Source organism: Oleiharenicola lentus (assembly GCF_051660365.1).
Classification (GTDB): Bacteria; Verrucomicrobiota; Verrucomicrobiia; order Opitutales; family Opitutaceae; genus Lacunisphaera; species Lacunisphaera lenta_A.
This window is the reverse complement of record NZ_JBOZXB010000001.1, coordinates 1,499,462-1,730,147: the sequence shown is the minus strand read 5'-3', so window position 1 is coordinate 1,730,147 and position 230,686 is coordinate 1,499,462. Positions and strand designations below refer to the sequence as shown.

Sequence of the window (230,686 nt, the reverse complement as noted above, 5' to 3'; positions counted from 1 at the left end):
GCGGGGTTCTGGCGATTGGATGTGGCGCGTGCGTTGAAAGATCCGGCGCGCAGCGTGTGGGAGGCGTTGCCGGTTTGGATGAATGATGACGTTGCCGGCAATTCGGGTTTGTATGGCGCGATGCTCGTGGCCGTGAAAGAAAACGGGCGCTCGCGACTTTTGCTCGCAGGTGGATTAGCGGGATCGCCACGCAGTCAGGCTGACTATCTTAGAAATGTTTATTGTTTCGATCCCGCCACGCGTCTTTGGGCAAAACGTTCGCCGATGCCACGCGGTGCCGTGCTCGGAGCGGGATTGACGATCAAAGACGGAACACACGTCGTGGTGCTCGGCGGCTCAGACGGACACGACTTTGCCCGACTCAAAGAATTGGGAGAACGCTATCGGATTCCGGCTGATGTGCTGTGGTATGATGTCGCTCGAGACACGTGGAGCCAGCGCCAGTCCATGCCGCTCGGTTTGGTTGGCGCGTCCGTGATCGAGCTTGGAAAATCGTGGCTGGTGGCGGGCGGCGAATATTCACCGGGACTGCGCACGGCCCAGGTTTACGAAATGGAGATTCTCGCACCATGAAACGTTTTGCTTGGTTGCTGGATGAACGCTGGCGGGTGGTGTGGTTTCTCACGCTTGCTGCGGCGTTAAATTTTGGTGACCGGTCGGCGATGTCCGTCGTGTTGCCGGCGTTGCAGCAGGATTTCGGCATTACGAATGTGCTGCTTGGTCTGCTCGGCTCGGTGTTTCTCTGGAGCTATGCAATCGGTTCGCCCCTGGCGGGCAATCTCGCCGACCGGTTCTCACGGTCGAAAATGGTGATCGGGAGCCTGATCGCGTGGAGCACAGTCACTGCGCTCATGGGATTGGCGGCGGGGTATCCGATGTTGCTCGTCTTGCGGATCGCGCTCGGCGTCACGGAGTGTCTTTTCCTGCCGGCGGCGGTGGCGTTGATTGCTTCGTATCACGGCCCGGAAACGCGCGCGCGGGCGATGAGCTTTATCCAGATTGGGGCCAATTCAGGCATGGTAGTCGGCGGAAGTGTGGCCGGTTATTTTGCCGATCATTATGGGTGGCGCGTGGGTTTTTTTGTGCTCGGCGGAGCCGGCATCGCGCTGGCTTTGTTCTCGCGCACTTTGCTCCCGGCATCGGCGCCGCGATCCGCCACCAGTGCGCGGCCGGCGAGTTTTACGGATGCGGTTAACTATATTCTGCGCGTGCCGTCTTTTTATGTGCTGTTGGGCGAGTCGATGCTCTCGGGCGTGGGCATGTGGATTTTCTTCACGTGGCTGCCGCTGTATTTCCGTGAGACCTTCAGTATGCCGATGTCTGCTGCGGGATTCGCAGGGACGATCATGTTGCAGATGTGGTTGGTGGTTGGAGTGCTGGCGGGTGGCTGGCTTTCAGATCGGGTGGCAGCGCATGCCCCGCACCGGCGAATGCTGCTTTACGCGTGCTGCTATTTGTTGGGCGCGCCGTGTCTGCTGCTTTTTCTCGGGCAACCCAGCTTCACGGTGGTCGCGGTCGGCGTTTCGGTTTTCTCGTTCATGCGCGGACTCGCAAACGCCAACGACAATCCGACGCAGTGTGAAATCGTGCCGCCGGAGTATCGTTCGACAGGAGTGGGTCTCATGAATGCCGTGGCGACTGCAGCAGGCGGTTGCGGCGTGTTGATGGCGGGCATCTTGAAACGCGAAGTGGGGCTCGGCGGTATTTTTGCGGGAATCTCCCTCTGTTTCTTCGCGGCTTCGGCGCTGCTTTTTGTGGGCTACCATTTTTTCCTGCGCAAGGATATAGCCCGGGCCCAAGCGCGTGCCGTGGCGATGCGGGACACGGTTTCCGTCGGATAATTTTTTATCCTTCGCCGTCCGCGCTTCATGGTCTCCACGGGAAACCAGTCAAAATTTCTGGGCACCGGGGCGAACCTGCAAAGCATCGCGCCGTCCTTCACCCCTCGTGCTCGTCCGTTTTAACGCGACGAACCAAGCTTCCCCCAAGTCGAACTCCATGATCTCGAACCCCGGCCGTTCCCGCCTCCGTTTATTCCTGCACACTGTCACGGTGGCTGCATTGGTTTTTGGTCTTCCCGCGCTTCACGCACAGACCACCACGCCCACTCCGCAACCACCCGCTAACTCGACGGGCACCAAACCGGTGGCTCCACTTGATCCGACTCTGGAGTTAAGTCCGTTCGTGGTGAAAGCGGATCCGGATGACAGTTATGGAGCGCTGAATTCAAATTCGATTACCAACTTCAACGCCGAGCTGGGAAAGATGCCGATCTCCGCGGATGTCTTCACGAGTGCGTTCATGGAAGATACCAATAGCGCGACGCTTGAACAAATGCTCAGCACTTACGCGGCGGGCGCGGGCATCGGCTCGGCGGGTGGCGATGTGAGCGGCAGTCCCGTGAACAAGCCCATGGATCGTGGTGGTGGTGACAGCGTCTCGGCTGGCATCCAACTGCGCGGCCTCGGTGCGGCGGTGGTGAAGCAGGACGGGTTTATGCTGCCCTCCGCTGCGGGCACGGGACTGAACAGCAATTTCGGTATCGAGCGCGTCGAGGTGATTAACGGCCCGCAATCGCTCCTCTATGGCAATGGTGGTGGCGGTGGCGTCATCAACATGATCGCCAAGCAGGCACGACTGGGGCGGCGTGCCGAGGGATCGTTGAAACTGCAAATCGACGAATACGGGCACTACCTCGGGCAATTCGACTACACTACGGGCACGCGAAAAGTGGCCTTTGCGGTTTCCCTGATGAAGCGCGAACTTGGTGACGACCGTAAATGGATCGGCGGGCCGCTCGAAGGTGCTTACTTGCAAATGGCGTTCAAACCTTTCGCCAACACCTTGGTCCGTGCGACGGTCAAGCAGACGCAGTTCAACCGCTTTCTCCAGGCGAACCTCACCTTGAATGCCGGCAGCACAGCGATCGATGCGCGCCACGGCCTGAATCTTTTTTTGTTGTTGGCCACCGATCAGATCGAGAAAGCCACTTCGGGTCCGAGCGGGGCCGGCGTGATCGCCAACGGCTACCTGAATTGGGAAAATTATAATTCTTACGCGGGAGCGTTTCGCGAAGAAGTCACCCGGGCCCGCTTGGCGTCGGTGACGACGGAAACAACCTGGAAACGCTGGCTCGCGACGCAACTTTCGCTGGGCTACCAAGACAAGGATAGTCGGATGAGTTTCGGCAGTGGCGCGACGTTCTGGTCGCCGAATGCCAGCAGTAATCCGATTCCCGGCGAATGGACGATGGGTGCCGGCGGCACGGGTGGCTCGGCGTGGGCCAACCAGCCATCGGATTCCCGATCACTTCGTTTCTCGGTGGTGCTCACGAACGATTTGTTCGGCGGCCGCGGGCGCAGCCAAACGATCACCGGCGTCGATTACACGAAGGGAAATTACGCCAACGAGAATTACGCGTATTACCAGGCAGACGCGAATTACGACCTGGTGCGTAACGCCGCGGGCAATCGCATCCGGATGGCTCTGCCGAATCCGACGTGGATCGTCACGAATGGCCCGGTCAAATATCCGTTCTTTCCCGTCGCGACGCAGAAAATCACTTACCGCGGCGTCAACTACGCCGGCGACGTGATGAACGTCACCGACCCCGCGTTGGTGTCGCCGCAGAATCCCCAAGGCGTCACCGGCGACGATCTTTTCACTCATAGTCGTTCGATTAGTTCGGGTGTCTTTGCGGTTAATTTCACCCAATGGAATGACGGGCGTCTCACCACGCTCGCGGGCGTTCGTTACGGTCGCAGTGACAGCCGCCAACTGGCGGGCGACGCCGTGCCTGAGATCAATGCCCAGGCTTCTCGCGTGAATTTCTCCGTGGGCGCGAACTACGCGTTGAATTCCTGGCTGCGTCCTTACGTGACGCTTTCTGACACGAATAACATTCCTGCAATTCTCCTCACGGTGCCGACGGATCCTTTGGAAAATCCCGCCGGCATCGCGCACTCGGTGGGCTACGAAGTGGGCCTCAAAATCGGCGACGAACGCGGTCGTGTTTCCGGCTCGCTGGCGGCTTACGTGGTCGATTCCACGAACGAGCCTTACAACATCAGCACCAGCGTCCGCGACAGCATCAATCCCTCCGGCATCAACGGGCGTTTCCGCGCCGCGGCGGGCACGGTTATTTCCGTGGATCGCCGCTCGGAAGGGTTGCAACTGGCAGTCACGGCCCGCCCGGTGTCGAACTGGCGCTCACGTCTTTCAGCGGCGTTTATCAAAGGCACCATCAACAGTAACACGAGCTACGCGCCGCAATACAACGATGCCTTCAACGCGAACGCCGCCGGCCAGGTCACTTACGCCAACGGCACGATTGTCTACGTGCGCCCGACTTATCTGGCGACTCCGGGCACGGTGGCTAACGCCGGCTACATCCCGCTCACGATCGCCGCGTTGAGTGACCCGACGAATGTTTACTACGCGAATCCTGATCCGGAATCCGGCCTGTTGCGCGCCTCGAACGGTCGCACGATTCTGCTCTACATCCACCCGGCTAACGGGGCGATTCGCACGGGCGTCGCTGGGCGGCCCATTTCTGAAATGCAGATTCGAGGGGTGACGCCGCCTGACCAGATCGTCACCTCGCGCGCCGGAGATCGCACCACAGGTTATCCTGAGATCAGTCTGAGTTTCACCAACACTTACTCGTTTCGTGAAGGCAAACTCAAGGGCCTGCGCGTCGGCGGCACGGCGAGTCTCGCGTGGCGCAACGCCGATTACTATTACTACGCCAACGGTTACGCGCCCAACCGCGAACGGGAACTTTACGTCCGTCCCAATAAGGCGTTGTTCGAGCTAATGCTGGGCTACGAGCGCAAGCTCACGCGTAAACTCACGTGGTCGACGCAGATCAACGTCACGAATATTTTCGACGACTACGACATCCTGCTGCGCCCGAATACGCTCACCGGCTACAACGGCACGCCGTCGGCGGTTTATAGCAACCAGCCGCGTGAAGTCACGTGGAGCAACACCCTGAAATTCTGAGTGGGTGAGCTCCACGATTCTGATCACGGGCGCGAATCGAGGCCTCGGCCTCGAGCTGGCGATTCAGTTCGCCGTCCGTGGCTGGACGGTATTCGCAGGCTGTCGTGAACCCGCCGCCGCGGCTGAGCTTCTTTCATTGGCGGTGGCGAATGCTGCCGTGAAAGTGCTCGAACTGGATGTGACACGCGACGATCAAGTCGTCGCGTGTCTCGCGCGAGTCCGTGAACACACCCCGTCGCTCGATGTGCTCGTGAACAATGCCGGCATTAATCCGGAACCGCGCACCCACACCGTTATAGAAATCGATGTCGCCAGCGTGGTGCGCACGCTCGACGTCAACACCGTCGGGCCGTTGCGAGTCCTCCAGGCGGCGTTTCCTCTGCTGAAGCAGGGCCGTAATCCGCGCGTGATTAATATTTCTTCCGGGGCGGGATCCTTGACGCGGAATAGTGCGCGCAGTCCGGCGCCGGCGTATTGCATCTCGAAAGCCGCGTTGAACCAATTTACGCGCCGCGCCGCGCTCGATCTTGCGCCGCATGGTATCACCGTGGTCGCGATTACTCCCGGTTGGGTGCGCACCACGATGGGCGGGCCGGGAGCTGATTTGCCGGTGAGCGAAGCCGTCGCTTCGTTGGCTCGAACGATTGAAAATCTCCAGCCTGCGCACACGGGCGAGTGGGTTGATCGTCACGGACAACCTTCCGCATATGCGTGGTGAATTTGAAGTGGTTTCGCGCAAAACGATTTACCGTCAGGTGGCTCCCTGGAGGAACCAGTGCGCAGGGGTTGTTGCGACGCGAGACCCCGAGTTTTCTAACCAAACTAATTTATGAACCCCATTACCGGTGGACCACGCTCCAACCAATTGCTCGCGCACATGCGGGCAAATCAGATCGAGAATCTCTATGTGCTGGGCAATCACGCCACGCCGCGGCATGTCGATTTTATCTGCCGCTCGGGCTTGTTCGAATCGCTCTGGTTCGACTTGGAGCATTTCGATATTTCCACGCGTGACCTCGCCGTCCTCAACATGGTGGCGCGCGCGTTCCCCATCACGACGCTAGCCCGCTTCAAGGCTACCGATTACCAAGCGGTGATGCGCGTATTGGAAACGGGAGTGGGTGGAATCATGTGCTCGATGGTGAACAGCGCGGCGGAGGCGCGGCAGATTGTTGAGTGGGCAAAATTCAACAACCCATCTCCTGAGCGCGGGGAAGTAACTGGCTTGCGCGGGTGGAATGGCGGCGGCATCGACGGCGCTTACGGCACGATGAACGCACAAGCTTACGTGCGGCATCAGAACAATGAGGTCGCAATCATCTGCCAGATCGAGACCGAGGAAGCGGTTGCTGAACTCGATCAGATTGTGGCCGTGCCCGGCGTTGACGGTATTTTCTTCGGGCCTGGCGACTATGCGCACCGCATCGGGAAGCTCGGGCAGCTCGGCGCGCCCGAGGTGATTGAGGCGATGACCTTGCTTGCAGCCTCTTGCGGGCGACACGGAAAATTTTGGGGCACGCTCGGGCCTTCTCCGGAACTCTATCAAAAAGTCCGCTCGCTCGGTGCGCAGTTGATCTGCCCTGGTGGCGACGTGCGCATCATGCTGAACGGTCTGCGCGAATTGGCCAAAGTCTTCCAGGCGCCAGCGGCCACGGCTCCGCATGCACACCACAGTAGTGACAAGGTTGCTGTTACACTGGGCGAGTAAACCCACGCAGCTCGGTTACATGAATCGAACGGTTAATTTAAAAAATTAACCGAGACTAAAAATGCGTTAAACAATTTCGTTGGGGCGGGCATTTTCACCACTGACGGTGAGCACTTGTCCCGCCTCGCGTAGTTTTTCGCGGAGGAGTGCGTAGGGCAGGTCTTGCACGGGGCAATTTTTGCGAATGACCAGTGATGCGGCAATGGCGGCCGATTGGCCGAGCACCATAAAAACGGGCTCCATGCGAATCGAGCCGTAGGCAATGTGAGTCGCGGACACACAGACAGGCACGATGAGGTTGCTGCATTCGCCCCGACGCGGAATGAGCGAGCGCCACGAAATTTGATACGGAGGAAAACCGGCGGCTTGGACGTCACCTTCGTTCCGCAAAATTCCGTCGATGAGCACGCGACGGCAGTTGTGTGAATCCATGCCGTAGGCCCCGAGACCGACAGGATCGTCCGCCACTGTGGTGCAGCGGCAGTTATGCTCGGTGGTCACATAGTCGCTGACCATGCGACGGGCTTCGCGGATATAGAGTTGGTGCGGCCAGCCGCCAGTTTCGACAAACTCGTCTTTGGGCAAACCCCACTGCGCGTAAGCCGTGCGGATGGCCTCTGGCACTGCTGCATCGTTGGCCAGAAACCATTGTAAGCCCTTTTGGTAGGTGACGTGGGCTTGGAAAATCGTTTCGCGTTCGGCGTAACTTGCTTCCGGCCACGCGTGGTTCTGCCCGATGAAATCCGTGGAGACCGCACCGTGGTTGTTCGTATCGGTCTTGCGATTCGGGATCGGGTCGAACTTTGCAAACACTTCGTTCCAGCCGCCGCGCAGGTAGCGCGCGAGCAGTTCATACTGCGTGCGATCGTAGGCTGCGGGTTTTTCGAACGGCATGCGATTGGCCGGATCGTTGGTGAGGCACATCCGGAAATTGTAAGCCTGGATGCGGCGGTCGCCGTCGCCTTGCGCGTAATGGCTGCCGGCTTCGATGCCGGGCAACAGGCCGCTGGCGGGAATCCCTTCGATTCGATAAGGATCCACGGGAAAATCGAACTGGTGTTTCGCATGCACCTGCATGCCGTTAGTCTGTTCGCCATATTGTGAGTTGGCTTCGCGGCCGACCGTGTAACGCACGCCGGCGCGCGCGAGCAAGTCACCTTCGTAGGTGGCGTCGATGAACAATTTGGCCGACACCACCAAGCCGCTTTCGAGCGTGATGCTTTCGATGCGTCCTTCGGACATTTGCACGCTGGCGAGATACTCGCGGCGAAATATCGGCGTGCCGCTTTCCGCGAGCCACTCATTGAAAATTTTCTCCGCGACGCTGGGCTCGAAACACCACTGGGCATCGACCCCGTAATGCTGGCCGACGCGCCGATAGAATTCGTGGCCGAGTCCACCGATGGTGGCCTTATTGCCGAAGTCCGTCCAACCGAGTCCACCTGCAGTCAAGCCACCGAGGTGATTGCTGTTTTCGATCAAGACGACACGCAGGCCATCGCGTGTGCCTTGTAACGCGGCCGTGACCCCGCTCGAGGTGCCGCCATAGACGCAGAGATCGACCTTCATCGCTTGTCCGGCGCGAAAGGGTTTCGAGGGAGCGTAGTAATGAAGCGCGGCGGGGAAGGAAGTCATGGGAGCAGTTTACCCTGAAGGTCTAGGCCGTGAGTTGTAAGCAACGCGCACTGGTTTTCTTTGGGAACCTCTGGCTTCGTGAGTCGTTGGTTAGTTCGAAGCGGGATACTTGAAAATCGCTCGGTGCGTTGCGGTGTGGGTTCTTCGGGAGACCAGCGCGTGCTCATTGTAGTTCGATAACGGTTTTATTCTAAAATCCAATTGCTCGATCGGATTATCTGTTACTCCCAACCCTCCTTACTGGAAAAACGCCCTACTAAATTGAAAAAGCTCTTACTGAATTCTGTCTTCGTGCTGCTCGCTGTCGGTTCCTTGCATGCAAGTGTGGTCGTGGAAGATTTTTTATACCCCTCAAATGCTTCTGCCACCGCGTTGGCGGGAAATGCGAATGGTGGCAGCGGTTGGGCCGGGGGCTGGGCGGGGAACGCCAACGTGTTGTATAACAGCACGACCAATCTCCAGTATAGCGGATATGCCGTCACGCAAGCCGAGGGATCAGGAAGCTTGTATTCGCAGACTGCAAATTTTCGTTCCATCTACAGAAGCTTGGACGTGGCTGCTGCAGGTGAGGTGTGGTTTTCCTTCGGCTTCCGTTATGGTGGAACGGGCGCCGGGGGACTGATTTTTAATGATACCGGTGCGAGCTCGGCTACGAGTGGATGGAGTGTGCTCGTTAACACCACGGGTGGTCTCAACGTCACCTTGGGCGGAGTTTCCACTAATATCGCGACCCTCTCAACGGCGGTCGATTATCTCGTGTTGGGGCGCATGATCACAGGAGACGAGGGGGCCTTTGACCTCTGGTTGAGTCCGAATCTGGGTGGCATCACGAGTCTGGATGGTTTTCTGACTGACGTTGCTCCGACATTTTCGGTCTCGAGTATCGATAATCCGCTTGCTGTTTCATCGTTAGGAGTGGCCGCCTACCGCGGAACCGGCGGCAGCAGTGTTTTCCGGTTCGATGCGCTGCGATTGAGCGATGGCAATGGCAACGCGGGCGCGGCTTTCCATGAAGTGTCGGCGGTCATTCCGGAGGCCAACACGATCCCGCTCGTGCTGGGAGCGTTTGTATCGGCGGTCTTTTTCCGACGTTACGCCAAATCCCGCGCAAAGGCGGTCATTAGCTGAGAGCTTTTAAACCAGCTGGCTGGCTCAACCTTGGTAAAGGCGTAGCAAAATCTGCGTGCCTTGGTCGTCCCAGCCGCGGCGGGAGACTTCGTCGTAGAGTTTTTTGGCCTGAGTGAGCCCGGGCAACTCCAGTTTCATCTCTGCGGCAGAATCGAGCGCGATGCGCATGTCTTTGAGGAAATGTTTTACGTAAAAGCCGGGCGCGAAATCGCCTTTGAGCGCGCGCGGTGCGAGGTTGTTGAGCGACCAGCTCGCGGCCGCGCCGCCGCCGATGCTGCCGATGACGCGCTCGGGATCGAGGCCGGCTTTTTTGGCGTAAGTCAGCGCTTCGCACCACGACATCATGATCGAGGCGATGGAGATCTGATTGGCCATCTTGCAATGTTGACCCGCGCCCGGCCCGCCGTGCAGCGCGATGTTTTTTCCCATCAGTTCGAACAGCGGTTTGGTTTTTTCGAAGGCGGTCGAATTGCCACCGACCATGATGACGAGTCGTGCTTCTTTTGCGCCGACGTCGCCGCCGGATACCGGCGCGTCGAGCGCGGATAAACTTTTGGCGGTAGCGGCTTCGGCGATGCGCACCGCGAGCTTCGGGCTAGAGGTGGTCATATCGATGAGCACCGCGCCGCGCTTGGCGTGGGTGATGACGCCGTTGTCACCAAAATAAGTTTCTTCCACGTCATGCGGCATGCCCACGATGGTGAAAATGAAATCAGCTGCCTTCGCCGCCGCGCCGGCGGTATCGTGCCAATGCGCGCCCGCGTCGATCAGTGGCTGCGCTTTTGACTGGGTGCGGTTATAGACGTGCAGCGTGTGGCCGGCTTTGAGCAAGTGGCCCGCCATGCTGCGTCCCATGACGCCGGTGCCGATGAACGCGATCGAGTGCGAAGACATGCCGCAAACGCAACACGCCCCGCGGCGCGAAGCGAAGTAAAATCCGATCCGACTTCGCCGCGTGTAGAAACCCGTTTGTCATATAATATATGACAAACGGGTTGGGCCGCTGCGGAGGTTTTTTCACGTGAGGCGACGTTGGGCGTCGTTAGAATAAGCGGGGACCGTGATGACGGCCTGCGCGGTTTTTTCGCCGAGGTAGGCTTCGGCGTTGGTTTCCGTGAGAAATTCGCGGTGTGCGTGCGGCTTGCTGGGCCGGCGATCGCGGTGGAAAGCAGGCTAGACGGAACGCGCGGCGACACGCAGTGTGTCGCGACATGCACATCTTCGACATCCTCGCGCCAGTGTTTCTGCTGATCGCGCTCGGAGCGTGGTTGCAGCGGACGAGTTTCGTTTCGGAAAATTTTCTCAAGGAAGCGAATCGCGTGACTTACTGGCTCGGCCTGCCCGCGTTGTTGTTTTCGCAACTGGCCAACTCGTTCCAGGGCGCGAGCGGGGCGGGGTTGATGTTGACGGTGATGCTGAGTGCGACGTGCGCGGCGATCGTGGTGGCCTATCTGGTCGCGTGGTTGTTGCGGTTGCCGGGCGCGGCATTGGGCACGTTTGTGCAGGGTGGATTTCGCGGCAACCTGGCGTTTGTCGGTCTGCCGATTATTTATTCACTGCCTGATGAACCGCTCGCGTGGGGGGTGTCGGCGCGCACGGCGGCGGTGCTCACGGTCGCACCGATGATGGTTTTCTACAATACAGCAGGAGTGATCGTGCTGTTGTTGAGCCAGCATGCGCTGAGTTGGCGCATGATTTTGCCGCTATTAAAAAAACTTGCGACGACACCGCCGTTGATCGCGACGGCGGCAGGCATGGCGTTTGCGATTTTCGGCTGGAAACTACCCCACGCACTCGACCAAACCTTTACGGCGCTCGGAGAAATGGCGTTGCCGCTTGGGTTGCTCGGCGTGGGCGGATCGCTGGTCACGGCAAAATTTCACGGCGCGTGGCATGCGCCGTTGAGTTCTGCGTTGATCAAGACGGCGGTGTCGCCGCTGCTCGGTTGGATAGTCGGTCGCGCGTTAGGGCTGGGCGCACTCGAGTTGAAAATGGTGATGATCTTGATGGCGTGTCCGACGGCGATCGTCTCTTACGCTATCGCGATGGAAATGAAAGGCGACGAAACCATCGCGTCCGGCGCCATCGTGCTAAGCGTGCTGACTTCAATCCTGTCGCTCGTGGTGATCCTCGCGGTGTTTTAGGCGTTAGGGCGCACGCTTGCGGTGGCTTTGGGTATGATGCGGAAGGCTAAGGTTGGGGCTTTGGTCGGGGCCGTCTGGATGCTTCCGTGGGAAGCCCGGGCCAGTGCGGCAGCGGGTCGAAATCAGTCTCCGCATCGGCGTCACCCTCTATGGACGCTCAACTCACCGAACTCCTCACGGGTTAAGGCCCGATTGCGGGCGTTTGGTTCGACGGTCTTTGGGATCGCCCGCAGGCCGATTGGCGCTTGGAAAAAACCTACGCCCTCATCCATCGGCTGCAACCGGCCGCGCTGATCGGAAACAATCACCATCTAAAACCGAAGCCGGGCGAGGGTTTCCAGATGTTCGAGAAAGATCTCCCCGGTAAGAACGCGCGCGGGTTTTCGAGCGAGTCGGAAATGGGCCAGTTACCGCTGGAAACCTGATGGTGGTGCAGGCGTAAGGGCGCAGACTGGCTGCGTCTTCGAACGCGCTGCTTCGCGCCACCACCTCCCGCCCCAAACGTGATGCCGCCGGGATTACCGGGGCATGGGGATTACGGGATGCGGAGCTCAGAGCCGACGCGAAGGGAAGTTCCCGTCGCAAGTTGGGCGCGGTTGGCTTGGTAGATTTCCGGCCAGCGTTTGCTGTCGCCGTAATATTTCTGAGCGATCTTCGAAAGCGAATCCCCAGCGATGACGAGGTGGGTGCGCGGCGCGGCGGCGTTTGCCACCGGCGTGGTGGGTTCGGGTGAAACTGCGCTGGTTTCAGGCGTCACGACGACGGTGCTGCCGGCGGGCGCGGGGGCGAGGCGGGCTTTGAGTTCGTAATTCTCCTTGGCGAGCATGCCGTGCGCGCCTTGCACCTGTTTTAAAAGCGCGCGGGTCGCGGCGAGGTCGGTGGTTTCTTTTTCGGTGGCACGGCGCAATGAGGCGAGTTCGTCTTTCAAGCGGTTAACTTCGGCTTGCGCAGCGGTCGCGCGGGAATCGGTCTCAGCGAGACGTATTACGACATCGTTGCGCTCGTTGGTCACTGCGGAGGTGGACTTGCTCGCCGCGGCGGCTTTTTCGTCGGTCTGACGCTGGAGAAATGCGTAGCCGCGCAGCGCGGTGGCGAGCTTGTCCTCGGTTTCGGCCAATTTCTTTTTCAACGCTTCCGTCTCGCCGGATTCCGCGCTCGACGTGGTAGCAACCGCAGCGGACGCGGCCGAGGCGGGTTGCGCCGCTTTGGCTTCGGCGAGTTGCGCTTCGAGTTCGCGCACGCGACCGGCTAAATCGGGATACCTGGCCCGGCCGCCGCTCTCAGAAGTGGAGCGGGCTTTTTCGAGTTCGGTGGAAAGTTCGACGATGCGGGCTTGGGCGGCGTTGAGATCTTCTTTGCTTTGGCGACTGATGCCGGTGGCGGTTTGAATCGCCGTTTCAGCGCGTTGAGTGGAGGCGACGAGTTGCTCTTCCAGCCGGCTGATGCGTGCGGACTGATCGGCGCCTCCGTTGACGGGCGCAGCGACTTGGGCGGAACGGAGCGCGGCTTCCAGTTGGGATTTCTGGTCGTTGACTTTGTTGAGCGTGGTTTCGACTTGCTGGGCAAAGTTGCGCGCGGAGACGAGTTCGGCGGCGGACGTTTGCGCGGTTTTTTCGTGCGACGCGACGAGCTTGGTGAGGCGTTCGCGTTCGTCGCGCAGTGAAGAAAGTTCTCCGGCGAGTTCAGTTAGTTTGGTGGACAACGCATCGCGTTCTGCGCGCAGGCGGGTGGAAGCGTCGTCGGTTGAAACCGGGGCGAGGGCCGGCGCGGTGTTCTGGGCGGTGGCGGGCACGGTGAGGCCGAGCGTGTTGCGGCGCTCGGCGAGGCGCTGTTGCGCCGTTTGTAGCGTCGCCGCGTCGAGCGAGGCCAAGACCCCATCAAGGGCGCGCCCACGCGCGCCGTTTTCCTGGGCGAGCGAGAGCCAGACAAAGGCTTCGATCGGATCGGCGGGCAGGTCGTCGCCGCGCGTGTAGGCGAGGCCGAGATTGTATTGCGCGATGCCGTTGCCTTTTTCGGCTTTGGCGCGGAGCGAGGCGAGTTCGCTGCTGGTTTGCGCGTGGGCTCCGGCAGCGAGCGCAGAGACGAGGAGCAAGGCGGAGGAAAGGCGACGAAGATTCATGCGGCGGAGAGTTGACGGGAGTTTGCGAAAGGCCCGCGACGGCGCAAGCCCGCCGAAGTCATCGCGGGCCGGCGGCACTTGACACCTATTAAGTGTCAAGTGGCGGCGCGCGCAGCGCTCATGATTTCACTCGCGCGACCGCGCGGTGCCAGCCGGCGAGGAGATTTTTCATTTGGGGCGCGGGCGCTTCGGCGCGGAAGGTGCGATCCACGGCCCAAAGCCGGGCGATCTCGGCGCGGTCTTTCCAAAAACCCACCGCGAGGCCGGCGAGATAGGCGGCGCCGAGGGCGGTTGTTTCGGTGGTGCGTGGGCGGACGACGGGGACGCGAAGGAGGTCGGACTGGAATTGCATGAGCGCGTTGTTCACGACGGCACCGCCGTCGACGCGGAGTTCACGCAACGCGTGGCCACAGTCGGCTTCCATCGCGCGGAGCAGGTCGGCGCTTTGATAGGCGATGCTTTCGAGCGCAGCGCGGGCGAGCTGGGCAGCGGTGCTGCCACGCGTGAGGCCGACGATGGCGCCGCGGGCGTCGGCGTCCCAATGCGGTGCGCCGAGCCCGGCGAATGCGGGCACGAGATATACGCCGCCGTTGTCGAGCGCGCGCGCGGCGAGCTTTTCGATGTCAGCGGATTTTTTGATGAGCCCGAGTCCGTCGCGAAGCCATTGCACAACCGCGCCGCCGATAAAGACGCCGCCTTCGAGCGCGTATTCGAGTTTTCCGTTCATGCGCCACGCGATGGTAGTGAGCAACTGGTGTTTCGACACGACGGGTTTCGCGCCGGTGTGCATGAGCAGGAAGCAGCCGGTGCCGTAAGTGTTTTTTGCCATGCCGGAACGGAAACACGCCTGCCCGAACAGCGCGGCTTGTTGGTCGCCCGCGATGCCGCTGATCGGCACGCCGCGCAGCGCGGGAATCGCGGTGACTTCGCCAAACACGCCGCTGCTGTCGCGCACCTCGGGCAGCACCTCGCGTGGGATGCGAAGGATTTTTAGCAGGTCGTCGTCCCACGCGCCGGTGTGAATATTTAAAAGCAAGGTCCGCGAGGCGTTCGACGCGTCGGTGGCGTGCACGCGTCCGTCCGTCAGTTGCCAGAGCAGCCAGGTATCGACGGTGCCGAAAGCGAGTTCGCCGCGAGCGGCCCGGCGGCGAGCGCCAGGAATCGTGTCGAGCAGCCACGCGAGTTTTGTGCCGGAGAAATACGGGTCGAAGAGCAGGCCGGTTTTCGCGCGGAAGAGCGGTTCGTGGCCGGCGCGCTTTAATTTCGCGCAGAGCGCGGCGGTGCGTCGATCTTGCCAGACGATGGCGCGGTGCAGCGGTTCACCGGTGCGACGATCCCACAGGAGCGTGGTTTCGCGCTGGTTGGTCAGGCCGATCGCCGCGACGTGGCGGGCGGTGATTTTGGCGCGAGCGAGGGTTTGCGTGGTGGTGCGGCGAATGGTTGCCCAGAGATCGCGCGGGTCATGTTCCACCCAACCGGGTTGCGGGAAATGTTGCGTGAATTCCTGCTGGGCGCTCGCGCGGGCGCGTCCGCGATGGTCGAATAAAATAGCGCGCGACGACGTGGTGCCTTGATCGAGCGCGAGAACGTAACGGGGCATGCGCGGAATTAATCGCGAGGCCGCCGCTGAAACAAGCGCGGAGCGTCCATGCCCGCGATCTCGATCCTGCGATAGCGTGTGGGGACGCTCGAATTCCGAGGGGACAATAGGGATATCTCCGATTAGCGTGGCGTTGCCATCAAGGAAGACTCCCCGCTCGCTGGCATCCCTTAATTCCATGCACACCTCTCCAAACCCGATTAACCGCAAAAAATCGAGCACTGGCATTGATGGTCTCGATGAAATTCTCCAAGGCGGTTTGCCCTCCAACCGCTTTTATCTGCTTCGGGGTCAACCCGGTGTCGGCAAAACCACGCTGGCCCTGCAATTTCTGCTCGCGGGTGAGGCGATTGGCGAAAAAGGGTTTTACATCACGCTCTCGGAAACGCGCGACGAGATCATGGCAGTCGCTGAATCGCATGACTGGGACTTGGGCGAGCTGGCGATCTTCGAGCTTTCCGCCTTGGAGCAACACTTGGCGCAGGAGAGTCAGAACACGATATTTCATCCTTCCGAGTTGGAGCTGAACAAAACCACCGAAGCGCTGCTCGCAGAAATCAACCGGGTGAAGCCGGCGCGGCTCGTGCTCGATTCGCTTTCCGAACTGCGCCTGTTATCCGACACGCCGTTTCGCTACCGCCGGCAAATGCTGGCGCTGAAACAGTATTTCGCCGGCAAGCAAATCACCGTGCTGCTTCTCGACGACCATGCCGGAATCGGCGGCGGCGATCTGCATGTGGAAAGCATTGCGCACGGCGTGGTGACGCTGGAGCAAATCGAGTCTGACTACGGTGCAGAACGGCGGCGCATTAAAATCAACAAGCTGCGTGGCGTGAACTTTGTCGGCGGTTATCACGACAGCATCATCCTGCAGGGCGGCTTGCAGGTTTTCCCGCGGTTGATCGCGGCGGATCATCGCCGGGATTTCGATCCGGAGCCGCTCTTGAGTGGTGTGCCGGGGCTCGACCAGTTGATCGGCGGAGGCTTGGATCGCGGCACAAGCACGTTGCTGCTCGGGCCCGCCGGCAGCGGGAAGTCGAGTATCACGATGCAGTTCGCGGTCGCGGCCGCGAAGCGCGGCGAGAAGGTTTATATCTATCTCTTTGAAGAAAATCTGCGCACGCTCCTGATGCGCACGAAGTCCATCAATCTGCCGGTGCAGGAGTATATCGACTCAGGCAAAATCGTGTTGAAGCAAATCGATCCGGCGGAACGCACGCCGGGCGAATTCGTGCACATGGTGCAGCAAAGCGTCCAAAAAGATAACGCCCGCGTAATCGTGATCGATAGTTTGAATGGCTATCTGCAAGCGATGCCTGACGCGAAATTCCTCACGATCCAGTTGCACGAGTTGCTGTCGTTTCTGAATCATCACGGCGTCATCACGCTTTTGACGGTGGCGCAACACGGGCTGCTCGGAAATATGAGTTCGCCGGTCGACCTGACTTATCTCGCCGACTCGGTGATTTTGCTGCGCTACTTCGAGCAAGGGGGTGCGATTCGCAAAGCGATTTCCGTGATCAAGAAACGCACCGGGCGCCACGAATCCACGATTCGCGAATATCTCCTGGAAGAAAAAGGGCTGCGTGTCGGCGTGCCGTTGGAGGAATTCCATGGCGTGCTCACCGGCGTGCCCACCTTCAAAGGAAAATCGGGCCAAATCCTGACTGATTAATGACGAGTTCACCGCCAGTGTCGGAAGATCGCATCTTGATCGTCGCCCCGCTCGGGGCCGATGCAGGCAATTTGGTGGCGATCCTCGGCGAGGCGAAACTAAACGCGGCGGCTTGTCCGGATCTCTCAGCGTTAGCCGTGGAAATCGAACGCGGCTGCAGCGTGATTCTTTTAACGGAGGAAGCTTTCAATCGCTCGCGCTATGAAACGCTTTCAAGCGCGTTGAACGCGCAACCGCCGTGGTCGGAAATTCCGATCGTGATGATTGTGACGGGTGGCCAGCTCGCGCACGCGAGTGGCGAGGCGATTCGTTTAATGGGCCCGCGCAGCAATCTTACTTTAGTGGAAAGACCGCTGCGTCGCGCGACGTTGCTTTCGACGATCCAAGTGGCGGCGCGTGCTCGCAGCCGCCAATACCAGATTCGCGACTTGTTGCGCGAACGCGATGAACTCCTCGCTTCGTTGGAGCAGCGCGTGGAAGAGCGCACCGCCAAGCTCAACGAACTCAACAGCGAGCTCGAAGCGTTTTCTTACAGTGTCTCGCACGATTTGCGCGCGCCACTGCGGGCGATTGCCATGTATGCGAAAATTCTCGTCCAAGAATTTAGCACTGTGTTGCCCGAAGAGGGCAACGGTTACGTCGCGCGTATCGCGAAGAACGCGCTAAAAATGGACAACTTGATGCAGGACGTTCTGCACCTCTCGCGCATCACCCGGGGCGAGATGACGATGAACTCGATCGATCTCGACGAATTGATGGCCGATGTGCTGGTCCAGTATCCGGACTTGGAGTCCGCCCGCTCTCAAATTGAGATCCGCCAGCCGCTGGGCCGCGTGCTGGGTAACGTGGCTTCACTCACGCAGTGCCTTTCCAATCTTCTGCAAAATGCGCTTAAATTTGTGCCGGCGGAACGTGCGCCTCGCGTGCAGGTTTACAGCGAAACAAATGGCGGGCGCGTGCGTCTTTTCGTGCAAGACAACGGCCCGGGGATCGATCCGGCTCAGCATGCGCGCATCTTCGGCATGTTCGAACGCTTGAGCGGTTCCGAAATTCCCGGCACGGGCGTCGGGCTCGCCATTGTCAAAAAAGCCATTACGCGGATGGGTGGCACGGTGGGCGTGGAATCCGAGTTGGGCCAGGGCGCATGCTTCTGGATCGAGTTGAGCGCTGCGCCTGCGGAAGAGCCGGCCGTTTCTTTAAGTTAAATAAATCACGGACAGCTTCCTTGCTTTCACGTGCTTGCTTACAAGCCGGCGAGAAAATTAGCGCGCGCCACGGACGAGAAAGTGAGGGCGAGCAAAACGACGAGGGCAAAACCAACGGAAAAAATCCGGTTCAATAGGAGTGGGTTGATGAAATTCATGATGCACTCACTATAACTTGCGCGACGCGTTCGCGGTATCAGGCAGCGTTCGCAGAGTTCGTTCCGGCGAATGGCAGCCGGCCACACTCAGATATTTCCCGAAAGGAGCTGCCGGTTTCGTCCGCGGCCAAGAAATTTTCTGCTAAGGATTTTTGGTCGGCGGCGGCGGTGGAGTGTCGTCGTTTTCGAAAATGCTTCCCGAGGAAACGGACGCCGTGCGCCAATTCAGGAGGATCGTCAGGATGCGAAACACAAACGTGACCGTGATCGCAATGGCGGCGGAATTATTGGCGCTCAGTTCAAGCGTCGCGCTGCAGAATACAAACGTGACCGCGCCGCCCAGCGCGACGAGCAGGTAAAATTGGCCCGGTTTGAAGACGAGCGGTTCTTCGCGGCAGAGCAGATCGCGCAGGATGCCGCCACCGACTGCGTTGACGACACCGACGAGCACGGCGGCGGGCGGCGTGAGCCCCACGAGAAGGGATTTTTGCACGCCAAACGCCGCGTAGGCGCCGAGCCCGAGCGCGTCGATCACCGCAATGAGTCGCGCAAAGTGATGAATGCGCAAACCGAACAACACGCCTGCGACAACGGCCCCGAGAATCACAAAAATATAATTCGGATTAGTGAGCAGCGGCGTCGGGCCTTGCGAAAGAAAAAGTCCGTCGCGAATCAAACCGCCGCCGATGCCGGAGACGAGCGCGAGCGCGATCACGCCGACGATATCGTAATTACGTTTGATCGCCGCCAGCGCGCCGGACAGTGCGAAGGCAAACGTCGCGCCAAGGTCGAAGGCGACGGGCAGATCAAAACTTCCGTGAATCATGGGCGTGATGAGGTGGGCGCGGATGCGAACGGGTTTACGATTTTGGCGGAGTGACAGGAGTGGGCTTGGTTTTGGTCGACGGCCCAAAGGTCACGTCCTCGTGCGCGGCGGCCATGTCTTTGAGCGCGGCATCCATCGCGGCTTTGTCTTCAGCACTGTCTTTGACGATGGGCTGACCGGAGGAGAAATCGATGGTCTTCTTCTCGTTGTCACCACCGAGCGCGACCGGAGCAGGCGAGGCGGGCACGGGCGCAAGAGTCGATGTAGCAGGAATCGGCGCGTTCGAAACGGGCGAGGCGACCACAGGCGCGCCCGCTTCGGCGCGGTTCTTCGCTTTGCGGTCGGCGACATACCACAGCACGAACGCCATCGTGCCGACCAGCAACACGACCAGCACAATGATTTCCTTGGAAAGACGCATGACCCGACTGTGTGCGCGCCGGGCGAGCTGCTTCAAACTTTATTCCCAGACTGCGCTGCGCGGCCCAATCCGTTTGTCATATAATATATGACAAACGGATTGGGCCCGCGAGAGCTGAACTGAGGCATGCGCGACGCGGGCCGCCATGCCGCTTGACCCGGCGTGACGCATCGCGAATAAACCGACGTCGGGCCCGCCTTCTCATTTCAACTTATTCCATGCACACACTTCGTTTGGTTTTTGTTCAACTCGCACTGGTCTCGGCGGTTTTTGCGGCCGACCCAAAACCTGAAACGACCGAAGCTCCGCCCAAGACGCGCCAGGAAGCGTTTACGCGCGCGGGCGTGAAACTCACGTCGGGCCCGGCCACGGTCGCGCTCGGCTCAAAAGCGGAAATCAAATTGCCGGAAGGCTACGCGTTTGTCGGGCCGGATTCGCTCGACCGTTTTTATGAGCTCACGCGCAATTCCCGCAGCGGGAATGAAGTCGGCGTATTGCTGGCGCCGAATGACTGGATGCTTTTCTTCGACTACGATGACGTCGGATACGTGAAAGACGACGAGAAGGACAAGCTCGACGCGGAGAAGTTGATGAAGTCCATGACCGAAGGCCAGGAGGCCGCGAACTCCGCGCGCAAGGAACGCGGTTGGGACGAAATGAAATTAAACGGCTGGGCCACGCAGCCGCATTACGACACGAAGACGAATCACTTGAAATGGGCGATCACGCTCTCGTCGTCGCAGGACAACTACAAAGAGCCGTGGATTAACGAAAATATCCGTCTCCTCGGCCGCGGCGGCGTGATGAATGTCACGCTCGTGAGCGACACTTCGGGTTTCAAAACGGCCGAGTTGGAAGCCGATACGTTGCTCGCGCAAAACTTCAGCTATGTGCAGGGTGAGAAATACGCGGAGTTTAAACAGGGCGACAAGGTTGCTGCTTACGGTTTGGCGGCGCTCGTGCTCGGTGGTGGCGCGGCGGCGGCGGCGAAGTTAGGACTGCTCGCGAAATTCGGCATTTTCTTCGGTAAATTCTGGAAGTTTATCGTCGGTGGGCTCGTTGCACTGTGGATGGGCATCAAGAAAATCATGAACAAAGTCACGGGCTCGCGTCCGCAGGATCCTGCGCCTTGATGCGCCGGACGCTGCCGATGCCGCGCGAATCGTCGCCTCGCTGCCGATGAGCGAACTGATCGGAGTGTTGCTGGTTTTCTGGGCGCTGTGGGCGGCGGACGGGGTGCGGTTTGCCGCGAACGGGTTGTTCAACCTCTTCGGGTTGGGCCGGCGCGCGGGTGTGCATGAGATGACGTGGCACTTGCCGCATGGGTGGCCGGCGGGCTGGCGGGCGACTTGCCCGGACATTCCATTTTCGATTTCACCGGCGGGCATCGCCAATCGTGCGGTGGGCGTCGCCGGTCGCGAAGGAAGCAGCGTGCCCGTGGCCCGGGCGTGGCGCTGGGAGGAAATCAAGGAAACCCGCGTGGAGAAAGGCTGGGTGCTCGTGAACGGCGGAAGTTTTTACCGCGACACCGGACACATCACCGCCGGCGGTTTGTTGTCGCTGGCGCAGATGGAACCGGTGGCGCGCACGCGTCGCATCGAAGCGTGGGTCGGGCGCTGTGTGCGGCCCGCGCATTTGCGGCGTCGGCAGCGCGTGTTGCAAGCGCGCACGGGAACGCTCGCGATGTTGAACACGTTATTTTTCCTGCTGGCGGTGGCGCTTACGATTTATCTTGCGAGTGATTTTTCCGCGGAGCTGCCGAAAAGGTGGTCGGACTTTATCGGGCGCACGCTACCGTTGTATGCGGGTTATTTGCTGCTGCTGCATGTCGCCGCGGTCGGGTTCGCGGTGCGCGCGATGAAGCGACTGAAAGCCGCGCGACCGGACAATCGCGGCACGGCGTTGTTCAGCGCGGCCATGCTGCCGCCCCAGGCGATGCGGTTGCGCGCGGTGGTCGGCGAGGCGTGGTTTCCGCTGCAACATCCGCTGGCTTACGCGCTGGCTTTTGCGCGGGAGAAAGAGCGCGAGGCGATCGTATTTCAGACGCTCGCGGACCTGCGCTGGCCGTTGGGCGGAGAAAAAGATTCGCCGCTCGCGCGGGAAGTGACGGCGTGGTTTCATGCGCGTCTGGCGCAGCACGTCGCGGTGGCGTTGCAAATCGCGCACGTGGACGAGCAAAAATTATTCGCACTGCCTAGGGCAGATAGTGAGGAGAGCGTGAGCTATTGCCCGCGATGCCGCAGCCAGTTCGTGGCGGGACGCACCCAATGCTCTTCGGATGGAGTGAAACTGGTGCCGCTCAAGGAAGTGGAGTGAGGGAGGGCCCGATCTCAGAGCGGGTTTCAGGGATTCGCGCATACCACGAGCAATGACACGTATTACGTGTCATCCCAAGGCGAGCGCGATGATGCCGGCGACCATGCCGCTGGCGGCGACGAGGCGACGTTTGGCGTCGGACTCCTTGAGTAACTTGGCGCCGAAGTAAGTGCCGATGAGAATGCTGATTTCTCGCGCGGGGGCGATGTAGCTGACCGGCGTGAATTTCATCGCGGTCAAAATCAGCACATAACTTGTCGGCCCGAGGATCGCCACCGTGGCGGCTTTGCCGCGATTGGTTTTCCAATCGTGGGCGACTTCGGGCAAGCGCCTCAACGCGAGTGGAGTGAGCAGGGTGACCATCACGACTTGCGTGCCGAAGTCGTAGAGCACGGGTGGAATTTCCAAGTGCGACACCGCGCGCTGATCCCACACGGTGTAGCCGGCGATGCAGCACCCGCATGTGAAGCCGTAAATCAAGCCCTGGCGCAAGTGGCTGCGATCGGCGTGTAACAGCGACGTGCCGCCCGTGAGATAAAACACGCTCGCCACAATCGCGAACCCACCCGCCAGCGCGAGGGCCGTGGGCCGTTCACTGAAGATCGCAATGGCCGCGATGGTGGAAAGCAGCGGCCCGGTGCCGCGCGCGAGTGGATAGATCAGTGAGAAATCCCCTGTGCGATAGCCGCGTTGCAACAGGAGCGAGTAAGCGAGTTTAATAATGCCACTGCCAATAATGACGAGCGCGGTGCCGGCGGGCAGCACGGGATGTTTCCAAGTCCAGTAACCGACCACCACCGGAAGGTAGAGGCAGAGCGAAATCAGTCCGCACAGCCACACGAAGGGCAGGCCTCCGCCCGAACGTTTCGCGGCAAAGTTCCATGTCGCGTGGGTGAACGCGGCGATGAGCACGAGGCCAAGGGCGAGGGCGGACATGGCAAATGATTCAATGTCGCCACTGATGTGAGGCGATAGAAATTCAGCCTGTGTCTAAATTCGGCGCGGTATTCACCCGTTCGTTTCACTCGGAATGACACATATTACGTGTCATTCATGAGATCCTATTTCGAAACTTTTCGCGGGGCGACTGTGCTTGTGGGAGCGGGCGGAATCAGGAGCGCGCGGTTGCGTGCGGCACCGAAATCGGGAGGCTGGTTCGACCATGTCATCTCCACGATCTACTTTAAGCGAGCTGCGCGCGACCCTGTCGCTGGCGCTGCCGATTATCGTGGGGCAGGTCAGCCAGATGTTAATCGGCGTGACGGATAACGCGTTTATCGGACGCGTCGGCACGGTGGAGCTTGCGGCGGCGGCGTTCACGCATGGGGCGTTTCACATTCTCTACGTCGTGGGCATCGGCTTGTTGCTCGGCACGGGCGTGTTTGCGGCGCGCGATCATGGCGCGGGCGACGAGGCGAGTTGCGCGGCGTGGTTGCGTCACGGGCGGGCGCTTGCGCTGATCGTGGGTGGGGCGACGTTCGGGCTGATTCTGATTTTGTCGACGCAACTGCATCGTTACGGCCAGCCGCCGGAAGTGATCGCGGTGGTGAAACCGTTTTTGCTGCTCATCGGCGTGTCGTTTATTCCGGCGTTGTTTTTTCAAGTGCAGCGTCAGTTTGCGGAATCGCTCGGGCGGCCGTGGGTGCCGATGGGCATCATGATCGCGGACATCGCGCTCAATGCGTTGCTCAACTGGATTTTTGTGTTCGGTCATCTCGGTGTGCCGCCGATGGGCTTGGTCGGATCGGGCGTCGCGACGCTGATCGCGCGCATCGTTGCAGTCGTGGCACTCGGGTGGTGGCTGAAAACGTCACCGACGTTTGCGGTGGTGCGCGACGCGCCGTGGCGGGGCTGGGAGTGGCGGCGTTTTGTCGAGTTGCTGAAACTCGGCGTGCCGGCGGGCAGCATGTTTTTATTCGAGGGCGGCGCGTTTGCGATGGCCGCGTTGATGATGGGCTGGCTCGGCACGGTGCCGCTGGCGGCGCATCAAGTCGCCCTCGGGTGTGCAGCGCTCACGTTTATGGTGCCGCTCGGAATGTCGATGGCCGTGAGCCTGCGCGTGAGCAAAGCGATCGGCGAGGGCCGGCGCGAAGCGGCGCGGTCGATCGGCTTCGGGGCGTTTTACGCCGGACTCGGCGCGATGATTTTCTTCGCCTGCGTGTTCGCGTTTGCGGGACGTTTTATCACGGGGTTCTTCACGCCGGCGGTGGAAGTGGCTTCGCTGGCGGCGCAGTTGTTATTCGTCGCGGCGATTTTCCAAGTCTTCGATGGAGCGCAAGTGATCAGTGCGGGCGCGTTGCGTGGATTGACGGATGTGCGCGTGCCGACGGTGCTGACATTTATCGCGTATTGGGTCGTGTCGCTGCCGCTGGGCTACGTGCTGGCGTTCAAGACATCGATTGGCGCGCCAGGATTGTGGATCGGACTCGCGACGGGACTCGGCTGCGCGGCGGTGTTGCTCGGCTGGCGTTTTCATCGGCTCACACGGGTTGCGTGAAAGGCGCTTGAGGATGAAATTTCAGGTTGGCGAGACTTGCGCCTTGGAATGGGTTGGCCACGGATAGCGCGGTGAAATTTATTCTGAGTCTCGTGCTTGGTTTGAGTTTAATTTCCACGCTGTCCGCGCAGATGGAACGCACTCCGCCGCCGGCGGGGCGCGGGTTATTTATCGATCTGGTTGCTGGAGTGCGTGACGGGAAGGTGCGGCTGTCGTTTTACCAAAGCACACGTTTCTGGGCGGACCTGACTGGTCCGGCGAAAGACCCGAAACTCGTGCTGCGGATTTATCGCGCGGAAGTGCCGGGTCTGGTGTTCGGCATGGATTACGAGGAGATCATCAACGACCTCACGCCCGCGAAAGCGAAGGTGATCTGGGACGCGCCGTTGCCCGCGATCAACGAGCGTAAATACGAGTTCATTGACGAGGCGGCGGAGATCGGTCGCACGTATGTTTACTGGGTGTCGTCAAACTTAGGCGATGCGCCGACCGGGCCGAAAGTGGCGCGCGTGCGTGATCCGCAGACATTCTGGAATCAGGCGGAGATCGAGCGTCGCATCGATGCGCTGGCGCAAGCGCATCCCAAGCTCGTCACAAAAAAGACGATTGGTGCCACCGTGCGAGGCCGGGCGATCAATGCGTTGTTTATCGGCAATTCTGAAAAACGCATCGCTTTGATCGGTTCGATTCACGCGGGCGAATCCGGGCCGGAACTGATTTTGCCGGCGCTCGAAAAAATCTGCACGGAAAATCCGGACGCGCTCGCGAACGTCGGGATCGTGGCGGTGCCGATCATGAATATCGATGAACGCGAGCGCCTCGCGGAAGGGTATCCGTATTATCTGCGCAAAAATGCCGCGGGCGTGGATTTGAACCGCAACTTCACCGCGTTGTGGGGTGAGGTTTCTTATCTCTACGGGCTCATCAGTTCCGACCCGGAATCGACGACTTATTTTGGTCCGCGGCCCGAATCGGAGCCGGAGGCGCGGGCGATTGCGGCGTTGATGAAGGAAGTGAAGCCGCTGACGGTGTATTCGTATCACTGCGTGGCGATGCTGGCGGGCACGGATCTTGTGCGCTCGGTCGCGAGCGGCGGGGATGCGGATTACACGGCGCGTTGCGAAGCGGTGGCCAAAGTTTATGTCGAAAGTGCGATCGGCACCGGCGCGCAAGCCGGGCCCTATTCGAGACTCGTCTGCACGGGCGGCAGTTTGCCGACACTGATGTGGAAGGATTATGGCGTGCCGGCGTTCGACATGGAAGGGACGGTGTTTGCGCCGTTGGGTGACATGGCCACGCGCGAACAGCTTGCGGAATTTCAAGCCATGCACGCGCGCGGCATCTTTGGGACGCTGCGGTATTTTTCGGATAAAAAATAACGTTTGGCGCCGCTGGCGCGCGCGTCGAGGAACGGGCTGGTTTATTCGCGGTCTGTCTGACAGCTTCTCGCTGTTCCCCATGAAACTTCCGCTGATGTTTGTCGTTGGACTGACCGGCTCGCTGTGCGCGGCGAGTATCGTTTTGCCGAGTTTTGAAAATCAACCGTTGGATGCGCTCCCTTCCCTCAAACTGAAGGAAATGTCCGGCAAGCCGAAGTTGTTTTTTAAACCCGCGCCGCAACCTGAAAACCGCATGCGGTTAGATCCCTCCAAGCTGATCGCGGGGGACACGGCGATGTCCGATAAACTCGTGCATGCGCCGGAGGCTGGCGTGGACTACAAATTGATCATCAAAGCTCCGGACGGCGCGACCGATTACAAATTAATCGTGCGGGAGACCGGCGGAGATAGCGCGGCAAAATAGCGAAGCGAGGATCAGCGCGAGTTCGGATTGCCGAATTTTCGCATCTGCTCGGATTTTTCGGCGCTGCGGGCCGCGTAGTCGGAAGAGCGTTCGGCAATCGCCCGTTCGCTTTCGATTTTCTGACGTTTTTTGCCGGTAGGTTCGTCGAACATCGAAGCGCAACCGGTCAAAAGCAGGACGATGAAGAGCGTCGTGGTTTTTTTCATGGCGAGTGAGTGCGCTTAATCGCGAATGGATTCCTTGCTCTTCAAACGATCTATTTCCGCCTGAAGACGGATGATCTTTTCAGATGCCTGATGGGCAGGCCACGCGCCCGCGGCAACATAGATCAGGAAAAAGCTACAGACCTGCGTGGTGGAAAATTTTAGCGGCGTCGCGTTGATATAAATGAGCGCTCCCAAGATCAGGGAAATTCGGAAGATGACCAGTGCCAGTCGCCAGCGGCTTTCAATTTTTTCCCGGTGCGCACGTTGGCGCTGGGCTTCGAAATCCATGATTAAAAACTCTGCGCTCGCTTTGGGGGTAGTCATGCGGGGTGGCGGGTAGAAAATTGGTTAAGTGAGCGCTTCGCTCAAGGAACGAATGATGTCTTCGGAGGATTCGACGCCGACAGAGAGACGGAGCAAATCTGGCGAGAGGCCGTGGGCGGCGAGTTCGGCACGGCCGGCTTCGGTGGTGACGAGATCGTAGTGCGCGAGATAGATGAACGGCGAGATCAGCGTCGTGCTCATGCCAAAGCTCGGGCCCTTGGGCAGATTCACGCGGTCGTAGAATTTCGCGAGTTCGCCTTTCAGCGTAAACGAAATCATCGCGCCGACCGAGCCGGGCGTGCGCGCGACTTTCAGGTAGTTGTCGCGCGTGGCGGGTTGCAGCGCCCACCAGACTTTGTCGATGGCCGGATGGCTTTGCAGGAACTCGGCGACGCGCAGGGTGTTGGCGTTGATCTTGGAAATGATGCGCGGGGCGCCGCCGATTTGCGCAGCGAGGCGGGCGAGGTCGCGATCATGCACAGGCTCGAGATGCTCCGTGATGAGGCGCGTGAGTTCGGCGGCGTCCGGTTGCGCGGAGTTGACCACGGCGGCGCCGGCGATGACATCGCCTTCGTGCGCGGTGTATTTCGTGAGGCTTTGCGCGACGACGTCGGCGTGCGGCAGAAGATCGACGTTGAAAGGCGAACTGATGGCCGGATCGAGGATGAGCCGCGCACCGTGTTGGCGCGCGAGCGCGGAAAGTGTGAGAATGTCGGGCGTCTGGATGAGGGGATTCGTGGGCGCTTCGACGATGAGGCCGGCGATGCGCGCGCCTTTTTCAGCAAACACTTTTTCGATGGCGGCAAAATCAGTGACGTCACCGAGGCGGATGTAGTCACGCGTCGGATCGGCGGTGAATTTTTTCAGCAGCGCGATGGAGTCGAGGTAGAGCCAGCCGATTTGCAGCCAGATCGTGCGGCCGCGCGGGGCTTGCAGCGCATTGATCGCCCGGAACGACGCGTAGAGCGCGTTCATACCGCTTGGTGCGAGGAGAATGTCGGCCGCGCTCGCAGTCGAATAGGCTTCATGGAGGACGCGCTTGATTTCCGCAGTGGCGTCACCGGCGAATAATTTTTCCTCGGCGATGGCGGGAAGTTCGCCGAGGCGCACGAGTTCTTCCTCGGCGGCGCGCGAAGACAGGAAACCGCCGAGGTGTTGCAGAAATACTTTGCCGCGCGAATTGAGCGCCGGGGTGTCGGTGTGTGCGACGCCGTGGAGTGAGTCGACTTGGAAAGGCGCGGCTTGCGCGGCGGTGTCGGTGTTGAGGTGCGTGGCAAGTTCTGCGGCCATCTTTGCCGAAGTCACGAGCCAGAGCGAGCGGCCCGCGAGTTCCGCTCGGCGACCGAGGAGCGCGCAAAGTTGTTTCGCGTGCGAGTGAACGACGAAGCGCGGATAGCCCGATGTGATGTGCTGCGTGGTTTCGGGGCGGCCTTCCTCGTAACCGATTACGTCGGCCATGGTCGGCAGGCTGCACGCCACGGAATGTGGGCTACCGGGAATTCTTTGACCAAGCGGGATGGGTTGGAAGGCGCACATGCGGAAGTGGGAAGGCCAACTCAGTTTCGGATACTTGGCAAAGCAATCATCGCGCGTGTCATGTGACGGGGTGCGGTTTATGATATGAGGATTGCGACGACGCGGCTTTTGCCCACGTTGCCGGGATGCTTCACGTGCTGCAGCAGCTGAATTATCTGGCGATCTTGGTGACCTCGGTCGCCGGGATTACGCTGGGTTGGATTTGGTATTCGCAGCTGCTGTTTGCGCAGGCGTGGATGGACGAAACGAAGTTCACACCCGAGGCCATCAAAGCGAAGACGGGCAAAGGAATCGGCGGGATGTTTTTTCGCAGCTTTGTGCACATGTTGCTGAGCACGTTTGGGCTTTCGGTTATTTTGCATTGGCAGGGCGTGCAAAACGGCTGGCACGGCGCGGGCTACGGTTTGTTTGTCGGCGTGTTTTTGATCGGTGTGCGCCTCGTGAACGGCGGCATGTGGGAGCAGCGCACGTTCAAGCTGCAATGCATCACGATTGGCCACGAAGTCGCGTTGTTTACCTTGCAGGGCGCGCTGCTGGCGGTTTGGAAATAGCCGCATGAAACTGGTTTCCTGGAACGTGAATGGCGTGCGCGCCGTGTTGAAGAAAGGCTTTCTCGATTACATGGAGAAGGTCGATGCGGACGTGATTTGCCTGCAGGAAACGAAGGCGCATCCCGGCGACGTCCAGCATGTCGCGTGGGTGGCCGGCTACACGCCGCATTGGTATTCGGCGGTGAAAAAAGGTTACTCGGGCACGGTGATCTTTACGCGCGTCGCGCCAAAGAGTGTCACGTGCGGCATCGGTTTGCCCGGCCACGATGACGAAGGCCGCGTGATCACGGCAGAGTTTGCAGATTTTTATTTGGTGAACGTCTATCAGCCGAACTCCCAGCGCGGTTTAACGCGACTCGAGTATCGCACGAAGGAATGGGACCCGGCGTTTCTCGCTTTCTTGAAGAAGCTGGAGAAGAAAGGAAAGCCGGTGGTGTTCTGCGGCGACTTGAACGTGGCGCACACCGAACTCGATTTGACGAATCCGAAAACGAACAAGCGCAACGCGGGTTTCACCGAGGAGGAGCGCACGAATTTTTCCACGCTGCTCGGCAAGGGTTTCGTGGACACGTTTCGCGAATTCGAGAAAGGCCCGGGCCATTACACGTGGTGGAGCCAGATGATGAATTGCCGCGCGCGAAATATCGGGTGGCGGGTCGATTATTTCGTGGCTTCGGAAAAACTGAGACCCGCGCTGAAGAAAGCGTGGATTTCGCCCGAGGTGATGGGCAGCGACCACTGCCCGGTCGGACTGGAATTAAAGTGAGCGCGACCAAGGTGGGGAATTCACGCCGGCCACGTTTGCCGGACAATGTGCGTCTGGCGCGCTCCGGGCTGCACGGCTACGGATTGTTCGCGGCGGATTTTATCGCTCAGGAGACCAAGATCATCGAATACGTCGGCCAGCGCGTGACGAAAGCGCAGGCCTGGAAAATCGAAGAACAGCGGCTGGCGAAGTTGGCGCGCGGCGAGGACGGTGCAGTCTATACGTTCGATATCAGTAAGCGATGGGATTTGGACGGGGATTTTCCGTGGAATCATGCCCGGCGCGTCAATCACTCGTGCGATGGCAATTGTGAGTCGTTGGATTTTAGCGGCCGCATCTGGCTCGTGGCGCGACGCGACATCGCGCCCGGCGAGGAGCTGACGTTTGACTATGGGTTTCCCTTTTCCGAATGGCGCGGTCACCCGTGTCGTTGCGGCACGCAGGAGTGCGCCGGCTTCATCGTCAACAAAGGCCAGCGCTGGCGCGTGCGCCAGATTCTCGCCCGCGAAAAGACCGAGCGCGCCCGGGTGAAATGACACGTATTACGTGTCATTCGGGCTGCGGCACGCGCAACTGGGCTCCCGAAAATTGACACCTGTTAAGTGTCGTTTCGCCTGTTTTCAGGAAGGCAGACTGCTTGTGTTCTTTGACACTTAATAGGTGTCAATTGCGCGCTGGCGTGAACGCGGGCTTTCCTTTGCGGCGGACGGCGGGCAATTGTTTGGCCCATGACATCTGAGTCCGAACTGAAAGTGCTGTTGCTGGCTAAACCGAAATTGACGCTCGCGGCGGCCGAAAGCCTCACCGGCGGGCACGTGCAAGCGCGCATCACCTCCGTGTCGGGTGCTTCGAATTATTTTCTCGGCGGCATCACCGCGTATTCGCTCGAACAAAAAGTGAAATTACTCGGCGTGAACCGCGCCCACGCGCGCAAAGAGAACTGCGTGTCGCAACGCGTCGCTGTGGAAATGGCGCAAGGTGCGGCGATGCTTTTCAATGCCGACATCGCCGTGGCTACGACCGGTTACGCGGAGGCTTCGCCCAAGGACGGGATTGCGTCGCCGATGGCGTGGTGGGCGATTGTGCACGCGCAACGCGGCGGGAAATTTGCTATCATGTCCGGCATGCTCGAAATGCCGCGGGCTACACGCGAGATCGCGCAGGAACGTGTCGCCGGCGAAGTGTTGCGCGAGTTGGTGAAATACCTGCGCGAATGGCGCGGGTGATCTAAGCAGCGCGGGTAGGGCCCGATCTTCCGCCGTCGCCAAAAGCTATGGCGGACAAGCCGAGCAGCCCGATGTCTTGAGGTAAGGGCCGTTATCCCTAACGGCCCTCGGGCTACGGTGAGCGAGATCGATGCCGTGCGCGGGTATCTTGAAGGGCGGTTAAGGATAACCGCCCCTACCTGGAATTGCTGCGGCCTGCCCGGAGGTCAGACCCTGCCGCCAATAAAAAACCCGCCTTAATCGGGCGGGTTTGAAAACTGAAAAGAATTGGGAGCGTCGCGTTTATTGCGTGAGGCGCGTCACGTAATCCATCAGGTAGAACGCCTCGGCCGGCGGTTGCACCCAGTCGCTGTAAAGCAACTCGGGCAGGCGCGAGTTGTTGTTGTAGAAAAGCTGGTTGGCTTCGTTGTTCGGCGACATCGAGCCGGTTTTCACGGCGAGGCCGAGGTAAAGGCCTTCGGTTGTGGAGTAGACGAGCACGTTGGCGTCGGTCGTGACGGAGTTGGTGACGCCTTCGCGTTCGGCGGCGCGGATGCCGGCGACGGCGCGCGCTTCGGCACCGAGGTTGAAGCGATTCTTCAGGAGCAGGCGCGAGGTCGATTCATCCATCAGCACGTAAACGGCGTTGATGGACTTGCCGCCGATTTGGAGGCCGAAGCTGAGTTCGCCAGCTTTCAGGAAACCGGGGACTGACCATTTGCCATTCGGGCGGCGCACCAACGTGACGGCGTAACCGTCTTTCACGCCGATGAAGAAGCCGGCTTGGAATTGGTTGACGATGACGATGCCCTTCGCGCGGCGCAGGATGTCGGGCGGGATGGCGGTCTTAAAATTACCTTGGATTTCCTGCAAAATGGCTTCGCAGCTGTCGAGTTGCGTGATGACGTTCTTGCGCGTGAGCGGCGCAGCGGCGGACATCGACGCGACCAGGGCGGTTACGCAGAAAAGGGCGGTGAGAAACTTCTTCATGATGTAGGTTGGGAGAATGAGCCTGCGCGTGTGGAGCGCAAAGCTCTTTTCTACAGGCGTATAAACAGATTCGAACGGTGAATGAAAGCCCTAGTTCGTGCGCCGGGAAAGCGCCGCGGGCGGGGCCGTCCTTCCCATGACCCGCGAGCGGGCGGGAAGTTGCGTGATTATTCGAGCCCGCGGGCGGCGATTTCGTCCTCATCCCACCCGAAATAATGCCCCAATTCGTGCAAATACGTCAGCCGCACCTCGTCTCGGTAGATCGCGGGGTCGCCCTCGGCGTAATCCCAGATGTTTTCCAAAAACAGCAGGATCTGCGGCGGCAGCGGCGCGCCTTCGGCCAAGTCCCCTAAGTGCGGGTGCCCGACAAACATGCCCAAGATATCCGGCTCCCAACCCTCGGCCAGAATATCGTCATTCGGAAACGGTTCGTAACACACCGGCACCGCCTCCGCCGTGGCGCGCAACTCGACTGGCAGACGTCGTTGCGCGGACGTCACGATCTGGCGGGCAACGGCGGTGAGTTCATCGAAATCCATGGGGCGTCTTTTTCGTTTAACGCGGAATTTCCTGCGAAAGATCGAAACGCTCGAAGCGTCCCCCCAGCCACCACACGATGGCCACAAATTCCGCCGAGATTACGATGCTGGCCACAATCGTCGTCGCCACGACCGCCGCGAACGGCCCGACGAGCCAGTTCATGATCACCGCCGTCACGCCTGCGCACAACCCGGCGGGAATCAGCGTCATGAATAAGACGAGCACGTAGCCGAAGAAAAACATCAGGCGTTGCCCCATCGCCTCGATGCCGCCGCCGGCCATGTTCGCCGTGCTGTCCGACCACGCGGGAAAAAACAACGTCGCCGCAAACGGGATGCTCAACATCAGCCCCGCCAGCGGCGGCAGCACCAGCACGATGCCCAGCGAGCCCGCGCCAATCACGCCCGCGGTCATCGCCGGTGCCTTGGTCACGATGCCGATGCTCGGTGCGCCCGCGAGCAACAGCAGCGTTTCAATCGAAGCCAGCACGATGATCGGCGAGATCAATGATCCCAGCACCACTTGCCAGCCGGGCAGCGGATAACTTTTCAACAAATCGAAATGCGAAATCAGCAGCCGTAGATCGCGCCGCATAAACATCGGCCCCGCCACCAGCAGCCAGCCCGCCGAGCTAAATGCCACGATCGCGACGAGAATATGAAACTCGCGCCCCACGTGGATCAACCACGCGCCCAGATGCAGGGTGACGATCGCCGCGAGCGCGATGATCACGGTGCGCAGCCGATAAAACGATCCGAGCGCGATCAGGTTCTTCCATAAAAACGCGACCGCGACCGCGCCTTGCGCCGCGAGCACGAAAGGCGACGTGCGCGGCTTGAGCGGGAGATTACGCGCCGCCCGCCAGTCGCCTGAACGCACCGCCGCAACTTTCTCCGCGGTTTGTTTTGCCTGCGCAATTGACGCCTCCTCAAACGACACATCCGCGCGCACCACCCACCAATAGTGCGCGATCAACAGTCCCAGCGCCGGCCCGATCGCGAATGCGAACGCCCCCGCGTCGCCCGCGAAAAACGGTTTCAGCACCAGCTTCGGAATGAACAACAGCGTCATTAACGGCGGCGAGGCGAACACGCGCGTCGCGTAACTTTGCAACTCCGGCGAAGCGAACGACTCGATCATCGACAGCGGCGGCAACGTTGCGCGCAACCAGAACCACAACGCGACTCCGACCGCAGCGACCGCGCCGAGCCCGACGACCAACCGCTGCCGCGCTGTCACGCCGCGTTGCAATAAACTCTCCCGCGCGAACGATACGCCGAGCAGGTGCAGGTTGATCGTGGAAAGAATCACCCACCAGCCGAGCGAATGCATCACCGCATTGCCGCCGAGCCAGGCGACGCGATTAGAAATCAGTCCAAAGAATAGCGCCGAAAATAAAATCCCGATCTGCGATTTCAGCAGCTTGAAATGAATCAGCGTGCGTCGCGACACCGGCGCGGGAAAAAGAAATCCGACTTCCGCTTCGCTGAATTGTAACGCCGCGCGTGCCGAGGGAAAAATCCACGCGACGAGCGCCACGCTGAGCAGCAACAGTGCGCCGATCGGTTCGAGAAACGGTTCGATCGTGGGCGCCGAGACGTGCAGCGACTGCTTGCTGCCGTCGCGAAATGCATGCCGGAAAAAAATCGTGTAGAAATAACCGAGCCCAAAGATCGCGCCGAAAAGATACTTCGGCTGCTTCAGGCGACGCAGCCGCTGCACCACGAGATTGCGCAGCGAAGTCAGCTGCAGATAAACGAACGCGCTGATCACGGCAGGGGCGGCGGCGAAATTGCACTGCCGGCGAAAGTGGGTGCCGGCGTGGCTGCGTCTTCCGTCGCTTTGAAAAACACGTCCTCCAAGCTGGAATCTGCATGCGTCGCGAAACGCGCGCGCACTTCACCAATGGAACCATCGGCGACCTTGACGCCGTTTTTCAAAATCAGCACGTGCGAGCACACTTCCTCGAGCAGCGAAAGCAGATGGGAACTCAAAATGATCGCCGCGCCGTCGCGCGCGAGTCGCTTCATGACTTCCTTCATCCGGCGAATGCCGCCCGGGTCGAGTCCCGTGAGCGGCTCGTCGAAGATGATCAGTTTTGGCGCGTGCAACAGGCCGCACGCGATCGTGAGTTTTTGTTTCATGCCGCGCGAAAGTTCACCGGGCAGCAGCCCGCGTTTGTCGGCCATTTCGAGTTCTTCGAGAATCGGCGCGGCGCGTTCCTTCCAATCGGTCAGGCCGTAGATGCGCGCGACGAAATTCAAATGCTGTTCCACCGTCAGGTATTCAAAGAGGCGCGGCTCATCGGGGAAAAACGCCAGCTGGCGTTTCGCCGCGACCGGATCGGCGGCGAGATCGATGCCGTGAATGCGCACGCTGCCGAGCGTCGGCGGAATGATGCCGGTCGCGCAGCGCAGCGTGGTGGTCTTGCCTGCGCCGTTGGGGCCGACGAGGCCCATGACTTCGCCCGCGCGCACGGCAAATGATAATTCATTTACCGCGGTGAAGTCGCCGTAGCGTTTGGTCAGTCCGTTAACTTCGATCATGGAGCGCGCACTCTGAGAGAATGTTTTGCCCGAGTAAAGCGGCGCATGGACGCACGACGGCGCAGATGGTTTCGGAAACGTTCAAAAATATATCCGCGCGATTTTTTGGTAACGTTGAAACCGCCGCGTGGAGCACTGCGTCAAGGTGTGGGTAATCATAAAACATCCCCTATGAAAAACTCTTCGAAGTTTCTTTTCGTCATCGCCAGTTCGTTACTGGTGGTCTCTTCCGGTCTGCAAGCTGCTGAAACAGTCGCCGGCACTTCCGTCCAACAAAACGCTGACACTCCGCCGCCGCCTCCGGGCGAAGGCCGTCGTGGGGGTGGTGGCCCGGGCATGATGATGGAGCGCGCGAAAAAGCAGCTCAATCTCACCGCCGATCAGGAAGCCAAATGGAAAGCTATCGGCGACCAGGAACGTGCCGCAATCGATGCGCTCCGCGCCGATACTTCGCTCTCGAAGGAAGAACAGCGCGCGCAAATCATGGAAGTGAACAAAGGTTTCGCCGACCAACGCCGCGCCGCGCTCAACGCTGAGCAGCAAGTGAAGTTCGACGAACTGCGCGCCAAGCTGGCTGAACGTGGTGGCAAAGGCGGCCCCGGTGGTCCCGGCGGCAAGAAAAAGAAAGATAATTAATTTCTGCTATAGGGTAGCAGAGTGTGCAAAAAGTGCCGCGGCGTGGGGCCGCGGCACTTTTATTTTCTGCCCAATTTTTGCGGAGCAAGAAATTGGGACAGACACCGGGCGCTCAGCAGAGCGCAACGGAGCCAGCCGAGGATATGATCCGCGCTTCGAATTTCAAACGGTAGGGCCCGACCTCCGGGCGGGCCGTCAGAATGCTGATCGAAATGTCCCATGAGGTAGGGGCGGTTATCCCTAACCGCCCTCGGCATCGAACGCGTTATCATTTTCGAAAGGGCGGTTAAGGATAACCGCCCCTACCTCAATTGCCGCAACGCAGAATCTGCAGGCGGGGCTTTACGCCCCGTGCGCCGCGCCCCACGCTTCGCGGCCACACATGAGCAAACGACAAGTTATCGTAGTCGGCGGCGGCGCGGCAGGATATTTCGCCGCGATCGCGTGCGCGGAAACAAATCCCGACTGCGTGGTCACGATCTACGAAGCCACCGCGCATTTGCTCGCAAAGGTGAAAGTGTCCGGCGGCGGACGCTGTAATGTGACGCACGCCTGTTTCGACCCGCGCGAACTCGTGAAACGTTACCCGCGCGGTGGACGCGAATTGCTCGGCGCGTTTCACCGTTGGCAGCCGCGCGACACCGTCGACTGGTTCGCGCAACGCGGCGTGGAACTTAAAACGGAAGAAGACGGCCGCATGTTTCCCGTCACCGACAGCTCGCAGACCATTGTCGACTGCCTGCAAACCGCCGCCGCCAAAGCCGGCGTCACCGTGAAAACCCACTGCGGCGTAAAACTCGTCGAGCGCGTCTATAACAAAAAAATCGATCCCAGCGTCACTGACGAAACCGAAGCAGCGCGCGCGACCTTTCGCGTCACGCTTGTTTCCGGCGAAGTCGTGCATTGCGATAAGCTCATGCTCGCGACCGGTGGCAACAAAACCAACACCGGTTTCGAAATCGCGCGGCAATTCGGCCACGTGATCGAGCCGCCTGTGCCGTCACTGTTCACGTTCAACATCACCGACCCACGCCTCACTGAGCTCGCCGGTGTCTCCGTCGAAGAAGCGACGACCGCCGTGCGTGGCACGAACTTAAAAGAACGCGGCCCGCTGCTCGTCACGCACTGGGGTTTGAGCGGTCCCGCCGTGTTAAAAATTTCTGCGTGGGGCGCACGAGTGCTGCACGACACCGGTTACAAGTTTACACTTGTCGTAAACTGGGCGCCGAAATTCACGCTCGAAACCGCGCGCGCTGAACTCGAGCGCGCCCGCGCCGCGAATCCGAAAAAGCAACTCGGCACGTGGGGCCCGCTCGGCCTGCCGTCGCGGCTGTGGGAAAAATTGCTCCCCGCCGCCGGCATCGCGCTCACCACGCAATGGGCGGGCGTCCCTGGCGCGGCGTTGCGCGCGCTCGCCGCGCAAATCACGGAAGGCGAATTCAGCGTCACCGGGAAAAGCACGTTTAAAGAAGAATTCGTCACCTGCGGCGGTGTGAAGCTCAGCGAAGTGGATTTCAAAACCTTCGAAAGCCGTCTCGTGCCCGGCCTGCATTTCGCCGGCGAAGTCCTCGACATCGACGGCGTCACCGGCGGTTTCAATTTCCAAGCCGCTTGGACGGGCGGATTGCTCGCGGGCCGCGCGATGGGTTCTTAGAGCACAGGCAATGGGCGAGGGGCTAGGGGCGAGAGGATTGCCTGGGTAGGGCCCGATCTCCGAGCGGGCCGGTCTGCAAAGGTAGGGACGGTTATCCCTAACCGTCCTTCAGGATTTTTGATCTAACCACGGATCACACAGATGAACACGGATGAATCACAGGAGCCTGCGGAGTGTAGAGAGAAGTTGATCTCACAGGAGATAACTAAGGAAACGAACAGGGTTCCTAGGTCCATGTCCTTTGCGACCTCCTGTTCAAACAATTACGAGCAAGCCGCGGCTCACTCGGAGATTGGGCACTACCTGTGGCCTACTGCTTAAAGCTTATCGCTTACTGCCAGCCTTCGCTTTGCGCGCCTTATCGATCTTCGCGACGTTGATTTTTTTCATCGTCATCATCGCGGCGAAGGCGCGCTGGGCTTCGCCGCCGCCGGCTTTCATCGCCTCGGTCAGCGTGCGCGGCGTGATCTGCCAGTTGACGCCCCAGCGATCCTTGCACCAGCCGCACTCGCTCGTCTTGCCGCCGTTTTTGACGATCGCGTTCCAATACTTGTCCGTCTCCTGCTGATTCTCGGTCATGATCTGAAACGAGAACGCTTCGCTGTGCGGAAAAATTGGCCCGCCGTTCAGACCGATGCACGGAATGCCGAACACCGTAAAATCTACCACCAACACATCGCCCGCCTTGCCCGACGGATAATCCCCCGGTGCTTTGTGCACCGCCGTCACCTTGGAGTTGGGAAACGTCTTCGCATAAAATCGCGCTGCCGCCTCCGCATCCTGGTTATACCACAAGCAAATCGTGTTTTTTGGGATAGATGTTTTTTTCATGGTTTCTCAAGGACAGGAGGGAATGGGTGAGGTTCACGGTATTCTCCGGAGACCACTAGCCACGTCGAGCACTGACGCCATAGCGCGCAAAACCAGTTGCTCGAAAGCCTCCCTCGATTCTCGTAGAAGCGTGCGAACGAAAATCCTCGCTGAGTTAGCGAAGCTCCGACCCGGCACCACTCTGTGCGCCGGCAAACTCTCGCGCAACGTCGGCAGCACCCTGCGCGAGCTCCGCCCAACCTTAGACACCCTCGCGCGCGCCGGAAAAATCACTTTCACCCAGAAAGGCCACCGCGTAATCCCAGGAAACTTCCGCGGCCCATTTCGCGTGGCGGGCGTCAGCACTTAAGAGGTCTTGGACGATTTTCGATCCGAGGAATGTCCGTCCCGCGAGGGGTTTTCGAGAAAGAGAACGAGAAAGAAGAAAGAGAAAGATTAGCTAATTAGTAAGAGGCGCGGGGCGTCGCTTGGGGATTGGGCGGGGGCGCGGTGGATGCAGGGCGGGACAGGGCTGATCGGATTTTCGGTGCTGATGCGCCAGAGATGGCCGAGGCCAAAGGAGTAGGGCTGCGCGTCGGTCAGCGGGGCGTAGTGGAGATCGAAATGGTTTTCGCGGAGAAAGGCTTTGAATTCGTCGCCGTCTTCGCCGCCGAAAATCGCGAGGAGCTTGGCGCGGGTTTCGGGGGCGTCGGTGCGGCGCAGGGCTTGGTCGTTGGGCAGGCCTTCGCTCGGGGCGCCGTGATAAGTGCAGAGCCAGGTGTCGGCTTCGACGGGGGCGCTGTCGGCGTGGAAGGAATAGACATCGGTCGCGACGACCAGCGGATCTTCATCGCGCGGGTAGGCGCGAATGCAATTCAACTCGGGCGCGAGGCCGCGTTCGCGCAAGACGCACAGGTCGGCGAGCAGGGTGTCGACGGCGAGTTGGCCGGCGGCGCTGAGGGTGAGCGCACGCAGTTTGGGTTCGTCGAGATTGGTGATGCCTTCGCCGGCGTTGAGCGCGGCGACGACTTCCGCGAAATCGCCGTCGAGTGTGCGCGGCCAGCAAATCGCATTCACGTGGCCGGCGAAACGCGCGTTCACCAATTCGTCGAAGCTGGACGCGAGCTGGATGCAGGGGTGAGGGTCGGGGGCGGGCATGGATGAAGTTGAAAGGTGAAAGTTGAGGGAGGGGAAGGGTCTGGAGTTTCGGGTTTGGGGTCTAGGATTTAAGCGGCGGCCCGCTCGGCTTGTCCGCCATAGCCGTTGGTGAGGGCGGGAGATCGGGCTCTACCTTTCAGGAGAACGAGAAAGAGTAGGAGAACGAGATCGATCATTTCGGGAAAGAATTTCGGTGGAGAAAGAGTTAGATTAAGAGGAAAGAGAAAGATTTGAGCGGGAAGAACGGGGATTGAGCCTGACGCCTCTAGTCTAAAGCCTCTCGCTTTTCGCATGATGTCCTACGGGCAACTTTTCCTCACGATTCTGCCGGTGCTTTCGATTGTGGCGCTGGGCGCGTTTGTGCGGCGGATGAAGTGGGTCACCGAGGCGGGGGAGACGAGTTTGTTCAGTCTCGTGGTGAACGTGACGTTTCCGTGCCTGATCTACGATTCGGTGGCAAACAATCCGACGTTGCGCGAGCCGGGGAGCATGTTACTCGCGCCCGTGCTGGGCTTCGGGCTGACGCTGTTGTCGATGGCAGCGGGCTGGTATGTCGCGCGCGGGCTGGGGCTGACGATTGGCCACGGGCTGCGGACGTTTGCGCTGGCAGTGGGGTTGACCAATTACGGTTACCTGCCTCTGCCGATTCTGGATGCGATGTTCGGCGCGGAGAATCGCGCGATGCTGTTTCTGCACAACATCGGTGTCGAAGCGGCGGTGTGGACGGGCGGTGTGTTGGTGGTGTCGGGGTTGTCGCCGCGCGAGGGCTGGCGGAAGCTCATTAACATGCCGATCGTCGCGCTCGCGGTGGCGCTGGTGGCGAATTTTTCCGGGGTGGCGGCGCACGTGCCGGGGTTTATCAATTCCACGATTCATGCGATGGCGGTGTGTTCGGTGCCGCTAGGGTTGTTGATGAGCGGCGTGAGCATCCAGCCGCACCTCGACGACCCGAAGCAGCTCGTGAATGCGCGCATCACGCTCACGGCGTGGCTGCTGCGGCTCGCGGTGTTGCCGTGGATTTTTTTGCTGGCGGCGCGGTATGTGCCGTGTGCGATCGAGTTGAAACGCGTGCTCGTGGTGCAGGCGGCGATGCCGGCGGCGGTGGTGTCCGTGATCGTGGCGCGTGTGTATGGCGGCCAGCCGCTCGTGGCGGTGCAAATCGTGCTCGGCACGACCGCGCTCGCGCTGTTTACGATTCCGTTCTGGATCCGGTTCGGGCTGGCGTTTGCCGGCGTGGGGCCGTGAGCGTAGCAAAGACGAGTGCCCCACGCGTTTGGGGCTCATGACCCGAAGCATGACTTCCAGCACATGACGGCGCGCGGGGAATGTGTTAACTTACTCTCACTATGAGCGACAAATCTGATAACTCGGGCGGCAAATCCTACGGCGACGCGGTGCGCAGTCGGCGGGTGACGGCGGGCGTGTTGCTGGTGGTGGCGGCGGTGGCGCTGTTGAGCCGCTATGTGCCGCTGAACTGGCGCGACAGTTTCCTGCCGCTGATCGGCGTGGGTTTTATCGTGTGGGCGGGGTTGTCGCGCACGCAGGGACTGCTGGTGCCGGGGTGCATCCTGGTCGGCGTGGGCACGGGCATCATGTTGCGCGGCGCGTATGGGAATGAGGCGTTTTTGTTTTCGATGGCGGGCGGCTTTCTCCTGATCTCGGTGGTCACGAAACTGATGTTTCCCGCGATCAAAGGGTGCTGGTGGACGATCTGGCCGGCGGCCGGACTCGCGTTTGCCGGCGTGATGGCGGCATCGGGGCCGAATGCGCGCGAGTGGTGGCGTTCGGTGCGGCCGCTGTGGCCGTGGGTGCTGGTCGCGGTGGCGGTGTTTCTCCTGCTCACGAAACCGCGCGGAAAAGTGTAACCGGCGCTGCATTGACGCCGGCGGGCGGACGCGACTGACTCGCCCGCATTATGGAATTTCTGCTAGATCCTCAGGTGTGGGTTTCCCTCGTTACGCTGACGGCGCTCGAGATCGTGCTCGGCATCGACAATGTGATTTTTATTTCGATCCTCGCGGGCAAGCTGCCGGCCAACCAGCAGGACAAGGCGCGCAAACTCGGCCTGATGCTCGCGTTGGTCACGCGCATTTTGCTGCTGTGCAGTATCTCGTGGGTGATGAGCCTGACGAAAGTGTTGTTCGTGCTGCCGGTGATGCACGTCGACGTGACGGGCAAGAGTTTGATCCTGCTCATCGGCGGTCTATTTTTGATCGGCAAGAGTGTGGTGGAAATCCACGAGAAACTCGAAGGGCCCGACGGGCACGCGACCGATGGCCGCAAAGGCGCGTCGTTCAAAGGCACCATCATTCAAATCCTGCTCCTCGATATCGTGTTCTCGCTCGACTCCGTGATCACGGCGGTCGGCATGGCGAATCAATTGTGGGTGATGATCGTCGCGGTCGTGATCGCGCTGGGCGTGATGCTCGCGTTTGCGGGAGCGATCAGTGATTTCGTGAACCGGCACCCGACGCTCAAGATGCTGGCGTTGTCGTTCCTCATTCTCATCGGTGTGATGTTGGTGGGTGAATCGCTCGGCCAGCACATCCCGAAGGGTTACATCTACTTCTCGATGGCCTTCGCGTTCGGCGTGGAGATGTTGAATCTCCGCCTGCGCTCGAAGTCGAAGCCAGTGGAGCTGCACCAGCCGTATCGGTGAGGTGCGGGTGGGGAGGAGAGGCTTTGGGCCCCGATTTAAACGTTCGATCCAATCGCAGCATCATAAAGCCCCTCGACAAAAACCACTGGAATAAAACGCTTCGCGGCGCATCCTAGCCGCATGAAGCGTTTTATTGGTTTCATTTTAGTGTCGTTGGTTTCGTGTGCGGCGCTGCGTGCGCAAGAGCCGGCGGTTGCGTCCACGGTCTCGCCCGCAGCCGCCATGGAAAAACAAGTCGCTGACGTCGTCGCCGGCCCGCAGGTGACCATCGTGCATTTCTGGGCGCCCTGGTGCCCGAATTGTCGCGCGGAAATGACGCCGGAGGGTTGGGCGAAATTCATCGGCGCGAATCCCGACGTGAAATTTGTTTTTCTTAACGTCTGGCATCGCGGTCAGGATCCGCAGCCGAAGCTCGACGCGGGCAACCTCAGCGCGCAACCGAACCTGACCCTGCTTACGCATCCGAGCGCGGTGTCGAAGGCGGGCGACGATCGCCTGAACACGTTTCTCGGATTGCCCGTGACGTGGCTGCCGACGACGTGGGTGTTTCGCGAAGGCAAACTGCGTTACGGGCTGAATTACGGCGAAGTGCGTTTCGAGATGTTGCAGCAGCTCGTGAACGACTCGACGGATAAGTGGAAGCATTGAGCAATGTTGCCGGAGGTAGGGACGGTTATCCCTAACCGTCCTTGTGTTCGGTTGTGATATCCTGTGCGCAGGGCGTTGGGATAACCGCCCCTACCGCAATTCCTCGGCCCGCCCGGAGGTCGGGCCCTACCGCGTGCCAACTCTTGCGTCGTGTTCGATGACGCGGCAATTTTTCGCGCAAATGAAATTGTTCATCCCTGTCGTCATGATGTCGGTGTGTGCGGTCACGTTTGCCGCTGAAAAATTTACGCCGGCCCAAATCCAGGCCGAGTCCGCCAAGGCCAATGCTTATTTTGACCGCGTGTTTGACGAGGCGGTCGAACGCAGCCCGCAGTTCCTCGCGCAGCTGGGCATCAAGAAGGACATGGATAAATGGGACGACATTTCCGAGGCGCGCCAGCTCGAGGATTTTGTGATCAACGTGCAGCAACTCGGAGAATTGAAGCGCACGATTAATTTCGAGGCGCTCGATGAACAAGCCCAGGTGAGCTATCGCATGTGGGTCGAGGCGGCTGAGCGCACGATCGAAGGCTGGAAGTGGCGCTACCATAATTATCCGCTCAACCAGATGTCGGGCCTGCACTCCGAAGCGCCGGCGTTTCTCATCAATTTTCACCCAATCGACAACGAGGCCGATGCACGCGCTTATCTTGCGCGGTTGAACGGCATGGGCGCGATGTTCGACCAGCTGATCGCCGGCGTGAAAATTCGCGCGGCGAAAAACATCGTGCCGCCGCGTTTCGTCTTCCCAATCGTCATCGAGTCGTGCCGCGAAGTGATCAAAGGCGAACCGTTCGACCAGAGCCTGACCAAAAATCCGTTGCTCGCCGATTTTGAGACCAAGGTGAACGCGCTCAAGGAACTCGACCCGGCGAAAAAATCCCAACTCATCGCCGACGCCCGCCTCGCGCTGACGGGCAGCGTCAAGACCACTTACGAAAAACTCATCAGCCTGCTCCAAGAGCAGGAAAAAACCGCGACCGACGATGACGGCGTGTGGAAAGTATCTGAGGGCGCGGATTTCTACGCGTTCGCATTGCGAGGTTCGACGACGACGCGCCTCACTGCTGAGGAAATCCACCAGCTCGGCTTGCGCGAAGTTGCCCGCATCCACGCCGGCATGGAAGCGATCATGAAACAGGTCGGCTTCAAAGGAGACTTGCAGGCGTTCTTCAAATTCGTGCGCGACGATCCGCAGTTTTATTATCCGAGCACCGCGGCGGGCCGCGCCGCTTATATCAAGCGTGCCAATGAGCTCATCGACGCGATGCGTAATCGCCTCGACGAATTTTTCATCACGAAACCCAAGGCCGCGCTGGTCGTGAAACCGGTGGAACCGTTTCGCGAGCAGGGCTCGGCCGCGGCGTTTTACGAGCAGCCTTCCGCCGACGGGTCGCGGCCCGGCGCGTATTACGTGAACACGATCGACATGAAGAGTATTCCGATTTTCGAAATGGAAACGCTCGTGCATCACGAAGCGATCCCCGGCCACCACATGCAGATCGCGATCGCGCAGGAGCTGACCGGCATGCCGAAATTCCGCATGTATGGCGGCAACACGGCCTACGCGGAAGGCTGGGCACTCTACGCGGAATATTTTCCGAAGGAATATGGTTTTTATTCCGACCCGATGCAGGATTTCGGGCGCCTCTACGACGAACTCCTGCGCGCGGTGCGCCTCGTGGTGGACTCAGGCATTCACGCGAAGAAATGGACGCGTCAGCAGACGATCGACTATTTCAAGGCCAACACGCCGATCAACGAACGCGACATCATCACCGAGACCAATCGTTACATCGTGTGGCCGAGTCAGGCGACGGCTTACAAAGTCGGCATGCTCAAGATCCTCGAGCTGCGCGAACACGCGAAGCAGCAACTCGGCGCGAAATTCGACATCCGCGAATACCACGACCTCGTGCTCAAAGACGGCAACGTCCCCATGAGCATCCTTGAGGAGAATGTGAACGCGTGGATCGCGCGGAAGAAGTAAGGTTTGATTAGGTAGGGCCCGACCTCCGGGCGGGCCGAAGCATCGCGCATGTAATCGCGGCCTGCCCGGAGGTCAGGCCCTACCTTAAGGCGCCCAATTTCAGCTCTGTCGCCAGCCACGCGATGCGGTCGGCGCGCGCGTCTTCTCCGGTGAGTTCGTGGCCGCCTTCGTAGGTTGCCATGTGTTTGCGCGGAGCGGTGGCGTCGTAGAACTCCTGCGCGCGGCGCGCCGGCACATGCTCATCCTTCGAGGCGAATTGATAAAAGATCGGTGCGGGCGCGAGGCGCGGCACCGCGGTGATCGGGTCTAGCGGCGCGAGTTGCTTTTTGTAAGCATCCACATCGGCCGGCTTCGCATTGTAGAGATACCAGTCGGCCAAACGCGGCGTCGGCGCGAGGAACACGTAAGCTTTCGGGCGTTGATCGACGGCGCCCATCACGGCCGAAAACATCGCTCCGAAATCGTGCGCGACTACGGCCACGCGTTGTTGGTCGATGTCGGGCTGGCGGAGCAGCACATCGAGCGCGCGGCGGAGCGCGATGACTTGCTTCTCCCCACCGGCGAAATCGGTTTCGGGCGTGCGCGCCCGCCACCAGCCGCGCTTCGACCACATCGTATCGACGAGCAGCGACGTCACGCCGCGCGAGGCCATCGTCACGGCTTCGTCGAGGAACTGCGTGCGATTGGTCGTCTTGGGATCGCCAAACCAGTGCACGTAAAGAATCGCGGCATGCGGGCCGGGCGTGTTCGGCGTCACGAGGTAAGCGGTGACGGGTTCGCCCGCGCCGACGAAGGTGATGTCGCGCACGGTGGCGTCGCCGCGCTGTTCCACGCCGACCTCGTGGATTTCGAGCGGGGCGTTGACCGCGTAGTTGAAGAGCTTGGTGTCGTCTGCCGCGAAGAGCCGCGCGCCGGCGAGAAGACTTGCGAAGAGACAGAAGGGGAATCGCATACCTGTCTCTTGCAGAAGCGCACGGACGACGCAATCGACCTGCGTCGGGCGGCTAAATTCTAGCGACCACCTTAATTCAACCGCACGCGGCGCAGGTTGTCGCACACGATGGCGGCCGCGATGGCGGCGTTGAGCGATTCGGCGCCGCCGTATTTCGGAATCGTAACGCGCTGGGTGATCAGTGCCGCGACCGCCGGCGACAGTCCGCGGCCTTCACTGCCGATCACGATGACAGCGTCGCGCAGCGGTTTGAGCGTGTGCACGTCTTCGCCGACGAGATCGCAACCGAGCACGGGCACAGTGATCCCGTCGAGTGTTTCGGCGAGCGGCGCGGTGAAGACCTTCACGCGCGCAAATGAGCCCATGCTGGCGTTGATGACTTTTTGGGAAAACAAATCCGCGCAGTCGGGTGAGAGCACCACGCGGTCGAGCGCGAACCAATCGGCGAGTCGCAGCAGCGTGCCGACATTACCCGGATCCTGAATGCCATCGAGCGCGAGCGTGAGGCCGGTGTTGAGTGTGCCGGGTTGCAAAGTTGCGCGCGTGATTTTGCCGACCGCGAGCACACTCGAGGGAGTGGGGAAGTGACTCGCGCGGGACATCTCATCGTCGGTGGTCTCCCGCAGGCGGGAATCGTCTCGCTGTCCTTTCCACGCGGGCGTCGCATAGATTTCCGTAAGCGGGAAATTCGCCGCGAGCAGTTCACCGATGACTTTCTCGCCTTCGATCACGAACAGGCCCGCCGCCTCGCGGTGTTTCTTTTCGCGCAGGTCACGGAGACGGGAAAGTTCGGCTTTGGTCAGCGGCATCGCGGCAGACAAACGCGCGGCGACGCGCATGGCAAAACCTTAGCGCGGGTGTGTTTTGTTACGGCCATGTTTCGCGGGCGTAACGTTTCGGCGACGGACGCGGGCGGGCGTTGACGGGGGTAGCGCGCGACGGTTTTTGGTGCGGACACCCAAGTTTAACCGACCATGTTTAACTCGATTCGTTCACTCACTGCCGTTGCCGGTTTTTTCCGCGCGGCGTTTTTTATTTCCGCTCTCGGCCTCTCAGGCGCGACGCTGTCGGCGCAGGAAGCCGGCACGCTGTCCGGTCGGGTCACCGACCAAAACACGCGATTGGCGCTCTCCGGAGCGCGCGTCGTCGTGAAAGGGACGGGGCACGAAACTTATACCGATCAGGCGGGCGACTACGTGCTCGCAGGCGTGCCCTCTGGCGCGCAGAGCGTGGAGTTCGGTTATGTGGGCTACAGTGAACAAATCCTGTCCGTGGAGATCGCCGCGCGCGCCACGACGCGGTTAAACGCGACTTTCGGCAGCGAGACGGTGCAGCTCGATAAATTTGTGATCGAAGGTTCGCTCGTCGGCACGGCGCGCGCGATCAACCAGCAACGCGCGTCGGCGACGTTTCGCAGCATCGTGGCTTCGGACGAAATCGGAAATTTCCCCGACCAGAACGCGGCGGAGTCGATCCAACGCATTCCCGGTGTCTCGCTGTATCGCGATCAAGGTGAAGGCCGTTACATCGTGCTGCGCGGGCTGAATTACACCTTCACTTCGGTGAAGGTGAACGGCGGCTCCTTCGCTGGCGCGGATCTGGGCGAACGCGCCACGGCGCTCGACGTGATTCCGTCGGATGCGCTCGCGAGCATCGAAGTCACGAAAGTGCCGACGCCGGACATGGACGGCGAAGGCCTCGGCGGCCAGGTGAACATCAAAACGAAAAGCCCGTTCGATTCCGAAGGGCTCGCGGCGAGCTTCACGGCCCAAGGCCAATACGCCGACCAAAGCGGCGAGTTCAGCGAAAAATTTAACGGCTACGTCTCGCAGCGTTTCGGCGACCACAAACAATATGGTATTCTCATTTCGCCGACGTGGCAGGTGCGCAAATTCGGTTCATATAACTATGAGACGGGCGGCGCGTGGTCGTCGCCGGCGGACAACGGCACGCCGTTTTACGTCGCGCAGGCATTGGAGTTTCGCGATTACGTCATCGAGCGCGAACGCTACGGTTTAAACGCGGCGCTCGAAGCGCGCCCGGATTCGGAAACGTCGCTCTATTTCCGCGGTGGCTATAATCGCTTTACGGATAGCGAGAGTCGTCATCTCACGATTTTCGATTTTGCGGAAGGCACGTTGGTTCCGTCATCGGTCACGGCGAACTCGGCGACTTATAATGCGCTGCGCCGCTACGGTCGTCGTCTGCGTATCCGCGAGAAAGACCAAGAAGTTTACACCTTCAACGCGGGTGGCGAAAAGCGTTTCGGCGGCTGGGTCGTCGATGCGCAAGCGGGTTACACCGAAGGCAACGAAAAGCGCCCGGACGAAATCACGGCGCGTTTCCGCCGCAACACGCGCGACGCGGTCATCCGCTACGATACGGTCGGGGCTTACGGCCTAAGCGTCACGCAGCTCGCGGGCGCAAGTTTCCTCGATCCGGCGTCCTATAATTTCCAACGCGTCGATCTCGGCAACGAAGTCGGCAGTGAAAAAACTTCCGACATCGGCTTCAACGCGCGCTATGATTTCAACGGCATCACGAATCCGACTTACCTGAAGATCGGCTCGAATTATCGCGCGAAAGAAAAAGATGCTGAGGGGGAAGTCTATGAACTCGCGACGGCGCCGACGTCGTTCACGTTCGCGAATCTCGCCGAGCCGGCGAGCGATTATCCTTACCTGCGCGTGCCGCGTCTGAACACCGCGGCCGTGCGCGAAGTGTTTTACGCCAACCGCAGCGCGTTCACCGGAGCCCGGGTGTTCGAGGACAGCGAATTCGAGGATTTCTCGCTCAGTGAAGACGTGCTCGCGGCCTACGCAATGGGCGGCACGCAATTCGGCAAACTCAACGTCATCGCCGGCCTGCGCGTGGAGCGCACGGAATTCGAGACGACGGGCAACGAAGTCGACCTCGTCGACGAAACTTCGGTGAAGCGCACGGCTTCGAACAACTACACGAACTGGCTGCCGGGTGTTTATTTCCGCTACGACGCGACGAAACAACTCGTGTTGCGCGCTTCGTGGTCGAACTCCATCGCGCGTCCGTCGTTTGGCGACACGGCGTTTCGCAGCGCAATCAACAGCGACGATCTCGAAATCACGCGCGGCAATCCGAATTTGAAATCGCTCGAAGCGACCAATTGGGATGCGTCGGCGGAATATTATCTGCCTTCGCTCGGCGTGGTGTCCGCGGCGGTGTTTCACAAGCAGATCGAAAACTTCTCCTACGAATTCGACGCGGATACTCCGGTCGTGATCAACGGCGAGTCGTATGACCTCACGACTTACGCGAACGGTTCCGACGGCACGATCAACGGCCTCGAACTCGCGTATCAACAGCAGCTGCGTTTCCTGCCCGCGCCGTTCGATGGCCTCGGTTTCATGGCGAACATCACGTTCCTCGACAGCGAGGCGACTTATCCGACGCGTCCGGGCGAGGACGTGCCGTTCATCGGCCAGTCCGACCGCACGGGCAACGTTGGCCTCACTTATGAGAAAGCCGGCTTCTTCGCCCGCCTGGCGATGAACTTCCGTTCGGAACGCCTCCGGGAAGACGAGCCGCTCGGCGGCGCGGCGGAGAACGATCTTTATGTCGACGACTTCAAGCAGCTCGACCTGACGTTGCGCTACAAGATCTCGCGCAACTGGGAAGTGTTTGCCGAAGCGCTTAATCTCACCGACGAACCGTTCCGCGTATTCCTGAAGAGCCCGAACGGCCAGGGCGCGCGCCTCGGCCAAGTGGAGGAATATGGTTGGAGCGCGAATTTCGGCGTGCGTTGGAAACTGTGAGCGCAAATCTGACTCGCGACTGACCATGAAAGTTCTCTCTCAATTCGTTTTGCTGAGTGTCTGCGCATTCGTGGCGACGGCCAAGGAACCGAAAGTGGTCTTGCCTGATCCCGATGCGACCAACACGGCGGTCAAACCGCGCGTCGTCACCGAGCCGGTGAAGCACGACACGGATGATCCCGCGATCTGGGTGAACCGCGCCAACCCGGCCGAGAGTCTCGTGCTGGGCACGGACAAGGACGTCGACGGCGCGCTCTATGTGTTCGGTCTCGATGGAAAAATCAAAGCCGACAAAGTGGTGCGCGGTCTCGCGCGGCCGAACAACGTCGACATCGCTTACGATGTGATGGTCGGCGGTAAGAAGACGGACATCGCGGTCGTGACGGAGCGTTATGCGCACCGGTTGCGCGTGTATCGCTTGCCGGACATGGCGCCGATCGACGGTGGCGGTATTCCGGTGTTTGCAGGCGAACAAGCGCGCGACTGCATGGGCATCGCGCTCTACACGCGTCCAAGCGATGGCGCGGTATTCGCCATCGTGAGCCGTTCCGATGCGGGTGCGCCGCGCGAAGGGTATTTACACCAATATCGTCTCGTCGATGACGGCACCGGTGTGTTGCGCGGGGTGTTTGCGCGACGCTTCGGTTCGTGGAAGGGCGGTAAGGAAATCGAGTCCATCGCGGTCGATCAGGAACTCGGGTATGTTTATTTTTCCGACGAAGATTTCGCGGTGCGCAAATACCTCGCGGATCCCGCGGCAAAAGATGCTGAAGATGAACTCGCCGATTTTGGCACGACGGGCTTCGCCGTGGATCGCGAAGGCATTTCCATTTTTCCCACCGGTGCTGGCGTCGGCTACGTGCTGGTGTCCAACCAAGGTGCGGACACTTTCCGGATTTTCCGTCGCGAGGGCAATTCCGCCGAGCCGCATGAGCATTCGCTCGTGGCGAGCGTGCGGGTGTCCACGCGCGAGAGCGACGGCAGCGACATCACGCGGGCAGCCTTGCCGGGGTTCCCGGGTGGGTTGTTTGTGGCGATGTCCACGGACAAGACGTTTCATTTTTACGCCTGGGATGACCTCGCCGCAGCGGCGAAATTGAACTGAGCGCGCCGCACTAGATTTTCTTGGCCATCGGTAGCATGCCCGCGAGCGGAAGACGCTCGCGGGCATTTTTTTGCGGGAGGGGGGCGAGTGTCCTTAATCGCCCTTTGGGCGAACATCGTGCCGCGGGTGAAGGGCGGTTAAGGATAACCACCTCTCGCTTTGAAATTTCACCCTGAGATCAACGGGCTATGTGGCATAATTCACGAGCGGAGTTTTTACGACTAACTGTGTCTTAACGGGTGTTAAGAACGTGTGACGCACGCTTCGCTGTTTGACGGCAACAAATTTGTCCGCAGAAATCGCTCCGTCAGTCGTTCTTTAGTTCAGTGTGTTGTGTTGCAGCCCGGTGTCCGCAAGGAGCCGGGCTGCGGCTTTTTGTGGGCTTCACTTCGGGCGGCGGCTTCGTCAACGTGCCGCGCATGAAACGCTCTGTGCTGCTGGCGATCGCGTTGGTGTGTTCGGTCTTGATCGCAGTTCCGCTGGGACTCGCGGCGGAAGTGAAGAAAGCCAGCGCCACGGCGCCTTCGGGCAAGACGCCCGGCACCGAGCTCGCGATTCTTGCGTCGCAGGTCACGGGGATCGCCATTTCGCCACTGCTCGGGGTGGGTGCGGTGGGCGCCTATCAATATTTCAAAGCGAGCGGCCCGGAAGAAAAAGCGCGGCTGCCGTGGTATGCGGCGGTGTCGTTTTGGTTGCCGTCGCTGCTGCTGGTGGGCGTGTGCGCATTTAAAGACAGCATCGCGGCCATGGCTCCACCGGGATGGAAAAAACCGCTCGATGTGGCGGAGACGTTTGAAAACAAAATCAGCGGCCTCGTCGCGGCGAGCGCGGTGATTCCTTCGCTCATCGCGGTGGGCTCGAAGTTCATCGTGGATTCGGCGGCGCTCGATCAACCGGTGGCGGTCGCGACGGGATTCGGGATGATTCAATTTGCAGCGTTCGATCTGTCGTGGCTGTTGACGATTCTCATGGTGCCGTTGTCGGTCGCGGTGTTCGCGGTGGTGTGGATTGTCGGCCACGCGATCAACGTGCTGATTTTGCTCAGTCCGTGGGGCGGCATCGACACAGCGCTCAAAGCGATTCGCACCAGCGTGCTCGGGTTGGTGGCCGCCACGGCTTACATCGATCCGGTGGTCGGCGCGACGCTGTCGGTCGCGATTGTGATTCTCGCGTATTTCATGGCGGGTTGGGCGTTTCGCCTAATGGTGTTTGGCGCGGAATTCTCGTGGGATTTTTTCACGCTGCGGCACCGCAGGTTTAAGCTGCTCGCGGACGGAAATAAACTTTTCACCGCGCGTGAAATCGCCGGCGCGCCGATGCGGACTTATGGACGGCTCTACCAAGAAGCCGACGGGAAATTGATTTTCCGTTTCAAGCCATGGCTCGTGCTGCCGGAGCGCAGCATCGAAGTGCCGCGCGACGGGCTCGTGGTCGGGCGCGGGTTGTTTTACTCCGAAGTGCTCGGCCACGAAAAGGTCACGGACAAGGATACCACGCTCCTGTTGCTGCCGCCGCGTTACCGCGGGCATGAGGAGTTGTTCGCGCGGACGTATCACATTTCCGGCACGTGCGAGGTTGGCCTGCGCCGCGCGTGGAGTTGGCTCAAGGAAGCATTCGGCTTCGGAAAAAAGAAAACCGCCCCCGCTGACGCGCCGCAAATCGCATGAAGACCAAGGTGATCTTCCGCGGGTTGCTCGCGGCGTTTTTCGTGGTCGCCGGGCTGAATCATTTTCGCGATCCAGCGGTTTATCTTGGCATGATGCCGCCGTGGTTGCCGAAGCCGGAATTACTCGTGCAGATTAGCGGCGTCGCGGAAGTGTTGGGCGGCATCGGGCTGCTCGTGCCCGCGACGCGGCGTTTCGCCGGGTGGGGATTGGTGCTATTATTGGTCGCGATTTTCCCCGCGAATTTGCATGCCGCGTTGCAAGGTCGGATGCCGGGGCTCGACGTGCCGCCGTGGGGCTTGTGGGCGCGGCTGCCGTTTCAATTCCTGTTTATCGCGTGGGTGTGGTGGGTCGCGTTGAAGGACAAGCGCGATGAGACGCTGGATTGAAGTGCGGGTAGGGCGGTTATCCTTAACCGCCCCTGCTTTTACTTTTTAAACGTGCGTGGCTTCGACGCGATCGGGTTGGGGAATTCCTGGCCGAAGAGCGTCGCGCTCGGGTGTGATTTTGGATCCGCGCCGGGCATGAGGTATTTGTAGAAATCGGAAAAGCGGATGCTGCATTGCAACCGACGCTGGCCGTTCGAATCGATTTTCGGATTCACCTGGATGATCGCCTGCGTGAAGGGCGGCGCATTTTTCATCCGCAATGCGTTAGCGCGGACCTCGGTGATATGCGGGCCGTTGTCCTTGATCACCCGTTCGAGCCGCTGGAGATCCTCGTATTTCACGGGCCCCCACAACGTGCGCCAGAGTTCCGGCGTGATGACGGGTGCGGCGATGTTGACGATACGTTTGTCGTCGCCGTGTTGCTCCCAGAAGCCGACGACGAGCATGAATGATTCGTCGATCTCGTATTGGCGGAGCGCGTCGCCGAGATCGATGGCGCTGCCTTGTTTGATGGCCTTCGGATTAACCGGGATGGCGCCGTGATTTTTGTTGGCGGCCGCAGGAATGTCCCAGCGCTGCGTGTAGCTCGTCGGTTTGTAGCCGTCGAAAAAGGTGTCGCGAATCCATTCCTCGAACACGAGGCCGTGCAGCTGCACTTCCTGCGCGAACAGACTGGAGAGAAAAGCCGCGAGCAGCGCGACCAGAAGCAGCGGGCGCCTCATTTCTTCTCCAAAAACACGCGCAGCGCTTCGAGTTTTTCTTCCCAGAATTCCTTCATCCTGGCGGCCGCTTCCGCCGTGGAGAACGGGCCGTGATGGGGCACGACCTGGCATTTGAGCGAACCCTTCGGCCAGAAATTTACGCTGAGTGCGGTGCCATCGCGCCAGAGGATGCGAATCGATTTATGCGGCGTGGCTTTGCGCACGATGAGGGGAGTGCGCGGCAACCATTTCTCGCGCGCATGGGTTTCCTTCCACGCGGCAAAAACGCGATCCACGGGTGCGGTGATGGTTTTGGTGAGGCTGACTTCGTGCACCTCGACCGCCGCTTTGGCGGAAACTTTCTTAGCGCCGGCGGGGGCTGCAGGTTTGGATTTTTTCGCCGCGCGCTTCATCTGAATGGTGCGAGGTGTATGCGAGCATACGCCGTGCCTCAAGGCTGATGGTGAGTTATGGAAATAATTTTGTTTTCGCCCGCCTCGTGAAGCTGTTTAACCAACACCCATGAGCGACGAACAAGTGCCCCGGCTGCGATTGAAACCCAAGCTGGCCGCCGACCCGCATGCCGCGGCACCGGAAACTGCCGCTCCTGAAAAGTCGCATGACGAAACGGTGACGACGCCCGCGCCGGAAGCTCCGTTGGATAGCTTGGTGCCGCCGTCGAGCGACGAAGCTCCGAAATTTGTCCGCTTGAAACCGCGTTTGTCGGTCGCGCCGCCGGCTGAGCAGGTGACTGGCACCCTGCCGGCGGAAGTCCCGCCGAGCCCGGAATTGGTGACGCCCGCCGCGCCGATCGCATCCCCGGCTGTTTCGCTTAAACCTGCGTCCGGCGAACCTGCCGCCGATGCGCCGAAGGATAAGCCCATGGGTAAATTTTCGCTGCGGCCCAAGGCGATCGCTCCCGTCACGCCGCCGAAGTCGAGCACCACGCCGCCGATCACTGCAGAAGCGGCCAAAGTGGCGCCGTTGTCCATGCCGGTGCCACCGTCGCCGGGAACGGCGGCCGTCGATACGGGCGAAGAAGGCGAGCCGGCGGAGATCACTGCGATCCGCCAGGCATCGAGTTCACCGTTCCCTCCACCGACCGCGCAATTTCCAACTCCCGGCGCGAAAGACGGCGCCAGTGGCGCTGCGGTGAAAGGCAAATCCGGCGGCTCGAGAAAAATGGTGCTCGCGCTGTTGCTCGTGGTCGTCGCGGGCGGCGGATATTTCGCTTACACGCATTTCCTCGCCGAACCCGCACCGGAGCCTTTGCCGCCGCGTAAACTCGCCGCGAATCCGACGACCGCGCAAGGGCAGGCCGTCGCGAAAGTGCAAGACCTCACCAAGCAAGCCGAGGCCCAGGTGAATGCCACCGTGAATGAAATCATGCCCGACGAAGCCGCCAAGGCTGCGGCGTCGAATCCCGCGACGACTCCGAACGCCGTCAGCACGGCGCCGAGTCCAAACGTGATCGGGGCGACTCCTCCGCCCGCGCCGGCGCCCGTGGCGTCGATCGCGTTTAAGGGGTGGGTGGAAAACTTGCGCATCGGCGCGGTCGTCGGTGGCACGACGCCGAAAGTGTTTATCGGCAGCACGGCGTATGTCGTCGGCGATTTGGTGAACCCGCAACTCGGCATCCTCTTCGAGAGCTACCACCTCGAAACGCGCACGTTGACCTTCCGCGACAGAACCGGCGCACGCGTCACGAAGCGGAATTGAGCGAAGTTGCGCGCCACGGTGGAATCGGATCGAGGTGAAGCGGCCTGACTTCAAGCCGCTTTACTGCGTGGCCGTTAAAAGCGCGCTGAGGTCAGTGCGCTGTTCCACCTAGCTACCCGCGATCGCCGTGCGGAACGTGCGGATCATCACCGGGTCGGTCGCGAGCGCGAGGAGGCCGTTGACTACGAATTGCACGCCCATCGCCATGAGCAGAAAACCCATGATCTTGGTCATGGCGCTGACGCCCACGGGGCCGAATAGTTTTACCATCCGACTCGAAAGGCGCAGCACGAGATAAGTGATGATCGCGACGGTCACGATGCCGGCGATGATCGCGAAGTAGTCGACCCATTCCTGGGCGAGAGAGGTCAGCCCAATGGTCACCGCGATGGAGCCGGGGCCGCTGAGCATCGGCATCGCGAGCGGAGAAAACGAAATATCGACCTTCTTCTTCGCGGCTTTGTGGACTTCGTCGTCTTCGGCTTTGGCGGCGTCGCTCGGCGCCGAAAGCATTTTCATCGCAATGCCGGTGAGCAAAATCCCGCCGGCGATGCGCAGTCCGGGAATCGAAATCCCAAAGAAATTCATGATGTAAGTGCCGCCGATGAGGAAGCTCACCAGGATCGCGATCATGTAGAAACACCCGCGCACCGCCTGCTTTTGCCGCCACTCGGCGCTGTCACCTTCCGTCATCGCCAAAAACGTCGGCCCCGCCGACAGCGGATTGATGATCGGCAGCAAGCCGATCAGCGTGCCGAGGTAAATGGCCCAGAGGTGCGTGACATTGCTCATGACGCCGTAGTCCAACCTCGTGTCATAATCCGCGCCACCTTTTTCGTCCCGACCGGCGGGACGGTTAAACTTTTACGCCGTTTGGAGCAGTGAAGTCGCGTCCACGACATTGCCGGTATTGAGCACGGCTGCAGGTTTGAAAATCAGCCCTTCCGCTTCGTTGTGCGCTGCAGGGCGGTGCTCCACAGCGGCGGAAGATTTGGGATTACTCGCGGCACGCGCGTTTGAACACGGCGACCACTTCGTAGGTCGCGCCGCTGTGGCGATTCAGATCGAAAGTATTCACCAACTCCCAGCCCGCTTCGCCGTATTCATTGAGCTTTGCCGTGAATTTTTCGTGATTGAGCTTCGAGCCGAGCAGCAGCGTGGTCGTGTCGAACGCGATGGTGGCGTATTCAAATTTCATTGGGGTAATTTTCGGATTGAGCGTGGTCATCGCCAAAGAAGCGTGATCAGCACGACGAATACGATCACCACGCCGAACCACACGATTGGATTTTTCAGCGGCCACGTCCACGCCACCACCTTCACGCAGCGGTCGCACCACGCGCCGGTGTAGGGCACCGGCCCCGGGAAATGCTGCGTGTGCCCCGGCTTCCCGCAACGTTCGCAAATCCCGCAGTAACCTTCCGGGATATGGGGTTCGCGAGGAAACTCCGCATTATACGCCCGGCAGTAACATTGCCGCTGCTTCGGAGCGGGTGCGCAGGTGGGTTGGGTGGGAGGAGATTTCATCTGGGGCAACGTTTCAGCTTAATCAATTCGAGCCACCGGTGCTGGCCGTGAGGATGGGTTCACATTTTTCTTTGTAGCCCGCAAGGGGATTGAAGAATCCTCTCAGATCGTCGGCGCCGGCTGGAATCAAATGCGTTTTGCCTTGGCGTGTCCGAATAAAAACTCGAGGCGTAAATCCCGCCTGCGGGACGATGATTGGAAATCTGACTTCGGTGACCGCGTGCCACGGGATGTGGTGGAGTCGCCAAGTGCGATAGGAAATACCCGCTTCCGATATATAAACTCGAGCGACCATTCCCCAAAGACCACCGACGCCCACAGCAAACATGAATAGGGCAATTGCGCTGAGAAATAGCGCAACGGCCGACCAGGCGTTTTCTTTTCCTGCCAACGCCGCCACTTCATAAGTGCACAGAAATGACACCGGAACTCCGAGCACGCACAAAATTGTATCAAACGGGCCGAGCATACGTCCGCTTAGTTTTGGTGGAGACGGAAGTTCCATTGCTTTCCCATTATGAGAAATGTGCCGCCCGCGGGCGAGCAGAGAGTAATTAATAGCTGAGTTTGGCGGGTTGATTTTTTGCGGGTTTGAGTTTCTTCCACGCAAAGCGCAACTCGTTCGAGTTGCGTTGCGGAGGTGTGAGTGATCGGAGTCCGGCTTTGCTGGGAGTGCAGAAAAAAAGAAGCCGACTCGGAGAGTCGGCTTCGGATGCTCCGATTGGGAGAACGAGACGATTTGGTAATTACGGGCGCGTGACTTTTAATCGCATGAAGCGATTCGGGACGTCCATCGCGACGGACGCGACAGTGACGCCTTCGCCGTCTGGCGTGCCTTGGTCGACGCCGGTCGCCGTCCATGTCGTGAGGTCGGTGCTCGTTTCGACACTGTAGGTGACGTCGGTGCGGGCGCGTTCGTAGATGAAGGTGAGGCGGTTCGCGACCACGGTGGCTTGCGGCATCGCTTGTGGGTCGGCGAGCGCGGGGTTCAAGCCGATTGCGTATTCAAGCAGGTTGGAAACGCCGTCGCCATCCGGGTCATCGTTGGGTCCGCGTTGGCCTTCGGGCACGCCGGCGGTGGTGAGGTAGTTGGCAAACGGATCGGCGGGCGGGCCGCTGTTGGTTTGCGCTTCACCGCCGTTGATCACGACGAGGCGAGCAAGTGTCGTATCGCCGTTATAGGAAATGAAGCTACCAGCGACCCACAAGCGACCTTGCGAATCGACGACCATCGTCTCGACGGTGCCGTTAAAGCCCGCGCCGCCCGCGAACGAGGTGTCGCGTGAACCGTCGACGTTGATCCGCAAGAGGTTTCCCGTCGTGGCGCTGCCGAAGGTGCTCACCGATGGGCCGTGAATGTAGAACTGGGTGCCGCCTTGCGCGTATTTGGTGAGTTGATTGTTCGGGAACGCGGGGAACGTGGTGATCGCGCCGGTGAGGCCGACTTTTTGGAGGTAAGGATAACTGCCGCTGAAGTTCATCACGGCGTTGTCTGCGAGCACACCGAGGCCGGCAGGCATCATGCCGCCCGAGTAGGTGAACGCGGGATCCTTCGTGCCGGTGCCGTCGGTGAGCACGACGTAGAATTGTCCGCTCCAATTGCCGCCGTGGCCGATCCAGACACGTCCGTCGTTGGTGAAATTCACATCATAAACGAAGCTCGTCGACGGCGAGACGAACGCGGTGTCGCGCGAGCCGTCTTCGTTGAGGCGCATGACGTAGTTTGCGGCGACGCCGTTGTATTGGGAGAATTCGCCGAAGATATACACGCGACCGGTTGGGTCGATCTTGATGCCTTTCACGTTGCTGTTCGGTCCAGTGCCGGCGACGCCGCCGGGAGCGTTGAAGGTGGTGTCGAGGGTGCCGTTGGCGTTGAGGCGCACGAGGCGGTTGCGCGCGACGGCGCTGCTGCCGCTTGGCGTGACGGTGGTAAACGCGCCGCCGAGGTAGATGCGTCCGGTGCTGTCTTTCGCCATCGCGTAAACCGCGCTGTTGAAAATCGGCCAGGTGGTGTCGGGCGAACCGTTGGCGTTGATCTTTGCGAAGTTATTGCGACCGGAAGCGCCGCCGGTCCAAGTGACCGTCGTGAACTGACCGCCGGCGAAGAAGGTGCCGTCGGTGTTCGGCAGGATCGCGAAGATCGAACTGTTAAATGTGGGCAGCGTGACCGTGCGATTCACCCCAGCCGGATTCAAGTTCACGGTGAGCACGGCGGGCGTCGTGGTGGTCGAACCCGCGGAGCCGGTGACGCGCACGCTGTAGCCGCCTGCGTCGGTGAGTGCGAGCGACGAGATCGAAAGCGTCGCCGAGGTCGCGCCACTGATCGTGCCACCATTGGTGAGGGCGGTGCCGCTGCGGAACCATTGATACGCGAGCGTGCCGGCGCCGCGCGCATCGACGGTGAGCGAAACCAGCTGACCGACTTCACGGGTCAATGCCGGCGGGGTAATGAGAATTTCCGGAGCGGCGAGCACGGCGAGTTCGGCGTCAGCGCTTTGGAGGGTGCCGGAGGCGTTGGTGATTTTCACCGTGTAGAAATCGCGATCCGAGAGCTGCGTGGTCGCGATCGTCAGCGTCGCGGTGGAGGCGCCGCTGATGCGGCCTCCGTCGTTCATCGCCACCCCGTTTTTAAACCAACGATACGTGATCGCGGAAGTGCCGGTGGCGGCAGTAGTAAACGTGGCGGTTTCGCCGGCGGCGACCGAGACGGGCGCAGGTGCGGAAACAAAACCGAGCGGCACGGCGTCGCCATTAAGCACGGCGATACTACGCACGATCACATCGTTGAAGGCTGTGAAGATTCCGCCGACCCAGAGGCGGCCGTAAATATCGGCCCGCACGACGCTGACCGAGGCGTTGTTGTTCGCGATTTCTAGCACCGGATCGACGGTGCCGTTGGGCAGCAGGCGCACGAGTCCGCCACGGACAAAGCCGTTGTAGCTCGTGAAACTGCCACCGACCAAAATCTTACCATCGCTTTGGAGGCTGAGGTTGTTGCTGGCAGAGCCGGAGCCGACGGTTGCGAACGCGGGATCGAGTGCGCCCGTGTCCAAGAGGCGGCGCACGCCGACGCCGGTGTTGACGATGATTTTGCCGTCGGGTTGCACGACGATGTCGTTAGCGAACGTGCTGGCAACCGTCTGGGCGAAGGCAGTGTCGCGGGTGCCATCTTCATTGAGGCGGGCGACAAACGACATGCCTTGATAATTAGTAAAATAACCCGCGATATAAACGCGGCCGGCGGCATCGAGTTCGATATCGAGGACGAAATTGTTGAGCACCGCCGAGAACGTGGGATCAATCGCGCCGTTGCGCGTGAGACGCGCGACGTAGGCGACGCCCGGATGGCCGGCCCAGCTGGTGAAGTCGCCACCGACGTAGATGCGTCCGTCGGCGTCGGTTTTGAGTCCGCGAATCGTCGTGCCGACCATCGCGCTGCCCAGGTCAAACGAGGGATCGAAGGTGAAGTCGGCGTTGAGACGGAGCAGGCGGTTGCGCGTGACAGCGCTTTGGCCGGTCGGAGTGATCGTCGTGAATCCACCGCTGACGAGAATCTTGCCGTCAGGCTGGCGATGCATCGTGTAAACGTCGTTGTTGAGTGTGAATGGCAGCGTGGCCATTTCGCCGTTGGGTAGCACGCGGGCGAGACTTGCGCTGCTGGCCGTGCTGTTGGCGCCGTTGATGGAACCGAAGCGTCCGCCGAGTAGCGCGCCGCCGTCAGGCAACGGCAGCACCATGTGCACCGTCGTCGGGTTGTTGCCGTTGAGGCTGGTGAACGGCGTGGCGCGATCCACCGGGTGCGGCGCGACGGCGAGCGTGATGGGGGCCGAGGTGGTCGAGCCCGAAGAATTGGTGACGACGAGCGTGTAAACACCGGCGTCGGTCAGCGCGACGTTGGCAAAGACAAGGCGCGTGGTCGCCGTGCCGGTGATGCCGTTGGCGCCTTCGACCAGATCGACGCCGTTGCGTTGCCATTTGAACGTGAGCGGCGCGACACCGCGCACGGTGACCTCGAGCGCATACGCGCGGTTGCCAAACGTGGAGACGTTGGCGGCGGGTTGTGTGAGGACTTCCGGGGCACCGAGCACGGCGAGTTCGGCGGCGGTGCTGATTTCTTCGCCCGAAGCGTTGGTGACGCGGAGCGTGTAAACGCCTTCGTCGGATTCAGCGGCGTTGGTCAGCGTGAGCTCGGCGGTGGTCGCGCCGGAAATGTTACCGCCATCGATGAGCGGGGTGCCGCCTTTGCGCCATTGATACGTGATTGTCGACGTGCCGGTCGCGCGTGACTTGATGACGGCGCTGGCGCCGGGATTTACGTTGAGCGATTTCGGCTGGAGCGTAATCGCGAGCGGGATGGCGTCGCCGTTGAGGCGGATAATTTTGTTAACCGAAACGTTGTTATACGCGTTGAAGTCGCCGCCGACCCAGATCTTGCCGTCGTCAGCGATCGCCACGGTGCGGGCGTCGCCGCTGAAGCCCGTGCCGGTGGCCCACGTGCCTTCATAATTACCCGTGGTGTCAAAGCGCGCGATATTGCTCACGCTACCGCTGCCGCTGGGTTGGCGCACGAAGTTAAACGTGCCGACGCCGATGGTGCGGCCGTTACGCTGCATCGCGGCATCGTAGAAGACGCCGCCGGTCGTGCCGAAGTAATCCGTGGAGGACCACGCGCCGGTGGTGGACAAGCGAACGATGGTGCGGCCGCCGGGAAGGGCGTTGCCCGTGGCCAGCACGCGGCCGTCGGCGAGCACTTTGATACGCGACACGGAAGTGCTGACGGTGTTTACCTCGGGCACGAAGGTCGCGTCGCGGGTGCCATCGGGGTTGAAGCGGATAAGACGCGCGCCGCCCTGGTGCGTGATGGTGCCGCCCGCGACCACTTTGTTGTCTGGGCCGACGTCCACCGCAGTGACGGTGAGCGCGCTCGTGCCGGTCGCCTGACTGGTGTTCCAATTTGTATCGAGCGTGCCGTCAGGGTTGATGCGCGCCAGGTAGCGATGATTTGGGTTGTTATTGAACGTAGTGAAATCACCACCGAGCACGATGTCGCCATCCGGAGCGACTGCGAGGGCGCGGACGCTCGTGAAGTTGGTCGCGCCCGTGCCGAGATTGTTCATGAACGAAGTGATGCGCGCGCCGGTCGTCGCGTCGATGGCTGCGAAACCGGTGACGGCCGCGCCGCCGCCGATTTGGGCGAACGAATTCGAGACCTCGGCGAGCACGTAGAGGACGTTGTCGACAAGACGCAGGTCGCGCACGCCGCCGTTGGGTGCGGGCGAGAAGTTCGGGTCGATCACGCCGCTGGCGTTGATTTTCACGAGGTAGTTGCGCGTGTTCTGGCCGTTGAAATTGGTGAACACACCGCCGACGTAAGCGCCGCCGTCGGGCAGCGGCAGGATGATATAAACGCTGCCGGTGAGCGTGACGGAAGTGGACCACGTGTGGTCGATGAACGCGGGATTCAAATTCACCGTGAGCTGCGCGGGATTCGAGGTGACCGAGCCGTTCGTGTTGGTGAGGCGCACGCGATACGCACCGACGTGGGTCGGACCCGTGCTGGCGATGGTGAGAGTGGTGGTGGTCGCGCCGCTGATGCCATTGCCGTCGTTGAGATCGGAGCCGTTGAACGTCCAGCGATACGTCGCCGCTGGCGTGGAGGTCGCAACGACCGTGAACGTGGTCACGGCGGCTTGATTCACGGTTTGTGACGCGGGCGGCGTGACGATGACCGGAGGATTGTCGTCATCCGTGATCGTGATGGTCGCGGATGCGAGCGAGAGGCCGGCCTCGCCGGTGATCGACGCGGGATTGAGTGAGAATTGAAAGGTCTTCGATGCTTCGCCGATGCCGTCGTTGAGAATCGGAATCGTGACGGTGCGATCGGTAACATCGCTCGCCGCCCAAGCCAGCGTGCCGCTGGTCGCGGTGTAGTCGGTGCCGGCAAGCGCCGTGCCGTTCGCGGTCGAGTAACTGATGGAAAGCGCGCCCGGAGCGGGTGCGAAACGTTTTACGGTGACGACAAGATTACCGGCGTTTTCGACGACACCGTAGCTACTGGTGGCGACGCCGAGCACGCTCGGGCCGGCTTCCAGCAGCGCGAGTTTGTTACGCGCTACTCCGCGGAAGTTGGTGAAGTTACCGCCGATAAACAGGCGCTGATCATTCAACACCGTGACCGTGGCGACCTGGCTGAGATTGGTTACGCCCGCGCCGACTTTGAACGTCGTGTCGAGGGTGCCGTCGAGATTGATGCGAGCGAGGCCGGCGATGGCGGTGCCTTTGTAGGTGTTAAACTGGCCCCACACGAGCAGGCGACCGTTGAGGTAACGCACGCCGGCGGGATTGTAGACAAACGCCGTGGAAAAATCCAACGAGGTATCGAGCGAACCGTTGGCGTTGAGCACGGCGATGCCGCGGCAGACTGTGCCGTTGATGGAGCCGAAGCTGCCGATGACGACGATGCGACCGTCGGGCAGAATATCCCAGTCCGTCACTGCGCCGCCCAAAATCGCCGGCGGCGTGAACGAAGCGTCGGCCGCGCCCGCGTTCGTGAGCAAGCGGAAGTTGTAATTCGTGCTGCTGCTGGCGCCCGCAGTGTAGGCGACAAACACTTTTCCGTCCGTGCGCTCTTTGACCTTGTGCACGTAAGAATTTGCGCCGGTCAGCGTTAGCGTTGTGAAAGAAGCGTCGAGCGTGCCGTTGGCGCCGCTGAGCGTGTAGCGTTTGAGACCCTGCGTGCCGCCGTGGCCGATGTAGAGTTTGTTGCTCGCGCCGAGGGCGATGGTGTTGACGACCTGCGTGAGGGAGAGATTCGCGGCCGCGTCGAGGGTGCCGTCGGCGTTGATGTGCGCGAAATAATTGCGCGTAGTGCTGTTGACCGTCGTAAACGCACCGGCGGCAAACATCGATCCATCGGGCAGCGGGATGAGGCTGTAAACGCCGCTGTTAAACGCCGGTGTGAATGTGGTGTCCACGACACCTGTCGTCGAAATGCGCACTATGCCATTCGCGCCGCCCGCAAGAATGTTGCCGGCGGGATCAAGGCCAGAAGTGTAATAATAAGTGAGCGCGCTCGTGGGGTTGAAAGCATTCACCAGCGAGCCGGCGGGAATCAGCACCGTGAGGTTCGCGGCGTTGGAGTTGACGGTGCCGTTGGCATTCGTGACGACGGCGCGATAGGCGCCGTGGTGCAGCGCGCGATCGGCGGCGTTGACGGAGTAAACATTCCCCGTGGCTCCGGGGATGTCGACGAAGCCGCTGCCAGAGTCGAACTGCCACTGCACGGTGGCGGCGAGCACGCTGTCGTAAGCGACGATAAACGGGTAGGTTTCACCTTGGTCGATGATCGCGCCGAGCGGATGAATCAGGATGGTGGGAAGGCTGTCGTCATCGCGAATGCCGAGCGCACCCAGTGAAGTGCCGAGCGCGGCGCCGCCCGTGGCATTGGCAAGTGTGATGACGACGGCTTCAGTCGATTCGACGAGAGCATCGTTGGTAATCGGCACGGCAAAAGTTTTAATACCGCCTTCGTTGCTGGCCCACGTGAGCGTGCCGGACACCGGCGTGAAATCGTCCGTGGTCGCCGTGCCCGCAGAGACGGCGTAGTCGATGGAGACCGAACCGTTGACGCCGCCGAAACGCGCGAGGGAGATGAGGCCCGGGCCGGCATTTTCATTCACGATAAAGCCCGGCGAAGTCAGCCCGAGTGTGCCTGGACCGGCGGTGTAGTCGCCTTGGAAGCGCGTGAGATTGTAGGTTTCGAGCGTGGGATTGGTGACGCGGTCAAACCAACCACCGGCGACGAGGCGGCCGTCGTTTTGCACCGCGATGGAATAAATGTGAGTGATGTAAGTGCCGTTACGTTCGGCGTAAGGTTCGGGCGCGAACGTGAGGTCGTGCGTGCCATCGAGATTAATGCGCGCCACCGACGCGCGACGCTTGCCGCCGAACTCGGTGAAAATACCGCCCGCGATGAGCCGCCCTTCTGGCGCGAGGGTAAGGGTGAGTGCGCCGCCGTTGTAAGCGCCGCTGAAGTTGCTCATGAAAGCCGTATCGAGAGTGCCGTTGGCGTTGAATACGGCCATTGGCGCCGTGGAACCTGGCAGCGGGATGTCGCCGCCAATCGCGACGCGTCCATCCGGCAAGACCACGATGGCATTGATTGCGCCGTAGGTGGCGCCCCACACCGGGCTGAAAGAAAAGTCGCGCGAACCATCGCTGTTGAGACGGATTAAGATCGGATCGTTTTGTCCTTTCGCGGCGTTGTAGTTGAGGCCGCCGATGTAGATTTTGCCATCGGACGCGAGCGCTACGGCGCGCAGGCCGCCGTTGGCTACGTAGTTGGCGGGGGCGAATGTGGTGTCGAGTGTGCCGTCGGCGTTGAGACGTGCCACGCTCGGACGGGAGACGCTGTTCATCGAGCTAAACGCGCCGGCCGCGATCACTTTGCCGTCGGCTTGGAGCGCGATGGCCGCGACGTAACGGGCGGTGCCGCCCACGCCGGAAACGGTAAATGAATCGTCGCGCGAACCATCGGCATTCAGGCGGGTGAAACCGCTGCGCGCGACCCCGTTGTAAGTCGTGAACGTGCCGCCCACGTAGATTTTGTCATCAGGCGCGACCAGCAACGCGTTGACCTCGGGCTGGCCGGAGGCAACGCCGAGGCCCGCGCCGCTGAGGTTGAACGTCGTGTCGAGCGTGCCGTCAGCGTTGAGGCGTTTGAGCGCGGAGAGCGCGCCGGTGTTGTTGAATTTAGAAACGTTGCCGCCGGCGATGATCTTGCCGGTGGCTTGGAGGGCGACGGCATTGGTCGCGCCGGTGCCGCCGGTGAATGCCGGATAACTGTTCGGCGTGAGGCCCGCGCCGATGCCGGTGAGAAAAGTGGAATCGAGGTCACCAGGGGCGGCGCTGAGCAGCGTGGCGGTGAGCGAAGCGAGCAGAACGGAGGCGCGGAGCAGTTTCATACAGGGTGCAATTTACCGTTTTCGGCTCCGCACCAGAATACGCGGAACTGCGTAGAGCCGACGATTGACGTGACCCACGCCGCAAAAATGCCCGCCGCCTACGCAGGACTACGTAGGCGGCGACAGTTGTTTACAATACCGCCGCGTTACGGGACTGTGCACGACGCCTTCGGGGAAACAAACATTCCGCAGGTGAGGTAACCACCACTAAGGAAAATCCCACATGGGCGACAGATCACCGAAATCCACACAGAAAAACGCTTCGCAAAAACAGGCCAAGGCCAACGTTTCCGATAAAGCGAAACAACAAGTCATCCAAGCGCAGCAATTGACCAAGGCCAAAGCGGCCGCGGGCAAAAAGAAGTAAACTGCGAGCGCGTAGTGCTTTTAATTTAGTGTTTCGAACCGGAGTCGTTCACGCGATTCCGGTTTTTTTATTTAGCCACGGATTTCACCGATGCCACGGATGGAGGGCGCAAGGAATATTACGTGCGAGGGCGGTTAAGGATAACCGCCCCTACCTTCAAGACCGTCACCGCGCGCGGCTGGCGATGCGTTCGAGCAACGCAATGCGTTCTTCGAGTTTTGTTTCCTGGCGCACGGGCGCGATCACGCAGTGCAACTGTTCGCCTTCGCGGATGAGCAGGCCCCAGCCAGCGGGCACTTCGTGGCCGTGCACGAGCGTCGCGTGGTCGACAACGAGATAGAGGAACGTCGCCGCGCGCCAGCGCGTGAGCTTGGAAAACTTGGTGCCCTCGTAGAGCGCGTTTTGCGCGGCAGCGAGAGCCTTGGTGACGGCGCGATGCGTATCGTGACGCGAACCGCGCAGATCGATGCAGTCGAACTCAGGAAATAATTCTTCACCAAGCCGCAGGTCGGGGCGATGCGTGCCGATGAGTTGGTTGAGCGCGTGCAGACGCTCAGAGAGTGACTGCACGGTTGCGACCGTTGCGCGTTCGTCCGCCGAGTCGCGCAGGAAATCGCTGCGGCTCGCTTTGCATTCGAACACCGCCGTCACCGCGTTGCCCGAAAGCTGGCGTGGCGTCGCCGCGGCGACATCCGCGCGATAATTCGAGCGCGGCAACCGCACTTCGCTCCCGCACAACATCAATCGCCGCGCCCGCGCCCACTCCACCGCGAGCCGCTTGAGCTCACGATGCGCGAGGCTTTCGCCGGAGGCGCCGGGCTTCTCTGCCGTCTGCAGGACTTCAGAATTCACCTTCATGTGAACAGCCACTTACCGACTACATATAGGCCGTGCAAAAGTCCTACTACGATCAAACCCAAGATCGTGAAGCCAAGAATAATGGCGGCACCTTCTTTCCATTTGCTGCTTTTGGCGAAAGGCGTCTTCTCCTGGCGACCCGCGAGGTGTTCTGGAAACCCGAGTTCTCTCAATTGGGAGTAAACTGACTGAGGATATTTCTCTGATGAAAGATTTCTTGCAGAAGAGGGAAACTGGGAGCGAATCCACGTATAAGGTTTTTCGCGAACACTGCTCACGTAGAGTTCAATCGCGGCTTTGTCCTCGTCGTTCTCCAAGCCTGAGAGAAGAAGGTATTTTCCGGCTTCTTTAGAGTCGTTCATCTGTGCCAAAACTTTACCATAGGCTGCGAATAGTTCAGGAGTGTATCCGGTCGAACCAATGTGACCCGCGAGAATTTCTTTGGCACGCCACAGCTTGCCTGAAGTAACTGCGGCAGAAGCGCGGTCTAAGCTAGAAAGCTTGGCGATTTTCATGGCAGCTATTTCACCATGTGTCCACCGGGCCTTTCGGCACGGGGATGGCGTCGCGGGTGTGGACGGGGTCGTCGGGGTCGCGCATGAAGGAGGCGACCATCGCGGCGGGGCGGTATTGCTCCTTCAATTCGCCAGTCTCGTCGAGGAATTGGGCGCGCCAGGTTTCGTAGCGGGCGAGTAACTCGTCGAATTCGGCGCGCGTGCTGAATTGCGTCACGCCTTTCTTGAACTCGCGCGCGGGGCCGAAGCGTTTCGCATACCACGACGCGGGTTTGCGAAAGAGGCGGCAGCCGTGGTCTTCGCCGAAGACTTCGATCATTAATTCCAAGTGGCGCCGCATGACAGCGGCGCGCGCGGGATAGCTGGCTTCGGCGGGCACGATCCCCGTTTTCAGGTATTCATGAATGTGCGTGAAGATCCATGGATTATAGAACGCGCCGCGGCCGATGCTCACGCCGGCGCAACCGGTTTCGTCGAACATCTTTTTTGCGGCTTCGACGGTCGTGACGTCGCCGTTGCCGATGACGGGAATTTTTTTCACGGACTCGACGACGGCGCGAATGCCGGCGAGGTTGACGGTGCCGGTGAATCCTTGAGCGCGCGTGCGACCGTGGACGAAGATGGCGGCGATGCCGTTGTCTTCGAGGACCGCGGCGAGGTCAGGGGCGGTGAGATTGTTGGCGTCCCAGCCGAGTCGCATCTTGGCGGTGACGGGGATTTTTACAGCGTCGACCATGCCGCGCACGAGCTTCGCAGTTTTGCCGAGTTCGGTCATCATCGCGGAGCCGCCGCCGATGCCGACGACCTTGGGGACGGGGCACCCCATGTTGATGTCGACCGAGGCGATGCCCATCGATTCGACCATGAGCGCGGCGTCGCGCATTTCCTCGGGGATGGCGCCGAAGAGTTGGACGGCCAGGAGTTTCTCGGCGGGCGCGGTGCGAACCATCGCGAGGCCGCGCGGATTTTTTTCGAGGAGCGAACGGGCGTTGACGAGGTCGGTGGTCGTCCAATCGAGTCCGCCGATTTCGCGCGCGACGAGGCGGAAGGGCAGGTTGGTGTAACCCGCCAGCGGTGACAGGAAAAGATTGGAGCCGAACTCGTAGGGACCGATGCGCATGCGAAGTGAGCCGCAGAATTAGCGCAGAGATTTTTTATTGGCCACAAAAAGCGCAGAAGGCGCAAAAATGGTAAAAAAAGAGCGGCGACACGAATTGCACGGATTTCACGAAGGCGAGGATTCGTGAAATTGGTGCAATTTGTGTCTCGGGATCTCAGTTTTTCCCGTCGGCGACTTTCGGGGAATAGTAGTAGGTGCGGCCTTCGTAACGAATTTCGATGGCCGGATTCTGGAGCAGTTTGATCATTTCCGCGCCGGCGAGGAGAGCGGGGCCGTAACCTTGCAGGGCGGCGAAATGCATGGGGCGGTGATAATAATAGGTCGCGTCGCTGGCGTAATTGGTGGCCACGACGCCGCCCTCGATGCGTCCCGCCCAGTCGATTTTTGAACTAAGGGCGCACCAGCCGGCTTGGGCAATCGGGCCGTAGATGGTGGGACTGATCCAGCCTTGGTTGATGGCGTGAGCGATGGCGTAGGTGAACATGGCCGTGGCGGAGGTTTCGTAAAAGGAATCGGGGCGATCCATAAGTTGATGCCAAAAGCCGGCGCCGGATTGATATTGCGCGGCACCGCGCAACGCGGCGCGGAGTTGCGCGAGCACGGGTTGATAACCGGGATGATCGCTCGGGAGCACGTCGAGCAGGTCGCACATCGCCATCACGGTCCAGCCCATGCCGCGGCCCCAATAAAACTGCGGCGCGTCGGGGTGGTTGGAACTCCAGCCGTGCGTGTAGAGACGGTTCTGGGGATTGAATAACCGCTCCGACATACCGAGGGCGTTGCGCACGGCGTCGTCGAACCACTTGCGCTCGCCGGTCATGCGGCCAAGTTCCGCGAGCGCGGGGACAGCCATGTAGAAATCGTCGGCCCAGACTGACTCGGGTTGCGGGTGCTTCCGGGCGAGTGTGCCGTCCGCAAGACGGAACTGGCGCTGGCCGATCCACTCGGCCCATGGCGTGATAACGTCCGTCAGGTCGGGACCGAGACCAGCCAGCCGCGCGCGAATCAACGCGGTGGTCATCGCGCCGCAGTCATCGAGTTTGGTGGGCGCGATGATTTTGAAAAAATCGCCGCGCTGCACACCGTGCTTTTCGCCGACCGCGCGGAAATAGGGCAGGTGCTGGTGAATAAATTGAAGGCGGTCTTCGACGAAGCGATTGAAGCGCGGGTCGCCGGTGACGGCCCCGGCGTAGAGCATGCCGGAGTAAACGACGCCCATTTCGTAGGAGATGATGCCGTTGCCGGCTTTGCCGCCGTCGAGGGTCGCGGAGGCGAGCGGCACGGTAAAGTCGGAGATGGTTTCGCCGGTCTCGCGATCCATCACCCGTCGGGGCGAAGCGGCCTCGAGGTAATCGCGCACCTGTTTTAGCTGCTGGCTGATCTCGGCGACGGTGGGAAGTTGATAGGGAATCGGGTAAGTGCCTTCGCCGAGATCGTGCGGATTTTTGGCGTCGCGATTCCGGTAGCTGCCTTCGGCCCACGCTGCGTTGACGGAAAGCGAGCCGACGAGAAGCAGGGTGGTAATCGTTTTTGAGGTCATGAAAAAATTAATTGAGGCGGCGGCGCGCTTCATCGAGGGCGGCGGTGATTTCGGGCAAGTGCGCGGGTGATGCGTGCGTGCGCGCGAACCCGGCAAAGGCGTCGAGCATGCGGCGGGCTTCATCGAGCGAGCGGGCGACGCGGGCGCCTTCGCCGGCGACGCGGACATACACCGGACTCGTGTGCGCGAAGCGGAGTCGCGAGGGAATTTCCCCGCCGAGTGTGCTTTCCTGCCGGTAGCGAGCGAGGTCGGCGTCGGAAAGCGTGCTTTCCTCGGTCGTGGCTACGGCGGCGATCCACGCGCCTTCGCGAACCGTGAGTGTCGTGTCGAGTTCGCTCGCGGTGCCGCGGGCGACGGGTTCGCCGTTGACGATGAGCGTGAGCGAACGCAGCGGGTCGGCGGAGACCACGCGGGCGCGCACGCGAATTTGACCGCCGCCGGACGGAAGCTCGAGCGTGTCACCCGGGGCGAGCGAATCGTTGACGGTGAGAAAAAGCGCAGGCCCGTTGGTCACGAAATTGCGACCTTGGCGCCACGCTTCGAGAAAGGTGCGGGCGGAAGCGTCGGTGGGTGTCTGGACGTAACTGCGGTTGTAACCGGCGGGAGTGGACTTGACGCCGGTCGCGGAACCGGCGCCGGCGGCGAGTCGCAGGCCGCAGTTGAGCAAGCGGTAGTAAGACGCGGTGACGAGTTGGAGCATGCCTTCGCCGGTGTCGGGATAGACCGGCAGGCCGGGCGTGTTCAGAAGATTGGAGTAACGCGCGCGCGGCATGACTTTGTGCCGCTGGAAAAGGTTATCGTTGAGATTCACCACATCGACCAGTCCGAGCAGCGCATCCACGAGCACTTCGGGCGACCAACCGCCTTGATAACAGTTCAACGCTCCGCGCTCGCGGCCCGCGCGAGCGAAAGCGACGTTCGCGCGCGCTGCATCCCACGCGACCGGCATCGGCTCGCGCAGGCCGACGCAGTAGAGCGCGCCCCAGGCGTTTTCGATTTCGGCGTCGAACAGCGTGAGTTTTTCCCCTGAGGAATGAGGCGTGTCCGGCAACGGCAGGCGCGGGCCATTCCACCAGAAGAGCGAGGTGCCGATGTCGAGTCCTTCGGACGCGAGTAGCGCGGGCAGCGCGGCGGGCGCGACATGGAGATGATTTTCCCCAGCAACGTAGCCGAGGGCACGGAGATCGATCCAACGTTTCAGCGTCACGGCATGAGAGGTGCGGGTGCGCACGGAAAGCGTCGTGAAAACGGGCAAGAATTCGGGGCCGCGTTCGATGCGGATGCGGTAGTCGCCGGCGGGAACGTCGAGACGCGTGACGCCGTCGCACGCGAACCACGTGTCGGGGCCGATATTCGTGGTAATGGCCGACGGCGGCAGGTGCGAGCGCTCGGCGGCGTCGAGAACGAGCACGCGGGCGGGCAGGCGTTGCTCGTCTTCGTCTTTGATCGTGAGGTGCAGCTGCACGACCTCGGCGGACAGCACGAGCGGAACCAGGCTCGCGATTACGCGGAAGCAAAAACGAAACAGCGACGGAAACAGCATACGGGTGTGTCCGGACGAAACTTAAACCGGGTGGCGCGGGAGCAACCGTTTTGAGCCAGCATTTTCAGTCACGCGCGGGTGGCTCTGCGCGTGCGAGGCGAACCTACGGACCGGGCTTGCGCGTAAAATGGAGCATGAAGCGCGCGAGGATAATCACGAGCGCGGCGAGCAGGGCGCCGACGAGCCACCACGTGTGGAGAGTGAGCACCGGTGGCGTGGTGAAATTTGCGCGGTAGACGAAGTAAAACAGCACGATGAAAAACGCGACGACGCTGCACCCGAGTTGGAGCACCATGTCGGCGATAAGCTGGTGCGTGGTGGCAGCGTGTTCGGGGGCGAGCCAGTGGTCGCGGTGGGGAATGTTGATGTATTCCTTCGGCAGCGTGCGGTTCAGCGCCACGATGCCTTGGAAGATCGCGGTCATGAAGAGCAGCGTGGCGATTTGGAGCCCGGTGTGTTTGCCGCGGGAGAGCCAGCCGTTGGCTTCTCCGGCGGCGTTGAAATGCGTGGCGACGCGCTCAGGGAGTTGGCCGTGTTGCCAGATTGCCGAGCCAATCGCGATGGCGAGCAGGGCGAAGAAAACGAGTTGAAGCGGGCGGGGCATCAGGAATCAGAAGGTTTTATCTGGAACTCAGGAAATCAGGAAACGAACTGATGCGGTATTTAATTTTTTCCTGATTTCGTGAGTTCCAGATTCTCTTGGTTTCTAGGCAAGCGCCGTCACGGCGCGCTTCATGCGAGTGAGGGCTTCGACGAGCGTGGCGCGGGGGCAGCCGAAGTTGAGGCGAACGTAGTGGCCTTTGGGGACGCCGAAGAAGGCGCCTTCGCTGAGGCCGACGCCGTGAGCTTCGAAATGCGCAATGGGGTCGGCGAGTTTCAGCGCGGAAACATTCATCCACGCAAGGTAGGTGGCTTCGATGGGCGCTTCGATGACGACACCGGGAAGTTCTTTTGCGACGAAATCGAAAATGAAATCGCGATTGCCGCGCAGCGTGGCGAGCAGGCCCTGGCGCCAGGCTTCGCTGTCGCGGTAGGCGGCTTCGCACGCGGTGAAGCCGAGCGAGGTGACCTCGGCCATGATTCCGGCGGTGGCGCGGACGAATTGCGCGCGCAGCACGGCGTCGGGGATGATTGCGAGCGATGTGCCGAGGCCGGGGACGTTATAGGTTTTGCTCGGGGCCATGAGCGTGATCGTGCGTTTGGCGATGTCGTCGCCGAGCAGTGCGGTCGGGATGTGCGGCAAATCGTCAAGGATGAGATCGCAATGAATCTCGTCGGAGCAGAGCACGAGGTGGTGGCGCACGCAGAATTCGCCGAGGCGCTGAAGTTCGTCGCGACGCCAGACGCGGGCGATGGGATTGTGCGGATTGCAGAGGACGAAAAGTTTCGTGCGCGGCGTAACGGCGGCTTCGAGGGCGGCCCAGTCGATTTCCCAGCGACGCGCGGCGGTGTTGAGGACGAGCGGAACTTGTTTCGAGACACGGCCGCTGTTTTTGGCCGAACTCATGAACGGCGGATAAACCGGCGTGAGCGTGAGGCTCTCATCGCCGACTTCGGCGAACGCTTGGGCAACGATGTTCAAGCCGACGACTAGGCCGGGTAGCCAGACGAGCCACGACGGATCGATTTTCCAACCGTAGCGCGTCTGCATGGCATCGACGATGGCGTCGGTCGTAGATTTAACGGGTCGCGCGTAACCGAATACGCCGTCGGCCACGCGTTTTTGCAGGGCTTCGATGATGGCGGGCGACGATTTAAAATCCATGTCGGCGACCCAGAGCGGGAGGATGTCGCGACCGGCGTATTTCTGCCATTTTTGGGAGTCGGTGCCGCGGCGTTCGATGACGGATTCAAAGTCGAAGTTCATGGATGGGACGGAGTGAAGCGGGCGGTTTCGCCGTGGCACGGCTTTTCTTAAACGGCGCGTCTTAAATGCGGCGAGGTGTGCTGGGTAGGAGGTGAGGTGCTTAAAGTTAAGGATTGGGACATAATGTCCGCGCCTAAGTGTCTCACGTGGTCAAGATTTCACTCGAGCGCTTACGGAGTGTTTGTTCATTTGATTATCAAAGAATGGGTTAGGGTGAAAATATCATCGGCATGTCGGGTGCATATACCCGTTCACAAAGTTAACCAAACTTACCAAACCAAAACTAAGGAAAACCAAACCATGTATAGCCTGTTCCGTTATCAACCTGCCACCGCCAACCGTGTCGCCGTCCGCTCGCCTTGGGCTGGCTTCGACCAAGACTTCGCCAATCTCTTCTCGTCGGCTCTCGATTATTCGGATGCCAAGCGCTCCATTCCGGTGAGCGTGCGCGAAGATAAGGACAATCTCGTGCTGACCGCCGAGCTGCCTGGTGTGGCTCGCGAAGACGTCGCCATCGAATTTATCAACGATGAGCTTAGCCTCAGTGCCACCCGTAAAGTCGTTGGCAGTGAAGGTGAAACGACCGTCTCCTACGCCCGCAGCTTTACTCTGCCCTACGCAGTGCAAGCCGACAAGATCGCCGCCGAACTGAAAGACGGCCTCCTGTCCCTGACGCTCCCGAAGGCGGAAGTGGCCAAGCCGTTTAAGGTCGAGGTCAAGTAATCGGTAACCTCAGCCGGCTTAGGCCGGTATCTATTTAGGTGTGTGTAACGCCGCCGGGGTCTGCTAGCAGCCCCGGCGGTTTTGTTTTTAGGAAGCGCGGCGCGGCATGTCGCGAGCGAATGCCCAAAACCAGCGAGTGATCCGTGCGGTGAATAACATTTTCGAAGCAGCGCGGCGGTTGGCACGCGACAAGCTTTAACATTATCATCCATTCAGAGGCTTAGGGGTAGGTCGCTGGATGGACCCGCCCGCATTAAAACAGCGAGCAAAACCGCCGGGAGTCCGATTACGGATCCCGGCGGATCTATTTTCAGGTCACGCGTTCCGGGCTCGCCCCGATTCGGCGGGCTGGGTTGGATGAGCGCATGATTGGCGCACTCGTTATTGTATTGGGAATCGGCGGTTTCTTCGGACTGATTATCTGGCTGGCCATCAAGCAACACGCCCGCACCAAGGAAAATCTCATCGCGCTGGCCGCACGGCACGGCCTGCGATTGGTGGAAACGAAGCAGAGCCTGGGCGCTGACTACTCCGTGCAGGGCACGGTTCTGGGACGTGAAGTGCGCTTCTGGACCTACACGACGGGCAGCGGCAAGTCGCGCGTGCACTGGGCGGCGGTTGGCGTGCGGCCACGCGCGACCAACCTGACGTTTGAGCTGAGGCGTCAGGGGTTTACCACGAAACTCATGGAAATGTTTGGCTCGAAAGAAATCACCGTGGGCGACCCGGCATTTGACCAAGCGTGGTTCGTGCAGACGAATCAGCCGGAGTTTTTGCAGGCCGCGCTGTTACCGGAAATCCGGGCAAAATTTATGGCGCAACCGGAGCGCGCGCGCGACGGCAGCTACAAACTTGCGGACGGCTGGGTGCAGTTTGCCGAACACGGCTCGTTCGCGACGCCTGAGGTGATCGCACGGCTCGAGACGAAGCTTCCTTTGCTGCACGATCTCGCCGATGTGGCGGAAGTCGGCGCAGCCGGCGGGCGATAAACCTCGCGTGTAGGTGGCCCGTTTACGGGCCACGTTGCGCGCGAGCGCGCAACCTACAAGGCGTCGCCGTGAAGCGACGCCCCCTAAACCTTGGTCAGCTCTTCTTCTTTTCCGGAATCAACACCGAGGCAGCGATGGACGCGGCGAGCACGCCGCCGATGATCGAGAGCGACCAGCCGATCGGCACGTGCCAGCCGAAGTAGGTGAGAAGCATCTTGGTGCCGACGAACACGAGAATCACGGAGAGGCCGATGTTGATGAAACGGAAAAGCTTCATCACGCCCGACACCGCAAAATAGAGCGAACGCAGGCCGAGAATCGCGAAGATGTTCGAGGTGAAAACGATGAATTCATTTCGCGTGATCGCGATGACGGCAGGAATCGAATCGAGCGCGAACATCACGTCGGTGGTCTCGACGATCAAGAGCACGAGAAACATCGGCGTGGCGAAAAGCTTGCCATTGATGCGCGTGAAAAAATTGCCGCCGTCGAACTGATTCGTGACCGGCATGAGCTTGCGCGCGAGTTTGACGGCCGGATTTTTCTCCGGGTCGAAACCATCTTCCTTCTTCGGCTGCGCGAGTTTGATGCCCGTGTAGATGAGGAACGCGCCGAAGACGTAGATGATCCAGTGGAATTTGTTAATCAGGCTGATGCCCGCAAAAATGAACAGCGCGCGCATCAGCACCGCGCCGATGATGCCCCAGAATAACACCCGGTGCTGGTAACGCGGCTCGACGCGGAAGTATTGGAAAATGACGATAAAGACAAAGACGTTGTCCACGCTCAGGCACAACTCGATCAGGTAGGCGGTGAAAAACTCCAGCGCCGGCTTGCTGACCTCGGTGGCCGGCATCTGCATCGCGATGATGAGGTTGAAACCCATCGCGAGGCTGAACCACACCGCGCACCAGATCAGCGCTTCCTTGAGCGAGACTTCGTGGGCCTTCCGATTGAAGACGCCGAGGTCGAGCGCGAGCATCGTGGCGACGAAAGTGAGAAAACCGACCCACGCCCACCAAGGCATGGTGCTGAACATTGCGAGTGTTTGAAACATAGGTGTGTGGTCTAGCTTGCGAGGGCAGCAGCGACCGGGGCAAGCGGGGAGTTGTTGGAAAACCTTCGCCTTGTTTGTAGGCGGTGGCGGGCGGGGCGCCGGCAAAACTTTGACTTTCCGCGGCTCAATCTGCGAAAAAAGCAGTCTCTTTATGCGCATGCTACGCCCGTTCAAAACCACTCTCGCCTTCCTTTTGTTAAGCGCCGCCGCGTGGGCGCAAACTGTGCCGCCCGACGCCGCGACGTCGAATGCCGCGGCCCAACAACAGGCCAACACGACCGCCGCCGCCGCGGTGGTGGCGTCCGAAAAAACGCCGCCGCGTTCCGATCTTCTGGAGCACGCCGTGGATTCCATCCTCGGCATGTTTGACGTGCGCACCGGCCAAAATACCACGACGCACTTCGTGATCGCCGCTGTGTTTATCGTGGGCGGGTTGCTGCTGCGTCGCGTGGTGACGGCGTTGATTTTCAAGCAACTGAAACGTTTCGCGTCCAAGACGGAGACGACGCTCGACGACAAACTGTTTTCGGCCCTCGAAGGGCCGGTCGCGACCTTTATCATGTTGGTCGGCATTTTTTCCGCCGCGAAAGTGCTTAAGCTCTCGCGGGAAACCGACGAATTTCTCGGCTACGGCTCGACGGTCGCGTTTTCCCTCGTGCTGTTCTGGGGGTTGTTGCGGGCGTTTAGCGCCCTGCTCGACCACGGGCAGGAAATCGCGGTGAAGAAAAACATGGGCATCGCGGCGTTCATGCCGTGGATCAAGAAGAGCCTCGTCGTGGTGTTCGTGATTTTCGGCGTGTTGCTCACGGCGCAGAGCCTCGGCTTCGAAGTGAAAACGTTTCTCGCCGGTCTCGGGATCGGCGGCTTGGCCTTCGCGCTCGCGGCGCAGGACACGATCGCTAATCTCTTCGGCTCCATCGTCGTCGCGATCGATCAGCCGTTCAAGATTGGCGAGGCGGTGAAAATCGGCGCCAACGAGGGGACGGTCGAAGACATCGGCCTGCGCTCCACGAAGCTGCGCGCGCCCGGGAAAAATTTGATCATCATTCCCAACAAGATGGTCGCGGCTGAGCCGGTGATTAACAATTCGCGCTTCATCCGCCGTCGCGTGGAGCAAGTCTTCGGCCTCACCTATGATACTTCAGCGGAAAAAATGCAGGAAATCGTCACTGAAATCCGCGGCATCATCGAAGGAGAAAAAGAAGTCGTGACGGAATCGGTGCACGTTTACTTCCGCGATTTCAGCGCCTCTTCGATGGACGTCTGGATCGCTTACGAGACGCGCGATCCGGATTTCGCGAAACACATGGCGCTGCGCCAGCGCGTCAATTTTGCCGTGATGCGCGCCGTGCAGGCGAAGGGCCTTGGTTTTGCGTTTCCAACGCAGACGATGAATCTGCCTTCTGGCGTGGCGGAACTGCTCGCCGCCGCCGGCAAACCCGCGTCCGCGCAAGTCACCAATAATTTCCCTGGCGCGAGCAAAAGCTGAGTGTGCGCCTTAGGCGGGCGAGGGACGGCGCCGACGTTTGTTGAAAACAGAGTTTTGCTCTCGGCGTGATTGCCTCGCTAAGGCGGTCGCGTCAGCGTTTCGGCATGCCCCTGCTGGCCGGTGACTTTAAGGCGGAAATTTCCACGCTGCTCGCGAACAGAGACCATGCGACGCTCAAAGCGCGCCTCGCCCCGTGGTTACCGGCCGACGTCGCGCCGATTCTGGCGGAAATGCCGGTGGAGCAACTCGCGATATTATTTCGCAGCGGTTCGCAGGAACTCGCGGCGTCGACGTTTGCCTACCTCGATAATTCCGCGAAGCATCGTCTGCTGAAAATGCTCACGCAGGCGCAGGCCGCGACCTTGCTCAATGATCTGCAACCGGACGATCGCACCGCGTTTTTGCAGGCATTGCCCTTGGAAATCGCGATGCAGCTGCTCGGCTTGTTGACGCCGGGTGAACGCAAGATCGCGCAGGATTTGCTCGCTTATCCTGAGCACAGCGTCGGCCAGATGATGACGCTGGATTACGTCGCCGTGCGCGCGGAGTGGACGGTGCACGAGGCGCTGGATTACATCCGCCGCCACGGTTACGACCGCGAGACGCTGAACGTCATTTATGTTGTCGATGAAGCCGGGCGTTTGCTCGATGACGTGCGCGTGCGGCGATTTCTCCTCGCGGAAAACAGCACGCCCGTGCGCGCGTTGATGGATGGAAACTACGCGTGGCTGAGTCCCAACGACGATCGTGAGAAAGCGCTCGTGGTGTTTCGCAAATATGACCGCGCCGCGCTGCCGGTCGTCACCGACGACGGCAAAATCATCGGCATCGTCACGGCGGACGACATGCTCGACGTGGCTTCGGAAGAGGCGACGGAAGACATTCAAAAACTCGGTGGCAGCGAAGCGCTCGATGAGCCTTATACGACGATCCCGCTGCTGAAGATGGTGAAGAAGCGCGCCGGCTGGCTCGTGGTGCTTTTTATTGGCGAGATGCTGACGGCGACGGCGATGAGTTTTTTCGAAGACGAAATTGCGAAGGCGGTCGTGCTCGCGCTCTTTGTGCCGCTCATCATCAGTTCGGGCGGCAACGCCGGCTCGCAAGCGGCGACGCTCGTGATTCGCGCGCTCGCACTGGGTGAATTTAAATTGCGCGATTGGTGGCGCGTGATGCGGCGTGAACTCGCCGCCGGCACTGCGCTCGGGATAATTCTCGGTCTGATCGGATTTTTGCGCATCGCCGTGTGGTCACTGTTTTCGAATATCTACGGAGAACACTGGCTGCTCATTGCGACGACGGTGGGAATTTCACTCGTGGGCATCGTGCTGTGGGGTTCGTTGATGGGCTCGATGTTGCCGCTGTTGTTGAAACGCGTGGGCTTCGATCCCGCCACCTCAAGCGCGCCATTTGTGGCCACGCTCGTCGATGTCACCGGCCTGATTATTTATTTCTCCGTCGCGTTCTTAGTGTTGAGCGGGACGTTGCTGTGATTTGGGCAAAGAAAAAGGCCGGACGTGCGTCCGGCCTTTGAAATTTTATTTAAGCGAGCTGGCTTATTCGCGACCGTAGCCACCGCCGCCGCCGCGATCGTCGCCACCACCGCGGTCCCCGCGATAGCCGCCACCGCCGCCGCGATCACCACGGTAACCGCCGCCACCGCCACGGCCACCGCGGCCGCCGCCGTAACCGCCGCCACCCCCACGACCGCCACCGTAGCCGCCGCGATCACCGCGACCCCCACCGAAACCGCCGCCTTGCGGACGTTCTTCACGCGGACGGGCGATGTTCACCGCGAGTGCGCGGCCATCGAGTTCGTAGCCATGGAACTTTTCGACGCATTGTTGCGCCTCATCACCACTGCCCATCGTAACAAAGGCAAAACCGCGCGAACGGCCGGTGAATTTGTCGAAAATGATTTCGACGACACTGACGGTGCCAACCTGGCCAAACAGGGCCTCGAGGTCCTGGGCGGTGCTGGTGAAGGGAAGATTCCCCACGTAGAGCTTGCTGATTTCTGACATGTGATGATGTGAGCTGATAAGTGTCGCCTGACCGCCCGTCCCCGAAATTCGGATTTCAAATCATCACTGAACACTGCGCTCACCTGACAATTTTCCGTAGCGATAGAATCTGACAAAAAACCAACCCGACAGTGGCTACGTTGCTGTCGCGAACCCGTTGAATCAAGCGCTTTTAGGTCGGGAGAATTCCCTACCTGAACCACGGGAACACCCTGAAAAAATTTCGTGCATGCGGACAGTTCGGGCGTAGCGTGATTTGTCCATGAATGAGCCGAAGGAACCTGACAGTAGCGCGGCGGCGCCCGACAACCGGGCGTTGATCAAGCGCTTGTTCGGGCTCGCGTGGCGTTACCGCGGTCACTGTTTGCAAGTGTTGGGCATTCAACTCGTGTTGCTCACGCTGGGTATCGCGGGCCTCAGTTTTACCGGCGTCGGCATCGACTACATCCGGCACAAACTGCAAGGCACGCCGCTCGGCACGAACAAGCTGCATATCACGCTGCCGGAAACGTGGGAGCCGCTGCAAGTGCTCGGGATGCTGGCGGGACTGATCCTCGTGTTCGCGCTGACGCGTGCGATTCTGAATTACACTTACGCGGTGTCGGTGAACAAACTCGTGCAGCAACGTCTCGTCGTGGATCTGCGCGCCGAAGTTTACGACAAACTCCAACGCCTCAGCTTCCGCTTCTTCGACGTCAACAACACTGGCTCGATCATCACGCGCGTCACCGGCGACGTGCAATCGGTGCGCATGTTCGTCGACCAGGTGCTCATTCAAAGTGTGATCATGCTGATCTCGCTCACGATTTATGTGATCTACATGGCGAGCCTGAGCCCGTCGCTCACGATCGCGTGCCTCGCGACGACGCCCATCTTGTGGTTCATGTCGACGGCGTTCTCGCGGAAAATCCAGCCCGCCTACGCGCACAACCGCACCCTGGTGGAACGCATGGTGCAAACGCTTGCCGAAAGCATCCAAGGTGCGCAAGTCACCAAGGGTTTCGGACGAGAAGCTGAGGCACGGGCCAAATTCAACGACGCCAACCAAGCCTGTTTCGATCAACAAAAAGATATTTTCTGGCGCGTGAGTTTGTTTTCACCTGCGGTCGGTTTTCTCACCCGCATTAATATGATGGTGCTGCTTGGTTACGGCGGCTGGCTTGTGATCCAAGGCGAGTTGCCGCTCGGCACGGGCCTGGTGGTGTTTGCGGGCTTGCTCGAACAATTTTCCGGCCAGGTGAACAACGTCGCCACGATCGTGAACAGCGTGCAGCAATCGCTCATCGGCGCGCGCCGCGTATTCGAAATTCTCGATGCGCCAGTGGAAGTTAAAAATCACCCGCAAGCGATCCATCGCCCGAAACTTAAGGGCGCGGTGCAGTTCGAAAATGTTTCGTTTGCTTACAATCCGGCGGAAGCAGTCGTGCGCGACATCAACCTCTCCGTAAAACCCGGTGAGTGCGTGGCGATCCTTGGCGCGACCGGCGCGGGCAAGAGCGTGCTGATGAGTTTGATTCCGCGCTTTTTCGATCCGACGTCCGGCCGCGTGTTGCTGGACGGCGTCGATGTGCGCCAACTGACGCTCGACGACGTGCGGCGGAACATCGGTTTGGTTTTTCAAGAAAGCTTTTTGTTTTCCAACACCGTGGCGGCGAATATCGCATTCGGTCATCCCGACGCGACGCGCGAGCAAATCGAAAAAGCCGCGAAGATCGCCGCGGCGCACGATTTTATCACGGCGTTGCCGCAAGGCTATGATTCGTTGCTCGGCGAGGGCGCGCAAAGTCTCTCGGGAGGGCAGCGTCAGCGCCTCGCGATTGCCCGCGCAGTGTTGCTGGAGCCGGCGATTCTGCTGCTCGACGATCCCACCGCCGCAATCGACAGCGAGACGGAGCACGAAATTTTTGAAGCACTGGATCGCGCCATCGCGGGCCGCACGACGTTTATCGTGGCGCATCGGTTGAGCACGTTGCGGCGCGCAGATTTTATTATCGTGATGGAAGACGGCCGCATCGTGCAGCGCGGCACGCATGAGGAATTGATGCGCGTGCCCGGGCCGTATCTGCGCGTCGCCAATCTCCAACTCGTCGACGCGAAAGAGCTGCAGCAGTTGGGCCATCCGGAGGGCAACGCATGACAGAGCCCAAGGAAAAAATTAAAGACTTCGGTCTCGTTCAACGCGTGCGCGACGACGAGGACACGGAAGAGCAATTCCGCCCGCTGGAATGGAGTTTGATTCGGCGGCTGTTCACTTACACGCACGCGATCAAGGGCAAGGTCGTAGCGTTGACGGTCATGAGCGTGATTCGCTCCGCGCAGTTACCTGCGCTCGTGTGGATCACGACGCTCGTGATTCGCGGCCCGATCATGGACGGCGATCTCACGATGTTGTGGTGGGCGGTGGCTGGCTACGCGCTCCTCGCGGTGACGACGGATGGGCTGTTTCATTTCCGCCAGCGTTATGCTTTGGAAATCGGCGAGACCGTGGTGAATGCGCTGCGCCGGGATATTTTTGAAAAGACGCAGCGTCATCCGATGAGCTTTTTCCATCGGTTGAAAATCGGTCGCGTGATTGGCCGTGTGACCAGCGATGTCGAGTCGGTGCGCGTCGGTATTCAGGACGTGCTGTTCGTGGTCGTGATTCAAGGGGGCACGATGGTGTTTTCCGCCGCCGTCATGATCTGGACCGACTGGGTGTTGTTCCTCGTCGTGCTAGGCATGGCACCGGTGTTGTGGTGGTTGAACCAGCATTTCCGCGGACGACTGAGCCACTACACGCGTGCGTCGCAGGAAAGCTTTAGTCGTGTCACCGCCACGCTCGCGGAATCAGTGAACGGCATTCGCGTGACGCAGGGTTTCGTGCGGCAAGAAACCAACGCGGGACTGTTCCGCAGCCTTCTCGCCGATCATGCGAAATACAACATCGCGCTCGCTCGCACGTCGGCGATTCTCACGCCGCTGCTTGAACTCAACAGCCAGTTTTTCGTGGCGACGTTGCTGATGTTCGGTGGCTGGCGCGTTTTCCACGGCGACATGGCGCTCGATGGGCTCATCACCTTTTTCCTGCTCGCGAATCAATTTTTCGCGCCGCTTTCGATCATTGGAAATCAATATAACCAGGCGCTGATCGCGATGGGTGGAGCCGAGCGCATCTTTCGCTTGATCGATGTGCAGCCCGAGTGGGAGGACAAGCCAGGCGCGCAGGCACTGCCGGTCGCTGCGGGGGTTGGCGCGAAGGTGGAATTTCGTCACGTGACTTTTGGCTACGACCAGACGCGGCCGGTGTTGCACGATTTGAGTTTCACGGCGAATCCGGGACAAACCATCGCGCTCGTCGGCCACACTGGCAGCGGGAAAAGTTCGATCATTAATCTCGTTTCAAAATTTTATTTGCCGACGGGTGGTGAAGTGTTGATCGACGGCCACGAGATTCGCGATCTCACCAGTCATTCGCTGCATCGCCAGATGGGCATGGTGCAGCAGCAAAATCTTTTGTTCACCGGCACCGTGCTGGACAACATCCGGCTCGCGAAGCCCGACGCGACCCTCGAAGAAGTGCGCGATGCCGCGCGCAAGCTCGACTGCCTCGATCTCCTCGAAGAACTGCCGCAAGGCTTCAACACGGAGGTCGGTGAACGCGGCGCGGGCCTCTCGCTCGGACAACGGCAGCTGGTCTGTTTCACGCGCGCGATGATCGCGAATCCGCGCATCGTGATTCTCGATGAGGCGACGAGTTCCATCGACGCGATCACGGAATCGCGTTTGCAGAAGGCGCTCATCGAACTTCTGCGTGGCCGCACCAGCTTTGTCGTCGCGCATCGGCTGAGCACGATTCGTCACGCGGATCTCGTGCTCGTATTAGAACAAGGGCACGTCATCGAGCGCGGCACGCATGCGGAATTGCTCGCGCAAAACGGACATTACGCGGCGCTCTACCGACAGTTTGTGCAGATGGATGACTGATTTTTTTCGTGTGCGAGGAGTGCTTCTCACTCGGGCGGCAAGCTCATTTTTACGGAAATGGGGGTGATTTCTCCTCTGAAAATCGCGTTTTCTCCTCTAGAAAATCGTTGCGTAGCCTAATTCCAGACCTATGAAAGAGTGCACTATGGCTAAAAAAACCACTCGTAAACCAAACGCAGCTTTCATGAAACCGGTGACGCCGGACGCGACCCTCGCTCCGATCGTCGGTGCAAAGCCGCTTCCCCGCACCGAGCTCACCAAGAAGCTCTGGGCCTACATCAAGAAGAACGGTCTCCAGGACTCGAAGAACAAGCGCAACATCAACGCTGACGCCGCCCTCAAGGTTGTGTTCGGTGGCAAAGCGCAAGTCAGCATGTTCGACATGACGAAGCTCGTCAGCAAACACGTCTCGTAAGCTCACGCTTAAGATACTTTTCAAAAACGCCGCGGAGCAATCCGCGGCGTTTTTATTTTAGACGTCCGATGTATTCCAAGGCAGGGCCTGACCTCCGGGCAGGCCCAGGCCCGCTCGGAGATCAGGCCCTACCAAGCTGAGCTGGTATGTTTGCGATTGTCGCGCAAGTCGGTGCGAGCGATGGTTAACCGAATGAAATCTCCCCAAGCAATTCACCGTCAGGCGCTCCTGATGCTGGTGCTGGCCAACTTATTCTGGGGACTCAGTTTTCCGCTCATCAAGTCGATCGTGCTCGCGCATCAACTGGTGGTGCCGGAAAGCAGCACGTGGTTTCTCACCGCTTACACTGTCGCACCGCGCTTTTTGATCGCGACCCTCGTGCTGCTCGTCGTGATGCGAAAACAATTGGGGAGCTTCACTGCTCTCGAAGTAAAGCAGGGCGTGCTCATCGGCCTCAGCGCCGGCGCGGGCATGTGGTTTCAAAACGATGGCCTGCAATTCACCGACGCTTCCGTCTCGGCCTTCCTCACGCAATTTTACGCGATCATGATTCCGGCGTGGCTGGCACTGCGCTCGCGGCGCTGGCCCTCGGGATTAGTGCTGACGTGTTGTGCGCTCGTGCTGGCCGGCGTGGCGATTCTCGGAAAATTCGATTTCCGCGCAATGCACTTTGGACGCGGCGAATTGGAAACGCTGCTCAGTTCGGTCTTCTTCATGATGCAGATTCTGCTGCTGGAGCGAAAAGAGTTCGCCGCGAACCGACCGCTGCAAGTTTCCCTGATGATGTTCGCGGTGGAAGCGGTGCTCTTCAGCGGGCTCGCGGTGTGGGCAACGCCGGGTCTGCCTGCGCTGTTAGTGCCGTGGACCTCGCCGCCGTGGCTGATTCTCACCCTGGTGCTCACCGTATTCTGCACCCTGGGCGCGTATATTTTAATGAACACCTGGCAGCCGAAAATCACCGCGACGGAAGCGGGACTGATCTACTGTGGCGAACCTTTGTTCACTGCGATCATGGCACTGTTTTTGCCGGCAATGCTTTCCGTGTGGATTGGGTTTAATTATCCAAATGAAACCCTGACGTGGAATCTGCTCATCGGCGGCGGACTGATCACGCTCGCGAACGTGCTGCTGCAACTAAAGCCACCCACGAAAGCTCAGGAAAATCTTTAAGTGTAGCGCGCCCGGATTGATGCGATCGCGCGAATCGTCACGGCGCCGATAACAATCGCGCCTCCCGTCAGAGCCAGCGCGCTCGGCCTCTCGCCGATAAAGAGCATCACCCAAAGGGGATTGAGAATCGGTTCCACGATCGGAATCAGCACTGCCTCGAGTGCCGTGACATGCCGAATTGCACGTGCGTAAAGCAAGTAGGGGATCGCGAGTTGCACGATGCCGAGAATCAAAATCGCCACGATGCTCTGGGTGGAAGGCAACGCACCGGCGGACAGCATCGCGGGCAAACCGATCAGGAATCCCAGCACGTTGCCGAGAATGATGGGTTCCAGGGGCGAGCTGTCTTTTTGTTTTCGCATCAGCACCGGCATTGCGCCGAAACATACGCCGCTCAAAATCGCGAGCGTGATGCCGAGCAGGTTGTTCAAGCGCAGCCCTTCATAGAGAAAAAGTGCCATGCCGAGGAATGTCACCGCGATGGTGATCCAGTCTGCGCGTTTGGCGCGTTCATTGAGCAGCCACGCACCGAACAGCGCGACCCAGACCGGCGCGGTGTATTGAAGCAAAATCGCGTTCGCGGCCGTCGTGAGTTTGTTGGCCGCGGCAAACAGCACGGTGCAACCTGCGTAGGCGATTGCGGTGCCGATTTGCAAAGGCGACCACGTGAAGCGCAACGAGCGTCCGCCTATCGCGAGGAGAAAAACCGCCGCCACCAATCCACGCCCGCCTGCCGCCGCGAACGGGGGCCAATCGACCAACTTGAAAAGCACGCCGGCCAGGCTCCAGCCCAATGCGGCGACGAGCAGCAAGCCGACGGATTTTTTGTGGTCGAAATCAGACACCAGCCAGCCAGCCAGACACGCGGGAGGATCGAAGTGAATCCGGAATTACCGCGAGGTCGTAAAGGAATCGGGGTAGGAGCGGTTATCCTTAACCGCCCTTTCGTTCGAAGATGATATCACGTCCGAGGGCGGTTAGGGATAACCGCCCCTACCTCGACGCACATTTTGATCAGCATGCGGCCGGCCCTAGCTTACGCCTTCATCTTTTTTAAATCGGCCACGAATGCCGCAAAGTCCGCTTCTTTTTTTTCGGGATCAGGCTGACGCAGCAATGAGGACGGGTGCACGGTGATCAACGCGGGCACGTCGAATTCAGTTCCCAATTTATTTCCGCGTTCGCTCAACACGCGCACGTCGGGACCAACGACGGAATGCGCAGCGGTCGAGCCAAGGCACACGATGAGCTCCGGTTTAATTAAGCGCAGTTCTGCTTCGAGCCATGGACGACACGCGGCGACTTCGCGGGCCGTGGGCTTTTTGTGCAGGCGACGTTTTCCCTGCGGCTCCCATTTGAAATGCTTCACGGCGTTCGTGACGTAGATTTGTTCGCGATCCACGCCGGCGGCTTCGAGCGCGCGATTCCATAATTTTCCAGCCGGGCCGACGAACGGTTTGCCCGCGAGGTCTTCCTGATCGCCGGGCTGTTCGCCCACGACGAGAATCTTCGCGCGCCGCGGTCCTTCGCCGAAGACGGTTTGCGTCGCCTCTTTCCAGAGTGGACAAGCGCGGCAGGCGAGCGCCGCTTCACGCAAAATTTCCAAATCGTCGGTGTTCGGCACGGGAGCTGGCCCGTAAATATCAGGCGCCGGCGCTTTCGAGCGACTCGCGGCGGTCATTGATTCGACGCGCGTGGCGGCCTCTTCCAGCAGGTGGGGGATGAGTTCTGCCTCCGGAAGGTTTTTCCAATAATACTTCGGCATCTCTTTTTTCATCGCGCCGATCTTCACGCGGGCAGGATTAAAAATATTGCCGTAGTAAGTGCGCCAAAGATCTTCGGTGATGTCGCCGTCGGGCGCATGATCTTTCGTCACGCCGGGGGTGAAGGTGAGGGTCTGTTGATTCCAGTGCATGCAACGATCCGGGGTGAGGATCGACCAGTTCATCGAAGCAAATCGGCCGACAAAAAACGGGGCGTTGGCTTCGACGATGTGATGATGCGGCTCGAACCACGCGACAAACCACGCGCCGTCTTCGGTGCTGACTTCGCGAAACCGCACGAAGGCGCGCATCTTGTGGAGATCGCGCCCGATGGCTTTCGCCATTTCGCCGAGCGCGATCACGTCGGGATCCACCGTCACCGCGAACAAATGCGGCTCGCCGTGCGTAAGCCTCCAGAGCGCGCGGTAGAGCAACCTCCAGCGCGACTCGTCGCGATGGCAGGCCACCGTCCGCGCGATTTGCATGAACTCACGCGGCACGCGCAACGGTTTGGCCACGACGGCGGCCGACCCGGCGACGAGTTCCAAATCGCGGTTGAAATCGAGGCCGCCTTGGTCGCCGTTCGCGGCGTGCCACAAAATCGTCTCGGGACGCACTTCGCGAACCAGTGCGCTGCGTGCAGCATTTTGCCAGCCGGTGAAGGTGCCGTCGAAAACGATCTGTTCCATCAGAGTTCGCCGCTGAGCACGCTGGCGTCGGGCGCGCCGTTGGCGGCAAAAAGATCGAGTTGTTCGGGCGGCGGCGCGAAACGCGCGCGCAGATTTTCGTCGTCCAGCCCGGCGAGTCGCGGGTTGTGGTCCGGTGCTTCGATAAACGGCAGCACTTTTTTAAGTGGCACGCGAAGTCGCGCGAGATCGGTGACGCGAATCGCTTGAAAACGGCGCGCTTCGACCAGGCGATCCACGGTGCGCACGCCGAGTCCGGGCACTCGCAGTAACATCGCGCGCGTGGCTTTGTTTAGACTAACGGGAAACAGGTGACGGTTGCGCAGCGCCCACGCGAGTTTCGGGTCGATTTGCAGGTCGAGATTTTGCGTCCCGGGCGTGGTGATCTCGTTCGCGCCGAAACCGTAGAAACGCATCAACCAATCCGCTTGATACAACCGGTGTTCGCGCACGAGCGGCGGCGCGATGAGCGGGAGTTTGCTCGACGCGTCGGGAATCGGGCTGAACGCGGAATAGTAAACGCGCCGCAACCGATGCCGCGAATACAGCGACGAGGCTTGGGTGAGAATGGTGGCGTCGGACGTGTCGGTCGCGCCGATGATCATCTGCGTGCTTTGTCCAGCGGGTGCGAAGGCCGGCGCTTTTTTCGAAGTGTCTTCTTTGGCGGCGTCGATGCGCAGTTTGATTCCGCCCATGGCCGCATCGATGCGCGCACGGTTTTTCTCCGGCGCGAGCCGCTCGAGATCGACGCTCGTCGGCAGCTCGATGTTGATGCTGATGCGGTCGGCCCATTTGCCGGCCTCGTCGATGAGTTCCTGACTCGCTTCGGGAATGGTTTTTAAATGGATGTAGCCGCGAAAGCCGTGCTCGACGCGCAGCGTGCGGGCGACTGCGATGACTTGCTCCATCGTGTAGTCGGGATTGCGAATGATGCCCGAGCTGAGAAAAAGTCCTTCGATGTAATTGCGGCGGTAGAAGTCGAGCGTGAGTTTCACGACTTCGTCGGGTGTGAAGCGCGCGCGCGGCACGCCGCTCGAGACGCGGTTGATGCAATACAGGCAGTCGTAAACGCAGTAGTTCGTGAGCAGCAGTTTCAGCAGCGACACGCAGCGCCCGTCCGGCGTGTAACTGTGGCAAATCCCCGCGCTCGTCGTGGAACCGATGCCGCCGCCGCGCGAATCGCGCTTGGTCGTGCCGCTGCTCGCGCACGACGCGTCGTATTTGGCGGCGTCCGCGAGGATGGCGAGTTTGCGGTTAAGATCCATGGTCAGGGGATGCGCAACGTAAGTGCGCCTGACTGCGATGCAAGGGGCCTCACGGAGGAAATTTCCCGATTTTTTCCTTTCCGGCGGACGCGCTTTGAGGATTTAACCGCAGCGTGAAAATGCAGACCAAAGCGCTGGTGTTTTTGGCGATCTATATGGTGGGTGGGATTGCCGTTTTCGGTGCTATCAGTTCGTTTTGGTCGACGAACGCGGCGGTGGTTTTCGTGGTTTGCTGGTTCGCTCTTTTTGGGTTGAGCCAAACCTACCTGCTAAAATGTCCGCACTGCGGTAAACACGCCTGCACGACCAAAAGCGGCGTAAGCACGCCGATCACCGGCTCTTCCTGCCGGCACTGCTTGCGCGATTATTGAAGGACTCCGCATGCAGCATAGGGCGGCATTCTCTGGAAAATTACACGGTCGATTTCCCGCTCACCGCCACCCTGGAGAACCCTGAATCGAGTTAAAGCGCGGCGGCTTTCTCGAGGTGTTCCAGCACGCGATCGCCGGTCAATAATTCAGGGAGCACGACCGGGTCGGCTTTGCCAGGGGCGTAGATTAAATTAAACGGGATCGCGGAGCGGTTCCACTTGGCGAGTTCTTGCGTGATCTTCGGGTCTTTGTTCGTCCAGTCGCCTTTGAGGAGCACGACGTTCTTTTTGCCGAACTCGGCGAGGACTTCCTGCGAAGAAAACACTGCGGCCTTGTTCGTCTGGCAAGTGGCGCACCAGCGGGCGGTGAAATCGACGTAGACGTATTTGCCGGCGGCTTGCGCGGCCTTGATGGCTTCGGGGCTCCATTTTTCCCAGGTGACTTGATAACCGGCGCCGTTCTCGGGCGCGGCTTGGGCTTCGCGCGGCCAGCCGATGTAGAGTCCACCCACGAGCAACACCGACGCGAAAATATGGCCGAAGTTGCGGCGCCAGGCTTTGCCGGAAGTTTGCGTGAAACGGCCGTAGGCCCACGTCGCCATCGCGATCAGCACGAAACCAAACGCGATCATGAGCAGCGCATTGTCATCGTCTTTCGTCTGGCCGGCGAGCACCCACAGCAACCAGCCGACAGTCGCGTAAAGCGGGAACGCCATGAATTGCTTAAACGTTTCCATCCACGCGCCGGGCCGCGGCAGCATTTTCACCGCCTGCGGAAAAATCGAGAGCAGCAAATACGGCAGCGCGAGCCCAACCGCGATGGCGGTGAACACGAGCAGCGATTGCACGGCAGACAACGACAGCGCCGCGCCGAGGGCGGGCGCGAGAAACGGTGCGCTGCACGGCGTCGCGACGAGCACGGCGAGCGCTCCGGTGAAGAACGAGCCCACGAGGCCATCTTCGCTCTGCAAATTGCCGCCGACGCTGGTGGCCGAGAGGCCGAATTCAAACAGGCCGCTCATGTTGAGCGCGAAGATCAGGAGAAACGACGCCATGCCGAAGACGAAGCCCGGTGATTGCAGTTGAAACCCCCAACCAAGTTGCGAGCCGCCCGCGCGCAAGGCGAGCAACAGCCCCGCGAGCGCCCAGAAGGAAGCGAGCACGCCCGCCGTGAATACCAAGCCATGCGTGATGATGCGACCGCGTTCGTGGCCGGCTTGATTGACGAATCCGAGAATCTTGATGCCGAGCACCGGGAAGACACACGGCATGAGGTTGAGCACGAGGCCGCCGAGAAATGCGAGGACGAGCGTGCCGAGCAAAGTCGCTTTGGGCTCAGGAACGGTGGTGACGGGCGCGGTCGATTTAGTTTCGGGAGTGGATGTCACGGCCTGCGTCGCCGCTTTGCCGGCGGGCGGCGTCACGGCCGCTGCGGCTTTAGCGAACGGCGCGTCGACCGATAGACCGCCGTAGCCGGGCGCCGAGCCCCAACCGTTGGCCGAAGCCAGAATGCCGGTGAGTTTGGCGGTGGTTTTATCCGCGGCCGCATCCAGCTTGGCTTCGATAATCCAGCTGCCGTTTTCTTCGCGAATCGTTTGGGTTGCGGCGTAATCGGTAAACGCATCCGCCGCGAAAAAATGCAGGCCGGCCGGTTGGTGCGTCGTGCCGCTTTTCGGCGTGAGTTTCAGCGTGGCTTTTTCGCCATCGTGCGAGGCGGTGATTGCCCACGCGTCGCTTTTCGCCGGCACTTGCAGCCGCGCCGTGGCGAGCTTGGCCGTCCACGCGTCGTCGCCCGCGGCGGGACCGACTGGCAGCGAGAGATCGAGCGTGGCATCGCCGGGCATGCAGACGTCTTTGCACATCAGCCACTCGGCGGCCGCGGTGAGCTTGACGGCGGTGCCGGCGGCGAGCGTCGCGGGCGGAGTGATTTCGAAGAAAATGAACGTTTCGTTTTCGTAGCCGTTACCCGTGATCGTGCCGGCGGTGTCTTTGACGACATGGGGCGTGGGCCATTGCAGTTCGCCGGCTTTGAAACCTTCCGGCAGCGTCCACGTGACCGCGGTCGGATAACCGGTGCCCGGCGCGATCCAGTAACTGTGCCAGTGCGGGTCGTGTTGCAGGCGCAAGGCGACGGTAAACGGTTTGCCGGCTTCGATGGCCTTGGCGTCGGAAACGAGCTGCGCTTCGACCGAGCCATTGCGTTTGGCGGGAGATTGGGCCGCGAAAACCAGGACGGGCAGGACAACGGCGAAAAGAGTAACGAGGAGGCGCGGCAATTTCATCTGGCGGTGAGAGTAAACGGGAAGCGGTTTATTTCAAATGCTGACGCCGAAAAGGCGGCCCAGGTATCAATTATAAGGAGAAAACAACTTCGTGGAATAGTAACGCTCCGCGCGGTCGCACAGCACGGTGACCACGCGCGATTCCGGGCCGAGGTCTTGCGCAACTCGCAGCGCCGCGACGACATTTGCGCCGCTGGAAGTGCCGACGAGCAGGCCGTATTCGCGGCTCAAGCGGCGTGTCATGGCGATGGCAGCGGTGCTGGTGACTTTGACCGGCGCGTCGATGTGCGCCATGCGGAGGAGCGGTGGCACGTAGCCGCCCGCGACGCCTTCGATGGAGTGACAGCACGGCATTTCGCCGGACAGCATTGCGGCCTCGGCCGGTTCCATGGCGTAAATTTTCACGGAAGGATTCACGGCGCGCAGGGCGCGTCCGCACCCGGTGATCGTGCCGCCGGTGCCGTAACCCGCGACGAAAGCGTCCACGATGCCGTGCATCTGGGAAATGATTTCGCGGCCCGTGTGCTCTTCATGATCCTGCGCGTTGAGCAGGTTTTCAAACTGGCAGGGAAGAAAATAGCGGTCGTCCTTTGCGGCCAGGTCCCGGGTCATCGCGATGCCCGTGCCGTAGCCCGCAGTGGCTTTGAACAACTGCACGGTGCCGCCGAATTGTTCGATGAGGTAGCGGCGCTCCACGCTCGCGGTGTCGCTCATCAGGATCTTCACCTTGTAACCTTTGGCGGCGCCGACCATCGCGAGCGAGATGCCAGTGTTGCCGCTGGTGCATTCGAGGATGACGGAATTTTCGCGCAGGAGGCCGCGTTCCTCGGCGTCTTCGATCACGCAAAGTGCGAGGCGATCTTTGACGGAGCCGCTCGGGTTGAGGAATTCGGCTTTCGCGTAGAGTGTGCGGTTTTCGTCGCGGAAATGAATCGGCACGAGCGGCGTGTTCCCGATGAGGGACAAAACCGGCAGGCGCGGGCGGCGAAGGGTGGAGGGCATGGTTGGAGGAGTGTAGCGAAAGTTTGCGGAGGAAGCTATGGTTCTAACGACCTAAACGGGAAAAGAAAGCGCCCCGGCGATGAAACCGGGGCGCGAGAACACAACACACTGAAGTTTTTCGAAGCAGCCTTAGAACGGCAGGACGAAGGAGAGTTCGTAAGCGCGTCCGAGGGCGTAGGCACTGTGCAGGCCCGCATTGTAACCATACACCACGTCGTAGAACGGGGGCTCTTTGTCCAAGACGTTGCTGACGCCCACACTGATGCGCAGGTCTTTGCCGTAGCCGCGCCAGAGGCCATTTCTGAAATCGTAGCCTGCGCGGAGGTCCAGCTTGGATACGCCTGGAGCGCTTTGCAGCTGAGGGACGCCCGAGATACCTGCCAAGTTTGTTTTGAAACCGCTCATGTAGCTGAGCATGGCGGACGCATTCCACGAGCCACCGTTCCAAAAAATGGAGCTGATGCCTTTCCATTTCGGTGGGGCATAGGTGTCGCCGGTGTCGTCGATCGGCAGAGCGCCGGGCGTGAGTTTGCGGGTGGCGTCCAACGTGTGCGAAGCATTCGCGCTGACGCGCCAGCGTCCGAACGTCTCCCAGGGAAGGCGGTATTCGGCCGTGAAATCGATGCTCTCGTTACGCACTTCACCGAAGTTTACGTAGTAGATGGTGATTCTTTTGATAGCGCCCGGCTGACCCGCAGCGATGTCTGCGGCGCTCGGAGCGTCGCGCTCCACGCGATCTGGAAACGACGCTTCGTTGTTCAGGATGGTCGACTGGGAGATGTTCTGAATCGCGTCCTCTTGGATCGTGCGGTAATAATTAACCGAGAGGTTGAGTCCTTTGACGAACTTCGGTTCGTAAACGATGCCGTAAAATTCATTCGTGGAAGTTTCCGGCCCAAGATTCGGATTGGGGCCGCGAATGACCTCTACCGGAGTCAGGATACCACCGCGACGTGGATCATTTACATTGGTGTTCAACGGAGGCTGGCTGGCGACCTGGGTTTCGGTGAGCGAAGGCGCACGGAAGCCCTTGGAGAAGCTGGCACGCACTAACAGGGATTCGATTGGCACCCAGGAGACGCCGAATTTTGGCACGATGCTATCGCCGGCGGCACCTTCGTCTTGATAGCGAGTAGCGACTTGGAACTCCAGTCGGCGAAGCCCAGCGACCGCATTGGATTTGCCGAAGACCGGCACCATGACCTCGGCGAACGCCGCGTAGGTTTCGCGACTGGTTTCGTAGATGGTCTGTGTGGAGATCGAAGGAACCGCTGCGCTATACGTGATGGAGTCGTTGGTGCTTTCGGCCTTGTCGTAAGAACCGCCGATGGCGGCCTTGATGTCGCCGCCCCAAATTTCGAACAGATCTCCGTCGGCGGTGAAATCCCAAGTCCGGAATTTCGAAATGGCGTCAACCGTGGGATACAAAGCCATCGCTTCATAGAGCTTTGCCTGGCTGGGAGCGCCAGCGCGCACATCGATAAAAGGATTAAAGCGCAGCGCCGGATCGACATTTTGAACGGCAGCAATGAACGCGGCATTGTTGAAATTCCGATTCACTTGGGCCAGGTCTGACTGGCTCCAGCTGACCCCGCTATCCCAGTGCCACGAATCACCGAGTGCACCTTTAACGCCGGCGGTAAGGGCATGGGATTCAGTTTTCGTGCGCTGGCTGATCGTGCCGAATTCATAATGGAGCATGCCGATGGTGACGGCTTGATTAAATGGATTGTTGGCGGCAGGAACGAGCACGTTGGCGCTGTAAGCCGGCAGGGAAGTCGCGAAACCGCGCGAGTCGCTGAAGCGATAGCTGGTGTAGACCTCCAATCCGGAATTGAAGGTATAACTCGCGTTGCCGCTCACGCCGTAGCGTTCCGATTGGGGGATGAGTTCGAGTTGGTCTGAGACGTTGGTTTGGCGCTGACCTTGGGCGTTTACCGCAGTGCCCGATTGCCCGTCGCCGGGTGCGGTGCGCGGAATAAAATCAGCGACTCTCGGCGTGGTAGCGTAGCCAAAAGGAGTTAAAACCACGCGGATGCCAGGCAGGGCATCAAACGTCCCCGCGACGACACCGCCGCTCGCCTGCACAGTGGCGGGATAGCCAAACTGGATGCGGTTATCGAGACCGTAGATCGGCAAGTTGGTGGTGGTGTTGTAGCTTCTGATTCGGTCGCGGTGATCCATATTGGCGGAAAATTCGCGTTGGGAGGCATACATCGGTGCACGGTCGTAATAATCCATGGACAGCGTTCCCCGTAGTTTGCCGGAGGCGAAGCCGGTGGTAAGATTAACCGAGCGTTCGCGACCGCCGCCATGCTCCGAGAATTTGAATGAGCTGCTGAGTTCGGTGCCCACCCAATTTTTCTTGAGGATGATGTTGATTACGCCAGCCACCGCGTCGGCGCCGTAAATAGCCGAGGTGCCGTCGGTGATGACTTCGATCCGATCAATCAAACCGAGCGGGATCGTGTTGAGATCGAAAAAGCTCTGGCCGGTGGATGTGCCGAGATTGCGCTGGGCGGATTGAGGAGGACGACGGCCATCAACGAGCACGAGGGTCGAGCCCGAGCCGAGGCCGCGCAGGCTGACTCCGGATACACCGGTTTGCGCGAGAGGCGTCAACGTAGGGCTGGCTCCCACGAAGGGAGTTGCCGGAAAGCCGTTTTCGTTGCGCTGACCGAATTCGAGGCTGAGGTCATTTGGGGACGATCCGCGACCTGCGCCAATGCCGCCGTAGGTTTGCGGCAGCATGTTGAGGAAATCAGCCAAGTTCATCGCGCCGGTTGAGCGGATGTATTCATGATTGTAGGAACTGACCGGGGAGGGCCCTTCTACATCTACGCGGCGGATGCGTGAGCCGGTGATTTCGATTTTTTCGAGTTTGAGGGCAGGAGTGAGCTCGGAAGGCTCTTTCGTTTCTTTCGCTGGCGTAACCGGAGTGGCCGGTGTCGGCGCGGTGGATTGCGCGAAGGCGCTGGTGGCACCTGTGATTAAAACCGCGGCAAGCAGCAGGCGGTTGAGTGTGGTTTGCATGGGTGGTGACTTATGGTGTGAACGGAGGTCTTGCCGCCGGTGACCGCGGCGTCGGGTGGTGGTGCAAGTAAGCTCATACTATTCCACGAGGCTTCATGTAACCATAGGCCGAAGGTAACATTCGCGGTGCGTTATGTCACCGAGACCTGACAAATGCGTCATGATGGACTTGGGTTCAACGTGGCGCTCTTTGACGGCGCCGGGTTTTCGAATCCTTTCCATCGCTTCATCACATCACTTTTCCCCTATGAAAATGTTCCAACGTTGGCTCGGGCTGGGCGCGGTCGCTGCAGCTGTTATTTTAAATCCGCTCGCGGCACAGGAGTCGGTGCCGGCTTCCACCGAGGCGGGCGCGACCGCCAAGACCTATCCGCGCCTGAAAATCGGCGACGTCGCGCCGGAGTTCACGGTCTACGGGCCGGACGGCAAGGAAGTGAAACTCTCCGATTTTCGCGGCAAGCTCGTGATGCTCGACATCTGGGCGACGTGGTGCGGGCCGTGCGTGGCCTCGATGCCGCATAATTCCGAGCTCGCTGAAAAATACGCGAAGGAAGGTTTCGTGATCCTCGCGGTGTGCGCCTCCGACTCGCGCGAGAACTACGACGGCTGGGTGAAACGCAACGGCGACAAATACAAATTCCTCACCGCGCACGACAAGTTGGGTAAGGACTGGAATAATTCCGTGTTCAACACGAAGTATAGCGTCACGGGTTTCCCGTCGATTTTCCTGATCGGTCGCGACGGCAAGATCGCGGGCGTGACCGCCGGCGGCGGCCCGGGCGAAAATCCGCACGTCACGCGCATGCTCGCGAAGGGCGGCCTGCCGATCGACATCTCGCATCTGCCGCCGGAAAAAACCGACGGGCCGAAATCGATTCCCATGATCGGCAAGACTCCCGCGATGCGCGCGACGGGGGCGCCGGCATCCGTGCCGATGGTTGGCATGGGCGGCGGCGGTGGCGGCATGAGCGCGGCGACGCCGGTGGCAGCGAGTAAGTTTGGTTCACTCGAACCGGGCTCGCACGTGCCAGATTTTACGGTGACTTCCGCCGACGGCAAATCGGTGAAGCTCTCGGATTTCAAAGGCAAGACGGTGATCGTAAATTTCTTTAGCAACACCGAGCGCGGGCCGGAAACGTATGCGGTCACTGCGGCCGCCAAATACGCGAAGGACGACGTCGTGTTGTTTGCGGTCGCCTCGGCGGTGGAAGAAGCGCAATTCAAGCAATGGGTCGCGACCGCGAAGCCGGCTTACGCGACGGGCTGGGATCCGTCCGGCAAGGCGTGGGCGGAAAACATCTCCCACATGAACTTCGGCGTCGGTATGTATCCGGCGTTCGCCGTGGTGAACAAGGAAGGCAATCTCGTCGGCGGCTACATCGGCATGGGCGCGCAAAACGTGCAGCGTCTGTCGTTGATGCTGTTGCAGGCGGGCGTGGATGTGCCGAAGGAAGATTTGCCGAAAATGTTCCCCGCGGCCACGACGACCGCGATGAAAGGCGCTGCCCCGGCCGCGGCGGGCGGCGCGATGGCCCCGGCGCAACGTGTCGCGACGCTCGCACCCGGCGCAGTCGCTCCGGATTTCGTGATGCACGACGTCAACGGCAAGGAAGTGAAGCTCTCCGATTTCAAAAACAAGATCGTCATCCTCGATTTCTGGGCCACGTGGTGCGGACCGTGCATCGCCTCGTTTCCGCACACGCAAGACATTGCGAAGAAGTATAAAGATCAGGACGTCATCGTCCTCGCGTCCGGCACGAGCGACACGATTGCGAAATTCAAGGAATGGATTCCGAAAAATTCCCCGAAGTATCCGGACATGATCTGGACGTTCGACCCGAATGAACGCGGCTCCGCGACGTTCGATGAGCGCGCTTCGCAGAAACACTATAAAGTTGTCGGTATTCCGACGCAGTTCGTGATCGGTCGCGACGGCAAGATCGCTGCCACCATCGTCGGCAACGGCGGCAAGGAAGATGCCCGCACCGAAACCGCGCTCGCATCGCTCGGCGTGAAGGTCGACGAAGCCATCGTGACGAAAGGCAAGGAACAGCTCGCCAAGTCGGCCGAGGAAGAAAAAGCCCGCGCGATCAAAGCCGCCGCCGACGATAAAAATCCGCCGCCGCCGTTCCGTGAAAACATGGCCAACCTCATCGCCGGCGCACCAGTGCCGGATGTCGATTTGCAAAACGAAGCCGGCGAACTCGTGAAGCTCTCTTCCTATTCCAAGGGGAAGACCGTGATCCTTGGCATCTGGTCGGCAGGCATGCCGCCCCCGCCGATGGTGGAACTCTGGGATAAGTGGAACGCGAACTACAAAGACCAGAACGTCGTGTTTCTTGGCGTGGGTGCCTTCGGCAGCCGTGAAGAGTTCGATAAATGGCGCACGGCCAACGCCGGCAAATACTCCTTCCCGCTCGCGTTCGATCCCGCCGGCGCACCGAGCCGTCCAGCCAAACCGATGGACGAACTGACCGACGAAGAAAAAGCCGCGTTCCGCAAAGCGCAGTCTGCGCACATGCAGACCGTGATCACCGCGAAACTCGCGGGCACGGTCACCATGATTCCCGCTTACATCGCGATGAACTCTGAAGGCAAGATGCTCGGTTGGTCGGCGGGTTTTGGCCCGCCCACCGTCAACGGCATCGGCAACCTGCTGCTGCGTGCCGGGGTGAAACTGAAACCCGAAGACATGCCCGCGCGCGTTTACACGGCCGCTGAAACGAAACCCGCTGCGCCGGAAGCCCGCGTCCAGACGATCAAGATCGGTGCAATGGCGCCGGACTTCACCACGCAAACGCTCGAAGGCAAGGACGTGAAAATTTCCGATTTCAAAGGCAAAGTCGTGATCCTCGATTTCTGGGCGACGTGGTGCGGGCCGTGCATGGCCGCGATGCCGCACACGCAGGAAGTTGCCGCGCAGTATAAAGACCAAGGGGTCGTCACGCTCGGCTCTTGCACGAGCGACACGCGCGCAAAGTTCGAAGACTGGGTGCGTCGCAACCAGGAGAAATATCCGGACATGATCTGGTCGCACGACAAGGAAGAGCGCGGCGACAATCGTGCTTCGCGTAAACTCTACGGCGTGTCGGGTATTCCGACGCAGTTCATCATCGATCGCGAAGGCAAGATTGTGGACATCGTCGTCGGTTACATGAAAGGCGAAGCGATCCTCGACGGTGCGCTCGCGAAAGCCGGCATCAAAGTGGATCCCGCGCTCGTGGAGAAAGCCAAGAAGGACCTCGCGAAACGCGGAAACTGATTTCGTTACAACGCCGCTCTCAAAAGGAGCGGCGTTTTTTTTGCGTTAAACCACAGCTGAAGAAAGTTCCTTGGTGGAACCCGACCTCCGGGCGGGTTTTCAGGATCAGCGATTTGCCAATCGAGCCCGCGCTCGTCGCAGAGGTAGAGCCAGCGACCACCCTTTAAAGCAAGTCGCACCAAGCCCGCTCGGAGATCGGGCTCCACCTTCCTGAATGAAATTTCACGCCAGTTTGTGAGTCTTATGTAAATTCCCGTGCTGGTATAAAACCAGCTGACGGTGTAGGTATTCATTCTATGGGCCAAGTCAGCGCAGCGATCCAAGTCACGGATCGGTCGATGCAAATCACCGATCCGGTGCTGCATCGTCCGCTGGTGGAGTTGGAAACCGCGACCAACGTCACCGCGTTTTGGTCGGCGCTGCGCTCGTTTGTGCAGACGGCATTTCCGCAGAATCACTCGGCGACCCTGTTTCTCGACGCGAAAGAGAAAGTGCCTGGCGCGCTGACGCTGCATTCGCAAGCGTCGCAACGCCCCGCCGATTGGTGGCGCGCGCGGGCGAAACTGACGCCGACGCACGCGTTTCTCAACGAGCACCCGGGCATCAAGCTCTACAATCTCGACGACATGATGCCGTCGGAACCGGTGCGGCGGAAGAAAAGCGATTTCTATTCGCAAGTGCTGCGGCCCGAAGGGTTCGACAAACTTGTCGGCCTCACCACTTGGGAGAAAGGCGAACGCAAGAGCATCCTCGTGCTGCGCCGTGCGTTTTCGCAGAAGGCGTTTTCGCGTGGCGAGATGAACCTGTTGCTCGATCTGCATCCGATTTTCGACCGCACGCTGCATCGCATCGAAAAACAAGAAGAGGAGCGGGTGTGCCGCAGCACGTTGCAGCAATTCATCAATTTGCTGCCGCAAGGCGTGTTGCTGGTAAACGCGAAGCGCGAACTCGTTTTCGCCAACGCGGAGGTGTTCGACGCGTGCGCGTTGTGGAACCTCGGCCCGGATGCCGCGCGCCAAATGAACAGCCGCGCCGTGTTCACCATTCCGCCGGCGTTTCTCGATGCTTACGACGGCTTGCTCAACGAGCACTACGCGCAGGCGCTCGCGCCCGGCGTTGGCGCGAGCACTCCGCGCCGCCGGCTCGTGCACCCGGAGCAACCGGCGCTGCAAGCCGACCTCAGCCTCGTCACGATGGACGACCCGCTGCTCACGCGGCCCTATCTTTTCGCGCAGTTGATCAATCGTTCAGTCTTCAGCGCACCCGCCGCCGATCCGGGCCAGCGGCAATTCGCGGTGTTATCGCGCCTCACGCCGCGCGAGCGCGAAGTCGCCATTCTCGTGCGCGATGGCCTCGGTAACGAAGAAATCGCCGCCGCGCTGCACAAGAGCCTCGGCACGATTAAGAATCAGCTGCAGTCGATCTTCCTGAAACTCGACATCAAGAGCCGCGCCAAACTGATCTCGATGCTGCGATGATGAGGAATAACCAAGCATCTCTGCGGTTGAATGGCTTTAAGGTAGGGTCGGTTATCCTTAACCGCCCTTTAAGAGAATCGAACGTTAATCAGGTCGGTTAAGGATAACCGACCCTACCTTAATTTGAGTCACCCGAAGTCAGACGATCAGCGTTGGTTTGCCGAGGAAGTGCAGCCGCACGAATCCACGTTGCGCGCGTGGTTGCGCAGCCGGTTTCCGTCGCTAACGGACACTGACGACCTCGTGCAGGAATCGTATGCGCGGCTTTTCCGGGCGCGCGAAAGCGGGCGGGTGATGAATGCGAAAAACTACCTCTTCGCCACGGCGCGCAACGCGGCGCTCGATATTTTTCGCCACGAAAAAGTTATTCCGATGCGGCCTCTAGCAGAAATCGAGGCGTCGCCCGTCTCGGATAATAAGCCCGATGCCGCGGAAACGGCGAGCCATGACGACGAACTCGCCATGCTTGCCGAGGCCATCCAGGCGCTCCCCGAGCGCTGTCGCGAGGTGGTCGTGCTGCGCAAACTCCATGGACTTTCCCAAAAACAAATCGCCGAAAAACTCGGTATTTCCGAAAACACCGTCGCGGCGCAGGCCTCGCTGGGGGTGCGACGGTGTATGGAATATTTTCGCGAACGGCGGATAAAAAAATAGACGCATTCATCGCCCCATGAAGCCCCCTCGCTACTCTCACCCTGAGCGCGAAAGCATCGATCTCACCGCCGCCGACTGGCTCGTGGTGAAAGATCGCGGCTTCACGCCTGCAGAAGCCGCCGAGTTCGGTCGCTGGATCAACGAAAGCCCGTTGCACGCCGAAGCGTGGACGGAAGCGCAAGCCGCTTGGGAATTACTCAATCGTGTCAGCGAACTTCCCGAGGGCATCGCGATGCGTGGCGCGGAATGGGAAGTGGTCAACGCGGAGGCAGGCAAGCCCGCGAAGGAAGCACGCCGCTTGGCGTGGAATCAGGTTTTGCCTTGGGCGGCAGCGGCCGGGCTGGTCGTCGCGATTGGCGTGGTTGGGCTGTGGAAGCAGGGCGGAGAAGCCGTAATCACGCCGCCGGTGGACGCGTCGCGTGTAGCTCAAATTGAAACCGTCGCTCCGCGCACGCTGTTTCTCCCGGACGGTTCGCGCGTGGAATTGAACGGCGACAGCGCCATCGAAGAAAATTTTACGGCCGCAGAACGCCACGTGCGACTCGTGCGCGGCGAGGTCCACTTCACGGTGAAGAAAGACGCCACGCGCCCGTTCGTCGTCGACGCCAGCGGGGTTACGGTGCGCGCGGTCGGCACGGCGTTTAATGTGAAACTCGATCCGCACGCGGTTGAAGTGCTCGTCACCGAAGGCACCGTGCGACTCGAAGAGGAACGCGCAGGCGCGGTGATTCCGGGGCGCACGGAAGCGCTGGCGGAAGAACAATCGTTTCTCGACGCCGGGTGGCGCGCGATCATCCCGCTCGCGCCGACGACGAGTCATCCGCCGGAAATCGCCAGCATCGACTCCGACGAAATCGGCCGGGCGTTGGCGTGGCAGGCGGTGCGTTTGAAATTTGCCGATCTCTCACTGGATCGCGTGGCGGCGGAATTTAATCGGCTGAACTCGACGCAGATTATCGTCGATCCGTCGGCGAGCGACACTCTCGTCGCCGGCACTTTCCGCGCGGACAACGTCGCCGTGTTTGTGGATTTTATGGAAAGTGCCTTCGGCCTCACCGCAGATCGTAGCCAGAACGGCAAAGTGTTGCTGAGCAAAGCGCGTTAAGCGCGAGCGATGAAATTTCACGGGAGCGTTCTGTGAAATTTGAGAAAAATTCCTGAAACGCTCTAACAGAAATGCGCGGGTGGCGCGTCTTGTGGATGGGCCGGTTGCGTGAAGCAGCGGTCCGCACACCAAATTCACTCATGAGCAAGCACCGTAGTTCGTTCGAGGCTGACCGGCCTTTGTTTAATCTCTGGCGCGCCGTTATGGTTGGCGCGCTGGCTTTCATTTCGATTGCGGCCATGTCCGCCGCAGACAAAGCGTTTTCCATCGCCGCTGGCGACGCCGCGAAAACGCTCCCGCAATTCGTCGAGCAGTCCGGCGAACAAGTCGTTTATCCGCCGCGGGAAATCAGCGGCGTGCAGACCAACGCCGTCACCGGCACGCTGCCCGCGCGCAGTGCGCTCCAAAAGATGCTCGCCGGCACGACGCTCGAAGCCGTCTATGACGCCAGCACGGGGGCGCTCGCAGTTAAAAAGAGCGTTGCTCCCGAGGTGGCAGTGACGACCGATCGCACGGCGCGCGCAAACGCGAATCAGGGCGGCACGATCGAGCTGGATCGTTTCGAGGTCATCGGCCGCAAGGTCGATGGGTTGAACAATCAGAGCATCCTCAGCACCGCTGAAACGGGTGCGCTGAACTACAATGTCATCTCCCGCGTCGAAATGGATCGCATGGGCGTGACGAGCATCGAGGAACTTTTCCGACTCATTCCGCAGACCAGCGATTACGGCAGCACCGCCATGCAAAGTGCGGTTCAATCGACCGCTTCGCCCGGTGGGCAAACTTACCAGGCTTCCGAGGTGAAACTGCGCGGCTTTTCTTCGCTACAAACTTCCATCTTGATCAACGGTCGCCGCCTCCAGCGCGGCACGGGTCAAAACGGCCCCGATCTGAACAGCATCCCGCTCGCGGCCATCGACCGCATCGAGATTCTTCCGTCCTCCGCTTCGGCCATCTACGGCGGCGGTGCCATCGGCGGCGCGATCAACATCATCTTGCGCAAAGATTACACCGGCAGCGATCTCACGCTAAAAGCGGGCACGAGCACCGATGGCGGCGGCGAGCAGTATCAGGCTACTTTTTTCCAAGGACTGATTTTTAACGAAGGCCGCACGCAACTCTCCTTCACCCTGGATTACCAACGCAGCGAACCGCTTTACGCGGGTGAGCGTAACTATCTGGACAATGCGTTGGAGCGTTACCCGGCCAACACGACCAAGGTCGTCGGCGGCCGCTCCGCGTTTGAAGCTTACATGATTCCCGCGTTTGCCGGCATGCCGGGCACCCTCGTGATCAATAACGCCACCGGCCTGACGCTGCCGATTCCCGGCACCACCGGAATTCGCTACGCGCAGATTCCGGCCGGCCAGGACGGCACGGCGCTCACACCATCTTCCTTTGTTGCCACCGCGGGTAAGGTTCCGACCGAAGCGCGTTACGGCAAAACGATGATGTATCGCCCGGAGGAGCGCTATAATTTCACCTCCCAAATCGAGCACGAAATCTTCGGAGACAAACTGGGCCTCTACGCCGAAGTCGATGCCGGTTACTTCCGCTCCGAATACAGCACGCCGCAACTCGTCGCTTCACTCAACCTGACGGCTACCGATCCGATTAATCCTTTCCGCACAGGCGTGACTCCAGGGTTTGTCGGTGTGCCCGTGCAGGTTTATCTCGACCCGATTGACCTGCCTGATTCCACCCTTTTCCAGGAACGTAACAGCGCGCGCGCTCTGCTCGGTTTTAAAGGCGAAATTGGCGACCGTTGGTCGTGGTCGATCGACGGCACGGGCGAATACTCCCGCAGCTACTCGGCGGGTTCCAACCCGGCGCAGAACCTCATTACGTTTTTGACTGCGGCCGGTTCCGGCAACCTGACGCTCGCGCAGCGTCGGGCGCTTTGGAATCCCTTCGCCGACCATCGCCAGACTCCCGTGTCGGCCGACGTGGTTAAATATTTTGATTACACGCGTTATTATTCGTTCTACAGCCGCCTCTCGCAGGTGAACTTCCGGGCGATTGGTGAAGTGTTCGATCTTCCCGCCGGCCCGATCTTGGTTTCTCCGGGTGCGGAAGTGATTTGGTCCTCGTGGAACGCCAATCAGATCGTGATCACTGGCCAGGATTACCTCACGGCGATGGGCGGTGCTCAAGGTGTCTTGAGCGCGACGACCAATGCGCGCCGCACTGAGTCCGTCTTTTTGGAAACCTCGGTTCCCGTGATCGGGGAGAAGTGGCGGCCGATTCCCATCGATTCACTCGATCTGAATTTCGGCGTGCGTTATGAAAACACCGATGACTCCACCAGCGAGACCAGCCCGCTGGCGGCGATTCGCGTGGGCATCACCAAGGATATCGCGCTGCGCGCTTCCTACGCGGAAGGGTTCTTCCCGCCGGATCAAGTTAACTATGAGAACCCGCGCACCAACACCGCGGCGTTCACTCCGTTCAATGACAACTTCCGTGGCGGCACATTTTCAAATTACCAGCGCACGGAAATTTCCGGCGGCAGTCCTGATCTTCGTCCGGAAACTTCCACCGCGTGGAACTACGGCATCGTCTTCACCCCGCGTTTTGTCCCGGGCCTGACTCTCTCGGTGGACTATTTCGATATCGAGAAAATCGACGCCGTGCGTTCACCCAATCCGGAAGAGGTCGTGAACAATCCCTTGTCCTACCCTGGACGCGTGATTCGCGCTGCGCCGTCGCCCACCGACATCGCGAATGGCTGGCTGGGTGAAGTCACCTCCATCGACTGGCGTCCGATGAACGTGGGCATCACCCGCACGAGCGGCGCTGATTTCAAAATACGTTACACCCGCGAAATCTCGACGCTCGGCTCGTTCACTTACCTCGGGGTCGCGACGTGGACGGACTCGTTCAAAGACCAAGTGCTCGCGACGAGCCCGTGGGTCGAGCGCGTTGATTACGTCGGCAATCCCCTCAAGTGGCGCGGCAACAACTCCATCTTCTGGGAGCGCAAGGGCTGGACCGCCGGCGTGACCGCAACCTACATCAATTCCTACTACACGACCACGACTCGTCCGTCGCCTTCTTCTCCGACTGCCAATCAGTTTGACGGTGGCAAGATTGCCTCAGCGACGCTCTGGGACGTGCAGGCTGGCTACAAGTTTCCGGTGAACTATGGCCGCGGACTGCGTGGCATTCTTGATTCCACGCAATGGACGGTGGGTGCGCGTAACGTGCTCAACAAGGAACCTTCGTTCCGCTCGGATTCCTACGGTTACTACAGCCGTTATGAAGATCCCCGTCAGCGCTACGTCTACGTGCAGGTCAAAAAGAGCCTGTAATTCCTAACTTCACTCCCGCGCTGAAATCCTTCGGCGCGGGAGTAATTTTTTCCCATGAAATCATTTCGTTCTCTTTTCCGCTTTTCCGCCTTGGTGGGGTTATCGTCGGTTGCGCTGGCGCTCGTCGCCCAGGAAACCGTTTCCTCCACACCTCCGCCGGTCACGCCGGCGGCTGCTCCGGCAGTTCCAGCGATCGATCCCGCGGCCACCGCGCTCTGGCGTGAGCACATCAATGGCATGGGTGATCGCGGCAGCGGCGAGAAGAACGTCAACTACGGGCAGGTCATCAACAAGGCGTTGGAGTTTTTTCAAAAATATCCGACTGAGCGCCGCGTGGGCGGCATCCTCTTCAACGTCGCCAGTTTTGGAGAGTGGATCAAAGGCGACGACGCGCCGCGCGTGCGCAAAGAGTGGCGCGCGTTCCTGCAAAATCGCCTCGTGGAAACGCTGCGCGATGATACCTGGCCCGACAATGTCTGGTCGGGGTTGCATTGGGTCGCCGCAAAAAACGACCTCGCGATTCAACTCGAAGCCGGCGGCAAACCCGACCTTGCCGCGTTGAAAGCGCGCATCGCCACCGTCGCGGCGCGCGCCCCGGCGGCTCCGTATCGCACGTTCATGGAGCAGGAATACCTGCGCCAGCTCGAGCAGCATGAGCCTGCCGCGGTCGAGGCGCACTTGGTAGAACTTTCGAAAAATGAAATCCCCGATCTCGCCAATCTCGGCAATGGCCAGCTGGCGATTCACGCGCTGAAGACGACGCCGATGGAACTCAAGTTTACTGCGCTCGATGGCAGCGAGGTCGATATCTCCACATTGCGCGGCAAGGTGGTCCTCATCGATTGCTGGGCAACCTGGTGCGTGCCGTGCATCAAGGAACTGCCGAATATCAAAGCCGCCCGCGCGAAATGGGGCGACAAAGGCTTCGTGGTGGTAGGCATCTCGTTCGATCGCATCGCCGATCGCGCGAAGCTCGTCAAATTCGTGGCCGACGAAAAACTCGACTGGCCGCACTGGTTTAACGAAGCCGGTGGTCCCAATCCGTTCGGTAAGAAATATAATATCCGCAGCATCCCCGCGACTTTCCTGCTCGGCAAAGATGGCTTGCTGGTCACGACCGAAACGCACGGCGCCAAGCTCGACGAAGCGCTGACGAAGTTGCTGGGGCCGTAAGTCGCACCTCCGTAATTTTCTTTTTTGGGAGGCGGGGCCATCAGCCCCGCGAGGCATCACTTGCGCAGACGGAAACCCGCGGGGCGAATGGCCCCGCTTCCATTTTTAATTCATGGTTAACTCTCACCGCTTTCTTTTTCGCGTCGCGCTGGCCGGTTTGTTCGCGCTGCTTGCGGCGTGCTCAAATCCCACGGTTGCGACCTCTGCGACCGCGAACCCCGCCGCACCCGCGCGCCCCGCTGTCGGCCCGCACGATGCGTTCGTGCTCCTCTCGGGCGGCGGTTCGCCGCTCTCCAACCAGTATTCGCAATACCTGCAAGCGAAGGCGATGACCGCGTATTTCCAGGAAACGTATCCAGCGGAGGCAGTGTGGACGTTTTTCGGCACGGGCGCCCAACCCGACAAATCCGCGGTGCTCGCCGACGTGCATCGCAAAGTGAAAAAAGACGGGCTGCTGCTCAGCACGTGGCTCGCCGGTGAGTTGCCGCGTAATCGTCCGGCAAACCGCGCAGAAATCCTCGCGGCATTTAAAAACGAAATTCTTCCGCGCGTCGCGAGAGGCGGCACACTTTATCTTTTCGTGGGCGACCACGGTTCGTTGACGAAGGACAAAACCAAGCAGAGCGCGATCACGCTCTGGCAATTGCAGCCAACGAAACAAGGCGGCTGGGGTCCTGATCTGACGCAGGAAATCACGGTCGACGATTTGCGCGAACTCTTCGCGAAGGAACTTGGTGGAGGCCGCGTTGTGTTTTGCATGACGCAATGTCACTCGGGCGGCTTTCATTTCGTGGGCGTGCCGCGGGCGATCACGCCGAATCCGGCTTGGTTGAATGGTCAAGCCACTGCGCAGGAAATCGCGGCGTGGCGGGCGAGCTTGGGCAGCGCACCGGTTGCAGGTTTCACCGCGACCGACGAACCGTCGCTCGCGGCGGGTTGCACCCCGAATCCTGATCCGGACCGTTGGGCGGGTTACGAGCGTTACATCCCGGAATTTTTAGTCGGCTTCGATTTGTTGGAGCAGACGTCGGCGAAACCGCGTGCTTTCTCCTTCGCGGCCGCGCACGACGCCGCGACGCTCGTCGACCGCACGATCGACAAACCTTACAGCACCTCCGACCAATATCTGGAGCGTTGGGCCGCGTGGCTCGATACGGCGGATGCGACGAAATTAAAGCCGACCGTCGCGCGGCATCTGGCAGTTTATCGTGAAGCACTCGCGGGAAACTTCACCGAAGTGAAAGACGCGGCGTTTCAGGAAAAGCGTGCGCAGTTTGCACGCTTCACGCAGTCTCTGATCGAACGGCATTCGCACATGGAAAAATTATTGATCGCCGGCACGCCTGAGGAGCTCGTTGCGGCCCTTGGCCCTGCGTCCAGTGCCCCAGGTCGACCGCGCGGAAATCGCGCGCCTGCCGGCGAACTGCCGGCGCTTTGGAAAAATACCCTGCGGCCCGCATGGCAAAAAGCGGTCGAGGCGGGCGAGATCACCGGCGTATCCGAGCTGGCGCTGAATTTCGAAAAATTCCTGCTGCGACTCGAAGCCCGCGGCAGTGATTTTACGAGCGCGGGCCAGAAGCAGAATGAAGATCTGCTCACGTGGACTTACTGGCAGTCGAGTTATGCGTGGCCGACGAAGTTCGATGCGACCAAAGCCGATGCCGTCACGCGTTGGTCGGTGGAGCGCCGCTGGTTCATCGGCGATTGGGCGCGTCAATCAAGCGATCCCGCCGTGCGCGCCGTAGGCGAGAAATGGTTACCGCAACGGCGGCCGGGTTTGCCGGTCGCGCCCGTGGAGCGGGCCGCGAGCGTTGATACTTCGATTAACAAAACCGCGGTGGAGCGGGTGATTTTTTGTCGGAAAGTGCTCGGTGCTTGGGCGTTTCTCCTCGCGGTGAGCGATGAGCAGGCGCTCGCGCGGTTGCAGCAACTGATCGAATTGGAAAATACTCCGTTGCCGATTGCAGTTGGCCCGCGCTGACCTCCGCGGGTTTTAAAGACAAGCGCCTTGAGGCGTCGCTTCATCGCGGAAACCACACCGGTGCGTGGCGTTGACTGACGTTAAGGCACCGGCAACTTAAGCGCATGATTCTGCGTTTCGCCGAACTTGAAATAAAATGCGTGCAGGCGTTGGGGGTGCATGCGGCCGGCGATGCCGCGCATGATTTGATGCATATCCGTAGAGTGGTGGCTAATGCCCGGCGATTGGCCGAAGTTGAGAATGCCAAAACGGAAGTCGTGCTGCCCGCGGCGTGGTTGCACGACTGCGTAACGGTGGCGAAGGATTCTCCGCAGCGCGCCCAAGCGTCGCGACTCGCGGCGCAGCAGGCGGCGGACTGGTTGCGTGAGTGGAATTATGAGGAACGCTGGCTGCCGGAAATCACGCACGCGATCGAGGCACACAGTTTCAGCGCGGGCCTTGCGCCCACCACGATCGAAGCGAAAGTGGTGCAAGACGCCGACCGGCTGGACGCACTCGGCGCGGTAGGGCTCGCGCGTTGTTTGATGCTCGGAGGGCAGATGCAACGTTCGCTTTACGTCGGCGAAGATCCCTTTTGCGAAACGCGTTCGCCCGATGATTCGCGCGCAGCGGTGGATCATTTCTACACAAAGCTGCTGACGTTGCAGGACACGATGCAGACTGCGGCGGGTCGGGCCGAAGCAGTGCGGCGCACGGAATTTTTGAAAACGTTTCTCGCCGAGCTGAAGCGCGAGATTGGTGGAACGCGCTGACGCCAGCCCCGCCTACAAAGACAGCCGTGCCTTAATTTCCTCAACGATTGCGTCGGGCGTTTTGCGGATATCGACGGTGAACGCGTCGGCTGGCACTTCGAGCGTGGCAAGCTGGCTTTGCAGCATCGCGGGTTTCATGAAGTGGCCGGCGCGTTGCTTGAGGCGTTGCAGCAGCGTTTCTGCGTCCCCGTGGAGATAAACCAAAGTGACTGACGGCGCGCCGTCCATGAGCACGCGACGATAACTCTGTTTCAAGCCGGAGCAGGTGAACACGGCGCTGCGCCCGGCGGCGACGCAGCGATCGATCTCAGCGCGAATCGCGGCGAGCCACGGCGCGCGGTCGTCATCGTTGAGCGGGATGCCAGCAGACATTTTAGCTTTGTTTGCCGCGCTGTGGAAATCGTCGGCCTCGAAATAGGGCCAGCCGAGTTGCGCGGCGAGCGCTTGGCCGATCGTGGATTTGCCGGAACCGGCCACGCCCATGATGAGGAGAATGCGTGGCGCACCACTCACGGGATTAACTCTCTTCGTTGCCGCGCTCGGCGAGATAGATGCCGTCGCCTTCGATGTGGATGAGCCGCGCTTTGAAAAGTGCGCCAATGGCTTGCTTGAAGGCTTTTTTGCTCAGGCCGAATGCGTCGCGGATTTCTTCGGGCAGGCTGTTGTCGTTGAAGGGGAGACGTCCGTCTTTTGCGGCTTTGAGTTTTTCGAGAATGATGTCGCTGGCACCTTCGATGCGGCGGTAACCGGCGCGGCCCAGCGCGAGATCGATTTTCCCGTCGGGGCGGATGTTGCGCACGTAACCTTCGACGAAGTCGCCGACTTTCAGCGGCGTCGTGACTTCGCGTTCGTAAATGAGCCCGGTGTGCGCGTGATTGATGATAAAATTGTAGCCGAGCGGGCTTTGGCCCGAGACGAGCAGACGCACCGCTTCGCCGGGTTCGTAAGGCGGCGGGGTGAGGTCGAGGCGCTTCTTGAGACGCGCGCTCGCGATGAGGCGATCGCTGGAAACATCGAGGACGATTTGCACGAGCACGAAGGTGCCGACATCGAGCGGGCCTTTGATTTCGCGCAGCGGGAGCAGCAGATCTTTTTCCAGGCCCCAATCGAGAAAGATGCCCACGCGGCGGTTCATGCCGACGACCTTGAGGTAAGCAAACTCATCGACATAGGCCTTTGGTTTTTCGGTCGTGGCGACGAGGCGGTCTTCGGAATCGCGATAGACGAACACGTCCATCGTTTTTCCCGGAATGTCGCCGGCGCGGATGTATTTACTCGGCAGGAGGATTTCGCCGTGCGCGCCGCCGTCGAGGTAGAGTCCGGGTTGAGCCGCGCGGAGCACGAGGAGGGAGTTGCGTTTGCCGAGTTGGGCCATGTGCAAATCACGATGCACACGCCCCGCGGGAAATGGCAGCCAAATTCGCGGCTCGAAGCAGCCAAGCGCGTTTGTCATATATTATATGACAAACGGAATTGGCTGAGCGGAGTGATTTTCGCAGCGGCGCGAGCAAAGGTGGCAGGGCGAAGGAAGCGCGTCGGGGCGAACGAAAGGTTGCGGCGCGGGTGGGCGGTGGGGCAGTGTGCGCACTTTATGGCGCGCGTGATGTGTTACCGTTGTTTTTGGCCGCAGGCACTCTGCTGGTGTGCTTCCCTGCGCCCGATGCCGACGGCGACGCGCCTGGTGTTCCTGATGCATCCGAAGGAATTTAAGCAGGAGAAAGCCGGCACGGGGCGGCTCACGCACCTGTGTTTGCCGAACAGCGAACTGCACATGGGCACGGCGTTTGATGATCACGCGGCGGTGCAGGCGCTGATCCGCGATCCGCGGAATTTTCCCGTGCTGCTGTATCCGGGCGCGACGGCGGTGAACCTTTCGCACGGTGCGCCGGCGGAGTTTCGCGCGCAACTCGCGGGGCGGAAGCTCGTCGTGTTCCTGTTGGATGGCACGTGGAGCGGCGCACGGAAAATGCTGCGGCTAAGCCCGAGTTTGCAACGGCTGCCGCGCATCATGTTTACGCCGTCGGCGCCGAGTCGCTATGTGATCAAACAGCAACCCATCGAGGGGTGTCTCTCCACGCTTGAGGCCGTGCACGAGTTGCTGACCGTTTTGGAAATGAGCGCGCTCGATCATTATCCGGACAACGGGCAACTGCTCGACGTGTTCAAACGCATGCAGGATTACCAGATCGCATGTGCGGCCGACCCGAATCGCGCGGGTTATCGGCGGCAGGCGTATAGTTCGCCGGAGGAGCGCAAATCGTCACAGGGGCGCAGTGGCGCGCGCCGCGCCAATTATCTGGCGCAACCGAACGCGGCGGACGGAGCAGGGTCGGCGACGGAAGGGCGTTGAAAGCTCACCGCGGGATGCACGATGGCGACGACGGGAATTTCCCTAGGAACGTCGCGCGCGGTGAAAAGTCCCAAGAAGCACATTCCTTACGCCCATGGATACCAACATGCTGATTTTGATCATTCTTGTGCTGCTGCTGATCGGGGTCGTCCCGGCTTGGCCGCACAGCAAAAGCTGGGGCTATGGCCCGAGCGGGATTCTTGGAACTATCCTCGTAATCCTGCTCGTGTTGATCCTCTTCAGGTTGGTTTAACCCCTCGTCGCCCACTCGCATGAAACTCTACCTTTGGATCAATGCCGCGCTCTACTTTGTTTTCGCCGTGTGGTGCACGCTGAAACCGAAGGAGACCTCGTTTAACATCGGCTATGTCGATCTGAACAACTCTGGGCGTTCGGAATACCTGGTCATCTACGGCGGATTACAGCTGGGACTCGCGCTTATGTTTGCCTGGCTAGGCTCGCAGCAAAACCAACACGCGACCGGCATCACCCTCTCGTTGCTCTTTTATGCGCCGCTCGTGATTTTCCGCGCGGTGACGCTCTTGCAACAATGGCCGGTGGGCGGCGTCACGCTCGCAACGGCAGGTTTGGAGTTGCTGCTTTTCGTGGGCGCGCTCGTGCTGTGGTTGCGTTTGCGCTGAGCGGAAGGCGACGTAGCTTCCGCCCGTGAGCAAAGCTTTCACCAAGGAAGATGACACTGGCGACGCGTTTGTGCCGAAGTTGGTGAGCGTGCTGCCGCCGGGTGCGCGCAATTACCTCACCGCGCGCGGCGCGAAACGCCTCCAACTTGAACTCGCGCAACTGCGCGACGGGGAGCGTCCGGCCTTGATGGCGACGACCGCGGAGGCCGGTATGCGCGGAGCGGACGCGAAGGAGCGCTTGCAACATGTCGAGCAACGCGTCGCGCAACTCGAACAGGCGCTGCGTTCGGCAGAGATCACCGTAGTGCCGCCTGAGCCGCACGACGTGGTGCGTTTCGGAGCTACGGTGGAGGTGCGCGACCCGCGTGGAAAACAGGAAACGTATCGCATTGTCGGCGTGGACGAGACGGATTTCGAGCGCAACGAAGTCAGCTGGCTCTCGCCGATTGCGCGGGCATTGCTCAATGCGAAGCTCGGCCAGCGCGTGGCCTTTAAATTTCCCAGTGGCGCCGCGCAGCTGGAAATCGTGAGCATCTCCTATGAAACTGACGCCGTTTGAAATCGCCGTGCTTTGGTGGGTCGCTGGCACGAGCGCGTGGGCATTCATACTTTTCGGCTGGGACAAATGGCGCGCCGGCAAAGTGGGTGCGCGCCGCGTGTCGGAAGCGGCACTTTGCTGGACGTGTGCGCTGGGTGGTTGGCCCGGCGGACTGCTCGGACTGATTTTATTCCGGCACAAATCCGCGAAAGGTTCGTTTCAACTCAAGTTCGCCGCGGCGTTTTTTGCGTGGATGGGTTTGTTGGCGGCGGGCTTGAAATTCTGCGGGCGGCTTTGATTTTTTTTCCGCGTTTCAGGATGTTCGAGGGCGTAAAGCCGACCGACACGAAAAAGGCGGGATCAGTGATCCCGCCCTGCAGAAGATAAAATGCGCTCTGGCTTAACCGATCGCGAGCAACTCGACTTCGAAAATGAGGGTGGCGTTCGGCGGGATGGCACCGGGGTAGCCGCCGGCGCCGTAACCGAGGTGCGGGGGAATCGTGAGCTTCACTTTGTCGCCGACTTTCATCTTGGCGACGCCGACATCCCAGCCGGCGATGACCTGACCTTCACCGAGCACGAATTGAAACGGGTCGTCACGATCGACGGAGCTGTCGAATTTTTTTCCGTCCGTGAATTTGCCGGTGTAGTGGACGGTCACGAGCTGGCCTTTCTTGGGCGAGGCGCCGGTGCCGGCTTTGATGGTTTCGATTTGGAGGTCTGCGGTGGGCATGGAGGGAGCACGCGGAGCGTGCGGAGTTGGGAGATCGGAGTTGGAAGTTTTGGAGAATCAGAAGTGAACCACGAATGGACACGAATTCACACGAATGAAGACCCGGAGATTTTACGTGCTGGATCAGGGTTCTCTCTTCTCGTGTCTGTTCGTGGTTGGACAGTTTATGCGGAACTAGCGTTTGTCCTGTTTTACGTGGATGGTTTCGCCGTTGTAGGTGACGAGGTCGCCGGTGCGGATTTTTTTGCCGCGCTGGGTTTCGGGGGCGCCGTTGAGCTGGACTTCGCCGGCTTGGATGACGGCTTTGGCCGCGCCGCCGGTGTCGATCATGCCGGCGAGTTTCAGGAGCTGGGCGAGCTCGATGGTGTCGGTGCGGATGGCAACGACGCGCGGTTTGGAGGCGGCAGGTTCGGTCATGGGGATTTGGTTACCGGAGCGCGCGGGTGGCGGCGAGAAATCTTTCTCTTCAATCAGCACGGCGGGAGGAAGAGAAAGATTAAGAGTAAGCGAAAAGATTCTCGGAAGCGGGAGGCGACGTGCCAGTCTTGGCGGCCCGCCCGGAGGTCGGGCCCTACCGTTTTTTCAGGGCCTCGGCGGCGGCTTGGGCGGCGCGGAGTTTGTCTTTTTTGCTCGGGCGTTTGCCTTTGACGCCGCCGTTGGGATCGAGCGGCGGGATGATGACGTCGATGGGCTCGAAGCCTGCGATGCGCTCACGTTCGAGTTGGAGACCGTTCTTTTTTTCGATGATGCGAAAATGATGGTGCGTCTCGGCGGTGATGAAGCTCACGGCGACGCCTTGCTCGCCGGCGCGGCCGGTGCGGCCGATGCGGTGGAGGTAATCGGCAGGTGAGCGCGGGAGGTCGTAGTTCACGACGGCGGGCAGGCCTTGGATGTCGAGGCCGCGCGCGGCGACGTCGGTGGCGATCAGGACTTGGAGGCGGCCGTCTTTGAAATCTTCGAGGTTCTCGGTGCGTGCGCCCTGGCTGAGTTCGCCGTGGAAAGGCGCGGCGCGCAGGCCGGCTTTGCGGAGTTTATCGGCGACGTGGCTGGTGTGGTATTTCGTGGCGACGAAGACGAGCACGCGGGTCCACTGGTTTTCCTCGATGAGTGTGCGCAAGAGCTGCGTGCGGCGCCCGTGGTCGACCTCGATGGCGCGCTGCGTGATTTCCACCGGCGCGGCGGAAGGAGCGTCGTCGGAGCTGACGGCGATGCGCACCGGGTCGCGCAACAACGCACGCGCGAGCGAGTCCACGGCGGGCGGAAATGTGGCCGAGAAAAGGAGATTTTGCCGGCGCGCAGGAAGGAGCGCGAGGACGCGGTTGAGTTCGTCCGCGAAGCCGAGGTTAAAAAGTCGGTCGGCTTCGTCGAGCACGAGGGTTTCGACGGAGGAAAGTTTCAGGGCGTTTTTGTCGACGAGATCGAGCAGGCGGCCAGGCGTGGCGACGACGATGTCGGTGCCGCCGCGCAACGCCATCATCTGCGGGTTGATGGACACGCCGCCGAAGACGACGGTGGTCTTGATCGGTTCGTCGAGGCGATAACCGTAATTGTGAATCGAGTCGCCGATCTGCGCGGCGAGTTCGCGCGTCGGTGCGAGGATGAGCGCGCGGACTTTGAGTGGGTGCGAGGCGGGCGCGTGGCTGAGTTTTTCGAGAATCGGGAGCGCGAAGGCGGCGGTTTTACCCGAGCCGGTTTGGGCGGAAGCCCAGACGTCGGCGCCACTCAACACGGCGGGGATGGCCTGTGATTGGATGGGGGTGGGCGCGAGGTAGTCCTGGTCGTCGAGGGCTTGGAGGAGTGGCTTCGAAAGGCCGAGGGAGGCGAAGGTGGCGGACACGATGGGCCGAGAATTGGAGGCAGGCAGTGAAACGCAAGAGCGGTGGCGCGCGGCGTGCGGCGTGCGGAGCGAAGCGCGTGCGATACGAGGAGCGCAGGGGGCGTGGTCAGCGGGGAGTTTTATTTAACCACGGATGACACGGATAAAATGGATGATGCGGATTGGGTGGATCGCGCGGCACCATGCGTTGCGAGCAAGCTCGCAACCCTCAAAAAAACCGAACAATTACGTGCATGCACCCACCTAAACCTGCTGAAGAGCCGGAAGAATTTGTGCTGCTACGATTCGATCATTGGAGAGTGAACGTGCTGATGCCGCCGCTCTTATTGGGGCTGGCATGGCTGGTGAATCATAGCCCGCTGAAGGCGCTGCTCACGGGATTTCACGTGTGGATGCATGAGTTCGGCCATTCGACGGCGGCGTGGATAACTGGGCGCCGGGCGACGCCGCTGCCGTTTGGCTGGACTCCCATTGAGCCGGAGTTTTCGCCGTTCGTGTATTTCGGGGTGCTGGCTCTGCTGGCGGTTTTGTTTTGGGCTGGATGGAAGGAACGTAAAGTATGGCCGATGCTCATCGCGGTCGTGCTGGCGGTGGTGCAGTTTATCATGACGTGGCAGCTGCCGCTGCACCGTCAGGAGTTTTGGTGGACGTTTTGCGGAGTCGGCGGGGAATTTTATCTCAGCGCGTTGATGATGGCATTTTTCTTTGTGCAGTTGCCCGAGAAATTTCGCTGGGGCGCATGCCGCTACGTTTTCTTTCTGATCGGGGCGACGTGTTTCCTGCACATCGTCGAATTCTGGAATCTCGTGCACAATGGCGACGAGGCGATCCCGATGGGCTCACTCGTGAACGGCGAGGACGATGAGGGCGGTGACATGAACACGTTGCTCAATCTCTACGGCTGGAAATACCACCAGATTCGCAACACCTACCAATATCTCGGTTACTGGTGCTGGGCGGTGCTCGGTGCGGTATATGTGGGGTTTGCGCTGCGGTTGAATGCGGTGGCTGATTGGGTGGCGGGGAAATTTCAGAAAGAGGAAGCGTGAGTGAGGGTAGGGCCTGACCTCCGGGCAGGCCGGTAGCCACGAAGAGACTAACGGCCCGCCCGGAGGTCGGCCCCAACCTGTGGTAAGAATGAGAGAGATTATTTCGACATAAGTGATTCGAAGCGCGTCCACGTTTCCGTGCGCACGCCAAGGGCTTGTTTCATGGCGATGTCGCGATCCCAGGGATTTTTAATTTTTGAGAACGCGACCGTTTGTTTGAGGCCGAGTTCGCGCGGGAAATACCACGGCGACACCAGCGAACGAATCGCGATGAGCGGGTAGTCGGTGCCGTAAACGAGGCGACTAGTGAATTCGGGGCGGCTCAGGACTTTGGCGAGGTGGGTGCGCTTATTGATCTGGGTCAGCGAGGAAATGTCGGCGTAGAGATTCGGAAACTCAGTCATCAATTTCGCGAGGTGGTCGAGCGACGGTTCGTTGGCGAACTCTCCCGTGGTCGCCGCGTGGGCGGCGATGACGGTGACGCCGCATTCCAAGGCGAGGCGCAGGCGCGCGGGGTCGCAGAGTTCGTCGTGCGCGTGGGTGAAGGCGCGTTCATTGCCGGTGTGCGTGAGGAGCGGGAGGCCGAGCGCGGCGAGTTTTTTGTAGTAAGGGATGAAGCGTTCGTCGGCGGGATCGATGTCTTGCACGGACGGCAACCATTTCACGAGCACGGCGCCGTGGGTTTTCGCCCAATCGAGGCGGGCGAGCGCGTCGGGGCGGAGTGGATTCACGCTCGCGCCCCACCAGAGGTTTTTGTGGTGGGGGATTTCGGCGGCGAGAAATTCGTTGGGCACGTAGAATTCGGTGCGCGCGCGGTCGAGGTTGCCGTGTTCATCGACAACGCCGTCGAGGGCGAGCACGACGGCGCGGCTGACGTGTTTGCTCTCCGCCAGTTTGGCGGAGAGGCGGCGCAGGACGAGAGCGTCGCCTTCGCGCAGAATTTCCTCTTCGGTGACGCCGAAGCTCTTTAAGTAGAAACGAAGTTTGAAACTGTTACGCAGTTTCTCGGAGACGAAACAACCGCTGCCGCCCGCGCCGAGGCCGGCGGTGTGGCAGTGCATGTCGATGATGGGAGAATCAGGCAGCGGTTGCGGCGGTCGACGGGCGCCGAGCAGGAAGGGAGCAAGCATAAGGAGAAGCAGCAGAAGCGCGCAGGCGATGATGCGGTAATGCTGAGGTTTGGATGGATTCATGTGCGGTGAGGTGACGTGCGCACAATAACCTCAAACGCAGTCGCGGCGTTAATTGATAAACCCGATGCGCAGCATTGAGGAAGGAGATGCGGGGGGCCTGGGCGCGCGAGAATTCTGAGAGATCAAAGTAGGGGCGGTTGTCCTTAACCGCCCTCGCGGGACAGAAGCGTGTCGAAGGGCGGTTAGGGATAACCGACCCTACCTCAATTTAACGGCACAGTGAGCTTGAACGTCGTGCCGGCGGGTCCGGTGGAGTCGAGCTCGAGTGTCGCGTTGATCTGGCGAGCGAGTAGCTGGCTGATCGCGAGACCGAGACCGGTGCCGCCGCGGCGCCCGGTGCGACCGGCTTCGAAAATATGCGGGCGCAACTCAGCAGGAATGCCGTGGCCTTCGTCTTTTACGGTGACCGTGGCGGTGTCGCCGCCGTTGCGGAAGCTGACATTGATATCGCAACCCGCGGGCGTGGCTTCGATGGAATTTTGCACGAGGTTTGTGGTGATGAGGCACAACAAACTGCCACGGTGACTGTCGAGCGCGTGCTTGAATCCGCCGCTGACGCTGAAGTTGATGCCTTTTTCCTCGGCGGTTGGGGTGTTGCGCCGGCGGATGATGTCGGCGAGTTCGTCGCCAGTGAGTTCGTAGGTCGTCTGCGCGGCGGAGTCGCCGAGGAGCGCGACGGCTTCATGGATGATCGCCTGCATGCGCTGTGTGTAAGTGGCGGCGGTTTTCCAATCTTCGTCGGTCGGTTGTTCTGCGCTGCGTCCGGCGGTGATGGCGGCGAGGCCGGCGACGGAACCTTGCAGGCCGTGAATGAGGTGCGAGGTGATCTGGCCGAGCGCGGAGGCTTTGACGGAGAGCGTGAGCTCAAAGTTCGTGCGGAGAATCTTTTCGTTGCGCTCGGCGATGGTGCGTTGGGCGCGGCGCAGGCCGAAGTAAGCGGCGGTTAACACCAGTCCGATGAGCGCGGCGGCGGCGGCGATGGTGAAAGTGGTTTCGCGATCGATGCGTTCGTCGAGTGCCGCGAGTTCCACGGAGAGCGCGCGGGCATCGATGATGTAGCGGGCGACACCCGCGAGTTTTTGGCTGGTGCCAAAATGGAGGGGAAGCAGCACCTCGAGCACGGGCGCGTGGCTTTGCGCGGGCGAGATCTCGGGGAAAGTCTGGTTGAGGTCGAATTCAGCGTGATAGCGACTGAGGGGTTTTAAATTCGTGCTGAGTTCCAAGTAGTCCTCGACCGGGAGCTCGACGAAAAGCATCGAGGCGGGGACGAAGTGGATCGGGTTGCCTTGGTCATCGAAGACGGCGACCGCGAGCATGCCTTGTTGCTGCGCACTGCGCAGGACGGGTGTGAGTTGCTCGGCGTCGCCGGGGCTGTCGATGGCGCGCGCGGCAACTTCGGCGAGTTGCTGGAGCGCGACGGGGTGGAGCACCGCGGCGTCGCGCTCGATGATTTTTTGGCGGATCTCCGTGCGCAGTTGGTTGCGAAACGGAATCAGCAGGCCGGCAAAAATCGCCGTGAGAAGAATGCCCGTCAGCAGCGACGCGAGTGCGAGGCGCGGTGAGGCGTTCTTCGACATGGGGCAGCGGCGGCGGTGGGGCGGTTAATCTTTCTCTTACTCGTTATCTTTCTCTTTGATCCCGATGAGTAAACGAACGGGAGAAAGATTAAGAGAAAGAGGAAAGAGAAAGATTTTTTGGGGAAGGACTTAGTTGTTGAGCGGCAAGTTCAACTTGTCGATCGCGACGCCGAAAAAGATGCGGCGTTGGGCTGGAGAAAGGCCGGGCTCGAGCGCAGCGATTTCGTAGTCGCGATAGAGCTCCCAGATTTCCTGTTTTTGCAGGGAGAAATTAAATTCCTGCAACAGTTGGTTCAGGCTCTTCGTGGTGTTACGACCGGAGAGGTCGCCGACGGCGCTCAGCACGTCGCGGGCGAGCGCGGTTTTTTCGCGGGTGAGCGCGGAGTATTTTTGCGAGTGCTCCTGATTAAAGGATTTGAGTGCGGCGACAATGGCCTCGCGTTTCGCGATCTGTTCCGCGCTGGCGCGGCGGTTGGGAATGACGGTGACGTTATAGCTGTCGCCGACGCGGGTGAATTCCACGCGGTCGGTCGAGAGCGTGGCGCGGACTTCATCGAGCTTCGAAAGTAACGCAGTTTGCAGGGCGGCTTTCTGGCGGTGGTAGTTGGTGACGCGTGTGCGCAGCTCGTTGGAGAGTGGCAACGCGGGTGGTCGGGCAGGATTGGGCAACGGCGCGAGGCTGCGGCGGATGTCTTCGGCCAGGCGGTCGAGTTCGACGAAACCCGAAGCTTGTTTCTCGGCGAGGGCCTTGAGTGCGCTGACGCGTTTCGAGTTAAACAAGGCCCGGTCGTTGGCGTAGAGCGTGTCGCGGAGTTCTTGTTTCAAGCCGGATTTGAGTTCGCGGTAGCGGCTGATCTGAGTCTCCACGGTATCCGGAATATCGATCGGGAGCGTGATGCGCGCGGTGGCTGGCGAGAAATAAAAATACGGCCCTTGAGACGTGAGTGAAATGTCGGAGGTCGGCGCTGCCATGCTGTCTTCGAGTTCCATCGCGAGTTCGCGGAGCAGATAGCGTTGCTCGGTGGACAAGCCGTGTTGGTAGGCGGCGTAACCGCGCATGACTTTGATCTCGTCGAGCTGGCTTTCCCAACGCGTGTCATCGCCGAGGCGCCAGCGGCGGCTGTCGTTCCAGTCGGAGTTCGATTGGAAAAATCCGCCTTCGACATAATTGTAGCGCAACTCTTCAGCGGCGACTTCGAGCGCGGCGAGCCGCGTGGATTGCGTGGTGGCGAGCGCGGCGAGTTCGCTTTCGCGAGTCGCGGCATTCGCGCCTTGTAACGAATCGAGCTTGGTGCGGATTTCCGCGATCAAGCCGCTGCGGGCGGCCTGGTAAGCGTCGAGTTTTTCGCGGCGTTTTTTAGAGAGATCTTCCGTGAAGAGCAGCGTGCTTAGGGGCGTGAAAAACAGTTCGTAGACGTGGCTCGCGAGTCCGAGCGGTGGGGCGAATTTATTGAGATCGGTGCTGCTGCGGGTGCGGAATCCGAGTTGGCCGAGCGCGGGCGGATTCGGCGCGTAATAAAGCGGACGGTATTGCGTGGTGACGTAACCAGAACTGTAGCCGCCGCTAAAGCCGCCGTAACTGGAGCGATCCCAGCTCGAAGAATAAGACGGCGAGTAGGAGGGGGAATAGGACGTGACCGTGCTCGTGGTCGTGCCGCCGTCGGTGTAGGCCTTGGTTTCAGACTGCGTGGGCGCGGAGTTGGTGGCTTCTGCGGCAAAGAGGGAGCCACTGGCTCCGACGAGAACTAAGGCGCAAATCGGAAGTTTCATTGGGGAGGATGGGTTGCGCCCGCCGGGGTGGCGGACTGGCGAATCAATTGCGCGCCGCGTGCCAATGCGGACGGGATTGGCGTAAGTGGTTGGTTTGAAAAAAATAAAAAATTTGTTCGCTGCAAACACCACCACGTCGGCGAAAAAATGTTGGGGGCAGGCAACCAAAGTTTCAGGACGAGCGCAGTGATTTTGGGGGAAGGCAACCAGTCGTGCGGTGCGATTTCAAATCTACGCATCCTGCGGTTTTTGCGCGTCGAGGCGGTAGCGAAGAAACTCCCGCGTGACGCCGAGACGGCGGGCGGCGGCGGAGACGTTGCCGTCGGTTTCCCTGAGGGCTTCGGCGATAAGTTCGTCGATAGCCGCGTCGATAGAGAAACCTGTTTCAGGCAGGCGCCACGCCGGGTTGCGCCATGAGTTGGCCGGTGCCGCCGATGCGGGGTGCGCGGAATCTGGCGCGCCGCCGAGGGTGGCGAAATCGAGTTCACGGCCGCCGCTGAAAATGATCGCGCGTTCGAGTTCGTGGGCGAGCTCGCGAACATTGCCCGGCCAGCGGTAGGCCGCGAGTCGCGTTTCGCCAGCGGGGGGGATGCGGAGATTCTTGAGGCGATGGCGCGTGCCGAGTTGCGCGAGGAGATGATGCGCGAGCGGCAGGATATCCGCGCCACGCTCACGCAAGGGCGGCAACGTGAGCCGCAGCAGATTCAGGCGGTGATAAAGGTCTTCGCGAAACGCCCCTTGGGCGGCGAGGTCGTCGAGCGGACGATTGCTCGCGGTGATCAGACGGACGTCGATGGAGATTTCGCGCGTGCCGCCGAGGCGGCGGATTTTTCCATCCTCGATGGCGGTGAGCAGTTTGGCCTGCGTCGGCAGCGAGAGTGACGCGACCTCGTCGAGAAACAGTGTGCCGCCGTCGGCCGCTTCGAATAGACCCAGGCGTGCGCGTTTGGCATCGGTGAACGCACCGCGTTCGTGGCCGAAAAGTTCTGCTTCCGCGAGTGAGTCCGGCAATGCGGCGCAGTTGACCGCGATGAAAGGCTGCGCCGCGCGCGGGCCTTCGCGATGCAGCCAGCGCGCAAGCACGCTTTTGCCGGTGCCGGTTTCGCCTTCGATGAGCACGGGCGGCAGGCGACGCACGAGGCGGCGTTCGGTCGCGATGATTTGCGTGAGCTGGCTGTGAATCGCGGCGAGGCTCGTGCCGAATAAAATCTGTTCGGCGTCGGCTGCGGTTTCGGCGCGCCGGTGTTCTTCGCGGCGATCGGCTTTTCGAGACTGCCGGCAGCGTGCGAACGCGATTTGGAGTTCGTCGAGTTCGAACGGTTTTGAGAGATAATCGCTCGCGCCCAGGCGGATGGCTTCGACGGCTTGCTTGATGCCGCCGAACGCGGTCATCACGACGATGCCGGTGTTTTCCGAGAAGGCGCCTTCGCGCAACAACTCGAGCACTTCGCCATCGGGCAGATGCAAATCCACGAGCGCGAAATCGAAACGCACCCCGTGCAACAAGCGGCGCGCTTCGGCGAGATTGCCGGCTTCCGTTACTTCGGCGCCGAGCTGGCGGAGATGCGCAGCGAGGCGTTTGCGCAGCGCCGCATCGTCTTCGAGCAACAGCACTTCGCTGCCGGGGTTGAGCGCGGTTTCAAGGGGCATCGCAAACGGACGCTAGCACCGCACGGTCGAGACGCCAGCGAATGATTTAACGAAAAAATTCAGGGACCGTAAACCAGCAGCGAACCCACGCTGGAAACAATGCCCGTTCCAAACGAGAAATAGGCGAAGCGGAGAAATTGATACTTCGTGTCGGCGAGGAAGAGGCCGATCTGGTAGGTTTCGCGCAGCTGCGCTTCATAGACGAGGTTGTGATCCTGCATCAGCGTCTGCATTTCATCCTTAAATTGTTCGAAGCTGAGGCTAGTGAAATCACCGAAGAAAAGGACGTTGAACGTGGCGCCGCGTTTGGCGTTTTTCCGGTGATAAGATTTTTTCGGCATCACCGCGTAAGTCGCGAGGCCGATCGTCAGCAAACAAAACCCGACGAGAATGGTCAGCGGCGAGAGCAGGCGATCCGGCGAAATGCGCGGGATACACAGCGTCGTGATAATACACGACATAGTGATCAGCATGTTGGCCTTCACGTCGGCCATCGCGCTCAACTGGAGATGGTGCGCGCGCGTTTCGCGGACAAGCGTATCGGCGTGGGTGGTGGCGGGAACTTTGAGGGACATGGAAAATTTTCGGTGAACACGACGCACGGTCGCGCCAAAGTCATGGAAAACGAAAGAGGCCGCCGGTGTCACGTTGTTACCTGCTGTATAGGGTGAATTCCTCTGCAGGCTATCGGACACGCAACCCATGGATAAAATTCGAGTCAGCAGGGGCTCGTGAAATCCCTCGAAGAAATTCCCGCCCTCGTGGCCAAAGCCAAAAGTGCCGCCAAAGATGCCGGACTGCGCTACGTATCCGACGGCGCGCCGGGAATCAAGCGTGAGCGGGTGGGCGCTAATTTCCGTTATCGCACGGCGGACGGTGGATTGGTGCGACGCGGGGAAGAGGTGGCGCGGTTGCGCCGCTTGGGAATTCCGCCCGCGTGGACGGACGTGTGGATTTGCAACCATGCGAACGGCCACATCCAAGCCACCGGGCGCGATGCGCGCGGGCGGAAACAATACCGGTATCATCCGGATTGGCGGGAAACGCGCGATGCGACGAAGTTCGAACGCATGATCGCGTTTGGCCGTGCGCTGCCGAAAATCCGCCGGCGTGTGAATCGCGATTTGCGCAAACGCGATTTAGGTCGCGACAAAGTGCTCGCGGCGATCGTGCGCTTATTGGAGGAAACGCACATTCGGGTCGGCAATGAAGAATACGCGAAGCAAAACCATTCATTCGGACTGAGCACGATGCGCGACCGCCATGTGGAAATTCGCGGCGGCACACTGAAGTTTCATTTTCTCGGCAAGAGTGGCAAAACCCACGACGTCGAACTCCATGATCCACGCCTCGCGAAAATCGTGCGTGCGTCGCAAGAATTGCCCGGGCAAGAGCTGTTCCAATACGTGGACGAGGCCGGGCAACGGCAGAAGGTGAATTCTGATGACGTGAACGCTTACTTGCGCGCGGCGGCCGGCGAAGAATTTTCCGCAAAAGATTTCCGCACGTGGGCCGGCACGGTGCTCGCCGCGCTGGAGCTGCATGAATTTGCGAGCGGCGAAGAGAAGCCCACGAAGAAAAACCTCGGCCGCGCGATCGAACGCGTGGCGGCCTGTCTCGGTAACACGCCCGCGATTTGCCGGAAAAGTTACGTGCATCCCGTGGTGATGAACGCGTATCTCGCCGGTAATGCCGTAAGGTTTCCGGAAAAATTAAAACGCAACCTGCTCGCGCGGATGAATTGGGAACTCGAAGCCGAGGAAGCCGTCGTGCTGAAATTTTTGGAACGAGCGCTGAAACAACCGAAACGGAAATCAACGCTGACGAGTTTGTTGCGTCGGTCGCTGCAGCGAAACGGTGAACTTATAAAATCAGCGTGATTCGATGGAGCTGACGATCTTCGCCAAGAATTCCGCGACGGCGGCATCGTCCTTGATCCAGCGGATGACGACGACGAGATCGTTTTCCCAGTCCACGTAGACGATATTGCGGCCGTTGCCGACGAACGTGACGCTCGTCTTCGGCGTGCCGGGGCGGAGTTTGCCGTCGAGGTTGAGATACCAGTTGCAGAAACCGAGGTTCGCGTTGGCGGGGCCGGGCGTGGTGGCGAACTTGATCCACTGTTCCGACACGAGGCGCTGGCCGGCCCATTCACCGCGTCGCAGAAAAAGATAGCCGAAGCGCGCGAGATCCCACGCGTTGATGAACATGCCGCCGCCGAAGTGGCCGCCACCGCTGACGGACTGCACGCGCTGGCCGTCGAGTTCGATCCACGAATTTTCGTAACCGTGCCAACGCCACGTGCTCGACGCACCGATGGGATCCATCAACTCACGACGCAACACGACGGGCAACGGTTCGCGCCAGACGTGGAGCGTGGAGAGCGCGAGGAGGTTTACGCGGACGTCGTTGTATTTGAAAAGTGTGCCCGGCGCGTGCATCGGACGATTCGGATAATCGATGCGAGTTTTCCCCACCGGCCGATCCGCCCAATCGGGAACGCCCCAGAGCGTGCCCGACCAATCGCTGGTTTGACGCAGCAGGTGATCCCACGTGATTGGCGCGTTGTGCGGATCGGCAAAAAGATCGGGCTCAGGCAGGTAAGGTGCGACGCGATCCTCGAGTGAGCGGATGAGGCCGCGGTCGTAAGCGAGGCCGGTAACGGTGGAGAGAAACGTTTTGGCGACGCTGTGCGTCATGTCCGCGCGGTCGGGTTCGCCCCAGACAGCGGCCACTTTGCCGCGACGAATTACGATACCGGTGAGATCGCCGCGCGGGCGCGTCGGGCCGAGAAGCGTGAAATTCGGTTCGCGCTCGCCGAAGGTTTTGCGCAGGCCAGCGGCTTGGTCGCGGGGCTCAGTGGATTCGTGGGTTACGGAAAATGCGATGGCCGCTTGCAGGCGCGCAGCGTCGAGGCCCAATTCGGCGGGCTTCGCGTGCGCCCACTCGCCACGCGGCGGAAAATACTCGGCAGCGCCAATCGGCGCGATGCTCGCGAGTGAAAATAGAACTACGCTGAGCCACCGGTTGGAGAAACGCGTGCGAGTTGTCATGGGGCGACGCTGGCGCTGTTGGCGAATCGCTCAAAACAATTTCCCGCGGGCGCCCGTCGCGGGAGAGTTTTCGGGGAGAGCGCGGTGGTGGAATCCGTGTTTAGCGCGGGGGCAACTCGGCAAGAAATTCCGAACTGGCGCCGGCGAGCCAGGCTTCGCCGTTTTTCAGTTTCCGGACGCGCAGCGCGGTGCCTTTGATGTTTCCGTAGATAAGTCCGCCGAGGAAAGTGAGCAGGGCAGGGAGGATGAGCCAAATGAGGTTGGTATCCGCGATGCCGACAATCCCCAGGGCGATGCCGCCGAGCGTCACGAGCGTCGCGATGATGACGTGTTTGCGGATGATGCTCTTTCCCGCGGGACTCAGGGGAATATCCACCTGAACTTTTTTCCGAAGGATCAAGTAGAGGATTAAATAAATCAGGATGCTGAGCAGAATGCTGATCGCAGCCCACGGCGTGCACCAGTAGAGCGTCTTGGTTTTGATTTCGTGGGCGCTGACGGGCGTGTTGGTTTTTACGCAACGCATCGGGAGTTGGGCGCCGTTGACGGGCACGACCAGGTATTTGCCGTCGCGGCGCGCATTCGTGGTGCCGGGTGCGCTTGGCACCGGCACGCCTTCGCGGAGGCTTTGGTAGTAAATGTCTTTGCCCTCGCTTGAGACCCAGCCGTGTTGCGTCTGGATCATCTGCTCGGGCGGGAAGAATTTTCCGGTGATGATGCAACGGTGATAGCCAATGGGAGGTGCTGAAACCGCGCCGCTCATCAACGGCGTTGCCGAAGCAGGCTGCCAGTCGGTCATGCCGGTGCACCAGACGCGCGTGTCAGGTTGCACGATGCCATTGGCGACGAGAGCTTTGATCTGTTCCTCGGAAAATGCGCCGCGCTTTTCCGTGCCTTCCGCGTAATACCATTGCATGAGTCGGGTGGGTTGGGTGTGCAGGTGCAAAGCTGGCGCGAGGTCGATGACGCGTCGAGGGGAATGAAAATGGGATGACGCAAAAAGCCCGGGCGGTGAGGCCCGGGCAGGGAAGGAGAAAGATTAAGAGAAAGAGAACGAGAAAGATTTTTTGTCGGTTCTCTTTCGGATATTCTTAGCGCACGACGCGGGCGCCGCCGCCGGCGATGGCTTTCTCGACTTCTTTGCGAGTGGCCATGGAGGTGTCGCCAGGGGTCGTCGAAGCGAGCGCACCGTGGGCGGCACCGTATTCGACGGCTTTCTGGGCGTCGTTAAATTCCATGAAACCGAACTGCACGCCGCTGGCGAATGAGTCGCCGCCGCCGACGCGGTCGAGGATCTCGAGGCCCGGGTATTGTTTGCTTTCGTGGAATTTGCCGGCGTGCCAGAGAATCGCGGACCAGTCGTTTTTCGTGGCGGTGATGACGTGACGCAGCGTGGTGGCGGCGACTTTGAAATTCGGGAATTCGGTCACGGCGGTTTCGATCATCGCCTTGAAGGCATCGGTTTCGATGTGGCCGAGCGTTTCCTGGCCTTTCACGGCGAAGCCGAGCGAGGCGGTGAAATCTTCCTCGTTGCCGATCATGACATCGACGTATTTTGCGATCTCGCGATTTACTTCCTGCGCTTTCTTGAGGCCGCCAATGGTTTTCCAGAGCGAGGGGCGGTAGTTCAGATCGTAGGAGACAATCGTGCCGTGTTTGTTCGCGGCTTTGACGGCTTCGACGGTGATCTCGGCGGTGGATGCGGAGAGCGCGGCGAAGATGCCGCCGGTGTGGAACCAGCGCACGCCGAGTTTGCCGAAGATGTGATCCCAATCGATGTCGCCGGGCTTCAGTTGCGAAGCGGCGGTGTTGCCACGATCAGGATTACCGACGGCGCCGCGGATGCCGAAGCCGCGTTCGGTGAAGTTCAGGCCGTTGCGGACGGTGCGGCCGATGCCGTCGTCTTCGCGCCACTTGATGAAGTCAGTCGCGACGCCGCCTTGCATGATAAAGTCTTCGACGAGGTGGCCGATTTCATTGTCGACGAACGCCGTGACCACGCCGGTTTTGTAACCGAAGCATTTACGGAGGCCGCGCGAGGTGTTGTATTCGCCGCCGCCTTCCCAGACTTGGAAATTGCGGGCGGTGCGGATGCGGCCTTCGCCTGGATCGAGGCGAAGCATGACTTCGCCGAGGGAAATTTGATCAAAGGCGCATTCGGATTTCGGACGGATTTGGAGGCTCATAAATCGGAGATGGAAGCTGGGAGAGGGAAGATTGGGTGAGGTAAATTATTTAACGGCGGCGGCGGCGGTGACGAATTCTTGCGCGCGTTTGGTGATGGCGGCCCAGTCTTTGTTTTTCAACGCGGTCGGGTTGACGAGTGCGGAGCCGGCGGCGGTGGCGAAGGCACCGTTTTTGAGGAATTCGCCGACGGTTTCCGGGGTGACGCCGCCCGTCGGCATGAGCTCGATCTTCGGGAAAGGCGCTTTGATCGACTTGATGTAGGCGGGGCCGAAATATTCGGCGGGGAAAATTTTGATGACGTCGACGCCCAGTTCCCAGGAAGTGTAAACTTCGGTGGGAGTGAGCGAACCGCCGAGCACGGCGACGCCGGCTTCTTTACAGGCTTTGATCACCTCGGGACGGACGCACGGTGTGACGATAAACTTCGCGCCGGCGGCGATGCCTTTGCGCGCGGTGTCGGCGTCGAGCACGGTGCCGAGGCCGAGGAGAACTTGCGGGAGTTCTTTCGAAACCTTGGCGCAGAGCTCGAGAGCGCCGGGCGTGGTCATCGTGAGCTCGATGCAGTTAAGGCCGCCGGCGGAGAGGGCGCGGGCGCAGTCGAGGAGACTGTCGGGGCCGTCGGCGCGGATGAGCGCGATGACTTTCTCGGATTTAAGGCGGGCGAGGACTTCAGTTTTGTTCATGGCGGGAGCGGGAGGGGTATTCGTAAACGACGGAATGGGCGGGTGAAGACGAAAAAGGGTAATAATTATTCGGCGGTGGCAATCCGAGTCATTGTCGCGGCGAGTGGCCCGTTAATTAATAACCGAGATGGCGCGAAAGCTCGGCGGCACAGGCTTGAACTTTTGCGGCCATTTCCGGGATGCGTTCTTTGGTGAAACGCACGGTGGAGGCAGTGATGCCGATGACGGCAGCGACGGTGCCGTCGGAGTTGTAAACCGGAGCGGCGAGGCAGCGGATGCCGGGAGCGAACTCTTCGTCGTCGAGGCTGAAACCGCGTTTACGAGTGAGCTCGGCTTCGCGTTTGATCTCGGCGAGAGAGGTCAGGGTTTTCGGAGTGCGTTTAGTCGGACGGGGCGTGCCGGGGCCGTAGAATTCAGCGATGCGTTCGAAATGCAGGAATGCGAGCAAGGTTTTGCCCGTGGAGGAGCAATGCAGCTCGGCGAGAAAGCCCGGGCGCGACGCGGCGCGGAGAGGGTGAGGGCTGTCTTGCACGGCGACGATGAGCGAGCGGTTGTCGCACGGAATCGCGAGGTGCGAGGTCTCGTCGGTTTTTCCCGTGAGTTTTTCCAACACGGGCAAGGCCGCCGTGCGAATCTCCGTGCCCGCGAGCGAGGCGTTACCGAGTTGGATGAGCACGGGGCCGAGTTCGAAGTGGGTGCCGTTTTTCCGCACGAGGCCTTCGAGGTGCAGCGTGGTCATGATGCGCAGCGTCGTCGTCACGGGGATTTTCAGCGCGCGCCCGATGTCGGCAGCTTTAAGCCCGTCGGGTTTGTCGCCGAGTAACTTCAGGATGCGACACGCGTTGCGGAGATTGGGGATGACGTAGCGTTCCTGGCTGGGGATGGACATCGGGAAAAAATTCGTTGCGTAAGAAAATCGCCGACTCCGGCGCAGGAAAAAAGTGGGGGTAGCGCCGGGGAGGAAAATTGAATTGCCAAATCCATGAATTGTTCAAATATGGATGGCAAGTTCATTAGTGAAATTCACTGTTTTTCAGTTTCACTGGTGTTCGACCCCCCAGCCCCAAACGATAGCCGCCCGCAGTATTTTCCCTCGGGAACTGCGTTCAGCCGTCGTCAAACCAAGCCCCCGTTAACCCCCACAGTCATGGAAACCCTTCCCAAGCTGCGTGCGACCGCGTCTATGCGTCGCGCGTTGGCGCATCTCGTCCTCGGCCTGCAAGCAGGTCGCGTCGTTGCAACCGGCACCGTTTTCGCTGCGGCTGCCCTGGCCTCGCCGACTTTGTTCGCGCAAGCCGCCACCGGCACCGTGTCCGGCCAAGTCAGTAACACCGCCACCCGCCAATATTTGGTGAACGCGGAAGTTCGCCTCGTTGGCACGGATCGCGTGGTAATCACCGGAGTTGGCGGTAACTATTCCTTCAGCGGCGTGCCCGCCGGTGAAACCAAGGTTTCCGCGACCTACACGGGTCTGGATCCGATCGAGCAATCCGTAACCGTGAGCGAAGGCCAGACGGCAAAGCTTGATTTTGGTCTCACTTCCGGCCGTTACGGCGAGACGGTGCAGCTCGATACCTTCCGGGTATCCACCGCGCGTGAAGGTAACGCCAAAGCGATTTCGGATCAGAAATTCGCGCTTAACGTGAAGACCGTAATCTCGTCCGACACTTTCGGTGATGTCCCGGAAGGCAATTTGGGCGAGTTCCTGAAGCTGCTGCCTGGTATCACGGTCGACTTCGTCGAAGCCGACGTGCGCAACATCCGCGTCCGCGGTCTGCCGCCGAAATACGCCACGATCACTTTCGATGGCCACCCCATCGCGAACTCCGGCTCGAGCGATCTGACCCGTCTCCGCGCGTTGGAAATGGAGCAAGTTTCGCTCGCGACCGTGGAAACGGTCGAAGTCAACAAGTCGCCGACTGCGGACATGTCCTCGCCGGGTTTGGGCGGTAACATCAACACGGTAGGCAAGAGCGCGTTCAGCCAAAAAGGCCGCTCAATCAAATACAGCCTCAGCGCCGTAATGAATGATTACCACATGAGCTTGGGCGAAGAACGCGGCTGGGATGACAAATCACGCCGGCACATTTTCCCGAACTTCTCGTTCGAATACATGGACACCTTCCTCGACGGACGCCTCGGTGTCGTCGCGGCGGTCATGCACTCGGGCTCGTTCATGCAGCAGAAGATTCTGAACAACACGCTCGCGTTCAACACCATCGCCGGGGACGACATGACCGAACTGCCGACCTACACGACGATTCAGTTGCGCGACGGCCCTAAGCCCACATGGCGCGACTCCGCCGTGGTGAATCTTGATTTCAAGGCCACGCCGGATCTCACATTCAAGCTGCGCACCAGCTACGGCGAATACGACGCCCAGTTCTTTAACAAGGACTTCAACTTCATCACCACCGCTGCGATCGTCGGTGCTCGCACCTCCGATCGGAGCCAGACGAGCACAGCTCCGGCGATTACGAACACCACTTCGCGCACCACGATTTCCTCCAGCAATTCGCGCAAAATGGGTGAAACGGCCATCCTCAGCCCTTCTGTCGAATGGAAGAAAGGTGACCTCACGGTTGAGGCCTCCGGTTCGTATTCCAAGTCAGTCAATGACTACAACACTACGGAAGAAGGTTACTTCCGCACCGTGACGGCGCAGATGAACGGCGTGAGCTGGAAGTATGACCTGCCGGGCGAAAAGGATTTTAAGATCACGCAGCTTCCGACCGGCGCTGGCGACACGCGCAACATCTACGATCTCGGCAATTATAATGGCGCGGCTTTGAGCCTAGTCGGTGCTGATCCTCGTCATGCCAAAGGCCAGATCTGGAGCGGCCGTGTGGACGCGACCTACGATTTGGACCGCTTGAGCATGCCGACCACGATCAAAGTGGGCGTGATGCATCGTCAGGATGTTTACGACGTGATCCAAAGCTATGGCACCAACTTCACGGTGCCGATCGCCGCCTTGAACTCGGCGTTGGCTTCGGGCGCGACCAACATCAACCTCCGCGAATTCGACGAAAACTATCAGGCCTACGTCGACAAGGGTGTCACCGTGACCGATATCGCTGGAGCCACGCGCAACTGGCATCCGACGATTGATAACTTCCGCCTCTTCCAGTTCTTCAAGCAATACGTGACCGACTTCGAAGGCATCACGGCCCCGACGTCCGGTCCCTTCGTGGCCGCGACTGCCGCCAATCTCCGCGGCAAGCTCCAGAGCGACGGCGACATCGACGAACGTCAAAAATCCGCCTACGCGATGACCACGGTCAAGATCACGCCGAAGCTCACGGCCTTGGGCGGTGTGCGTTTTGAAACCACCACCACTTCGGGCAAGTCGTTCGATGACATCGGCAACACGCAGGCGGTTGCTCGTTCTGGCACGACGAACACCAATGACGCCGGCTACATCTACGCGCGTTATGGCAGCCGCATCACCCGCACCCGCGAGTATGATAACGTCCTGCCCTCGGCGCAGCTGCGTTATGCCCCCACTCGCAATATCGTAACGCGTGCCGCCTATTTCAAATCGCTGATGCGCCCGGATTACAGCCAATTGACCGGTGGTATTGCGGTTTCCAACGATATCGCGCCGTTCGCATTCACGCGCAAAAATATCGATCTTCAGCCGGAAACGGCGGACAATTTCGAGCTCGGTTTCGAATACTACTTCGAACCCGTCGGTGTGGTTTCGGCCAACTTCTTCTACAAGAAGATCCATGATATCCAGATCGCGAATGCGTTCCTGATCGATCCGAACAACATTCCGCAAGACATTGCCGATCTCGGCTACACGGCGGGCGCGTTAGGCAATGATTCGACCGTCGCAACCCGCGTCAATGCCGGCGAAGCCAATCTCAAAGGTTTGGAACTGAGCTACAGTCAGGAACTCACCTTCTTGCCTGGTCCCTTTAGTGGCTTGGGCGTCACGGCCAATGCGACCTTTGTCGAGCTGTCCGATCAGGATCTTTTCCTGTCTGCGGTGGCGGGTGGCGATGGCACGTCGAAAGTATCGGGTAACTTCATTGTCCGTTATGGCATCGGGCGTTTCAAAACCCAGCTCACCACGACCTATACAGATGATACCGCTCGTGCTCTCACGATTGCCGCTGCGGGTAACCGCTACAACTACACGGCTGCCCGCGTGGTCTTCGGTTTGAACATGGAATACAAGGTGCACAAGTTCGCCTCGGTCTTCCTCAACGTGAGCAATCTCACCAACGAGCCGCAAACCCGCTATGACGTGCGTGAACTCAACATCCAACGCGACGGCGATTATGGCACCACCTTCAACCTGGGTGTGAAAGGTCGCTTCTAAAAACGTTCTTTAATTCTGACGGTCCTTCCGCTGCCCGGGTGAATTCTTTTGCCCGGGCAGCTTTAGCTTTACTGCATAAGCAACGATGAGCTGGCCCAAACCTCCGTTTGGGCCAGACTCATTTTTTACATTTTCAATGAACATCCACGAAACCAGCTATCCGCGCCTCGCTAACACGCTTCCTACCGAAGCTCTTCGCGCGGAATTTCTCGTCAGCGGCCTCTTCAAGGCCGGCGAGGCCAATTTCCGTTATTGGGAAACCGATCGCACGATTCTCGGGGGCATCACGCCGACCGCTTCTGCGATCGCGTTGCCGAATCCCGCTGAAGTCCGCAGCGCGTTCTTCCTCGAGCGCCGCGAAGCCGGTATCATCAATCTCGGCGGCGCCGGCACGGTGACCGTCGACGGCACGACCTACGCGTTCGGTAATCTCGACGCGCTTTATCTCGGACGTGGCGTGAAAGAGGTTTCGTTTGCCTCGGAGTCAGCGGACCAGCCCGCGCTCTTTTATTTCCTCTCGTATCCGGCGCACACCGCCTACCCGACGCGCCACCTGCCATTCAAAGACGCGCAAGGCAACAAACTCGGCGCACGTGAAACCGCGAACGAGCGCACGATTTTCAAACTCATCCATCCCGGCGCGTTTCCCACCTGCCAGCTCGTGATGGGTTTTACGCGTCTCGAAACCGGCAATGTCTGGAACACGATGCCGCCCCACACCCACCTCCGGCGCTCGGAAGTGTATGTGTATTTCGACGTGCCGGAAGCGCACGCGGTCATGCATTTCATGGGCGAGCCGCAAGCCACCCGCCACCTCGTCGTGCGCAATCTCGACGCCGTGTTGTCCCCACCATGGTCGATCCACAGCGGTTGTGGCACGCAGGCCTACGCGTTCGTGTGGGGCATGGGCGGCGAAAATCAGGATTTCCCGGACATGGATCCGGCTCCCGTCAACCAACTCCGCTGATTCTCGCGATGTCTTCCATTCTCGATTCGTTTAAACTCACCGGCAAAGTCGCGCTCGTCACGGGCGCCTCCAAAGGCCTCGGCGCTTCCATGGCGCGGGCGCTCGCGGAAGCCGGCGCCGATGTCATCCTCATCGCCCGCGGCGATCTTTCCGCGACGAAAAAACTCGTCGAAGAAACCGGTCGCAAGGCGTGGACGTTCAACGCCGACCAGGCCAGCCGTCCGTCGCTCGACAAACTCATGGCGGCCTTCGGCGGTGAATTGCCGTGGCCGGACATCGTCGTGAACAACGGCGGCACGATTCGTCGCGCGAACTTCACGGAGTTTTCGATCACGGATTGGGACGAGGTCATCGAAACGAATCTCACGTCGATCTTCCGTCTCAGCCAGCGCGTCGCCCGCGAGTGGCTCGCGCAGAAACGTCGCGGCAAAATCATTCACACCGCCTCGATGCTTTCCTTCCAGGGCGGCGTGCGTGTCGCGTCTTACACCGCGTCGAAGAGCGCGCTCAGCGGCCTGACGAAATTGATGGCCAACGAACTTGCGCAACACGGCATCAACGTGAACGCGATCGCTCCTGGTTACATGGCGACCGACAACACCGAACAACTGCGCGCCGACGCCACGCGCAACAAGAGCATCCTCGAGCGCATCCCGGCTTCGCGTTGGGGTGAATCGAGTGACCTCGCCGGTGCCGTGGTTTATCTCGCGTCACCTGCGTCCGACTATGTCCATGGCCACATCCTCGCCGTCGATGGCGGCTGGCTGGCCCGTTAATTTTAACCTTCTTAGTTTTATGAAAACCCGCTCCCTGCTGCTCGGTGCGCTGGCTTCTGTCCAAGCGCTTTTCGCCGCTGATCGCGTGACTGTCACGGTGACGCACGATCTCGATATCGCCCGTCCGTCCGAAACGATCACGATTCCGTGGAAGGACGTGAACGCCGCGCTGCCCGGCGCGCTGTTGCAAAAAATCGCCGTCAAAGACGCCGCCGGCAACGTGATCCCGTATCAAGTCACCAACGTGCTGCCGCAGGCGAAGGACCCGAAAGGCGAGGGTCTCGCTTACGGCGATTTGATTTTCCAACATACCTTCGCAGCCGGCGAGAAGTCGGCGAAGTTCACCGTCGAGAAAATCGAAGGCGTCGCGCCCGTGTTTCCGAGTAAAGTGTCCGCGCGCTACATCGGCGAGCGCCTCGATGACTTCGCGTGGGAAAACGACAAGGTCGCTCACCGCACTTACGGCCCGGCGCTCGCCGCGCCCGTTCCGGCCGGCGTCTCCGTGAAGGAAGTGCTCGTCACGAGCGGCCTCGATATCTGGTCGAAGCGCGTGAATTATCTCATCGTCGATCGCTGGTATAACAAAGGCCACGATCACTATCACAAGGATCAGGGCGAAGGCATGGACATGTATAGTGTCGGCCCGTCGCGCGGTTGCGGTGGCACCGGCATCTGGGATGGCAAAACGCTGCACGTCGCGCGCAACTACTCTTCGTGGAAAGTCCTCGCGAACGGCCCGATCCGCGCGATTTTCGAACTCACGTTCGATACGTGGATGGCCAACGGCACGATGGTTTCCGAAGTGAAACGCTTCACGGTCGACGCCGGCCACAACCTCGATCGCATCGACAGCACGTTCACCGTCGTCGGCGGCAAGGATGTCACGGTTGGCATCGGCCTCAACAAGACGCCGGCCGATAAAGGCCAGGATGAAAAGATCGCGCTCACGCCGGTGAAGGAAGCGGGTTCATTCACGCAATGGATCGTGCAAAAAACCAACGGCGATCTCGGCACGGCGATTATCGCGCCGGATCATTTCATCGGTTTTGCCGAGGACGAGCGCAACCACCTGTTGCTCGCGAATGCGAAGTCGGGCCAGGCGCTGCGTTACTACGCGGGTGCCGGCTGGTCGCGCGCCGGTGAATTCACCACGCAGCAATCGTGGAACGACTACATCGCCGCGTTCGCACGCCGCGCCACTTCCCCGGTCAAAGTCACCCTGACGCCATGAGAATCACCGCTGCTTTTCTAAGTGTGATGCTGGGTCTGGCGTCCGTCGCGCAGGCGGCGAGCACCGACAAAGCCGCAATTCTTGAAGTGATGGAGCGCGCCGCCGACTGGCAGATCGCGAATCCCTCCGTCCGTTGGAAACCGAATCTGTGGCACAACGCCGCGTTCTATTCCGGTGTAATGGCGCTCTCGCGCGTTTCGGAAAGCCCGCGCTTTCACGATGCGATGATGAAGATGGGCGAGGCCAACGAGTGGAAACCGGCCGCGCGCATCTATCACGCCGACGATCATGCGGTGTCGCAGACTTATCTCGAACTCTACGCGTTGCACAATGACTCGCGCATGATCGCGCCGACGATCGAGCGCTTCGATTACATCCTCGCGCATCCGAAGGACGACAACCTCGACTTCGACAAGAGCCGCAAGGATCGCAACGACCGGTGGTCGTGGTGCGACTCGCTCTTCATGGCGCCGCCCGCGTGGATCGGGCTGTGGAAAGCCACGGGCGAGAAAAAGTATCTGGATTTCGCCATCGAGAAATGGTGGCTCGCCTCGGACTTTCTCTACGACAAAGATGAACACCTTTATTTCCGCGACAGCACGCTGTTCAAGGAACGCGAACCGAACGGCAAAAAAATCTTTTGGGGCCGCGGTAATGGTTGGGTGATGGGCGGCCTTGCCCGCGTCATGGATTTGCTCCCGAAGGATCACCCGGCGCGTCCGCGTTTCGAGCAACAGTTTCGCGAGATGGCCGCAGCGGTCTTGAAGACGCAGCAAGCCGACGGTTTATGGCGCGCGAGTTTGCTCGATGCGGACACTTATCCGATGCAGGAAACCAGCGGCACGGCGTTTTTCTGTTACGCGTTCGCGTGGGGCATCAATCGCGGCCTGCTGGACCGGGCCACTTACGAGCAACCGGCGCGGCGCGCCTGGGATTCTGTGAGTATTCACGTAAAATCTGACGGAAAACTAACCCATGTGCAACCTGTGGGCTTCACGCCCGTCACCTTCGACGCTGAATGGACCGAACCCTACGGCGTCGGCGCGCTCCTGCTCGCTGGCTCTGAAATGATTAAACTCAATCCTGCAAAATAATCCCCACATCATGAAATTTGTTAACTCCCTTCGTTCGCTCGCTGGTATTTTGCTGGCTGGTTTGATTGCAACTCCCGCCATCGCGGCACCGGCGCCCGGCGATAAAGCCCGCTACGAGGGCGCCACGCCGCTCGAATGGTCGATCAAGATGGCCGACTCCGAAATGGAGCGTCGCGGCGACCGCCATTTCTTCGGCGGCTCCAACTCGAAGGCGCGCATCGACTACACGACGGCTTTTCTTGGCACCTCGTTGATCAAGCTCACCGAAGCGACCGGCCAAAAACGTTTCGCTGAATACGGTGCGAAAATGGGCGAAAGTTTCGTGCAGGCCGATGGCTCCATCGCCACCTACAAGATGGAGGATTACAACATCGACAATATTCCGCCGGGCAAGGTGCTGCTCTTGGGTTGGGAGCAGGGGAAGCGCGACGCGAAATACAAAAAGGCGATCGATACGCTTTACGACCAGATGCAAAAACACCCGCGCACGACCGACGGCGGTTATTGGCACAAGCTGCGTTACCCAAATCAAATGTGGCTAGACGGCTTGTTCATGGCGTCGCCGTTCCTCGCGCACTACAGCGTGCTTTTTCAAGATCCCGCTGGCCTCGATGAAGCCGCGAAGCAAATCCTGTTAATGGACAAGCACGGCTACGATGCGAAGAACGGCCTGTATCGGCATGCCTGGAGCGAGCCGCGCGATCGCGATTGGGCGGACAAGAAAACCGGCCAGTCACCCAATGTCTGGGGTCGCGCGGTTGGCTGGTATGCGATGGCGGTGGTGGACTCGCTCGAATTTTTTCCGCCCACGCATCCCGAGGTGGAACACGTGAACGAAATCCTCCGCAAGATCGCCGACGGCATTGTGCGCTGGCAGGATCCGAAGAGCGGCCTCTGGTGGCAGGTGATGGATCAGGGCGATCGCAAAGGAAATTACCTCGAATCGACCGCCTCTTCGATGTTCGTCTACGCATTGGCGAAGGGCATCAATCGCGGGTTTCTCTCGCGCGAAAAATATCTTCCGGCGGTCATCAAGGGTTACGAAGGCATCGTGCGTGATTTCATCCGCAAGGAACACGACGAGAAGATCAGCCTCACTCAGTGCTGCGAAGTGGCCGGCCTGGATTTTACTTCAAAAGGCCGCCCGCGTGACGGTTCGTTCGACTACTACATCAGCGAAAATATCATCGATAACGACTTGAAGGGCGTCTCCGCGTTTATCTTCGCGGGCATCGAAATCCAAAAACTGATCACGCAAAAGCAGGCCCCGATTGCTGCGCGCGGTTGGCAGGATTACGAGCGCACGCTCGCCCGCATCAAGGCGCCAACGTTCCCGAATCGTGATTTTCCGATCACGGATTTCGGCGCCAAACCCGGCGCTGATTCTGATTCCAGCGCGGCTATCACCGCCGCGATTGCTGCGGCGAACCAAGCCGGCGGCGGCCGCGTGGTTGTTCCAGCTGGCTCATGGAAAACCGGCGCGATTCATTTGAAGAGCAACGTGAACCTTCACGTCAGCAAGGGCGCGACGCTCAACTTTTCCACGAACCCGAAGGATTACCCGATCGTGCAAACGCGTTGGGAAGGCGTGGAGCTCATGAACTACTCGGCGCTCATCTACGCGTTCGAGCAAGAGAACATCGCCGTGACCGGCGAGGGCACGCTCGATGGCGGTTCGACCACGGCGGACTGGTGGAGCTGGAACAAAAAAGGCGACAAGCCGCAGAAACAAAAAGCTGCGCGCGATCGCCTCGTTGCGATGGCGGAAACCGACACGCCCGTGAAAGACCGTGTTTTCGGCGACGGCCATTTCCTGCGCCCGAATTTCATTCAGCCCTACCGTTGCAAAAACATCCTCATCGAAGGGGTCACGATTCTGCGGTCACCGATGTGGGTCATCCACCCGACTTTCTCGCAAAACATCACCGTGCGCGGCGTGACCGTGAATTCCCACGGCGGCAATAACGACGGCTGCGATCCGGAATCATCGAGCGACGTGCTCATCGAAGACTGCGTGTTCGACACCGGCGACGACTGCATCGCCATCAAGTCTGGCCGCAACGGTGACGGTCGCCGTGTGCCGGTTCCTTCTGAAAACATCATCGTGCGTAATTGCACCATGAAAGACGGCCACGGGGGCGTCGTGCTCGGCAGCGAGTGCAGTGCCGGCATTCGCAACGTCTTCGTTGAAAATTGCACCATGGACAGCCCTGACCTCGACCGCGCGCTGCGTTTCAAAAACAACGCCGTGCGCGGCGGCATCCTCGAAAATGTCTTCATGCGTAACGTGAAGGTCGGCCAGGTCGCCGAGGCCGTGCTCACCATCGATCTGCTTTACGAGGAAGGTGCGAAAGGTGCGTTCAAGCCGATTGTTCGCAATGTGCAGATGGACAACATCACCAGCTCGGCCAGCCCGCGCGTGATGTATATCCGCGGTTTCGAAGGCGCGATCATCGAGAATATCCGCATCAGCAATTCTACGTTTAATGGCGTGACGCACACGGAGGTTGTGCAGCACGCCGGTTCGATCACGCTGAACAACGTTACCATCAATCCGGCGAAAGTGGTGCGCGGCATTAACTCCGTCGCTCCGCCCACGCCGGCGGCTCCTCCGGCCCCGGTTGCCAAATAATCTGTCGCTCGCGTTTCCTTAGCCTTCACACCCCGTTTCTTCCCCATCATGCAAGCTGCCTCTTCGTCTCCCTCCCTAATTGGCCGTTATCGCTGGCGCATCTGCGCCGTGCTGTTTCTCGCGACGACCATCAACTACATCGATCGCAACGTTTTTTCGTTCACGATGCTCGATACGACGTTCCGTCATCAGATGTTGGGGATTCCCCTCGATGTGCCGCTGACCGACGCCGATCTCGCGTTGTTCAAAGAGAAGATGTCGTTTCTCGATTCGATCTTTAAATACTGTTACGCGTTCGGATTTCTGCTCGCGGGTTACATGATCGATCGCATCGGCATCCGCCGTGGTTATGCGACCAGCATCGGTGGCTGGAGCGTGGCGGCCGTGTTGCATGGCTTGGTGCATTCGGTGCCCGGTATGGCGTGGGCGCGCGGTTTGCTCGGCGTGGGCGAGGCCGGTAATTTTCCTGCGGCCATCAAAACGGTCTCGGAATGGTTTCCAAAAAAGGAACGCAGTTTCGCGACCGGTATCTTCAACGCCGGCGCGAACGTCGGCATTATTCTCACGGCGATCTGCGTGCCGTTTATCATTTCTCACTGGGGCTGGCGCGCGAGTTTCATCGTAACGGGTGCCATTGGCGTGTTCGTGCTGTTCTGGTGGCTCGCCGTTTATCGCAAGCCTGAGGAGCACCCGAAACTCGGGGCCGCTGAGCTCGCCTACATCCGTCAGGACGGTCCGGCTGACAGCGAAGTGCGCGTCAAATGGAGCGAGTTGATCAAATACCGCGCGACATGGGCTTTCGCGATTCCCAAGTTCATGACGGACGCGATCTGGTGGTTCTACCTCACGTGGTTGCCGACGTTCTTTAATGAAAATGCGAAATTCGCCACCAAGCTCGACCTCAAGCAGGTCGGCCTGCCGTTCCTGATCATCTACCTCGTATCCGATGGTGGCAGCGTGTTCTTCGGCTGGCTCGCCACGAAATTCATCGGCATGGGCTGGAGCGTGAATAAAGCCCGCAAGACCACGATGCTCATTTGTGCCATCTGCGTGGTGCCGATCGTGTTCGCTTCCATGACGAGCAGCATCTCCGTCGCCATCGCGCTGATCGCGCTCGCGACCGCCGCGCACCAAGGCTGGAGCGCCAATCTTTTCACCACGGTCTCCGATCAATTTCCGCGTCGCGCCGTCGGCAGCGTCGTGGGCATCGGCGGTTTGATGGGCGGTCTCGGTGGCGCGCTCCTTGCGGCGAAAGTGGGCTTTATCATCAACACGGGTGGCTATGTGCCGCTGTTCGCGATCGCGGGCGGTGCGTATTTATCCGCTCTCCTCGTGATGCAGTTGCTCTCGCCCAAACTCGCCGCGGTGGAACTTAAGACTGCCTGAGCTTGCTCGTGATGAAATTATTCTCGCGATTTGCGCTTCTCGCCGGGGCTTTGGCCCCGGTGCTTTGTTCCGCGGCGGTAAGTTGGAACGCCATCAGCAAGCAGCCGGCCACGTGGTATGCCTCGGCCGAAGCGGTCGATATCGCGCGCAACATCGTGCTCTATCAACGCGAGTCCGGCGGCTGGACAAAAAATCGCAGCATGATCGCACCGCCCCCGCCGGAGTATTTCGCGAGCACCCATCACGAAGACCAGCGCACCACGATCGATAATGGCGCGACGACCACGCAACTGCATTACCTCGCGCAAGTGGTCGTGGCCGCGGATGACGAGAAACTCCGCGCCGCATTCTTTCGCGGAATCGATTACCTGTTCGAATCGCAATACGCCAACGGCGGCTGGCCGCAGTTTTTCCCGCTGATCGACGGTTACTACACGCATGTCACCTACAACGACAATGCGATGGCCAACGTGCTGACGCTCCTCCGCGGAGTCGCGAGCGGCAAAGCGCCTTACACGTTTGTTGACGCCGCGCGCCGCGCGCGCGCGGCCATGGCGGTGGAAAAAGGCGTCGCGTGCATTCTGCGGTCGCAAGTGAAGCAAGACGGCAAACTCACCGCTTGGTGCGCGCAACACGACGAGGACACGCTCGCGCCCGCGCCCGCGCGCAACTTCGAACCGGCGTCTCTTTCCGGCATGGAAAGCGTCGGCCTCGTGCGCGAGTTGATGAAGGTCTCGAAGCCAACGCCTGAGATCATCACCGCAATCGAGAGCGCCATTGCGTGGTTCGAGTCGTCGTCGATCGCCGGGTTGAAAATCGACCGTTCACCTGGCGCCGACGGCAAACGCGAATCGCTCGCCGTGGCCGACGCCAACGCGCCGCGTTCCTGGGCGCGTTTCTACGAACTCGGCACAAACAAACCGATCTACATCGGCCGCGACAAAGTTATCCGTTACAACTACAATGAAATCGAACGCGAGCGGCGCGTCGGTTACGGCTATCTCGGGAATTGGCCCGAGAAACTGTTGACCGAAGAATACCCGCGCTGGCGCGCGAAACATAAATTGCCCTGATCGCGCGCATCGGCGCGTGTCGTGAGTTTGTCATGAGATCACCATCGCTTGCGGCCGCCCACGCCGTGGGCGCAACGTCTGTTTTCCTATGCTCCGCCCCGCTGTCCTGTTCGCTGTTTTATTCGCCTTAACTGTCGGTCGTTTGTTCGCCGCCGACGCTCCGCTGAAATTTGACACGGTCGTCGCCGCTGATGGCAGCGGCAACTATACGTCGCTGCAGGAAGCGATCAGCACCGCCCCGTTGCGCCCCGAACCTGCTGCCGCGCCGTGGGTGATTTTTGTCAAAGCGGGCACTTACAACGAACGCATCTACGTCCAACGTGAGCGCGGCAACATCCGCGTCATCGGCGAGGATCGCGACAAAACCATCGTCACCTACAATCTCAACGCGAACCTCGTTGGTCCGGACGGCAAACCCATCGGCACGTTCCGCACGCCGACGGTGCAAATCGACGGCGACGGGATGACGTGGGAAAATATCACGCTCGCGAATCACGCCGGCCCGGTGGGTCAGGCGCTCGCCCTGCGCGCCGACGGCGACCGCCTCACGTTTCGTAACTGCAAGTTCCTCGGCTGGCAGGACACCATTTTGGTGAATCGCGGTCGCCACTACTTCGTCGATTCTTATATTGAAGGCCACGTCGACTTTATCTTCGGTGGGGCGACGGCTTATTTCGAACGCTGCCACATCCACGCGTTGAAAGACGGTTACCTCACCGCCGCGTCCACGCCGAAAGACGCGCCTTACGGTTACGTTTTCGTGGATTGCAAAATCACCGGGGCCGACGGCGCTAAGACTTTCCTCGGGCGCCCGTGGCGCGACTACGCGAAAACGATTTTCGTCCGCACGGAAATGTCCGCTGTCGTGAAACCTGAAGGCTGGAATAACTGGAACAAGCCACACGCCGAGCAGACGACGTTCTACGCCGAATTCGGCAGCACCGGTCCGGGCGCAAACGACGCCGCGCGCGCCAAGTGGGCCAAGCCGCTCACCGCGGCCGACACCGCCGGCCTTACGCCGCAAAAAGTTCTGGCGGGCGAAGACGGCTGGAAGCCACTCGCGCGGTGAGGAAACATACTTGATGCAACCGAGCCATTCCCTGAGAATTTTATTCAGGCCAGTCGCTTATCCCAACCTCAACTCGTTTCTGCCATGAATCACTATCGTCGCATGTGCCAGTTTCTCGCGGTTTCTGTCCTGCTGCTCTCCGGCGTCCGCTTGTTCGCTGCTGTTCCGCAGCCAATGCCGCAACGCCCCACTCAAACGCAGCTGTCCGCGCAAGCTAAGTTGCAATCTTGGCTCATCACGCAAACCGACACGAACGATGAAGTTCGCGCCCGAGTGGAAGCTGCAGCGTTGGCCCCGGCCAAGTTTGATCGCGACGGCAACGGCCGTTTCGACGACGCCGAACTCAATGCATGGCTTGGCGCCGTGCGCACCGCGGCGATGAAATCGGAAAACGCGATGCAACGTTACGATGCCAACCGTGACGGCAAGCTCGACGACGCCGAATGGTCAGTCGTGGTTCAGGCCTTGGTCGGCAAAGCGTAAGATCGCTGGGCGAGGACGAGTTTTAGTTCTGTGAAAACCAAACTACTCGGCCTTTTCCTGTTCATCCCGCTCGCCTTGTGCGCCGCAGACGGCGGCACGAACGATCTCGTGCGCGAGCACCCGCACCTCGTGTTGGTCGGAGATTCCACCGTGACGGATGGCTCCGGCTGGGGGCTGGGCTTTCGGCAGTTTGTCAACGATGGCGCGCGCGTCACGAATACGGCGAAGGGCGGTCGTAGCTCGAAGAGTTTTCGTGACGAGGGCCACTGGGCCACTGCGCTCGCGGCCCACGGCGATTACTACCTGATCCAATTCGGCCACAACGACCAGCCCGGCAAAGGTCCGGAACGCGAGACTGACCCAGCTACGAGCTTTCCCGAAAATCTCGCGCGCTACGTCGATGAAGTCCGCGCCATCGGCGGCCAACCGATCTTGGTGACCTCGCTTACACGCCGGAATTTCGATCCGGAAAATCCGGGGAAAATCCTCTCCACGCTGATTCCTTACGCCGACGCTGCGAAAAAAGTCGCCCGTGAGAAAAACGTCCCGGTCATCGATCTGCACGCCAGCAGCATCGCCTTCTGTGAAAAGATCGGGCCGGCGGAAACGGAGAAGTTCAACTTTCTCGATGCGGCGAAGAAAACCGACCGCACGCACCTCCAGGCCGACGGCAGCCAGGCTTTCGCGCGGCTGGTGGTGGAAGAGTTGCGCCGCGTCGCGCCGGAGCTTGCGCCGATGTTATCAACCGAACCGCACGCCGCGAAACTGATCGACGTCGAGTATGGCAAAGCAGCCGGCGAAAAACTGCTGCTCGACGTCAGTGTGCCCGCCGGCGAAGGTCCGTTCCCCATCGCCATCCTTGTGCATGGTGGCGGCTGGAACAGCGGCGACAAAGCCGGCTCGGACAAGCCGGGCAACGGCGCCGACATCACGCCGTGGTTCGCGCCACTCACGGCGGCAAAGTTCACGTGGTTCTCGATCAACTACCGCATGGCGCCCGCGCATCGCTGGCCGGCGTGTTTCGACGACGTGCAAACCGCGATTCGTTGGGTGAAAGCCAATGCGGCGAAGTTCAAAGGCGACCCGACACGCATCGCGATCTTCGGGCACTCGGCGGGCGGACATCTCGCGACGCTCGCGGGCGTGCTGCCTACCGACGACACGCGCGTGCAAGCGGTGGTCGGGTTCGCGCCGGTCACTGATTTCGAATTCGAACTCCCCGCGCGGGGCGGTCTCGGCAAAGCGCTGCAGGATCTGCACAATCAACCGAAGGAACCCAACCCAACGTCGCTCGCGATTCTGCGCGACACCGCCGCGATTAATCAGGTGAAGCCCGGCCTGCCGCCGTTCCTGTTGTTGCACGGCGACGCCGACAAAACCGTGCCTTACCAGACCACGCTTAATTTTCAGGCGAAGCTGCGCGCCAACGGTGTGACGTGCGATCTCATCACCCTGCCGGGTGCGGGCCACGGGTTGCTGAACTGGGAAAAATTTCTGCCCGACTACAACGCGCAGCTGATTGCATGGCTGCAACGCACGCTCGCCGCTCCCGCCGGCCCGGCAAAAAAAACCAATCAACAATGAGCACAGTCACAGGATTAACGCCGGAGTGCATTTCATCAAAGTCGCTTCGATTGACTGCGAAAATCCTGCTTCTAGTTCCTTTGTTTCCTTTGATGGCCTTTTCGGCCGAGCCGTGGGTCGCCGACCTCGGCAACGGCACGTATAAGAACCCGATCCTGCACGCGGATTATTCCGATCCCGATGTGGTGCGCGTCGGCGACGATTACTGGATGACGTCGTCGAGCTTCAGCCACGTGCCCGCGCTCCCGATTTTGCATTCGAAGGATTTGGTGAATTGGCAACTGGTGACCCACGCGCTGCCGCGGCTCGTGCCGGAGGCGGGCTTCGTCACGCCGCAACACGGCAAAGGGGTTTGGGCGCCGGCGATCCGGCATCACGCGGGGAAATTTTGGATTTATTATCCCGATCCTGATTACGGCATCTACGTTATCACCGCGAAGGATCCTGCTGGAAAATGGAGCGAACCGGTGCTCGTGAAAGGCGGTCGCGGGCTCATCGATCCTTGCCCGTTGTGGGATGACGACGGCCGCGTGTATCTCATCCACGGCTGGGCGAAGAGTCGCGCGATGGTCGGCAATGTGCTCACGCTGCTTGAACTGAATGCCGAAGGCACCACGGTGATCGACGATTTCGGTTACGTCATCAACGGTGACAAGCTTCCCAATTATCGGACGTTGGAAGGGCCGAAATTTTTAAAACGCGACGGCTGGTATTATGTGTTCGCGCCGGCGGGCGGCGTGAAACCTGGCTGGCAATCGGTGTTTCGCGCAAAATCGATTCGCGGCCCTTACGAAGATCGTATCGTGCTCGCGCAGGGTAAGTCGCCGGTGAACGGCCCGCACCAAGGCGCGCTCGTGGACACGCCGAAAGGCGAGGAATGGTTCATCCATTTTCAAGATAAGGACGCTTACGGCCGCATCGTGCATTTGCAGCCAGTGACGTGGAAAGATGGCTGGCCGCTGATGGGCACGGGGGTGACGAGCGGCGAAAAAACCGGCGAGCCCGTGCTCGTGCATAAAAAGCCTGCGCTGCCGGCGCAGCCGATCGCGGTGCCACCGACGAGCGATGATTTCGCCGCGAAGAAACTCGGCCTCCAATGGCAATGGCAGGCGAACCCGGGCAAGCATTGGTATTCGCTGACGGAAAAATCCGGCTCGCTGCGATTGTTTGCGCAACCGGAAACGGTGCCCGGCAATCTCTACGATGCGCCGTATCTGTTGATGCAAAAATTTCCCGCGCTCGAATTCAGCGCGACCACCGTGCTCGACGCGAGCGGCGGCGCGGCGCAGGCGGGTTTGATCGTGTTTGGTTTCGACTACGCGTGGGTTGGCGTGCGCGACGGTCGGCTGGTTCAAGTGACCGTCGATAAAGCCTCCGAAAAGCCCAAGGCAAACTACGTCACAGCAGAGGCGCTCACTGGCAAAGTTCACCTGAGGGTTGAAGTGCGTGACGGCGGCAAATGCCGTTTCAGCTACAGCCTCGACGGAAAAACGTTCACGCCACTCGGCGCGGAGTTCACCGCGAATGTCGGTCGCTGGGTCGGCGCCAAAGTCGGCATCTTCGCCGCCGGCGCGAGCGGCCACGCCGATTTTGAAGAATTTATTGTGGGCCAGTAAGAGGGAAACCGAAGGTGGAGCCCGACCTCCGGGCGGGCTTTTAGCGGCTTCGCGTATTCTTACAACCTGCCCGGAGGTCAGCTTCCACCTTGGTAGCACGCTCCCTCGTTGCTTTCTGAGTGTGGGCACGCACTGTGCGCATTCTTCATGGCCGCTCCTTCCGCAACCCCTTCCGCGATTCATCCGAAGCTGCTCACGATTCTCTGCTACGGAGCGATGATGAGCCTCGCCATCGGCCTGAATTTGCTGCCGGTGTTTCTTACCGCGTTGAGCGAGTTGTTTGGTGGCGTGGAGGGACTTTCCAAGGAGCAACTGGGCCGGCTCGGGGCGCTGGCTTTTGCGGGGCTTTCGATTGGGATTCTTGCGACCGGGCCGCTGGCAGATCGCTGGGGTGCGAAAGCGTTTACGATTCTGGGCAACGCGATGATCGCGCTGAGTCTGGTCGGGCTGGCGTTCGCTCCGAGTTACGCGATGGTGGGCGCGTGGATGTTTGTTTTCGGCTTGGGCTCGGGCACGCTCGACATGGTGTTGAGTCCAGTGGTCTCCGCGTTGAATCCCGCACGGCGCGCGGCGGCGATGAATTGGTTGCATTCGTTTTATTGCGTCGGCGCGGCGGTCACGATTCTCGCGGGCTCGCTGGCGTTGAAGGCAGGACTGGGCTGGCGCGGGTCGTGCCTCGTTTTACTGCCGTTGCCGCTGGGCCTGATCATTGCGTTTTCGCGTCAGCACTTTCCATCGCTGACGACGGAAGGTGGGCGCACGCCGATGCGCGCGCTGTTGAAAAACGGCTGGTTCGTCGCCGCCTTGGTGGGAATTTTTCTCGGAGGCGCAACCGAACTCGGCATGGCGCAATGGCTGCCAGCTTACGCGGAGACGTCGCTGGGATATTCCCAGTTCACGGGCGGGATGGCGTTGCTGGCATTTTCCGTCGCAATGGCGGCCGGTCGCATGGTGATCGGCTCGCTGGAAAAAAAGATTAACTCGTTTCAAATCATGGCGTGGGGCTGCGGACTGACCGTGCTTTTGTTTCTCTGCGGATCGTTTTTACCGTCGGCGCCGCTGGCGTTGGTCGCGTGCATCGTCGCGGGATTCACGGGGAGTTGCTTGTGGCCGACGATGCTGGCGGTGACGGCGGATCGTTATCCTAACGGAGGCGCGAGCATGTTTGGTGCGCTCGCGGCACTCGGGAATGCGGGGGGGATTTTCATGCCGTGGCTGGTGGGCCTAGTCGCTGACTGGCGCGATTTGCACTGGGGGCTGGCGATTTCGGCGATCGCGCCGCTGGTGATGCTGCCGCTGGTGCTCGGGCTTGGAGCGAGGAAGCGCAGGGCGTAAAAAAATGCGGCTCACGTTCGCCTAAGTGGCGCTCGTGCAAAAGACCACCTTCGAAGGCGGCGAGGCGACTGAAACCTTCACGGCTCATGTCGACAGCGGAAAGCCGAGTTGATTGGCTACACTGTTTTCGTCGCTCGATAGGTTGATCAAGTAGCTCCGTCCACGCGCGCCGCGCCAATCCCGTTTGTCATATATTATATGACAAACGGGATTGGGCTCACGGGGCGTTCGCGGGGCGCGTTTCGTTCCAGCCGCCGCCGAGGGCTTTGTAGAGCGTGACGAGGTTGATTAGCTCCGCGGCGCGGGATTGGACGAGGGCTTGTTGCGCGGTGTAGAGATCTTGCTGCGCGAGGAGGACGACGAGGTAGTTGTCCACGCCGTTTTGGTAACGCAGGTCGGAGAGCTCGAAGCGGCGTTGTTGCGCGGCGAGCAACGCGGCCTGGGCGTCGAGTTGTTCGCGGAACGTGCTGCGCGCGATGAGGCCGTCGGCGACTTCGCGGAAGGCGGTCTGGATCGCCTTCTCGTAGTTCGCGACTTCGATTTGTTTGGAAACATTGGCCACGTCCAGGTTCGCGCGGTTCGCGCCGGCGGCGAAAATCGGGACGCTGATCGACGGCGCGAAACTCCACGCTTCGGAACCTGCTTTGAACAACCCATCGAGATCGGCGCTAGAGGTGCCGAACGAACCCGTGAGCGCGATGCGCGGGAAAAACGCGGCGCGCGCGGCGCCGATGTTGGCGTTGGCGGCTTTGAGCGTGTGCTCGGCGGCGAGGATGTCGGGGCGGCGTTGCAATAAATCCGACGGCACGCCGGCGGGCAGTTCCGCGAGCAGGCCTTGTTCGCGCAACGCACGGCCCGCAGGCAAATCCGCTGGCAACGGCTGGCCGACGAGCACGGCGAGCGTGTTTTCCGCTTGCGCGCGGAGGCGCGTGTAAGATGCCAGGCCGGAGCGCGCGGTCTGCACTTGGATTTCCGACGTGCGGAGATCGAGTTCGCCGAGCGTGCCGACTTCGAAACTGCGTTTGCGCACATCGTAGGACGATTGCACGGCTTCGAGCGTCTGCCGCGCGATGGCGGCTTGTTCTTCGAGTTGTCGCACCGTGAGGTATTGCGTGGCGACCTGCGCGACCAGCGCGAGATGCGTGCTGCGCGCGGCTTCGTTAGACGCGAGATACGTTCCGAGCGTGCGGTCTTTTAAACTCTGCACGCGACCGAAGAGATCGAGTTCGTAAGCAGTGAAGCCGAGGCCGACGCTGAATTGCTCGGAGATGATCGGCTGGCCGGTCGTATTGAGATCGCCCGGCGTTTTCGCGCGCGAGCCGTTGCCGGTGGCGTTGACGGTGGGCAGGAGCGCGGCGCGTTGGATGCGGTATTGCGCGCGGGCCTGTTCGACCCGCAACGTGGCCACGCGGAGATCGCGGTTGTTGGCGAGCGAAAGCTCGATGAGTTTTTGCAGGCGCGGATCGGTGAAGAACTCGCGCCAACCGAGATCGGCTGTGGCAGCGGCGGCAGGGCTGGAGGTTGCGGCGGAGTCCGTCGGATAGGTAGTCGCGACCGGACTGGCCGGGCGTTCATAGCGAGGCGCCATCGTGCAACCGCTGAAAAGCACGGCGGCGGTGAGCGCGGGAACGAGAGGCTTAAGCATGGTGAGGATTCTCCGAAGCGATGACGGCGGGAACGGGGGCGTGCGCCGGCTTGGGTTTGAAGAGGCGCAACACGGTCACGAAGAAGACCGGCACGAGGAAGATCGCGAGGACGGTGGCGCTGATCATGCCGCCCATGACGCCGGTCCCAATGGCGTTCTGGCTGCCGGAGCCGGCGCCGTTGGCGATCACGAGCGGCAACACGCCGAGGATGAACGCGAACGAGGTCATCAAGATCGGGCGCAGGCGTTGGCGGGAAGCGTGCACGGTGGCTTCGATGAGTCCCATGCCTTGCTCGACGCCGGCCTTGGCAAACTCCGCGATCAAAATGGCGTTCTTACAGGCTAGGCCGATTGTGGTGAGCAAACCGACTTGGAAATAAACGTCGTTGGGCATGCTGCGCAGCGCGGCGGCGCCGAGCGCGCCGATGATACCGAGCGGCACGACGAGCATGACAGCGAACGGAATCGACCAGCTTTCATACAGCGCGGCCAGACACAGGAACACGACGAGCAGCGAGATCGCGTAGAGCGCGGGCGCTTGCGAGCCGGACAGACGTTCTTCGTAGGAGAGCGAGCTCCATTCGCCGCCGGTGCCGAGCGGAAGTTGCGCGGAGATTTCTTCGATCGCTTTCATCGCATCGCCGGTGCTCTTGCCGGGCGCGGGTTCACCCTGAATCGCGACGGAAGGCAGGCCGTTATAACGTTCGAGCAGCGGTGAACCGTAAGTCCAGTGGCCGCTCGCGAACGACGAGAACGGCACCATTTCGCCCTGGCCGTTGCGCACATACCAGCGGTTGAGATCCTCGGGCTGCATGCGGTAGGGCGCGTCGGCTTGCAGGTAGACGCGCTTCACGCGGCCCTTGTCGATGAAGTCGTTCACGTAAGCCGAACCCCACGCGGCGGACAGCGTGCGATTGATGTCAGTCAACGAAACGCCGAGTGCGCTGGCTTTCTCCTGGTCGATATCGACCTTGTATTGCGGCGTGTCTTCAAAGCCCGTCGGGCGGACATTCGCGAGATTCGGGTTTTGCGCGGCGAGTTGGAGAAACTGCGCACGCGCGGCCATGAGCGCGTCGTGGCCGAGGCCGGCGCGATCTTGCAGACGGTAATCGAACCCGTTGGCCGTGCCGAGTTCGAGCACGGCGGGCGGCGCGAACGCAAAGGCGATCGCATCCTTGAACGACATGAACTTTACCATCGCGCGACCGGCGATCGCTTTGACGCGATCCTCGGCGCGCGTGCGTGCGCTCCAGTCCTTGAGTTTGATAAACGCGAGGCCGGTGTTCTGGCCTTGTCCGCCAAAACTGAAACCTGCGACCGCGAAGACGGATTCGATGTTCTTTTTTTCATCGGTAAGGAAATGAGTTTCGACCTGCTTAATGACATCGAGCGTCTGTTCCTTCGTGGCTCCGACCGGCAATTGCACTTGGGCAAACATTAGGCCTTGGTCTTCGTCGGGCAGGAAGCCCGTCGGCATACGGAGGAACAACACGACCATGCCGCCGATGATGAGGGCGAAGATGAGCATCGAGCGCCCGGTGCGTTTCACCAAACCATGCACGCCGTTCGCATACCGATCCGCGTTGCGATCAAACATGCGGTTAAACCAACCGAAGAAACCTTTCTTCGCCTCGTGGTGGCCTTTCGCGATCGGCTTGAGCATCGTGGCGCACAACGCCGGCGTGAGGATGACCGCGACGATGACGGAGAGCACCATCGCGGTGACGACCGTGATGGAGAACTGGCGATAAATGACGCCGACGGAGCCGCCGAAAAACGCCATCGGCACGAACACCGCGGATAACACGAGCGCGATGCCGATGAGCGCCCCAGTGATTTGGTCCATGGATTTTCGTGTGGCCTCCCGTGGGGAAAGTCCTTCTTCGCTCATCACGCGCTCCACGTTTTCGACGACGACGATCGCGTCGTCCACGAGCAGGCCGATGGCGAGCACCATGCCGAACATCGTGAGTGTGTTGATGGAGAAACCGAATGCCTGCATGACGGCAAACGTGCCGAGCAACACGACCGGCACCGCGATCGTCGGGATCAGCGTGGCGCGGAAGTTTTGCATGAAAAGATACATGACCAGGAACACCAACACGACGGCCTCGATGAGCGTGTGCACGACGCCTTCGATCGAGATGCGCACGAACGGCGTGGTATCGAGCGGGTATTCGACTTTCAGGCCTGGTGGAAAAAACGCAGAGAGTTCGTCGATTTTTTCGCGCACCAAACGCGACGTCTCGAGCGCGTTTGCGCCGGTCGCCGGACGAATCGCCATGCCGGAAGCGGACTGGCCGTTGTAACGCGTCTCGATGGAATAATTTTCGCCCCCGAGTTCCACGCGGGCGACATCCCGTAAGCGAACCTGTGAGCCGTCCGGATTTACGCGGAGCAAAATGTTTTCGAACTGCTCGGGCGTTTGCAGGCGCGTTTGTGCAGTGATCGTCGCGGTGAGGCGCTGGCCTTCGACCGAGGGCGTGCCGCCGATCTGGCCGGCGGAGACTTGCGCGTTTTGCGCCTGCAACGCCATCGTGAGATCAGCGATCGCCAGCTTGTAATTCGCGAGCGCGTCCGGGTTGAGCCAGATGCGCATCGCGTATTGCGATCCGAACAGCTGGATGTCGCCCACACCCGGCACGCGGCTCAGCGAATCTTGAATGTTCGCGGCGACGTAGTCGGAAATGTCGTCGCGTGTCATGCTGCCGTCGGTCGAAACAAACCCGAGCACCATGAGGAAGTTTCGCACGGATTTGGTGACGCGCACGCCTTGCTGCTGCACTTCCTGCGGGAGAAGCGGCATGGCGAGTTGCAGTTTGTTCTGCACCTGCACCTGCGCGATGTCGGGATCGGTGCCGGCGTCGAAGGTGAGCGTGATGGTGACGTTGCCGGCGGAGTCGCTCGTCGACGCCATGTAGCGCATGTGGTCGATGCCGTTCATGCGTTGCTCGATCACTTGCGTGACGGTGTCTTCGAGCGTCTTGGCGTTGGCGCCGGGATACGACGCGGCGATGGAAATCGCGGGCGGCGCGATGTTGGGATACTGCGCGATCGGCAACGTGCGGATGGCCGCGACGCCGGCGAGCATGATGACGATCGCGATGACCCACGCGAAGATGGGGCGATCGATAAAATATTTAGCCATGGTAAGATTCTCCTGGAAAGTGAGACGGATTAGTGGGCGGTGTTGGCCCCGGTGGCTTCGATGCCGGTCGCGGGCACGGGCTTCACGTCGGCGCCCGGGCGGATTTTTTGCAGGTTCTGCACGATGACTTGGTCGCCGGCTTTCAGACCGTCGGTCACGAGCCACTGGTTGCCGACGACGCGCTCGGTGTGGAGCACGCGCGTTTCCACTTTGTTACCCGCACCGACGACGAGCGCGGTGGGTTCGCCGCGCTGGTTGCGCGTCACGCCTTGTTGCGGCACGAGCAACGCGGTGGGATTGACGCCTTCTTCGAGGTGAGCGCGGACAAACATGCCCGGCAACAATTCGCGATTCGGATTCGGCACGAGCGCGCGCACGAGCACCGTGCCGGTCGACGCATCGACGGAGACGTCGGCAAACTGCAACGTGCCCGCCTCGCTGTAGTGGCGGTTGTTATCAAGCACCAGCGTGACGCGCGCTTGGCCTTCGCCCGCGCGCGTGAGGCGGCCGGATTTTAAATCTTCCTGCAAGCGGAGCAGCTCGGAACTGGATTGGCTGACGTCGACGTAGAGCTGGTCGATTTGCTGAATCGTGGTGAGCAACGTAGCGGCGCCGGATTGCACATAGGCGCCTTCGGTGACATCGGAGCGACCGATGCGGCCGGAGATCGGCGCGAGGACATTGGTGTAATTGAGATTGATCTGCGCGGTCTGCACCGCGGCTTTGCCGGCGGCGACGTCGGCGGTGGAGGCGAGCTGTTGCGCGTTGGCGTTATCGTATTCCTGCTGGGAAACGGCGCGGGCGTTCACGAGATCGCGGTATCGATCGGCCTGGAGTTTCGCGGACGCGGAATTGGCCTCAGCGCGCGCGAGCTGGGCTTTTGCGCTGTCGAGCGCGGCTTGATAGGGCGCGGGATCGATTTGGTAGAGCGGCTGGCCCTCTTTGACTTCGCTGCCCTCAGTGAAGAGGCGTTTCAAGACGATGCCGCTGACGCGCGCGCGCACTTCGGCGACGCGAAAGGCCGACGTGCGGCCCGGAAGTTCGCGGCTGAGCGTGACGGCTTGCGGCGACAGCGTGACGACGCCGACTTCGGTGGCTGGATGTGCCTGCGCGACGGGAGCGGCGTCTTTTTTGCTGCAACCGGCGAGGGTGCCGAGTGCAAGGGCGGCGACCATGCTGCGCGACACGAGCGGGCGCAGAAATGGAGTGGTGAAGGTGGCGGAATGGAAACGATGCATGGAGGTGTTGAGTTTAAATTAAGAGAGTTGGGCGGCGCCGTGCGTAAGTTTTGCGCAAGAGGAAATGAGGCCCGTGATTTCAGGCTCGGTGACGTCGTGGAACAATTGCTGCACGGTGTCAGCGCAAGTGAGCCGCGCTTTTTCGAGGGCTTCGCGACCGAGCGGGGTGAGGTCGTAGTGGATGACGCGGCGGTCTGCGGTATCGCGATGGCGCGTGACGAGCCGTGAAAACTCCAGGCGCGTGAGCGTGTGGCTGAGCAAAGCGCGGGTCGTCCCAATTTTATCGGCAAGGGTCGACGGGCAACTGGTAGCAGGTTCGAACGAGCGAATCGCCGCGAGCGCTTGAAATCCCTCGATAGTCAGGCCTTTGCGGCCGAGCTGACTGCGCAATGCTTTCCGCACGTCCTCGCTCGCGGCCATAAATCCGGAAAGCGCGCGGCCCGCGACCATGTTGGCCGCATCCGTGGCCGGCGTGAGGGATTTGATGGTGTTGTAGAGGGAGGAGGGAGATTGCATAGCGGAATGAGTTGAGGCTCAGGTGGCGTCGCTGTCTAAAGCGACGAGCAGCACGAGCAGGCAGAGGATGACGCAGGCAAAGAGCATCGGGCGAGTTGCCGGCGTCGAAGTGGCGCAAGCGCCGTGACAATATCACCGGTCGACCGCGGCCGGTATGACTTTGTTGTTTGCGAGCTGTTCACTTTAAGTTAACAGCTGGGGCGTGGAACTAAGACACCTGCGTTACTTCGCCGCCGTGGCGGGCACTTTGAATTTCCGCCTCGCGGCGGAGAGGTTGAATCTTTCCACGCCCGCGTTGAGCAAACAGGTCAAAGATCTCGAAGAGGAGGTCGGCGTGCGTTTGCTCGACCGCGACACCACGCAGGTCCGGTTGACGAATGCCGGCACGGTGTTTCTCGAAGAGACCAAGGCGATTCTCGAGCGCGCTGAGCGCGCGGTGCAACAAGCGCGCGAAGCGCAACGTGGGCAGCGCGGGCGCCTTTCGATCGGCAACATCGGCCCGCTGACGGCAAGTTACATGGCGGCGGCGCTGTCGACGTATTGCGCGCGGTTTCCGGAGGTGGAGGTGGATCTGATCGACGTGGATTTTCAGTCGCAGCTGTCGGCGTTGGAGTCAGGGATGATTCAGCTCGGATTTCTGCCTCTTCAAAACGTGGCGAGCCTGCCCGCGCATTTGGGCGTCGCCCCCGCGATGCTCGCGCCGCTGGCGGTCGCAATGCCCGAAGGTCATCCGCTGGCGCGACGCCCGGCGGTTTCACTCAAGGAGATCGCCGGAGAAAAAATGCTGACCGTCGCGAGTTTGAATCGGCAGACGTCGCACGCGACCTACATCACCCAACTCTTGGAAGGGCGCGGCTTGAAGTGCGGGCGGATCGTCGAAGTGCGGGGCTTTGAATCGCTGTTGGCGATGATCGCGGGGGGCCAGGGGATCTCGATTCTCGCGGGCCGGCGTTTGATCCACGTGGATAATTTGGTCATGCGCCCGCTCAAAGAGACCGGTCCGGATATCCAGTTGGATATCCAAGCCGTGTGGCGCAAAGACGCTGGCGTGCTCGCGAAGAATTTCGTCGAAGCGTTTCGCGAGTTTGACAAGCGCCGGAGTATTCCGGCGGAAACGGAGCCCGTAAGTGAAAAGAAAACGGCGAAGCGCCGTTAGCGTTCAGCGGTCAGCTTTCATCGCCACGACTGGATTCAGGCGGGCGGCTTGGTAGGCGGGAAAAAATCCGGCGACCACGCCGACGGCGAGGGCGACGCCGAAGCCGAGCACGAGCGTCGTGGGCGGAAGAATGAAGACCCAGCCTGCATTGAGCGAAATGATCCACGTCACGAGCGAGCCAAGCCCGATGCCGAGCAGGCCGCCGGTGCCGCACAGAATCACAGCTTCGGCAAGAAATTGGGATTGGATGTCGCCGTGCATCGCGCCCAATGCGCGGCGCAGGCCGATTTCACGGCGTCGTTCCGCGACGGCGAGCAGCAGGCTGTTCATGATGCCCGCGCCGCCGAGCACGAGCGCGATGCTCCCCGTGGCCCCGAAGAAAAGGGTGAAGAGGCGTAGCTGGCGTTCCATTTCCTTCACGATCGCGGCGGCGCTGGTGACTTGCACCGCGAGGCCTTCCACGCGTTGTTGAAAATATTCCACAGCCGCGTCGGCCATCTTCGCCGGCGAAGTTCCTGCTCGGTGTTGCGCGTAAACTACAGTGATATCCGCGCCTTCGATGGTGCGGAGAAAAGTCGCCGCGTGCATGATGGTCGCTTTGTTGATGTCGCCCTCGTGGAGCTTGATGGTGCGCGCGGGAGCGAGCACGCCGACGATCGTGAGCACTTTGTTTTCGATGATGATCTGTTTGCCGACGAGCGGCGCGGTGCCACCGCCGCGCAGGGCAATCGCTTGTTCGCGACCGACCACGGCAAACGGTTGATTGCGATCGAGGTCGGTGAGGTTGCGGCCCTCGGAGACTTTAAGGCCGTTCAAATCGACAAACGCTTCGGTGACGCCGAGCGCCTCGGCGTTCATCTGGCGGCCTTCGAAGGCGAGCACGGTTTTCTTCGTGGCGATCGGCGCGATTTTTTCAAACGCGGGCACCGCGGTAATCAGCCCGGCGGCGAGATCGAGATCGATCACGGGCGGACGCCGCGTGACCTGCGCGCCGGCACCAGAGACTTTTTTCACAGCGAGCACATCGAGGCCGGTGCGGTCGAATTGGCGGAGCGCTTCGTGCCGCACAATTAAAGCGAGTGCGAGCATCGTGACGACGGCGCCGACGCCGACCACGAGGCCGGAGAGGGCGAAAAGATTTCGCTGCCACGCGTCTTTGAGCGAAGAGAGCGCCAGGCGAAGGCTGAGGGCGGCGGGCGTCATGCGGTCGGGGCGGCAACCTTGGCGCGGGCTTCGCGCAACTGGCCGGCGGTGAGTTCCAGGTGGCGGGGAGCCCGCGCGGCGTCGGCGAGTTCGTGGGTGATCATCACGATGGCGGCGCCGGTGTCGTGGTTGAGATCCCACAGCAACTTCATGATTTCGCCCGCGGTCTGATCGTCGAGCGAGGCGACGGGTTCGTCGGCGAGGATTAGTTTCGGGTTCGTGACGATGGCGCGGGCGATGGCGACGCGTTGGAGTTGTCCGCCGGAAAGTTGGGACGGGAAATTTTTCGCGACGGTGGCGAGGCCCACGCGGGCCAGCGCGACGCGCGCGGTGGCTTCGGCTTCGCGAGGATTCATGCCACGGTAGAGCAGGGGCACGGCGACGTTCTCGTCGGCGGTGAGACGCGGCAGCATCGGCGAATTTTGAAAAATAAAACCGAGTTTGCGGTTCCGCAGCAACGTGCGCTCGTTGTCGTTGATCGCGGCGACATCACGACCGTCGAGTTCATAAACGCCACTGTCGGGCGTATCGAGCAGGCCGATGAGATTGAGGAGCGTGGATTTCCCCGAACCGGACGGGCCGGTGATGGCGACGAATTCTCCCGGCCACACGCTCAACGACACGTCGCGCACGGCGGAGACGACCACGGGGCCGACGCGGTAGGTTTTGTTGAGCCGCTCGAGTTGCACGAGCGGCGTGGTGGCCGGATTCGTGGTCATGGCGCGACGGACTTGGCTTCGGTGGCGACGATGTCGCCGACGGCCAGGCCTTTGGTAATCTCGACGGCGTCGGGCGTGGTCGTGCCGATTTCCACGGCGAGTTTTTCGGGTTCGCCGGATTTGCCTTTGCGAAAAACAAACGTGCCGCCGGATTCGCGGCGCACGGCGGAGACGGGCGCCACGATGGCGGACGCGGCTTCGTAGGTGGTGATGTCGAGCTTGGCGGTCATGCCGAGGCGGACGGCGGCGAGGTCGGCGCTGCTGAGCTGGCCGGTTTTGACGATGATTTCGAAGTAGGGACGCGCGCCGGTCGCGGTCGCTTGCGAAGAAACGTATTCGACGCGGCCGTTCAGCACGCGACCGGGGAATGCGTCGCCGGTGATGCGCACGGACTGGCCGTGGCCGATGCGCGCGATGTCGACTTCGTCGGCGCGGGTTTTGACGGCGACGCCCTCGAGGTTGCCGATGGCGGCGAGAATTTCGCCCTGGCCGATGGTGCTGCCGTTTTCGAAAAAGCCGTCGCTGCCCGCGGCCCGGCCAGCGGTGGGGCGCGTGTTGGGCAGAATCACGATGCCCGCGACTGGTGAGGTGAGTTTGGCGCGGCTGATTTTCGAGCGAAGTTCGTCGACCTTCATCTGCGCGTTGGCGAGGTCGTTGCGCGCGACGGTAAGGCGGTCGGGCGTGGCGGCGGCGAGGACGCTGTTCATTTCCTCCTGCACGGATTTGTAGTCGCTCTCCTGCATGACGAAATTCTGTTTCGCGCTGTCGAGCGAAGTTTGCGCGATGATGCCGAGCTTCGAGAGCTTTTCCATTTCGCGGAGATTGCGCTCGTTGGCTTCGAAGTTGAGGCGAGCTTTGAGCAGGTTGCGGTCGGCGCGGGCGACTTCGGGGCCTTTGATCCAGTCTTCGAGCCGGCGGAGTTCCGCGGTCGCGCGGAAGTGGACGACCTCGGCGTTGCTCAATTCCATCACGGTGTCGGCGGTATCGATCTTCGCGAGGGACTGGCCTTTCGTGACGAGTTCGCCGTAAGCGAAATTTTTCTCGGTGACGCGGCCGCGCAAAGGCGCGGTGACGTTGACGATTTCGAGCGGCTCGATGTTGCCGAGCAACACGAGGCCGGTGCGCACCGGGGCTTTGGCAACGGTGTGCCACGTGATGGGGGGCGCGTCATCTTTGCGGATGAGCGATTTTTCGCCGCCGGACGAGCCGCTCAACCACGCAAAAAGGCCGACGCCGACGAAAAGGGAGACGACGACGATCAGCGCGACGAGGCGGACTTTTTGCACACGACGTCCGAGCAACTCCTGCGCGGCGGCGCTCTCCTCTATTTTCAGGAACGCGGAACGGAGTTCGGCGTGGTTCGTTTCGAGCTCCGCGTGCAGCGCGCGTTCGGAATCGTTGACTTGTTTGAGGTTGAGAAAGAGCTGCGCGTTTTCGATCGCGATGCCGGCTTGATTACAGATGGCGTCGAGAAGTTTTTCGTCCCTCGGCGTGAGCGGGCCGTGCCGGCGGTTGATGAGCTGAATGACGCCCATGCGTTTGCCGGTGCTGTTGGTCAGCGGGCGGGCAAAAATGTCGCGAGTGCGAAACCCGGTTTGTTTGTCGACGGCAGAGTTGAAGCGCGGATCAGCGTAGGCGTCGGTGATGCGCACGGTTTCGCCGCTCGTGAAAACGTGGCCGGCGATGCCGCGATTTTCGGGGAGGCGGATTTCTTGCGTGCCTTGCGCCACCGGCGTCCACAGCTCGTGGCTCGCGGGATCATGGAGAAAGAGGGTGCTGCGCTCGACCTCGAGAAACTCCGTGATGCGATCCATCACCTGGATGAGGATTTGATTGAGTTCAGGAGAGTTGGGCCGGGGCGCGAGGTCGGTCATGGCGTGGGTGCAGCAGAGTTGGCGATTTCGGCGCGAGCCGGGAGACGGCTGAGGTCCTCGATGCGCACGCCCCAGACGGTGAGCGTCGTGCCGAGGGTTTGTTCGAAGGAGGTCAGGGAATTTAAATAAGCGATTTGCGCGGCGATTTCGTTGAGGCGCGAGGTGATGAGATCGTTTTGAAACGTGACGATCGCGAAGTTCGTCGTGCGACCGACCTGCAGTTTGCCCTTTTCAATTTCGAGTTTGCGCTCGGCGAGGCCGCGCGCGGTCTCGGCGACTTTGGCGCGTTGTTGGGCGAGGAGCACGGTGCGGCGCGACTCGCGGACTTCGATTTCGATGTTTTCTGTGATCTCGGTGACATCGAGGCCGGCTTTCTGGTCGCGGATGCGGGCGCGCAAATGATTTTGCTCACGCGTGAGATCGCCGAAGGGAACCTGCAACGTGAGGCCCACGGCCCAGTCTTCGTTGAGGCGCGAGAAAGAGCGATCCAGCGCGTTGGGAAATGAGTTGTCGGTGCCGGCGAGGCGGTAACGCGAACTGAGGTTGAGCGCCCAGAGACGGTTGTTGCGGGCGGCGTATTCGCTGAGCTCGGAGGCTTGTTTGCCTTGGAGGACTTGCTGGTAGTCGGGCCGGTTTTCGTAGGCGAGCCGGCGCGCGGTGACGACATCGAGCGCGAACTCCGGCAGCGCGAGCGTGTCGACCGCGCGGTAAACCGTGGAGCGATCGACATCGAGAATCTTGACCAAGGAAAAGCGCGCGGAATCGAGAATGGATTCAGCGGTGAGCAGATTGAAGCGCTGATTCGCGATGTCGGCTTCGGTCTGAACGATTTCGACGGGAGCGATGATGCCCGAAGACACGAGGGCGTTGTTGATGCGGAGTTGTTCCTGCGCGCGTTCCAAGGCGGCGCGGCTGACGTCGACTTGCAGCTGCGCTTGCAGCAGATTCCGGTAAGTGAACACCACGCTCGTGATGGTGTTCATGACGATGCGGCGGTATTCGAGGACGTTGGTTTGCTCGCTGAGACGCGCGACGCGGAGATTTGTGAGGTTGGTCTTGATGCCGCCGCCGCGCAGGAGCGGTTGGTTGAGTTCGAGGTACAGGTTCGAATCGTAGATCTTCGGGCTTTGCGTCGAGAGATCGGTCGCGAAATTATCCCAGATCAGGCCGAAGCGCGCGCCGGTCGGGGCGCGTTGCGAGACTGCGGCGCTCACGGAGCCGGCGCTCGTGGTGACTTCGTTGCCGTTGGTCGTGATCGGATTGTAGCGGACGTTGGAGGTCAGATCGAGATTCGGGACAAATTCGTCCTCGGCCACGCGCAGGTCGAAACGCTGCGATTCGCGATCAAGGCCGGCTTTTTCCAACGAACGATTGTTCGCGAGCGCGAGGTGGATAGCTTCGCGCAACGTCAGCGGTTGGCTCGATCGGGTCGGCAGCGTGAACGCTCCCTCGCGTTCGGCAGAATCGACTGGCTCGGTCGGCGTGGTTTCTTGAGCGAACGCTCCAGTGAATCCGGTGGCCACCAAAACAGACCATAAGCCAAGGCTTCCTTTCCGGGGAAGGAACTGCTTGAGAGGAGAAAATATGTGGGCAACCCGACCTAAATCCATGGCAGCGACGGCGTTGGTTAACGTAAATCCGTGGCGAGACAGCACCCCGCGGCGCGAAGCTTGTCAAGGCCGGGCACGTTGCGGGATCGAGAGAATTGTTAGCCATATGCGTAATCGGCACTGGTCGTCGGCGTCTTGGGCGTTATCCCCAAACCTGTTTTGATTATTCAACCCTGTCGTTACACGCGCGTGTTGCGGAAATTTACCTCCATTATCCAGCTGGTTACCGCATTTGCCGTGATGGCGGGCGTTGCCGCGCGCGCCCAAACGGTCGAAACGCCCGCGTCGCCGAAGCCGGGGGTGACGCCCGCTCCGGACACGGCAAACACGCCGTCGATCGAAGACCAACTCAAAGAGCGGACGCTGGAATTGCCGAAATTTTCCGTCGCTGAACAAACCGAGGATGATGATGGCTTCGACGCGACCGGCATGGGTTCGGTGGAGGAGGAGCTGCGCAGTTCGCCGTTCTCAAACGAGCTGACGGCAATCGATTTTGAAATGGAGGAAGGTTTGAGCGGCGACACGTCGATGGAGCTTTCGGCGATCAGCAGTCCGTCGCCCGCGGCAGCCGCAGCAGGCGAACAACGCTTGAACCTGCGCGGCTTCCCGACGCCGGTGCTGCGGAACAGTTTTGTCCAAATGGGCATCCTCGAGACGCTCAACATCGACAAAACGATCATCATCCAGGGCCCGCTCGTGCCGGTGCTCGGGCGCGCGGCGCCGGGCGGCATTCAGAATTTCCTCACGATGCGGCCGGCCGCGAAGGCGAAAAGCAAACTCGAGACCAACGTTTCCAGCCTCAACCGCCAGCGCGTCACCTTCGAGACGAGTGGCGTGCTGCGTAAGAAAAAGATGTGGCAGCGCTGGGCGTTTGATTGGCAACGCCGCGAAGGCCCGGAGCAATTTGTTCAAGAAAACGACGTCGCCGTGAGCGGTTCGATCACCGTGAAACACACGCGCGCGGCGAGCAGCATGTTCAGTCTCGATTATCGACGCTACGAAGGAAACCCCGCCTCGGGTATTCCCGAATACAAAACCAGCGCCGGCCAAAAAGTGATCGGCCCGTATCTGCCGCTCGCCGAATTCAACGTCAACGGCCCCGAGGCCGGCGTGGTTCGCGAGACGTTTCTCCTCGGTGCGCAATTCGAGGGTCAACTCACCCGCGTGATCGCGGTTCGCGCCGCCGCGGAGGCGTGGACTCGGGCGATCGACCAACAACGTTTCACCTCCGGGCAATATGTGATCGATACCGGTCTGTTTGAAGGCACGCGCGAGCCGCGGCACATCGCGCAGCGCCAGCAAGCCGTCGCCGCGCACGTCGAAGCCACCGGACGCTTTCGCACCGCGAAAATCGAGCACAAGCTCCTGACGTTTGCCGGCGTCACGTGGGGCGATTACGACCGCAGCGACCGTGCGCTCAGCGTGGCCGATCGCAATGCGCTCCCGCTTTCTGTGCGGCGCTTCAATCCGTTTGATCCGAATTACTATTATCCGGAGTTCGATCCCGCGCTGTATTCACGCATCACCGCCGACCGCACCGAGGCCGCGCGTTACAGCTCGCTCGAAGTGAGTGACCGCATGGCGTTCGACCAAGGGCGCACCGTCATGACCGCCGGGCTGCGTTATGATGAAGTCGGCCTCATCGTCCGCGACGAGCGCGTCGGGGCGACTTTCCCGCGCACACAGGATCGCACGGCGCAAATCAGCTATCATGCCGGCGTGAACTACCAGCTTGTGCGCAACAAGGCGCTGCTGTTCGCGACGGCGAGCACGGCATTCGATCCGACCACGCCGGTCGATATTCGGACGGGGCGCATTCAGGAAAACGAAACGACGGTCGGCTACGAACTCGGCATCAAAGGCCGCGCAATGGACAAGCGGCTGGATTACAACACATCGCTGTTCCTCCTTTATAACAGAGACATCTCGCGCCGTAATCCGCTCTACGACGATCCGATCTTCGATGCTAACCAAACGCAGCCGCAACTCGTCGCCGCCGGCGAAGAACGTTTCAGCGGCGTGCGTGCGGAGTTGCGTTATCAACTTTCCGAAACGCTCAACGTTTCCGCACGCATCGTGCGCACGGATGCGATCACGACCAAGTCGCCTGAACTCGGTCGCGAAGTCGGCAAGCAAGTGACGCGTCTGCCGCGCGATACCGCGACGCTTCAGATGCGTTATTCGCCGTCGAAAAGGATCCCCGGTTTCAGCGTCGGCGGTGGCGTGACTTACATCAGCGGCTACGTCGCGAATTACGAAGACGCGAAACACGCCTACCTCGAGTATCCGAGCTACGCGTTGTTGAACCTGAATGCGAACTACTCGTGGAAATTCGCGGTGCGGCAGTTCAGCCTCGGGGCGGGCGTGCGCAACGTCTTCGACCGCGATCTGCTCGCGAGCCATGCGCGCACGAATTCCGGCACGGAATTGAACCTGTCGGCGCGGCTGAATTTCTAAGCGCGCACCTCAACGCAGCTTTTTGCGATATTCCGACGGCGCGACTCCGTGCCGCTGCCGGAACGCAGTGGCGAAGACCGAAGGGCTTTCGAAACCGGCCGCGTAAGCGATTTCCCCGAGCGTGAGTGCGGGCTCGCTCATTAATTCCTCGGCGCGTTCGAAGTGGGTGCGCAGAATTTCCGCGTTCACCGCGCTGCCGAGCGCCACCCGGAATCGTAGCTCAAGCACGCGTCGCGTCACGCCCGCCGCCCGCGCGACATCCTCCACATAGATCGTGTTACCGGCGTGCTCGCGGATGTAATCAAGTGCGGTGGCGACCGCTTCGTCGTCCACGGCGTGACGATTGGTGGATTGCCGCGCCACAATTTTTTGCGGGCTCACGAGCGTCTCGCCTCCGGGCTTGCGCGAGTCGTCCATCAATTGCTGCAACGTTTCCGCCGCGAGCATGCCGATTTGCTGCGTGTTGAGCTGCACACTCGTCAACGGCACGTGTGCGAATTCGACCCGCGCGAGATCGTTGCCCACGCCCATGATCGCGACGTCTTCCGGCACGCGCAGACCGAGGTGGGCGCAGGCTTCCGCGAGTTCGAGCGCCACGCGATCCGTGAAACCAAGGATGCCCACGGGACGCGGTAAACTTTGCAGCCAGGTCACGAGGCGCGCGCGCGTGGCGTCGGGGTAGGGCGCGTTTTGATCGCCGCGCGGTAAATTGTGGCGCGCGACGGGCGCCGCGATGCCGGTGCGTTTCGCTTCCTGATTAAATCCGCGATAACGCAGCACCGAACCGAGGTGCGTGGTGTTGCCGCAATACGCGAAGTTCCGGTAGGCGCGCCCGTGCAGGTGGCGAAATGCGAGTTGCCCCACGCGCGCGTCGTCGGTGTTGATCAACGCGAGGCGCGGCGTCGCGATTTGCCCGGAGACATTCACCACGGGCACGCCGAGGCCGGCGAGCGTGGTTTCATTTCGCCGGGTCGCCACGCGCGCGATGACCCCATCGACGCGCAGCCGCCGCAGGCCCGCCGTTTCGTGCGCGGCGGGATCGCTGAATTTCAGCACGGTGACTTCCGGGCGCTCGCGAAAAAACCGCGCGATGCCGCGCAAAATTCCCCGGCCGTGCTCGGTCGAGAGCGACAGGTAAACGGCGATGCGACGGGGCTTGGGCGCGGGCATGGCGTGGTTAAAGATGAAATTCGGGGTTTCGCAAAATCTAAACTCTTTTTCGCAAAAACCGATATACGCTGCCGCCGGTTGCGGGTATGCTGCTCCTCCCCTTAAACCCCGGTTTTATTTTTCATGAGCTCCTACCTTAACGAAATGTTCGGTCTTAACGGCAAAGTCGCGGTCGTCATCGGCGGCACGGGCGAATTATGCGGCGCGATGGCGGAAGGCCTCGCCGGCGCGGGCGCGGAAGTCGTCCTCGTCGGCCGCAGCCAGGAAAAAGCGGATGCGCGCATCGCGAAAATTTCCGCAGCCGGCGGCAACGCGTGGTTCCATGCCGCTGAAGCGACCAGCAAAGCGGAAGTGCAGGGCGTGCTCGATGCAGTGCTCAAGCGCAGTGGCCGCGTCGATATCGTCGTCAACGGCGCGGGCGTGAATTCTGCCACGCCGTTTTTCGATATCGCGGAAGATGAATTCGACCGCATCGTGCGCGTGAATTTGAAAGGCGTGTTCCTTGGCTGCCAGGTGTTTGGTAAATACCTCGTCGAGCGCGGGCAGGGCGGCTCGATCATCAATCTCGGGTCGATGTCGGCCGTCGTGCCGCTCTCGCGGGTGTTTACTTACTCGGCCACGAAATCCGCCGTGCACAATCTTTCGCTCAACCTCGCGCGCGAGTGGGCCCCGCACAAGGTGCGCGTGAACGTGCTCGTGCCCGGTTTCTTCCCCGCCGAGCAGAACAAAAAAATTCTCAACCCCGACCGTGTCGCCAGCATCATGGGCCATACACCGATGAAACGTTTCGGCGAAGCCCGCGAACTCATCGGTGCGACGCTGCTCCTCGCGAGTGATGCCGCCGGTTCGTTCATCACCGGCGACGAACTCATCGTCGACGGCGGCTACCACGCGATGACGATCTGATCTTTAGCGCCGTGCCCATTATATTTAACCACGGATCACGCAGATTAAAACGGGTCAAACCCGGACGATGAGGTTCATCACTCTGTCTCTATCCGTGTTCATCCGTGAAATCCGTGGTTAAAAAAATCTCCCGAACCTCCCATAATTCCCGTTCTCTCCCGCAAATTTTAGCCTCATGAAACCCATCAACGCCTTTCTCCTGAAAAACAATCTGCGCATCGCGCAGAATCCCTGCGTCTCGCCTGACTTCTGTCTCGATTGGGCTGCGCTGCAAAAAGCGTTTTTCGACGCTTCGGCCACCGGCCTGAAGTTCTACGAAAAATCGCGCTTCGAAACCGCCGCTGGCACCTGGACGCTCGTCGAGCACACCGTCACGGGCGACACGGCGTGGCGCCTCGAGTCGACCACGCTCGCCGATCCGAGTAAGGTGCTCGCCGAAGGCGTGCTCACGAAACCCAACCGCGCCGTCTTCCCCGCATCCTGGGAGAATTTGCTGAGACTCAAAAATCTCATTCAGGAAAAAGACGCAGCCTCGACGATCTTCCCGACGGGAACGGCGAAGCTGGGCAAGAGCACGCTCGGCGTTGGCGCGCGCTTCACGACGCTGCATTGGCCGGCCGTGGAGTGGGCGATGAGCGCCCTCGAAATCGGCCTGACCGCGAATCAAAACTCCATTCCGCGCGAACTCGTTTACGACGTCGACGCGATGCTCGGCAACCGCCTCGACACCGTCCCGTTTCCTTTCATCGGCACGAACGTCCCGGAGGGTCACCAAGGCCAATCCGTCGAAGGCATGAGCCACGGTTGCGTGCTTTCGAAACTCAAAACGGGTTTCCATCACCGCAAGATCGCGTGGTCATTCAACGCCGATCACCAACCGATCGGTGGCAAGTTTGATGTCCGCGAAGATGCGCTGGTCAAAGGCTGCTTGCTCGCCAGCTACATCACGTTCGATCTTTCGCCGGAACTCGCGCTCAACCAGAAAGCCGACGTCGCCGCCATCCCGGCTGAAGTCGTTGCGCAGACCCGCGCGCGGGTCGCCGCCGCCGGCGTGACGCTGGATGACGCCGCGTTTACGGCCCTGCTCGCGACCGTGTGGACGCCGATGCAGAAGATGAAACGCCGCGACGAGAAATATGCCGCCGCGCGTGCAGCCGCATTCACGACCGAAGTCGGGCGCACGTATCTCCGCGAGCTCTCCATTGATGAATTGCCGGGTCTCACGACACCGGAAACGACCGCCATCATGCTCGCGCTTTGCGAAGTCCTCGGCATGCCCGTGAACTTCGTCGCGCCCGCGTTCGGTTTCCAAAAGAACTCGCCGTATCCTGATAACGCCGCGCTCAAGAAACTTATCGAAGCACAATGGAACGTCTGTGCGAAGTTTGGGGTGAGTATCGGTTTCCATTCAGGCTCCGGAAAATCCGCCGAGAATTACCAAGTCATGGGTGAAGTCACCGGCAGCGCGCTCGAAATCAAAACCAGCGGCCGCTACACCTACGAAATGGGCGTCGCGCTTTCGCAATCGCAGAACGCCGCCGATGCCGCGCTCTGGAAAGACTGGTATCAGTTCACGCTGGATATGGCTGTCGCCGGTGCATTCAGCGCCGATCCGACCGAGCAGAAAATGGCCCGGATTTTTGTGAACACCTCGCTCGAAGCCTGCGGCAAATCAGTCGATGTTTACGCTTCACCTGCCGCCACGCGCGCCGCGCTCGAAACGTTGCCGGCGTCCGCCGAGCACATGGTGTTTTTCGAATACAACTTCCTCTATGTGCTGGCCGCCGGCGGCAAACCGGAAAAATCCGCGCTCGGCGATCACACACCCGCTGGCTACCAACAACGCGCACGCTTCTACGCCGTCAGCCCGGAGGCACGCCTGCTTTTCTCGAAACGCATCGCCGCTTACTTAATCTTCCTCGCGGAAAATACCGGCCTCGCTTCCAAGGAACGCTGCGCCGCCACGAGCAAGTTGCTCGAAGGCTACGCCACGCTCGACGCGATGCTCAGCGATATCAGCCGCTGAGATTTAATCATAGGCTGATCCCTCACCATGAAATCCTTCATCCACGACGACTTCCTCCTGCAGACCGACGCCGCCTGCGAATTGTATCACACTTACGCTAAGGCCGAGCCGATCTACGATTACCACTGTCATCTGCCGCAGGCACTCATTGCCAACAATCATCAGTTTGCCGATCTCTCGGAGATCTGGCTCGGCGGCGATCACTACAAGTGGCGCGCGATGCGCTCGAATGGAGTGAAGGAGAATGTCTGCACGGGGAGCGCTTCGCCGCGCGAGAAATTCGACGCGTGGTGCGCCGCGCTCCCGCACACGCTTGGCAATCCGCTTTATCACTGGTCGCACATCGAACTGAAGCGCTACTTCGGCATCGACGAAATCATCAGCCCAAAAACCGCCGACGCCATTTGGGAAAAAGCTAACGCGCAACTCGCCGGCATGCGCGTGCACGACATTCTCCAGAACAACAAAGTCGCGGTCATTTGCACGACCGACGATCCCGCCGATTCGCTCACCGATCACGCGCGCATCACCCAACTTGGTATCAAGACGCGCGTCTATCCAACCTTCCGTCCCGACAAAGCGCTCGGCGTAAATGCGCCCGCCGCGTTCAACGCGTGGCTCGAAAAGCTCGGCGGCGAAGCGAAAGTTTCGATCAACACCTTCGAAGATTTGCTGAACGCGCTGAAGATACGTCACGCGGATTTTCACGCCGTCGGTGGACGTCTTTCCGACCACGGCATGGAGCAAGCGCTCGCCGAGCCGTGCACGCACTCCGAAGCCGCCGCGATTTTCGACGCCGCGCGTGCAGGTCGTGCCGCTTCGCCGGTGGATTGGGCGAAATACGGATCTTATTTGATGTTGGAGTTTGGCCGCTGGGACGCGGCGAAAGGCTGGACGAAACAGTTGCACCTCGGCGCACTGCGTAACAACAACACGCGTCTGCTCAAAGCGCTCGGGCCGGATACCGGCTTCGACAGCATCGGCGATTTCCCGCAGGCGCGTGCGCTCAGCCGCTACCTCGATGCCTTGGACACGACGGGCGAATTGCCGCGCACCGTGCTCTATAATTTGAATCCGGCCGACAACTACGCGTTCGCGACGATGATCGGTAATTTCCAAGACGGGTCCGTTGCCGGGAAAATGCAATTCGGCAGTGGCTGGTGGTTCCTCGACCAAAAGGAAGCGATGGAGTGGCAAATGAACGCGCTCGCGAACCTGGGCTTACTCAGCCGCTTCGTCGGCATGCTCACCGACTCGCGCAGCTTCCTCAGCTACACGCGCCACGAATATTTCCGTCGCGTGCTCTGCAATCTCCTTGGAGCGCAAATGGAGCGCGGAGAAATCCCCAACGACCAAGCCACCGTCGGCTCCATGGTGAAAAACATCTGCTTCGCTAACGCCCGCGATTATTTCCGCCTGGAAGTAGACGCCACGTATCGCGGCTGATCTTAGGTTTTTCTAAGCGCGACAAGCTGCGCAAGGTTTCGCGCGTTAATCTACCACGAACAATTTCGCGCCGGTCTTAGTGTAGGATCGGTGTGGCTCGGCATTGTCCGCGACCTGATAACTCATGCCGGGTCGCAAAACGAATTCACGACCATCTTCCAACTCGGTAAAGAGCTCGCCTTCAAGGCACAGCAAGATGTGACCTTTAACGCACCAGTGGTCGGCTTTGTAGTCAGGCGAATATTCCAACATGCGCACTCGAATGTTCCCGAACTGACACACCTTCCAATCGGCCCAGCCCGTTTCGCCGTTCTTTCGCTCCGAACTCAGTATCGACCAATCCGTGATGCCAAAAGGTATCTGGGTGATTTGCATAGCGCTTCTCCTGACGCCAATCAGACCAAGCGGCGAGCTTGGAACTCGCGAAACCATTAGTTTGAACCCGCTTGTTCCGCCCGCTGCGCTTCGAGCCGGCGCTTGATTTCGTAGGCTTCGTTTTCGTCGAGCGTGTAGCGTTGCGCGAGCACGATGGTGATGGCCGCGCCGGCAAACGGGAAGAAAGCGTAGAGCCATTTCATCAAGGCGAGGGTGCCTTCCGGCTGGGCGCTGCCGAGTTTCGCGTTGAAGCCGACCCACACGAGGATGAAACCGGAAATGAGTCCGCCGGTGGAGCTGCCCACTTTGTCGAGCCAGCTCAGCACCGAGGAATAAAGTCCTTCGCGACGCTGGCCGGACTTGAGTTCGTCCGCATCGACGATGTCGGCGAGCATGGCCGTCGTGAGGAGCATGATGCCGGCTTGCGCGATACCGTTCATCGCGGGCACGAGAATCTGCCACCAGCGCAGGCCCGGCACATAGACGAATAGTTTCACAATACCCGCGGCGACCAGAATGCCGGCCGCGAGTTGCAAGGCGCGGCGTTTACCGACGCGGAGCGCGATCACGCGAAACGCCCAATAAGAACCGATGCACCCCACGACGTAGGCCGAACCGAGCCAGCCTTGAATCGCGCCGGCTGCGCGCAAGTCGCCGCCGTGAACTAGATAGACGTTCAGATAAAACCCGAGCACCGCGACGATGCTGTAGCCAAACGTGGAAATGCTGCGCACGCCGATCAGCAAGGCAAAGTCGCGGTTGCCGGCGGTCTGTTTGAGCGCGGTCAAGAAACGGATTTTTTCACGCTTCACTTTCACGGGAGCTTGGAAGCGCTCGCGCACAAAAAACGCCGGCGCGCATGCGAGCAGCGCATACAGGCCAGCGATGCCCGCCGTCACCCAGCGAATGCCGGTGATAGGATCTTTAAACCAGCCGGATTGAATGATCGGAAAGAGCCACTGGTTGCCGATCGAGAATAGCCACGTGCAAATACCCACGACACTCGCGACGCGCGTGCGCTCATGATAATCGCCAGTGACTTCGATCTGCAACGCAGCGAGCGGCACGGTGTAGCACGAGTGAAAGAAATAAAACACGAGCGACGTGATCGTGAAGAAAAGTGCCAGGCGAAAATCCGACATGCCCGCGCGCACAAACCAGATCGCCGCAAACGTCACCGCCATCGGCAACGCCGCCGCGAGCAGGTAGGGACGCCGCCGACCCCACTTGCTGGCGGTGTTGTCCGAAAAATGCCCGACGAGCGGATCGAGGAACGCGTCCCAGAAACGCTGCACAAACACGATCACGCTAAGGTAGGCGGGGTTCATCCCGAGGATCACATTATAGACCGGGTTCGAAAGCGTCGTGAGCGCGTTGTGTGTGCCCATGCTGGCCGATTGTCCGAGGCCGAGGGCAAATTTTTCACCAGCCGGAACCTTGTCCTGTGGGGCAGTCGTTTGATGAGTCGGGGTCGCGGCCATGGTAACAGGGGTAGTTTACGCGAGCAGCACCGCTTGAGCGCGAGTGATTTCGCCGTGGAGCGTTTCGTTTCTTAAATAGCGCCGGACTTCCTCGGCAATGAAGCGCCCCATGCGCAGGCACTCGCGGTCGATGCTGCCGGCGATGTGCGGAGTGAGCAGGACATTGGGCAGATCGAACAGGGGTGATTCGCTCGCCGGCGGATCGGGGAAGGTGACGTCCAGCAAGGCAAACAGGTCTGGTCGCGCCTTGAGCACCGCGATCATTTCATCTTCGGCGATCACGCCGCCACGAGCGGTGTTGATGAAGGTGGCTCCTGGTTTCATCGAAGAAAAATGCCGGCCTCGAACCATCCGTTCCGTCGCGGGCAAGAGCGGCGTGTGGCAGCTCACCACGTCAGCGCGCGCGAATACTTCTTCCAATGAGCACAGTGTCACGCCGAGTTCTGCGGCGCGTTCCGCCCTGATGAAAGGATCGTAGGCGATGACGCGCACGTCGAGCTGCGCGAGGCGGCGGGCGACTTGCCGGCCAATTTCTCCGAGCGAAAGCAAACCGATCGTGCTGCCGTGCGCTCCCGGCATTTCACGAATTTGACGCACTAGCGTGCGCGTGCGTCGGCAATCGCCTGACTGGGAAAAAGCGTTTTTAAGGCTCAGGATAATTTGCGCGAAGGTGAATTCTGCGACGGGCGTGGCATTTACCTTTGCGGCAGTGACGACTCGCACGCCGCGTTCCCACGCTTCATCGGTCATCATCTGGCGCACGCTGCCCGCGGCGTGAAACACGATGCGCACGCGCGAGAACTGATTGAAAAAAGCCGCATCCAGTTTCGGTGCACCCCAACCGCTGAGCACAATTTCGATTTCAGATAAGTCTGTCCCGGTGGAGAGAAGCTGGGAATCCGGATTGAAATCGAGTAGCTCACGCAAACTGCGCAGCGTCTCCTCGCCGTAGGCGTTCCCGAGGGAAGACTGCGCGGTGAGCAACACCGCTTTGGGTTGCGTGAAGCCTGTGCTGGAAAGCGACCGGCTCAGATTCAAGCGGTCGCCCCCTCAATCGCTTTCGCGGGTTGAATCAGGTCATGCGCTTTAACCGAGATTTGTCCGTCGCGGTAATCGCACCAGAGCGCGCCGCTCTCTCGGATTTCAAAACCGTTCACTGTCGCGATGAAGGCGAAAGCCGTGGTCTCGTGGGTGTGGGTTGCGCTGCCTTGAACTAAACACGCGAGCCAATGAATGCCCGGCGCGTGCTCGCCGCGCAGCACCGGCATCGCGGCGAGCGGAAAAAGCAAGTGGCTGTTCGCGCCGAGTTCGACGCATGCGCCGGTGCGTGCATCGTTCAAATTGGTCACGGCCGATGAACCGAGCGGAGTCGTGACGGTAATTTTATTTTCCAGCGATTCGGTCGCGAGGGTTTCACGCCGCGAATAGCCGGTGGCGAAACCCGTTTCGGCGGACGTGAGCGCGCGCGCAGTGTGCAGGCGGTGGACACGAACGTGGGCATCACCGGCCGCGATTAACCACGTGTCGATCGTGACATCGCTCCACGGCGACCAGCGGGAATGGGCCACGCCGTTTTGCACACTCGGCGCTTCCACCGATTCGCGCGCCCGGAAGCGCCGCCCACTGTCGTCGCTCAACGCGAGCACGTTGTCGAAACCGCCTTCCTGTAATGTGGCCAACCCGACCGGCACGCTGAAGCCGAACCGCGTCGAGTAGGCGAACTTCGAGTATTTGTGCGCGGCGTGACGCGGCCAGTCGGCGACGCATTGACCCGGATTGAGCGCGACCACTTCACGCGCGTCCTTAGCAGCCGTGAGCACTAGTTTTGCGTAGGCCGCTGTAAAAACTGCCCGCCGTGCGGGCAACGGCGCTTCCTCCGCTTGCCAAAACGGATGCGTCTCTGGCAACGCGAGCGGCAGAAATGCTTTCATCGCCCAGTAAGGCGACGCCGGGCCGTTGTAACTCTCGGCCATATGCAAGTTGGGATAGCCGTAACCGATACTCAGCAAACCGGTTTCAGAAAAAATCGGCTGCTGCATCCACCAGCGCAGGTGACGTAGATAAAGTCCTTTGATCACCGGCCACGGCTGCGCTTCGACATTCGCGTAAGCGAGCGCGCCCCAAAAAGCGCCTTGGGCAAATCGATACGCCATGCTGCGACCGAATGGCACCGCCGCGCCGTCAGCGGTGAACCAATGCACGAAATCCTGCGCGAGCTGCCGCGCGCGTTCGCGGTAAAGTTGGGCGCGGATTGCATCCGTGGTGTCGCTGGCGACGGCGTAAATCAGTCCGTAAAAATGCATCGCCATCGGCACGTAGTAATCGCCGATGCGGCCATCGTTGCCGCTGGGACCCGGTTCGCCGTCGGCATACCAACCACCGCCCAAATGAAATTCATCGAGTCGCTGCAGGTTGGTATCGATCACTTCGGGCGCGTGCGGGAGGCCGACGCGCCGCAGGCCGAGATTCACCATCACTTGGAAAAACAGCCAGTTGTTGTCGACCGCGCGCACCGAGTTGATGCGCCCGAGCCACGTGGCGAGATTGTGGCGCGCAGCTTCTGGCAACGGCTCCCACAATTTGGCTGGCACGAGATTCAGACTAAAACCGAGCGCGGCGCTTTCGACCGTGCGTTGATCGTGATCCTGCGGCCAGCCCCAGAATTCCGGATGTGCGGGATCGGTGCCGTTGATCAGACCTTCGCGCCAGAGATTCCATTGCGGGAAAATGCCGCCACCGGCGGTAAGTGGCGCGATTCCCCAAAGCGGACGAGAAAACCCTTCGAGCGACGAACTGGGTTCGCCATACCACGCGAGCGTGCTGCCGGGCCGCACGCCGGCTTTGCCGGGCGAGAAATGCGGTAGCAACGGATTGGTTAAATCGGTCGCGAGCCGCTGGACATCGTGGCGGGAGAGGAGGGGATTGCGGGCGGCGGGGGAAAATTGCATCGCGGAACGTCAGCGACTGGAACTGCGGATTCGCGGTGGGCGCTAAGGGGCCCGGGGAATGGCGAAGCGCAAGCAGGCGACGAGTGACCGCAGCGTGCGCGCCCGCTTTGCGGTTTCGACAGGGTTTGCTCTTTACAGTAAAGCGCGTCCGAGGGTTTTCGCCGCGCGGAATTCGGAGCACCGTGAGGTAGGGCCCGACCTCGCTGCGGCGGATGGACGCGCTCCGCCGTTTACGATTTCGGATTCTTCAGCGGCAGATCGATCCACGAGCCGTCGATCAACGTCGTTTGCGCGTGCTCGGGCACACCGCGTTCACCGCGCGTAATCATACCGGTCAAAATTTCCACCGCCGCCGTGCCGATGCGCGGCGGGTTTTCGTGAATGCCGGGGAAGGGATAACGTTTGTTCGCGGCCGGCAGGCCTGAGCACGTGGTAATCAACATCGAGCGCGGCACGAGTTTTTCGTCACGCAAGGTTTGCGCCAGGGCGTCGCGTTCGGCGACGATCACGTCGGGCTTTTCTTTTTCCAGCCAGCGCGCGATAGCCGCCGCGGAGAGATTGTCGCTGAGGTGAGCGCGCACCGACTGGGTTTTTCCATAGGTGCCGTGCCACGCGAGCGCGGCGGTGAAATTATGGCCGCTGCGCAGTTCTTGGGCTTCGCGCACGACCATGCCGAGCCGTTCGAATCCGGCCTGCGCGAGCCGATCGCAGAGTTGCAGCGTGTTTCGAAAGTGACTGGGCAACGCGCAATGAAAATGCGGGCTTGGCACCGTGGTCGTGGTCGACACCACGGAAAACTCGCGCCAATCGACCAGATTATCGAGGGCGCTGAGATTGGACATCGGCAGCAGCATCAGCCCGTCGACGCCACGGTAGCGCAGCATGCGTTGCAGGCGGCGGCTGGAGGCATCGGTGAGGTCGACGTGAAACACTTCCAGCGCAAAACCGGCGGTTTCCGCGGCGCGTCTCGCGCCGGCGAGCAACAATTCCGAATACGGATCCTGAATGCCTGCGCCCTGCGTGGTGAGAGCGCACACCGTCGCCTGCACGCGGGCTCCTTTGCGCGCGCGGAGGTGGTGCATCAATTTCGCGACTGACGGATCGGGCTGATAACCGGCGCGCGCCGCGACCTGCTGGATTTTTTTCCGCGTCTTTGCGGGGAGGCTGGGGTGATTACGCAGCGCGAGCGAAACCGCCATCGCGCTCACGCCGGCTTGTTCGGCGATCGAGCGCATCGTGGGACGCGGAGCAGGGGGATTTTTCGGGGCGTCGGGCATTTTACTGTAAAGCCTGTTTCGTTTTGCGCGGGTGGTTGGGCGGGGTCAATGCGTATCGCGAAACCAAGAGACCCGCGTCTTTTGATTTTGTTTAACCCCCGCCCGCTGTTTCTTTGAGGTCATGTCGCCGACTAAGACCGGGTCGCTGGTTCAATTCCCCTAACATCCCCGACCCCATGAAAAACTACCTCCGTCTTTTTCCTGCGCTTGCCGTGCTCGGCGCGACTGCGCTTTCCGCGCAGCAAATCGCGCCGGCACCCGCTACCCCTGTGGAGGAGACGGTCGAACTTTCACCGTTCACCGTTACGAGCACCAAGCCCAATGATTACATGGCGGCGGAAGTGACCACGGGTTCGCGCGTCGCGACATCGATTCGCGCGCTGCCTTACGCGGTGAACGTCGTCACGAGTGAATTCATCAAGGATTTCGCGGCCTACGACATTGCCGAGCAGCTGGCTTACACGTCGGGTTTTTCCGGGCGCCAGCAGGAAGGTGCTTATATCATCCGCGGGTTTTTTAACGGCAACCAACTGCGCAACGGTTTCCGTCGCGCTGGCATGATCGATCCGTCGAGTGTCGATCGCGTCGAGGTCATCAAAGGCCCGGCGGCGGCGATCTACGGCCCGACTTCTCCCGGCGGCACGATCAACATCATCAGCAAGCGTCCCACCCTCACGCCGCAACAAGACGTGAGCGTCACCGCAGGTTCGCTCGGGCATTTCCGCACGGAGCTTTCCTCGTCGGGTCCGCTCGGCGACACGACGGCGATCGGTAACAGTTTCTACCGCGTCGGCGGCGCCTACTTCGAACGCGATTTCGAGCAGGCTTTCCGCCACTCGCAGGTGAAGAATATCACGCTCGGCTTTCTCCAGAAGATTAACGCCAACACCAGCATCTTCCTCGAATACGACTACATCGAGCGCAACACGCGTCCCGGCACCGGCATTCCTTATTTGAACAACACCGCAACCGTGAACGTGGTCGATGCCCGCACCGGTTTGCCTGCCGTGCGCACTTACACGCGCAACACGGGTTACGCTTACGAACTCGATCGCTTCAGCCTGCAAGGGCCGAACGAATACCTCAACCGCGACATGGACACCTTCAGCGCGTTTCTCGAACACAAGATCAACCACGTCTTTTCGATCCGCGCGGGTGGGAGCAGCTACAACCGCCATTATTACAAGCTGTCGATGACGGGCGGCACTTATAATTCCACCACGCGCACGTTCGGCACGCGCGAACCCGCTTACGACGTGATCGACGAGTGGGGCGACGCCGGCCAACTCGACTTGCTCGCGCGCTACAACACGGACTTTATCACGCCCGCCACGCACAGCACGCTTGCGACATTCGACTATAATTATGTCGGCGACTTCCGCCCCAGCTATCGCTGGCAGGCCGCCGCACTGAACACACTGCCCGCCGACGTGCGCAACCTGAGCGTCGATAACCCAAACTACTTTATCCCGGCTTACGATCCGACGACGTATTCCCGCAAGAGCGCACACACCGCCTCCAACACGGAAATCAAAGGCCTCTTCCTGCGGCACAACACGAATATCTTTAGCGAACGCCTCAAGCTGCTCGCTGCGGTGCGTTTTGACGAACTCGATATCGAAGCGAAAAATTTAGTCACGCTCGTGCGTTCGACCGCGCAGCGCTCCGCCACGTCGCCGCAGTTCGGCGTCACGTTCGAACTCAACGATGCCGTGTCCCTCTACGCGAGTCGCACGAAGTCGTTCGTCTCGCAAACTGCCGTCAATCGCGCCGGCCAGATTCTCCCGAACGAAACTGGCCTCGGCCACGAAATCGGCATCAAGGCCTCGATGTTCGATAAGAAGCTCAACTTCACGTTCTCGCTCTACAACGTGGACCGCGAAAACGTGTTGGTCACGAGCGTCACCGACACCACGCCGCTGCTCGACACGAACGGCAACCCCGTCATCGACACGTCAACGGGCCGCCCGATTTTGCAAAACATCACCGATAACACGGTGGAAGGCGGCGACCGCTCACGCGGCATCGATTTCGATTTCAACTACGCGCTCACCCGCAATCTCTTGCTGCTCGGCGATGTCACTTACATCGACGCCGTCGTGAAAGATGCCGGCACCGACCTCGACCGCCTTGGCCGTCGTCCGCGTGAAGCTCCCGCCCAGTCGGGTGGTCTCGCGCTGAAATACACCTTCCTCGACGGCGGCTGGAAGGGTTTGGCCTTCACGGGCGGCGTGCGCTACCGCGGCGAAGTTTTTCCGAATAACCGCAGCGGCAACCTCGACTTGAACAACGACGGGCTGTCCGAAACCAACAACGGTCAACGTGACATCACGGTGCCGGCCTACACTAAGGTCGACATTGGCGCTTCCTACAATTTCCGCACCGGTTCGAAACGTCGTGTGCAGCACTTCGTGCAGGTCAACGTGAAGAACCTGCTCGATAAAACCTACTACGACGAAGACGCCTACCTCGGCGACGGCCTCACGGTGCTCGGCACTTACGGCATTCGCTTCTGATCCGATTCTTTCCCTGCCGCGTGACTTCGCGCGGCTCTTTCAAAAACCTTCACGCTTGCGCTCCCTCGGGGCGCAGGCGCTTTTTATCTTATGCCCCGACGCCTGCCCGTCCTGCTTTGCTTACTTCTGGCCCTCTCACTCGGGGTAATCAACGGGTGGGCGGTTGCGAGCGCGCCCTCGGTGTTTCCGCAACGCCCGGCCGACGAGCGCGCGCTGGAGTTTTCCCGCCCCCACTTCGAAGTGCACGCCGACGGTCAGGGCGACGATGCGCCCGCCCTGCAAGCGGCGATCGATCGCATCCACGCCACGCCGGAAAAGCGCGGCATCATTTTCGTGCCGAGCGGCACGTATCGGCTCGGTCGCACGGTGAATGTGTGGCGTGGCGTGCGCCTCATCGGCTACGGTGCGACGCGGCCCGTGTTTCTACTCGGAGCCAATACGACTGGCTTCAACGGTCCCGAGACGCGTCCATTGTTTTTCTTCGCGTGGGATCCGCCGAAAAACGGCGAAGCGCTGCGGGAAGCTGGTGCGTCGGGATTTTTCTCGGCGATCATCAACGCCGATATCGAAGTCGCCTCCGGGAATCCGTCCGCCGTGGGTATGCAGTTTCACGTCGCGCAGCACTCGTTTCTGGCGCACATGGAGTTTCGTTTAGGCGACGCGAAGGCGGGCATCGAGGACATTGGTAACTTGATTCGCGACTGCCGTTTCTTGGGTGGACAACACGCCATCATCGCTCGTCGCTCCGCCCCGACGTGGCCGTTCGTGATCCTGGATTCGGCCTTCTCCGGCCAGACGGTGTCGTCGATCACGACGGAGGAAGCAGGGCTGATTATCGTGCGCGCGGAATTCAGCGATGTGCCCAAAGCCATCGAAGTGAACGCGAACCGTCCCGAACAACTCTGGTTGCGCGACTCTGTGCTGACGCGCATCTCGGGTCCGGCGATTACGATTTCCGATTCGGCGAGCCTGCTCTCGCAGACGAATTTCGTGAACGTTGCGGCCGAGGACGTGCCGACCTTGCTCGTGCTGCGGGAGACTGGCGAAAAAACGATCGCTCCTGGAAAACGCTACGTCGTCGCCGACTTCACGCACGGCTGGCAGAAATCCAGCGTGGGTGTCGACGCCAAGTGGGAGACCATTTCGAAAATCACGGCGGTCGATACGTTGCCTGCGCGCGTGCCGACCGATGTCGCGCCGCTCCCCGCGATGAACACGTGGGTAAACGCGCGCGACCTCGGTGCGCGCGGCGATGGCACGACCGACGATACGGCGGCGTTGCAACACGGGTTGCGCGAACACGCAGCGGTGTATCTGCCCAGCGGGCATTATGTGATCAGCGATACGCTGCGTTTGCGGGCCGACGGCGCGTTGTTCGGGCTCCATGCATCGACCACGCGGCTTGTGGCAAAAGCCGCTGCGCCGGCGTTTGAAAAAGAAGGCGATGCGACGCCGATGATCGCGACTGCGAAAGGCGGTGCGGCGATGGTCTCTGGTTTCGCGATCGATACGGGCGTGTCGCCGCGTGTGATCGGCATCGAGTGGCGCGCGGGCAAAGATTCTTTGGTCGACGACCTTTGTTTTGTGTCGCTTCACTCGCATCGCGGCGAGCGACCGGAAGCGGAACTGCCTAAATATTGGGACACACAAGGTCACTCGTTGTGGGTGAAGGACGGCGGGGGCGGCACGTTCCTGAATGTCTGGACGGCGAGTCAGACCGCGCGCTCGGGTCTTTATATTTCCGACACGCAGACGCCCGGTCGCGTTTACGTGATGTCGTCCGAGCACCACCTTCACCGCGAAGTGCGACTCGATCGCGTGGCCAACTGGGAATTCTACGCGCTGCAGACGGAGGCGGAGGGCGACGAAGGCGTGAACGCGTTGCAGTTTGAAGTGAACGACAGTCACAATTTGTTGTTTGCGAATCTTTTCATGTATCGCGTGTCGCGCACACGGACCCCGTATCCGGAGGCGATGCGCTTCACGAACAGTCGCGCCGTAGAGATCCGCGGCCTGCATTTGTATAGCCCGACGAAGTTTGCCTACGATCGCGCGGTGTTCGATGCGACGAGTGGCCGACAGGAGTTCGCGCGCGATCTGGCGCGGCTCTCGGTGGGCTCGCGTTCACCCGAGACTGCGAGTGCTAGAGCTTCACTGGAAACGAGCGTGAAATTGCTCGTAAGCGGTCTGGAAAATATCGACGGCGTCGCGGTTCGTCCTGACGGCGGTTTGAATTTTATCCACGGGCGCGAAGGTCGGATCTACGAATGGACGCCGAAAACTGGAGTGCGCTTCGTCGCGGAATCGCCTGTGCGGCCCGCGTCGTTGGCGGTCGATCCGCAATCCGGCGCGCTACTCGTCATCGCGCGCGGCGGCACGGTGTATCGATTAAAAAATTCATCCGAGAATGGTGAGACTTTCGAGCCGTTGGTGCGTGGGCCGCGTGCGGATTTTGCCAGAAAGCCATGGCTGCGCGCGACGAGTCTCTTCGGCCCGAATAACGATTTCGTCGAAACTGCCGCGCGGCCCGTCACGGAAGGATGGACGGCTGATTCAGTGGTGCTGCCGATCACCGCGCTGCCGGTGACCGAGCGCCCCCATCCGTGGATCATGAATGCCGCGTGGCGTGCTTACGGACTCAAGGTCGCTACGCCCGGTGGGCACTTCTACCTGGCGGATGAGTTTCGCCGGAAAACGTATCGTTTCAAAGTGAACGCCGATGGGAGTCTCGTTGACGCCACGCTCTTTGCCGAAGTCGGCGAAGCAGACATCGCGGTAGGAGCCGACGGGCGCGTCTACATCGCCGCAGGAGAAATTTTTGTTTTCGACGCGGCAGGAAAACGACTCGGCGCGATCAAATTGCCTGAACGTCCGACGAGTCTCGCGCTATCGCCCGATGGAAAAACGCTCTACGTCGGTGCGCGTGGTTCGCTGTTTGCGGTGGCACTTGAAGACACGCGGTGAGCGGACGCGCTGCGCTTTACTGTAAATTGGGTTTTGTTTCGAGGGGGCGAAACCGAGCTGCCTTGGTGGCGGCGTCACTTCGGTGATTTTCTTCCCCTTGCGAGTTGCGCTCGTGGCAACTTGTAGTCCGCCTCCAACCCCTCGACCCCATGAATGCTGTGTCGTCTTCATTTGCAGCCAAGCGCGCCGCGCGGGCTTTTTTAGCAGTCCTCGGAATCATTTCCCTCGGGGCAGCGTGCGCGCACGCGAGCACCACCATCACGGCCAACGGCGCGAGTGCCGGTCGCACCTATGAGGGTGTCGGTGGCGTTTTCTCCAACGGCATGACGCGACTGCTGCTCGATTACCCGGCGAATCAGCGCGCAGACATCTTGAAATTTCTATTTCAGGATAAATTCGGCGCGGGCTTGCAGCATGTGAAAGTCGAAATTGGGGCCGATGTGAACACGTCGGCCGGCACCGAGCCGAGTCACATGCGCAGCTCCACGGATTTCGACATCACCCGTGGTTCGAATCTCTGGATCGCAAAACAGGCGAAGACTTTAAATTCAGCCATTCTCCTCGATGCGTTGCGCTGGGGCACGCCGGCGTGGATCACGACCGATGCGAACAAATACCTGTATCACAAGAAATTCCTCGAAGGCGCGCGCGACGACACAGCGTTTCTGCTGAACTTTAATTATCTCGGAGCCTCGGCGAACGAAACCGAAGGCGATGTCGCGGCACCCACGGCGAGCGGCACGATTCCGTTTCAACGTGACTGGATCGTGAACACGTTGCGGCCCGGTTTGAACGCGGATGGGTTTTCCGCAGTCAAACTAACCGCGGCCGACAGTAATCTTGGCTGGTGGATCGCGGACAAAGTGCAAAGCGATGCGCCGCTCAAATCCGCGCTTTATTCGCTCAACGCGCATTACGTGGATTACAGCACGAGCGGCGACGGTGTAGAGCGGGCGATTGCTTCCGGTATGCCGTTGTGGGCGGGCGAACACCTCGCGCCCGGGCGTCACGGCTTCGTCGTCGGCGTGATCGACACGGCATGGCACATGATTCGCGCCTACACGCAGGGGCGCATGACGAAATATGAAATGCATCCGGCGCTCGAGTCGAATTACCCGAACACCCCGTTTAATCACAAAAGCATTCTCGCCGCGTCGTGGCCGTGGAGCGGCCACTACGAAGTAACGAATGGCGTGTGGATGACGGCGCATTTTACGCAGTTCGCTTATCCTGGCTGGAAATACCTCGATCAGGCATGCGCCGCGGACGACAGCGGCGGTTACGTGACGCTGAAAGATGCCGCGAGCAGCAACTGGAGTATGATCATGGTAAACTACAGTCCGCGTCCGCAGGATTATGTGGTGAATCTGAGCGGCGGGCTTTCCACGGGCACGGTGCGCGTGTGGCGTTCCATCGAGAGCAGCGTATTTGTTCAGCAGGCGAATAAAACACCGGTGAGCAATTCGTTCACCATCACGCTGGAGCCATATTCGCTCTACTCGCTCACGACGACGAGTGGGCAAACCAAGGGTGCGGCTACTTACTCGAATCCAGCAATGGCGCCGTTTGCGTTGGATTATTCGGACAACTTCAACAGCTACACAGTCGGCAAGCAGCCCAAGTATTTTTCAGATCAAGGCGGCGCGTTCGAAATCGTGACCGAAGGCGCCGGCAAAGCGCTGAAGCAAATTATCACCGGGGCCGCCGTGCCGACGAAGTGGAAATACCGTTCAAATCCCGACCCCTACACGCTGGTTGGCGACGTGAATTGGAAAAATTACGAAATCGAGGTGAAAGTGAAACTCGAAGACAGCGCTGGCTCCGTGCGCATCGGCGGACGCGCCACACATAACGGCAAACTCGATAACCTCGCCGACTGTTACAACTTGCTGCTCACGAAACCCGCGAGCGGAAGCAGCACGTGGGCGATCCAAAACAAGGAAACCACGATCGGCGCGGGCAGCGGCACGACGACCTTTAACAGCAACACGTGGTATACCGTCGTCGTCCGCTTCGAAAACAACACCATCACCGCGTGGCTCAATGGCACGCAGCTCGGCTCGGTGTCCGCAGGATTTATTTCCAGCGGCCAGGCGCTGCTTGGGTGTAGTTTTAATAATGTGCGTTTCGACGACTTGGTGATTCGCAAAATCGACCTTACCACGCCGATTGCCTGCTTGCGCTACAATGACAAGGACACGCGGCTCGTCTGGACGGGCACGTGGGAGGATCAGGACGGCGATTGGGAAAACTACGAGCGCACGATGTCGGCGTCGCGTGAAAGCGGCAGTCGGCTGTTCGCGAAGTTCAACGGCACCGCCGTCAGCGTCATCGGCCAGCGGAGCACGGACAGTGGCAAAGCGGATGTGTATATCGACGGGGCGCTGAGCACGACGATCGACACTTACGCGGCCACGCCGCTCGATTCGGCGTCGAAATCCGGTGAATATATTCCTGTCGTGCATCAGGCGCTGGTCACCGTGCGCGACCTCGCGGCGGGCGATCACACGATTGAGGTCGTCGTGCGCAGCGACAAAAACGCGAGCGCCGTGGATAATTACGTGCGCATCGACGCCATCGAAACGCTCGGCGGCACGGGCCTGCTCACACCGCCGACGCAGCTGTTCTGGCTGGTCGATGACGACTTCGATACAACGACTGCCGGCACGATTCCCGCGGGCTGGATCGTGCAGTCCGACGCGAGCACATCAGCGACGGTGGAAAATTTTCCGAGCTCTGGAAACCGCAGCCTGCGCTTAAACGATGCATCGGTCTCGGGCGTTACGCGCGCCACGCGGAAATTTTCTCCGCTCAGTGGCGTTGTGCCGTTGCGATTCGGTTATCACGCGACGCAGGTTGGAAAATGGAACCGGATCTACGTGAAAAGCCTCGGCACGAATGCGGTGATGCTTTTCGACACGGACGATCCACTGCTTGGATTGTGCTACGAAAATTCCGGCGGCACGAAGGTGAAGATTCAGGATATCGTAAACGCCACGTGGTATACCCTCGACGTGGAAGTCGATACCGTGAACGACACCTTCGACCTCTACGTGAACGGCACGCTGAAGGTGAACAACGCCGCGTTGCGCAATCCGGTGAGCTCGGTCGATCGGATCTATGCCGAGAGCGGCGGGAGTTTCACTGGCACGGCCTATCTCGACACCGTGGAAGTCATCGCGAGCAACTGGCAGGCCCGCAGTTTCGTGAACGATCATTTCAACACCCAGGTCGTGGATGAGCAGCCGCGCTGGTGGGGTTTGTCCGTCTATGAAAGCACGCCGACCACGCCGCCACTTTCAGAAAACGCCAATGTCACGTGCACCATCAAAGCCGTGCCCAGCGCCGGCGACAAGAGCATGCAGCTGCATGATTTTCACTCGACGAAAGGCGTGAGCATCAGTCGTGGCTTCCGCCGCACGGCCGATCGCAACGTGACGGTTGAGTATCGTTTCAAAACCAACGCTACCGCGTCGCTCACCGCGATGTCCGTGCGTGGCCGCCGCGATGCGGCAGTGAAGCTCGTCGATTCCGCGACCAATGGACTTGCCTACATCAATGCCTCCGGCACCGAAACGTCGCTCCAAGCCATCGCCGCGAACACCTGGTATACCGTGAAGGTAATCCTGAATCCGGTGTCACGCGTCTATGATTTGTATGTGGACGGCGTTCTCAAGTTGAACGACCAAGCATTCATCGCGAACGACATCAGTTCACTCGACGGAATCGTTTTTGCCACCGATCCCGTGAAGACCAGTGTCGATTTCAATATCGATAACGTGAAGGTCTCGGTGCCGTAGTCGAACTTCCTCGGGGGAGACGCGGGCCGTGCCCCTGGATGCGGATAACGCGCCGAACGATTCAACCGTTCGGCGTTTTTTCAGCTGAGGTGCGCGGGCCCGAGCTCTCCTGATAACCGATTTTAAATCCGCGCTGCCAGTATTCGAGATTGAAGCCCGTGTAGGTGGACTTCTTGCCGTGGATTTCGGAGAGCGCGTGAAGTTGCGCCTCGGTCAGCGCCCTACTGCCGGCTTTGGTCGCTGCGTTGCCGAGTTCGAGTCCCAGTCGGTAGCCGCTGTCCCAAGCCGGTTGGCTGAGCAAGGGAACGGCGGTGGCCTGGTCGCCGCGGGATGAACACGCATGCACGAAAAATGCGATCGCGAAGATCGCGAATACGGCCACGAACGCGAGGGTCAGCCACGAGCGTTCCGGCGGGGCGGAAACTTGTGGAGTGCTCATCGGAGAGCAGCGGGATAGAGCGAAATGGGCACTGGGGAAACGACCATCGCAGGATTTAGCGAGCGCACGGTTCGGATTTCAAGTGGTGTTTGTCCGGGCCCGACCGATGACGCCCCGTTGAATTCGGTTCTGCGCCTGAGTTACGACCGGAGGCACGAAGCGTCCGATTTGCACGAACCGATATTCGGTTCGAAGCGCGACCGCGTGCAATGGGCAAACTGCCGTCGAAGTTTCCGTAAATAAACGAAATGCGTGGTGTCCTGTTTAAGCCGCCGCTCGCCTAATCCGACTGTCGAGTGCATACCATCCAGACGCCGATAATCGGCCACGCGATGAGCATTAGGGAAAAGCCTAGGAAGAGATGAAGGGCATCATCGACATCGAGAAAAAAAGACCGTCGGTTTTCTTGGGCTGAGCGGCGGTGGAGAAAAAAGTGAGTAGCAATGGCGCCGACGAGCCAAAGGCATACGACTGCTACGATGAGCGAATCCGAAACCGCTTTGGTAGAGGAAATCGATTCGGCGAGAGCCAAAAATGGTGCGAGCCTCACGAAGTCGGCGAAGCCGGCGGTGGAGGACTTTCCGGTGCCGGTGGTCGCGGTTTGCGGCGTTCGATGCCGTCCCATTTGGCGGGTTTGGCAACGAGGGTTTCGGCGAGGTGGAGCGGGAGTTTCGCGAGGAGAAACAGGAACGGCAGGCTCGCGATCAGGGCGAGGGCGGACGTGTTGGGTGTGAATACGCTGAAGAGCGCGGCGGCGGCGGCCATGAACAGGATCGCGCCCCAGACGAGGGCGCTGGCGAGCGTGGGCCACGTGATGAATTTCAGCCAGCCGCGGGCGGGGCGGCGCGATTTCCAGAGCGCCATGCCGGAAAGGACTAGCACGGTGGTGAACATGAGCACGCTGGCGAAACCGGCGGAGAAAATACTGACGAGGGTGAAGAAGAACGCGTCGATGAAGCCGAAGATTTTCGTCACCATGATGCTGAGCTGCATGTTGGCGTTGGGCGCGGTGAAGACGTCGTCGCGGTCGTAGAGTTTGGCGAAGCGGCGTCTTTCGATTTTGTGGTAGCGCTCGGTGAATTCAGCGATGCGGGCGTCGTAGCGCGCGGGGTTGGGTTCGCGGAGCGCTTTGGAGCGCGGGACTTGCGGCTCGCCGTTGATGACGCTGGCGATCTCGGGGAACTCGGCGCGCAGTTTCTTTTTCGCCTCGGTGATGTTGAAAGGCGTCGTGGAAAAGAGCGGGCCCCAACCGTATTCGTTTTCGCCGAGGCGGGCGGCGAAGCTGCGGGCGAGCGCGATGGGGTGTTGTTCGAGCGCGACGTCGGAGAGGCGATAGTTAAAGCGCGTCCAGTTGCCGGCAAAGGTGTCGGAGAATTTTGAAAGTGCGGCGCTGATGACGGTGCTTGCGACGAGCAAGACGAGGCTCACTTTGAGAGCGCGCCAGGATTCCTTGCGCAGCCACGGGGAGAATTTTTCGTCGGAGATGCCCTGGGAGGGTTTGGTGCTCATGCGGTGCGGGTAAAGTGTGTGGGCAGCAAGACACGCTCACGCGGGGTTGTCACGCCTGCGCGAATCGGGCTGCGCTGTGACGAACGGTCCGAGGAATTCAGATCGAGATAGGGGCCGTTATCTTTAACGGCCCTGATCGGATGCGCGTCCTGAGAGGGCGGCTGAGGATAACCGCTCCTGCCTGCGTAACGATTACGCAGCAAATCAGTCCCGCACGAGGCGCAGGATGTCGTTGGCCTTGGCGGCGGCGGCGAGGCGGTTTTCGACGCCGAGACGTTCGAGGAGTTGCTCGACGTGCTTGTCGATCGTGCGCGGGCTGGTGCCGAGGATGATGGCGATCTCGGCGTTGGTTTTGCCTTGGGCGATCCAATAAAGCACTTCGCTCTGGCGTGGCGTGAGGCCGAGTTGCACGAGTTCTGCCGGGCCGGCGGGCGCGTGTTCTTCGACGAGGTAAAGCACGGTGAGTTTTTCGTCGGACTTTTCCGTGAAGCGATGCAGCAGCAACGCGCCGACCTTGCTCACGTAACGCTCCGCGCTGGCGAACTCGGGCGGAAGGCGGCCGGGCTTGTGCTGGGGAAGATGTTTGTGGAGCAGGTTGGCTGCGCGGCGCGTGTGAAACACGAGGCGCCCGGAATCGTCGGCGACGAGTAGCGCGCGGTCGAGGGATTGGGCGAGTTGTTCCTCGGCATCGAGGCGCACGGCGATTTCGGCCTCGAGGCGTTCGTTTTGCTGCTTCAGGTCGCGGCGGGCGGCGCGGAGATCGAGGTGTGTGCGCACGCGTGCGAGCACCTCGGGTGGGTGCACGGGTTTATTGATGTAATCGACGGCCCCGGTTTCGAGCGCGCGGACTTTTTGCGCCGGATCGTCGACGGCGGTCATGAAAATAATCGGAATGTCAGCCCACGCGGTGTGTTTGCGGATTTCGGCGCAGGTGGCGAAGCCGTCGAGCCCTGGCATCATCACGTCGAGCAGCACGAGATCGACGGGTTGCTTGACCAATAATTCCAAGGCGCGCGTGCCGCTCTCCGCGACGAGCACCCGCATCCCGGTGGAGCCGAGCAGCTCCAGCACGACGCCGAGATTGGCGGGCGTATCATCGACGACGAGGACGGTGGAGGGGGTGGGCTTCATGAGGTGGACTTTAACGCTTCGCGGAGCAGGTGGCGGGCCCGTTCAAGCTGGTAGCTCGCCGCGAGGGTTTCAAGTTGTTCGACGAGTGATGACGCGCTTGGTGCCGCGAGGCGGATGCGGGCGAGCTCCTGGCGGAACGCGGCAATGTCGCCGGCGTCACCGAGGGCGAGGAGTGTTTCGAGCGTCGCGCGCGGCGGCAGCGACGAATCCGACTTCTTGAGTGCGGTGTTGGTGGCGAGGCTGGAGTAAGTCCAATCCAGCGCGAGGCAGCGCGCGAGCAGTTCGTTGAGCTGCGGCTCGGCGAAGGGTTTGGGCAAAAATTCCATCGCGCCCAATTTTTCCGCAGACTGGCGATCAAAAGTCAGCACGGACGCCGAGGTGAACGCGACTGGGAGATTTACGGTATCCGGCCGGGCGCGCAGGCGGCGCACCAATTCCATGCCGTCCATGCCGGGCATCTTCACGTCGATGAAGGCGAGATCGGCGCGCAAGGTTTCCGGCGCGGCCGCGAGCACGTCGCCGGCGCTGGCGAATTGCGTCACGGAAAACCCGAGCGGCTCGAGCAAATCGGCGAGCAAGGTGCGGTTGATCTCGTTGTCGTCGACGACGAGCAGGTGACGGCGCGGGCCGGTATAACCGGTGATCGGGAGCGGCGCGCGGCTGCCGTTGGCGCGCACGGCGACGGCGAGCAACGGAATCGTAAACCAAAAGCGGCTGCCGCGACCGGGCGCGCTGTCGATTTGCAAGGTGCCGCCGAGCAACTGCACGAGGCGCTGAGAAATCGCGAGGCCGAGGCCGGTGCCAGGCTCGGCGGGGCGGTCGGTGCGCGCTTGTTCGAAGGGTTGGAAAAGGCGCGCACGGTCATCGGGGTTGAGACCTACGCCGGTGTCCGTGACGCTGAAAGTCAGGTTGCTGCCGATGTCGGCCACGACGGCCAGTGTGACGCGCCCGCTGCGCGTGAACTTGATCGCGTTGGACAGGAGATTGTCGAGCACCTGCCGGAGTTTCTGCGCGTCGCCTTCCACGAACTCGGGTAAATTCCCCGGCACGTCCAAAATAAAAGTCAGCGCGCGCAACGTCGCCGACGGTTCGTGCGTCGCGGCGAGATCGCGCAGCAACTGTCCGAGATGCAGCGGCGCGTCGTGGCGCGAGAGCTTGCCGGCTTCGATCTTCGAGAAGTCGAGGACTTCGTTGATCATGCGCAGCAGATGCTGGCCGCTGGTGCTGACGATGTTGACGCGCTCGCGTTGCGGGCCGACGACGGCCTGATCCTTGAGCAATACTTGCGAGTAACCGATGATGCCGTTGAGCGGCGTGCGCAGTTCGTGCGACATGTGCGCGAGGAAATTACTCTTCGCCTGGCTCGCGGCTTCGGCCTGGTCGCGCGCGACGGCGAGTTCGCTCGTGCGGGCAGTGACGAGTTTTTCCAGGCGCGCCTGCTCGCGTCGGGCGGCGGCGAGGCGCCAGCGGACAAACCCAAAAATTATCGCGACTAGCCCAGCTCCGTAAACCAAGTAGGCGACCGATGAACGGAACCACGGTGGGGCGACGTTGAAAGTCACGCGGGCGATTTCGCTCACGTTCCCGTCGGCGTCGCGCCCGCGCACCTCGAATACAAACGGCCCGCCTTCGAGGTTCGTGAAAGTGGTTTCGTTGGCTGCGGAGAACTCTGACCACGTGTCGCGGAAACCCACGAGGCGCGTCTGAAATTGCGGATTGGCGCCGGTGCGAAAAAGCGTGGCGGTGTAGCGAAAAATATACGGTTCGCGGTTGTAGTTGAATTGCAGTTTTTCCGGAGTGTTGACCGGTTGGGTGTGACCCTGGACGTGGAAGTTGCGCAACAGCGGTCTCCAGGCGAGGGGCTTTGGGTCGAGACGATTGGTGTCGAGGCGCAGGAGGCCGTCCATGCCTTTGGCCCACAGGATTTGGGTGCCATCGAGGGATTTTTCCGAGAAGCCGAGCTGCATCCCGCTAATTCCGAGCAGGGCGTGCAAGGAGGCGGAAACCGGTTGAAACGAAAGACCGCCGGCCTGATCGGGACGACCGCGCACCAGGCCGAAATCGGCGGTTTTGCGGTTGGCGGAAGTGCTCGTCCAAATCTCACCACTGGCTCCATCGACCAGCGGCTCGAAAACCAGGTCGCTGCGGCCATTCATTTGGAAGCGTGGGTCTTTTTCAAATTCGCCCCTCATGGCGTTGAAGCGGTAATTGCCTTGGTCGGTCGCGAACACGGAGCCCGCCGACGTGCGCGTGACGAAGATCCAGCCATGCGCTTTCGGGAGGCCGCCGTTTTCGAGGAAGTTTCGCACTTTGCCTTCCTGCCATTTTTGGCCGGCGGTGCGGGTCACACGGAACACCCCGCGCGTGCCCGTGGCGACCCAGAGGACCGTGGGCGATTCTTCGACGATCGAATACGGTTCGCCGTCGATGCCGGGGATAAAGCCTTCGTCGATCCATTTGCCGTCACGAAACACCATGCTGCTGACATCGTGATCCCAGCCTATGAAAAGCCGCGCCCGTTCGCTGGGCGAAACTTCAAAGTTCGTCGCGTGATTCGTGCGGTCGTGGATTTTTTTGAACTCGTCGCCTTGCAACAGGCTTACGCCGCCGCTGGCTAGCACCAACCCCGCCGCATGGCTTGCGATTTGCGCCACGCTGACATTTTCGGGCACGCGCGGATCGACCTGCCAGCGCGCTTCGCCCGGGGCCGTGCCCGGCACGAGGCGGTAGAGTCGTTGCGCGTAGGCGGCGTAAAGCACGCCTTCGTGGCGCACGATTCTAAACAAGATGCCCTCGCCGGGTCCGTTGTTGCTGTCAAACACGGTGACCCCGAGCGAGCGGTCGAGGCGGTTGATGCCATTCTGGGTCGTCGCCCACACACCGCCTTCGCGATCCTCGAAAACTCCGATTACGGTGTCGTGCGTGAGGCCATCGGCCGCCGTGTAGTGATCGAACGATTTCCCATCCGGTGAGATGATGAAAAGTCCGCCCATCAAGGTGCCGAGCGCATACGAGCCATCGCGCAGGCGCGCGCCGGAAAACATCTTGGTCTGGCTCAACGCGGTTTTTGCGGACGTCTCCCACGGAGTCGCGCGCCCCGTCGCATCGAGCAAGGTCAGGCCTTCGTCCACGCACAACAGCGCCACGGCATCCGTGTCGGGCGGGGGCGGCAGCAAAAACGTGAACGTCGTTTTCTTCATCGACTCCGGCAACACCCACGGAACAAACTCCTCGCCGCGCAGCCGGAAAATCCCTTCGAGGCCGCGCAGGAGATACACTTCGCCATCGATGATATCGATGACGTTGCGGCGGCCGGCGGGATAATCCCATGCCTTCATCACACCCTTTTGCCAACGGAAGACACTGCGATCATTGGCAAAGAAAACCGCGTCGCCGAGCACCGCCACGCGCCGCGCGAGGCCCACGGGTTTGCTTTTTTCCGGCACTTTGGGGAGCAACGATTCATAGACCGCCGAGCCGTCGGTATTCTGGCGCACGAACCCCAGCTCATCTTCGCCGCCCACATACATGATGCCATCGTTGCCTCGCGTGATCTGGCGGACAAACGTCGTGGGCACGCTCACCAGGCTCCAATCGTGTCCATCATTCCGGACGATTCCGCCGGCGTTGCCGAACCACATCTGGCCGTCGCCCGTTTGAGTGGCCGCCCACACTTGGTAATGAGCGCCGTATTCCTTGGCGGTGTAACGTTGCAGCAGCGGACGTCCCGTCTCGTGCACCAGAGCCGCGGTCACGTGCAGGACCAAAAAACTGACGCAGCAGGCGAAAAGACCCAGCGGGGTGCGAAACATGACGGGCAAACTAGTTTTTGCCCAAAGACCCGGTCAATCGTGCCAGCCCGTTGCTGCCTACGTATTCCTACGTAGTGGTTCTTCCCAGTTCGGCGCGCAGCAACTGGCGCACTTGTTCGAGTTGATACGCAGCGGCGGCGCGGACGATCGGCTCGGTGATGGCGGCCGAATTCGGATGCGCGATCTGCACTTGCGACAACGCCGTGCGAAACGCCGTCACGTCGCCGCTGTCGGCGAGCGCGAGCAAAGTCTCCACGGTGACGCGCGGCAGGCTGGCCGTCGCGGCGGGCGCGGTGCCCGGTTGGGCGGCGCCGTAAGTCCAATCGAGTTTCAGCAAACGCGTGAGCAACTCCATGAGCTGCGGCTCGGCAAAAGGTTTCGGCAGAAAATCCGGCGCACCGAGTTTTTCCGCGGCGGCGCGGTCGAACGTCAGCACCGACGCCGACGTGAACACGACGATCAGCAACGCCGTGTCGCGGCGCGCGCGCAGGCGGCTCACGAGTTCCATGCCGTCCATGCCGGGCATTTTCACGTCGATGAATGCGAGGTCGGCGCGGAGCTGTTCTGGCGAGGCCGCGAGCATTTCTTCGCCACTGGCGAAACACTCGACGACAAAGCCCAGCGGCGCCAGCAAGTCCACGAGCAGTGAGCGGTTGACGGCGTTATCGTCGGTCACGAGCACGCGCTGGCGCGCGCCGGTGTAGCCGGTGATCGGGGCGATGGCACGAGTGCTGCCCGCCGCCGGAACTTCGATGGGCAGTGGCACGGTGAAATAAAACCGACTGCCGCGACCGGGCTCGCTTTCGAGTTCGAGCGAGCCACCGAGGAGTTGCACGATGCGCTGCGAAATCGCGAGCCCGAGACCGGTGCCGGGTTCGGCGGGACGATCCGTGCGCGCCTGCTCGAACGGTTGGAAAAGTCGCGCGCGATCCTCGGCGTTCAAACCCACGCCGGTATCCGTCACGCTGAAATTAAAACCGCTGCCGGCATCAGCTCGCACCGCGAGGGTCACGCCGCCATGGCGCGTGAACTTCACGGCGTTGGAGAGTAAATTATCGAGCACCTGCCGGAGTTTTTGCATGTCGCCGCGCACGAACTCGGGCAGGTTCGCCGGCGCATCCAGATCGAACTTCAACCCCCGCGCGGTGGCCGCAGGTTCGTGCGTCGCCGCGAGATCGCGCAGCAATTGTCCCAAATGAAACGGCGCGTCCTGCCGCGAAAGTTTCCCAGCTTCGATCTTCGAGAAATCGAGCACTTCATTGATCATGCGCAGCAGGTGCTGGCCGCTCGTGTGGACGATATTCACGCGCTCGCGCTGCGTGCTGGCGACAGCCTGATCTTTGAGCAGCACCTGCGAGTAACCGATGATGCCGTTGAGCGGCGTGCGCAGTTCGTGCGACATGTGCGCGAGGAAGGTGCTCTTCGCTTTGCTCGCGGCCTCGGCCTGGTCGCGCGCGACGGCGAGTTCGCTCGTGCGAGCGGCGACGAGTTTTTCCAAACGCGCCTGTTCGCGGCGGGCGGCCGCGAGCCGCCAGCGCACGAATCCGTAAATCAGCGCGACGAGGAGCACCGCGTAGCCGACGTAGGCCAGTGGCGAGCGATGCAGCGGTGGTGCGACGGAGAAGGTCAGCCGCGCGGTTTCACTGACCGAGCCCGTTTTGTCGATCGCGCGCGCTTCGAGGGTGAACGGGCCGCCTTCGAGGTTGGTGAAACTGATTTCCGGCGTCGTCGTCGGATCCGACCAGCGGTCGCTGTAGCCGACAAGGCGCGTCTGGAATTGCAAGCCATCGAGCGCACCGAAGTGCGCCGCGCCGAGGGCGAACGTGATGGGCTCGCGCGAAAAGCCGAAGCGCAGCGCCGTGGCTTCGTTCGCGGGAAACTGCTGGCGCTTGCCCTCGGCGGTGAGCGCGCGAATCGCGACCGCCCACGGCGCTTGCGCGGACGGCAGTTGGGAAAGCTCCATGCGAATCGTGTTGTTGTAACCGCGCGCCCACAGCACGTCGCCTTGCGGCGTCGCGTCGATCCACATCACCGCGGCGCCGCCGAAACCGACTTCTTGCAACGCCTCGGTCGGTGCCGAGCGCCACATGGGTTTGCCGCCGTCGGTCGCATGCGTGAAACGGCCGAGCGGGTAGGTGGCTTCGAGGGTGTTGCCGAGAAAGGCCGAGGCCCACGTGTCCTGGCCGCTGGCGATGGTGGGCGTGATTTTTGGCGCGCCCGATCCGGGAATGACGTAACGATCTTCGGGGACGAAGGTGCGCGTGACGTAGTCGAAGCGAACCGCGGCTTTGTCGTTAAATAAAACCGGGCCGGCGCGACCAGGCGTGACATTGGTCCACACAAAATCCGCAGGCAGGCCTTTTTCGCCGTTGGAATAATGTTCGTAGGTCGCCTGTTTCCAATCGGTGACCGCGTCGGCGTTGGGCACGCGCCAGATGCCGCGATTGTAAGTCGCGAGCCAGAGATCGCCGTTGGGTTCGAGCAGCGCGGAATGCACGTCGCCGAGATCGTTGCGCGATTCCCGCATGCGCCAGCCGCCGTCGTCTTCGATCACGGTGAGGCCTTGCAGGCCGCCGATGTAGAAACGGTTGGAGAGGCGTTTGGAGCGCACCATCACGAAGCAACCGTTCTCACCGAGATCGAGCAGTTTTTCCGCAGTGTCGTCGTCGCGTAGTTTGAAAAGCCCGCCGTGCGAGCCGATCAGCAGGTTGTCGCGATACGATTCGAGTCCGAAAATATTCGCGGCGGGTGTGGGTAGATGCACGAAACGCGCGCCGCGCGACGCATCGGCGTTGGGCTCAAGCCGGTAAAGTCCATCGAACGCGCCGACGTAGAGTCGATTGTTGTGGCGTCCCCAAATGTCGATCGTGCCGGGCGTCGGGCCATTGGTGGCATCGAACACGGTGACCTGACTCGTGACGGCGATGCGCGCCGCGCCGGAGTTGTAACCGAGCCAGAGTCCGCCGTCGGCGTCCTCTTTCATGCTGATGATGGAGTTGTCCGCGAGACCGTCGGTGCGGTCGAGACGGCGGAATTTTTTCAGATCAGGCGAAGCGAGGATGAGCCCAAAATTCGTAGTGCCGATCGCGATGGAGCCGTCGCGCAGTCGCAGCGCGTCGTTCGCGCGCACCTTGCTGAATGTTTCGTCGAGATAGCCGCCCACGCGTTCGGTGCGGCCGGTGGCGGGATCGAGGAAAAATGCGCCGGCGTGGGTCGCGATGACCAGCGTGCGGCCGTCGACCAGTTTAATCGCGAACATCCGGTAGCTGCCGTGAAACGCCGGGTCGGTGGACAACGGCACGAGGCCGTCCTCGGTAAAGCGAAACAGTCCGCGGCCGGCGAGTTGGGCGATCGGTTCGCCGTCGATGGTCAGCAGGCCCGGCGTGAATTTCGCCGGGGTGGGCCAGAATCTGGTTTCTCCTTTTTCGGTGATGCGCAGGTAGCCGCGCGGGCCGGCGAGGGTGGCGGTGTCACCTTTGATGACGATCGCGTAGGTGCGGCCCCACGGCACGAGTTCCTTCGGGAGAAGCGGGATCGCGGAGTAATATTTCCACTCGCCCGAAGCTTCGCGCGACATGTGGCCGAACTCGTCATTGCCCGCCGCCCAGATGCGGCCATCGGAGCCAAGCTCGACTTTGTAAACGTGGGCCGACGGCACCGGCGTATGCGTCCACCGCACGCCGTCGAATTCGAGCACGCCTTCCTGATTGCCGAAGAAAATGGTGCCGTCTTTTCCCTGCGTGATGTCGAACACCTGCGGGTGTCCGCGATATTCCGTGGGCCGGAAATCACGGAAAACCGGGCGACCGCTCTCGCTCTGGAAAAGCCCGCCCGGCGCCGCGTCTGCCGCGAAAACGCGGGCGAACGCCACTGCGCAAACCAACCCGAAGAAACGAACGCGGCCCAAAATCATGGTGAGGCAAAAAGAGTTGCGCTCAAACTAAGCGCCAACCCCCGCCCCGCGTCGAGCGTTACGTGTGGGGAAGTAGAAGAGTGAAGCAACGGCGAGCGAATGCTCCAATTACTGAAAATTCATCTGGGTGCGTTTGCGGCGAATCTCCGAGGCTTGCCGAAGGCTTCAGCTATGGAGGCGGGGCCATTAGCCCCGCGGGATTAGGCGAGCGCGGCGAGCATGATAACTCGCGGGGCTGATGGCCCCGCCTCCATTGAGCAGAGGGTTTAACAAATGTAGGTTGCGTGCTTGCACGCAACGTTGTGCGCAAGCGCACAACCTACAAGGGGGCGAGTGGTCTTTAAGCGCTCTTCCCCTGATGCATTTTCTCACGCTCTCAACAACTGCCGCACGCGTTCGAGTTGGTAGGACGCGGCGAGTTCTTCGAGTTGATCGAGGAATGAAGCGGCGTCGGGTTGCTGCGTGCGGGCGGCGGTGATGGCGGTGCGCAATGCCGTGACGTCGCCGGCGTCGGCGAGGGCGAGCAGGGATTTCGCGAGGTCGGTGTCGAGCGAGCGCGCCGTGTTCGTGGTTGTGGTCTCAGGTGTGCCGCGTTTCCACGTGAGGCCGAGCAGGCTGGCGAGGAGGGCGTGGAGTTGTGCCTCGGCGAACGGCTTTGGCAGGAAATCATTCGCACCGGCATCGGTCGCGGCGGTGGCATCGAAGGTCAGCACCGAGGCTGACGTGAGGACGATGGGAATGCGCGCGGCCTTGGAAATTTTTCTCAGGCGCCGCGTGAGCTCCAATCCGTCGATGCCGGGCAATTTCAGATCGAGCAGCGCGATGTCGGGTGGCGGCGAGCTCTCGATGGCCGCGAGCGCGTCCTCGGCCGAGGCGTGGGCCTCGCACGTGAAACCGAGCGGCGTGAGCAGATCGACGAGCAGCGTGCGATTGACCGGATGGTCATCCACGATGAAAACACGTCGCGGCGCGCCGTCGTAGCCGGTGACTGGTGCGATCACGCGATCACCGAGCACGGGCGATTTCACGGCGGGCAAGGTGAGCGTGAAACTGAAGCGACTGCCGTGGCCGGATTCGCTTTCGACGCTGAGCTCGCCGCCGAGCAACGTCACGATGCGTTGCGTGATGACGAGCCCGAGGCCGGTGCCGGCGTCGCCGTTGACCGGGGCGTGGACCTGCGAGAACGGCGCGAAGAGTTTCGCGAGTTCTTCTTTCGACAAACCTGCGCCGGTGTCGCTCACCCTGAACGTCCACGATTCGGAACCCGCCGCGCTCACACTGAGTTCGACGCGACCGGCTCGCGTAAACTTGATCGCATTTGACAGCAAGTTATCGAGCACCTGCCGGAGTTTTTGCGGATCGCTGGTGACGAACTCCGGCAACGCGGCGGAAATTTTCATCGCGAACTCCAGGCCGCGGCTCGTCGCGGCGGCTTCGTGCCCGACGGATAATTCGCGCAGCAATTGCCCCGGCTGAAACGTGGTGTCGTGACGCTCGACTTTGCCGGCTTCGATTTTGGAGAAATCGAGCACTTCGTTGATGAGGCGCAACAGATGCGTGCCGCTGTTGTGGACGATGTCGACGCGTGAGCGGTGTGTATTCGGGAGCGTGCGGTCACGAAGCAAGACCTGCGCGTAGCCGATGATGCCGTTGAGCGGCGTGCGCAGTTCGTGCGACATGTGCGCGAGGAAGGAACTCTTCGCGCGGTTCGCGGCCTCGGCTTGATCGCGGGCGACGGAGAGATCGCGCGTGCGGTCGGCAACGATGCGCTCCAGGTAACGGTTTTCGGCGTTCACCTGGCGCAGGCGCAACCGAATGATGCCGTAGAGCAAAAGCAGCGTCGCAATGGCATAGCCGGCGATCGCCCAACCGCTGAGCCAAAGCGGCGGCGTGACCACAAACGCGAGCGTCGCCACCGACGAATGATTGCCCACGCGATCGACGGCGCGCACTTCGAAGTGATAACGTCCGGCCGGCAAACCGGAGAACCTTGCCTCGCGCACGGTGGAAGGCGCGCTCCACGCGGCATCCCAGCCGACGAGTCGGGTTTGATAACGCACATTGGCACCGCGATCCATGCGCGGCGCGCGGAAGCTGACGACATAGGGATGCCGCGAATAACGGAACGCGCGTTTTTCATTCGAGACCAACGGTTGCGTGGCATCGTTGGCGGCAAATTGCGTGATCTCCGTCGCCCAATTTTTCACCGGCGCGCTGAGCGCCGCCGGCTCGAAACGCACAATGCCTTCCGGATGCGCGACCCATACGACGCGGGTGGCGCCGGTGCCTTCCGTCCAGGTTTGCGCCGCGCCGATCGGGCCGAGCACATCGAGCAATGGAATGGACGCGGGCGTGATTTCCGCGTGATCGCCCTTGATCTCGAGGCGCCCGAAAATCGCGCCTTCGTTTTCCTTGGTGGCGGCGAACGAGCCCCAGGTTTCGCGGGGGTTGACGGGCGAGGAGAGGAGGTTGACGGAATAAACAGGCGCGCCGTTGAGACGGAAACGTTCGTCACGAACAAACCGGTCGCTCGCCGCATCGTAGCGCAGCTGGCCAATCACTGTGGCTTGAAACGTTAGTCCCAGCGGTGAATCCATCCCGATGATCGAGTTGCCATCGGCGGGAAGTTTGCCGTTGGCCGTGTCGAACGTGGTGACCGTGACATCGCTCCACGGATTTTCGCCTGAGCCCGCTTGCAAACGATGCACGCCGCGCGTCGAAGTGGAGAGCCACATCGCGCCGGTTGCATCTTCGTGAATGATGCGAATCTGACCGAGGTCGGGAAATTGGCGGAGTTCGCGCGCGCCATTTTTTTCCAACACGTGAATTGCGGCACCCGCGCTTTGGCCGACGATGACGACGCGCGGGTCGAGCTTGCTCGTGGCGAGCGACACGAGGGGTGTTTTTTGGGCGATGAGCGGTTTGAGTTCCCCGTTTTCCAAGCGCAACAAACCGCTGCTTGTCGCGAGGAGCAGCCCGGTGGAGTGCACCAGCATTTGCTGAGGATACCGCGGCGTGCCGAGCACGGGTTCGAATTTCGCCGCGCCCGCGGTCTTGCCGGGGACGAGCTGCAGCAAGCCGGTCGTCGCGCTGAAATAAAGGCGGCCGGCGTGACGCTTCAGTCCGTGCGAGAGTCCTTCCGGCACGCCCTGCGCTTCGGAGAAAATCGACACGGCTTCGGGTTGTTCGATTTGGAAGAGCCCGGAGAACGTCGCGGCCCACACCGCGCCGCTGCGATCGCGCGTCAAATCCATCACCGGGCTGTCGGTGAGGCCGTCGGCTTTGCTGATCGCCTGCACGAGTTGTCCGGCGCCATCCACCACGAGAATGCCGCTTTCGGTGCCAAGATACCAACCGCCTTTGCCGCGTGGGAGCGCGCTGAGAATGCGCGCTTTGCCGAGGGCCGCGCCGATGTTGGCGAGGTGCGGCTCCACGTGATCGCCGCGCAGGCGAAAGAAAACCCCCGCCGAGGTCATACCGTGGATCGTGCCGTCGGCCTGGGCGAACAAGCGCGAGACACTCGCGCCCGCCACGAGCGGATCACGACTCACCACGCGGAAGGCGGCGCCATCCCATTTTTGCAGCGAATCGTTTTTCTGGTGAAAATAGAGTTCCTGGCCGACGGGCAGCAGCGCGCCGATCTGCGGAAAAGTCCACACCGTGAACGTGTCGTTTTCCCAGCGGTAAACTTTGTTGTCCGTGGCGAACCAAATGGTGTCGCCCATCGCGACGGTGTCCCAGATGCGGCCGATTTTGCGGTGCTCTTCCGGCACGCGATCCGCGAGCGGTTGGAAATGCCACTCGCCGCGCGCGTCGCGTTCGCAGTAGCCAAGCTGATCGACGCCGCCTAGCCAGACGCGGCCTTTTGTGTCGACCGCGAGCGAACGAATGGCCGGCACGCCGGTCTGCACGCCCGTCCAGTGTTCGCCGTCGAATTCATGCAGCACCGTGCCCGCGAGATAAAGCATCGCGCCGGTCTGCGGGTGTTGGAGCACGCGAGCGCCGACCGGGCTGCCTTGATAATCGCGGGCCTTGAATCCGCGGATGAGTGGCGCGCCGGTTTCCAATGAATTCTGCGCGAATCCCGGGGTGCCCGCGATCAGCAGAAAAACGACCGCGACTGCGTGCGAAAAAGAAAGAGGGTGGCCCGACCGCATGGTGTCCCGCCGAGCCAATCGCGGAGGGAAAATGGGTCAACCTCCGACCGGCCACGCCGCGGCTAAACCGTTCACCGCGTTAAAAAGGGGGTTCATCACTGTCGGATTGCCGTATGACATGGCATCGGCCAACGCTGGCCACCTATGAAACTACATCCCCTTTTCGTCGCGACCGGGCTCGGCCTCCTGTCGCTGACGTCCCTCCGCGCCGCTGACGTGATGATCCCGCTGGCGTTTACGCCGGAGAACATGGACAAGACCGTCGATCCGCGCGTCGACTTTTCAAAATACGCCTGGGGTGGCTGGGCCTCAAAAACGCAAATCCCGTCCGACAAATCTCGCTGGGGCACCGGCGACATGCTCGGGCAGAATAACTGGAACCGCATCCGCGGCATCCTCGAAGACGCCGCCGCGAATCCCGGGGCCGTAGGCGGCAAGCAGCAGAAGATCGGCGATTTCTACGCGTCCGCCATGGACGAAGCCGCCATCGAAGCCGCCGGCATGACGCCGCTCGCGCCACGCTTGCTGAAAATCGAGGCCATCAAAAATTTGCATGACCTCGGTCTTTATCTCGCCGATGCGCACGCGCACGCCGTCAGCGGACTCTTCGGCACATTCCCCTACGCGGACCAAAAGAAAAACGACACGATCATCCTCAACGTCAGCCAAAGCGGCCTGAGTCTGCCGACGAAGGATTATTACCTCGACGAGAAATACGCGAAGTTCGTCCCGCAGTTTACCGAGCACGTCGCCGCGATGTTCAAGCTTGCCGGCGATTCCGAGGAGAACGCCAAGGCCAACGCCGCGACCGTCGTGATGCTTGAAACCGAAATCGCGAAGATCTCGAAATCCATTACTGAACTCCGCGACCCGATCGCGAATTACAATAAACTCTCGGTCGACGAAGCCGCCGCGCTGTTTCCGGCGTTTCCATTCAAAGCGTATCTTCGTGCTGTCGACGTGCCGGCGAGCGAAACGCACTTGAACATCGGCCAGCCGAAATTTTTCGAAGGCCTGAACACGCTGCTCACCGCGCAACCCTTGCAAAGTTGGAAAACGTATCTGCGCTGGCACGCGATCAACAGCGCCGCGCCCTTCCTCTCGTCGGCATTCGAAAACGAAAGCTTCCGCTTTTTCGGCACCGTGTTGAACGGCACGCCCGCGCAGGAACCGCGCTGGCAGCGCGCCGCCAAGGTGCTCGACGCTCGCATCGGCTTTCTCGTGGGCGAGATTTACGTCGGCAAATATTTCCCGCCGGAGGTGAAGGCCCGCCTCGAGGAGATGATCCAGAATATGCGCGACGTGTTGAAGGATCGCATCGCCGGCCTCGATTGGATGACCGAATCCACCAAGAAAAAAGCGCTCGAGAAACTCGGCACCTTCCGCGTCGTCGTCGGTTATCCGCCGAGCTGGCGCGACTACTCCGCGCTCACGATCACCCGCAGCAGCTATTACGCGAACGTCGAAAACTCCGCCCTCTTCGAGAACCAGCGCCAGCTCGCGAAGTTCGGCAAACCTTTCGACAAAACCGAATGGCTGCGCACGCCGCAGCAAGTGAATGCCTACTACCAGCCGTCTGCCGGTCAGCTCGTGTTTCTCGCGGGCATTTTGCAGGCGCCGTATTTCGATCCGTCGATAGACGACGCCGTCAACTACGGTGCGATCGTCGCCGTCATCGGCCACGAAATCTCGCACGGCTTCGACGACAAGGGCCGCCTCTACGACGCGCAGGGCAACCTCGCCGACTGGTGGACGAAGGAAGACGCCGACGCCTTCACGGCGCGCGCGGGCAAACTCGTCACGCAATTCGACAACTACGAAGTGCTCCCCGGCTTGAAGGTGAACGGCAAGCAAACCCTCGGTGAAAACATTGGCGATCTCGGCGGTGTTTCCATCGCGTATGAAGCGTTCCAACGCTCGATCCAAAATAAGCGCCTCAAGGAAATCGACGGCCTCACGCCGAACCAGCGCTTCTTCATCTCGTGGGCACAAGTGTGGCGCACGCTCTACCGCGACGATGCGCTCCGCCGTTACGTCGCCTCCGACGTGCACGCGCCCGGCACCGTGCGCAGCATGGGTCCGCTCGTGAACTTGCAGGAATTCTTCGACGCCTTCGGCATCAAAGAGGGCGACCCGATGTGGGTGAAACCCGAAGACCGCGCGAAGATCTGGTAAGCGGGTAGGGCCCGATCTCGGTGCGGGCTTTGTTCGATAACGCAGGCGGGGTCTCTTGGGCCCCGCCTTTTTGCGCTTATTAAGGTAGGGCCCGATCTCCGAGCGGGCCGTTGGCATCCCGCGGCCTGCCCGGAGGTCAGGCCCTACCTTCAGCCCGTGCCTCCCCGCGCGGGCTTTTTAGTTTATACCGACGGCGGCTTCGGCAGAAGTTTGGCCACCGCGACCAGCAACACGATGACGACGAGCGCGAGCGCGCCCCAGAAAAGATAGCCGCTGTTCAATCCTGCGAACGGATTTTGTTTTTGTGCAACGGGAGGAGCAGTCCCTTCGAGCGTCGCCACATTCCGGCTGGCGGTGAGCAGTTGCGCGGCAACCAAGGCGAGATCGTAACGCGGGCTCTTGGCCTTGGGATTATCGTAGATGAGCGAAAGATCCTCAGTGTCGGTGACTTTGAAAATCAGGCGGATCACTGGATAAAACGCTTCGACTTTCTCGATTGAGATGGGCGGGTTGTCTCCGTTGTCGGTTTCGATCCACACGGTGTCGGCCTCGGGTATATCGTGCGGATAAAAGGCGAATCCTTTCGGCGAGTCAGGCTCGGCGGTGCGACTCCACGGGCCGCTGGCAAAGTCACGTTCCCGTTCCTCGCCGTTCATGCCGCGATACTTTTCGTAGAGCCGAAATTGGCGTTGGAACAGTGGGGTGTGCGAGGTCAGTCGGAAATAGAAGGTGGGAAATTTGCCGTGCGGCAGTGGCACTTTCCAGATGCTCACGGTGGGTCGTTTGGGGTCATTCGCGACGATGGGCACCACGGTGAGTGCGCGATGAAGGTTCGGTGTCTCCACCACATAAGGAATTTGATTTCCCCTATGCATCACGCGCACATCCGTGCCGAACCGCGAGGCCGCCAGCGTGGCGGCATCGACTTCCAGTTCCTGCACGCCCGGTTTGGTGATGCGGATGGATTTTTTCTGTTTCCATGGAGCGACATCGAGCGGCGCGCCAGTGAGCGGCACTTCGGGCAGGAACGAATCACGCGGCTGGTAGCCCGGCGTCGCGGCGACGGCACCCGCGGTCACGGAGCTCGCTTCGGCGGTGCGCATTTCGCTGGCGAAGGCGGTGAGGTCGTAGCGCGGCGCAGCGATTTGGGCATTTCCGCTGAGCAATCGATACGTGCCGGGCTGCGCCGCCATGAAAAATAAATTGGTCGCGCGCTGCCGGGCTCTTACGCCGGTGATGACGAGCGGCGGCGAGTCGATGTTGGTGATGTGCACAAACAGCTCGCTCGTGCCGGGCACGAAGTTCAGCGGCACCACCAGCTTCGCCCTCGGCTCGGCTCCCGGCAACGCGACGCGATAAAGCGTGTCACTCGCGACGTGATCCTCGCTGGAAATGCCGTCTTGAGTGCGGCGCACGGTAATGGCGACCCGTCGCATGAATAGTGCGTCCTTTACCTCGAATTCCAATTCCGCCAGCGGCACATGCCGGCCTTCCAGCGCCAGCGTGAGCCGCGTTTGCGCGGCGAATTCTTCCTGCCGAACGACCGTGACGCCGACAGTGGTAAGCGGCGGCGACTTGCTACGCTCCGTTACAGGGAAAAGTTTGGCGCGGCTGAATTCGACCGGGCGACTGCGCAAATCGTCGAGCGTGATACGCACGTAAGCAGCGGCGCGGTCGTGCAAGGAGAGCCGCAACTGTTCCACGCCGAACTGGCGGAAGAGCGGTTCGGCGGGCCCGAGCGATTGCCAGTTGGTGCCGTCATCGGAGATTTCAAGGTGGGCGGCTTTGAGGAAAAACGCAGCTGAGGTTTCGAGTTCGATCGCGGCGAGCTTTTGCGTGGTGCCGGATGCGAGCGTGAGTTGCGTGCCGCGCTCAGTCATGGTCGCGGAAAATGTTTTCGGCGCAAATGCCGCCGGCGGCGGTGGAGCCTGCCCCGGATCGCGGTCGATTAAAAAAGGGATTTCCTGCCCAGAGGCATTGATGAGACGCAAATCCGGGAGGCCGGCCCGCGCCGCGTCAAACGTCGCGGCGGTGAGCGGCAGGCGATTAAGACCCGCGGTGGTCACTTCCACGGTTTGCTGGTGCGACCATTCGGTCGGCGTGAGCGCGGCGATCCCGCGACTGAACGCGAAGCAGGCGGAGAGCAGCAGCGCCCCGTTAAGGTTGAGGCGGAGGCGTCTTTTCATGGCTCGGCAGAAAGCGTTGATAGGCGAAGGAGGCGAGCATGGCGATGATCGCGACTGCAAACAGCGCGCCGACCCGGTAGAGCGCCTCAAGTCGCGACAGGTCGTGGAAAAATAATTTCAACAACGTCACGCTCAGTAACGCGATTGCGGCGTAACGCGCGACGCGAGTCTTTTTCCAAAGGCCGAGGCCGAGCAGCACGAGGGCGAACAGCGCCCAGCCAATGGTGTAGGACATGTCGCGCGCGAAATTTCCCGAGAACTGAAATACCAGCGAGCGGCTACCCGCCGGCGTGAAGTAATCGGCGATTTCGATGTTCAACAGCAGGAAGGGGAGGATGAGTCCGCCGGCGTTGAATACCGGCGGAAGTTTGATCCCGAGCAATTCGTCGCGAGGGGCGGCAGCGAGGCGGGCGGCCGTGAACAACGCCGCGGCGGTCAGTCCGTAAGCGTAGAGATACCAATTGAAAATCGGCGTGTCGCCGCGGACATGATAACCCAGCACCGCCGGATTGAGCGCGAGGCGCACGAATGCGATGACCAGCAACGCCGTGCCCGTGGCGCGCAGGCCGGCGTGCGGCACGCGATGGAAAAGCCAGAGCAGCGCCGCGCCTTCCAGCGCCCACGCGGCCGTGAGCCACTGACGCTCGAATTGAACCGGGAAAACAAGCGTGATAAAAAACAGGCCCACGCCGCCGAACCACGCGAGCTGGTTGAGGCGCGCCGGATTTTCCGCGGTCGACAATTTCAAAATCGCGCTGAGGCCTAGCAACGGCACCAGCGAGAGCAGCGCGGGCACGGCGCCGAGAAATTCGTTGGGCCAGCCGAGTTTGATCGTGTCGTGGATCAGCCAAAAGTGAGCCGGCCCCGCGAGCGCGGCGACCGCCCAGGGCCCGGTGAGGCGGATGAATTTTTCCCGGAAAAGAAACGGAAACGCGGAGAATACCGCGAGAAACCCGAGGTGCCATGCCAGCGGCAGGCCCGCTTCGGCTGGACTGAATTGTTTCGCGTGCCACGCGTATTCTACCGCCACGATTCCCGCCAGCGCGCACGCCGGCAGCCACGCGATGACGAGCAACCGCGCCAGACCGAGCGTCAGCACCACGAGGAGCAGGCCCAAGCCAAACACCGCTGAAGGATCCGGCACGCTCAAGCGCGCGCACACCATCACGAGCAAAATGAATGGCAGCAGCGAGGCAAACGCCGGGAGCTGCGCTTGCGTCGTGCCGAAAATTCCCGCGAACCGGTTGGCGCGCACGGATTCCGGCAGCAAATCGCCGAGCTTGCGCGCCAGCCAAAGGCTCGCGGCAAAGAAAAACACCGCGAAAAATCCGATCACCAATAACTGCGATCCACTCAGCGCCGTGGTCACCGGCACGTTCAACACGGACACGCCAGTCGCAAACAACGTCAGCACCAGCACTGCCGCCACCGCGACGAGCGACGCCGTAAACACCGCGAGGATGACCGCCAATAAATCCACGAGTAAAATCGCCGGCCAGATCAGGAACGATGTCGTCTCCAATTTGAAAATCGGAAAGAGCATCAACACCAGTGCGAGCGGTGGGAATAACTGGCTCCACCACGTGGGCGCGCTGGCGGGGTTCTTGCGTTCGAGCAGCAGCGGAAAAACCGTGTGCAGGGCCGCAAATCCCAAGCACGCGCCCAGCGCCCACGGCAACAGTGCGTCGGTGAGCGATTGGGCCGTCCACAGTGAAAGCAACGCGAAACACGCCATGCCGGCGAATGCATGCAGGCGCGGCACGCGTTCATCCCGCCACGCGATTGCGAGCAACAGCACATCGCTTACGAAGATAAATCCGAAGAGCAGCCCCGGACGCGCGCCGATTTCACCCGGCACAATCATGAACAACGCAATGGCCAGCGAGAGCGCCGGCAGGCCGACCGCCGACCAGAGAATCGCGGGAGCGTTTTGCGCAAAACGCCGCGCCACCAGAAACGCGGCGAAGTAAATTCCAGAAAATCCCGTGCACACCGCCATGATCACGGGAGCATTTTCCGGCGTGAACAGCCCGGCGGCCCAGCGGCAAATCAGTGCGCCGTTGATCATCGCGGCCCCGGCGACCAATGCGTGCACTTTCTCCCGCCACGCCAGCGCGAAGACCGTGAGCGTGAGCACAAAAACGAATCCGAAAAACAATCCGGTCGAAAGCGCGGCGCGATCATTCAGAAAAAACCAGCTGAAGCCGAACGCCACCGCAACGAGTCCAATCACGGTCTGGCTGAGCAGCGGCGAAGGGCGGTTCAGCTTTCGCGCGATCTCCAGCGCGGCGAAGAAAATCCCCGTAAACACGACGCACACGGTCATCGCGATGAAAGTTTTTTCTTCGGTGTAGAACTTTCCCGCCCAGCCGAGCATCAACAGCGTCGTGCCGCCCGCGCCGAGCGGCACCAAATAAAACCACGAGCGATGCAGCGCCACGGCGATCAAACCCAGATCGAGCAGCGCGAGGTAACCGAAAAGTCCGAGGGGATTATCCTGCCCGGTGCTGATGAGCAGTGGCGTCAGGAAGCCACCGAGGATGCCGAGCACGGCGACGACCTGCGCGCTTAAGCGCACCGCGAGCACAAACGCCGTCGCGGTGATTAATGTCATCAACAGAAACGTCGGCACCGCGCCGAAAAATTCGAAATGGTAAATCGAGCGACACGCGAACGTAACCGCGTAGAGCGACACGATGCCGGCGGCGATGAGCGTCTGGGCGGTGATCGCATATTTCCCTCGCGCCATTTTCAAGCCGCCCGCCACGAGCCCTGCGCCCAGCACAAAGCCGATGGCGACCCGCACTGCCGGTGGAATCAAATCGTGGTCGAACGAATATTTGACGAAAAACGCGATGCCGAGAAACAGCGCCAGCCCGCCGAGCCACGCGAAAAGTTTCGCGCCCATGAATTGCTCCCAATTGATGTTGTCCAACCAGCTGGGCTTTTCTGGTGGCGGCACATACACCGGCGGCGGTGTTTGCGCGGACGCTTCAGCGTTGGCGAACCACGCCGCGAGTTCTTCGCCCGGTGCGGGGGTGGGTTCGTGTGCGGTAACAGATCGCGGGATCGGCGGCGGCACGCTGGGTGATACCGCGGGTGCCGGGATGATCGGCGCGGGCGGAACCACTACGGGCGCGGGAGGTTGGATGGCGGCGACAATCACCGGTTGCGGCGCAGCCTCGATTGGTTTCGCGCGGATGAATTGCGGCTGCGCGGCGGGCGCGGCTGCGGGCGGTGCGGAAGCGGCCACGGTCTCAAGCCGGCGCACGGCCTGACGCAGCGTCTTGGTTTCCTCATCCAGTAAGTCGAGCCGGCGTCGGAGCGATTCGTTTTCGCGATTTTGCCCGCTGAGTTTGGCAAACGTCCAAATCGGCAGCACAATCAGCGCGACCACCAGGTAGAGAACCAGCAGAACGAAGAGTAATTGCATAGAGGTTGGCCCGCGCCCGTGAATGCCGTGAGCGCCCTGACTTGGCAAGCTCACCGCGGTTCATGACTCAATGGTAGGGCCCGATCTCCGAGCGGGCCGTTTTCTTTTTAACCACAGATGGACACTGATAGACACAGATACCGGACTAAGAACCCGCGTGTCTTTTTGTTGGCCGCAGCTGCGTTCATCCGGATCCATCTGTGGTTAAAATTTATTCCTTTCGGATTTCCCTTAAAATTCTGCGCACGCGTCATTGCTCAGGCTTTTGATTTGCGCGAATCTGCCGACCGCCAACATTCGGCCTCGTGAAAACCATCTGGACGAACCACGACCTGCGGCCAAGCGCGCTGGCACTCTTTAAATCGGAATTGGATAAACGCGGCTACCGCCTCATCCAGTCCGCGAGTTCGACCAAGTCGGTGCTCGCGCAAGGTGCCGCCGATCCCGCGCTGGCCGAGGCCGACATCGCTTACGGCCAGCCCGATGTCGCCGACAGCATGCAGCTGCCGAATCTAAAATGGATCGCGCTCTCGACCGCCGGTTACACGCGCTACGATCGCGACGATTTTCGCGCGGCGTTGAAAGCCCGCGGGGCGGTCGCGACCAATGCGTCGTCGGTGTTCGCCGATCCCTGCGCGCAACAGATGCTCGCGTCGATGCTCGCGCTGGCGCGCAACCTGCCATCGCAACTGCGCAATCAGGACGGCGCGCGCGCGTGGTGTTATTTGGAAGATCGTTTCACCGCGCGCGTCATCACGGGACAAAGCGTGCTGCTCCTTGGTTACGGGGCGATCGCCAAGCGCATGGTGGAACTGCTCACGCCGTTCGGTTGCAAAATCACCGCGTATCGCCGCAAAGCGCGCGGCGATGAAGCCGCGACGATCGTCGACGACGCCGGCCTGCCCGCTGCGTTTGGCACGGCCGATCATGTGATCAACATCCTGCCCGATGCGCCCGAGACGAAAAATTTCATGAATGCCGCGCGTTTCGCGCAAGTGAAGCCCGGCGCGCGTTTCTACAACGTCGGTCGCGGCACCACCGTTGACCAACTCGCGCTCATCGCCGCGCTCGAATCCGGCCACCTCGACGCCGCGTATCTCGACGTGATGGATCCCGAGCCTTTGCCGCCCGAGCACCCGCTGTGGAAAGCGAAGAATTGTTTTATCACCTGCCACATCGGCGGCGGCACGGGGGATCAAGACGACAAACTCATCCACCAATTCATGGAAAACCTCCGCCGTTTCGAAACCGGCGAGCCGATGATCGACCGCATCGCCTGAGCTTAAAAATTTTGAAATGGAGTCTCCAGAAGTTAACTTGCTTTCTTCGGATCGTGACCGTGTCGGGACTTACTTTTCCCCTCGGGCCAAATTACCCTGCGCACCTATGAACCATGACCTTAACACTCGCCGCAACTTTCTCGTGAACGGCGCCGTGCTCGCCGCGACCCCTTGGTCCGCACTGATCGCGGCCGGCAGTGTTGCCTCGACCCAGCCTGACAAACCTGACCATCCGGCAGGTTCGATGCAGATTCACTACTTGGAAATAGTTGCGCGAAATGCCGCCGTCACGTGCAACCTCTATCAGGAGGTCTATGGATTGGTGTTTGGCGAAGCCGACAAAAGTTTGGGCGGCGCTCGCACGGCGCGCCTCGCTGGCGGAACGTTATTAGGAATCAGGTCGCCGATGCATGGAGGAGAAAAGCCGGTGACTCGACCTTACTATCTCGTCGCTGACATTACAGCAGCGGTGGCGGCAGCGACGAAACACGGCGCTGAAATAGCGGTGCCTCCTATGGATATCCCCGGCCGTGGAAAGTGCGCGATTATCATCAGTGACGGAATAGAGTCCGGCCTGTGGCAGATATAAAACCTGGGACTCGGCGGCTGATGTGGCCTCCCCGCTGTTTCGACGGTTGCGTGCTGGATTAAATTCATGAAGAAATGCCACCAAGTATAACGACTGTGGCACTGCTGCAGCGTGCCCGGGTTTTTCGATTTTAGCACCGAATTCCGATCTTCACGATTATTCCCATGGCCGAAAATAAAACCAAACCTACCGCCGCCAGCATTGAGACCTACCTCGCCTCGCGAGCGAACGAACAGCAACGGAGCGACTGCGCCGAGTTGATGGCTCTGCTCAAAAAAATCACGCGACAGGAGCCCAAGATGTGGGGGCCGAGTATCGTCGGCTATGGCTCCTATAAATACACCTATGAAAGCGGCCGAACCGGCGAGGCGCCGCTGGCGGGCTTTGCGATTCGCGGGCGGGAGCTCGTGCTTTATTTGATGGTCGAGGGCGCGTCGCAGCAGGCTTTGTTGAGCAAGGTCGGCAAACACAAGTTCGGCAAAGCGTGTCTGTATTTCAAACAGCTGGCCGATCTCGACAAGGCCGTGCTCGAAAAACTGATCGTCGGTTCGATCGCAGAAGTGAAAAAACAGTATGGTTAAGAAAAGACTGAATCTGGAAAACTCACGCCGAGTCTGTTGCTGCTCTGAATTTTAACCCACCCACCCATCCCCATGCGCAAAGCAATCTCAGTCCTTTTTTTTATCCTCTTCGTGCTCACCCTGCCTGGTTTGATCGCCGGGTTTAGGCATGCGCCGAACGCGAGTTTCCTCATCGGCCAAGCGGTCTTCACGCTGATCATGCTGATTCTGGGCATTTACTTCTGGAAGCCGACCGCACCCAAAGAGCAAAAATAAAGCGCCCGCATTCAAGGCGTGGATGTGTTCATGGTGAATTAATTCACCCGGATTTCATGGGGAGTTCATCGGGCTTTCATGCGGCGCGTGCAGACTGGGCGCATCGAAAACAAATCTATGGAGAAAACACTCATGAAATCCTCGGTGACTAATCTGGCGATGGCGCTCGGTTTTATCTTGGCCGGCGTGGCGATCTGCGCCGCCGGTATTTATGTCGGTGAAACCGACGACGCGCCCGGCGCGGCGCTGCTGGGCCTCGTCCTGATGATCGGCTTGGTGGTGCTCGGCATCAGAAAAGCACGGCGGAAATCGTGATTTAATTTAATCAGACAAGCGTCGTAGTGGGGCGCAGTTTGGACGCTCAGGCCTGTGGCGAACTAATTGGTTTGCGGGAACGCCACACGTGCCACGTCACGGAGCCGGCGATATTATCGGGAATCGGCGTGCCCGCGATTTTTAAAGCCAGCTTGATCTGGCCGTGGTGATAGCCTTCGTGAAAAGTCAGCAGGTGGATCAGGTGAATCGGATGGGCGTAATCGCGGTCGAGATCACGCCCGGCTTCCACGCGTCGGCGCACCGCTTCGCGCACACACTGGGCGCTGGCGAAAAGGCATTCCGCGATTCGTTCAGCATTTAGTTCAACGGCCCATTCCTGCGGAGGAGCCTTGGCACCGATCTCTGGAGCTTCTTCTTCGACCGAGATCATCCGCTCGTGGTGCATGTGCATAAACATCTGCGACACGGTCGGGCTGGTGGCCGTGGCGCGTGCCTCCAAGCCGCCCGGGGGCACGCAGCGCAGCAGGTTGACGAGCACGGTGTTGTTGCGATCCCAAGCATCAAGCACGGCGGCGAGCAGGGAGTGTTCGGAGAGAGTGCGCGTGGTCATGGGAATTTTCTACCGCAGGGCTAGCCAGCCATAGAGGAAGCCGAACGCGACAAAGAGCACGCTGAGGGCGTGGTAGCTCAATTTCAGCCACGCGTTCGAGAGGTGAGGTTTGGAGTCGTAGAAAATCGCGACACCGAGACGGGCGATCCAGAAAAGCGCGATGAAACCACAGACGCTGCGCGCGAGCGGCGTGCCGGAAATAAGGTCGGGCGCGCAGAATAGGCTCACGACACCCATCGCAATGATCGTGCCGGTCGTGTAGTAGTGATACACTTGACCCATTTGCCGGAGAAGCGGCGAAACGCGTTCGAGCGCTTCGTGCCAGCCGAGGTGGATCGGTGCGTAGATGATCGCCGCGAGCGAAAGCAAATGCGCGATGGCGGCGAGGCGGACGAGGGTGGTGGGGTCGAGATCGAGTGGCATGAGACCAGCGCGAATCCTAAGGGCAGTTAGGGATAACCGCCCCTGCCTTTCGGGGCGCTTTACTGTTTATACACCGTGCCGGCTTTCATCACGAAAGTGATTTTCGTGAGCAAGCTGATGTCGGCGAGCGGATCGCCAACGACGGCGACGAGGTCGGCGTATTTTCCTTTTTCAACGGTGCCGAGGTCTTTTTCGGCATCGAGCAGTTTGGCGCCTTCGAGCGTGGCGGACTGGATTGCTTTCATTGGCGGCATGCCGGCTTCGACCATGTAGATAAATTCCTTCGCGTTGTCGCCGTGCGGGGCGACGCCTTGGTCGGTGCCGAACGCGATCTTCACGCCGGCGGCGTAGGCTTTTTGAAACGTGGCTTGAATGAGCGGGCCGATGGCGGCGGCTTTCGGGCGGACGATGGTGGGGAAGTAGCCGTCGATTTTGGATTTCTCGGCGACGAAACGTCCGGCGCTGATCGTGGGCACGTAGTAAGTGCCGTGTTGCTTCATGAGTGCGATGGTTTCGTCGGACATGTAGGTGCCGTGTTCGATAGAAGCGACGCCGGCTTTGATGGCGCGTTGCATGCCTTCGTCGCCGTGGGCGTGGGCGGCGACTTTCAGGCCGTAATCTTTGGCGGTGGTCACGACCGCTTTGACTTCGTCTTCGGTGAAGAGCGGGGCCTGGCCGCTTTTGGCGAGGCTGAGCACGCCGCCGGTCGCGGCGATTTTGATCAGGTCGGCGCCATCTTTGTAGCGCTGGCGCACGACGCGGCGGATTTCATCGGGACTGTTGGCGATGCCGGTCTGTTCTTCGCTCAGCAAATGCTGGAGTTTATTGTTGAGGCCGTTGGTGCCGTCGCCGTGACCGCCGGTGGTGGACACGCTGCCGGCCGCGAAGATGCGCGGCCCAATGATCCAGCCCTTGGCGGTGGCGTTGCGCATCGCGATGTTCAGGTTTTCGCCCGCCCCGCAATCGCGCACGGTCGTGAAGCCAGCGAGTAATGTTTTCTTCGCATACGTCGTGGCGCGGAGCGCGACGTCGGCCGGGTTCATATAAAAGCCCTCGGCGTAGCCGGCGGCGCCGGATTGTTCGCCGGTGATGTGGACGTGCATGTCCATGAGGCCGGGCAGCACGGTGGCGTTTTTCAAATCGATCACGGTGTCGCCTTCGCTCGCTGCGGTGAAACCGTCGGCGATGCTGGCGAAGCGCTCGCCGTCGATGACAATGGTGACATTTTTGCGGACCGTGTCGCTGCGGCCGTCGATGAGCGAGCCGGCGTGAACGAGGGTTTTGGCGGAGGCGAGGGTGGCCGCGAACAGCGCGGCGCCGGTGAGTGCGGTGGAGAAAAAGCGCATGGCGCGGTTCTGCCGTGAGCGACGCGGGCGCGCAACTGTCAACTCTGCGTCTCGGCGCGGGAAATGCGGTGTTCGTCGAAAACCTGCGTCCGCCCCTGACTTTCTCGCGTAGTTCGGGAATAACCCAACGTGTCAGCACTCTTACCCCCGCCACCCGATTTGAGTGAAGCCCCCAATTTCCACCCTGCGCCGCGCGACCTCACGTCCGTTTCGTGCGGGGAGAAAACCACAACCCTAAATCCCAGTTGATATGAATAAGACCAACAAGACGATCATCATGGCTGCGGCCATTGCCGGCCTCTACGCCGGAGCACTCACCCTCAAGGCCACCGCGGCTGAAGCCGGCGCCAAAGCTCCCGCGACGGAAAAAGGCAAAGATGCCTGCAAGGGCAAAGACGGTTGCAAGGGTAAGGACACCTGCAAATCCGCCGACGGCAAAGACACGTGTAAGGCCAAAGATGCCTGCAAAGGCAAAGACACGTGCAAGAGCGCCGATGGCAAAGACACCTGCAAGGCGAAGGAATCCTGCAAGGCCGCGGAAGCTCCCAAGAAGTAATCTTCCCGCGTCCCGGCCGGATCCATTGAGGATTTGGTCGGAATTGATTTTACGGAGGCCGGCTCACGCAGTCCGGCCTCTTTGTTCTCCGGCTCGCTTTGCGCGGAATCCCGCGCAAGCTGGCCGCCACGTCAGCCCGCTTGTTCCTCCGCTCATGCCCGCTAATCCTTACAACGGCTACACCGACTACGGTATCGGCCTCGGCCTGCGTGTGCCGCACTACGACCACATCCTGTCGGAGAAACCGACGGTCGATTGGTTCGAGATTATTTCCGAGACGTTCATGGTCGATGGCGGGCGTCCGCTGGAAGTGCTGGAGCGCATCCTCGCGCAATACCGCGTCGTGCAACACGGCGTCTCGCTCTACTTCGGTTCGGCCGACGCGCCCGACCGCACACACCTTAAAAAACTAAAAGCCCTCACGAAGCGCACGAAGACGCCGTGGCTTTCCGATCATTTGTGTTGGGGCAGCGTCGATGGCACGTATTCGCACGATCTGCTGCCGATGCCTTACACGAAAGCCGCGGCGAAAAGCACCGCCGCGAAAATCCGCATGGTGCGCGATTATCTCGAAATCCCCATCGCCGTCGAAAACGTCAGCTCCTACACCGAGTATCATGTTTCCGAGATGACCGAGTGGGAATTTCTCACCGAGGTCGTCGAGCAAGCCGACTGCGGAATTTTGCTCGATGTGAACAACATCTACGTGTCGTCGAAGAACCACAAATTTGATCCTTACGATTACTTGAACGGCGTGCCTGCCGAACGCGTCGCGCAAATCCACATCGCCGGCCATACGAAGTTTGAGAAATACATCCTCGATACGCACGACCACCCTGTGCTCGACCCCGTGTGGAAACTCTATGCGCACGCGATCAGGCGCTGTGGTGTGACCGCAACATTGCTCGAATGGGACGACAAGATTCCGTCCTTTCAGGAAGTTTACGACGAGGCGATGAAAGCGAATGAATACATCGCGGATGCGCGTGCGGCGCAAAAGCCGAAGCGCCAGTCTGCTAAAAGCGCTCGGGCCTGATTTTTTTACCACGAATGGACACGAAGAGACACGAATGGAGTGCATCAATTTTAATGAGTGAATTCATGCGTGGGCGATCGCGTTTATTCGTGGTTTCCGCTGAATGAAACGCGCGAAATCAAAACCTGCTTCCGCGCCCGCGCGCGTCGATTCGAAGCGCGATCTCGCCGACTTGCAGCGCTCGGTGTGGCAACTCGTGTCTACGCCACTCACGGCGAAAAACCGGATGAAGCCGCGTGTGCACGACGGACGCAAAACCACCAAGGTCGTGGGCGAAATCATCAAGCCGAACGATCGACTCACGTCGTTGGAGCGACTCGAGATTTACAACCGCATGTATTGGTTTCGCGTGCTCGACAGCCTTTACGAAGACTGCCCGGGATTACGCGCGGTGCTCGGCGACCGGAAGTTTATCAAGATGGCCGAGGCTTATATGGTGAAATATCCGTCGCGCTCGCACACGCTGCGAAATCTGCCGGATCGCCTCGCGCGGTTTATTCTCGAGGAGCCGAAGTGGACGCGCCCGCACACGGCGTTGTGCCACGACCTGATGCGCTTCGAATGGGCGCAGGTGGAAGTTTACGATGGCGCGACGCTGCCGTTGTTCACGCCCGATCAACTCGTCGGCGCGAATGTCGCGAAACTCCGGCTCGCGCTGCAGCCCTACTTGCAGCTCTTGGAAGTCGGTTATCCGGTCGACGATTTCCTGATTCACATCAAAAAGCGCGAGGCGCTCCTCCGGGGCGATACGAGCAACGCGCCCACCGGCGTGCGCAGCGAGCGGCAAAAAAAAGTAAAGCTGCCGAAACCGGAGCGTTGCCACGTCGCGGTGCATCGCCATGAGGGGAAAATTTATTTCAAACGCCTCGATCCGGCTGCCGGGAAAATCCTCCTCGCGATTCGCGCCGGCAAACCGCTCGGGGCGGCGCTCGCGGCCGGATTGCCCTCTGGAAAACGGGCCACGAGCGAGGATCTCGCACAACAGGTGCAGACTTGGTTCCGGACGTGGATGCAACTCGGCTGGTTTTGCCGGCGGGAATAATTTTCAGGCGTCCGGCTCCTACTTTTTCGCGCACACCTATGAACTTCCGCACCCTCCTCGTAAAATTCGACGCCCTCTGCTCGCTGCTACAATCACCGCTTTTATTGTTGATCCGTCTTTATTGGGGCTGGTCGTTTGCGCAAACCGGGTGGGGCAAGCTTATGAATATCCAGCGCACGACGGACTATTTCGAATCGCTCAATATTCCGGCGGCCAAGCTCAACGCCATCGCGGCGGGCTCGGTGGAGTGCTTCGGCGGAATTCTGCTGGCGCTGGGTTTGCTCGCGCGACCGGTGAGCGTGCCGCTGATCTTCACGATGATCGTGGCCTACGTGACCGCGGACAACGAAGCGCTGCACGCGATCCTATACGACGCGGATAAATTCGTGACCGCTGCGCCGTTTCTCTTCCTGCTGGCGTCGATGATCGTGCTCGTATTCGGCCCGGGCAAACTGTCACTCGACGCGCTGCTGTTTAAGCCAGACCGCGCGGCGAAGTAGTGCGATCACTCATTTAGCTTTCACGACTTTCGTGCTGGCGATCAGGTCGTGAATGCAGCGCTTGTCGTCGCGGAAGATAAAGCACATGTCCACGATCCCGTAAAACGGCACGCAGGAGGAAATGCAGCCGTTGACGAAAGCGCGCAGCAGAAATGCTTTTACGAAGCCGGGATTTTTGCCGTCGTCGAAATTCACTACGCGCACGCTCATGATGATTTTCCCAATGGTCTGGCCGCGCGTGCTGAGCAAATAGACTTGGAAAATAAACAGGATGACGAACCCAAGGCAGGCCAACGCAACACCCGCGATGGCGAGCCCGGAATAGTCATCGCGGTCGAATCTGGTGAAGACACCGCCGAGTGCCATGAGCGCCAGTCCCGGCATCGCGCTGAATCCGCTCAGGAAAAGATCGATAATGCGTGCAACCAGGCGCGCGCCGCGTCCCGCGAGAGATTCATCTCGATACACGGGTGTGGGTCGGGCACCCGGTGCGGCCGGGGAGCTCACGACGACCGGGGTGGAGGGCAGGGGCGGCACCGCTGAAGGCGCGGCGGTTTGCGCAAACTCAGGAAATTCTCGAAGCGTCTTCCACTCGGTTTCGCCATCGCGACGAGCCCGCGTTTGTAAGTTGGCGCGGCCGCCACGAATCCATTCAGCGATCTTTTCGGTGGCAACCGGGCCGTATTCTTTTCCGTCCGCTCCAAGAATGGTGAACATAGTGAAGCCAGCCTTGGATTGGCCGCGCGCGAGGTCAATCCTGTGACTTGCGCACAGAAATCACTTTCGTGCCGGCGGCGAGATCGTGGAGGCAACGGTGATCTCCACGAAAAATAAAACACGTGTCCACGATCCAAAACAGCATGCCAATCAGCGGGAGTTGCTGCACCAGCGCTGGGAGAAAGCTACGGATGAAAAATCCGCGCAGGAAACCGGCATGCGTCTCATCGGTGTGGCGCACGATGCGCATGCGCAGGAGTAGTTTGCCGACGGATTGCCCGCGGAGTGTGATCAGCGTCATTTGCACAATCACCAGACCGATCAGGAACGGAAATGACTTCGAAAGATTGTCGGCCAGAATCTGGCTCGTGGCGGTAAACGTTTCCTGCATCGACGGCGGCGGATTATCCAGGCTGCGTTCCTGCACGAAGCGGTAGAGCGGAAGGGTGGTCGGGAGAAAACACAGCGTTTTCAGAAGTCCGTCGATCACGGCGCCGGCCAGGCGCAATTCGCGTGGAGCGAGGGCAGTTTCAGTTTTCGAAATTGCGGCGATCGGCGCATTGGCGGGAATGGGTGGTGGCTCCGTCACGACGGGAGGCGTGCTTACGGCAGATGTTGCCGGCGCGTCGCTGAATTCCGGAAAATCTCCGAGACGTTTCCACCCCGTTTCGCCGTCGCGGCGCATTTGCGTTTCGAGATTCGCGCGACCCTCGGCGACCCATTCATGCACCAAGCGGGCCTTGACCGGGCCATATTCTTTTCCGTCTGCGCCGAGAATGATAAACATAAGAGCAACGTGGTTGGCGCTGTGGCTACGTCAACCCCGCTGCTCACTCTTCGCCGTGTTTCTCGTGCACGCGGCGGCGCAGGTGTTTCGTCTGCTTCTTCACTTGCTCGCGGTGCTGCCGTGCGGCGGGGCGGTCGAACTGGCGGATTTCGTGTGCGATCGCGCGGAGAAGGCGTTGATAACTTTCCCAACGCGCCTCGGTGAGCGTGCCGGTTTCCTTCGCGGCGCGCACGGCGCAACCGGGCTCTTGCGTGTGTGTGCAATTGGTGAATTTGCAGCGGTGCGTCAGCGAGATGACGTCGTTGTAATTTTCCGCGAGCGCATCGCCCGCGGCCCATGGCTGAATCTCGCGCATGCCCGGCGTGTCGATGATGATCGCGCCTTCCGGCGTCACGAGCAGTTCGCGCTGCGTGGTGGTGTGCCGACCTTTGCTGTCGTTCTCGCGCACCTCTTGGGTGAACTGCACCTTGTCGCCCATGAGGCGGTTGATAAGCGTGGATTTGCCGACGCCGGACGAACCGAGCAGCGCGACGGTTTTGCCGGGCTCGAGGTAAGGCGTGAGCGCTTTCAAACCGCGGCGCGTCTGTGCGCTGACCACGTGCACGGGCACCGTGGGCGCGGCCTCGCGCAATTCGGCGAGCAATGCATCGGTTTCGTCGGAGAGGTCGGCTTTGTTTAATAAAATCACCGGGCGCGCGCCGCCGGCCCACGTGGTCGCGAGGTAACGCTCCACGCGGTGCAGGTGATAATTCCCGTCGAGTCCGCTGACGATGAAGATGGTGTCGATGTTGGCGGCGACGACTTGCTCGAGCGGTTCGAGGCCGGCGGCGCGGCGCGCGAATTTGGTGCGCCGCGGCAACACGGCGTTGATGGCCACGCGGGAATCGTCGCCCGTTTGCGGCGTCACCACGACCCAATCGCCGATGGCTGGATAAGCCGACGTGGTCTTGGCGGTGTTGAGGAACTTGCCTGAACATTCGCCGAGCTTCGCGCCATTCTCCCCGGTGACTTCGTAATAACCCTTGAGCTCGAGCGTCACGCGCGCGGGCACGCCGCCTTCCGCGGCCAGAGGCGCAAAGGCGTTTGCAAAAAAATCATTCCAGCCGAGTTCGGCGAGGGTCATGCGGGCAGCGTGGCGCGGTTGGAGTCGCGCGCAATCGTGACTTTCCCGAAATTTTGGGCCGCCCGCGTCACCAGAAATTAACCTCGAGGGCGCGAGAAATGCTTTGAGCTGACTGCACTGATTCGTCAGCGATTATTGCGGGTTGAAATTAAACCAACGGAATCGATCACCGGTTCCGTTTTTCGACCAAATAGCCTGGGCCACCTATGAAACTTACGCGTCTCGTTTGTGTTGTTTCTCTCGTCGCGGCGACCACCGCTTCTTCGTTCGCCTTCATCATCACGAGTTACCAGATGGTGCTCGGCAATCCCAGTGGAGCGGGCTCCGGTGCGAGCAACTACCTCATCCAGCGCCCGCAATACGCACTCGGCTACGTGAGCTCGTCGGGCATCCCGAAGTGGGTGGCGTGGAGTCTTTCCTCCGGTGATCAGGGCAGCGGCCGTTACGACGGCAATTTCATCACCGACACCTCGCTGCCCGCTGGAATGAAGCGCGTCACGCATGCCGACTACACGAACAGCGGCTTTGATCGCGGTCACATGTCGCCCAACGCCGACCGCAACATCACGCTCGATCACGCCAAGCAGACTTTTCTCCTCACCAATATCCAGCCGCAGCGGCCGGACAACAATCAGGGCATCTGGGCAAACTTTGAAACCTACTGCCGCAACCTGACCAACAGCACCGGACGCGAAGTGCTCATCATGTCCGGCGGCTACGGTTCCGCCGGCACCATCGGCACGAACTCCGTCACTGTCCCGACTTACAATTGGAAAATCGCGATCCTCGTTCCTGCGGGTTCCGGTTCGCCGATCACTCGGATCAATGCGAATCCTTCTGCCGCCCGCGTCATTGCCTTGCGCGTGCCCAACGTCGCCGGCATCCGCACCACGCCGTGGACGAATTACATCACCACGGCGAGTTCGCTGCAGGGCAGCACGGGGCTGTCGTTTTTCACCGCATTGAATTCCGCTGCCCGCACCACGCTGCTGAACGATCAAGATACCGGCACCAACTAAACTGCCGTCCGGTTTCACCTGTGCCACCGCGTGACCTAAATCGCGCGGTGTTTTTATTTCGATCCGTCTCTTGCCCATGTCACGCCGCTCAGTCGCCTTTGCGGGGTTAACTTTAGTTCTGGGTGCGGTGCTCGCCCTGTGGCTGTGGCTGCCCTCGCACCAGGAAAAGACTCCACCGGTAAGCGCGACTCCTGCGGCTGATTCAACTGCGGCTGCGGGGGTGCTGAATGCGCGCCCGCCGACCGTTTCCGTGCCGCCTGCGCTGGCCAGCGAGCTGGCGCAGTTGCTGGCCATCACGGATCCCGACGAGCGTTTCCGCAAACTCGACGACTTCTGGCGTCAGTGGTTCGCGCGGGATCGCGAAGGCATGTTTGCCGCCATCGCCGGCCTGCCGCCGGGAGATGAGCGTTCGCAGGCGCTGCTCTATTCGTTGTTGGAACTGGCTCGCATCGATCCCGACCGTGCGTTCGAACTCGCGCTGGCGCTCGTGCGCGACGAGCGGGACGGGCCTCTCTTTTCTTCGCTCTTCGACTTTTTCGCTAAACAGGATCTCGCGCGTGCCCGTGAGCGTCTCGCGCGAGTGCCCGCGGGCCCGGGCTTCGAGCCCGCGTGGCGGGCCTACACCGATGCTTATGCCCGCGCCGACCTCGATGCGGCGTTGTCGTGGGCGCAAGGGGTGAACGGCGCGGCGCGTGCGCTCGCGCTGGAGACGACGCTTTATACCTTGGCGGAGAAAGACCCGTTGGCGGCCTTCGAAACTGCGCTGCAAGGCTTGGACGGAGAAGCGCGCGACCGGAGCCTGTATCACGCCTTGATGCAGATCATTCCCTTCGATCCCGCCGGCGCGGCTAAACTGATTTTAACCATGCCGGCCTCGGCTTCACGGGAAATGGCGGCGACTGCGGCGGCGCGTGCCTGGGCAGAAGACGCGCCTGATCTCGCGCTCGCGTGGGCCGCGACATTGCCCAAAGACGCCACAACTTCCGCAGCGCTGGCCACGGCCAATGTCCTGGAAATTTGGGGCCAACGTGACAGCACGGCCGCGAAAGCAGCGCTCGTCGCGTTGCCGGAAGGCGAGGCCCGCGCTGCCGCGGCGGAGCGATTGGCGTCGGCGATAGTGACGAAGACGCCCGAGCAAGCTTTTGATTGGGCGCTGTCGCTGCCCGACGGAATGACTCAAGACCGCGCGCTCGCCGCCGCGGTGTCCGCGTGGGCGCGGCAGGATCCGGCGACGGCGGCAGCGTGGACGATGGCCAGCGGCGCCGGTGATGAACGGGGCGCGTTGCTCGCGGATATTGTGTCGCACTGGGCGGTGCAGGATCTCGCGGCGGCGCAGGGTTACGTGGGCTCGCTAGGTGAAGCCGCCGCGCAAAGCAAAGCGACCGCGGCGCTCATTCCTTATCTCGTGCAAAACGATCCACCTGCCGCGATCGCGTGGGCCCAAGCCCTCGCGCAAACCTCGGTGCGCACCGAGGCCATGCGCGCAGTTTATCGCGCGTGGCTGGTCAACGACCCGGCTGCGGCGCGTGCCTGGGCCAAGTCGGCGGCGGCGCCACCCGATTGGTGAGTGTGTGATTCGCGGCGCTAGCTACGCGGTTCCGCGTATGGGCAGAACGGCGAAATTCGGCGATAGTGCGCATCGTGTATTCCATAAAACGATTTTTTCCGCGATTGTTGTGCATCGTAATTTCCCTCGTGGCGCTGCGACTGGTGGCGCAGGTCACGCAGGTTTCGACGCTCGAAAATCCCCGATACGACATCACGAATCTGCACAACAACACCTACGAAGTCACGGGGCGCGGGTTTCGGTTCACCACCGATGCCAAGACCTACCACTTGGACAGCCTCGTGCTTTCGCTGCAGCACCTGGCGAGCGGCGGCCCCGGAACGGTCAGTGCGCGGTTGATCGTGCTGGAAGGCGCGCAGGTATTTGCTGAGCCGGTCACCTTTACGCACTCGGGCATCGGCTCATCATTTCTAAACGACGTGACGTTCACGCCGACCAACTTGGTCACGTTGATGCCGAACAACACCTTTGCTTTCGAGCTCGTGGCCACGACGGGCTATTATCAGTGGGCGATTACCGAAGACTCCACCGGCTACCAAACTCCCGGCGGGAACGCCTGGACAATGCCGAGCGGGGTGCTGGCCACGGATTCCGGTGGCAGCAGCTGGATGTTGGTGCAAGAAGGCGCGTTTCGCATGCAAGCGAGCGTGCGGGCCACGGAACTCAGCGCGGTGCCGGAGCCGTCGACCTACGCGGCTTTGGCCGGTGGGCTGGCGCTGGGCGCGGTGGCGTTGAAACGCCGCAGTCGTCGCGGGCTGAAGTAAATCGAGCAGCGTTGATCTGCAGATCAGTCCGCAGCTTTAACAGCGGGCGTCGCTGGCTCGAGGAGTTTGACCTTTAGCGTGAGAGTCGTGGACGCGCTTTGAGGATCGTCGGTGGTAACGGTGATCGTCTTTTCCTGCTGACCGGTGCGCGCGCCGATGGTGAAAAGAACCCAAAGCGTGGTTTTCTCGCCGGCCGCGAGTTTGCTGCTTTCCGGATCGGCGGTCGTGCAGCTGCAACTGGTCGTGATGCCGGTGATGGTGACCGGTTTGGTGCCGGTGTTGCGCAGCTCGAATTGGGTCGGCACCGAATCACGCGAGCCACGAATGACTTCGAGGGAAACCTCTTTTTTATCCCAAGTAATCGCAGCCGGCGAATAAAGCGCGGTAAGCAGCCCGAATAAAGCAAGGCAGCGAACCAAAGCGGACAGGGTGATTTTCATGGTTAAGGAAGTAATTCGGTTTCGTCGAACGCCGCGCCGGTGGGCGAGAGCGTGGCGAGCAAACTAAGGCGATACGCGTGCTGGAGCTGATCGACGCGGGCGGCCTTGGCGGCGTCGGGAGTGTGCGGTTCCTGCCAGACGGCTTGCAGCGTGGTGACGGCTTGCGCGCGAAAATCCTGCAACCACTTCGCGTAGTCGAGCGGCAGGCCGAGGCGATGCAGATCGTGAACCGCGGTTTGTCTTTCGGCGGTGCGGAGCTGGTTGAGTTCGGCGAAGCGCGCCGCCCCGATCAGAATTTCAAGTTCACTCGCGGAGAGCGCAGGTTCGGTGGATTGACCGGAGGTTGGATTTACGAAGTCGGGATGCTGCGCGAGAGTGTTGAACTCCTTCTCGCTGGCGTGAAAACCGACGAGTTGCATTCGCCGTAACGCGGCGGCCGGAGCGTTCCATTTCACGTAGTCGGCGAATTCATCCGCAGGCAGGAGTGTGCGCAGTTGGTCGATTAGATCCGCGGGTTTAATCGGGCCGCGTTGCGCAGCGGCGACGATCAAGGTTTCGACTTTTTCGCGCGAGGCGAGCGATAGAAACGACACATTCGGGCCGGCAGACTCCGGGCTAAAAAGCGGCGTGAGTGCGGAGGTCGTTTCCGCGGATGCAAAACTCATTTCCCTCCACACGCCGGACATCTCGGCGTTGAGCTCGTTGAGCCGCGCGAGGCGTTCTGCCTGCAACGCGTGGAGTGCTTTGGCGCCGAGTTCGGTCTCCCAATAATTGGCGCCGTAGCGGCGTTGCTCGATCGCGAGCTCTGCTTTGATCTGTTCGCGCCGATAGTAGGTTTTTAAGGCGGCGAGAGTTTGCGTGGCAGAATCCGCCGTGTTTTTCGATGGGTGAGAAACAGGGTTGGCTGGCGGGGGCGTCGCGGGGGCGGTGGCTGGAGTTTCCGGGAGCAGCCAGACGAGCAGCGCTGAACTCACGAGTGCGAGCAGGGCTGCGGTGTGGGTGGCTTTCATGATGCGAGCGAGATCCAGTTAGAGCTTTGCCAGCACGGCGTCGTCGACCTCGATCGTGCGCGTCTTGCGGAGGGCGCGAGCTTTTTCGGCCAGGAATTTTTCACGTAACATGACCGAGTAATCGCCTTCGACGACGGCGCGGATTTCTTCGTAGGCCGGCGCGGGTTGTCCGGGCGTTTCACGAGGCGGGCCGTAGTTGGCGCGGTGCTTCGCGTGCCACGCGCGCATTTCGGCGTCGTGATTCGGGGCGCGCATCGCGGCGTTTACTTCGTGGTCGATGAGATCCTGCATGGAGAAACGCAGGAGGGCGTTTCGGTTTTGCATGAGTTTGTTTTTGAAAACGGGATCGTCGGCGAGGCCTTTGCGCGCGGCTTCTATGGCCATCAGTTCGGGCACGATGAGCGGTTTCAGCATTTCGAGCAGGCCTTCCGTCATGTGAAGATTGGGACGCGAGTCGGGCAGGCCGGCATAGATCGCGAGGATCTGGCGCACGGAAATCGATTTGTCTTCGTAGCGGGCCAGCACGGCTTCAGGCGTGTCGTTGATGATGGCGTGGAGTTGCGCGTTCGCGGCGGCGGTCGTCGGAATGACCGGGCCGAGGTTTGCGGCAGCGCGCGATTGATCGAGGGCAGCGGCGGATTTTTTCAAGAGCGCGTAGGCTTCGTTGGAGATGCGGATGTCGGCGGCTTCGAAAAGTTGATGCGCGAGCGCCAGAGTGGCGTCGCCGGGTTCGGGGTGCTCGGTGGATTTTTCACTTTCCACGCGTGAAGCGATGAAATCGGTGAGCACCATCGTGTGCGTCGCCTTCATCTGGTTAACAAAACCCGGCGAACGGTCGACGCCTGTGCGGAAGGCTTCGTCGACGTAGAGGTATTCGGAGATCAAATCGTCCATCACCGCGCGTTTTTGCGGGAGGCTCGCGGGATCGGTGATCGTGTTGAGGCGCTCGGCGTCGCGGTAGGCGCGGAGTTCGCTGAGTGGAATTTTGATCGTCTCGTTGATCGTCGCGACGACGGGATTGTTGGCGGAGACGGGTGTGAAATCAAAAAGCCGGCGCGATTCGTCGGCCTGCGCGGATGCAACGAAGATGAGGGCGAGCACGGCCAGTTTCATGCGGAAAAATCTACAAAAACCACGAATGGACACGAAGTGACACGAATGACGGAGCCGGCATGGAGCTCCTCATTGCAGTGCATTTTCATTCGTGTGCCTTCGTGTCCATTCGTGGTTGAGAGATCTGCTTAAGCTTTAAACGTGTTTACCACTGCGCCGGATCGGCGTCGGCGAAGACGGTGCCTTTGCCGACTTTGTCGATCCAGAGCTGGCGATTGGTCGAGCCGGTGGCGTAGCCCTGATCTTTCCAGCTGTTGGCGTAGAGGCCGACGTCCATGCGGTATTGGCGGCCGTCGTTGATGGTCGTCGGTTGGCTGAGGAGTTCGAGCACCTTGGAGCCGTCATACCAGAGTTTGTAGAAACCCGTGGAGTCATTCGTCCACCGCGCCTGGATGACGATGCGGTGCCATACGCCGGCGGTCACCGTGGCGAGGTTCGTGTAGGACACGGTGGTGCGACTGCAGGCGCTCGGGCCGAAGTTGCGGCGGCTCGCGAGTTTGTTACCGGCGATCCAGACCATCGCGGAGGGTTGCCAGTCTTCGCCGCACGAGGAGCCGTTGTAGTTGGCGATGAATTGAAACAGCTGGTATTGCTGCGAGCCGGAAAAATCCCACGCGGCCTGCAGATAAAATGCGAAGCCGTAGAAACCGGTTTCACCGAGCGTGTAGCCGTTGTTGCGCGTCTTCATCGCGTGGTAACGGCCCGAGTAACCGCTATTATAGATAGCTTGGGCTTTGATCGAGGTGCCGGAACCACCGTAGGCGGTGCTGGTGGATTGCGTGATACTGCAATTGGCGTCCAGATTGGAACCGTCCCAATTGGAGAAACCGCCACCGTTGGCAGTGGTGCCGGTGTTGTGGAACGAAGCGACGGCGAGGGAAACTGAGGTCGCGGTGCAAAACGCAGCGGACGCCAGGAGACAGGACACGAAACGTGTTTTCATGGGCTTGAGCTAACTAGGATATCTCCGGGTGTCGTCAGGCGGCGCGAGGGGAGTAGCCGGCCAAACAACTGGGGTGGGGGTATCGGAGGTTCCCGCGAAGATACCGCAATGACGTGTCGCCTGCATCCCTCCTTAGAGGGGCGGGAAGTTACCCAGATAAAATGAACCCTTCGCCAACGCGTGCGTCAGCGAAACGCCCGAGACTACGCCAACAATTGCGCGCCGTCCGGGCCCGGTCGCCAGAAAAGCGCGGTCTTGCCCACGCCACCCACGCAGAGGCAGGGCGCGGCGGTTTCAATTTGCTCGGTGAGCGCGGCGCGGGCGTGGCGATCCTGACCGCCGGTGAAGCGAAGTTTCACGAGCTCGCGCGCCGCGAGTTGTTTATTTAATTCCGCGAGAAATTCCGGCGTGATGCCTTCCTTGCCGACCCACGCGGCGTCGGGTGCGACCTGGCCGAGGCCGCGCAATTTCGTTTTCTGGGCGCCGGTGAGAGCGGGAATTTCTTGGGTCATTTAAAGGTATCCAATGCGAGCTCGCGCCATTGTCCAGCGGGCAGGTCACCGAGATCGAGGTGACCGAACTGCGGGCGATGCAGCGTGAGCACCTCGTTGCCTTGGCTCGCGAACATGCGGCGCACTTGGTGGTAACGCCCTTCGGTGAGCGTGAGTTCGGCTTCGCGCGGGGAAATGATTTTCAGTTCTGCCGGCGCGCACGGCGACGGCTCGTCTTTCAACAGCAGCGTGCCGCTGGCGAAAAGCGGAATCAGGTCGGGCAACACGTCGTCGCGCAACGTGGCGCGGTAAAGCTTTGGCACCTTGTGTTTCGGCGAAGTGAGTTTGTGCACGAGTTCGCTCTGATCGGTGAGCAGGATGAGGCCGCTGGTGTCTTTATCGAGCCGCCCGATGCTCGTGATCTGTGGATTGCGCGCCCGCCAGCGGGTGGGCAGCAGGCTGTAAACATTGGCGCCTTCGCGTTCGTCATGCGAACAAACGAGGCCGGTGGGTTTATTGACCAAGATCAGCACACCATCGGGATGATCGAGCGGTTCGCCGTCGATCCGCACGTGCGCCGCGTGCGCTTTCGCGCCAAAATCCTTCGTGACCTTACCGCTGATCGTCACGCGACCGTCGCGAATCCACGCCCGCGCTTCGCTGCGGGAGCAGTAGCCGAGGTTGGCGAGGAGTTGATCGAGGCGACGCATGGCAGAGAGAACGCGCAGTGAAACGACGATGCGACGAGAGCGCACGCGGAAATTACATCTTTTCGCCGGGTTGGTTCGTAGTAGCGTCGTGCCTCTGAAACTTGTGCTGATTCTCACCCTTTCTCTTCTGGTTGCCGCGCTTTCCCTCCTCACCTGGCGGCAGGCGCCGGATTCGATGCTGGTGTGGAAGCTGGCGATTGTGGCCGGGGAATTTGGACACTGGCTGGTGCTGGCGCCGGTCGGACTGGGGATCTGGGCGTTCTGTTCGCTTGAGGGTGCAGGGCGTTGGACGGCACTGGCTTTGTGTGGGGTGGCGGTTGTGGGATTTGTCCGCCCGGTTGTCAGCGCGCGAAAGATTGCTGAAAAACTGCCGCAGGAATTGAGCACGGCATTGGGAGGCCGCGTCTCGACGAACGCGCCGTTCGATTTCGGCTGGCTGTATCGCGGTTCGGCAATCCCCGCGGAGCAAGTCACCACGGAAGTCTTTTCGCGACCAGCGGGGCAGGAGCTGAAACTGGATTTTTATCGCCGCTCGAATCCGCGCGAGACGGACACAACGATGCGGCCGTGTCTCGTCGTGATTCACGGCGGCGGCTGGGACGGCGGCGATCGCACGCAACTCGCGGCGTGGAACCGCCGGTGGGTCGCGCGGGGCTATGTGGTGGCGGCGATCAGTTATCGACTGGCTCCGCAATTTATCTGGCCGGCGCAGCGCGAAGACGTGAGGGCGGCAATTGATTTTCTAAAAACGAATTCGAAGCGACTCGGGATCGATTCGCAGCGATTCGTGATCATCGGGCGTTCCGCCGGCGGACAATTGGCGACCGCGGTTGGTTACGGTGCGCGCGATCCGGCGATTCGCGGGGTGATCGCGCTTTATGCGCCGCATGACATGCCCTTTGCGTGGTCGGTGTCGCGCGAGGACGACGCGCTAAACTCGATCAAACTGTTCCGCCAATACTTCGGTGGTCCGCCGGACACGCCGGAACGTTTAAAGCGTTACGAAGAAGCGAGTGGTCAGTTGTTGGCGCGCGCGGACTCGCCGCCGACGCTCCTCGTGCACGGCAATCCCGACACGCTGGCGTGGGTGCGGCACAGCGAACGCCTCGACGTGCGACTCAACGAACTCGGCGTAAAACATTATTTCCTGCGCCTGCCGTGGGCCACGCACGGTTTCGATTTCAATCCCGACGGCCCGTCCGGCCAGCTCACCGATTACGCGATCGAGTATTTCCTGCAGCAGGTGACGCGGTTAGTGGCCGGCCAATTGACACTTAATAAGTGTCAACTCGGTTTGAGCTGAAATTCATTCTGCCGGCCTGCTCATCGGCGAATTGACACCTATTAAGTGTCAATTGGGTTGGTGACGTAACCCGTGACTAACCGTGGATTGTGGCAGGGCCTGATCTCCGGGCAGGTCGAATGGCATCGCGAATCCTGACGGCCCGCTCGGAGATCGGTCCCTACCAAGTGAAGCGCACGCCGGCGTTCGCGAAACGCGGGGTGCCGGTGTTGACGAGGCCGTCGGCGCTGCGGCCGGTTTCGATGCGGGTGTCGGTGAGGTTTTCGAGGTTGGCGAAAATTTCTGCGCGCGGGGTGATGGCGTAACTCGCGCCGAGGTCGATGATGACGACTTCGCCGAGGATGAGTTGGTTTTCGTCGTCCTCGAATTGCCGGCTCAGCCAGCGGAGGCGCGGCGTTACGGTCAGACCAAACGGCGCGCGCCAACTGGCGCCGAGGGTCGCGGTGTGGCGCGGAACTTGCGCGAGGCGTTTGCCTTCGAGAGGCGGTGCGAGCGCGGCGCGTTGCACGGTGGCGTCGTTGTAAAGATAAGCGGCGTCGAGCGAGAGCACGGACGTGACTTGCCATTTGCCAGTCAACTCCACGCCGCGCACGCGGAGGCGGTCGAGGTTGAGACGTTGGCGACCGACGCCGCCGGCAGGAATGAAACCGAACAAGGGAAATGTGCCGGGGCCGCGCTCGAGGGTGACGTTGCCCACGGCGTCGCGGAATTCGTTGTGAAACACCGCACCCCCGAGCGTGAGCGTGCCGCGCGTGTAATCGGTGCCGACTTCGAAGCTTGCGACGTGTTCGGTTTCGAGTGCGGCATTGGCTTCCGTGATGACGTTGCCGACGCGGAAGGGACGATAGAGTTCATTGAGCGTGGGCCGGCGAAACGCATACTGGGCCGCCGCGCGCAGCCGCCATGTTTCCGTGGCCTGCCAGACCAGGCCCGCGCTTGGGCTGAATTCCACGCCGTCGCGATCAGCGTAGTGGTCGTCGCGCGCGATGATACCGGTGGCGACTTCCTGCTCGCGACGGTGGCCGTCGGTTTCGCGCCAGTAATCGAGGCGACCGCCGAGTGTCGCGCGCCAGTTTGCCGCGAGCGACTGTTCGTGGAGCGCGAAAATCCCCGCGAAATCTTGCGTGCCGCCCGCGACGCGTTGGCGAGTGAAAGCGCCATTGCTGAAACTGTAATGTTCGCGCGTCTCACCGCGCACGTGGCGGAGGTCGGTGCCAAAATTCGTGCGGCTGCCGCTGGCGTGCGTCCACGCAGCAGTCCACGCACCGCCGAGCGCGACGGCGGGCACGGCGAATTGATCGCTCGCCGGCGTTTCGGCGGTGCGCGTCGCGTTGATCGAGGTGAATGTGCTGCTGAAAACCTGGTCTTGCGCGTAAGCGAGTGCGCTCCACGAAAAGTTTTTTTGTGGCGACACATCGAGTTTTACAGAGCCAAAATTTTCGCGCGATGCGTTGCGTTGCGCCGGCGTGCCGTTGCCGCGTTTTTCCGCAAATGATCGGCCGGTGATCGTGAGCGTCGCGTCGGTGGAGAATTGCTGGCGCCAGCGGCTGGTGAGCCAGTGGTGACGGCTCCACGCACCGATATCGATCGGGCCGCGGTCTTCGGGCGCGACCAGGGAAAATCCGTTGGTGTCGAAATCGCGCCCGGAAATTTGCAGCGTGGAGTTCCCCACCACTTGGTTGACGCCGAGTTCGGCGGAGCGCGTGGAAAAATCTCCGGCGCTCGCGACCAACCCGCCGCCCGATTGCGTGGGAAATTCCGTCAGCACTTGCACGACGCCGCCAAGTGACGCGTTGCCCCAGGCCGTGGCGCCGCCACCGCGGACGAGTTCGACGCTCGCGAGGGATTCGCGGGAGATTTTACTCCATGTGACCCAGCCGCCGAACGGATCGTTGAGCGGCACGCCGTCTAGCAACACAAGCGAACGGCTCGCGCCGCTCGGGCCGAGTCCGCGCAGCGAGACGCCTTGCGCGGTTGGGTTGGCGGTGAGGCTGTCGCTGCGCCGAAACAAGCTGAAGCCCGGCACGCTCCGCAATGCGCCGTCGAGCGTGGTAGCGGGTGAGGCGCGCAAGGCGGTTGCGTCTAACCTGACTTGCGAGAACGGCACGTTCGCCGCCTTCTGCGGCCCGCGCGTGGCGGTGATGATGACCGGATCGAGCGTAAGCGTTTGCGCGCAGGCGAGCAGTGCACGGCTGGCCGCAAGCAAGGTGAGAAGATGGCGCACGGTCATTCGCATCGCAGCGAACATTGCGCTGATCCTCAGTTATTCAAGTCGGGTGCGCGTCACGCCGGCGGGACGACGGCTAGTTTAAGCTGGCGTCGGAGGGCGCGATACGGGATGCGTTGCGCACACATGGCCAATTGGGAATACAAGGTAATCAGCAGCGGCAAGGGCGGATTCGCGACGCCGGCGCTGATGGAAAAATTTATCAACGATCTGGGACAGGAACAGTGGGAAATTATCAATTTCCATACGCCCCCGGACAACTCGCTCGCTTTCACCGGTCTCGCGCGGCGCCCGACGCAACGCGACTGGACGCTCGAAGATGCCGCCGCCGCCGCCGCGCGCGCTGAAACGGACAAACTCCGCGCCGAGTTCGAAGCGAAGTTCAAAGCCGGTATTTCCGGGGCGAATGCGGGCGCCACAGCCGCGGAAGAAAAAGCGGAGAATTTTGCCGAGGAAAAAGCGGCCGCCGACGACGGTTTCCGCCGTCCGGTCGACACCTCGCGCGACGGCGATCCGGATGCACCCGAGCACACCGAAGATGAATGGCAAAAACTCTCCGCCGAGGATGAGTTGCCGACGTTCTTCGATGCGCTCAAGCCGCACATGCGTCGCAATCAACGTGGCCCGGGCATGTCCGTGGGTCTCGATTTTCTAGCGAAGAAATGGAAGTTGGAAGAATCCGACGTCAAAACTGCGCTCGTGGAGTGCGGCCTGCAGATTCCGGCGGACGAAAATGCGAAGCCCGTTTACATCGAATACGACGGCGATCTTTTCTGGGTGAACATCAACCGTCGCGGCGAGATCTGGCTGAATACGCGCGAGAAACCCGAGCCGGTGTTCCGCATCATCGAAGGCAAACGTCTCACCGAAGAAGAAACCGCCGTAGTC

The 230,686-nt window shown here is 60.6% G+C and carries 183 protein-coding genes and 1 pseudogene (2 of these 184 cut by a window edge); 92 read left to right on the top strand and 92 right to left on the bottom strand.

Going from position 1 to position 230,686, the window contains the following annotated elements:
- The 5 genes from ACRRQW_RS06335 to ACRRQW_RS06315 all read left to right on the top strand — a co-directional run.
- Window positions 1-573: the 3' portion of a hypothetical protein gene (locus ACRRQW_RS06335; protein ID WP_438480425.1), read on the top strand. 483 nt of this gene lie to the left of the window's left edge; 573 of the gene's 1,056 nt are visible here — the last part of the coding sequence; its start codon lies off the left edge, out of view; the stop codon is at window positions 571-573.
- Window positions 570-1,841, top strand: a complete 1,272-nt coding sequence (locus ACRRQW_RS06330) for an MFS transporter (RefSeq protein WP_438480424.1) — start codon at window positions 570-572, stop codon at window positions 1,839-1,841. The genes ACRRQW_RS06335 and ACRRQW_RS06330 overlap by 4 nt, the downstream gene beginning before the upstream one ends.
- A 157-nt stretch (window positions 1,842-1,998) precedes the next feature.
- The gene (locus ACRRQW_RS06325) at window positions 1,999-5,004 is read left to right on the top strand and encodes a TonB-dependent receptor plug domain-containing protein (protein ID WP_438480423.1); all 3,006 of its coding nucleotides are present in this window, start codon (window positions 1,999-2,001) and stop codon (window positions 5,002-5,004) included.
- A gap of 4 nt (window positions 5,005-5,008) precedes the next feature.
- Window positions 5,009-5,722: an SDR family oxidoreductase gene (locus ACRRQW_RS06320; protein WP_438480422.1), complete on the top strand. Its 714-nt coding sequence runs from the start codon at window positions 5,009-5,011 to the stop codon at window positions 5,720-5,722.
- Window positions 5,723-5,833: 111 nt separating this feature from the next.
- Complete coding sequence (locus ACRRQW_RS06315) at window positions 5,834-6,712, top strand: HpcH/HpaI aldolase family protein (protein WP_438480421.1); 879 nt, start codon at window positions 5,834-5,836, stop codon at window positions 6,710-6,712.
- Between the two features lie 66 nt (window positions 6,713-6,778).
- On the opposite strand, the gene ACRRQW_RS06310 is transcribed toward ACRRQW_RS06315, so the two are convergent.
- Complete coding sequence (locus ACRRQW_RS06310; protein WP_438480420.1) at window positions 6,779-8,347, bottom strand: FAD-dependent oxidoreductase; 1,569 nt, start codon at window positions 8,345-8,347, stop codon at window positions 6,779-6,781.
- A gap of 261 nt (window positions 8,348-8,608) precedes the next feature.
- Here ACRRQW_RS06310 and ACRRQW_RS06305 point away from each other — a divergent pair, with 261 nt between their 5' ends.
- Window positions 8,609-9,475 (top strand): hypothetical protein, encoded by an 867-nt coding sequence (locus ACRRQW_RS06305; RefSeq protein ID WP_438480419.1) that lies wholly within the window; start codon window positions 8,609-8,611, stop codon window positions 9,473-9,475.
- Between the two features lie 24 nt (window positions 9,476-9,499).
- Here ACRRQW_RS06305 and ACRRQW_RS06300 read toward each other — a convergent pair whose 3' ends face one another.
- Both ACRRQW_RS06300 and ACRRQW_RS06295 read right to left on the bottom strand, forming a co-directional pair.
- On the bottom strand, window positions 9,500-10,369 hold the full coding sequence (locus tag ACRRQW_RS06300) for an NAD(P)-dependent oxidoreductase (RefSeq protein ID WP_438480418.1): 870 nt from the start codon (window positions 10,367-10,369) through the stop codon (window positions 9,500-9,502).
- 126 nt (window positions 10,370-10,495) lie between these two features.
- A pseudogene (locus tag ACRRQW_RS06295) lies at window positions 10,496-10,582 on the bottom strand (Hsp70 family protein); the annotation flags it as partial.
- Window positions 10,583-10,686: 104 nt separating this feature from the next.
- On the opposite strand from ACRRQW_RS06295, the gene ACRRQW_RS06290 reads away from it, so the two are divergent.
- Both ACRRQW_RS06290 and ACRRQW_RS06285 read left to right on the top strand, forming a co-directional pair.
- On the top strand, window positions 10,687-11,619 hold the full coding sequence (locus ACRRQW_RS06290; protein ID WP_438480417.1) for an AEC family transporter: 933 nt from the start codon (window positions 10,687-10,689) through the stop codon (window positions 11,617-11,619).
- 191 nt (window positions 11,620-11,810) lie between these two features.
- Entirely contained in the window at window positions 11,811-12,044 is a 234-nt protein-coding gene (locus ACRRQW_RS06285) for an alpha-L-fucosidase (RefSeq protein WP_438482343.1), read from the top strand.
- Window positions 12,045-12,154: 110 nt separating this feature from the next.
- Here the strand turns inward: ACRRQW_RS06285 and ACRRQW_RS06280 are convergent, their stop codons facing one another.
- Together ACRRQW_RS06280 and glpK are read right to left on the bottom strand one after the other, a co-directional pair.
- Window positions 12,155-13,738 carry a LysM peptidoglycan-binding domain-containing protein gene (locus tag ACRRQW_RS06280; protein ID WP_438480416.1) on the bottom strand — a complete coding sequence of 528 codons (1,584 nt, stop codon included), beginning with the start codon at window positions 13,736-13,738 and terminating at the stop codon, window positions 12,155-12,157.
- A gap of 118 nt (window positions 13,739-13,856) precedes the next feature.
- The gene (glpK, locus tag ACRRQW_RS06275) at window positions 13,857-15,338 is read right to left on the bottom strand and encodes a glycerol kinase GlpK (protein WP_438480415.1); all 1,482 of its coding nucleotides are present in this window, start codon (window positions 15,336-15,338) and stop codon (window positions 13,857-13,859) included.
- A 178-nt stretch (window positions 15,339-15,516) separates the two neighbouring features.
- On the opposite strand from glpK, the gene ACRRQW_RS06270 reads away from it, so the two are divergent.
- Both ACRRQW_RS06270 and ACRRQW_RS06265 read left to right on the top strand, forming a co-directional pair.
- Window positions 15,517-17,013 carry an ATPase domain-containing protein gene (locus ACRRQW_RS06270; protein ID WP_438480414.1) on the top strand — a complete coding sequence of 499 codons (1,497 nt, stop codon included), beginning with the start codon at window positions 15,517-15,519 and terminating at the stop codon, window positions 17,011-17,013.
- A complete protein-coding gene (locus tag ACRRQW_RS06265; RefSeq protein ID WP_438480413.1) occupies window positions 17,013-18,218 on the top strand; it encodes a sensor histidine kinase in 1,206 nt (401 codons plus the stop codon). The genes ACRRQW_RS06270 and ACRRQW_RS06265 overlap by 1 nt, the downstream gene beginning before the upstream one ends.
- Window positions 18,219-18,518: 300 nt before the next feature.
- Here ACRRQW_RS06265 and ACRRQW_RS06260 read toward each other — a convergent pair whose 3' ends face one another.
- A complete protein-coding gene (locus ACRRQW_RS06260; RefSeq protein WP_438480412.1) occupies window positions 18,519-19,202 on the bottom strand; it encodes a trimeric intracellular cation channel family protein in 684 nt (227 codons plus the stop codon).
- A 34-nt stretch (window positions 19,203-19,236) separates the two neighbouring features.
- Complete coding sequence (locus ACRRQW_RS06255; RefSeq protein WP_438480411.1) at window positions 19,237-19,623, bottom strand: hypothetical protein; 387 nt, start codon at window positions 19,621-19,623, stop codon at window positions 19,237-19,239.
- Window positions 19,624-19,841: 218 nt separating this feature from the next.
- Between ACRRQW_RS06255 and ACRRQW_RS06250 the strand changes: the two genes are divergently transcribed.
- Together ACRRQW_RS06250 and ACRRQW_RS06245 are read left to right on the top strand one after the other, a co-directional pair.
- On the top strand, window positions 19,842-20,756 hold the full coding sequence (locus ACRRQW_RS06250) for a DUF2167 domain-containing protein (RefSeq protein ID WP_438480410.1): 915 nt from the start codon (window positions 19,842-19,844) through the stop codon (window positions 20,754-20,756).
- A 46-nt stretch (window positions 20,757-20,802) separates the two neighbouring features.
- Window positions 20,803-21,939, top strand: coding sequence for a hypothetical protein (locus ACRRQW_RS06245; RefSeq protein ID WP_438480409.1), 1,137 nt, complete (start codon window positions 20,803-20,805; stop codon window positions 21,937-21,939).
- A 69-nt stretch (window positions 21,940-22,008) separates the two neighbouring features.
- Here ACRRQW_RS06245 and ACRRQW_RS06240 read toward each other — a convergent pair whose 3' ends face one another.
- A complete protein-coding gene (locus ACRRQW_RS06240; protein ID WP_438480408.1) occupies window positions 22,009-22,875 on the bottom strand; it encodes an EamA family transporter in 867 nt (288 codons plus the stop codon).
- A 226-nt stretch (window positions 22,876-23,101) separates the two neighbouring features.
- On the opposite strand from ACRRQW_RS06240, the gene ACRRQW_RS06235 reads away from it, so the two are divergent.
- From ACRRQW_RS06235 to ACRRQW_RS06225, 3 genes are all read left to right on the top strand, one after another.
- Window positions 23,102-24,436: an MATE family efflux transporter gene (locus ACRRQW_RS06235; protein WP_438480407.1), complete on the top strand. Its 1,335-nt coding sequence runs from the start codon at window positions 23,102-23,104 to the stop codon at window positions 24,434-24,436.
- A gap of 71 nt (window positions 24,437-24,507) precedes the next feature.
- Window positions 24,508-25,815, top strand: a complete 1,308-nt coding sequence (locus ACRRQW_RS06230) for a M14 family metallopeptidase (protein ID WP_438480406.1) — start codon at window positions 24,508-24,510, stop codon at window positions 25,813-25,815.
- 79 nt (window positions 25,816-25,894) lie between these two features.
- A complete protein-coding gene (locus ACRRQW_RS06225) occupies window positions 25,895-26,239 on the top strand; it encodes a hypothetical protein (RefSeq protein WP_438480405.1) in 345 nt (114 codons plus the stop codon).
- Window positions 26,240-26,250: 11 nt separating this feature from the next.
- Here the strand turns inward: ACRRQW_RS06225 and ACRRQW_RS06220 are convergent, their stop codons facing one another.
- From ACRRQW_RS06220 to ACRRQW_RS06210, 3 genes are read right to left on the bottom strand one after another with little or no spacing between them, the layout of a single operon-like run.
- The gene (locus tag ACRRQW_RS06220) at window positions 26,251-26,445 is read right to left on the bottom strand and encodes a hypothetical protein (protein WP_438480404.1); all 195 of its coding nucleotides are present in this window, start codon (window positions 26,443-26,445) and stop codon (window positions 26,251-26,253) included.
- Window positions 26,446-26,460: 15 nt separating this feature from the next.
- The gene (locus ACRRQW_RS06215; RefSeq protein WP_438480403.1) at window positions 26,461-26,733 is read right to left on the bottom strand and encodes a hypothetical protein; all 273 of its coding nucleotides are present in this window, start codon (window positions 26,731-26,733) and stop codon (window positions 26,461-26,463) included.
- A 60-nt stretch (window positions 26,734-26,793) separates the two neighbouring features.
- A complete protein-coding gene (locus ACRRQW_RS06210) occupies window positions 26,794-28,227 on the bottom strand; it encodes a PLP-dependent transferase (RefSeq protein WP_438480402.1) in 1,434 nt (477 codons plus the stop codon).
- A gap of 203 nt (window positions 28,228-28,430) precedes the next feature.
- On the opposite strand from ACRRQW_RS06210, the gene ACRRQW_RS06205 reads away from it, so the two are divergent.
- From ACRRQW_RS06205 to ACRRQW_RS06190, 4 genes are all read left to right on the top strand, one after another.
- Window positions 28,431-28,856: a DUF1761 domain-containing protein gene (locus ACRRQW_RS06205; protein WP_438480401.1), complete on the top strand. Its 426-nt coding sequence runs from the start codon at window positions 28,431-28,433 to the stop codon at window positions 28,854-28,856.
- 4 nt (window positions 28,857-28,860) lie between these two features.
- The gene (locus ACRRQW_RS06200; RefSeq protein WP_438480400.1) at window positions 28,861-29,622 is read left to right on the top strand and encodes an exodeoxyribonuclease III; all 762 of its coding nucleotides are present in this window, start codon (window positions 28,861-28,863) and stop codon (window positions 29,620-29,622) included.
- Window positions 29,619-30,158 (top strand): SET domain-containing protein, encoded by a 540-nt coding sequence (locus tag ACRRQW_RS06195; RefSeq protein WP_438480399.1) that lies wholly within the window; start codon window positions 29,619-29,621, stop codon window positions 30,156-30,158. Before ACRRQW_RS06200 ends, ACRRQW_RS06195 begins: the two co-directional genes overlap by 4 nt.
- Before the next feature lie 192 nt (window positions 30,159-30,350).
- Entirely contained in the window at window positions 30,351-30,848 is a 498-nt protein-coding gene (locus tag ACRRQW_RS06190) for a CinA family protein (protein WP_438480398.1), read from the top strand.
- Between the two features lie 282 nt (window positions 30,849-31,130).
- On the opposite strand, the gene ACRRQW_RS06185 is transcribed toward ACRRQW_RS06190, so the two are convergent.
- The 4 genes from ACRRQW_RS06185 to ACRRQW_RS06170 all read right to left on the bottom strand — a co-directional run bounded on the left by ACRRQW_RS06185 (window position 31,131) and on the right by ACRRQW_RS06170 (window position 34,903).
- Window positions 31,131-31,817: a lipid-binding SYLF domain-containing protein gene (locus tag ACRRQW_RS06185; protein ID WP_438480397.1), complete on the bottom strand. Its 687-nt coding sequence runs from the start codon at window positions 31,815-31,817 to the stop codon at window positions 31,131-31,133.
- Between the two features lie 167 nt (window positions 31,818-31,984).
- Window positions 31,985-32,356, bottom strand: coding sequence for a metallopeptidase family protein (locus ACRRQW_RS06180; protein ID WP_438480396.1), 372 nt, complete (start codon window positions 32,354-32,356; stop codon window positions 31,985-31,987).
- A 16-nt stretch (window positions 32,357-32,372) separates the two neighbouring features.
- Complete coding sequence (locus ACRRQW_RS06175; RefSeq protein WP_438480395.1) at window positions 32,373-34,130, bottom strand: putative ABC exporter domain-containing protein; 1,758 nt, start codon at window positions 34,128-34,130, stop codon at window positions 32,373-32,375.
- Window positions 34,127-34,903, bottom strand: coding sequence for an ABC transporter ATP-binding protein (locus ACRRQW_RS06170; RefSeq protein ID WP_438480394.1), 777 nt, complete (start codon window positions 34,901-34,903; stop codon window positions 34,127-34,129). The genes ACRRQW_RS06175 and ACRRQW_RS06170 overlap by 4 nt, the downstream gene beginning before the upstream one ends.
- A 171-nt stretch (window positions 34,904-35,074) precedes the next feature.
- Between ACRRQW_RS06170 and ACRRQW_RS06165 the strand changes: the two genes are divergently transcribed.
- On the top strand, window positions 35,075-35,539 hold the full coding sequence (locus ACRRQW_RS06165; protein WP_438480393.1) for a hypothetical protein: 465 nt from the start codon (window positions 35,075-35,077) through the stop codon (window positions 35,537-35,539).
- Between the two features lie 382 nt (window positions 35,540-35,921).
- Window positions 35,922-37,193 (top strand): NAD(P)/FAD-dependent oxidoreductase, encoded by a 1,272-nt coding sequence (locus ACRRQW_RS06160; RefSeq protein ID WP_438480392.1) that lies wholly within the window; start codon window positions 35,922-35,924, stop codon window positions 37,191-37,193.
- A gap of 324 nt (window positions 37,194-37,517) precedes the next feature.
- On the opposite strand, the gene ACRRQW_RS06155 is transcribed toward ACRRQW_RS06160, so the two are convergent.
- On the bottom strand, window positions 37,518-38,024 hold the full coding sequence (locus ACRRQW_RS06155; protein WP_438480391.1) for a VOC family protein: 507 nt from the start codon (window positions 38,022-38,024) through the stop codon (window positions 37,518-37,520).
- Between the two features lie 130 nt (window positions 38,025-38,154).
- Between ACRRQW_RS06155 and ACRRQW_RS06150 the strand changes: the two genes are divergently transcribed.
- On the top strand, window positions 38,155-38,373 hold the full coding sequence (locus ACRRQW_RS06150; protein ID WP_438480390.1) for a DUF3253 domain-containing protein: 219 nt from the start codon (window positions 38,155-38,157) through the stop codon (window positions 38,371-38,373).
- Between the two features lie 86 nt (window positions 38,374-38,459).
- Here ACRRQW_RS06150 and ACRRQW_RS06145 read toward each other — a convergent pair whose 3' ends face one another.
- Complete coding sequence (locus tag ACRRQW_RS06145; protein WP_438480389.1) at window positions 38,460-39,161, bottom strand: hypothetical protein; 702 nt, start codon at window positions 39,159-39,161, stop codon at window positions 38,460-38,462.
- A 291-nt stretch (window positions 39,162-39,452) separates the two neighbouring features.
- On the opposite strand from ACRRQW_RS06145, the gene ACRRQW_RS06140 reads away from it, so the two are divergent.
- The 5 genes from ACRRQW_RS06140 to ACRRQW_RS06120 all read left to right on the top strand — a co-directional run bounded on the left by ACRRQW_RS06140 (window position 39,453) and on the right by ACRRQW_RS06120 (window position 44,458).
- The gene (locus ACRRQW_RS06140; protein WP_438480388.1) at window positions 39,453-40,406 is read left to right on the top strand and encodes an AEC family transporter; all 954 of its coding nucleotides are present in this window, start codon (window positions 39,453-39,455) and stop codon (window positions 40,404-40,406) included.
- A gap of 101 nt (window positions 40,407-40,507) precedes the next feature.
- Window positions 40,508-41,026: a hypothetical protein gene (locus ACRRQW_RS06135; protein ID WP_438480387.1), complete on the top strand. Its 519-nt coding sequence runs from the start codon at window positions 40,508-40,510 to the stop codon at window positions 41,024-41,026.
- A gap of 50 nt (window positions 41,027-41,076) precedes the next feature.
- A complete protein-coding gene (locus ACRRQW_RS06130) occupies window positions 41,077-41,820 on the top strand; it encodes a TerC family protein (protein WP_438480386.1) in 744 nt (247 codons plus the stop codon).
- Window positions 41,821-41,940: 120 nt separating this feature from the next.
- Window positions 41,941-42,468 carry a thioredoxin domain-containing protein gene (locus ACRRQW_RS06125; RefSeq protein ID WP_438480385.1) on the top strand — a complete coding sequence of 176 codons (528 nt, stop codon included), beginning with the start codon at window positions 41,941-41,943 and terminating at the stop codon, window positions 42,466-42,468.
- A 181-nt stretch (window positions 42,469-42,649) separates the two neighbouring features.
- The gene (locus ACRRQW_RS06120) at window positions 42,650-44,458 is read left to right on the top strand and encodes a DUF885 domain-containing protein (protein WP_438480384.1); all 1,809 of its coding nucleotides are present in this window, start codon (window positions 42,650-42,652) and stop codon (window positions 44,456-44,458) included.
- 79 nt (window positions 44,459-44,537) lie between these two features.
- Here the strand turns inward: ACRRQW_RS06120 and ACRRQW_RS06115 are convergent, their stop codons facing one another.
- Both ACRRQW_RS06115 and ACRRQW_RS06110 read right to left on the bottom strand, forming a co-directional pair.
- Window positions 44,538-45,410 carry an alpha/beta hydrolase family protein gene (locus tag ACRRQW_RS06115; RefSeq protein WP_438480383.1) on the bottom strand — a complete coding sequence of 291 codons (873 nt, stop codon included), beginning with the start codon at window positions 45,408-45,410 and terminating at the stop codon, window positions 44,538-44,540.
- A gap of 71 nt (window positions 45,411-45,481) precedes the next feature.
- On the bottom strand, window positions 45,482-46,249 hold the full coding sequence (locus ACRRQW_RS06110) for a TrmH family RNA methyltransferase (protein WP_438480382.1): 768 nt from the start codon (window positions 46,247-46,249) through the stop codon (window positions 45,482-45,484).
- Between the two features lie 135 nt (window positions 46,250-46,384).
- On the opposite strand from ACRRQW_RS06110, the gene ACRRQW_RS06105 reads away from it, so the two are divergent.
- From ACRRQW_RS06105 to ACRRQW_RS06090, 4 genes are all read left to right on the top strand, one after another.
- Entirely contained in the window at window positions 46,385-49,201 is a 2,817-nt protein-coding gene (locus tag ACRRQW_RS06105; RefSeq protein ID WP_438480381.1) for a TonB-dependent receptor, read from the top strand.
- 25 nt (window positions 49,202-49,226) lie between these two features.
- Window positions 49,227-50,306 carry a phytase gene (locus ACRRQW_RS06100; protein ID WP_438480380.1) on the top strand — a complete coding sequence of 360 codons (1,080 nt, stop codon included), beginning with the start codon at window positions 49,227-49,229 and terminating at the stop codon, window positions 50,304-50,306.
- A gap of 419 nt (window positions 50,307-50,725) precedes the next feature.
- Window positions 50,726-51,973, top strand: a complete 1,248-nt coding sequence (locus ACRRQW_RS06095; RefSeq protein WP_438480379.1) for a hypothetical protein — start codon at window positions 50,726-50,728, stop codon at window positions 51,971-51,973.
- Window positions 51,970-52,359, top strand: a complete 390-nt coding sequence (locus ACRRQW_RS06090) for a DoxX family protein (RefSeq protein WP_438480378.1) — start codon at window positions 51,970-51,972, stop codon at window positions 52,357-52,359. Before ACRRQW_RS06095 ends, ACRRQW_RS06090 begins: the two co-directional genes overlap by 4 nt.
- A gap of 38 nt (window positions 52,360-52,397) precedes the next feature.
- Here ACRRQW_RS06090 and ACRRQW_RS06085 read toward each other — a convergent pair whose 3' ends face one another.
- Both ACRRQW_RS06085 and ACRRQW_RS06080 read right to left on the bottom strand, forming a co-directional pair.
- Complete coding sequence (locus ACRRQW_RS06085) at window positions 52,398-53,081, bottom strand: hypothetical protein (protein WP_438480377.1); 684 nt, start codon at window positions 53,079-53,081, stop codon at window positions 52,398-52,400.
- Window positions 53,078-53,473: a hypothetical protein gene (locus ACRRQW_RS06080; RefSeq protein ID WP_438480376.1), complete on the bottom strand. Its 396-nt coding sequence runs from the start codon at window positions 53,471-53,473 to the stop codon at window positions 53,078-53,080. The genes ACRRQW_RS06085 and ACRRQW_RS06080 overlap by 4 nt, the downstream gene beginning before the upstream one ends.
- A 109-nt stretch (window positions 53,474-53,582) precedes the next feature.
- On the opposite strand from ACRRQW_RS06080, the gene ACRRQW_RS06075 reads away from it, so the two are divergent.
- Window positions 53,583-54,779 carry a hypothetical protein gene (locus ACRRQW_RS06075; protein WP_438480375.1) on the top strand — a complete coding sequence of 399 codons (1,197 nt, stop codon included), beginning with the start codon at window positions 53,583-53,585 and terminating at the stop codon, window positions 54,777-54,779.
- A gap of 108 nt (window positions 54,780-54,887) precedes the next feature.
- Here ACRRQW_RS06075 and ACRRQW_RS06070 read toward each other — a convergent pair whose 3' ends face one another.
- The 5 genes from ACRRQW_RS06070 to ACRRQW_RS06050 all read right to left on the bottom strand — a co-directional run bounded on the left by ACRRQW_RS06070 (window position 54,888) and on the right by ACRRQW_RS06050 (window position 65,269).
- The gene (locus ACRRQW_RS06070; RefSeq protein WP_438480374.1) at window positions 54,888-55,571 is read right to left on the bottom strand and encodes a MarC family NAAT transporter; all 684 of its coding nucleotides are present in this window, start codon (window positions 55,569-55,571) and stop codon (window positions 54,888-54,890) included.
- A 205-nt stretch (window positions 55,572-55,776) separates the two neighbouring features.
- Window positions 55,777-55,977, bottom strand: a complete 201-nt coding sequence (locus ACRRQW_RS06065) for a DUF4177 domain-containing protein (protein ID WP_438480373.1) — start codon at window positions 55,975-55,977, stop codon at window positions 55,777-55,779.
- A gap of 26 nt (window positions 55,978-56,003) precedes the next feature.
- Complete coding sequence (locus ACRRQW_RS06060) at window positions 56,004-56,306, bottom strand: hypothetical protein (protein WP_438480372.1); 303 nt, start codon at window positions 56,304-56,306, stop codon at window positions 56,004-56,006.
- A 22-nt stretch (window positions 56,307-56,328) separates the two neighbouring features.
- Window positions 56,329-56,811 (bottom strand): PH domain-containing protein, encoded by a 483-nt coding sequence (locus ACRRQW_RS06055; protein ID WP_438480371.1) that lies wholly within the window; start codon window positions 56,809-56,811, stop codon window positions 56,329-56,331.
- 241 nt (window positions 56,812-57,052) lie between these two features.
- Window positions 57,053-65,269: a beta strand repeat-containing protein gene (locus tag ACRRQW_RS06050; RefSeq protein WP_438480370.1), complete on the bottom strand. Its 8,217-nt coding sequence runs from the start codon at window positions 65,267-65,269 to the stop codon at window positions 57,053-57,055.
- Between the two features lie 223 nt (window positions 65,270-65,492).
- Here ACRRQW_RS06050 and ACRRQW_RS06045 point away from each other — a divergent pair, with 223 nt between their 5' ends.
- Complete coding sequence (locus ACRRQW_RS06045; protein WP_438480369.1) at window positions 65,493-65,636, top strand: hypothetical protein; 144 nt, start codon at window positions 65,493-65,495, stop codon at window positions 65,634-65,636.
- 165 nt (window positions 65,637-65,801) lie between these two features.
- On the opposite strand, the gene ACRRQW_RS06040 is transcribed toward ACRRQW_RS06045, so the two are convergent.
- From ACRRQW_RS06040 to ACRRQW_RS06010, 7 genes are all read right to left on the bottom strand, one after another.
- Entirely contained in the window at window positions 65,802-66,494 is a 693-nt protein-coding gene (locus ACRRQW_RS06040) for a hypothetical protein (RefSeq protein ID WP_438480368.1), read from the bottom strand.
- Window positions 66,491-67,009, bottom strand: a complete 519-nt coding sequence (locus ACRRQW_RS06035) for a DUF6584 family protein (RefSeq protein ID WP_438480367.1) — start codon at window positions 67,007-67,009, stop codon at window positions 66,491-66,493. Before ACRRQW_RS06035 ends, ACRRQW_RS06040 begins: the two co-directional genes overlap by 4 nt.
- Before the next feature lie 10 nt (window positions 67,010-67,019).
- Complete coding sequence (dusB, locus tag ACRRQW_RS06030; RefSeq protein WP_438480366.1) at window positions 67,020-68,129, bottom strand: tRNA dihydrouridine synthase DusB; 1,110 nt, start codon at window positions 68,127-68,129, stop codon at window positions 67,020-67,022.
- A gap of 154 nt (window positions 68,130-68,283) precedes the next feature.
- Window positions 68,284-69,669 (bottom strand): glycoside hydrolase family 88/105 protein, encoded by a 1,386-nt coding sequence (locus tag ACRRQW_RS06025; protein ID WP_438480365.1) that lies wholly within the window; start codon window positions 69,667-69,669, stop codon window positions 68,284-68,286.
- A gap of 7 nt (window positions 69,670-69,676) precedes the next feature.
- Window positions 69,677-71,212, bottom strand: coding sequence for a CehA/McbA family metallohydrolase (locus ACRRQW_RS06020; RefSeq protein ID WP_438480364.1), 1,536 nt, complete (start codon window positions 71,210-71,212; stop codon window positions 69,677-69,679).
- Between the two features lie 103 nt (window positions 71,213-71,315).
- The gene (locus ACRRQW_RS06015) at window positions 71,316-71,816 is read right to left on the bottom strand and encodes a DUF1648 domain-containing protein (RefSeq protein WP_438480363.1); all 501 of its coding nucleotides are present in this window, start codon (window positions 71,814-71,816) and stop codon (window positions 71,316-71,318) included.
- 102 nt (window positions 71,817-71,918) lie between these two features.
- Complete coding sequence (locus ACRRQW_RS06010) at window positions 71,919-73,079, bottom strand: MalY/PatB family protein (RefSeq protein WP_438480362.1); 1,161 nt, start codon at window positions 73,077-73,079, stop codon at window positions 71,919-71,921.
- Window positions 73,080-73,379: 300 nt separating this feature from the next.
- Between ACRRQW_RS06010 and ACRRQW_RS06005 the strand changes: the two genes are divergently transcribed.
- Both ACRRQW_RS06005 and ACRRQW_RS06000 read left to right on the top strand, forming a co-directional pair.
- Entirely contained in the window at window positions 73,380-73,802 is a 423-nt protein-coding gene (locus ACRRQW_RS06005) for an Hsp20/alpha crystallin family protein (protein WP_438480361.1), read from the top strand.
- A gap of 365 nt (window positions 73,803-74,167) precedes the next feature.
- Complete coding sequence (locus ACRRQW_RS06000) at window positions 74,168-74,791, top strand: hypothetical protein (RefSeq protein WP_438480360.1); 624 nt, start codon at window positions 74,168-74,170, stop codon at window positions 74,789-74,791.
- Between the two features lie 94 nt (window positions 74,792-74,885).
- On the opposite strand, the gene ACRRQW_RS05995 is transcribed toward ACRRQW_RS06000, so the two are convergent.
- Window positions 74,886-75,848: a TerC family protein gene (locus ACRRQW_RS05995; RefSeq protein WP_438480359.1), complete on the bottom strand. Its 963-nt coding sequence runs from the start codon at window positions 75,846-75,848 to the stop codon at window positions 74,886-74,888.
- Between the two features lie 157 nt (window positions 75,849-76,005).
- Here ACRRQW_RS05995 and ACRRQW_RS05990 point away from each other — a divergent pair, with 157 nt between their 5' ends.
- Both ACRRQW_RS05990 and mgtE read left to right on the top strand, forming a co-directional pair.
- Window positions 76,006-77,337 carry a mechanosensitive ion channel family protein gene (locus ACRRQW_RS05990; protein WP_438480358.1) on the top strand — a complete coding sequence of 444 codons (1,332 nt, stop codon included), beginning with the start codon at window positions 76,006-76,008 and terminating at the stop codon, window positions 77,335-77,337.
- A gap of 104 nt (window positions 77,338-77,441) precedes the next feature.
- Window positions 77,442-78,827: a magnesium transporter gene (gene mgtE, locus ACRRQW_RS05985; RefSeq protein WP_438480357.1), complete on the top strand. Its 1,386-nt coding sequence runs from the start codon at window positions 77,442-77,444 to the stop codon at window positions 78,825-78,827.
- Between the two features lie 63 nt (window positions 78,828-78,890).
- Here mgtE and ACRRQW_RS05980 read toward each other — a convergent pair whose 3' ends face one another.
- On the bottom strand, window positions 78,891-79,358 hold the full coding sequence (locus tag ACRRQW_RS05980) for an RNA recognition motif domain-containing protein (RefSeq protein ID WP_438480356.1): 468 nt from the start codon (window positions 79,356-79,358) through the stop codon (window positions 78,891-78,893).
- A 262-nt stretch (window positions 79,359-79,620) separates the two neighbouring features.
- On the opposite strand from ACRRQW_RS05980, the gene ACRRQW_RS05975 reads away from it, so the two are divergent.
- The 4 genes from ACRRQW_RS05975 to ACRRQW_RS05960 all read left to right on the top strand — a co-directional run bounded on the left by ACRRQW_RS05975 (window position 79,621) and on the right by ACRRQW_RS05960 (window position 84,906).
- The gene (locus ACRRQW_RS05975) at window positions 79,621-81,495 is read left to right on the top strand and encodes an ABC transporter ATP-binding protein (RefSeq protein WP_438480355.1); all 1,875 of its coding nucleotides are present in this window, start codon (window positions 79,621-79,623) and stop codon (window positions 81,493-81,495) included.
- The gene (locus tag ACRRQW_RS05970) at window positions 81,492-83,321 is read left to right on the top strand and encodes an ABC transporter ATP-binding protein (RefSeq protein WP_438480354.1); all 1,830 of its coding nucleotides are present in this window, start codon (window positions 81,492-81,494) and stop codon (window positions 83,319-83,321) included. Before ACRRQW_RS05975 ends, ACRRQW_RS05970 begins: the two co-directional genes overlap by 4 nt.
- Window positions 83,322-83,466: 145 nt before the next feature.
- Window positions 83,467-83,736 (top strand): SWIB/MDM2 domain-containing protein, encoded by a 270-nt coding sequence (locus ACRRQW_RS05965; protein ID WP_438480353.1) that lies wholly within the window; start codon window positions 83,467-83,469, stop codon window positions 83,734-83,736.
- Window positions 83,737-83,928: 192 nt separating this feature from the next.
- Window positions 83,929-84,906, top strand: a complete 978-nt coding sequence (locus ACRRQW_RS05960) for a DMT family transporter (protein WP_438480352.1) — start codon at window positions 83,929-83,931, stop codon at window positions 84,904-84,906.
- On the opposite strand, the gene ACRRQW_RS05955 is transcribed toward ACRRQW_RS05960, so the two are convergent.
- From ACRRQW_RS05955 to ACRRQW_RS05930, 6 genes are all read right to left on the bottom strand, one after another.
- Window positions 84,903-85,751 (bottom strand): DMT family transporter, encoded by an 849-nt coding sequence (locus ACRRQW_RS05955; protein WP_438480351.1) that lies wholly within the window; start codon window positions 85,749-85,751, stop codon window positions 84,903-84,905. The genes ACRRQW_RS05960 and ACRRQW_RS05955 overlap by 4 nt on opposite strands.
- A 191-nt stretch (window positions 85,752-85,942) precedes the next feature.
- Window positions 85,943-87,358: a UdgX family uracil-DNA binding protein gene (locus tag ACRRQW_RS05950; protein WP_438480350.1), complete on the bottom strand. Its 1,416-nt coding sequence runs from the start codon at window positions 87,356-87,358 to the stop codon at window positions 85,943-85,945.
- A complete protein-coding gene (locus tag ACRRQW_RS05945; protein ID WP_438480349.1) occupies window positions 87,358-88,620 on the bottom strand; it encodes a putative DNA modification/repair radical SAM protein in 1,263 nt (420 codons plus the stop codon). Before ACRRQW_RS05945 ends, ACRRQW_RS05950 begins: the two co-directional genes overlap by 1 nt.
- Window positions 88,621-89,082: 462 nt before the next feature.
- Window positions 89,083-91,272, bottom strand: coding sequence for a protein-disulfide reductase DsbD family protein (locus ACRRQW_RS05940; RefSeq protein WP_438480348.1), 2,190 nt, complete (start codon window positions 91,270-91,272; stop codon window positions 89,083-89,085).
- Window positions 91,273-91,338: 66 nt separating this feature from the next.
- Window positions 91,339-92,274 (bottom strand): PLP-dependent cysteine synthase family protein, encoded by a 936-nt coding sequence (locus tag ACRRQW_RS05935; protein ID WP_438480347.1) that lies wholly within the window; start codon window positions 92,272-92,274, stop codon window positions 91,339-91,341.
- Window positions 92,275-92,403: 129 nt separating this feature from the next.
- Window positions 92,404-95,307 (bottom strand): TonB-dependent receptor plug domain-containing protein, encoded by a 2,904-nt coding sequence (locus ACRRQW_RS05930; RefSeq protein ID WP_438480346.1) that lies wholly within the window; start codon window positions 95,305-95,307, stop codon window positions 92,404-92,406.
- Window positions 95,308-95,554: 247 nt separating this feature from the next.
- On the opposite strand from ACRRQW_RS05930, the gene ACRRQW_RS05925 reads away from it, so the two are divergent.
- On the top strand, window positions 95,555-98,569 hold the full coding sequence (locus ACRRQW_RS05925) for a redoxin domain-containing protein (protein WP_438480345.1): 3,015 nt from the start codon (window positions 95,555-95,557) through the stop codon (window positions 98,567-98,569).
- A 5-nt stretch (window positions 98,570-98,574) separates the two neighbouring features.
- Here ACRRQW_RS05925 and ACRRQW_RS05920 read toward each other — a convergent pair whose 3' ends face one another.
- Window positions 98,575-98,862: a hypothetical protein gene (locus ACRRQW_RS05920; protein ID WP_438480344.1), complete on the bottom strand. Its 288-nt coding sequence runs from the start codon at window positions 98,860-98,862 to the stop codon at window positions 98,575-98,577.
- 3 nt (window positions 98,863-98,865) lie between these two features.
- Here ACRRQW_RS05920 and ACRRQW_RS05915 point away from each other — a divergent pair, with 3 nt between their 5' ends.
- The 7 genes from ACRRQW_RS05915 (at window position 98,866) to ACRRQW_RS05885 (ending at window position 109,023) form a co-directional block, all read left to right on the top strand.
- Window positions 98,866-100,047 carry a helix-turn-helix transcriptional regulator gene (locus tag ACRRQW_RS05915; RefSeq protein WP_438480343.1) on the top strand — a complete coding sequence of 394 codons (1,182 nt, stop codon included), beginning with the start codon at window positions 98,866-98,868 and terminating at the stop codon, window positions 100,045-100,047.
- A gap of 123 nt (window positions 100,048-100,170) precedes the next feature.
- Window positions 100,171-100,701, top strand: coding sequence for an RNA polymerase sigma factor (locus ACRRQW_RS05910; RefSeq protein ID WP_438480342.1), 531 nt, complete (start codon window positions 100,171-100,173; stop codon window positions 100,699-100,701).
- 16 nt (window positions 100,702-100,717) lie between these two features.
- Window positions 100,718-101,806, top strand: coding sequence for a FecR family protein (locus ACRRQW_RS05905; protein WP_438480341.1), 1,089 nt, complete (start codon window positions 100,718-100,720; stop codon window positions 101,804-101,806).
- 140 nt (window positions 101,807-101,946) lie between these two features.
- A complete protein-coding gene (locus ACRRQW_RS05900) occupies window positions 101,947-105,117 on the top strand; it encodes a TonB-dependent receptor (RefSeq protein WP_438480340.1) in 3,171 nt (1,056 codons plus the stop codon).
- A 54-nt stretch (window positions 105,118-105,171) separates the two neighbouring features.
- Window positions 105,172-106,290, top strand: coding sequence for a TlpA family protein disulfide reductase (locus ACRRQW_RS05895; RefSeq protein ID WP_438480339.1), 1,119 nt, complete (start codon window positions 105,172-105,174; stop codon window positions 106,288-106,290).
- Between the two features lie 112 nt (window positions 106,291-106,402).
- Window positions 106,403-108,271, top strand: coding sequence for a hypothetical protein (locus tag ACRRQW_RS05890; RefSeq protein ID WP_438480338.1), 1,869 nt, complete (start codon window positions 106,403-106,405; stop codon window positions 108,269-108,271).
- Window positions 108,272-108,375: 104 nt separating this feature from the next.
- Window positions 108,376-109,023 (top strand): HD domain-containing protein, encoded by a 648-nt coding sequence (locus tag ACRRQW_RS05885; RefSeq protein WP_438480337.1) that lies wholly within the window; start codon window positions 108,376-108,378, stop codon window positions 109,021-109,023.
- Between the two features lie 12 nt (window positions 109,024-109,035).
- On the opposite strand, the gene ACRRQW_RS05880 is transcribed toward ACRRQW_RS05885, so the two are convergent.
- Both ACRRQW_RS05880 and ACRRQW_RS05875 read right to left on the bottom strand, forming a co-directional pair.
- Window positions 109,036-109,536, bottom strand: coding sequence for a gluconokinase (locus ACRRQW_RS05880; protein WP_438480336.1), 501 nt, complete (start codon window positions 109,534-109,536; stop codon window positions 109,036-109,038).
- Between the two features lie 4 nt (window positions 109,537-109,540).
- The gene (locus ACRRQW_RS05875; RefSeq protein ID WP_438480335.1) at window positions 109,541-110,476 is read right to left on the bottom strand and encodes a CvfB family protein; all 936 of its coding nucleotides are present in this window, start codon (window positions 110,474-110,476) and stop codon (window positions 109,541-109,543) included.
- A gap of 207 nt (window positions 110,477-110,683) precedes the next feature.
- Here ACRRQW_RS05875 and ACRRQW_RS05870 point away from each other — a divergent pair, with 207 nt between their 5' ends.
- The 5 genes from ACRRQW_RS05870 to ACRRQW_RS05850 all read left to right on the top strand — a co-directional run bounded on the left by ACRRQW_RS05870 (window position 110,684) and on the right by ACRRQW_RS05850 (window position 112,850).
- Window positions 110,684-111,373 carry a tRNA-uridine aminocarboxypropyltransferase gene (locus ACRRQW_RS05870; RefSeq protein WP_438480334.1) on the top strand — a complete coding sequence of 230 codons (690 nt, stop codon included), beginning with the start codon at window positions 110,684-110,686 and terminating at the stop codon, window positions 111,371-111,373.
- A gap of 94 nt (window positions 111,374-111,467) precedes the next feature.
- Window positions 111,468-111,626, top strand: coding sequence for a DUF3309 family protein (locus tag ACRRQW_RS05865; protein WP_438480333.1), 159 nt, complete (start codon window positions 111,468-111,470; stop codon window positions 111,624-111,626).
- A 19-nt stretch (window positions 111,627-111,645) separates the two neighbouring features.
- Window positions 111,646-112,014 carry a DUF4345 family protein gene (locus ACRRQW_RS05860; RefSeq protein ID WP_438480332.1) on the top strand — a complete coding sequence of 123 codons (369 nt, stop codon included), beginning with the start codon at window positions 111,646-111,648 and terminating at the stop codon, window positions 112,012-112,014.
- Between the two features lie 25 nt (window positions 112,015-112,039).
- Window positions 112,040-112,573 carry a GreA/GreB family elongation factor gene (locus ACRRQW_RS05855; protein ID WP_438480331.1) on the top strand — a complete coding sequence of 178 codons (534 nt, stop codon included), beginning with the start codon at window positions 112,040-112,042 and terminating at the stop codon, window positions 112,571-112,573.
- The gene (locus tag ACRRQW_RS05850; protein ID WP_438480330.1) at window positions 112,554-112,850 is read left to right on the top strand and encodes a DUF1294 domain-containing protein; all 297 of its coding nucleotides are present in this window, start codon (window positions 112,554-112,556) and stop codon (window positions 112,848-112,850) included. Before ACRRQW_RS05855 ends, ACRRQW_RS05850 begins: the two co-directional genes overlap by 20 nt.
- Before the next feature lie 102 nt (window positions 112,851-112,952).
- On the opposite strand, the gene ACRRQW_RS05845 is transcribed toward ACRRQW_RS05850, so the two are convergent.
- From ACRRQW_RS05845 to ACRRQW_RS05835, 3 genes are all read right to left on the bottom strand, one after another.
- Window positions 112,953-113,285 carry an FKBP-type peptidyl-prolyl cis-trans isomerase gene (locus tag ACRRQW_RS05845; RefSeq protein WP_438480329.1) on the bottom strand — a complete coding sequence of 111 codons (333 nt, stop codon included), beginning with the start codon at window positions 113,283-113,285 and terminating at the stop codon, window positions 112,953-112,955.
- A gap of 174 nt (window positions 113,286-113,459) precedes the next feature.
- On the bottom strand, window positions 113,460-113,702 hold the full coding sequence (locus ACRRQW_RS05840; RefSeq protein WP_438480328.1) for an RNA-binding S4 domain-containing protein: 243 nt from the start codon (window positions 113,700-113,702) through the stop codon (window positions 113,460-113,462).
- A 154-nt stretch (window positions 113,703-113,856) separates the two neighbouring features.
- Window positions 113,857-115,122, bottom strand: a complete 1,266-nt coding sequence (locus ACRRQW_RS05835) for a DEAD/DEAH box helicase (RefSeq protein ID WP_438480327.1) — start codon at window positions 115,120-115,122, stop codon at window positions 113,857-113,859.
- 233 nt (window positions 115,123-115,355) lie between these two features.
- Here ACRRQW_RS05835 and ACRRQW_RS05830 point away from each other — a divergent pair, with 233 nt between their 5' ends.
- Window positions 115,356-116,171 carry a M50 family metallopeptidase gene (locus ACRRQW_RS05830; protein ID WP_438480326.1) on the top strand — a complete coding sequence of 272 codons (816 nt, stop codon included), beginning with the start codon at window positions 115,356-115,358 and terminating at the stop codon, window positions 116,169-116,171.
- A 98-nt stretch (window positions 116,172-116,269) separates the two neighbouring features.
- Here ACRRQW_RS05830 and ACRRQW_RS05825 read toward each other — a convergent pair whose 3' ends face one another.
- The 5 genes from ACRRQW_RS05825 to ACRRQW_RS05805 form a co-directional block, all read right to left on the bottom strand.
- On the bottom strand, window positions 116,270-117,364 hold the full coding sequence (locus ACRRQW_RS05825; protein WP_438480325.1) for an amidohydrolase family protein: 1,095 nt from the start codon (window positions 117,362-117,364) through the stop codon (window positions 116,270-116,272).
- Between the two features lie 203 nt (window positions 117,365-117,567).
- Window positions 117,568-118,941, bottom strand: coding sequence for a sensor histidine kinase (locus tag ACRRQW_RS05820; RefSeq protein ID WP_438480324.1), 1,374 nt, complete (start codon window positions 118,939-118,941; stop codon window positions 117,568-117,570).
- Window positions 118,942-119,070: 129 nt separating this feature from the next.
- Window positions 119,071-120,711, bottom strand: a complete 1,641-nt coding sequence (locus ACRRQW_RS05815; protein ID WP_438480323.1) for a hypothetical protein — start codon at window positions 120,709-120,711, stop codon at window positions 119,071-119,073.
- A gap of 231 nt (window positions 120,712-120,942) precedes the next feature.
- The gene (locus ACRRQW_RS05810; RefSeq protein WP_438480322.1) at window positions 120,943-122,361 is read right to left on the bottom strand and encodes a sigma-54-dependent transcriptional regulator; all 1,419 of its coding nucleotides are present in this window, start codon (window positions 122,359-122,361) and stop codon (window positions 120,943-120,945) included.
- Between the two features lie 59 nt (window positions 122,362-122,420).
- Window positions 122,421-122,936: a Pycsar system effector family protein gene (locus tag ACRRQW_RS05805; protein WP_438480321.1), complete on the bottom strand. Its 516-nt coding sequence runs from the start codon at window positions 122,934-122,936 to the stop codon at window positions 122,421-122,423.
- A 156-nt stretch (window positions 122,937-123,092) separates the two neighbouring features.
- Here ACRRQW_RS05805 and ACRRQW_RS05800 point away from each other — a divergent pair, with 156 nt between their 5' ends.
- The gene (locus ACRRQW_RS05800; RefSeq protein ID WP_438480320.1) at window positions 123,093-124,241 is read left to right on the top strand and encodes a DNA topoisomerase IB; all 1,149 of its coding nucleotides are present in this window, start codon (window positions 123,093-123,095) and stop codon (window positions 124,239-124,241) included.
- On the opposite strand, the gene ACRRQW_RS05795 is transcribed toward ACRRQW_RS05800, so the two are convergent.
- The 5 genes from ACRRQW_RS05795 to ACRRQW_RS05775 all read right to left on the bottom strand — a co-directional run bounded on the left by ACRRQW_RS05795 (window position 124,233) and on the right by ACRRQW_RS05775 (window position 129,173).
- Window positions 124,233-125,414, bottom strand: coding sequence for a serine hydrolase domain-containing protein (locus ACRRQW_RS05795; protein WP_438480319.1), 1,182 nt, complete (start codon window positions 125,412-125,414; stop codon window positions 124,233-124,235). The genes ACRRQW_RS05800 and ACRRQW_RS05795 overlap by 9 nt on opposite strands.
- A gap of 100 nt (window positions 125,415-125,514) precedes the next feature.
- Window positions 125,515-126,330: a DUF4339 domain-containing protein gene (locus ACRRQW_RS05790; RefSeq protein ID WP_438480318.1), complete on the bottom strand. Its 816-nt coding sequence runs from the start codon at window positions 126,328-126,330 to the stop codon at window positions 125,515-125,517.
- Between the two features lie 175 nt (window positions 126,331-126,505).
- A complete protein-coding gene (locus ACRRQW_RS05785) occupies window positions 126,506-127,600 on the bottom strand; it encodes a PfkB family carbohydrate kinase (RefSeq protein WP_438480317.1) in 1,095 nt (364 codons plus the stop codon).
- Between the two features lie 45 nt (window positions 127,601-127,645).
- Window positions 127,646-128,284, bottom strand: a complete 639-nt coding sequence (locus ACRRQW_RS05780; RefSeq protein ID WP_438480316.1) for a bifunctional 4-hydroxy-2-oxoglutarate aldolase/2-dehydro-3-deoxy-phosphogluconate aldolase — start codon at window positions 128,282-128,284, stop codon at window positions 127,646-127,648.
- Between the two features lie 115 nt (window positions 128,285-128,399).
- On the bottom strand, window positions 128,400-129,173 hold the full coding sequence (locus ACRRQW_RS05775) for an IclR family transcriptional regulator (protein ID WP_438480315.1): 774 nt from the start codon (window positions 129,171-129,173) through the stop codon (window positions 128,400-128,402).
- 258 nt (window positions 129,174-129,431) lie between these two features.
- Between ACRRQW_RS05775 and ACRRQW_RS05770 the strand changes: the two genes are divergently transcribed.
- The 13 genes from ACRRQW_RS05770 to ACRRQW_RS05710 all read left to right on the top strand — a co-directional run bounded on the left by ACRRQW_RS05770 (window position 129,432) and on the right by ACRRQW_RS05710 (window position 147,860).
- Window positions 129,432-132,614 carry a TonB-dependent receptor gene (locus tag ACRRQW_RS05770; protein ID WP_438480314.1) on the top strand — a complete coding sequence of 1,061 codons (3,183 nt, stop codon included), beginning with the start codon at window positions 129,432-129,434 and terminating at the stop codon, window positions 132,612-132,614.
- A 136-nt stretch (window positions 132,615-132,750) separates the two neighbouring features.
- Window positions 132,751-133,581, top strand: coding sequence for a 5-dehydro-4-deoxy-D-glucuronate isomerase (gene kduI, locus ACRRQW_RS05765; RefSeq protein WP_438480313.1), 831 nt, complete (start codon window positions 132,751-132,753; stop codon window positions 133,579-133,581).
- A gap of 8 nt (window positions 133,582-133,589) precedes the next feature.
- Window positions 133,590-134,357: a 2-dehydro-3-deoxy-D-gluconate 5-dehydrogenase KduD gene (kduD, locus tag ACRRQW_RS05760; RefSeq protein ID WP_438480312.1), complete on the top strand. Its 768-nt coding sequence runs from the start codon at window positions 133,590-133,592 to the stop codon at window positions 134,355-134,357.
- A gap of 19 nt (window positions 134,358-134,376) precedes the next feature.
- Window positions 134,377-135,588 (top strand): DUF4861 domain-containing protein, encoded by a 1,212-nt coding sequence (locus ACRRQW_RS05755; protein WP_438480311.1) that lies wholly within the window; start codon window positions 134,377-134,379, stop codon window positions 135,586-135,588.
- Entirely contained in the window at window positions 135,585-136,682 is a 1,098-nt protein-coding gene (locus tag ACRRQW_RS05750; RefSeq protein ID WP_438480310.1) for a glycoside hydrolase family 88/105 protein, read from the top strand. The genes ACRRQW_RS05755 and ACRRQW_RS05750 overlap by 4 nt, the downstream gene beginning before the upstream one ends.
- A gap of 10 nt (window positions 136,683-136,692) precedes the next feature.
- A complete protein-coding gene (locus tag ACRRQW_RS05745) occupies window positions 136,693-139,314 on the top strand; it encodes a glycoside hydrolase family 88 protein (protein ID WP_438480309.1) in 2,622 nt (873 codons plus the stop codon).
- A gap of 48 nt (window positions 139,315-139,362) precedes the next feature.
- Window positions 139,363-140,700, top strand: a complete 1,338-nt coding sequence (locus ACRRQW_RS05740) for an MFS transporter (protein ID WP_438480308.1) — start codon at window positions 139,363-139,365, stop codon at window positions 140,698-140,700.
- A gap of 11 nt (window positions 140,701-140,711) precedes the next feature.
- On the top strand, window positions 140,712-141,773 hold the full coding sequence (gene pelA, locus ACRRQW_RS05735; RefSeq protein ID WP_438480307.1) for a pectate lyase: 1,062 nt from the start codon (window positions 140,712-140,714) through the stop codon (window positions 141,771-141,773).
- 88 nt (window positions 141,774-141,861) lie between these two features.
- Window positions 141,862-142,842 (top strand): pectinesterase family protein, encoded by a 981-nt coding sequence (locus ACRRQW_RS05730; protein ID WP_438480306.1) that lies wholly within the window; start codon window positions 141,862-141,864, stop codon window positions 142,840-142,842.
- An 84-nt stretch (window positions 142,843-142,926) separates the two neighbouring features.
- A complete protein-coding gene (locus ACRRQW_RS05725; RefSeq protein ID WP_438480305.1) occupies window positions 142,927-143,325 on the top strand; it encodes a hypothetical protein in 399 nt (132 codons plus the stop codon).
- Between the two features lie 30 nt (window positions 143,326-143,355).
- Window positions 143,356-144,909 carry an alpha/beta fold hydrolase gene (locus tag ACRRQW_RS05720; RefSeq protein ID WP_438480304.1) on the top strand — a complete coding sequence of 518 codons (1,554 nt, stop codon included), beginning with the start codon at window positions 143,356-143,358 and terminating at the stop codon, window positions 144,907-144,909.
- A gap of 92 nt (window positions 144,910-145,001) precedes the next feature.
- Complete coding sequence (locus ACRRQW_RS05715; protein ID WP_438480303.1) at window positions 145,002-146,525, top strand: glycoside hydrolase family 43 protein; 1,524 nt, start codon at window positions 145,002-145,004, stop codon at window positions 146,523-146,525.
- A gap of 147 nt (window positions 146,526-146,672) precedes the next feature.
- Window positions 146,673-147,860 carry an MFS transporter gene (locus ACRRQW_RS05710; protein ID WP_438480302.1) on the top strand — a complete coding sequence of 396 codons (1,188 nt, stop codon included), beginning with the start codon at window positions 146,673-146,675 and terminating at the stop codon, window positions 147,858-147,860.
- Window positions 147,861-148,077: 217 nt separating this feature from the next.
- Here ACRRQW_RS05710 and ACRRQW_RS05705 read toward each other — a convergent pair whose 3' ends face one another.
- The 4 genes from ACRRQW_RS05705 to ACRRQW_RS05690 are packed head-to-tail and all read right to left on the bottom strand — an operon-like array spanning window position 148,078 to window position 154,407.
- On the bottom strand, window positions 148,078-149,505 hold the full coding sequence (locus ACRRQW_RS05705; protein WP_438480301.1) for an efflux transporter outer membrane subunit: 1,428 nt from the start codon (window positions 149,503-149,505) through the stop codon (window positions 148,078-148,080).
- Window positions 149,498-152,653, bottom strand: coding sequence for an efflux RND transporter permease subunit (locus tag ACRRQW_RS05700; RefSeq protein WP_438480300.1), 3,156 nt, complete (start codon window positions 152,651-152,653; stop codon window positions 149,498-149,500). The genes ACRRQW_RS05705 and ACRRQW_RS05700 overlap by 8 nt, the downstream gene beginning before the upstream one ends.
- Before the next feature lie 29 nt (window positions 152,654-152,682).
- A complete protein-coding gene (locus ACRRQW_RS05695) occupies window positions 152,683-153,891 on the bottom strand; it encodes an efflux RND transporter periplasmic adaptor subunit (RefSeq protein ID WP_438480299.1) in 1,209 nt (402 codons plus the stop codon).
- An 18-nt stretch (window positions 153,892-153,909) separates the two neighbouring features.
- Window positions 153,910-154,407 carry a MarR family winged helix-turn-helix transcriptional regulator gene (locus ACRRQW_RS05690; RefSeq protein WP_438480298.1) on the bottom strand — a complete coding sequence of 166 codons (498 nt, stop codon included), beginning with the start codon at window positions 154,405-154,407 and terminating at the stop codon, window positions 153,910-153,912.
- A 202-nt stretch (window positions 154,408-154,609) separates the two neighbouring features.
- Here ACRRQW_RS05690 and ACRRQW_RS05685 point away from each other — a divergent pair, with 202 nt between their 5' ends.
- Complete coding sequence (locus ACRRQW_RS05685) at window positions 154,610-155,563, top strand: LysR family transcriptional regulator (RefSeq protein WP_438480297.1); 954 nt, start codon at window positions 154,610-154,612, stop codon at window positions 155,561-155,563.
- A gap of 3 nt (window positions 155,564-155,566) precedes the next feature.
- On the opposite strand, the gene ACRRQW_RS05680 is transcribed toward ACRRQW_RS05685, so the two are convergent.
- The 4 genes from ACRRQW_RS05680 to ACRRQW_RS05665 are packed head-to-tail and all read right to left on the bottom strand — an operon-like array spanning window position 155,567 to window position 160,882.
- Entirely contained in the window at window positions 155,567-156,766 is a 1,200-nt protein-coding gene (locus tag ACRRQW_RS05680; protein ID WP_438480296.1) for an ABC transporter permease, read from the bottom strand.
- Window positions 156,763-157,485: an ABC transporter ATP-binding protein gene (locus ACRRQW_RS05675; RefSeq protein WP_438480295.1), complete on the bottom strand. Its 723-nt coding sequence runs from the start codon at window positions 157,483-157,485 to the stop codon at window positions 156,763-156,765. Before ACRRQW_RS05675 ends, ACRRQW_RS05680 begins: the two co-directional genes overlap by 4 nt.
- Window positions 157,482-159,359, bottom strand: coding sequence for a GAF domain-containing protein (locus ACRRQW_RS05670; RefSeq protein ID WP_438480294.1), 1,878 nt, complete (start codon window positions 159,357-159,359; stop codon window positions 157,482-157,484). Before ACRRQW_RS05670 ends, ACRRQW_RS05675 begins: the two co-directional genes overlap by 4 nt.
- Window positions 159,356-160,882 (bottom strand): TolC family protein, encoded by a 1,527-nt coding sequence (locus tag ACRRQW_RS05665; protein WP_438480293.1) that lies wholly within the window; start codon window positions 160,880-160,882, stop codon window positions 159,356-159,358. Before ACRRQW_RS05665 ends, ACRRQW_RS05670 begins: the two co-directional genes overlap by 4 nt.
- Before the next feature lie 246 nt (window positions 160,883-161,128).
- Here ACRRQW_RS05665 and ACRRQW_RS05660 point away from each other — a divergent pair, with 246 nt between their 5' ends.
- A complete protein-coding gene (locus tag ACRRQW_RS05660) occupies window positions 161,129-163,426 on the top strand; it encodes a TonB-dependent receptor (protein ID WP_438480292.1) in 2,298 nt (765 codons plus the stop codon).
- A gap of 9 nt (window positions 163,427-163,435) precedes the next feature.
- Here ACRRQW_RS05660 and ACRRQW_RS05655 read toward each other — a convergent pair whose 3' ends face one another.
- Window positions 163,436-164,596: a substrate-binding domain-containing protein gene (locus tag ACRRQW_RS05655; protein ID WP_438480291.1), complete on the bottom strand. Its 1,161-nt coding sequence runs from the start codon at window positions 164,594-164,596 to the stop codon at window positions 163,436-163,438.
- Between the two features lie 123 nt (window positions 164,597-164,719).
- Here ACRRQW_RS05655 and ACRRQW_RS05650 point away from each other — a divergent pair, with 123 nt between their 5' ends.
- The 3 genes from ACRRQW_RS05650 (at window position 164,720) to uxaC (ending at window position 168,974) form a co-directional block, all read left to right on the top strand.
- Window positions 164,720-165,502, top strand: coding sequence for an SDR family oxidoreductase (locus ACRRQW_RS05650; protein ID WP_438480290.1), 783 nt, complete (start codon window positions 164,720-164,722; stop codon window positions 165,500-165,502).
- 175 nt (window positions 165,503-165,677) lie between these two features.
- Window positions 165,678-167,528 (top strand): tagaturonate epimerase family protein, encoded by a 1,851-nt coding sequence (locus ACRRQW_RS05645; RefSeq protein WP_438480289.1) that lies wholly within the window; start codon window positions 165,678-165,680, stop codon window positions 167,526-167,528.
- Between the two features lie 27 nt (window positions 167,529-167,555).
- On the top strand, window positions 167,556-168,974 hold the full coding sequence (gene uxaC / locus ACRRQW_RS05640; RefSeq protein ID WP_438480288.1) for a glucuronate isomerase: 1,419 nt from the start codon (window positions 167,556-167,558) through the stop codon (window positions 168,972-168,974).
- Window positions 168,975-169,019: 45 nt separating this feature from the next.
- On the opposite strand, the gene ACRRQW_RS05635 is transcribed toward uxaC, so the two are convergent.
- From ACRRQW_RS05635 to ACRRQW_RS05615, 5 genes are all read right to left on the bottom strand, one after another.
- Window positions 169,020-169,349, bottom strand: a complete 330-nt coding sequence (locus tag ACRRQW_RS05635; protein ID WP_438480287.1) for a DHCW motif cupin fold protein — start codon at window positions 169,347-169,349, stop codon at window positions 169,020-169,022.
- 56 nt (window positions 169,350-169,405) lie between these two features.
- On the bottom strand, window positions 169,406-170,830 hold the full coding sequence (locus tag ACRRQW_RS05630) for an MFS transporter (RefSeq protein ID WP_438480286.1): 1,425 nt from the start codon (window positions 170,828-170,830) through the stop codon (window positions 169,406-169,408).
- A gap of 15 nt (window positions 170,831-170,845) precedes the next feature.
- Window positions 170,846-171,868, bottom strand: a complete 1,023-nt coding sequence (locus tag ACRRQW_RS05625; protein WP_438480285.1) for a hydroxyacid dehydrogenase — start codon at window positions 171,866-171,868, stop codon at window positions 170,846-170,848.
- Window positions 171,865-173,778: a DUF2264 domain-containing protein gene (locus ACRRQW_RS05620; protein WP_438480284.1), complete on the bottom strand. Its 1,914-nt coding sequence runs from the start codon at window positions 173,776-173,778 to the stop codon at window positions 171,865-171,867. Before ACRRQW_RS05620 ends, ACRRQW_RS05625 begins: the two co-directional genes overlap by 4 nt.
- A 230-nt stretch (window positions 173,779-174,008) precedes the next feature.
- Window positions 174,009-175,055: a LacI family DNA-binding transcriptional regulator gene (locus tag ACRRQW_RS05615; RefSeq protein WP_438480283.1), complete on the bottom strand. Its 1,047-nt coding sequence runs from the start codon at window positions 175,053-175,055 to the stop codon at window positions 174,009-174,011.
- Between the two features lie 176 nt (window positions 175,056-175,231).
- On the opposite strand from ACRRQW_RS05615, the gene ACRRQW_RS05610 reads away from it, so the two are divergent.
- From ACRRQW_RS05610 to ACRRQW_RS05600, 3 genes are all read left to right on the top strand, one after another.
- Window positions 175,232-177,571 carry a TonB-dependent siderophore receptor gene (locus ACRRQW_RS05610; RefSeq protein WP_438480282.1) on the top strand — a complete coding sequence of 780 codons (2,340 nt, stop codon included), beginning with the start codon at window positions 175,232-175,234 and terminating at the stop codon, window positions 177,569-177,571.
- 90 nt (window positions 177,572-177,661) lie between these two features.
- On the top strand, window positions 177,662-180,535 hold the full coding sequence (locus ACRRQW_RS05605; protein WP_438480281.1) for a glycosyl hydrolase family 28-related protein: 2,874 nt from the start codon (window positions 177,662-177,664) through the stop codon (window positions 180,533-180,535).
- Between the two features lie 149 nt (window positions 180,536-180,684).
- Entirely contained in the window at window positions 180,685-184,335 is a 3,651-nt protein-coding gene (locus ACRRQW_RS05600) for a hypothetical protein (RefSeq protein ID WP_438480280.1), read from the top strand.
- Window positions 184,336-184,396: 61 nt separating this feature from the next.
- Here the strand turns inward: ACRRQW_RS05600 and ACRRQW_RS05595 are convergent, their stop codons facing one another.
- The 6 genes from ACRRQW_RS05595 to ACRRQW_RS05570 form a co-directional block, all read right to left on the bottom strand.
- Window positions 184,397-184,774, bottom strand: a complete 378-nt coding sequence (locus ACRRQW_RS05595) for a hypothetical protein (RefSeq protein ID WP_438480279.1) — start codon at window positions 184,772-184,774, stop codon at window positions 184,397-184,399.
- Window positions 184,775-185,320: 546 nt separating this feature from the next.
- Entirely contained in the window at window positions 185,321-186,283 is a 963-nt protein-coding gene (locus ACRRQW_RS05590) for a hypothetical protein (protein WP_438480278.1), read from the bottom strand.
- A 204-nt stretch (window positions 186,284-186,487) separates the two neighbouring features.
- The gene (locus tag ACRRQW_RS05585) at window positions 186,488-187,414 is read right to left on the bottom strand and encodes a response regulator (RefSeq protein ID WP_438480277.1); all 927 of its coding nucleotides are present in this window, start codon (window positions 187,412-187,414) and stop codon (window positions 186,488-186,490) included.
- On the bottom strand, window positions 187,411-191,226 hold the full coding sequence (locus tag ACRRQW_RS05580; protein WP_438480276.1) for an ATP-binding protein: 3,816 nt from the start codon (window positions 191,224-191,226) through the stop codon (window positions 187,411-187,413). Before ACRRQW_RS05580 ends, ACRRQW_RS05585 begins: the two co-directional genes overlap by 4 nt.
- Before the next feature lie 67 nt (window positions 191,227-191,293).
- Entirely contained in the window at window positions 191,294-195,139 is a 3,846-nt protein-coding gene (locus ACRRQW_RS05575; RefSeq protein ID WP_438480275.1) for an ATP-binding protein, read from the bottom strand.
- A 368-nt stretch (window positions 195,140-195,507) separates the two neighbouring features.
- Complete coding sequence (locus tag ACRRQW_RS05570; protein ID WP_438480274.1) at window positions 195,508-199,296, bottom strand: ATP-binding protein; 3,789 nt, start codon at window positions 199,294-199,296, stop codon at window positions 195,508-195,510.
- Window positions 199,297-199,440: 144 nt separating this feature from the next.
- On the opposite strand from ACRRQW_RS05570, the gene ACRRQW_RS05565 reads away from it, so the two are divergent.
- Window positions 199,441-201,471 (top strand): M13 family metallopeptidase, encoded by a 2,031-nt coding sequence (locus tag ACRRQW_RS05565; RefSeq protein WP_438480273.1) that lies wholly within the window; start codon window positions 199,441-199,443, stop codon window positions 201,469-201,471.
- Between the two features lie 182 nt (window positions 201,472-201,653).
- On the opposite strand, the gene ACRRQW_RS05560 is transcribed toward ACRRQW_RS05565, so the two are convergent.
- Window positions 201,654-203,657 carry a DUF3999 family protein gene (locus ACRRQW_RS05560; RefSeq protein ID WP_438480272.1) on the bottom strand — a complete coding sequence of 668 codons (2,004 nt, stop codon included), beginning with the start codon at window positions 203,655-203,657 and terminating at the stop codon, window positions 201,654-201,656.
- Window positions 203,629-207,090, bottom strand: a complete 3,462-nt coding sequence (locus ACRRQW_RS05555) for a DUF2339 domain-containing protein (RefSeq protein ID WP_438480271.1) — start codon at window positions 207,088-207,090, stop codon at window positions 203,629-203,631. The genes ACRRQW_RS05560 and ACRRQW_RS05555 overlap by 29 nt, the downstream gene beginning before the upstream one ends.
- A 305-nt stretch (window positions 207,091-207,395) precedes the next feature.
- Between ACRRQW_RS05555 and ACRRQW_RS05550 the strand changes: the two genes are divergently transcribed.
- The 5 genes from ACRRQW_RS05550 to ACRRQW_RS05530 all read left to right on the top strand — a co-directional run bounded on the left by ACRRQW_RS05550 (window position 207,396) and on the right by ACRRQW_RS05530 (window position 210,110).
- Window positions 207,396-208,370: a D-2-hydroxyacid dehydrogenase gene (locus ACRRQW_RS05550; RefSeq protein ID WP_438480270.1), complete on the top strand. Its 975-nt coding sequence runs from the start codon at window positions 207,396-207,398 to the stop codon at window positions 208,368-208,370.
- A 106-nt stretch (window positions 208,371-208,476) separates the two neighbouring features.
- On the top strand, window positions 208,477-208,959 hold the full coding sequence (locus tag ACRRQW_RS05545) for a VOC family protein (protein WP_438480269.1): 483 nt from the start codon (window positions 208,477-208,479) through the stop codon (window positions 208,957-208,959).
- A 164-nt stretch (window positions 208,960-209,123) separates the two neighbouring features.
- Window positions 209,124-209,540 carry a DUF1801 domain-containing protein gene (locus ACRRQW_RS05540; RefSeq protein WP_438480268.1) on the top strand — a complete coding sequence of 139 codons (417 nt, stop codon included), beginning with the start codon at window positions 209,124-209,126 and terminating at the stop codon, window positions 209,538-209,540.
- A gap of 72 nt (window positions 209,541-209,612) precedes the next feature.
- Window positions 209,613-209,795: a hypothetical protein gene (locus ACRRQW_RS05535; RefSeq protein ID WP_438480267.1), complete on the top strand. Its 183-nt coding sequence runs from the start codon at window positions 209,613-209,615 to the stop codon at window positions 209,793-209,795.
- A gap of 132 nt (window positions 209,796-209,927) precedes the next feature.
- Window positions 209,928-210,110 carry a hypothetical protein gene (locus ACRRQW_RS05530; protein WP_438480266.1) on the top strand — a complete coding sequence of 61 codons (183 nt, stop codon included), beginning with the start codon at window positions 209,928-209,930 and terminating at the stop codon, window positions 210,108-210,110.
- Between the two features lie 46 nt (window positions 210,111-210,156).
- On the opposite strand, the gene ACRRQW_RS05525 is transcribed toward ACRRQW_RS05530, so the two are convergent.
- Genes ACRRQW_RS05525 through ACRRQW_RS05515 form a run of 3 tightly spaced genes read right to left on the bottom strand, consistent with a single transcriptional unit; the run spans window position 210,157 to window position 212,450 of the window.
- Window positions 210,157-210,681, bottom strand: coding sequence for a DinB family protein (locus tag ACRRQW_RS05525; protein ID WP_438480265.1), 525 nt, complete (start codon window positions 210,679-210,681; stop codon window positions 210,157-210,159).
- A 9-nt stretch (window positions 210,682-210,690) separates the two neighbouring features.
- The gene (locus ACRRQW_RS05520) at window positions 210,691-211,104 is read right to left on the bottom strand and encodes a hypothetical protein (protein WP_438480264.1); all 414 of its coding nucleotides are present in this window, start codon (window positions 211,102-211,104) and stop codon (window positions 210,691-210,693) included.
- 59 nt (window positions 211,105-211,163) lie between these two features.
- Window positions 211,164-212,450: an amidohydrolase family protein gene (locus ACRRQW_RS05515; protein WP_438480263.1), complete on the bottom strand. Its 1,287-nt coding sequence runs from the start codon at window positions 212,448-212,450 to the stop codon at window positions 211,164-211,166.
- 250 nt (window positions 212,451-212,700) lie between these two features.
- Here ACRRQW_RS05515 and ACRRQW_RS05510 point away from each other — a divergent pair, with 250 nt between their 5' ends.
- The 4 genes from ACRRQW_RS05510 (at window position 212,701) to ACRRQW_RS05495 (ending at window position 215,584) form a co-directional block, all read left to right on the top strand.
- Complete coding sequence (locus tag ACRRQW_RS05510; RefSeq protein WP_438480262.1) at window positions 212,701-213,006, top strand: hypothetical protein; 306 nt, start codon at window positions 212,701-212,703, stop codon at window positions 213,004-213,006.
- Between the two features lie 154 nt (window positions 213,007-213,160).
- Window positions 213,161-214,042: an MNIO family bufferin maturase gene (gene bufB, locus ACRRQW_RS05505; RefSeq protein WP_438480261.1), complete on the top strand. Its 882-nt coding sequence runs from the start codon at window positions 213,161-213,163 to the stop codon at window positions 214,040-214,042.
- A 103-nt stretch (window positions 214,043-214,145) separates the two neighbouring features.
- Entirely contained in the window at window positions 214,146-215,084 is a 939-nt protein-coding gene (locus tag ACRRQW_RS05500) for an HvfC/BufC family peptide modification chaperone (RefSeq protein ID WP_438480260.1), read from the top strand.
- Between the two features lie 38 nt (window positions 215,085-215,122).
- Window positions 215,123-215,584 (top strand): DoxX family protein, encoded by a 462-nt coding sequence (locus tag ACRRQW_RS05495; protein WP_438480259.1) that lies wholly within the window; start codon window positions 215,123-215,125, stop codon window positions 215,582-215,584.
- A gap of 9 nt (window positions 215,585-215,593) precedes the next feature.
- On the opposite strand, the gene ACRRQW_RS05490 is transcribed toward ACRRQW_RS05495, so the two are convergent.
- Genes ACRRQW_RS05490 through rsgA form a run of 3 tightly spaced genes read right to left on the bottom strand, consistent with a single transcriptional unit; the run spans window position 215,594 to window position 218,211 of the window.
- Complete coding sequence (locus ACRRQW_RS05490) at window positions 215,594-216,301, bottom strand: RDD family protein (RefSeq protein WP_438480258.1); 708 nt, start codon at window positions 216,299-216,301, stop codon at window positions 215,594-215,596.
- A gap of 34 nt (window positions 216,302-216,335) precedes the next feature.
- Window positions 216,336-217,088, bottom strand: coding sequence for an RDD family protein (locus ACRRQW_RS05485; protein WP_438480257.1), 753 nt, complete (start codon window positions 217,086-217,088; stop codon window positions 216,336-216,338).
- A 43-nt stretch (window positions 217,089-217,131) separates the two neighbouring features.
- Window positions 217,132-218,211, bottom strand: a complete 1,080-nt coding sequence (rsgA, locus tag ACRRQW_RS05480; protein ID WP_438480256.1) for a ribosome small subunit-dependent GTPase A — start codon at window positions 218,209-218,211, stop codon at window positions 217,132-217,134.
- Window positions 218,212-218,417: 206 nt separating this feature from the next.
- Between rsgA and ACRRQW_RS05475 the strand changes: the two genes are divergently transcribed.
- The 3 genes from ACRRQW_RS05475 (at window position 218,418) to ACRRQW_RS05465 (ending at window position 221,561) form a co-directional block, all read left to right on the top strand.
- On the top strand, window positions 218,418-219,230 hold the full coding sequence (locus ACRRQW_RS05475) for a DNA/RNA non-specific endonuclease (RefSeq protein WP_438480255.1): 813 nt from the start codon (window positions 218,418-218,420) through the stop codon (window positions 219,228-219,230).
- 76 nt (window positions 219,231-219,306) lie between these two features.
- Window positions 219,307-220,797, top strand: coding sequence for a hypothetical protein (locus tag ACRRQW_RS05470; RefSeq protein WP_438480254.1), 1,491 nt, complete (start codon window positions 219,307-219,309; stop codon window positions 220,795-220,797).
- 74 nt (window positions 220,798-220,871) lie between these two features.
- Complete coding sequence (locus ACRRQW_RS05465) at window positions 220,872-221,561, top strand: choice-of-anchor R domain-containing protein (protein WP_438480253.1); 690 nt, start codon at window positions 220,872-220,874, stop codon at window positions 221,559-221,561.
- A 23-nt stretch (window positions 221,562-221,584) separates the two neighbouring features.
- Here ACRRQW_RS05465 and ACRRQW_RS05460 read toward each other — a convergent pair whose 3' ends face one another.
- From ACRRQW_RS05460 to ACRRQW_RS05435, 6 genes are all read right to left on the bottom strand, one after another.
- Window positions 221,585-222,001 carry a DUF1573 domain-containing protein gene (locus ACRRQW_RS05460; protein WP_438480252.1) on the bottom strand — a complete coding sequence of 139 codons (417 nt, stop codon included), beginning with the start codon at window positions 221,999-222,001 and terminating at the stop codon, window positions 221,585-221,587.
- A gap of 2 nt (window positions 222,002-222,003) precedes the next feature.
- Window positions 222,004-223,011, bottom strand: coding sequence for a hypothetical protein (locus ACRRQW_RS05455; protein ID WP_438480251.1), 1,008 nt, complete (start codon window positions 223,009-223,011; stop codon window positions 222,004-222,006).
- Window positions 223,012-223,029: 18 nt separating this feature from the next.
- Window positions 223,030-224,124: a hypothetical protein gene (locus tag ACRRQW_RS05450; RefSeq protein ID WP_438480250.1), complete on the bottom strand. Its 1,095-nt coding sequence runs from the start codon at window positions 224,122-224,124 to the stop codon at window positions 223,030-223,032.
- A gap of 145 nt (window positions 224,125-224,269) precedes the next feature.
- On the bottom strand, window positions 224,270-225,067 hold the full coding sequence (locus ACRRQW_RS05445) for a polysaccharide lyase (RefSeq protein WP_438480249.1): 798 nt from the start codon (window positions 225,065-225,067) through the stop codon (window positions 224,270-224,272).
- Window positions 225,068-225,270: 203 nt separating this feature from the next.
- Complete coding sequence (locus tag ACRRQW_RS05440) at window positions 225,271-225,579, bottom strand: YhbY family RNA-binding protein (RefSeq protein ID WP_438480248.1); 309 nt, start codon at window positions 225,577-225,579, stop codon at window positions 225,271-225,273.
- Complete coding sequence (locus ACRRQW_RS05435; protein ID WP_438480247.1) at window positions 225,576-226,268, bottom strand: pseudouridine synthase; 693 nt, start codon at window positions 226,266-226,268, stop codon at window positions 225,576-225,578. Before ACRRQW_RS05435 ends, ACRRQW_RS05440 begins: the two co-directional genes overlap by 4 nt.
- An 88-nt stretch (window positions 226,269-226,356) precedes the next feature.
- Between ACRRQW_RS05435 and ACRRQW_RS05430 the strand changes: the two genes are divergently transcribed.
- Window positions 226,357-227,571: an alpha/beta hydrolase gene (locus ACRRQW_RS05430; protein ID WP_438480246.1), complete on the top strand. Its 1,215-nt coding sequence runs from the start codon at window positions 226,357-226,359 to the stop codon at window positions 227,569-227,571.
- Window positions 227,572-227,731: 160 nt separating this feature from the next.
- On the opposite strand, the gene ACRRQW_RS05425 is transcribed toward ACRRQW_RS05430, so the two are convergent.
- Window positions 227,732-229,795: a TonB-dependent receptor gene (locus ACRRQW_RS05425; RefSeq protein WP_438480245.1), complete on the bottom strand. Its 2,064-nt coding sequence runs from the start codon at window positions 229,793-229,795 to the stop codon at window positions 227,732-227,734.
- 129 nt (window positions 229,796-229,924) lie between these two features.
- On the opposite strand from ACRRQW_RS05425, the gene ACRRQW_RS05420 reads away from it, so the two are divergent.
- On the top strand, window positions 229,925-230,686 hold the start of the coding sequence (locus ACRRQW_RS05420) for a hypothetical protein (protein WP_438480244.1). It continues 909 nt past the right edge of the window; the window shows 762 of its 1,671 coding nt (coding positions 1-762); it begins with the start codon at window positions 229,925-229,927; its stop codon lies off the right edge, out of view.

Coding starts and splice junctions, on each gene's coding strand:
- ACRRQW_RS06330 (WP_438480424.1), top strand. CDS start 570: ATGAAACGTTTTGCTTGGTTGCTGGATGAACGCTGGCGGGTGGTGTGG.
- ACRRQW_RS06325 (WP_438480423.1), top strand. CDS start 1,999: ATGATCTCGAACCCCGGCCGTTCCCGCCTCCGTTTATTCCTGCACACT.
- ACRRQW_RS06315 (WP_438480421.1), top strand. CDS start 5,834: ATGAACCCCATTACCGGTGGACCACGCTCCAACCAATTGCTCGCGCAC.
- ACRRQW_RS06310 (WP_438480420.1), bottom strand. CDS start 8,347: ATGACTTCCTTCCCCGCCGCGCTTCATTACTACGCTCCCTCGAAACCC.
- ACRRQW_RS06300 (WP_438480418.1), bottom strand. CDS start 10,369: ATGTCTTCGCACTCGATCGCGTTCATCGGCACCGGCGTCATGGGACGC.
- ACRRQW_RS06290 (WP_438480417.1), top strand. CDS start 10,687: ATGCACATCTTCGACATCCTCGCGCCAGTGTTTCTGCTGATCGCGCTC.
- ACRRQW_RS06280 (WP_438480416.1), bottom strand. CDS start 13,738: ATGAATCTTCGTCGCCTTTCCTCCGCCTTGCTCCTCGTCTCTGCGCTC.
- glpK (WP_438480415.1), bottom strand. CDS start 15,338: ATGCCCCGTTACGTTCTCGCGCTCGATCAAGGCACCACGTCGTCGCGC.
- ACRRQW_RS06270 (WP_438480414.1), top strand. CDS start 15,517: ATGCACACCTCTCCAAACCCGATTAACCGCAAAAAATCGAGCACTGGC.
- ACRRQW_RS06265 (WP_438480413.1), top strand. CDS start 17,013: ATGACGAGTTCACCGCCAGTGTCGGAAGATCGCATCTTGATCGTCGCC.
- ACRRQW_RS06260 (WP_438480412.1), bottom strand. CDS start 19,202: ATGATTCACGGAAGTTTTGATCTGCCCGTCGCCTTCGACCTTGGCGCG.
- ACRRQW_RS06255 (WP_438480411.1), bottom strand. CDS start 19,623: ATGCGTCTTTCCAAGGAAATCATTGTGCTGGTCGTGTTGCTGGTCGGC.
- ACRRQW_RS06250 (WP_438480410.1), top strand. CDS start 19,842: ATGCACACACTTCGTTTGGTTTTTGTTCAACTCGCACTGGTCTCGGCG.
- ACRRQW_RS06245 (WP_438480409.1), top strand. CDS start 20,803: ATGAGCGAACTGATCGGAGTGTTGCTGGTTTTCTGGGCGCTGTGGGCG.
- ACRRQW_RS06240 (WP_438480408.1), bottom strand. CDS start 22,875: ATGTCCGCCCTCGCCCTTGGCCTCGTGCTCATCGCCGCGTTCACCCAC.
- ACRRQW_RS06235 (WP_438480407.1), top strand. CDS start 23,102: ATGTCATCTCCACGATCTACTTTAAGCGAGCTGCGCGCGACCCTGTCG.
- ACRRQW_RS06225 (WP_438480405.1), top strand. CDS start 25,895: ATGAAACTTCCGCTGATGTTTGTCGTTGGACTGACCGGCTCGCTGTGC.
- ACRRQW_RS06220 (WP_438480404.1), bottom strand. CDS start 26,445: ATGAAAAAAACCACGACGCTCTTCATCGTCCTGCTTTTGACCGGTTGC.
- ACRRQW_RS06215 (WP_438480403.1), bottom strand. CDS start 26,733: ATGGATTTCGAAGCCCAGCGCCAACGTGCGCACCGGGAAAAAATTGAA.
- ACRRQW_RS06210 (WP_438480402.1), bottom strand. CDS start 28,227: ATGGCCGACGTAATCGGTTACGAGGAAGGCCGCCCCGAAACCACGCAG.
- ACRRQW_RS06205 (WP_438480401.1), top strand. CDS start 28,431: ATGCTTCACGTGCTGCAGCAGCTGAATTATCTGGCGATCTTGGTGACC.
- ACRRQW_RS06200 (WP_438480400.1), top strand. CDS start 28,861: ATGAAACTGGTTTCCTGGAACGTGAATGGCGTGCGCGCCGTGTTGAAG.
- ACRRQW_RS06190 (WP_438480398.1), top strand. CDS start 30,351: ATGACATCTGAGTCCGAACTGAAAGTGCTGTTGCTGGCTAAACCGAAA.
- ACRRQW_RS06185 (WP_438480397.1), bottom strand. CDS start 31,817: ATGAAGAAGTTTCTCACCGCCCTTTTCTGCGTAACCGCCCTGGTCGCG.
- ACRRQW_RS06180 (WP_438480396.1), bottom strand. CDS start 32,356: ATGGATTTCGATGAACTCACCGCCGTTGCCCGCCAGATCGTGACGTCC.
- ACRRQW_RS06170 (WP_438480394.1), bottom strand. CDS start 34,903: ATGATCGAAGTTAACGGACTGACCAAACGCTACGGCGACTTCACCGCG.
- ACRRQW_RS06165 (WP_438480393.1), top strand. CDS start 35,075: ATGAAAAACTCTTCGAAGTTTCTTTTCGTCATCGCCAGTTCGTTACTG.
- ACRRQW_RS06160 (WP_438480392.1), top strand. CDS start 35,922: ATGAGCAAACGACAAGTTATCGTAGTCGGCGGCGGCGCGGCAGGATAT.
- ACRRQW_RS06155 (WP_438480391.1), bottom strand. CDS start 38,024: ATGAAAAAAACATCTATCCCAAAAAACACGATTTGCTTGTGGTATAAC.
- ACRRQW_RS06145 (WP_438480389.1), bottom strand. CDS start 39,161: ATGCCCGCCCCCGACCCTCACCCCTGCATCCAGCTCGCGTCCAGCTTC.
- ACRRQW_RS06140 (WP_438480388.1), top strand. CDS start 39,453: ATGATGTCCTACGGGCAACTTTTCCTCACGATTCTGCCGGTGCTTTCG.
- ACRRQW_RS06135 (WP_438480387.1), top strand. CDS start 40,508: ATGAGCGACAAATCTGATAACTCGGGCGGCAAATCCTACGGCGACGCG.
- ACRRQW_RS06130 (WP_438480386.1), top strand. CDS start 41,077: ATGGAATTTCTGCTAGATCCTCAGGTGTGGGTTTCCCTCGTTACGCTG.
- ACRRQW_RS06125 (WP_438480385.1), top strand. CDS start 41,941: ATGAAGCGTTTTATTGGTTTCATTTTAGTGTCGTTGGTTTCGTGTGCG.
- ACRRQW_RS06120 (WP_438480384.1), top strand. CDS start 42,650: ATGAAATTGTTCATCCCTGTCGTCATGATGTCGGTGTGTGCGGTCACG.
- ACRRQW_RS06115 (WP_438480383.1), bottom strand. CDS start 45,410: ATGCGATTCCCCTTCTGTCTCTTCGCAAGTCTTCTCGCCGGCGCGCGG.
- ACRRQW_RS06110 (WP_438480382.1), bottom strand. CDS start 46,249: ATGCGCGTCGCCGCGCGTTTGTCTGCCGCGATGCCGCTGACCAAAGCC.
- ACRRQW_RS06105 (WP_438480381.1), top strand. CDS start 46,385: ATGTTTAACTCGATTCGTTCACTCACTGCCGTTGCCGGTTTTTTCCGC.
- ACRRQW_RS06100 (WP_438480380.1), top strand. CDS start 49,227: ATGAAAGTTCTCTCTCAATTCGTTTTGCTGAGTGTCTGCGCATTCGTG.
- ACRRQW_RS06095 (WP_438480379.1), top strand. CDS start 50,726: ATGAAACGCTCTGTGCTGCTGGCGATCGCGTTGGTGTGTTCGGTCTTG.
- ACRRQW_RS06090 (WP_438480378.1), top strand. CDS start 51,970: ATGAAGACCAAGGTGATCTTCCGCGGGTTGCTCGCGGCGTTTTTCGTG.
- ACRRQW_RS06085 (WP_438480377.1), bottom strand. CDS start 53,081: ATGAGGCGCCCGCTGCTTCTGGTCGCGCTGCTCGCGGCTTTTCTCTCC.
- ACRRQW_RS06080 (WP_438480376.1), bottom strand. CDS start 53,473: ATGAAGCGCGCGGCGAAAAAATCCAAACCTGCAGCCCCCGCCGGCGCT.
- ACRRQW_RS06075 (WP_438480375.1), top strand. CDS start 53,583: ATGAGCGACGAACAAGTGCCCCGGCTGCGATTGAAACCCAAGCTGGCC.
- ACRRQW_RS06070 (WP_438480374.1), bottom strand. CDS start 55,571: ATGAGCAATGTCACGCACCTCTGGGCCATTTACCTCGGCACGCTGATC.
- ACRRQW_RS06065 (WP_438480373.1), bottom strand. CDS start 55,977: ATGAAATTTGAATACGCCACCATCGCGTTCGACACGACCACGCTGCTG.
- ACRRQW_RS06060 (WP_438480372.1), bottom strand. CDS start 56,306: ATGAAATCTCCTCCCACCCAACCCACCTGCGCACCCGCTCCGAAGCAG.
- ACRRQW_RS06055 (WP_438480371.1), bottom strand. CDS start 56,811: ATGGAACTTCCGTCTCCACCAAAACTAAGCGGACGTATGCTCGGCCCG.
- ACRRQW_RS06050 (WP_438480370.1), bottom strand. CDS start 65,269: ATGAAACTGCTCCGCGCCTCCGTTCTGCTCGCTTCGCTCACCGCCACG.
- ACRRQW_RS06045 (WP_438480369.1), top strand. CDS start 65,493: ATGGGCGACAGATCACCGAAATCCACACAGAAAAACGCTTCGCAAAAA.
- ACRRQW_RS06040 (WP_438480368.1), bottom strand. CDS start 66,494: ATGAAGGTGAATTCTGAAGTCCTGCAGACGGCAGAGAAGCCCGGCGCC.
- ACRRQW_RS06035 (WP_438480367.1), bottom strand. CDS start 67,009: ATGAAAATCGCCAAGCTTTCTAGCTTAGACCGCGCTTCTGCCGCAGTT.
- dusB (WP_438480366.1), bottom strand. CDS start 68,129: ATGCGCATCGGTCCCTACGAGTTCGGCTCCAATCTTTTCCTGTCACCG.
- ACRRQW_RS06025 (WP_438480365.1), bottom strand. CDS start 69,669: ATGACCTCAAAAACGATTACCACCCTGCTTCTCGTCGGCTCGCTTTCC.
- ACRRQW_RS06020 (WP_438480364.1), bottom strand. CDS start 71,212: ATGCTGTTTCCGTCGCTGTTTCGTTTTTGCTTCCGCGTAATCGCGAGC.
- ACRRQW_RS06015 (WP_438480363.1), bottom strand. CDS start 71,816: ATGCCCCGCCCGCTTCAACTCGTTTTCTTCGCCCTGCTCGCCATCGCG.
- ACRRQW_RS06010 (WP_438480362.1), bottom strand. CDS start 73,079: ATGAACTTCGACTTTGAATCCGTCATCGAACGCCGCGGCACCGACTCC.
- ACRRQW_RS06005 (WP_438480361.1), top strand. CDS start 73,380: ATGTATAGCCTGTTCCGTTATCAACCTGCCACCGCCAACCGTGTCGCC.
- ACRRQW_RS06000 (WP_438480360.1), top strand. CDS start 74,168: ATGATTGGCGCACTCGTTATTGTATTGGGAATCGGCGGTTTCTTCGGA.
- ACRRQW_RS05995 (WP_438480359.1), bottom strand. CDS start 75,848: ATGTTTCAAACACTCGCAATGTTCAGCACCATGCCTTGGTGGGCGTGG.
- ACRRQW_RS05990 (WP_438480358.1), top strand. CDS start 76,006: ATGCTACGCCCGTTCAAAACCACTCTCGCCTTCCTTTTGTTAAGCGCC.
- mgtE (WP_438480357.1), top strand. CDS start 77,442: ATGCCCCTGCTGGCCGGTGACTTTAAGGCGGAAATTTCCACGCTGCTC.
- ACRRQW_RS05980 (WP_438480356.1), bottom strand. CDS start 79,358: ATGTCAGAAATCAGCAAGCTCTACGTGGGGAATCTTCCCTTCACCAGC.
- ACRRQW_RS05975 (WP_438480355.1), top strand. CDS start 79,621: ATGAATGAGCCGAAGGAACCTGACAGTAGCGCGGCGGCGCCCGACAAC.
- ACRRQW_RS05970 (WP_438480354.1), top strand. CDS start 81,492: ATGACAGAGCCCAAGGAAAAAATTAAAGACTTCGGTCTCGTTCAACGC.
- ACRRQW_RS05965 (WP_438480353.1), top strand. CDS start 83,467: ATGGCTAAAAAAACCACTCGTAAACCAAACGCAGCTTTCATGAAACCG.
- ACRRQW_RS05960 (WP_438480352.1), top strand. CDS start 83,929: ATGAAATCTCCCCAAGCAATTCACCGTCAGGCGCTCCTGATGCTGGTG.
- ACRRQW_RS05950 (WP_438480350.1), bottom strand. CDS start 87,358: ATGGAACAGATCGTTTTCGACGGCACCTTCACCGGCTGGCAAAATGCT.
- ACRRQW_RS05945 (WP_438480349.1), bottom strand. CDS start 88,620: ATGGATCTTAACCGCAAACTCGCCATCCTCGCGGACGCCGCCAAATAC.
- ACRRQW_RS05940 (WP_438480348.1), bottom strand. CDS start 91,272: ATGAAATTGCCGCGCCTCCTCGTTACTCTTTTCGCCGTTGTCCTGCCC.
- ACRRQW_RS05935 (WP_438480347.1), bottom strand. CDS start 92,274: ATGCCCTCCACCCTTCGCCGCCCGCGCCTGCCGGTTTTGTCCCTCATC.
- ACRRQW_RS05930 (WP_438480346.1), bottom strand. CDS start 95,307: ATGCAAACCACACTCAACCGCCTGCTGCTTGCCGCGGTTTTAATCACA.
- ACRRQW_RS05925 (WP_438480345.1), top strand. CDS start 95,555: ATGAAAATGTTCCAACGTTGGCTCGGGCTGGGCGCGGTCGCTGCAGCT.
- ACRRQW_RS05920 (WP_438480344.1), bottom strand. CDS start 98,862: ATGAATACCTACACCGTCAGCTGGTTTTATACCAGCACGGGAATTTAC.
- ACRRQW_RS05915 (WP_438480343.1), top strand. CDS start 98,866: ATGGGCCAAGTCAGCGCAGCGATCCAAGTCACGGATCGGTCGATGCAA.
- ACRRQW_RS05905 (WP_438480341.1), top strand. CDS start 100,718: ATGAAGCCCCCTCGCTACTCTCACCCTGAGCGCGAAAGCATCGATCTC.
- ACRRQW_RS05900 (WP_438480340.1), top strand. CDS start 101,947: ATGAGCAAGCACCGTAGTTCGTTCGAGGCTGACCGGCCTTTGTTTAAT.
- ACRRQW_RS05895 (WP_438480339.1), top strand. CDS start 105,172: ATGAAATCATTTCGTTCTCTTTTCCGCTTTTCCGCCTTGGTGGGGTTA.
- ACRRQW_RS05890 (WP_438480338.1), top strand. CDS start 106,403: ATGGTTAACTCTCACCGCTTTCTTTTTCGCGTCGCGCTGGCCGGTTTG.
- ACRRQW_RS05885 (WP_438480337.1), top strand. CDS start 108,376: ATGATTCTGCGTTTCGCCGAACTTGAAATAAAATGCGTGCAGGCGTTG.
- ACRRQW_RS05875 (WP_438480335.1), bottom strand. CDS start 110,476: ATGACAAACGCGCTTGGCTGCTTCGAGCCGCGAATTTGGCTGCCATTT.
- ACRRQW_RS05870 (WP_438480334.1), top strand. CDS start 110,684: ATGCCGACGGCGACGCGCCTGGTGTTCCTGATGCATCCGAAGGAATTT.
- ACRRQW_RS05865 (WP_438480333.1), top strand. CDS start 111,468: ATGGATACCAACATGCTGATTTTGATCATTCTTGTGCTGCTGCTGATC.
- ACRRQW_RS05860 (WP_438480332.1), top strand. CDS start 111,646: ATGAAACTCTACCTTTGGATCAATGCCGCGCTCTACTTTGTTTTCGCC.
- ACRRQW_RS05850 (WP_438480330.1), top strand. CDS start 112,554: ATGAAACTGACGCCGTTTGAAATCGCCGTGCTTTGGTGGGTCGCTGGC.
- ACRRQW_RS05845 (WP_438480329.1), bottom strand. CDS start 113,285: ATGCCCACCGCAGACCTCCAAATCGAAACCATCAAAGCCGGCACCGGC.
- ACRRQW_RS05840 (WP_438480328.1), bottom strand. CDS start 113,702: ATGACCGAACCTGCCGCCTCCAAACCGCGCGTCGTTGCCATCCGCACC.
- ACRRQW_RS05830 (WP_438480326.1), top strand. CDS start 115,356: ATGCACCCACCTAAACCTGCTGAAGAGCCGGAAGAATTTGTGCTGCTA.
- ACRRQW_RS05825 (WP_438480325.1), bottom strand. CDS start 117,364: ATGAATCCATCCAAACCTCAGCATTACCGCATCATCGCCTGCGCGCTT.
- ACRRQW_RS05820 (WP_438480324.1), bottom strand. CDS start 118,941: ATGTCGAAGAACGCCTCACCGCGCCTCGCACTCGCGTCGCTGCTGACG.
- ACRRQW_RS05815 (WP_438480323.1), bottom strand. CDS start 120,711: ATGAAACTTCCGATTTGCGCCTTAGTTCTCGTCGGAGCCAGTGGCTCC.
- ACRRQW_RS05810 (WP_438480322.1), bottom strand. CDS start 122,361: ATGCCCCTTGAAACCGCGCTCAACCCCGGCAGCGAAGTGCTGTTGCTC.
- ACRRQW_RS05805 (WP_438480321.1), bottom strand. CDS start 122,936: ATGTCCCTCAAAGTTCCCGCCACCACCCACGCCGATACGCTTGTCCGC.
- ACRRQW_RS05795 (WP_438480319.1), bottom strand. CDS start 125,414: ATGACAACTCGCACGCGTTTCTCCAACCGGTGGCTCAGCGTAGTTCTA.
- ACRRQW_RS05790 (WP_438480318.1), bottom strand. CDS start 126,330: ATGCAATGGTATTACGCGGAAGGCACGGAAAAGCGCGGCGCATTTTCC.
- ACRRQW_RS05785 (WP_438480317.1), bottom strand. CDS start 127,600: ATGAGCCTCCAAATCCGTCCGAAATCCGAATGCGCCTTTGATCAAATT.
- ACRRQW_RS05780 (WP_438480316.1), bottom strand. CDS start 128,284: ATGAACAAAACTGAAGTCCTCGCCCGCCTTAAATCCGAGAAAGTCATC.
- ACRRQW_RS05775 (WP_438480315.1), bottom strand. CDS start 129,173: ATGTCCATCCCCAGCCAGGAACGCTACGTCATCCCCAATCTCCGCAAC.
- ACRRQW_RS05770 (WP_438480314.1), top strand. CDS start 129,432: ATGGAAACCCTTCCCAAGCTGCGTGCGACCGCGTCTATGCGTCGCGCG.
- kduI (WP_438480313.1), top strand. CDS start 132,751: ATGAACATCCACGAAACCAGCTATCCGCGCCTCGCTAACACGCTTCCT.
- kduD (WP_438480312.1), top strand. CDS start 133,590: ATGTCTTCCATTCTCGATTCGTTTAAACTCACCGGCAAAGTCGCGCTC.
- ACRRQW_RS05755 (WP_438480311.1), top strand. CDS start 134,377: ATGAAAACCCGCTCCCTGCTGCTCGGTGCGCTGGCTTCTGTCCAAGCG.
- ACRRQW_RS05750 (WP_438480310.1), top strand. CDS start 135,585: ATGAGAATCACCGCTGCTTTTCTAAGTGTGATGCTGGGTCTGGCGTCC.
- ACRRQW_RS05745 (WP_438480309.1), top strand. CDS start 136,693: ATGAAATTTGTTAACTCCCTTCGTTCGCTCGCTGGTATTTTGCTGGCT.
- ACRRQW_RS05740 (WP_438480308.1), top strand. CDS start 139,363: ATGCAAGCTGCCTCTTCGTCTCCCTCCCTAATTGGCCGTTATCGCTGG.
- pelA (WP_438480307.1), top strand. CDS start 140,712: ATGAAATTATTCTCGCGATTTGCGCTTCTCGCCGGGGCTTTGGCCCCG.
- ACRRQW_RS05730 (WP_438480306.1), top strand. CDS start 141,862: ATGCTCCGCCCCGCTGTCCTGTTCGCTGTTTTATTCGCCTTAACTGTC.
- ACRRQW_RS05725 (WP_438480305.1), top strand. CDS start 142,927: ATGAATCACTATCGTCGCATGTGCCAGTTTCTCGCGGTTTCTGTCCTG.
- ACRRQW_RS05715 (WP_438480303.1), top strand. CDS start 145,002: ATGGCCTTTTCGGCCGAGCCGTGGGTCGCCGACCTCGGCAACGGCACG.
- ACRRQW_RS05710 (WP_438480302.1), top strand. CDS start 146,673: ATGGCCGCTCCTTCCGCAACCCCTTCCGCGATTCATCCGAAGCTGCTC.
- ACRRQW_RS05705 (WP_438480301.1), bottom strand. CDS start 149,505: ATGCTTAAGCCTCTCGTTCCCGCGCTCACCGCCGCCGTGCTTTTCAGC.
- ACRRQW_RS05700 (WP_438480300.1), bottom strand. CDS start 152,653: ATGGCTAAATATTTTATCGATCGCCCCATCTTCGCGTGGGTCATCGCG.
- ACRRQW_RS05695 (WP_438480299.1), bottom strand. CDS start 153,891: ATGCATCGTTTCCATTCCGCCACCTTCACCACTCCATTTCTGCGCCCG.
- ACRRQW_RS05690 (WP_438480298.1), bottom strand. CDS start 154,407: ATGCAATCTCCCTCCTCCCTCTACAACACCATCAAATCCCTCACGCCG.
- ACRRQW_RS05680 (WP_438480296.1), bottom strand. CDS start 156,766: ATGACGCCCGCCGCCCTCAGCCTTCGCCTGGCGCTCTCTTCGCTCAAA.
- ACRRQW_RS05675 (WP_438480295.1), bottom strand. CDS start 157,485: ATGACCACGAATCCGGCCACCACGCCGCTCGTGCAACTCGAGCGGCTC.
- ACRRQW_RS05670 (WP_438480294.1), bottom strand. CDS start 159,359: ATGACCGACCTCGCGCCCCGGCCCAACTCTCCTGAACTCAATCAAATC.
- ACRRQW_RS05655 (WP_438480291.1), bottom strand. CDS start 164,596: ATGCCCGCGCCCAAGCCCCGTCGCATCGCCGTTTACCTGTCGCTCTCG.
- ACRRQW_RS05650 (WP_438480290.1), top strand. CDS start 164,720: ATGAGCTCCTACCTTAACGAAATGTTCGGTCTTAACGGCAAAGTCGCG.
- ACRRQW_RS05645 (WP_438480289.1), top strand. CDS start 165,678: ATGAAACCCATCAACGCCTTTCTCCTGAAAAACAATCTGCGCATCGCG.
- uxaC (WP_438480288.1), top strand. CDS start 167,556: ATGAAATCCTTCATCCACGACGACTTCCTCCTGCAGACCGACGCCGCC.
- ACRRQW_RS05635 (WP_438480287.1), bottom strand. CDS start 169,349: ATGCAAATCACCCAGATACCTTTTGGCATCACGGATTGGTCGATACTG.
- ACRRQW_RS05630 (WP_438480286.1), bottom strand. CDS start 170,830: ATGGCCGCGACCCCGACTCATCAAACGACTGCCCCACAGGACAAGGTT.
- ACRRQW_RS05620 (WP_438480284.1), bottom strand. CDS start 173,778: ATGCAATTTTCCCCCGCCGCCCGCAATCCCCTCCTCTCCCGCCACGAT.
- ACRRQW_RS05615 (WP_438480283.1), bottom strand. CDS start 175,055: ATGCCCGACGCCCCGAAAAATCCCCCTGCTCCGCGTCCCACGATGCGC.
- ACRRQW_RS05610 (WP_438480282.1), top strand. CDS start 175,232: ATGAAAAACTACCTCCGTCTTTTTCCTGCGCTTGCCGTGCTCGGCGCG.
- ACRRQW_RS05605 (WP_438480281.1), top strand. CDS start 177,662: ATGCCCCGACGCCTGCCCGTCCTGCTTTGCTTACTTCTGGCCCTCTCA.
- ACRRQW_RS05600 (WP_438480280.1), top strand. CDS start 180,685: ATGAATGCTGTGTCGTCTTCATTTGCAGCCAAGCGCGCCGCGCGGGCT.
- ACRRQW_RS05595 (WP_438480279.1), bottom strand. CDS start 184,774: ATGAGCACTCCACAAGTTTCCGCCCCGCCGGAACGCTCGTGGCTGACC.
- ACRRQW_RS05590 (WP_438480278.1), bottom strand. CDS start 186,283: ATGAGCACCAAACCCTCCCAGGGCATCTCCGACGAAAAATTCTCCCCG.
- ACRRQW_RS05585 (WP_438480277.1), bottom strand. CDS start 187,414: ATGAAGCCCACCCCCTCCACCGTCCTCGTCGTCGATGATACGCCCGCC.
- ACRRQW_RS05580 (WP_438480276.1), bottom strand. CDS start 191,226: ATGTTTCGCACCCCGCTGGGTCTTTTCGCCTGCTGCGTCAGTTTTTTG.
- ACRRQW_RS05575 (WP_438480275.1), bottom strand. CDS start 195,139: ATGATTTTGGGCCGCGTTCGTTTCTTCGGGTTGGTTTGCGCAGTGGCG.
- ACRRQW_RS05570 (WP_438480274.1), bottom strand. CDS start 199,296: ATGCGGTCGGGCCACCCTCTTTCTTTTTCGCACGCAGTCGCGGTCGTT.
- ACRRQW_RS05565 (WP_438480273.1), top strand. CDS start 199,441: ATGAAACTACATCCCCTTTTCGTCGCGACCGGGCTCGGCCTCCTGTCG.
- ACRRQW_RS05560 (WP_438480272.1), bottom strand. CDS start 203,657: ATGAAAAGACGCCTCCGCCTCAACCTTAACGGGGCGCTGCTGCTCTCC.
- ACRRQW_RS05555 (WP_438480271.1), bottom strand. CDS start 207,090: ATGCAATTACTCTTCGTTCTGCTGGTTCTCTACCTGGTGGTCGCGCTG.
- ACRRQW_RS05545 (WP_438480269.1), top strand. CDS start 208,477: ATGAACCATGACCTTAACACTCGCCGCAACTTTCTCGTGAACGGCGCC.
- ACRRQW_RS05540 (WP_438480268.1), top strand. CDS start 209,124: ATGGCCGAAAATAAAACCAAACCTACCGCCGCCAGCATTGAGACCTAC.
- ACRRQW_RS05535 (WP_438480267.1), top strand. CDS start 209,613: ATGCGCAAAGCAATCTCAGTCCTTTTTTTTATCCTCTTCGTGCTCACC.
- ACRRQW_RS05530 (WP_438480266.1), top strand. CDS start 209,928: ATGAAATCCTCGGTGACTAATCTGGCGATGGCGCTCGGTTTTATCTTG.
- ACRRQW_RS05525 (WP_438480265.1), bottom strand. CDS start 210,681: ATGACCACGCGCACTCTCTCCGAACACTCCCTGCTCGCCGCCGTGCTT.
- ACRRQW_RS05520 (WP_438480264.1), bottom strand. CDS start 211,104: ATGCCACTCGATCTCGACCCCACCACCCTCGTCCGCCTCGCCGCCATC.
- ACRRQW_RS05515 (WP_438480263.1), bottom strand. CDS start 212,450: ATGCGCTTTTTCTCCACCGCACTCACCGGCGCCGCGCTGTTCGCGGCC.
- ACRRQW_RS05510 (WP_438480262.1), top strand. CDS start 212,701: ATGAATAAGACCAACAAGACGATCATCATGGCTGCGGCCATTGCCGGC.
- bufB (WP_438480261.1), top strand. CDS start 213,161: ATGCCCGCTAATCCTTACAACGGCTACACCGACTACGGTATCGGCCTC.
- ACRRQW_RS05500 (WP_438480260.1), top strand. CDS start 214,146: ATGAAACGCGCGAAATCAAAACCTGCTTCCGCGCCCGCGCGCGTCGAT.
- ACRRQW_RS05495 (WP_438480259.1), top strand. CDS start 215,123: ATGAACTTCCGCACCCTCCTCGTAAAATTCGACGCCCTCTGCTCGCTG.
- ACRRQW_RS05490 (WP_438480258.1), bottom strand. CDS start 216,301: ATGTTCACCATTCTTGGAGCGGACGGAAAAGAATACGGCCCGGTTGCC.
- ACRRQW_RS05485 (WP_438480257.1), bottom strand. CDS start 217,088: ATGTTTATCATTCTCGGCGCAGACGGAAAAGAATATGGCCCGGTCAAG.
- rsgA (WP_438480256.1), bottom strand. CDS start 218,211: ATGACCCTCGCCGAACTCGGCTGGAATGATTTTTTTGCAAACGCCTTT.
- ACRRQW_RS05475 (WP_438480255.1), top strand. CDS start 218,418: ATGAAACTTACGCGTCTCGTTTGTGTTGTTTCTCTCGTCGCGGCGACC.
- ACRRQW_RS05470 (WP_438480254.1), top strand. CDS start 219,307: ATGTCACGCCGCTCAGTCGCCTTTGCGGGGTTAACTTTAGTTCTGGGT.
- ACRRQW_RS05460 (WP_438480252.1), bottom strand. CDS start 222,001: ATGAAAATCACCCTGTCCGCTTTGGTTCGCTGCCTTGCTTTATTCGGG.
- ACRRQW_RS05455 (WP_438480251.1), bottom strand. CDS start 223,011: ATGAAAGCCACCCACACCGCAGCCCTGCTCGCACTCGTGAGTTCAGCG.
- ACRRQW_RS05450 (WP_438480250.1), bottom strand. CDS start 224,124: ATGAAACTGGCCGTGCTCGCCCTCATCTTCGTTGCATCCGCGCAGGCC.
- ACRRQW_RS05445 (WP_438480249.1), bottom strand. CDS start 225,067: ATGAAAACACGTTTCGTGTCCTGTCTCCTGGCGTCCGCTGCGTTTTGC.
- ACRRQW_RS05440 (WP_438480248.1), bottom strand. CDS start 225,579: ATGACCCAAGAAATTCCCGCTCTCACCGGCGCCCAGAAAACGAAATTG.
- ACRRQW_RS05435 (WP_438480247.1), bottom strand. CDS start 226,268: ATGCGTCGCCTCGATCAACTCCTCGCCAACCTCGGCTACTGCTCCCGC.